The 223,943-nt window shown below is 61.2% G+C and carries 226 protein-coding genes and 5 tRNA genes (2 of these 231 only partly in view); 132 read left to right on the plus strand and 99 right to left on the minus strand.

Annotated features, from left to right (window positions below; genetic code table 11):
• A protein-coding gene (locus ACT6VE_RS05715; protein WP_444797647.1) for a nucleotidyltransferase domain-containing protein crosses the window boundary here: on the plus strand, positions 1-477 show its 3' portion. It extends 126 nt beyond the left edge of the window; the window shows 477 of its 603 coding nt (coding positions 127-603); its start codon lies beyond the left edge, outside the window; the stop codon is at positions 475-477.
• Between the two features lie 2 nt (positions 478-479).
• Here ACT6VE_RS05715 and ACT6VE_RS05720 read toward each other — a convergent pair whose 3' ends face one another.
• The 4 genes from ACT6VE_RS05720 to ACT6VE_RS05735 all read right to left on the minus strand — a co-directional run bounded on the left by ACT6VE_RS05720 (position 480) and on the right by ACT6VE_RS05735 (position 2,536).
• Positions 480-1,265 carry a hypothetical protein gene (locus ACT6VE_RS05720; protein WP_444797648.1) on the minus strand — a complete coding sequence of 262 codons (786 nt, stop codon included), beginning with the start codon at positions 1,263-1,265 and terminating at the stop codon, positions 480-482.
• Between the two features lie 52 nt (positions 1,266-1,317).
• Entirely contained in the window at positions 1,318-1,587 is a 270-nt protein-coding gene (locus ACT6VE_RS05725) for a hypothetical protein (protein ID WP_150129906.1), read from the minus strand.
• 92 nt (positions 1,588-1,679) lie between these two features.
• Positions 1,680-2,105: a TIGR02301 family protein gene (locus ACT6VE_RS05730; protein ID WP_444797649.1), complete on the minus strand. Its 426-nt coding sequence runs from the start codon at positions 2,103-2,105 to the stop codon at positions 1,680-1,682.
• Positions 2,102-2,536: an NUDIX domain-containing protein gene (locus ACT6VE_RS05735; RefSeq protein ID WP_069059300.1), complete on the minus strand. Its 435-nt coding sequence runs from the start codon at positions 2,534-2,536 to the stop codon at positions 2,102-2,104. The genes ACT6VE_RS05730 and ACT6VE_RS05735 overlap by 4 nt, the downstream gene beginning before the upstream one ends.
• A gap of 60 nt (positions 2,537-2,596) precedes the next feature.
• On the opposite strand from ACT6VE_RS05735, the gene ACT6VE_RS05740 reads away from it, so the two are divergent.
• On the plus strand, positions 2,597-3,361 hold the full coding sequence (locus ACT6VE_RS05740; protein ID WP_444797650.1) for an SOS response-associated peptidase: 765 nt from the start codon (positions 2,597-2,599) through the stop codon (positions 3,359-3,361).
• A 30-nt stretch (positions 3,362-3,391) separates the two neighbouring features.
• Here ACT6VE_RS05740 and ACT6VE_RS05745 read toward each other — a convergent pair whose 3' ends face one another.
• On the minus strand, positions 3,392-3,574 hold the full coding sequence (locus tag ACT6VE_RS05745) for a hypothetical protein (protein WP_069059298.1): 183 nt from the start codon (positions 3,572-3,574) through the stop codon (positions 3,392-3,394).
• Positions 3,575-3,757: 183 nt separating this feature from the next.
• Positions 3,758-3,916: a hypothetical protein gene (locus ACT6VE_RS05750; RefSeq protein WP_444797651.1), complete on the minus strand. Its 159-nt coding sequence runs from the start codon at positions 3,914-3,916 to the stop codon at positions 3,758-3,760.
• Positions 3,917-4,218: 302 nt separating this feature from the next.
• Here ACT6VE_RS05750 and cysS point away from each other — a divergent pair, with 302 nt between their 5' ends.
• The 7 genes from cysS (at position 4,219) to rarD (ending at position 10,726) form a co-directional block, all read left to right on the plus strand.
• Positions 4,219-5,652, plus strand: coding sequence for a cysteine--tRNA ligase (cysS, locus tag ACT6VE_RS05755; protein ID WP_444797652.1), 1,434 nt, complete (start codon positions 4,219-4,221; stop codon positions 5,650-5,652).
• Positions 5,649-6,131, plus strand: a complete 483-nt coding sequence (locus tag ACT6VE_RS05760; protein ID WP_444797653.1) for a GFA family protein — start codon at positions 5,649-5,651, stop codon at positions 6,129-6,131. Before cysS ends, ACT6VE_RS05760 begins: the two co-directional genes overlap by 4 nt.
• Positions 6,128-6,619, plus strand: coding sequence for a GFA family protein (locus ACT6VE_RS05765; RefSeq protein ID WP_444797654.1), 492 nt, complete (start codon positions 6,128-6,130; stop codon positions 6,617-6,619). The genes ACT6VE_RS05760 and ACT6VE_RS05765 overlap by 4 nt, the downstream gene beginning before the upstream one ends.
• A 2-nt stretch (positions 6,620-6,621) precedes the next feature.
• On the plus strand, positions 6,622-7,095 hold the full coding sequence (locus ACT6VE_RS05770) for a GFA family protein (RefSeq protein WP_444797655.1): 474 nt from the start codon (positions 6,622-6,624) through the stop codon (positions 7,093-7,095).
• Entirely contained in the window at positions 7,092-8,051 is a 960-nt protein-coding gene (gene pip / locus ACT6VE_RS05775; protein ID WP_444797656.1) for a prolyl aminopeptidase, read from the plus strand. The genes ACT6VE_RS05770 and pip overlap by 4 nt, the downstream gene beginning before the upstream one ends.
• 3 nt (positions 8,052-8,054) lie before the next feature.
• Positions 8,055-9,671: a citramalate synthase gene (gene cimA, locus ACT6VE_RS05780; RefSeq protein WP_444797657.1), complete on the plus strand. Its 1,617-nt coding sequence runs from the start codon at positions 8,055-8,057 to the stop codon at positions 9,669-9,671.
• Between the two features lie 110 nt (positions 9,672-9,781).
• On the plus strand, positions 9,782-10,726 hold the full coding sequence (gene rarD / locus ACT6VE_RS05785; protein WP_444797658.1) for an EamA family transporter RarD: 945 nt from the start codon (positions 9,782-9,784) through the stop codon (positions 10,724-10,726).
• A 62-nt stretch (positions 10,727-10,788) separates the two neighbouring features.
• Here rarD and ACT6VE_RS05790 read toward each other — a convergent pair whose 3' ends face one another.
• On the minus strand, positions 10,789-11,409 hold the full coding sequence (locus ACT6VE_RS05790) for an LOG family protein (RefSeq protein ID WP_444797659.1): 621 nt from the start codon (positions 11,407-11,409) through the stop codon (positions 10,789-10,791).
• 161 nt (positions 11,410-11,570) lie between these two features.
• Here ACT6VE_RS05790 and ACT6VE_RS05795 point away from each other — a divergent pair, with 161 nt between their 5' ends.
• A complete protein-coding gene (locus ACT6VE_RS05795) occupies positions 11,571-13,916 on the plus strand; it encodes a LysM peptidoglycan-binding domain-containing protein (RefSeq protein ID WP_444797660.1) in 2,346 nt (781 codons plus the stop codon).
• Between the two features lie 165 nt (positions 13,917-14,081).
• Positions 14,082-15,974 (plus strand): ABCB family ABC transporter ATP-binding protein/permease, encoded by a 1,893-nt coding sequence (locus ACT6VE_RS05800; RefSeq protein WP_444797661.1) that lies wholly within the window; start codon positions 14,082-14,084, stop codon positions 15,972-15,974.
• Here the strand turns inward: ACT6VE_RS05800 and ACT6VE_RS05805 are convergent, their stop codons facing one another.
• The gene (locus tag ACT6VE_RS05805; protein ID WP_444797662.1) at positions 15,975-16,622 is read right to left on the minus strand and encodes a VOC family protein; all 648 of its coding nucleotides are present in this window, start codon (positions 16,620-16,622) and stop codon (positions 15,975-15,977) included.
• A gap of 152 nt (positions 16,623-16,774) precedes the next feature.
• On the opposite strand from ACT6VE_RS05805, the gene ACT6VE_RS05810 reads away from it, so the two are divergent.
• From ACT6VE_RS05810 to ACT6VE_RS05835, 6 genes are all read left to right on the plus strand, one after another.
• Entirely contained in the window at positions 16,775-17,284 is a 510-nt protein-coding gene (locus ACT6VE_RS05810) for a hypothetical protein (protein WP_444797663.1), read from the plus strand.
• A gap of 106 nt (positions 17,285-17,390) precedes the next feature.
• On the plus strand, positions 17,391-18,089 hold the full coding sequence (locus ACT6VE_RS05815) for a phosphatidylserine decarboxylase (RefSeq protein ID WP_444797664.1): 699 nt from the start codon (positions 17,391-17,393) through the stop codon (positions 18,087-18,089).
• 118 nt (positions 18,090-18,207) lie between these two features.
• Positions 18,208-19,059, plus strand: a complete 852-nt coding sequence (gene pssA / locus ACT6VE_RS05820) for a CDP-diacylglycerol--serine O-phosphatidyltransferase (protein WP_444797665.1) — start codon at positions 18,208-18,210, stop codon at positions 19,057-19,059.
• A 135-nt stretch (positions 19,060-19,194) separates the two neighbouring features.
• Complete coding sequence (locus ACT6VE_RS05825) at positions 19,195-19,650, plus strand: MarR family winged helix-turn-helix transcriptional regulator (protein WP_444797666.1); 456 nt, start codon at positions 19,195-19,197, stop codon at positions 19,648-19,650.
• A gap of 110 nt (positions 19,651-19,760) precedes the next feature.
• The gene (locus ACT6VE_RS05830; RefSeq protein ID WP_444797894.1) at positions 19,761-21,335 is read left to right on the plus strand and encodes an MFS transporter; all 1,575 of its coding nucleotides are present in this window, start codon (positions 19,761-19,763) and stop codon (positions 21,333-21,335) included.
• A gap of 5 nt (positions 21,336-21,340) precedes the next feature.
• Positions 21,341-22,378: an HlyD family secretion protein gene (locus ACT6VE_RS05835; protein ID WP_444797667.1), complete on the plus strand. Its 1,038-nt coding sequence runs from the start codon at positions 21,341-21,343 to the stop codon at positions 22,376-22,378.
• A gap of 104 nt (positions 22,379-22,482) precedes the next feature.
• On the opposite strand, the gene ACT6VE_RS05840 is transcribed toward ACT6VE_RS05835, so the two are convergent.
• Positions 22,483-23,589, minus strand: a complete 1,107-nt coding sequence (locus ACT6VE_RS05840; RefSeq protein WP_444797668.1) for a branched-chain amino acid ABC transporter substrate-binding protein — start codon at positions 23,587-23,589, stop codon at positions 22,483-22,485.
• A 301-nt stretch (positions 23,590-23,890) separates the two neighbouring features.
• Between ACT6VE_RS05840 and ACT6VE_RS05845 the strand changes: the two genes are divergently transcribed.
• On the plus strand, positions 23,891-24,463 hold the full coding sequence (locus tag ACT6VE_RS05845) for a transglycosylase SLT domain-containing protein (RefSeq protein WP_444797669.1): 573 nt from the start codon (positions 23,891-23,893) through the stop codon (positions 24,461-24,463).
• A 130-nt stretch (positions 24,464-24,593) separates the two neighbouring features.
• On the opposite strand, the gene ACT6VE_RS05850 is transcribed toward ACT6VE_RS05845, so the two are convergent.
• From ACT6VE_RS05850 to alr, 5 genes are all read right to left on the minus strand, one after another.
• A complete protein-coding gene (locus ACT6VE_RS05850; protein WP_444797670.1) occupies positions 24,594-25,334 on the minus strand; it encodes an SDR family NAD(P)-dependent oxidoreductase in 741 nt (246 codons plus the stop codon).
• Positions 25,335-25,345: 11 nt separating this feature from the next.
• Entirely contained in the window at positions 25,346-26,839 is a 1,494-nt protein-coding gene (gene purF, locus ACT6VE_RS05855) for an amidophosphoribosyltransferase (RefSeq protein WP_444797671.1), read from the minus strand.
• A gap of 192 nt (positions 26,840-27,031) precedes the next feature.
• The gene (locus tag ACT6VE_RS05860; RefSeq protein WP_444797672.1) at positions 27,032-27,664 is read right to left on the minus strand and encodes a CvpA family protein; all 633 of its coding nucleotides are present in this window, start codon (positions 27,662-27,664) and stop codon (positions 27,032-27,034) included.
• Between the two features lie 131 nt (positions 27,665-27,795).
• Positions 27,796-29,199: a DNA repair protein RadA gene (gene radA, locus ACT6VE_RS05865; RefSeq protein ID WP_444797673.1), complete on the minus strand. Its 1,404-nt coding sequence runs from the start codon at positions 29,197-29,199 to the stop codon at positions 27,796-27,798.
• 68 nt (positions 29,200-29,267) lie between these two features.
• A complete protein-coding gene (gene alr / locus ACT6VE_RS05870) occupies positions 29,268-30,437 on the minus strand; it encodes an alanine racemase (RefSeq protein WP_444797674.1) in 1,170 nt (389 codons plus the stop codon).
• A 100-nt stretch (positions 30,438-30,537) separates the two neighbouring features.
• Here alr and ACT6VE_RS05875 point away from each other — a divergent pair, with 100 nt between their 5' ends.
• Positions 30,538-31,140, plus strand: a complete 603-nt coding sequence (locus tag ACT6VE_RS05875; protein WP_444797675.1) for a hypothetical protein — start codon at positions 30,538-30,540, stop codon at positions 31,138-31,140.
• Between the two features lie 94 nt (positions 31,141-31,234).
• Here the strand turns inward: ACT6VE_RS05875 and ACT6VE_RS05880 are convergent, their stop codons facing one another.
• The 6 genes from ACT6VE_RS05880 to rpsF form a co-directional block, all read right to left on the minus strand.
• Entirely contained in the window at positions 31,235-32,734 is a 1,500-nt protein-coding gene (locus tag ACT6VE_RS05880; RefSeq protein WP_444797676.1) for a replicative DNA helicase, read from the minus strand.
• Between the two features lie 186 nt (positions 32,735-32,920).
• Positions 32,921-34,207: a class I SAM-dependent methyltransferase gene (locus ACT6VE_RS05885; protein WP_444797677.1), complete on the minus strand. Its 1,287-nt coding sequence runs from the start codon at positions 34,205-34,207 to the stop codon at positions 32,921-32,923.
• A gap of 208 nt (positions 34,208-34,415) precedes the next feature.
• Positions 34,416-34,991, minus strand: a complete 576-nt coding sequence (rplI, locus tag ACT6VE_RS05890; RefSeq protein ID WP_444797678.1) for a 50S ribosomal protein L9 — start codon at positions 34,989-34,991, stop codon at positions 34,416-34,418.
• Positions 34,992-35,013: 22 nt separating this feature from the next.
• Positions 35,014-35,988: a DUF2232 domain-containing protein gene (locus ACT6VE_RS05895; protein WP_444797679.1), complete on the minus strand. Its 975-nt coding sequence runs from the start codon at positions 35,986-35,988 to the stop codon at positions 35,014-35,016.
• Positions 35,989-36,198: 210 nt separating this feature from the next.
• Positions 36,199-36,447, minus strand: coding sequence for a 30S ribosomal protein S18 (gene rpsR, locus ACT6VE_RS05900; RefSeq protein ID WP_069059269.1), 249 nt, complete (start codon positions 36,445-36,447; stop codon positions 36,199-36,201).
• Between the two features lie 24 nt (positions 36,448-36,471).
• Complete coding sequence (rpsF, locus tag ACT6VE_RS05905) at positions 36,472-36,933, minus strand: 30S ribosomal protein S6 (RefSeq protein ID WP_444797680.1); 462 nt, start codon at positions 36,931-36,933, stop codon at positions 36,472-36,474.
• A 345-nt stretch (positions 36,934-37,278) separates the two neighbouring features.
• On the opposite strand from rpsF, the gene ACT6VE_RS05910 reads away from it, so the two are divergent.
• Positions 37,279-37,644 carry a hypothetical protein gene (locus ACT6VE_RS05910; protein ID WP_444797681.1) on the plus strand — a complete coding sequence of 122 codons (366 nt, stop codon included), beginning with the start codon at positions 37,279-37,281 and terminating at the stop codon, positions 37,642-37,644.
• A gap of 61 nt (positions 37,645-37,705) precedes the next feature.
• On the opposite strand, the gene ACT6VE_RS05915 is transcribed toward ACT6VE_RS05910, so the two are convergent.
• Positions 37,706-38,749, minus strand: a complete 1,044-nt coding sequence (locus ACT6VE_RS05915; protein WP_444797682.1) for an aldo/keto reductase — start codon at positions 38,747-38,749, stop codon at positions 37,706-37,708.
• Between the two features lie 192 nt (positions 38,750-38,941).
• On the opposite strand from ACT6VE_RS05915, the gene fabD reads away from it, so the two are divergent.
• The 10 genes from fabD to gmk all read left to right on the plus strand — a co-directional run bounded on the left by fabD (position 38,942) and on the right by gmk (position 49,225).
• Positions 38,942-39,886: an ACP S-malonyltransferase gene (fabD, locus tag ACT6VE_RS05920; protein ID WP_444797683.1), complete on the plus strand. Its 945-nt coding sequence runs from the start codon at positions 38,942-38,944 to the stop codon at positions 39,884-39,886.
• A gap of 24 nt (positions 39,887-39,910) precedes the next feature.
• Entirely contained in the window at positions 39,911-40,648 is a 738-nt protein-coding gene (fabG, locus tag ACT6VE_RS05925) for a 3-oxoacyl-[acyl-carrier-protein] reductase (protein ID WP_069059262.1), read from the plus strand.
• Between the two features lie 283 nt (positions 40,649-40,931).
• Positions 40,932-41,168, plus strand: coding sequence for an acyl carrier protein (locus ACT6VE_RS05930; protein ID WP_018327362.1), 237 nt, complete (start codon positions 40,932-40,934; stop codon positions 41,166-41,168).
• A gap of 112 nt (positions 41,169-41,280) precedes the next feature.
• Positions 41,281-42,540 carry a beta-ketoacyl-ACP synthase II gene (gene fabF, locus ACT6VE_RS05935; protein WP_444797684.1) on the plus strand — a complete coding sequence of 420 codons (1,260 nt, stop codon included), beginning with the start codon at positions 41,281-41,283 and terminating at the stop codon, positions 42,538-42,540.
• Between the two features lie 223 nt (positions 42,541-42,763).
• On the plus strand, positions 42,764-43,945 hold the full coding sequence (gene mltG, locus ACT6VE_RS05940) for an endolytic transglycosylase MltG (RefSeq protein ID WP_444797685.1): 1,182 nt from the start codon (positions 42,764-42,766) through the stop codon (positions 43,943-43,945).
• A gap of 233 nt (positions 43,946-44,178) precedes the next feature.
• On the plus strand, positions 44,179-45,762 hold the full coding sequence (locus ACT6VE_RS05945; RefSeq protein ID WP_444797686.1) for an amino acid adenylation domain-containing protein: 1,584 nt from the start codon (positions 44,179-44,181) through the stop codon (positions 45,760-45,762).
• Positions 45,759-47,243: a hypothetical protein gene (locus ACT6VE_RS05950; protein WP_444797687.1), complete on the plus strand. Its 1,485-nt coding sequence runs from the start codon at positions 45,759-45,761 to the stop codon at positions 47,241-47,243. The genes ACT6VE_RS05945 and ACT6VE_RS05950 overlap by 4 nt, the downstream gene beginning before the upstream one ends.
• Before the next feature lies 1 nt (position 47,244).
• The gene (locus tag ACT6VE_RS05955) at positions 47,245-47,496 is read left to right on the plus strand and encodes a phosphopantetheine-binding protein (RefSeq protein WP_444797688.1); all 252 of its coding nucleotides are present in this window, start codon (positions 47,245-47,247) and stop codon (positions 47,494-47,496) included.
• 178 nt (positions 47,497-47,674) lie between these two features.
• Positions 47,675-48,562 carry a YicC/YloC family endoribonuclease gene (locus ACT6VE_RS05960; protein WP_444797689.1) on the plus strand — a complete coding sequence of 296 codons (888 nt, stop codon included), beginning with the start codon at positions 47,675-47,677 and terminating at the stop codon, positions 48,560-48,562.
• Positions 48,563-48,565: 3 nt separating this feature from the next.
• Positions 48,566-49,225 carry a guanylate kinase gene (gene gmk, locus ACT6VE_RS05965; RefSeq protein WP_444797690.1) on the plus strand — a complete coding sequence of 220 codons (660 nt, stop codon included), beginning with the start codon at positions 48,566-48,568 and terminating at the stop codon, positions 49,223-49,225.
• 23 nt (positions 49,226-49,248) lie between these two features.
• Here gmk and rsmA read toward each other — a convergent pair whose 3' ends face one another.
• The 6 genes from rsmA to lptF form a co-directional block, all read right to left on the minus strand.
• Positions 49,249-50,076, minus strand: coding sequence for a 16S rRNA (adenine(1518)-N(6)/adenine(1519)-N(6))-dimethyltransferase RsmA (gene rsmA / locus ACT6VE_RS05970; RefSeq protein ID WP_444797691.1), 828 nt, complete (start codon positions 50,074-50,076; stop codon positions 49,249-49,251).
• On the minus strand, positions 50,076-51,110 hold the full coding sequence (gene pdxA / locus ACT6VE_RS05975) for a 4-hydroxythreonine-4-phosphate dehydrogenase PdxA (RefSeq protein ID WP_444797692.1): 1,035 nt from the start codon (positions 51,108-51,110) through the stop codon (positions 50,076-50,078). Before pdxA ends, rsmA begins: the two co-directional genes overlap by 1 nt.
• A gap of 55 nt (positions 51,111-51,165) precedes the next feature.
• The gene (locus ACT6VE_RS05980; RefSeq protein WP_444797693.1) at positions 51,166-52,104 is read right to left on the minus strand and encodes a peptidylprolyl isomerase; all 939 of its coding nucleotides are present in this window, start codon (positions 52,102-52,104) and stop codon (positions 51,166-51,168) included.
• Positions 52,105-52,240: 136 nt separating this feature from the next.
• Positions 52,241-54,592, minus strand: coding sequence for an LPS-assembly protein LptD (locus ACT6VE_RS05985; protein ID WP_444797694.1), 2,352 nt, complete (start codon positions 54,590-54,592; stop codon positions 52,241-52,243).
• Positions 54,592-55,671 carry an LPS export ABC transporter permease LptG gene (gene lptG, locus ACT6VE_RS05990; RefSeq protein WP_444797695.1) on the minus strand — a complete coding sequence of 360 codons (1,080 nt, stop codon included), beginning with the start codon at positions 55,669-55,671 and terminating at the stop codon, positions 54,592-54,594. Before lptG ends, ACT6VE_RS05985 begins: the two co-directional genes overlap by 1 nt.
• Positions 55,668-56,849, minus strand: coding sequence for an LPS export ABC transporter permease LptF (gene lptF / locus ACT6VE_RS05995; protein WP_444797696.1), 1,182 nt, complete (start codon positions 56,847-56,849; stop codon positions 55,668-55,670). The genes lptG and lptF overlap by 4 nt, the downstream gene beginning before the upstream one ends.
• Before the next feature lie 267 nt (positions 56,850-57,116).
• Here lptF and ACT6VE_RS06000 point away from each other — a divergent pair, with 267 nt between their 5' ends.
• Both ACT6VE_RS06000 and ACT6VE_RS06005 read left to right on the plus strand, forming a co-directional pair.
• Positions 57,117-58,607, plus strand: a complete 1,491-nt coding sequence (locus tag ACT6VE_RS06000) for a leucyl aminopeptidase (RefSeq protein ID WP_444797697.1) — start codon at positions 57,117-57,119, stop codon at positions 58,605-58,607.
• 7 nt (positions 58,608-58,614) lie between these two features.
• Positions 58,615-59,064, plus strand: coding sequence for a DNA polymerase III subunit chi (locus ACT6VE_RS06005; protein ID WP_444797698.1), 450 nt, complete (start codon positions 58,615-58,617; stop codon positions 59,062-59,064).
• Positions 59,065-59,094: 30 nt separating this feature from the next.
• On the opposite strand, the gene ACT6VE_RS06010 is transcribed toward ACT6VE_RS06005, so the two are convergent.
• From ACT6VE_RS06010 to ACT6VE_RS06040, 7 genes are all read right to left on the minus strand, one after another.
• Positions 59,095-60,021, minus strand: coding sequence for a Gfo/Idh/MocA family protein (locus tag ACT6VE_RS06010; protein ID WP_444797699.1), 927 nt, complete (start codon positions 60,019-60,021; stop codon positions 59,095-59,097).
• 95 nt (positions 60,022-60,116) lie between these two features.
• A complete protein-coding gene (locus ACT6VE_RS06015; protein ID WP_444797700.1) occupies positions 60,117-61,565 on the minus strand; it encodes a TRAP transporter large permease in 1,449 nt (482 codons plus the stop codon).
• The gene (locus tag ACT6VE_RS06020) at positions 61,562-62,170 is read right to left on the minus strand and encodes a TRAP transporter small permease subunit (protein ID WP_444797701.1); all 609 of its coding nucleotides are present in this window, start codon (positions 62,168-62,170) and stop codon (positions 61,562-61,564) included. Before ACT6VE_RS06020 ends, ACT6VE_RS06015 begins: the two co-directional genes overlap by 4 nt.
• A gap of 157 nt (positions 62,171-62,327) precedes the next feature.
• The gene (locus ACT6VE_RS06025; protein WP_444797702.1) at positions 62,328-63,437 is read right to left on the minus strand and encodes a TRAP transporter substrate-binding protein; all 1,110 of its coding nucleotides are present in this window, start codon (positions 63,435-63,437) and stop codon (positions 62,328-62,330) included.
• A gap of 228 nt (positions 63,438-63,665) precedes the next feature.
• The gene (abc-f, locus tag ACT6VE_RS06030) at positions 63,666-65,552 is read right to left on the minus strand and encodes a ribosomal protection-like ABC-F family protein (RefSeq protein ID WP_444797703.1); all 1,887 of its coding nucleotides are present in this window, start codon (positions 65,550-65,552) and stop codon (positions 63,666-63,668) included.
• A 99-nt stretch (positions 65,553-65,651) separates the two neighbouring features.
• The gene (locus tag ACT6VE_RS06035; protein WP_444797704.1) at positions 65,652-66,731 is read right to left on the minus strand and encodes a GGDEF domain-containing protein; all 1,080 of its coding nucleotides are present in this window, start codon (positions 66,729-66,731) and stop codon (positions 65,652-65,654) included.
• A 187-nt stretch (positions 66,732-66,918) separates the two neighbouring features.
• Positions 66,919-67,203, minus strand: coding sequence for a hypothetical protein (locus ACT6VE_RS06040; RefSeq protein WP_444797705.1), 285 nt, complete (start codon positions 67,201-67,203; stop codon positions 66,919-66,921).
• Positions 67,204-67,599: 396 nt separating this feature from the next.
• On the opposite strand from ACT6VE_RS06040, the gene ACT6VE_RS06045 reads away from it, so the two are divergent.
• The gene (locus tag ACT6VE_RS06045) at positions 67,600-67,836 is read left to right on the plus strand and encodes a hypothetical protein (RefSeq protein ID WP_444797706.1); all 237 of its coding nucleotides are present in this window, start codon (positions 67,600-67,602) and stop codon (positions 67,834-67,836) included.
• A gap of 38 nt (positions 67,837-67,874) precedes the next feature.
• Here ACT6VE_RS06045 and ACT6VE_RS06050 read toward each other — a convergent pair whose 3' ends face one another.
• Complete coding sequence (locus ACT6VE_RS06050; protein WP_444797707.1) at positions 67,875-68,387, minus strand: DinB family protein; 513 nt, start codon at positions 68,385-68,387, stop codon at positions 67,875-67,877.
• 131 nt (positions 68,388-68,518) lie between these two features.
• Between ACT6VE_RS06050 and ACT6VE_RS06055 the strand changes: the two genes are divergently transcribed.
• Together ACT6VE_RS06055 and ndk are read left to right on the plus strand one after the other, a co-directional pair.
• The gene (locus tag ACT6VE_RS06055; protein WP_444797708.1) at positions 68,519-69,208 is read left to right on the plus strand and encodes a glutathione S-transferase family protein; all 690 of its coding nucleotides are present in this window, start codon (positions 68,519-68,521) and stop codon (positions 69,206-69,208) included.
• A gap of 106 nt (positions 69,209-69,314) precedes the next feature.
• Complete coding sequence (ndk, locus tag ACT6VE_RS06060; protein WP_347974492.1) at positions 69,315-69,737, plus strand: nucleoside-diphosphate kinase; 423 nt, start codon at positions 69,315-69,317, stop codon at positions 69,735-69,737.
• A gap of 71 nt (positions 69,738-69,808) precedes the next feature.
• On the opposite strand, the gene ACT6VE_RS06065 is transcribed toward ndk, so the two are convergent.
• The 3 genes from ACT6VE_RS06065 to ACT6VE_RS06075 form a co-directional block, all read right to left on the minus strand.
• Positions 69,809-71,224 carry a hypothetical protein gene (locus ACT6VE_RS06065; protein ID WP_444797709.1) on the minus strand — a complete coding sequence of 472 codons (1,416 nt, stop codon included), beginning with the start codon at positions 71,222-71,224 and terminating at the stop codon, positions 69,809-69,811.
• Between the two features lie 93 nt (positions 71,225-71,317).
• Entirely contained in the window at positions 71,318-71,821 is a 504-nt protein-coding gene (locus tag ACT6VE_RS06070) for a hypothetical protein (RefSeq protein WP_444797710.1), read from the minus strand.
• Positions 71,818-72,372: a CGNR zinc finger domain-containing protein gene (locus ACT6VE_RS06075; RefSeq protein ID WP_444797711.1), complete on the minus strand. Its 555-nt coding sequence runs from the start codon at positions 72,370-72,372 to the stop codon at positions 71,818-71,820. Before ACT6VE_RS06075 ends, ACT6VE_RS06070 begins: the two co-directional genes overlap by 4 nt.
• A 111-nt stretch (positions 72,373-72,483) precedes the next feature.
• On the opposite strand from ACT6VE_RS06075, the gene ACT6VE_RS06080 reads away from it, so the two are divergent.
• Positions 72,484-73,380, plus strand: coding sequence for a branched-chain amino acid ABC transporter permease (locus ACT6VE_RS06080; RefSeq protein ID WP_444797712.1), 897 nt, complete (start codon positions 72,484-72,486; stop codon positions 73,378-73,380).
• A gap of 4 nt (positions 73,381-73,384) precedes the next feature.
• Here ACT6VE_RS06080 and ACT6VE_RS06085 read toward each other — a convergent pair whose 3' ends face one another.
• Genes ACT6VE_RS06085 through pgsA form a run of 3 tightly spaced genes read right to left on the minus strand, consistent with a single transcriptional unit; the run spans position 73,385 to position 74,702 of the window.
• Positions 73,385-73,858, minus strand: a complete 474-nt coding sequence (locus ACT6VE_RS06085; protein ID WP_444797713.1) for a molybdenum cofactor biosynthesis protein MoaE — start codon at positions 73,856-73,858, stop codon at positions 73,385-73,387.
• A 3-nt stretch (positions 73,859-73,861) separates the two neighbouring features.
• On the minus strand, positions 73,862-74,116 hold the full coding sequence (gene moaD, locus ACT6VE_RS06090) for a molybdopterin converting factor subunit 1 (RefSeq protein ID WP_444797714.1): 255 nt from the start codon (positions 74,114-74,116) through the stop codon (positions 73,862-73,864).
• Position 74,117: 1 nt separating this feature from the next.
• Entirely contained in the window at positions 74,118-74,702 is a 585-nt protein-coding gene (gene pgsA / locus ACT6VE_RS06095) for a CDP-diacylglycerol--glycerol-3-phosphate 3-phosphatidyltransferase (protein ID WP_444797715.1), read from the minus strand.
• A gap of 578 nt (positions 74,703-75,280) precedes the next feature.
• Between pgsA and ACT6VE_RS06100 the strand changes: the two genes are divergently transcribed.
• The gene (locus ACT6VE_RS06100; RefSeq protein WP_444797716.1) at positions 75,281-77,722 is read left to right on the plus strand and encodes a calcium-binding protein; all 2,442 of its coding nucleotides are present in this window, start codon (positions 75,281-75,283) and stop codon (positions 77,720-77,722) included.
• An 87-nt stretch (positions 77,723-77,809) separates the two neighbouring features.
• Here ACT6VE_RS06100 and uvrC read toward each other — a convergent pair whose 3' ends face one another.
• Both uvrC and ACT6VE_RS06110 read right to left on the minus strand, forming a co-directional pair.
• Positions 77,810-79,861, minus strand: coding sequence for an excinuclease ABC subunit UvrC (gene uvrC / locus ACT6VE_RS06105; protein ID WP_444797717.1), 2,052 nt, complete (start codon positions 79,859-79,861; stop codon positions 77,810-77,812).
• On the minus strand, positions 79,858-80,622 hold the full coding sequence (locus ACT6VE_RS06110; protein ID WP_444797718.1) for an SDR family oxidoreductase: 765 nt from the start codon (positions 80,620-80,622) through the stop codon (positions 79,858-79,860). The genes uvrC and ACT6VE_RS06110 overlap by 4 nt, the downstream gene beginning before the upstream one ends.
• Before the next feature lie 359 nt (positions 80,623-80,981).
• On the opposite strand from ACT6VE_RS06110, the gene ACT6VE_RS06115 reads away from it, so the two are divergent.
• Complete coding sequence (locus tag ACT6VE_RS06115; protein WP_444797719.1) at positions 80,982-81,623, plus strand: outer membrane protein; 642 nt, start codon at positions 80,982-80,984, stop codon at positions 81,621-81,623.
• A 54-nt stretch (positions 81,624-81,677) separates the two neighbouring features.
• On the opposite strand, the gene ACT6VE_RS06120 is transcribed toward ACT6VE_RS06115, so the two are convergent.
• From ACT6VE_RS06120 to ACT6VE_RS06135, 4 genes are read right to left on the minus strand one after another with little or no spacing between them, the layout of a single operon-like run.
• Positions 81,678-82,268, minus strand: coding sequence for a glutathione S-transferase family protein (locus ACT6VE_RS06120; protein WP_444797720.1), 591 nt, complete (start codon positions 82,266-82,268; stop codon positions 81,678-81,680).
• Between the two features lie 39 nt (positions 82,269-82,307).
• Positions 82,308-82,982, minus strand: coding sequence for a ribonuclease T2 family protein (locus tag ACT6VE_RS06125; RefSeq protein WP_444797721.1), 675 nt, complete (start codon positions 82,980-82,982; stop codon positions 82,308-82,310).
• Positions 82,983-83,042: 60 nt separating this feature from the next.
• Entirely contained in the window at positions 83,043-83,447 is a 405-nt protein-coding gene (locus ACT6VE_RS06130) for a hypothetical protein (protein WP_444797722.1), read from the minus strand.
• A 48-nt stretch (positions 83,448-83,495) separates the two neighbouring features.
• Positions 83,496-84,356, minus strand: a complete 861-nt coding sequence (locus ACT6VE_RS06135) for a 23S rRNA (adenine(2030)-N(6))-methyltransferase RlmJ (RefSeq protein WP_444797723.1) — start codon at positions 84,354-84,356, stop codon at positions 83,496-83,498.
• Positions 84,357-84,459: 103 nt separating this feature from the next.
• Here ACT6VE_RS06135 and ACT6VE_RS06140 point away from each other — a divergent pair, with 103 nt between their 5' ends.
• Complete coding sequence (locus ACT6VE_RS06140) at positions 84,460-86,574, plus strand: molybdopterin-containing oxidoreductase family protein (RefSeq protein WP_444797724.1); 2,115 nt, start codon at positions 84,460-84,462, stop codon at positions 86,572-86,574.
• Positions 86,575-86,590: 16 nt separating this feature from the next.
• A complete protein-coding gene (locus ACT6VE_RS06145) occupies positions 86,591-87,190 on the plus strand; it encodes an NUDIX domain-containing protein (RefSeq protein WP_444797725.1) in 600 nt (199 codons plus the stop codon).
• Positions 87,191-87,268: 78 nt separating this feature from the next.
• On the opposite strand, the gene purN is transcribed toward ACT6VE_RS06145, so the two are convergent.
• Positions 87,269-87,937 (minus strand): phosphoribosylglycinamide formyltransferase, encoded by a 669-nt coding sequence (purN, locus tag ACT6VE_RS06150; RefSeq protein WP_444797726.1) that lies wholly within the window; start codon positions 87,935-87,937, stop codon positions 87,269-87,271.
• Positions 87,934-89,007 carry a phosphoribosylformylglycinamidine cyclo-ligase gene (purM, locus tag ACT6VE_RS06155; protein WP_444797727.1) on the minus strand — a complete coding sequence of 358 codons (1,074 nt, stop codon included), beginning with the start codon at positions 89,005-89,007 and terminating at the stop codon, positions 87,934-87,936. Before purM ends, purN begins: the two co-directional genes overlap by 4 nt.
• A gap of 340 nt (positions 89,008-89,347) precedes the next feature.
• On the opposite strand from purM, the gene ACT6VE_RS06160 reads away from it, so the two are divergent.
• The 8 genes from ACT6VE_RS06160 (at position 89,348) to ACT6VE_RS06195 (ending at position 98,817) form a co-directional block, all read left to right on the plus strand.
• The gene (locus tag ACT6VE_RS06160) at positions 89,348-90,034 is read left to right on the plus strand and encodes a hypothetical protein (RefSeq protein ID WP_444797728.1); all 687 of its coding nucleotides are present in this window, start codon (positions 89,348-89,350) and stop codon (positions 90,032-90,034) included.
• A gap of 125 nt (positions 90,035-90,159) precedes the next feature.
• Positions 90,160-91,281 carry an AI-2E family transporter gene (locus ACT6VE_RS06165; RefSeq protein WP_444797729.1) on the plus strand — a complete coding sequence of 374 codons (1,122 nt, stop codon included), beginning with the start codon at positions 90,160-90,162 and terminating at the stop codon, positions 91,279-91,281.
• A gap of 32 nt (positions 91,282-91,313) precedes the next feature.
• A complete protein-coding gene (hdaA, locus tag ACT6VE_RS06170) occupies positions 91,314-92,009 on the plus strand; it encodes a DnaA regulatory inactivator HdaA (RefSeq protein ID WP_444797730.1) in 696 nt (231 codons plus the stop codon).
• Between the two features lie 190 nt (positions 92,010-92,199).
• Complete coding sequence (locus tag ACT6VE_RS06175) at positions 92,200-94,362, plus strand: RNA degradosome polyphosphate kinase (protein ID WP_444797895.1); 2,163 nt, start codon at positions 92,200-92,202, stop codon at positions 94,360-94,362.
• A gap of 12 nt (positions 94,363-94,374) precedes the next feature.
• Positions 94,375-95,895: a Ppx/GppA family phosphatase gene (locus tag ACT6VE_RS06180; RefSeq protein ID WP_444797731.1), complete on the plus strand. Its 1,521-nt coding sequence runs from the start codon at positions 94,375-94,377 to the stop codon at positions 95,893-95,895.
• Between the two features lie 8 nt (positions 95,896-95,903).
• On the plus strand, positions 95,904-96,488 hold the full coding sequence (locus tag ACT6VE_RS06185; RefSeq protein WP_444797732.1) for a DUF922 domain-containing Zn-dependent protease: 585 nt from the start codon (positions 95,904-95,906) through the stop codon (positions 96,486-96,488).
• A 114-nt stretch (positions 96,489-96,602) separates the two neighbouring features.
• Positions 96,603-97,697, plus strand: coding sequence for a calcium-binding protein (locus ACT6VE_RS06190; RefSeq protein WP_444797733.1), 1,095 nt, complete (start codon positions 96,603-96,605; stop codon positions 97,695-97,697).
• A 292-nt stretch (positions 97,698-97,989) separates the two neighbouring features.
• Positions 97,990-98,817: a calcium-binding protein gene (locus ACT6VE_RS06195; RefSeq protein ID WP_444797734.1), complete on the plus strand. Its 828-nt coding sequence runs from the start codon at positions 97,990-97,992 to the stop codon at positions 98,815-98,817.
• Positions 98,818-98,879: 62 nt separating this feature from the next.
• On the opposite strand, the gene ACT6VE_RS06200 is transcribed toward ACT6VE_RS06195, so the two are convergent.
• Together ACT6VE_RS06200 and ACT6VE_RS06205 are read right to left on the minus strand one after the other, a co-directional pair.
• Complete coding sequence (locus ACT6VE_RS06200; protein ID WP_444797735.1) at positions 98,880-100,238, minus strand: esterase-like activity of phytase family protein; 1,359 nt, start codon at positions 100,236-100,238, stop codon at positions 98,880-98,882.
• Positions 100,239-100,333: 95 nt separating this feature from the next.
• Entirely contained in the window at positions 100,334-101,236 is a 903-nt protein-coding gene (locus tag ACT6VE_RS06205; RefSeq protein ID WP_444797736.1) for an AraC family transcriptional regulator, read from the minus strand.
• Between ACT6VE_RS06205 and ACT6VE_RS06210 the strand changes: the two genes are divergently transcribed.
• Entirely contained in the window at positions 101,235-101,642 is a 408-nt protein-coding gene (locus ACT6VE_RS06210; protein ID WP_444797737.1) for a DUF2000 family protein, read from the plus strand. The two genes, ACT6VE_RS06205 and ACT6VE_RS06210, sit on opposite strands and share 2 nt — an antisense overlap.
• A gap of 261 nt (positions 101,643-101,903) precedes the next feature.
• A complete protein-coding gene (locus ACT6VE_RS06215; RefSeq protein ID WP_444797738.1) occupies positions 101,904-103,055 on the plus strand; it encodes a hypothetical protein in 1,152 nt (383 codons plus the stop codon).
• 38 nt (positions 103,056-103,093) lie between these two features.
• Here the strand turns inward: ACT6VE_RS06215 and rnd are convergent, their stop codons facing one another.
• From rnd to gcvA, 4 genes are all read right to left on the minus strand, one after another.
• The gene (rnd, locus tag ACT6VE_RS06220; protein WP_444797896.1) at positions 103,094-104,239 is read right to left on the minus strand and encodes a ribonuclease D; all 1,146 of its coding nucleotides are present in this window, start codon (positions 104,237-104,239) and stop codon (positions 103,094-103,096) included.
• 98 nt (positions 104,240-104,337) lie between these two features.
• Positions 104,338-105,723, minus strand: coding sequence for a multicopper oxidase family protein (locus tag ACT6VE_RS06225; protein WP_444797739.1), 1,386 nt, complete (start codon positions 105,721-105,723; stop codon positions 104,338-104,340).
• 84 nt (positions 105,724-105,807) lie between these two features.
• Entirely contained in the window at positions 105,808-107,049 is a 1,242-nt protein-coding gene (locus ACT6VE_RS06230) for an MFS transporter (protein ID WP_444797740.1), read from the minus strand.
• Between the two features lie 161 nt (positions 107,050-107,210).
• Entirely contained in the window at positions 107,211-108,134 is a 924-nt protein-coding gene (gcvA, locus tag ACT6VE_RS06235) for a transcriptional regulator GcvA (protein ID WP_444797741.1), read from the minus strand.
• A gap of 81 nt (positions 108,135-108,215) precedes the next feature.
• Here gcvA and ACT6VE_RS06240 point away from each other — a divergent pair, with 81 nt between their 5' ends.
• From ACT6VE_RS06240 to creD, 4 genes are all read left to right on the plus strand, one after another.
• Complete coding sequence (locus ACT6VE_RS06240) at positions 108,216-109,460, plus strand: MFS transporter (protein WP_444797742.1); 1,245 nt, start codon at positions 108,216-108,218, stop codon at positions 109,458-109,460.
• A 247-nt stretch (positions 109,461-109,707) separates the two neighbouring features.
• Positions 109,708-111,498, plus strand: a complete 1,791-nt coding sequence (gene aspS / locus ACT6VE_RS06245; RefSeq protein ID WP_444797743.1) for an aspartate--tRNA ligase — start codon at positions 109,708-109,710, stop codon at positions 111,496-111,498.
• 95 nt (positions 111,499-111,593) lie between these two features.
• Positions 111,594-111,920, plus strand: a complete 327-nt coding sequence (locus ACT6VE_RS06250) for a DUF1236 domain-containing protein (protein WP_444797744.1) — start codon at positions 111,594-111,596, stop codon at positions 111,918-111,920.
• A gap of 187 nt (positions 111,921-112,107) precedes the next feature.
• Complete coding sequence (gene creD / locus ACT6VE_RS06255) at positions 112,108-113,541, plus strand: cell envelope integrity protein CreD (protein ID WP_444797745.1); 1,434 nt, start codon at positions 112,108-112,110, stop codon at positions 113,539-113,541.
• 74 nt (positions 113,542-113,615) lie between these two features.
• Here the strand turns inward: creD and ACT6VE_RS06260 are convergent, their stop codons facing one another.
• Positions 113,616-114,812, minus strand: coding sequence for a hypothetical protein (locus tag ACT6VE_RS06260; RefSeq protein ID WP_444797746.1), 1,197 nt, complete (start codon positions 114,810-114,812; stop codon positions 113,616-113,618).
• A 211-nt stretch (positions 114,813-115,023) separates the two neighbouring features.
• Here ACT6VE_RS06260 and parC point away from each other — a divergent pair, with 211 nt between their 5' ends.
• On the plus strand, positions 115,024-117,276 hold the full coding sequence (parC, locus tag ACT6VE_RS06265; protein ID WP_444797747.1) for a DNA topoisomerase IV subunit A: 2,253 nt from the start codon (positions 115,024-115,026) through the stop codon (positions 117,274-117,276).
• 225 nt (positions 117,277-117,501) lie between these two features.
• Here the strand turns inward: parC and ACT6VE_RS06270 are convergent, their stop codons facing one another.
• The 4 genes from ACT6VE_RS06270 to hemB all read right to left on the minus strand — a co-directional run bounded on the left by ACT6VE_RS06270 (position 117,502) and on the right by hemB (position 120,922).
• Complete coding sequence (locus tag ACT6VE_RS06270; protein ID WP_444797748.1) at positions 117,502-118,419, minus strand: DMT family transporter; 918 nt, start codon at positions 118,417-118,419, stop codon at positions 117,502-117,504.
• A 14-nt stretch (positions 118,420-118,433) separates the two neighbouring features.
• Entirely contained in the window at positions 118,434-119,204 is a 771-nt protein-coding gene (locus ACT6VE_RS06275) for an arginyltransferase (protein ID WP_444797749.1), read from the minus strand.
• Positions 119,205-119,308: 104 nt separating this feature from the next.
• Positions 119,309-119,773 (minus strand): RDD family protein, encoded by a 465-nt coding sequence (locus tag ACT6VE_RS06280; protein WP_444797750.1) that lies wholly within the window; start codon positions 119,771-119,773, stop codon positions 119,309-119,311.
• A gap of 135 nt (positions 119,774-119,908) precedes the next feature.
• Positions 119,909-120,922, minus strand: a complete 1,014-nt coding sequence (hemB, locus tag ACT6VE_RS06285) for a porphobilinogen synthase (protein ID WP_444797751.1) — start codon at positions 120,920-120,922, stop codon at positions 119,909-119,911.
• Positions 120,923-121,094: 172 nt separating this feature from the next.
• On the opposite strand from hemB, the gene ACT6VE_RS06290 reads away from it, so the two are divergent.
• From ACT6VE_RS06290 to ACT6VE_RS06325, 8 genes are all read left to right on the plus strand, one after another.
• Positions 121,095-121,565, plus strand: a complete 471-nt coding sequence (locus ACT6VE_RS06290; protein ID WP_444797752.1) for a DUF6163 family protein — start codon at positions 121,095-121,097, stop codon at positions 121,563-121,565.
• A gap of 130 nt (positions 121,566-121,695) precedes the next feature.
• On the plus strand, positions 121,696-122,208 hold the full coding sequence (gene ldtR, locus ACT6VE_RS06295) for a transcriptional regulator LdtR (RefSeq protein WP_444797753.1): 513 nt from the start codon (positions 121,696-121,698) through the stop codon (positions 122,206-122,208).
• A 289-nt stretch (positions 122,209-122,497) separates the two neighbouring features.
• Positions 122,498-123,820 carry a L,D-transpeptidase family protein gene (locus tag ACT6VE_RS06300; protein WP_444797754.1) on the plus strand — a complete coding sequence of 441 codons (1,323 nt, stop codon included), beginning with the start codon at positions 122,498-122,500 and terminating at the stop codon, positions 123,818-123,820.
• 192 nt (positions 123,821-124,012) lie between these two features.
• Positions 124,013-125,311, plus strand: a complete 1,299-nt coding sequence (gene glyA / locus ACT6VE_RS06305) for a serine hydroxymethyltransferase (protein ID WP_444797755.1) — start codon at positions 124,013-124,015, stop codon at positions 125,309-125,311.
• A 9-nt stretch (positions 125,312-125,320) separates the two neighbouring features.
• Positions 125,321-125,800, plus strand: a complete 480-nt coding sequence (nrdR, locus tag ACT6VE_RS06310) for a transcriptional regulator NrdR (RefSeq protein WP_069059189.1) — start codon at positions 125,321-125,323, stop codon at positions 125,798-125,800.
• The gene (gene ribD, locus ACT6VE_RS06315; protein ID WP_444797756.1) at positions 125,801-126,898 is read left to right on the plus strand and encodes a bifunctional diaminohydroxyphosphoribosylaminopyrimidine deaminase/5-amino-6-(5-phosphoribosylamino)uracil reductase RibD; all 1,098 of its coding nucleotides are present in this window, start codon (positions 125,801-125,803) and stop codon (positions 126,896-126,898) included. It begins immediately after the preceding gene.
• The gene (locus ACT6VE_RS06320; RefSeq protein ID WP_444797757.1) at positions 126,898-127,515 is read left to right on the plus strand and encodes a riboflavin synthase; all 618 of its coding nucleotides are present in this window, start codon (positions 126,898-126,900) and stop codon (positions 127,513-127,515) included. The genes ribD and ACT6VE_RS06320 overlap by 1 nt, the downstream gene beginning before the upstream one ends.
• Before the next feature lie 133 nt (positions 127,516-127,648).
• The gene (locus tag ACT6VE_RS06325) at positions 127,649-128,785 is read left to right on the plus strand and encodes a diguanylate cyclase (protein WP_444797758.1); all 1,137 of its coding nucleotides are present in this window, start codon (positions 127,649-127,651) and stop codon (positions 128,783-128,785) included.
• Between the two features lie 6 nt (positions 128,786-128,791).
• Here the strand turns inward: ACT6VE_RS06325 and ACT6VE_RS06330 are convergent, their stop codons facing one another.
• Positions 128,792-129,295, minus strand: coding sequence for a cupin domain-containing protein (locus tag ACT6VE_RS06330; protein ID WP_444797759.1), 504 nt, complete (start codon positions 129,293-129,295; stop codon positions 128,792-128,794).
• A gap of 199 nt (positions 129,296-129,494) precedes the next feature.
• On the opposite strand from ACT6VE_RS06330, the gene ribH reads away from it, so the two are divergent.
• From ribH to ACT6VE_RS06350, 4 genes are all read left to right on the plus strand, one after another.
• On the plus strand, positions 129,495-129,956 hold the full coding sequence (ribH, locus tag ACT6VE_RS06335; RefSeq protein ID WP_444797760.1) for a 6,7-dimethyl-8-ribityllumazine synthase: 462 nt from the start codon (positions 129,495-129,497) through the stop codon (positions 129,954-129,956).
• On the plus strand, positions 129,953-130,435 hold the full coding sequence (gene nusB, locus ACT6VE_RS06340; RefSeq protein WP_444797761.1) for a transcription antitermination factor NusB: 483 nt from the start codon (positions 129,953-129,955) through the stop codon (positions 130,433-130,435). Before ribH ends, nusB begins: the two co-directional genes overlap by 4 nt.
• Positions 130,436-130,449: 14 nt before the next feature.
• The gene (locus ACT6VE_RS06345) at positions 130,450-131,676 is read left to right on the plus strand and encodes an MFS transporter (protein ID WP_444797762.1); all 1,227 of its coding nucleotides are present in this window, start codon (positions 130,450-130,452) and stop codon (positions 131,674-131,676) included.
• A gap of 194 nt (positions 131,677-131,870) precedes the next feature.
• Positions 131,871-134,006: a sodium-translocating pyrophosphatase gene (locus ACT6VE_RS06350; protein ID WP_444797763.1), complete on the plus strand. Its 2,136-nt coding sequence runs from the start codon at positions 131,871-131,873 to the stop codon at positions 134,004-134,006.
• 72 nt (positions 134,007-134,078) lie between these two features.
• Here the strand turns inward: ACT6VE_RS06350 and ACT6VE_RS06355 are convergent, their stop codons facing one another.
• On the minus strand, positions 134,079-134,582 hold the full coding sequence (locus ACT6VE_RS06355) for an outer membrane protein assembly factor BamE (protein WP_444797897.1): 504 nt from the start codon (positions 134,580-134,582) through the stop codon (positions 134,079-134,081).
• A 126-nt stretch (positions 134,583-134,708) separates the two neighbouring features.
• Here ACT6VE_RS06355 and ACT6VE_RS06360 point away from each other — a divergent pair, with 126 nt between their 5' ends.
• The 6 genes from ACT6VE_RS06360 to ACT6VE_RS06385 all read left to right on the plus strand — a co-directional run bounded on the left by ACT6VE_RS06360 (position 134,709) and on the right by ACT6VE_RS06385 (position 139,215).
• Complete coding sequence (locus ACT6VE_RS06360; RefSeq protein ID WP_444797898.1) at positions 134,709-135,263, plus strand: ubiquinol-cytochrome C chaperone family protein; 555 nt, start codon at positions 134,709-134,711, stop codon at positions 135,261-135,263.
• Positions 135,264-135,282: 19 nt separating this feature from the next.
• Entirely contained in the window at positions 135,283-135,837 is a 555-nt protein-coding gene (locus ACT6VE_RS06365) for a YceD family protein (protein ID WP_444797764.1), read from the plus strand.
• Between the two features lie 118 nt (positions 135,838-135,955).
• Positions 135,956-137,014, plus strand: coding sequence for a phosphate acyltransferase PlsX (gene plsX, locus ACT6VE_RS06370; RefSeq protein WP_444797765.1), 1,059 nt, complete (start codon positions 135,956-135,958; stop codon positions 137,012-137,014).
• 1 nt (position 137,015) lies between these two features.
• Positions 137,016-137,987 carry a beta-ketoacyl-ACP synthase III gene (locus ACT6VE_RS06375; RefSeq protein ID WP_444797766.1) on the plus strand — a complete coding sequence of 324 codons (972 nt, stop codon included), beginning with the start codon at positions 137,016-137,018 and terminating at the stop codon, positions 137,985-137,987.
• A 229-nt stretch (positions 137,988-138,216) separates the two neighbouring features.
• A complete protein-coding gene (locus ACT6VE_RS06380; RefSeq protein WP_023513396.1) occupies positions 138,217-138,555 on the plus strand; it encodes an integration host factor subunit alpha in 339 nt (112 codons plus the stop codon).
• A 129-nt stretch (positions 138,556-138,684) separates the two neighbouring features.
• Positions 138,685-139,215, plus strand: coding sequence for a MerR family transcriptional regulator (locus ACT6VE_RS06385; protein WP_444797767.1), 531 nt, complete (start codon positions 138,685-138,687; stop codon positions 139,213-139,215).
• 148 nt (positions 139,216-139,363) lie between these two features.
• On the opposite strand, the gene ACT6VE_RS06390 is transcribed toward ACT6VE_RS06385, so the two are convergent.
• Positions 139,364-139,582: a dehydrogenase gene (locus tag ACT6VE_RS06390; protein WP_444797768.1), complete on the minus strand. Its 219-nt coding sequence runs from the start codon at positions 139,580-139,582 to the stop codon at positions 139,364-139,366.
• A 585-nt stretch (positions 139,583-140,167) separates the two neighbouring features.
• Between ACT6VE_RS06390 and ACT6VE_RS06395 the strand changes: the two genes are divergently transcribed.
• The 5 genes from ACT6VE_RS06395 (at position 140,168) to ACT6VE_RS06415 (ending at position 145,574) form a co-directional block, all read left to right on the plus strand.
• Positions 140,168-140,244 (plus strand) — tRNA-Pro (locus ACT6VE_RS06395).
• A 403-nt stretch (positions 140,245-140,647) separates the two neighbouring features.
• The gene (locus tag ACT6VE_RS06400; RefSeq protein ID WP_444797769.1) at positions 140,648-141,070 is read left to right on the plus strand and encodes a hypothetical protein; all 423 of its coding nucleotides are present in this window, start codon (positions 140,648-140,650) and stop codon (positions 141,068-141,070) included.
• Positions 141,071-141,247: 177 nt separating this feature from the next.
• Entirely contained in the window at positions 141,248-143,689 is a 2,442-nt protein-coding gene (locus ACT6VE_RS06405) for a bifunctional DNA primase/polymerase (RefSeq protein WP_444797770.1), read from the plus strand.
• 323 nt (positions 143,690-144,012) lie between these two features.
• Entirely contained in the window at positions 144,013-144,411 is a 399-nt protein-coding gene (locus tag ACT6VE_RS06410) for a hypothetical protein (protein WP_444797771.1), read from the plus strand.
• Complete coding sequence (locus ACT6VE_RS06415; RefSeq protein ID WP_444797772.1) at positions 144,411-145,574, plus strand: hypothetical protein; 1,164 nt, start codon at positions 144,411-144,413, stop codon at positions 145,572-145,574. The genes ACT6VE_RS06410 and ACT6VE_RS06415 overlap by 1 nt, the downstream gene beginning before the upstream one ends.
• A gap of 136 nt (positions 145,575-145,710) precedes the next feature.
• On the opposite strand, the gene ACT6VE_RS06420 is transcribed toward ACT6VE_RS06415, so the two are convergent.
• Entirely contained in the window at positions 145,711-146,253 is a 543-nt protein-coding gene (locus ACT6VE_RS06420) for a hypothetical protein (RefSeq protein WP_444797773.1), read from the minus strand.
• A 436-nt stretch (positions 146,254-146,689) separates the two neighbouring features.
• On the opposite strand from ACT6VE_RS06420, the gene ACT6VE_RS06425 reads away from it, so the two are divergent.
• The 31 genes from ACT6VE_RS06425 to ACT6VE_RS06575 all read left to right on the plus strand — a co-directional run bounded on the left by ACT6VE_RS06425 (position 146,690) and on the right by ACT6VE_RS06575 (position 170,313).
• A tRNA-Met gene (locus ACT6VE_RS06425) sits at positions 146,690-146,766 on the plus strand.
• Positions 146,767-146,772: 6 nt separating this feature from the next.
• Positions 146,773-146,847, plus strand: a tRNA-Trp gene (locus ACT6VE_RS06430).
• Positions 146,848-146,852: 5 nt separating this feature from the next.
• Positions 146,853-146,928, plus strand: a tRNA-Thr gene (locus ACT6VE_RS06435).
• A 4-nt stretch (positions 146,929-146,932) separates the two neighbouring features.
• A tRNA-Pro gene (locus ACT6VE_RS06440) sits at positions 146,933-147,009 on the plus strand.
• A 391-nt stretch (positions 147,010-147,400) separates the two neighbouring features.
• Positions 147,401-147,937, plus strand: coding sequence for an HNH endonuclease (locus ACT6VE_RS06445; protein WP_444797899.1), 537 nt, complete (start codon positions 147,401-147,403; stop codon positions 147,935-147,937).
• A complete protein-coding gene (locus tag ACT6VE_RS06450; RefSeq protein WP_444797774.1) occupies positions 147,934-148,299 on the plus strand; it encodes an HNH endonuclease in 366 nt (121 codons plus the stop codon). Before ACT6VE_RS06445 ends, ACT6VE_RS06450 begins: the two co-directional genes overlap by 4 nt.
• 144 nt (positions 148,300-148,443) lie before the next feature.
• Entirely contained in the window at positions 148,444-148,776 is a 333-nt protein-coding gene (locus ACT6VE_RS06455; protein ID WP_444797775.1) for a hypothetical protein, read from the plus strand.
• Positions 148,773-150,461, plus strand: a complete 1,689-nt coding sequence (locus ACT6VE_RS06460; RefSeq protein ID WP_444797776.1) for a terminase large subunit — start codon at positions 148,773-148,775, stop codon at positions 150,459-150,461. Before ACT6VE_RS06455 ends, ACT6VE_RS06460 begins: the two co-directional genes overlap by 4 nt.
• Positions 150,458-150,622: a hypothetical protein gene (locus ACT6VE_RS06465; protein WP_444797777.1), complete on the plus strand. Its 165-nt coding sequence runs from the start codon at positions 150,458-150,460 to the stop codon at positions 150,620-150,622. Before ACT6VE_RS06460 ends, ACT6VE_RS06465 begins: the two co-directional genes overlap by 4 nt.
• Entirely contained in the window at positions 150,622-151,863 is a 1,242-nt protein-coding gene (locus tag ACT6VE_RS06470; RefSeq protein WP_444797778.1) for a phage portal protein, read from the plus strand. The genes ACT6VE_RS06465 and ACT6VE_RS06470 overlap by 1 nt, the downstream gene beginning before the upstream one ends.
• 12 nt (positions 151,864-151,875) lie before the next feature.
• The gene (locus ACT6VE_RS06475; RefSeq protein ID WP_444797779.1) at positions 151,876-152,730 is read left to right on the plus strand and encodes a head maturation protease, ClpP-related; all 855 of its coding nucleotides are present in this window, start codon (positions 151,876-151,878) and stop codon (positions 152,728-152,730) included.
• 10 nt (positions 152,731-152,740) lie between these two features.
• Positions 152,741-154,099 (plus strand): phage major capsid protein, encoded by a 1,359-nt coding sequence (locus tag ACT6VE_RS06480; RefSeq protein ID WP_444797780.1) that lies wholly within the window; start codon positions 152,741-152,743, stop codon positions 154,097-154,099.
• A gap of 55 nt (positions 154,100-154,154) precedes the next feature.
• Positions 154,155-154,586, plus strand: a complete 432-nt coding sequence (locus ACT6VE_RS06485) for a hypothetical protein (RefSeq protein ID WP_444797781.1) — start codon at positions 154,155-154,157, stop codon at positions 154,584-154,586.
• A gap of 8 nt (positions 154,587-154,594) precedes the next feature.
• Positions 154,595-154,807 carry a hypothetical protein gene (locus ACT6VE_RS06490; RefSeq protein ID WP_444797782.1) on the plus strand — a complete coding sequence of 71 codons (213 nt, stop codon included), beginning with the start codon at positions 154,595-154,597 and terminating at the stop codon, positions 154,805-154,807.
• A 3-nt stretch (positions 154,808-154,810) separates the two neighbouring features.
• Positions 154,811-155,404, plus strand: coding sequence for a head-tail connector protein (locus ACT6VE_RS06495; protein WP_444797783.1), 594 nt, complete (start codon positions 154,811-154,813; stop codon positions 155,402-155,404).
• Positions 155,405-155,416: 12 nt separating this feature from the next.
• A complete protein-coding gene (locus ACT6VE_RS06500) occupies positions 155,417-155,821 on the plus strand; it encodes a hypothetical protein (protein WP_444797784.1) in 405 nt (134 codons plus the stop codon).
• Positions 155,822-155,971: 150 nt separating this feature from the next.
• Positions 155,972-156,328, plus strand: a complete 357-nt coding sequence (locus ACT6VE_RS06505; RefSeq protein WP_444797785.1) for a head-tail adaptor protein — start codon at positions 155,972-155,974, stop codon at positions 156,326-156,328.
• A gap of 22 nt (positions 156,329-156,350) precedes the next feature.
• A complete protein-coding gene (locus ACT6VE_RS06510; RefSeq protein ID WP_444797786.1) occupies positions 156,351-156,842 on the plus strand; it encodes an HK97 gp10 family phage protein in 492 nt (163 codons plus the stop codon).
• Positions 156,839-157,255, plus strand: a complete 417-nt coding sequence (locus ACT6VE_RS06515) for a DUF3168 domain-containing protein (RefSeq protein WP_444797787.1) — start codon at positions 156,839-156,841, stop codon at positions 157,253-157,255. Before ACT6VE_RS06510 ends, ACT6VE_RS06515 begins: the two co-directional genes overlap by 4 nt.
• Positions 157,256-157,316: 61 nt before the next feature.
• Positions 157,317-157,748 carry a phage tail tube protein gene (locus ACT6VE_RS06520; RefSeq protein ID WP_444797788.1) on the plus strand — a complete coding sequence of 144 codons (432 nt, stop codon included), beginning with the start codon at positions 157,317-157,319 and terminating at the stop codon, positions 157,746-157,748.
• Between the two features lie 3 nt (positions 157,749-157,751).
• The gene (locus tag ACT6VE_RS06525) at positions 157,752-158,141 is read left to right on the plus strand and encodes a hypothetical protein (RefSeq protein WP_444797789.1); all 390 of its coding nucleotides are present in this window, start codon (positions 157,752-157,754) and stop codon (positions 158,139-158,141) included.
• Positions 158,138-158,347, plus strand: coding sequence for a phage tail assembly chaperone (locus tag ACT6VE_RS06530; RefSeq protein ID WP_444797900.1), 210 nt, complete (start codon positions 158,138-158,140; stop codon positions 158,345-158,347). Before ACT6VE_RS06525 ends, ACT6VE_RS06530 begins: the two co-directional genes overlap by 4 nt.
• A 686-nt stretch (positions 158,348-159,033) precedes the next feature.
• Positions 159,034-162,102, plus strand: coding sequence for a phage tail length tape measure family protein (locus ACT6VE_RS06535; RefSeq protein ID WP_444797790.1), 3,069 nt, complete (start codon positions 159,034-159,036; stop codon positions 162,100-162,102).
• 3 nt (positions 162,103-162,105) lie between these two features.
• Entirely contained in the window at positions 162,106-162,828 is a 723-nt protein-coding gene (locus tag ACT6VE_RS06540) for a hypothetical protein (protein WP_444797791.1), read from the plus strand.
• Positions 162,829-163,044 (plus strand): hypothetical protein, encoded by a 216-nt coding sequence (locus ACT6VE_RS06545; protein ID WP_444797792.1) that lies wholly within the window; start codon positions 162,829-162,831, stop codon positions 163,042-163,044.
• A 64-nt stretch (positions 163,045-163,108) separates the two neighbouring features.
• A complete protein-coding gene (locus tag ACT6VE_RS06550; RefSeq protein ID WP_444797793.1) occupies positions 163,109-163,708 on the plus strand; it encodes a hypothetical protein in 600 nt (199 codons plus the stop codon).
• 14 nt (positions 163,709-163,722) lie between these two features.
• On the plus strand, positions 163,723-164,139 hold the full coding sequence (locus ACT6VE_RS06555; protein ID WP_444797794.1) for a DUF6950 family protein: 417 nt from the start codon (positions 163,723-163,725) through the stop codon (positions 164,137-164,139).
• The gene (locus ACT6VE_RS06560) at positions 164,136-166,376 is read left to right on the plus strand and encodes a hypothetical protein (RefSeq protein WP_444797795.1); all 2,241 of its coding nucleotides are present in this window, start codon (positions 164,136-164,138) and stop codon (positions 166,374-166,376) included. The genes ACT6VE_RS06555 and ACT6VE_RS06560 overlap by 4 nt, the downstream gene beginning before the upstream one ends.
• Positions 166,377-166,400: 24 nt before the next feature.
• Positions 166,401-167,660, plus strand: coding sequence for a hypothetical protein (locus ACT6VE_RS06565; RefSeq protein ID WP_444797796.1), 1,260 nt, complete (start codon positions 166,401-166,403; stop codon positions 167,658-167,660).
• Between the two features lie 16 nt (positions 167,661-167,676).
• Positions 167,677-168,024, plus strand: a complete 348-nt coding sequence (locus ACT6VE_RS06570; RefSeq protein ID WP_444797797.1) for a hypothetical protein — start codon at positions 167,677-167,679, stop codon at positions 168,022-168,024.
• A 3-nt stretch (positions 168,025-168,027) separates the two neighbouring features.
• On the plus strand, positions 168,028-170,313 hold the full coding sequence (locus tag ACT6VE_RS06575; protein ID WP_444797798.1) for a sialidase family protein: 2,286 nt from the start codon (positions 168,028-168,030) through the stop codon (positions 170,311-170,313).
• A 144-nt stretch (positions 170,314-170,457) separates the two neighbouring features.
• Here ACT6VE_RS06575 and ACT6VE_RS06580 read toward each other — a convergent pair whose 3' ends face one another.
• The gene (locus tag ACT6VE_RS06580) at positions 170,458-172,140 is read right to left on the minus strand and encodes a calcium-binding protein (protein ID WP_444797799.1); all 1,683 of its coding nucleotides are present in this window, start codon (positions 172,138-172,140) and stop codon (positions 170,458-170,460) included.
• Between the two features lie 332 nt (positions 172,141-172,472).
• Here ACT6VE_RS06580 and ACT6VE_RS06585 point away from each other — a divergent pair, with 332 nt between their 5' ends.
• The 3 genes from ACT6VE_RS06585 to ACT6VE_RS06595 all read left to right on the plus strand — a co-directional run bounded on the left by ACT6VE_RS06585 (position 172,473) and on the right by ACT6VE_RS06595 (position 173,985).
• Entirely contained in the window at positions 172,473-173,300 is an 828-nt protein-coding gene (locus ACT6VE_RS06585) for a glycoside hydrolase family 108 protein (protein ID WP_444797800.1), read from the plus strand.
• A 1-nt stretch (position 173,301) separates the two neighbouring features.
• Positions 173,302-173,553 carry a hypothetical protein gene (locus tag ACT6VE_RS06590; RefSeq protein ID WP_444797801.1) on the plus strand — a complete coding sequence of 84 codons (252 nt, stop codon included), beginning with the start codon at positions 173,302-173,304 and terminating at the stop codon, positions 173,551-173,553.
• A gap of 132 nt (positions 173,554-173,685) precedes the next feature.
• Positions 173,686-173,985 carry a hypothetical protein gene (locus tag ACT6VE_RS06595; protein WP_444797802.1) on the plus strand — a complete coding sequence of 100 codons (300 nt, stop codon included), beginning with the start codon at positions 173,686-173,688 and terminating at the stop codon, positions 173,983-173,985.
• Between the two features lie 141 nt (positions 173,986-174,126).
• On the opposite strand, the gene ACT6VE_RS06600 is transcribed toward ACT6VE_RS06595, so the two are convergent.
• Positions 174,127-174,714: a hypothetical protein gene (locus ACT6VE_RS06600; RefSeq protein WP_444797803.1), complete on the minus strand. Its 588-nt coding sequence runs from the start codon at positions 174,712-174,714 to the stop codon at positions 174,127-174,129.
• A gap of 286 nt (positions 174,715-175,000) precedes the next feature.
• Between ACT6VE_RS06600 and ACT6VE_RS06605 the strand changes: the two genes are divergently transcribed.
• On the plus strand, positions 175,001-175,246 hold the full coding sequence (locus ACT6VE_RS06605; protein WP_444797804.1) for a hypothetical protein: 246 nt from the start codon (positions 175,001-175,003) through the stop codon (positions 175,244-175,246).
• 201 nt (positions 175,247-175,447) lie between these two features.
• Here ACT6VE_RS06605 and ACT6VE_RS06610 read toward each other — a convergent pair whose 3' ends face one another.
• Positions 175,448-176,467: a hypothetical protein gene (locus ACT6VE_RS06610; RefSeq protein WP_444797805.1), complete on the minus strand. Its 1,020-nt coding sequence runs from the start codon at positions 176,465-176,467 to the stop codon at positions 175,448-175,450.
• A 35-nt stretch (positions 176,468-176,502) separates the two neighbouring features.
• Here ACT6VE_RS06610 and ACT6VE_RS06615 point away from each other — a divergent pair, with 35 nt between their 5' ends.
• Positions 176,503-177,015, plus strand: coding sequence for a RipA family octameric membrane protein (locus ACT6VE_RS06615; RefSeq protein ID WP_444797806.1), 513 nt, complete (start codon positions 176,503-176,505; stop codon positions 177,013-177,015).
• 159 nt (positions 177,016-177,174) lie between these two features.
• Here ACT6VE_RS06615 and ACT6VE_RS06620 read toward each other — a convergent pair whose 3' ends face one another.
• Entirely contained in the window at positions 177,175-178,494 is a 1,320-nt protein-coding gene (locus ACT6VE_RS06620; RefSeq protein ID WP_444797807.1) for a calcium-binding protein, read from the minus strand.
• A 604-nt stretch (positions 178,495-179,098) separates the two neighbouring features.
• Here ACT6VE_RS06620 and ACT6VE_RS06625 point away from each other — a divergent pair.
• The 3 genes from ACT6VE_RS06625 (at position 179,099) to ACT6VE_RS06635 (ending at position 179,997) form a co-directional block, all read left to right on the plus strand.
• On the plus strand, positions 179,099-179,341 hold the full coding sequence (locus ACT6VE_RS06625) for a hypothetical protein (protein ID WP_444797808.1): 243 nt from the start codon (positions 179,099-179,101) through the stop codon (positions 179,339-179,341).
• A 196-nt stretch (positions 179,342-179,537) separates the two neighbouring features.
• Entirely contained in the window at positions 179,538-179,723 is a 186-nt protein-coding gene (locus ACT6VE_RS06630) for a hypothetical protein (protein ID WP_444797809.1), read from the plus strand.
• A complete protein-coding gene (locus tag ACT6VE_RS06635) occupies positions 179,692-179,997 on the plus strand; it encodes a hypothetical protein (protein ID WP_444797810.1) in 306 nt (101 codons plus the stop codon). Before ACT6VE_RS06630 ends, ACT6VE_RS06635 begins: the two co-directional genes overlap by 32 nt.
• A 119-nt stretch (positions 179,998-180,116) precedes the next feature.
• Here ACT6VE_RS06635 and ACT6VE_RS06640 read toward each other — a convergent pair whose 3' ends face one another.
• Entirely contained in the window at positions 180,117-181,286 is a 1,170-nt protein-coding gene (locus ACT6VE_RS06640) for a calcium-binding protein (protein WP_444797811.1), read from the minus strand.
• 361 nt (positions 181,287-181,647) lie between these two features.
• Here ACT6VE_RS06640 and ACT6VE_RS06645 point away from each other — a divergent pair, with 361 nt between their 5' ends.
• A complete protein-coding gene (locus ACT6VE_RS06645; RefSeq protein WP_444797812.1) occupies positions 181,648-181,929 on the plus strand; it encodes a hypothetical protein in 282 nt (93 codons plus the stop codon).
• A 13-nt stretch (positions 181,930-181,942) separates the two neighbouring features.
• Here ACT6VE_RS06645 and ACT6VE_RS06650 read toward each other — a convergent pair whose 3' ends face one another.
• The 6 genes from ACT6VE_RS06650 to ACT6VE_RS06675 all read right to left on the minus strand — a co-directional run bounded on the left by ACT6VE_RS06650 (position 181,943) and on the right by ACT6VE_RS06675 (position 188,738).
• Entirely contained in the window at positions 181,943-182,083 is a 141-nt protein-coding gene (locus tag ACT6VE_RS06650) for a hypothetical protein (RefSeq protein WP_444797813.1), read from the minus strand.
• Positions 182,080-182,751 carry an SOS response-associated peptidase gene (locus ACT6VE_RS06655; protein WP_444797814.1) on the minus strand — a complete coding sequence of 224 codons (672 nt, stop codon included), beginning with the start codon at positions 182,749-182,751 and terminating at the stop codon, positions 182,080-182,082. Before ACT6VE_RS06655 ends, ACT6VE_RS06650 begins: the two co-directional genes overlap by 4 nt.
• An 899-nt stretch (positions 182,752-183,650) precedes the next feature.
• Positions 183,651-184,352, minus strand: a complete 702-nt coding sequence (locus ACT6VE_RS06660) for an ImuA family protein (RefSeq protein ID WP_444797901.1) — start codon at positions 184,350-184,352, stop codon at positions 183,651-183,653.
• Positions 184,353-184,438: 86 nt separating this feature from the next.
• The gene (locus ACT6VE_RS06665; protein ID WP_444797815.1) at positions 184,439-185,779 is read right to left on the minus strand and encodes a M10 family metallopeptidase C-terminal domain-containing protein; all 1,341 of its coding nucleotides are present in this window, start codon (positions 185,777-185,779) and stop codon (positions 184,439-184,441) included.
• Positions 185,780-186,427: 648 nt separating this feature from the next.
• The gene (locus tag ACT6VE_RS06670; RefSeq protein WP_444797816.1) at positions 186,428-186,670 is read right to left on the minus strand and encodes a hypothetical protein; all 243 of its coding nucleotides are present in this window, start codon (positions 186,668-186,670) and stop codon (positions 186,428-186,430) included.
• Between the two features lie 304 nt (positions 186,671-186,974).
• Positions 186,975-188,738, minus strand: coding sequence for a calcium-binding protein (locus tag ACT6VE_RS06675; RefSeq protein WP_444797817.1), 1,764 nt, complete (start codon positions 188,736-188,738; stop codon positions 186,975-186,977).
• 545 nt (positions 188,739-189,283) lie between these two features.
• On the opposite strand from ACT6VE_RS06675, the gene ACT6VE_RS06680 reads away from it, so the two are divergent.
• The gene (locus ACT6VE_RS06680) at positions 189,284-189,979 is read left to right on the plus strand and encodes an SDR family NAD(P)-dependent oxidoreductase (protein ID WP_444797818.1); all 696 of its coding nucleotides are present in this window, start codon (positions 189,284-189,286) and stop codon (positions 189,977-189,979) included.
• 186 nt (positions 189,980-190,165) lie between these two features.
• Here the strand turns inward: ACT6VE_RS06680 and ACT6VE_RS06685 are convergent, their stop codons facing one another.
• Positions 190,166-190,342 carry a hypothetical protein gene (locus ACT6VE_RS06685; RefSeq protein ID WP_444797819.1) on the minus strand — a complete coding sequence of 59 codons (177 nt, stop codon included), beginning with the start codon at positions 190,340-190,342 and terminating at the stop codon, positions 190,166-190,168.
• Positions 190,343-190,784: 442 nt separating this feature from the next.
• On the opposite strand from ACT6VE_RS06685, the gene ACT6VE_RS06690 reads away from it, so the two are divergent.
• The 5 genes from ACT6VE_RS06690 to ACT6VE_RS06710 are packed head-to-tail and all read left to right on the plus strand — an operon-like array spanning position 190,785 to position 195,998.
• Positions 190,785-192,434 (plus strand): ABC transporter substrate-binding protein, encoded by a 1,650-nt coding sequence (locus ACT6VE_RS06690; protein WP_444797820.1) that lies wholly within the window; start codon positions 190,785-190,787, stop codon positions 192,432-192,434.
• A 12-nt stretch (positions 192,435-192,446) separates the two neighbouring features.
• The gene (locus ACT6VE_RS06695; RefSeq protein WP_444797902.1) at positions 192,447-193,508 is read left to right on the plus strand and encodes an ABC transporter permease; all 1,062 of its coding nucleotides are present in this window, start codon (positions 192,447-192,449) and stop codon (positions 193,506-193,508) included.
• The gene (gene nikC, locus ACT6VE_RS06700) at positions 193,505-194,422 is read left to right on the plus strand and encodes a nickel transporter permease (RefSeq protein ID WP_444797821.1); all 918 of its coding nucleotides are present in this window, start codon (positions 193,505-193,507) and stop codon (positions 194,420-194,422) included. Before ACT6VE_RS06695 ends, nikC begins: the two co-directional genes overlap by 4 nt.
• Complete coding sequence (locus ACT6VE_RS06705; protein ID WP_444797822.1) at positions 194,419-195,252, plus strand: ABC transporter ATP-binding protein; 834 nt, start codon at positions 194,419-194,421, stop codon at positions 195,250-195,252. The genes nikC and ACT6VE_RS06705 overlap by 4 nt, the downstream gene beginning before the upstream one ends.
• Positions 195,249-195,998 (plus strand): ABC transporter ATP-binding protein, encoded by a 750-nt coding sequence (locus tag ACT6VE_RS06710; protein WP_444797823.1) that lies wholly within the window; start codon positions 195,249-195,251, stop codon positions 195,996-195,998. The genes ACT6VE_RS06705 and ACT6VE_RS06710 overlap by 4 nt, the downstream gene beginning before the upstream one ends.
• Positions 195,999-196,113: 115 nt before the next feature.
• Here ACT6VE_RS06710 and ACT6VE_RS06715 read toward each other — a convergent pair whose 3' ends face one another.
• On the minus strand, positions 196,114-196,740 hold the full coding sequence (locus tag ACT6VE_RS06715) for a DinB/UmuC family translesion DNA polymerase (RefSeq protein ID WP_444797903.1): 627 nt from the start codon (positions 196,738-196,740) through the stop codon (positions 196,114-196,116).
• On the opposite strand from ACT6VE_RS06715, the gene ACT6VE_RS06720 reads away from it, so the two are divergent.
• Together ACT6VE_RS06720 and ACT6VE_RS06725 are read left to right on the plus strand one after the other, a co-directional pair.
• Positions 196,636-197,460 carry an RHS repeat-associated core domain-containing protein gene (locus ACT6VE_RS06720; protein WP_444797824.1) on the plus strand — a complete coding sequence of 275 codons (825 nt, stop codon included), beginning with the start codon at positions 196,636-196,638 and terminating at the stop codon, positions 197,458-197,460. The two genes, ACT6VE_RS06715 and ACT6VE_RS06720, sit on opposite strands and share 105 nt — an antisense overlap.
• A gap of 36 nt (positions 197,461-197,496) precedes the next feature.
• Positions 197,497-197,997, plus strand: coding sequence for a hypothetical protein (locus tag ACT6VE_RS06725; protein WP_444797825.1), 501 nt, complete (start codon positions 197,497-197,499; stop codon positions 197,995-197,997).
• A gap of 550 nt (positions 197,998-198,547) precedes the next feature.
• On the opposite strand, the gene ACT6VE_RS06730 is transcribed toward ACT6VE_RS06725, so the two are convergent.
• The 4 genes from ACT6VE_RS06730 to ACT6VE_RS06745 form a co-directional block, all read right to left on the minus strand.
• Positions 198,548-198,724 (minus strand): hypothetical protein, encoded by a 177-nt coding sequence (locus tag ACT6VE_RS06730; protein WP_444797826.1) that lies wholly within the window; start codon positions 198,722-198,724, stop codon positions 198,548-198,550.
• A 9-nt stretch (positions 198,725-198,733) separates the two neighbouring features.
• The gene (locus ACT6VE_RS06735; RefSeq protein ID WP_444797827.1) at positions 198,734-199,792 is read right to left on the minus strand and encodes a tyrosine-type recombinase/integrase; all 1,059 of its coding nucleotides are present in this window, start codon (positions 199,790-199,792) and stop codon (positions 198,734-198,736) included.
• Positions 199,792-200,907, minus strand: coding sequence for a tyrosine-type recombinase/integrase (locus ACT6VE_RS06740; protein ID WP_444797904.1), 1,116 nt, complete (start codon positions 200,905-200,907; stop codon positions 199,792-199,794). The genes ACT6VE_RS06735 and ACT6VE_RS06740 overlap by 1 nt, the downstream gene beginning before the upstream one ends.
• Positions 200,908-201,163: 256 nt before the next feature.
• Entirely contained in the window at positions 201,164-201,658 is a 495-nt protein-coding gene (locus tag ACT6VE_RS06745) for a YciE/YciF ferroxidase family protein (RefSeq protein ID WP_444797828.1), read from the minus strand.
• A 580-nt stretch (positions 201,659-202,238) separates the two neighbouring features.
• Here ACT6VE_RS06745 and ACT6VE_RS06750 point away from each other — a divergent pair.
• Positions 202,239-202,520 (plus strand): HNH endonuclease, encoded by a 282-nt coding sequence (locus tag ACT6VE_RS06750; RefSeq protein ID WP_444797829.1) that lies wholly within the window; start codon positions 202,239-202,241, stop codon positions 202,518-202,520.
• A 178-nt stretch (positions 202,521-202,698) separates the two neighbouring features.
• Here the strand turns inward: ACT6VE_RS06750 and ACT6VE_RS06755 are convergent, their stop codons facing one another.
• From ACT6VE_RS06755 to ACT6VE_RS06770, 4 genes are all read right to left on the minus strand, one after another.
• Positions 202,699-203,874, minus strand: a complete 1,176-nt coding sequence (locus ACT6VE_RS06755; protein ID WP_444797830.1) for a hypothetical protein — start codon at positions 203,872-203,874, stop codon at positions 202,699-202,701.
• 234 nt (positions 203,875-204,108) lie between these two features.
• Complete coding sequence (locus ACT6VE_RS06760) at positions 204,109-204,324, minus strand: helix-turn-helix transcriptional regulator (protein WP_444797831.1); 216 nt, start codon at positions 204,322-204,324, stop codon at positions 204,109-204,111.
• A 67-nt stretch (positions 204,325-204,391) separates the two neighbouring features.
• Positions 204,392-204,892, minus strand: a complete 501-nt coding sequence (locus ACT6VE_RS06765) for a hypothetical protein (RefSeq protein WP_444797832.1) — start codon at positions 204,890-204,892, stop codon at positions 204,392-204,394.
• The gene (locus tag ACT6VE_RS06770; RefSeq protein ID WP_444797833.1) at positions 204,893-206,128 is read right to left on the minus strand and encodes a tyrosine-type recombinase/integrase; all 1,236 of its coding nucleotides are present in this window, start codon (positions 206,126-206,128) and stop codon (positions 204,893-204,895) included.
• A gap of 311 nt (positions 206,129-206,439) precedes the next feature.
• Here ACT6VE_RS06770 and ACT6VE_RS06775 point away from each other — a divergent pair, with 311 nt between their 5' ends.
• Positions 206,440-206,691 carry a GlsB/YeaQ/YmgE family stress response membrane protein gene (locus ACT6VE_RS06775; RefSeq protein WP_444797834.1) on the plus strand — a complete coding sequence of 84 codons (252 nt, stop codon included), beginning with the start codon at positions 206,440-206,442 and terminating at the stop codon, positions 206,689-206,691.
• Between the two features lie 54 nt (positions 206,692-206,745).
• Here ACT6VE_RS06775 and ACT6VE_RS06780 read toward each other — a convergent pair whose 3' ends face one another.
• From ACT6VE_RS06780 to ACT6VE_RS06800, 5 genes are all read right to left on the minus strand, one after another.
• Positions 206,746-207,867 carry a glycosyltransferase gene (locus ACT6VE_RS06780; protein ID WP_444797835.1) on the minus strand — a complete coding sequence of 374 codons (1,122 nt, stop codon included), beginning with the start codon at positions 207,865-207,867 and terminating at the stop codon, positions 206,746-206,748.
• A 29-nt stretch (positions 207,868-207,896) separates the two neighbouring features.
• Positions 207,897-209,144, minus strand: coding sequence for an O-antigen ligase family protein (locus tag ACT6VE_RS06785; protein WP_444797836.1), 1,248 nt, complete (start codon positions 209,142-209,144; stop codon positions 207,897-207,899).
• Positions 209,141-210,715 (minus strand): undecaprenyl-phosphate glucose phosphotransferase, encoded by a 1,575-nt coding sequence (locus tag ACT6VE_RS06790; protein ID WP_444797837.1) that lies wholly within the window; start codon positions 210,713-210,715, stop codon positions 209,141-209,143. Before ACT6VE_RS06790 ends, ACT6VE_RS06785 begins: the two co-directional genes overlap by 4 nt.
• Positions 210,716-210,794: 79 nt before the next feature.
• On the minus strand, positions 210,795-211,961 hold the full coding sequence (locus tag ACT6VE_RS06795) for a glycosyltransferase family 4 protein (protein ID WP_444797838.1): 1,167 nt from the start codon (positions 211,959-211,961) through the stop codon (positions 210,795-210,797).
• A 5-nt stretch (positions 211,962-211,966) separates the two neighbouring features.
• Positions 211,967-212,515 carry a polysaccharide biosynthesis/export family protein gene (locus ACT6VE_RS06800; RefSeq protein WP_444797905.1) on the minus strand — a complete coding sequence of 183 codons (549 nt, stop codon included), beginning with the start codon at positions 212,513-212,515 and terminating at the stop codon, positions 211,967-211,969.
• A gap of 241 nt (positions 212,516-212,756) precedes the next feature.
• Between ACT6VE_RS06800 and ACT6VE_RS06805 the strand changes: the two genes are divergently transcribed.
• Positions 212,757-215,000 (plus strand): Wzz/FepE/Etk N-terminal domain-containing protein, encoded by a 2,244-nt coding sequence (locus tag ACT6VE_RS06805; protein WP_444797839.1) that lies wholly within the window; start codon positions 212,757-212,759, stop codon positions 214,998-215,000.
• A 4-nt stretch (positions 215,001-215,004) separates the two neighbouring features.
• Here the strand turns inward: ACT6VE_RS06805 and ACT6VE_RS06810 are convergent, their stop codons facing one another.
• A complete protein-coding gene (locus ACT6VE_RS06810) occupies positions 215,005-216,270 on the minus strand; it encodes a GNAT family N-acetyltransferase (protein ID WP_444797840.1) in 1,266 nt (421 codons plus the stop codon).
• 179 nt (positions 216,271-216,449) lie between these two features.
• Here ACT6VE_RS06810 and ACT6VE_RS06815 point away from each other — a divergent pair, with 179 nt between their 5' ends.
• Entirely contained in the window at positions 216,450-216,905 is a 456-nt protein-coding gene (locus tag ACT6VE_RS06815; RefSeq protein ID WP_444797841.1) for an NUDIX hydrolase, read from the plus strand.
• A 3-nt stretch (positions 216,906-216,908) separates the two neighbouring features.
• Here ACT6VE_RS06815 and ACT6VE_RS06820 read toward each other — a convergent pair whose 3' ends face one another.
• Both ACT6VE_RS06820 and ACT6VE_RS06825 read right to left on the minus strand, forming a co-directional pair.
• Positions 216,909-217,649: a metallophosphoesterase family protein gene (locus tag ACT6VE_RS06820; protein WP_444797842.1), complete on the minus strand. Its 741-nt coding sequence runs from the start codon at positions 217,647-217,649 to the stop codon at positions 216,909-216,911.
• 5 nt (positions 217,650-217,654) lie between these two features.
• A complete protein-coding gene (locus ACT6VE_RS06825) occupies positions 217,655-217,873 on the minus strand; it encodes a DUF2842 domain-containing protein (RefSeq protein WP_069059164.1) in 219 nt (72 codons plus the stop codon).
• 260 nt (positions 217,874-218,133) lie between these two features.
• Between ACT6VE_RS06825 and ACT6VE_RS06830 the strand changes: the two genes are divergently transcribed.
• Positions 218,134-219,234 (plus strand): COX15/CtaA family protein, encoded by a 1,101-nt coding sequence (locus tag ACT6VE_RS06830; protein ID WP_444797843.1) that lies wholly within the window; start codon positions 218,134-218,136, stop codon positions 219,232-219,234.
• A 5-nt stretch (positions 219,235-219,239) separates the two neighbouring features.
• On the opposite strand, the gene ACT6VE_RS06835 is transcribed toward ACT6VE_RS06830, so the two are convergent.
• The 6 genes from ACT6VE_RS06835 to ACT6VE_RS06860 all read right to left on the minus strand — a co-directional run bounded on the left by ACT6VE_RS06835 (position 219,240) and on the right by ACT6VE_RS06860 (position 223,776).
• Positions 219,240-220,082 carry an aminoglycoside phosphotransferase family protein gene (locus tag ACT6VE_RS06835; protein WP_444797844.1) on the minus strand — a complete coding sequence of 281 codons (843 nt, stop codon included), beginning with the start codon at positions 220,080-220,082 and terminating at the stop codon, positions 219,240-219,242.
• Entirely contained in the window at positions 220,079-221,011 is a 933-nt protein-coding gene (gene argC / locus ACT6VE_RS06840; RefSeq protein WP_444797845.1) for an N-acetyl-gamma-glutamyl-phosphate reductase, read from the minus strand. Before argC ends, ACT6VE_RS06835 begins: the two co-directional genes overlap by 4 nt.
• 75 nt (positions 221,012-221,086) lie before the next feature.
• On the minus strand, positions 221,087-222,040 hold the full coding sequence (speB, locus tag ACT6VE_RS06845; RefSeq protein WP_444797846.1) for an agmatinase: 954 nt from the start codon (positions 222,038-222,040) through the stop codon (positions 221,087-221,089).
• Positions 222,041-222,171: 131 nt separating this feature from the next.
• Entirely contained in the window at positions 222,172-222,648 is a 477-nt protein-coding gene (rpsI, locus tag ACT6VE_RS06850) for a 30S ribosomal protein S9 (RefSeq protein WP_444797847.1), read from the minus strand.
• Positions 222,649-222,650: 2 nt separating this feature from the next.
• Complete coding sequence (gene rplM, locus ACT6VE_RS06855; RefSeq protein ID WP_444797848.1) at positions 222,651-223,115, minus strand: 50S ribosomal protein L13; 465 nt, start codon at positions 223,113-223,115, stop codon at positions 222,651-222,653.
• Between the two features lie 229 nt (positions 223,116-223,344).
• Complete coding sequence (locus ACT6VE_RS06860) at positions 223,345-223,776, minus strand: PaaI family thioesterase (RefSeq protein WP_444797849.1); 432 nt, start codon at positions 223,774-223,776, stop codon at positions 223,345-223,347.
• A 141-nt stretch (positions 223,777-223,917) separates the two neighbouring features.
• Between ACT6VE_RS06860 and ACT6VE_RS06865 the strand changes: the two genes are divergently transcribed.
• Positions 223,918-223,943, plus strand: partial view of an enoyl-CoA hydratase gene (locus ACT6VE_RS06865; RefSeq protein WP_444797850.1) — the start only. It continues 796 nt past the right edge of the window; 26 of the gene's 822 nt are visible here — the first part of the coding sequence; its start codon is at positions 223,918-223,920; its stop codon lies beyond the right edge, outside the window.

Raw genomic sequence — 223,943 nt, forward strand, 5'->3', positions numbered from 1 at the left:
GGCGTCGAGACGCGGCCGCATGAGGATCTGGAATTCACCATCCTGCGCGATGACTTTCCGCTATTTCGCACGGCCCTGTCGGGGCTGCGTTTCCATGCGGTGGGCGATGGCCATGTCGAGCGGCTTGCTGCAGAGGCGCTGCCGCCTGCCGAGATCGCACAGGTCTGGTGCGAGGATGTTGCAGCGCGCCGCTGGCGTGTCGATATGATGATGGATGACGGCACGCCGGATATCTGGGTCTACAAGCGCGATGCCTCGATCCGGCGTTTACGCAGCGAGATGGTGTGGACCAGCAGCGATGGCATTCCCTACCTCGCGCCGGAGGCGATCCTGCTTTTCAAGGCTAAATACCAGCGGGAGAAGGACGAGGCCGATTTCGCACTCGCGCTGCCGAAGCTCGACGGGGCGCAACGGCACTGGCTGAAAGCCGCAATCGCAAAGGCCCATCCGGATCATGCGTGGCTGGGCGTACTATAGGCTCACTCGCCGGTGACAAAGAATTTCCACTGGCCGTCCGGCGTGATGCCGACGCGATAGAAATTATAGCTGCCGAATTCCTGCATTTCGGCAAAATCGCCGGCCGTCACGATGCGCAGCAGCTCCACCTTTTCCGGCGGCGTCAGGCCGGCGAGGGGCTTTTCGGTGAAATAGGGCCAGACATACATTTCCTCCGGCGTGCCCGCGCCGACATGGGCAAAGCCGGTCGCCAGCACGTCGAGCAGGATTGCCAGCACCTCGATGCCTTCCGGATCGCCGGACTGACCCTTGAGCGTCTCGACCGGGCCCTCCTCGGTCTCGACTATCGAGACCTGCGTCTCGGTCATGCCCTTGCCGAGCAGGGGGCGCAGGCGCTCGATATCGCCGGAGGCGGCAGCCTCGACGATCAATTCGCGCATGCGGCGCACGGGTTCCGGCGCCTTGCTGATGTCGTATATCAACTCGGCCGGCACATCCGGCTCTTCGACGGTCTTGTCGTCGATGGCGGGGTCATTGTCCGCCGGCTCGGTCACCGCCTGGTTCCGGCGAATCAGCGGGTCGGGCATGGGGAGTTCGAGCGGGCCGGTCTCTTCTTTTTCCTCGGTCTCGACGGGGGGCGCTTTTTCCCCTTCGGCGGGCTTCTGCGGCACCTGCCCCTGTTCGTCCTTCAACTCGCTGAGGGCAAAAGCCGGGCGCGCGATCGCGGTCAGCGCCGTCGTTCCAGAAAGCACCGACAATACGATGAGGCCGCTGTAAAACAGCTTTTTGCCGTCAGCCGACATCTGCATGACCTGTCTTCCCAGCTTGGAGCATTTTAAACGCAATTCCGCTGGAATTGCTCTATTGCAGGATGCGCTCGGGGGAGAATTCTCCGGCCAGCATGCGATCGCGCAGCGAATCAAGCATGGCTTCCGCACCGCGTTCGCCCTGCGTGCGAATCGTCTCGCGCAAGGCGAGCGCGATGGCCGCGTCGGCGATGATTTCCGGTTCAATACCGTCCGCCATGCCGTCCGCCCAGGCTTCGTTCTGGTATTCCAGAGCGGCCTGCATCTTCTCGTGTACGATCATCTCGTCGATATCGTTGAGAGTAGGTTCCATTGATCGGTCCATGCGCGGCATTCAGTTCTTACTCGACTGTTAACGACCTTAGCAGCCTTTTCCCAAAACGGCACTGGCTGCTGAAGAAAGAGGTTAATTAACCGCTAATTTCCAAATCGCGCGGTAATTTCTGTGGCAAGTGTTGCACCTTCGTTACGGTATCTCTCTTCTGCGACAACCGCCGAGTCGGTGCAAGCGGTATAGATGGCGGCAAAGGAACGGTATCCACGATTAAAGGCGGCGGTCAGTTTTTCCTGCCGCTTCGGCTCGTTTGCCGCTTCCATGTCGATCAGCCGTTGCACGGATGCCCGCCAATTGTCCTCCGCCTTGTCCATGCACAGATTGCGCAAGTAGTGGACCGCGCCGATGATTTCGGAAAGCCGCTCCAGCCGCTCGTCATAGGGCGTGGGCTTTTCCTCGACGGGGGCAGCGCTCGGCGTTTCCTTGGCTTTGTCACCGGCCGTCTGCTGGGCGAAAGCCGGCGCTGCGAGGAGAAGACTGAGGAGGAGAACAAGGCGAATCACCGTCATGCACTCCGCTTCGCCCGCTCGGCTTCCAGCCGGCTGATGCATTCGCGCACGCTGTCGGGCGCGGGCAGGTTTTGGATCTCCTCTGCCGAATACCAGCCAACGCTTGCCGCATCGTCTGAGGCGACGGCGACCGCCGTCTCGTCGGCCTTCACCTTGAAGACGGAGAGAAAGAAGGACGGGCTGCCGGGGCCGTCTTCATGGCCGGGCAGGTCATAGGTCGCAAAAAGCATGGGTTTTTCGGCGCGAATGCCGGTTTCCTCATGGAGTTCGCGCAGCGCCGTTTCGGCCGGTGTCTCGCCGTCTTCGCCGCGTCCGCCGGGAAAAGCGTACATGGCGTCCGATGGCGGCTTGCTGCGCAGCACGAGCAGATAGCGCCCGTCGCGCTCGATGATGGCGGAGGAGGCGGGCTGGGGTTTCTTCGATTTCTTCATCGCGGTCCGGTTCGCTTGCGCTTCATTGACCCCTTATAGGCAAAGTGCGATGACGACGCCATGTGTGGACGATTTGCATTGCTGGCCAAGGCCGATCTCATGCGCGAGTTCCTCAATGTCGTGAACATGGAGGACCCGCCGCCGCGCTACAATATCGCGCCGACGCAACCGGTGCTGATCGTCGTCGCCAGCGACAAGCACGAGCCCGGCAGCAACCTGCCGGAGCGCAAGGCGATGTTGGTGCGCTGGGGCTTCATGCCGGGCTGGGTGAAGGATCCGCGCGATTTTCCTCTGCTCATCAATGCCCGCGCCGAAACGGCGATCGACAAGGCCTCGTTCCGCGCCGCCATGCGCCACCGTCGCATTCTTATGCCTGCCTCCGGCTTTTTCGAATGGCGCCGGCCGGCGGAGAAAGGGGCGAAGTCGCAGGCCTACTTTATCCGCCCGAAGAAGGGCGAGGTCGTTGCCTTTGCCGGCCTCATGGAAACCTGGTCCTCGGCCGACGGTTCGGAAGTCGATACCGGCGCGATCCTGACGACGGCCGCGAACAACGACGTCGCCCGCGTTCACGACCGCATGCCGGTCGTCATCCGTCCAGAAGACTTTTCACGCTGGCTCGATTGCAAGACCCAGGAGCCGCGGGACGTCGTGGATCTCATGAAGCCGATCGACGACGGCTTCTTCGAGGCGATCCCGGTGTCCGACAGCGTCAACAAGGTCGCCAATATGGGGCCGGATATCCTGCTTCCGGTCGAGGAAATGCCGCCGGAAACGAAAAAGGGCGCACAAGCGCCCCCACCGTCAGATCAGCTTTCGCTATTCTAGGATCAAAAAGTCCTGCTGCCTCGAAGCGGCTCAGTCGTAGAGCGGCTGAAGCACGGCCGGAATGTCATGCCCGCGGCGCTTGTCCTTGGGCTTCTGTTCAGGCTTGCACTGCGTGGCCGCCACGACGGCGCGCAGGCCGAGCGGCTTGTAGCGCTTCTGAAGGTTCTCTTTGGCTTCGGTATTCTGCACTGTTTCAGTGCGTGCGGTAGACATTGTCACTCTCCTGAAGTGTCTTTCATCGGGCGGCCCATTCGAACTTCCCCTGGTCGCTGCCCCAATGACCTATGCATTTACGGGACCTGTTCGGCCAAATTCTGCTCAAATCTTGATCGCTCTGCGGCGAATGGTCGAAAAGGGCGGGTTTTTGCGATCAACAATTGTGACTGCTGATAACATTCATTTGCGCGGCGTCTGGCGCACGCGCCCCTGAAGGAAGGCGGTGATGATGGCGCGCAGGCTGAACGGGTTTTCCTGCTTCTCGCCGGACGGCGGCCGCTCCTCGCAGCGTTCGGAATTTTCACATGTCTTGGCATCCTCGCATTTCGTATTCCTCATGGCGTTCCCCTGGTTTTCCGGCGCTTCCGGGCCGGTTCGATGGCTCCTTTCTCTCATGCGGACAGAGGGCGCCGTGTCACCGCGGTAACAGGCGGAAGCGCAAAGGATTTTCGTCGGGAAAGCCATTCGCCCGCTTGACCGGACGCGTGCATGGCGCGATAAAGCAGGCCATGAAAACGGTACTCTGCATCCGCCGGAGCATTATTCGCTAGCGCACGCGCTGGCCCGGCCGTTTTCGTCCCCCAAAATCCCTGGATGACAACGACCCGGCCAGCCGGGTTTACGCCTTTTGGGAGATTTCTATGGCCGAAAAACCGGTCCTGACGCTGTACAACACGCTCACGCGGTCGAAGGAGCCCTTTGCGCCCATCGATCCAGACAACGTGCGCATGTATGTCTGCGGCCCGACGGTCTATGACTTCGCCCATATCGGCAATGCCCGCCCGGTCATCGTCTTTGACGTGCTGTTCCGGCTGCTCCGCCATGTCTATGGCGAAAACCACGTCACCTATGCCCGCAACATCACGGACGTCGACGACAAGATCAACGCCCGGGCGTTGCGCGATTTCGGCGGTGAGATCGCGAGCGGCACACTGTCGCTCAACGCCGCGATCCGGCGTGTGACGGAGAAGACGGCGAACCAGTTCCATGCCGATATCGAAGCGCTCGGCGCCATGCTGCCGACGCACGAGCCGCGCGCCACCGAATTCGTGCAGCCGCGCGAAGACGGCAAGTCGGACATGGTCACCCTGATCGAACGGCTTATCGAGCGCGGTCATGCCTACCAGGCGGGCGGCGAGGTGCTGTTCGACACGCATTCCATGGCCGACTACGGCGACCTGTCGAAACGCAACCTTGATGAGCAGCAGGCCGGCGCCCGTGTCGCGGTCGACGCGCATAAGAAGAGCCCCGGCGATTTCGTGCTGTGGAAGCTCTCCTCGCCGGAAGAGCCCGGCTGGGACTCTCCGTGGGGCCGCGGCCGCCCGGGCTGGCATATCGAGTGCTCGGCCATGGCTGCCGCCTATCTCGGCGAGACCTTCGACATTCACGGCGGCGGGCTCGACCTGATCTTCCCGCATCACGAGAACGAGATCGCCCAGTCGCGTTGCGCGCATGGCACCAAGGTCATGTCGAATGTCTGGATGCACAACGGCTTCCTGCAGGTCGAAGGCCGCAAGATGTCCAAGTCCGAGGGCAACTTCTTCACGATCTCGGAACTGCTGGACGAAGAAAAGTTCGGCGGCCGCAAATGGCCGGGCGAGGTGCTGCGTCTTGCCATGCTGATGACGCACTACCGCGAGCCGATCGACTTCAGCGTGAAGCGTCTGGAGGAGGCCGAGCGCCTCCTCGCCAAGTGGCCGGCCGGCGGAAACCCGGCCGACGGCCGCGTGGATGAAAGCGTGCTGGCGCCACTGCGTGACGACCTCAACACCGTCGCTGCGGTGCAGGCGCTGCACGCGCTTGCCCAATGCGCCAACAGCGATCCGCTGATGCTCCCCGTCTTCGCCGCCAGCGCCGAGCTTCTCGGCATCGCGCCGAAGAAGGCCGAGGTGTCCAAGGCGCTGGAGGAAAGCATCGATTCGATCATCCAGCTTCGTCTCGAAATGCTGAAGGCGAAGAACTTCGCCGAGGCCGACAGGATCCGCGACGACCTCGCCGCGAAGGGCGTCCAACTCAAGGACGGCAAGGACCCCGAGACCGGCGAGCGCGTGACGACGTGGGAGGTGAAGAGGTGACCACACCCTTCTACACCGGCGGATGCCAGTGCGGCTCTGTGCGCTTCCATGTCGAAGGTGCGCTCGGGGAGGCGTCGGTCTGTCATTGCCGCATGTGCCAGAAGGCGAGCGGCAATTTTTACCTACCGCTGGTTTCCGTCCGGGCCGCGAAGCTCACCTGGACGCGCGGCGAGCCGAAGCGGTTCCAGTCGTCGAACCATGGTTATCGCGGCTTCTGCGCCGATTGCGGCACGCCGCTGACCTATGAGGCACCGGACGGCGTGGCGCTCACCATCGCGTCGTTCGACGATCCGGCCGAGATCGCCCCGCGCATCCAGTGGGGCATCGAGGCGAAGCTGCCCTATGTGGATACGGTCCATGACCTGCCGGGCGAGGACACGATGGCGGATCAGGATGCCGCGTCCTTCCTCGCCGACCTCGTCTCCTACCAGCACCCCGACCACGACACCGACGCCTGGCCGCCGGAGCGCAAGCCATGAGCATTTCGCGCATCTATACCGGCGGCTGCCAGTGCGGCGCGGTGCGCTACCGTGTCGAGGGCACGCTCGGCGATCCGCATCTGTGCCACTGCCGCATGTGCCAGAAGGCGGCGGGCAACTATTTCCTGCCGCTCGCCAATGCGTCGCGGGAGCGTTTTTCGATGACACGCGGCGAGCCCGGCTGGTTCCAGTCATCCGAGATCGTGCGCCGCGGCTTCTGCCGGGATTGTGGCACACCGCTGTTCTATGACGGCCTCGCCTCGGCCCATATCAACGTGACACTCGGTTCGCTCGACGACCCGGATGACGTGCGCCCGATCGCGCAATCCGGCGTCGAATCGCGCGTCGTGTGGTTTTCCCAGCTGCCGAAACTCGCCGAAAGCGAAAGCAACGAGGGCGAGGGTGGGGCGGAGCGCCACCTCACGATCCGCGACTCGAGCCGACAGCATCCCGACTACGACACCGATCACTGGCCGCCGGAGGAATAGACATGACCGAGACCGTTCGTACCGGAGGCTGCCAGTGCGGTGCCGTCCGTTTCCGCATCAAGGGAGAACTTGGCCGTCCGTCGATCTGCCATTGCCGCATGTGCCAAAAACAGTTCGGCGGCTTCTTCGGCCCGCTGGTCACCGCCAAGGGCGAGACGGAGTGGACGCGCGAGGAGCCGACCTATTTCCAGTCTTCCATCAACATAGCCCGCGGCTTCTGCAGGCATTGCGGCACGCCGCTGGCCTACAAACATCCCGGCGGGCTGGAAATCGCCATCGGCGCCTTTGACGATCGCAGCGATCTCGCGCCGCAGGTCCAGGTCAATTACGGCTCGCGCCTGCCCTGGGTCGAGACGATTTTCGCAACCCCCGTGCATGACGACCCGAACTATTACAGCCAGCAGGAGCAGATCATCTCCTTCCAGCACCCCGACCACGAAACCGAAAACTGGCCTGCCCACGGATTGAAATTATGAGTGAAGCCTTGCGTACCCTCTATCCCGAAATCGTACCCTATGCCTCCGGCCATCTTGATGTCGGTGACGGGCACGTCATCTACTGGGAGCGGGCCGGCACGCCGGGTGCAAAGCCCGCGGTCTTCCTGCATGGTGGCCCCGGCGGCACGATCTCGCCCAACCATCGCCGGCTGTTCGATCCGGCGCTCTACGACGTGACGCTGTTCGACCAGCGCGGCTGCGGCAAGTCCACGCCGCACGCGGAACTGGAGGCCAACACGACCTGGCACCTCGTCGCCGATATCGAGCGGCTGCGCGTGATGGCGGGTGCGGAAAAGTGGCTGGTCTTCGGCGGCTCCTGGGGTTCGACGCTGGCGCTCGCCTATGCGGAAAAATACCCGGAGCGCATCTCCGAACTCGTCGTGCGCGGCATCTATATGCTGACCAAGGGTGAACTCGACTGGTACTACCAGTTCGGCGTCTCGGAAATGTTTCCGGACAAGTGGGAGCGCTTTCTCGCCCCCATCCCGCCCGGGGAGCGCCATGAGATGATGCTCGCCTATCATCGCCGCTTGACGAGCGACGACAAGGCGACGCGCATCGCCGCCGCCAAGGCCTGGAGCCTGTGGGAAGGCGAGACGATCACGCTTCTGCCGGAGCCGGCGACCAGCGATCCCTTCGCCGATGAAGACTACGCCCACGCCTTCGCGCGCATCGAAAACCATTTTTTCGTCAACGCCGGCTGGCTGGAGGAGGGGCAGTTGCTGCGCGATGCGCACAAACTCAAGGGCATTCCCGGGCTCATCGTGCACGGCCGCTACGACATGCCGTGCCCGGCGAAATATGCCTGGCAATTGCACAAGGCCTGGCCGGAAGCCGAGTTCTCGATCATCGAAGGGGCAGGCCACGCCTATTCCGAACCGGGCATCCTCGACCGCCTGATCTACGCGACCGATAAATTCGCGGGGAAAGTCTGAAACATGCAAAAAGACCGTATCCATCTTTTCGACACCACGCTGCGCGACGGCCAGCAGACGCCCGGCATCGACTTTTCCGTCGAGGACAAGATCGCGATTGCCGGCATGCTGGACGAGTTCGGCCTGGACTATGTCGAGGGCGGTTATCCGGGCGCCAACCCGACGGATACGGCTTTCTTTGCGAAGAAACGCACCGGCCGCGCCAAGTTCGTCGCTTTCGGCATGACGAAGCGCGCCGGCATTTCCGCCTCCAACGATCCGGGTCTCGCAGCACTGCTCGATTCGAAGAGCGACGCAATCTGTCTTGTCGCCAAGAGCTGGGACTACCACGTGCGCGTCGCGCTCGGCTGTTCCAACGAGGAGAACCTCGAAAGCATTGCCGAATCGGTGAAGGCCGTCGTTGCCTCCGGGCGTGAGGCCATGGTCGATTGCGAGCACTTCTTCGATGGCTACAAGGCGAACCCGGACTATGCGCTCGCCTGCGCCACCACGGCCTTCGCCTCCGGCGCCCGCTGGGTGGTGCTCTGTGACACCAATGGCGGCACGCAGCCGTCGGAAGTTCAGGCGATGGTGAAAACCGTCATCGCCGCCGGCGTGCCGGGCGAAAACCTCGGCATTCACGCGCACAACGATACGGGGCAGGCCGTCGCCAATTCGCTGGCCGCCGTCGAGGCGGGCGACAGGCAGGTGCAGGGCACGCTGAACGGCATCGGCGAGCGCTGCGGCAATGCCAATCTCATAACGCTCATCCCGACGCTGGCGCTGAAGGAAGCCTACAACGCGCGCTTCGAGATCGGCATCGATACGGAAAAACTGACCGGCCTCACCAAGCTGGCGCACACCTTCGACGAGCTTTTGAACCGTTCGCCGGACCATCAGGCGCCCTATGTCGGCGCGTCCGCCTTCGCCACGAAAGCCGGCATCCACGCCTCGGCACTGCTCAAGGACCCGCGCACCTACGAACACATCACACCGGAAAGTGTCGGCAACCTGCGCAAGGTCATGGTGTCCGACCAGGGCGGCAAGGCGAATTTCATCAATGCCCTGAAGCTGCGCGGCATCACGGTCGGCAAGGACGACCCGAAGCTCGACCGCCTCATCCAGATCGTCAAGGAGCGTGAGGCGACCGGCTACGCCTATGAGGGTGCGGATGCGAGCTTTGCGCTGCTTGCCTCCCGCACGCTCGGCACGGTGCCGGATTTCTTCCATGTCGAGAGTTTTCGCGTGATGGTCGAGCGTCGCTACGATGCGAACGGTCAGCTGAAAACCGTCTCTGAGGCTGTTGTGCGGGTCATCGTCGATGGCGAGACGATGATGTCGGTCGCGGAGGGCCACGGCCCGGTCAACGCGCTCGACCTTGCGCTGCGGAAGGACCTCGGCAAATACCAGGCCGAGATCGCCGACCTGGAACTGGCGGACTACAAGGTGCGTATCCTCAACGGCGGCACCGAGGCGATCACCCGCGTGCTCATCGAATCTACCGATGCCACGGGCGCGCGCTGGTGGACGGTTGGCGTCTCTGACAACATCATCGACGCCTCCTTCCAGGCGCTGATGGACTCCGTCATCTACAAGCTCCTGAAGAACCGCGCTGACGCCGGGCGGGTGGCCGCGGAGTAGGGGGGCATGTTCAGCGCCGCTCATCCTCCCTTCACCGGAATGAATTGGTGTATTCATGGCTATCAGAGTATTTCCGTTGGAAAATCCATAAATCGACGGGAAATGACACCATGGCCGACGCAAATTCCTCCAGCGGCCCGCAAACCGGCGATTCGCCACGCGGTTTTGCCTTTGCCCTGACCGCCTATGTGCTGTGGGGCTTCCTGCCCTTCTTCATGAAGGCCGTCGCCCACATCCCGGCTTCGGAAGTGGTGGCGCATCGCATCGTCTGGTCGGTGCCGCTGGCCGGTCTCGTGCTGATCTGGCTCGGCCGCACGGGGGATATCAAGACGGCACTGCGCTCACCGCGCATGCTTGCCATGGCGACGCTGACGGCCACGCTGATCACCGTCAACTGGGGCATCTATGTCTGGGCGATCGGCGCGGGCCGCACCATCGAGACGGCGCTCGGCTACTATATCAATCCGCTCTTCTCGATCTTCCTCGGTGCGGTCCTGCTGAAGGAAAAGCCGAACCCGGCGCAGATGGTGGCGATCGGGCTTGCCGCTTGCGCCGTGGCGATCCTCGCTTTCGATGCGGGCGGCCTGCCATGGGTGTCGCTCGGCCTCTGCCTGTCCTGGGGTTTTTACGCCTTCTTCCGCAAGACGTTGCCGATCGGCCCGAACCAGGGCTTCTTCCTCGAAGTGCTGCTGCTTAGCGTGCCGGCGACCGGTTACATCATCTGGCTGGAATCGACGGGGCAGGGCCATTTCGGCGATACCGGCATGACGGACGTGCTCTGGCTGCTCGCCACCGGCGTCATCACGGCCATTCCGCTGATGATCTACGCCAATGGTGCCAAGCTGCTGCGCCTCTCCACCATCGGCATCATGCAGTACATCGCGCCGACGATGATCTTCATCATCGCCGTCTTCGTCTTCGGCGAGCCCTTCGGCACCACCAAGATGATCGCCTTCGTGCTGATCTGGGCTGCACTCTTCCTCTATTCCGGCGCGATGCTGCGCTCGGCACGCGCAAGGCGGGTCGCGGCGACGGAATTGAAACCGGCAGAGTGACGCGCAAATAAAAAGCCGAAGGTTGCGGACCTTCGGCTTTTGCAATGCTTCAGCAGAATTCTTCAGAGGCGGGCGATGATGTCCGCTTCGCCGTCGCGGTCAACCTGGCCAGCCCAGTGCTCGACGAGCGCCGAGACGATCTCTTCCGGGTCGTCGATGACGAGCGGCTGGACGAGATGGGCGGTATGGATGAAGCCTTCGTCCGCCATGTGGCGGATCAGCTTCAGCATCGGATCCCAGAAGCCGCCGATATTGGCAAAAACCATCGGCTTGCGGTGGCGGCCGAGCTGCGCCCAGGTCATCACCTCGACGATCTCTTCCAGCGTGCCGATGCCGCCGGGCAGCGCCACGAAGGCGTCGGCGCGGTCGAACATCTTGTGTTTGCGCTCGTGCATGTCGGGCGTGATGATCAATTCGCTGAGCTGGCCCAGCGAATGACGGGTGGCCTCCATATCCACGAGGAATTGCGGTATAATGCCGGTGACGCGGCCGCCATGCGAGAGCACGCCGCTGGCGACCGCCCCCATGATGCCCTTCGTGCCGCCGCCATAGACGAGGCGGAGATGGTTTTCGGCCATCGCCTGGCCCAGACGTCGCCCGGCGGCGATATAGGACGAATCACGGCCCGGCTGGGAGCCGCAGTAAACGCAGACGGATCGAATCGGCAGGGTTTGTTCACTCATAAGGTGATTCAGCCACCCTGCCGGCAGCCCGTCAAGGATAATGACGAAAAAGCACGGGGTCGAAGCCCCGGATCGCCCCCTGAACCTTGTGTAAAACACCGGGAATCGATAGCAATTTCAGGAGGGGACCCCGGGAAACCGGGGCAGAAAGAGAGTTGATGATGAAGAACAAGACCGGTCTGGTGGCCTTGATCGTGCTGGCGGCGGCAACGCTGCTCATGGTTTTCTTCGTGCTGCCCAATATGAACAAGGACAAACCGGCGGAAACGACCGTCGCAACCCTGCTCGACAAACCGGCCGAGGGTGGCGGTGAGACCACGACGGCCGACGGCAAGCAGTCCCGCCCGGCGACGACCGAAACCGCAACCAGCGACGAGGCGACGACAGAAGGCGAGAAGCCGGCTGCCGGCACAGTGACCGCAACCGCGACCCAGGAAACGGCCAAGGCCGAGACAACGCCGACGGACCCCACCACAGGCTGGGTCGTGCCCGCCTTCGATCTGCTGCGTGTCGAGCCGGACGGCTCCACGGTGATCGCCGGTCGCGGCCAGCCGAACACCAAGCTGGAAATCAAGAACGGCGAAACTGTCGTCGCGACGGCCGATATCGGCCCGTCCGGCGATTTTGCCGCCGTCTTCGATCAGCCGCTCGCAGCCGGGGATTACCAGCTGACCCTCAACACCAAGGACGACAAGGGCGTCGCCAAAACCTCAGAAGAGGTGGCGACCGTTTCCGTTCCGTCGAATAGCGGCGGCGAACTTCTCGCCATGGTCTCCAAGCCGGGCGAGGCAAGCCGCCTGATCACCGTGCCGGAAACGGCCGAGAAGGCCGTTGGCGAGGCTGCTCAGAAGTCTGTCGAACAGGTTGCCGGTGAAACGGCATCCGCCACCGGCGAGGCCGCGACGAACCCTGAAGAGAAGGCCGCAGCTGCGACCGCTACAGATGGGCAAGCCGCGGGCACGCAAACCGCCCTGGCAACGGGCGAAGGCACCCAGCCGTCCGGCGAGGTCGCGACGGCTGATACGGCCGCCACTGCGGCGGACTCCGCCGACGCCGCCACGAAGGCGCAGGCCCGCGTTTCGGCGGTCGAGCTGGAGGGTGAGCGCATGTTCATCGCCGGCACGGCCAAGCCCGGCGCACTCGTGCGCATCTATGCCGACGACACGCTCGTCGGCGAAGCGAAGGCCGACGAAGCCGGCCGCTACGTGGCCGATGGCGCGATCAACCTTTCGGTCGGCCGCCACACGGTCCGCGCCGACGTGATGAGCCCGGACGGCAGCAAGGTCGATTTCCGCGCCTCCGTTCCGTTCGATCGGCCGGAGGGCGAGCAGGTTGCCGTGGTGGCGCAGGACGATGCAACCGGCAATACCAGCCCGGCGCTCGGCCTCATCGGCGGCGGCATGTTCGACAAGCTGCGCGGGGAGGCCGACAAGGCGATCGCGCTGTTGAAGGGCCTTTACGCGAACGGCAAGATGCCGACCGTCGAAGAGCTGGCTGCCGCCCGCTCTGCCACGGAAATCGCGTTGAAATCGCTGTCCGAATTCAAGCCTGGCGCTGAAGAGGGTGAAGCGGCGCGTGAGATGGCCGCCAAGGCCTCCGCCGCGGCGACCACTGCGCTTACCCGCCTCCACGCCCTGCCGAGCGATGCCGCCTCCGTCGGCGCGGCCCTTGGGTCGATCGAGACGGCCGTTGCCGATGCGCTGGCACCCGCCATCGAGAAGGCTGAAACCGTGGTCAAGGCAGCGTCGTCCGCTGCCGATACCTCCATCGACGGCATGGCCGCGCAGGCGACCGTCCTGCAGCAGCAGTTCGTCACGCTGTTCTCCGAGGGGCGCAATGCGGCGCCGGCGGAGATCCAGACCGCCCGCACGGCGCTCGAAGCTGTGCTCAAGGGCATCGCCGGCTTTGCCCCGCCGGCCGGCGCGGCTTCGGACGTGGCTACCGCCATCGAGAAGCTGAAGGGCTGGGCCTCGACGGCGCTCGACCGCCTCGCTGCCGTACCGGCCGGCGCCGGCAAGGAAGCCTACCAGCAGGCGCTGGTCGCCCTCGAAGGCATGCCGTCGCTGACCGCAGCGGCGAATGCCGTGGCGACCGCAACCGAAGGGGTGGGCGGCGCACCGGTTGCCGAAACCACGACCCCGGCAGAGGAAACGACGACGGCCGGCGGCACTGCGACCGGGAGCGAAAGCGGCACGGCCGCCAGCGGCACCGGCACGGCGGCGGGCAGCGGCGAGGCGGTTGCGGAAGAACCCGAAACTGTCGAGCAGGCGCCGCTGCAAGCCAGCAAGACCTCGGTCATCATCCGTCGCGGCGATACGCTGTGGCAGATCTCCCGCCGCATCTACGGCAAGGGTGTGCGCTACACGACGATCTACCTCGCAAACGAGGCCCAGATCACCGATCCGGACCGCATCATTCCCGGCCAGGTTTTTGGCGTGCCGGACAAGACGATGGAGACCGACGCGGAAGCCGAGAAAATGCACCGCAAGCACGTGCGCGGCAATTGATCTACGGCAATGTCCTGCCGGCTGTTGCGAAGCGGCCGGCAAGGACCTATCTCATGGATGCGGCGCCCAGCGGGCGCCGCATTTTCATTCGAGCAGTCCTGGAGCGCCCGAAGCAATCGGGGCCGGGACTCTATGGGGCCGGGCAGCCGTCCCGCGGAGGCCAGCGTGGCGACGACGAAAAAGACGGTTTCGGCCGATAGCAGCAATCCCTTTCACACGCTGGTGAACCTCTGGCCCTACATGTGGCCCTCCGACCGGCCGGACCTGAAGATGCGCGTCGTCTGGGCCTCGGTATTCCTGCTCCTGTCGAAGATCGTGCTGCTGCTGGTGCCCTATTTCTTCAAATGGGCGACTGATGCGCTAAACGGCAAGGCGGACGCCGTCTCCCTGCTGCCGACCTTCATGCTCGGCGCCGTTATGCTGGTGCTTGCCTATAACGGTGCGCGCATCCTGCAGGCCGGTCTTAACCAGCTTCGCGACGCGCTGTTTGCCAGCGTCGGGCAATATGCGGTGCGCCAGCTTGCCTACCGCACCTTCGTGCACCTGCACCGCCTGTCTTTGCGCTTCCATCTGGAGCGGCGCACCGGCGGCCTGTCGCGCGTCATCGAGCGCGGCACCAAGGGCATCGAGACGATCGTGCGTTTCACGATCCTCAACAGCGTGCCGACCTTCATCGAATTCCTGATGACTGCCGCCATCTTCTGGTGGGGCTACGGGCTGCAATACCTGCTCGTCACCGCTGTCACCGTCTGGCTCTACATCTGGTTCACCGTCAGGGCGAGCGACTGGCGCATCGCCATCCGCCGTTCGATGAACGACAGCGACACCGAGGCGAACACCAAGGCGATCGACTCGCTGCTGAACTTCGAGACAGTCAAGTATTTCGGCAACGAGGAGATGGAAGCCCGCCGTTTCGATCAATCCATGGAACGCTACGAAAAGGCGGCGACCCAGGTCTGGACCTCGCTCGGCTGGTTGAACTTCGGCCAGGCGCTGATCTTCGGCGTCGGCATGGCGATCATGATGGGCATGTCGGCGCTTGCCGTTCAGCGCGGCGAGCAGTCGCTCGGCGATTTCGTCTTCATCAATGCCATGCTGATCCAGCTCGCCATCCCGCTCAACTTCATCGGCTTCGTCTACCGCGAAATTCGCCAGGGCCTGACGGATATCGAGCAGATGTTCGACCTGCTCGAGGTGGAGCAGGAGGTACAGGACAAGCCGGGCGCCACGGAACTCGCCGTCTCCGACGGGGCGATCTCCTTCAAGGACGTGCATTTCGCCTATGATGCGGCACGGCCGATCCTCAAGGGTATTTCCTTCGACGTGCCGGCGGGGAAGACCGTCGCCGTCGTCGGCCCCTCCGGCGCCGGCAAGTCGACACTCTCGCGGCTGCTCTACCGGTTCTACGACGTGCAGGAGGGCGCGGTCACCATCGACGGGCAGGATGTGCGCGACGTGACGCAGAAAAGCCTGCGCTCGGTGATCGGCATGGTGCCGCAGGACACCGTGCTGTTCAACGACACGATCGCCTACAACATCCGCTACGGCCGGCCAGGCGCCAGCGACGCGGACATCATGGCTGCCGCCGAGGCCGCCCAGATCGGCCCCTTCATCCGCCACCTGCCGGAGGGGTTCAAGGCGATGGTCGGCGAGCGCGGCCTAAAGCTCTCCGGTGGCGAGAAGCAGCGCGTCGCCATCGCCCGGACCATCCTGAAGAGCCCGCCGATCCTCATCCTCGACGAGGCGACCTCAGCGCTCGACACCCGCACTGAGCAGGAAATCCAGGCCGCACTCGACGTGGTCTCGAAGAACCGCACCACGCTTGTCATTGCGCATCGCCTCTCCACCGTCATCTCGGCCGACGAGATCATCGTGCTGAAGGACGGCGTGATCGCCGAGCGTGGCACGCATGGCGAATTGATGCAGCGCGACGACGGCCTCTATGCCTCCATGTGGAACCGCCAGCGCGAGGCGGTCCAGGCCGAAGAGCGGCTGAAGCAGGTGCGCGAGAGCGACGATCTCGGCATCATCGTGCGTGGTGTGCCGGCGGCCGAGTGATCAGTCGCCGGGACCGGCAAATAGGATCAGGTTGCCGTCTGGATCGAGCACGATGAAGGTGCGCGTGCCCCAGGGCTGTGTCTTCAAGGTCGCGTGGAAGGCGACGCCCGCCGCCTGATAGTCGATGAAGAGTTGCTTGATGGCCGCTGCGCTGTCGAGCGTGATCGATGCCGACAACAGTTCCTCGCGTGCGCGGATATCGCCGACGAAGACCGGTTCCGTGACCTGCCGCAGGCACAGCCGTGCGCGGTCGCGTTCGACAACGCCGTAGAAGGGTGGTTCGCCATAGGCGAAATCGACGGCGAAGCCGAGCTTCTCCGTGAAGAAGGCGAGGGCGGTGGTAAAATCGCGCGCATAGAGGACCGGTTCGGCGCCACTGAGCGCGGGGCGTTCCTGTGAGGTTGCGGTGGGGTTGCTCATGCTCTGGGCTCCTGCCTTGAGCGCCGGCCAATCCGCAAAACCATTCTGGAGGGCGACAAGCGCCTGTGCGTCGGCAAGCGAGAACGGCGCATCCAGCACATCCCGGTCGGTGAGATCTTGGAACTCGGGCAGGGTGGCGCGGATGACCGCGGCCACCGGATGGTGCCGTTCACGATGCCAGCGCACATATTGCTTGGCTTGTTTCCTGAGGTTTTCGAGGTTCGGCATGGGCGCAGCTACGGTTTCGGTCGTAGGTGGGCATTGCCCCTTCGGCCTCGCCGATGCGCCCTACAGCAACGGATAAATTGTGCCTCCGTTGATCAAATCTTGTCAACACCGCGTTAGAGGGATGTGGCACATGAGAGATGTGGAGGTCGATGATGGACAGAATCGGCGAGGATGGCCTGTTTCGGCACCGCGTGCCGGTGCCTCTTGCCCTGCGCATCTTTCTCGTCGCTGCCGGTCTCTTCGTCATCATCATCGCGACCTGGGAGCTTTATCGCGGCGTCTGGCCGTTTAATTTCGCGAGCCCTTTCTTTCTCTTCCTCATTCTCGGCGCCTGGTCGGTTGGCGGGCCGGTTGCCTGGGCAGGCCTGAATGGTGCTTCCGGGGTCTGGATCGTCGGGCCTGGCCGCATCACGATCGAGCGCAAACGCCCGTTCCTCAAGCTCCGGCAGGACGTTTTCGGTGAGTACGATAGCATGCGCCTCGACGTGGTCGAAATGGAGGCCATGGAAGGGGATTCGACCTGGTCCGTGGTTCTGGTCGCCGCGGATGGTCGGCATTTCGAGACGCGTGAACTGCGCACGCGCGCCGCTGCCGAACGGCTACGCAATCGCATCGAATCGGCGTTCACATCGAAGGAACCTTTGAAGCCAACGCAGGATTGAGGGGACAGAAACGGGCTCTCGCTGGGGGCTATTCGCCGCGCCGCATTGCTCCCGTCCGGTTTTCACGCTAGGTCCATGGCGTGAAATTGTCAGGAGATGTCGGAAGATGAGTTTGGTCGATACGATACGCAGCACCCTGGTGCCGATCCATCGGGAGGGCTGGAAGTTCGTGGCCGGCTTCTTCGTCGTCTCGCTGCTGCTCGGTGCGGCCTGGGAGCCGCTGATGTGGATCGGCTTCGTGCTCACCGCCTGGTGCGCCTACTTCTTCCGCGATCCCGAACGCATGACGCCGCAGGACGACGACCTCGTCATCAGCCCGGCCGACGGCCGCGTCTCGGCGGTTGCCCTGGTGACGCCGCCGGCCGAGCTCGAACTCGGCGACGAGCCGATGATGCGCATTTCCGTCTTCATGAACGTCTTCAACTGCCACGTGAACCGTGCGCCGATGCGCGGCCGCGTCGCGCGCGTCGCCTATCGCGCCGGCAAATTTCTGAATGCCGATCTCGACAAGGCAAGCCAGGAGAACGAGCGCAACGGCCTCGTCATCGAGAGCGCGCATGGCCCGATCGGCGTCGTGCAGATCGCGGGCCTCGTCGCGCGCCGCATCCTGTGCTGGACCTCGATGAACGACAGCCTGGAGGCTGGAGAGCGTTTTGGCCTCATCCGCTTCGGCTCGCGCCTCGACGTGTTCCTGCCAGCGGGCGTCCAGCCGCGCGTCAGCGTCGGCCAGATGGCCATTGCCGGCGAGACGGTGCTGGCGGAATTCGGTTCGGACAAGGGCCCGGTCATCAGCCGTCGGGGGTAGAAGCTTGGGCGCGGACTGCGAATAGAGCAGGTCTGAGGATGCGAACGCCTCTTCCCTCTTCCCTATTCGCCAGCCGCTACTGATTGTTCACTCACTAAAACGAGCGAAGCGAAAAGACATGGACACTCCGTTTCCGCCCTATGAGCCGAATGGCCCGAACGACGAGGCCCGGGGACCGCGCCTGCGCGAAATCCCGCTGCGCGTCATTATCCCGAACCTCATCACGGTTCTCGCCATCTGCGCCGGCCTGACGGGCATCCGGCTCGCCTTTGAGAACCGCTATGAGCTTGCCGTGGCCATGGTGCTGCTCGCGGCCTTCCTCGATGGTATCGACGGGCGTGTCGCGCGCCTTCTGAAGGCAACGTCGAAATTCGGCGGCCAGATGGATTCGCTTGCCGACATCGTCAATTTCGGCGTCGCTCCGGCGCTGGTGCTCTACGTCTTCATCCTCGACCAGGCGCGCTCCTTCGGCTGGATCGCAGCGCTGATCTACGCCATTGCGGCGGGCCTGCGTCTTGCCCGCTTCAATGTCATGGCCGAGCGTGAGACCAAGGCGAAGTGGCAGTCGGAATATTTCGTCGGTGTGCCGGCGCCGGCGGGCGCCATGCTCGTGCTGCTCCCAGTCTATCTCGGTTTTCTCGGCATCGCGCCGAGCCCGCTCTTCGGTTTCCTGGCGTCCGGCTACACGGTGCTGATCGGCTTCCTGCTGGTCAGCCGTCTGCCGGTCTGGTCGGGCAAGTCGGAGGGCAGCCGCGTGCGCCGCGATCTCGTGCTGCCTCTCATCCTGCTCGTCGTGCTCTATGTCGCCACCCTGATGAGCTTCACATGGGAAACCATGGTGATCACCGTCGTCGCCTATCTTGCCACCCTGCCGTTCGGCGCCCGCTCGTGGCAGCGCAAATATGGCGGCTGGAGCGCGCCGACCACCCATGGCGCGAGCGAATTCCCCGAGGAGCCGGACGGCTCCTAGTCACCCGGTAATCACATCCGCGTGAGCCTTACAAAAGCCCTGTCCACAGTCCGTGGGCAGGGCTTGATTTTTTATTGCATGTCGACTAATTAGTGAGGGAATAGATAGCAAGCTAATAATATTTGGACTAGCAAGATGAACACTACCGATCCGCGCGAACGCCTCCTCGATGATCTGTCCCGCGTTCAGCGCAAAATGCGCGCTTTGTTCGATGCGCGGGTGAAGGAGAGGGGGCTGACGCTTCCGCGCGCCCGTGCGCTTTTGATCCTGGGCCGTGGCGCCGAGCTGAACCAGCGGGAACTTGCCGAGGAACTCGATATCGAGACGCCGACGCTCGTGCGCCTGCTGGATGGCATGGAAAAGCAGGGTTTCATCGAGCGCCGATCCGTCGAGGGCGACCGCCGCGCCAAGCAGATCGCCATGACGCCGCGCGGCGCCAAGGTTGCCGAAGAGGTGCTGGATCTCGCCAGATCGCTGCGCGCCGACGTTTTGAAGAGCATCCCGACCGGCGACATGTCGACCACCGTCAAGGTGTTTTCCGTCATGTCTGAAAACATTGCCAAAAGCTGTCGGGAGAGTGTCGAGGTATGAGCACCGCTCCCGCCAACGAGCCGCGCGGGACGGAGGACGAGGCGTCAGAACCCATCGAGAAAGAGCCTGTCGAGGATAAGCCGGCAGCCCCGCCGCCGGCTCCACCCCCGATGGCGCCGTCCCGCGCGGCCGCCTACATGGCGGCGTCGACGCTACTCGCCATGACGCAGGGTTTCGGCCTGAATCTCGTCGCCGCCAACATTCCGCAGCTTCAAGGACCGTTCGGCGCGACGAGCGCCGAGGCTGTCTGGCTGATGGCCGCCTACATGGCGCCCAACGCCTCGCTGTCGATCATGCTCATCAAGATCCGCAACCAATATGGCCTGCGCCCCTTCGCCGAGCTTGGCATTGCCGTCTTCCTCGTCGTGTCGATACTGCACATTTTCATCACGGACCTCCAGTCCGCCATCGTGTTGCGCTTCTTCGCCGGCATCGCTGCAGCCCCGCTGTCCTCGCTCGGCTTCCTCTACATGCTGGAAGCCTTTTCGCCGGCGCGAAAACTGACGGTCGGCATTTCGCTGGCGCTGACCAATATCGGCCTTGCCGCCCCGCTGACACGCCTGATCTCTCCGACGCTCATCGAACTCGGCGGGGTGAGGGCGCTCCTCCATTTCGAGATCGCTCTGGCGATGCTCTCCTTCTCCGCGATCTACCTTCTGCCCTTGACGCCGCCGCCGCGGGTCAAGGTCATCGAGAAGCTCGATATTCTGAGCTACCTTCTCATCGCCGTGGGGTTCGGGGCAGGCGCCGTCATCCTCGTGACCGGCCGCACCTACTGGTGGCTGGAGGCACAGTGGATCGGCGAGCTGCTGGTGGTCATGGTGGGCACGCTCACCATAGCTGCCGTGATCGAGCTCAATCGCAAGACGCCACTCATCGACCTGCGCTGGCTGTTCAGCCGCGAAATGCTGCATTTCACCGCCGTCTTGATCCTGTTCCGGCTGATGCTCGCCGAACAGACCGCCGTCGCCGGCAATTTCTTCCAGATCACCGGGCTGCTGAACGACCAGCTGACCGGCCTCTACGGTTTCGTGGCGCTGGCGACGGCTGCGGGCGGCCTCGTCTGCGCGGCGATCATGAAGCCTGGCCGGGAGCCCGGCCTGCACATGGTCGCGCTGCTCCTGATCGGCTGCGGCGCCTTTCTCGACAGCCATGCGACGAACGCGACGCGGCCCGAACAGATGTATCTGAGCCAGGCGATGATCGCGGCCGGCGGCAGCCTGTTCCTGCCGCCGGCCATCGCCTCCGGCTTCACGCTGGCGCTGCGCAAGGGACCGCAATACATCCTGAGCTTCATCGTCGTCTTCCTGGTGACGCAGAGCCTCGGGGGCCTTGCCGGTTCGGCGATCTTCGGCTCCTTCATCACGCTGCGCGAAAAATTCCATTCGAATATTCTCGCCCAGACGTTGACGCTCGCCGATCCGCTGGTCGCTGCCCGCGTCTCGCAGCTTTCCGCCGCCTATGGTCACACGATCATTGATCCCGCCGTGCTCAAGGCGGAGGGCGTGGCGCTGCTCACCCAGCAGGTGACACGGGAGGCCAATGTGCTCGCCCACAATGACGCATTCTTCGTCATCGCGCTCCTGGCGGTGGGGGCCGCCACCGCCCTTGCCATCCACAGGATTATCGTTCGTATCAGTGAGGCCAGCACCCGCGTCGGCGGCGAAGCGGCCGTTGAAGGTTGACTGCCATGAAGACATATATCCGCAACACCGCCACCACGTTCGCCGTGCTCCTCGGCCTCGCCGGTATCGTTGCCGTGCTCTACGCCTGGCACCTGCCACCCTTTTCCAGCGAGGTCCAGACGACGGACAATGCCTATGTGCGCGGCTACGTAACGTTGATCAGCCCGCAGCTCAGCGGCTATGTCACGGATGTCCCGGTGAAGGATTACGAGGCCGTGAAGGCCGGCGCCGTGCTGGCGCGCCTCGACGACCGGATCTACCGTCAGAAGGTGGCGCAGGCGAACGCCACGCTCGCCAGCCAGAAGGCAGCACTTGCCAATTCCGAGCAGCAGGAAAACGCCGCAAACGCCCGCATCGGGGCGAGCGAAGCCGCCCTCGACAGCGCCAGATTTGCCAGGCGCCGGGCGGAGGAAAACTGGAACCGTATCGAGGAGCTTTCCAAAAAGGGCATCGCCACCCAAAGCGACCGCGAACAGAGCCGCACCACGTTCGACCAGGCGGAGGCCGCGGTGTCGCAGGCTGAGGCAAACCTTGAAGTCTCGAAGCAGGATCTTCAAACGATCATCGTCGGCCGCGATTCACTGCGGGCTGCGGTGGCCGGCGCGGAAGCCTCGGTGGAGCTTGCTAAAATCGACCTCTCCAACACGGTGATCACTGCGCCGCGCGACGGTGCCGTCGGCGAGGTGGGCGTCAAGCTCGGCCAATATGTCACCGCCGGCACGCAGCTCATGGCCGTCGTGCCGCATGACACCTGGGTCATCGCCAACTTCAAGGAAACCCAGCTCGCCTATATCCAGCCCGGCCAGAAGGTCGAGGTCAGCGTCGATGCGTTGAAACATGCGACGCTCACCGGTCATATCGAGCGCTTCTCGCCCGCCGCCGGCTCTGAGTTCAGCGTCATCAAGCCGGACAACGCTACCGGCAACTTCACGAAGGTCGCCCAGCGCGTGCCGGTGCGCATCGCCATAGACGAGGGCCAGGAGCTTGCGAAGCTTCTCGCACCCGGGCTCTCGGTCGTGGTGAGGACGGTGGTGGACGAGTAACGCAATTCCAGCAAAAGCGTGTAGCGGTTTTGCGTACGCAAAACGAAGCGCAAACAAAAACGCCGGGGCAAAGCCCCGGCGTTCGCATTCCAGTCGCCAAAACCTTATTCGGCGGCGACGATCTTGCCGTCTTCCCACTTGAACAGCGAGAAGCTCTGCGAGGTCAGGTCGCCGCTTACGCCGTAGGTAAGCTTGCCGATGGCTGTCGGAATGGCCTCTCCGGACTTCAGCGCCGTTGCGACGGCAGCGGAGTCTTCCGCGCTACCAGCCTTCTCGATGCCGGCCTTCAGCACTTCGACGGCGGCATAGGCGTTCAGCGTGAAGGCTTCTGCCGGGATGCCCTTTTCCTTGAGCACGGCGACGGCCTTCTGCGAGTCGGGGCTCTTCAGCGCGTCGGACGCGTTAGTGAAGAGCGTGCCGCCAGCAGCTTCGTTGCCGATGGCCCAGTATTCGCTGTTCGACAGGCCTTCGCCGCCGATGATCGTTGCGTTGACCGCGAGATCCTTCAGCTGGCGAGCGAGCAGGCCGCCTTCAGGATGATAGCCGCCGAAATAGATGACCTCGACGCCGTCTGCCTTGAGGCGGGTGATGATCGCGCTGAAGTCCTTGTCGCCCGGCGTAACGGATTCGTAGAGCGCTTCGGTCACGCCGCCCTTGTTGAGCGCGGCCTTGAAGGCGTCTGCCAGACCCTTGCCATAGGTGCCCTTGTCGTGGATCACGGCGACCTTCTTGCCCTTCAGGCTCGTGAGCACGTAGGCAGCGGCAACTTCGGCCTGCTGGTCGTCGCGGCCGCAGGTGCGCAGAACGTTCGCCAGGCCACGGGCCGTCAGGTCCGGGGCGGTCGCCGTCGGGGTAACCATCAGCACGCCGTTTTCAGCGAAGACGTCGGAGGCCGGGATGGCGACGCCGGACGTGACCGGGCCGACAACGAAACGGATGCCTTCGCCAACGATCTGGTTGGCGGCCGAAACGCCCTGCTTGGGCTCGCCACCATCATCCGCCAGCTTCAGAACGACCTGTTCGCCAAGAATGCCGCCATTCTTGTTGATCTCGGCAACGGCAGCTTCGGCGCCGTTCTTGACCTGGTCGCCATAGGCGGCAACCGGGCCGGTGAGGGGAGCGACGAGGCCGATGACGATGTCCGCATAAGCGAGCGGCGCAAAAGCGACGGAAGCCGCGAGCAGGGCTCCGGCGAAAATTGGCTTCTTCATGATCTTTCTCCTGAGCTTGGGCCTTGGGGAAGGCCCGGTCGCAAATGCTCACGCGCCCGGACGGCGCTGCCGAATTCCGATGCGGAGCGGGTTCTTTCACAGTCCGGAACAATCATGCGCGAAGGCCCGGCGTGCTGCAGATTGATTAGGCCGTAAGGCCAAAAAGCGCAACAAAATAATGCATTTGCATATTTGATGGGCGGATCACCGGCGTGAATGAGAGGCGCTATCCGGCATTTGAATCAAAACGGATTGTTAAGATTTACGATTTATAAATATTCGCGAATTCTGAGGAACTGCGATGCGTTGCGTATTGATCGTCGTCCTCCTGCTGCTTGCCGGATGTGCGTCCGTGCCCCGCCAGACGCGGGACGCCTGTGCCATCTTCGAGCAGCGTGACGGCCTATTCGATAATTGGCGGCGAGCCGCCAACCGCGCCGAGCGGGAATACGGCGTGCCCGTTGCCGTGCTCATGGCGACGATCTACACGGAGTCCGGCTTCCGGCATAATGCGCGCCCGCCGCGCACAAAACTCTTCGGCTTCATTCCGTGGAAGCGCCAGTCGACGGCGCTGGGCTACTCCCAGGCGCTGGACGGAACCTGGGCGCGCTACAAGCGCGAGACGGGCCGCTGGATGGCCAAACGTACCGATTTCGGCGATGCGATCCGCTTCATCGGCTGGTACCACAGCGAGAGCCACCGCAAGAACGGCATCGCGCTCAACGACACCTACCGGCTCTACATCGCCTATTACCACGGCCATGCCGGCTACAAGCGCGGCAACTGGAGCGGCACGGCGAAGACGGGCGGCAAGCGGGCGGCGAACATGGCCACCATGTATACGCGCCAACTCAAGAATTGCGGTTCCTGGTAAGGCCAGGCACCTGCATTGTCGCTCGGTGCCTGTGAAGACGGATCGGAAAATCCGTAGATACGAAGAGGCCTGGCTCGATTTTCCGAGCCAGGCCTCTTTGGTTTACGAATGGGGGATTGCGAGTTGCCGGTCACTCCGGCAGGCGGTAATCCAGCAGGCGGCCCTGTCGCACGTCAAAGAGCTTTCCGGTCTCTGCGAAATCCTGCGCCATGAGCGGCAGGATGGCTTTCGCCACGTCCGAGGGATGCTGAACCGTTGTCGGGTCTTCGCCGGGTACGGCCTGTGCGCGCATGGCGGTCCGGGTGGCGCCAGGATCGACCGAGGTGATGCGCAGTGCCGTGCGCTGCGTCTCGCCGGCCCAGGTGCGGGCTAGAGCCTCGACAGCGGCCTTGGAGGCGGAGTAGGGGCCCCAGAAGGGCTTGCACTTGTGCGCGGCGCTCGACGACAGGATGACGGCGCGGCCGGCATCGGATTTCATGAGCAGCGGTTCGACCGAGCGGATCAGGCGCCACGTCGCGGTGACGTTGATGGTCATGACCTTCTCGAAGACCTTCGCCTCGACATGGCCGATCGGCGAGATCGTGCCGAGCACGCCGGCATTGGCGACAAGGATGTCGAGCTTGCCCCAGCGCTCGAAGATCGAGCCGCCGAGCTTGTCGATCGCTGCCATGTCGGCGAGGTCGAAGGGCACCAGCGTCGCGGAGCCGCCGACGGCCTTGATCGCATCGTCCAGTTCTTCCAGACCCCCGACGGTGCGGGCGCAGGCGACGACATGGGCGCCGGCCTTCGCCAGTTCGAGGGCAGTGAAATAGCCGATCCCGCGCGACGCGCCGGTGACCAGCGCGATGCGGTCTGTGAGGTCGATGCTCATGCTGCTGTCAATTATCCGTTGCTTGCCATTACCGAAATCTTCCGTCCCACCGTCTCGCCTTCCTTGTCAAGGAGGCGCGTCGGATAGTCGCCGGTGAAGTAGTGGTCGGTAAACTGCGGACGGGCATTGTTGCGCTCCTCGCCGCCGACGGCGTGATAGAGCCCGCCGATCGACAGGAACTCCAGCGAATCCGCCCCGATGTGCTTCGCCATCGCCTTGACGTCGTTGTACTGGTTGGCGAGCAGCTTGTCGCGGTCCGGCGTGTTGATGCCATAGAAGTCCGGGTAGAAGATCATCGGGCTGGCAACGCGGATATGCACTTCCTTGGCGCCGGCCTCGCGGATCATCTGCACGATCTTCAGCGAGGTCGTGCCGCGTACGATCGAATCGTCGACGAGGATGACGCGCTTTCCGTCGATCATCGCGCGGTTGGCGGAGTGCTTGAGCTTCACGCCGAAGGCGCGGATCTGCTGCGTCGGCTCGATGAAGGTGCGGCCGACATAGTGGTTGCGGATGATGCCGTATTCGAACGGAATGCCGCTCTGCTGGGCATAGCCGAGCGCTGCCGGCGTGCCGCCATCCGGAACCGGCACGACGACGTCGCCCTCGACCGGATGCTCCTTGGCAAGGTTGATGCCCATGTTCTTGCGCGCGACATAGACGCTGCGGCCGCCGACGACCGAATCGGGGCGGGCGAAATAGACATATTCGAACAGGCACAGCCGTTCCGGCTGCGCATTGCCCGATTTCTTGGCCTCGATGGTGATCGAGCCGTCCGGCTGGATTTCGCAGACGATGATCTCGCCGTTCTCGACGTCACGGACGTATTTTGCGCCGATGATGTCGAGTGCACAGGTCTCGGAAGCGAAGATCGGCTTGCCGTCGAGTTCGCCCATGACCAGCGGGCGGATGCCCGTGGGGTCGCGGGCGGCGATCAGCTTGGTGCGGGTGATGCCGAGCATCGAATAGCCGCCTTCCATCTGGCGGATCGCGTCGATGAAGCGATCCGTCGTGGAGGTGTAGCGTGAGCGGGCGATGAGGTGGAGCACGACTTCCGTATCGGAGGTCGACTGACAGATCGCGCCGCCGGCAATGAGCTGGCGGCGTAGCGTCAGGCCGTTGGTGAAATTGCCGTTATGGGCGACGGCGATGCCGCCGACTTCCAGTTCTGCAAACAGCGGCTGCACATTGCGCAGCGCCACTTCGCCGGTGGTGGAGTAGCGCGTATGGCCGATCGCCATGTTGCCGGGCAGTTTGGCGAGCGTTGCCGGGTTGGTATAGTGGTCGCCGACAAGGCCCATATGCTTTTCGGTGTGGAACTGCTTGCCGTCGAAGCAGACGATGCCCGCCGCCTCCTGGCCGCGATGTTGCAGTGCGTGCAGGCCGAGTGCCGTCAGCGTCGCGGCTTCCGGATGGCCGAGAATGCCGAAGACGCCGCACTCTTCATAAAGCGTATCGCCGTCGAGATCGTCGTCGTGGCGGCCGGGAAACAGGAAATCGCTCATTGCTGCAAGCCTTTGCTCGGGACCATAGGAGGTTGCACGGGTCTTTGTCGGGTGCCGGCCATGCCCATATGGGTATGGCCTAAAGCATTTGCCACCGAGGCCCGGGAGCGTCAGTGGCGATTGTCTCATCCTACCAAAAAAACGGAGAGCCTGCCTGCGTCATTTTTTGGCCGCGGCGGCTCCCCTGATCACTTATCCGTTCGTTGCCGGGGTCTCTTCGGCGGGCGTCTGGCCCGTGCCACCGGTGGCTGCATCCGGATCTTCCGCGCCGCCCTCGGCCGGCGCATTCTCGGCCGGTCCACCTTCAACCGGCTTGCCACGCAGGCGATCGATGATCGTCGCGTCGGCATCTTCCGGCAGAAGCGCCACGAGGCGCGAGCCGAGATTGTCGAGCAGCGGCTTCGATTTTGCCGTGGTGACCCAGCCCGGCTGCTGCTGCGGTGCCACCAGCCAATTGAAGAACAGCATGGCGACGACGACGAGCAGGATGCCGCGGGCGGCGCCGAACAGGAAGCCGAGCGTGCGGTCGAGCGCGCCGATGCGGCTGTCGATGATGAAGTCGGCGATGCGCATGGTGATGAAGGAGATCACGATGAGCGCGACCAGGAAGACGGCGGCGGCAGAGCCGACCATCGCGACCGTGTCACTCGTCGTATAGTCCTTCGCGTAGGGCAGGAGGACCGGATAGAGGAAATAGGCGGCTGCCGCGGCACCCACCCAGCTTGCGACGGAAAGCACTTCGCGCGAGAAACCGCGCACCATCGCCAGCACCGCCGAAAACAGCGCGACGCCGATGACGATACCGTCGAGAATTGTGATGGGCATATTCGTCCTACTCCAAACCCGAAATGTCGCCGGGCCCCACATCTGTGCGGGGGCACCTTAGCGGAAGGCATCTTCGCCGTCTCAGTTCGGCACGCGTTTCCCACAGGGCTTTGACCGCGCGCCGGAGGGCGTCAAACGTCCTCGTCTTCCCGCTGAAGGGCGCGCTTCGATCCGGCAATGCGCGCCACCAGATCCGGCAGGCTTTCGATCTCGGTCCACTGGCCGCCAGCGCCTTTCGGCAGATCGGCGGAACCGGCGGGGAGCACGGCCTGCGAAAACCCCAGTTTTTCCGCCTCCTTGAGGCGCTGGGCGGTGTGCGCCACCGGGCGAATGGCACCCGACAGGCTGACTTCGCCGAAATAGACGCAATCTGCGGGAAGGGCAAGGCCGGCAAGCGACGAAACGAGCGCAGACGCAACGGCAAGGTCCGCCGCCGGCTCCGAAATGCGATAACCGCCCGCCACATTGAGGTAAACATCGTGTTGCCCGAGCCGCACACCGCAATGCGCCTCCAGCACCGCAAGAATCATCGACAGCCTCGCCGAATCCCAACCGACGATGGCGCGGCGCGGCGTGCCGAGCGAGGTGGGGGCGACAAGCGCCTGCACCTCGACGAGAACGGGACGCGTGCCCTCCATGCCGGCAAAGACGGCGGCACCCGGCGATTTCGCATTGCGTTCACCAAGGAAGAGTTCCGATGGATTGGAGACTTCGCGAAGCCCCTTGTCGGACATTTCGAAGACGCCGATCTCGTCCGTCGGTCCAAAACGGTTCTTGACGGTGCGCAGGATGCGGTAGTGATGGCCGCGGTCGCCCTCGAAATAGAGCACGGCATCGACCATGTGCTCGACGACGCGGGGGCCGGCGATCTGGCCGTCCTTGGTCACATGGCCAACGAGCACCATGGCGGCACCCGTCTGTTTGGCGAAGCGGATCATCGCCTGCACGCCGGTGCGCACCTGCGTCACCGTGCCAGGCGCGGCGTCCGCCGTGTCGCTCCACAGTGTCTGGATCGAATCGATGATGACGAGGTCTGGCCGCTTGCCTTCGCCGATGGTGGCGAGAATGTCCTCGACATTGGTCTCGGCAGCGAGCAGCACGTCGGTCTCGGCCGCTTGCAGGCGCTGCGCGCGCAGTCGCACCTGCGCGACGGCCTCTTCGCCCGAGACATAGATGACACGGTGGCCGCCACGCGAGAGGGCGGCCGCGGCCTGCATGAGCAGCGTCGACTTGCCGATGCCCGGATCGCCGCCGATCAGCACGGCCGAGCCGCGCACGAAGCCGCCGCCGGTTGCCCGGTCGAGTTCGGAAATGCGGGTGTGGATGCGTGGCGCTTCCTCGATTTCGCCCGACAGCGCCGTCAGCGCGACCGGCCGGCCCTTCTTCGGCACCTTGCCGGGGCCGGAGCCGATGCCGCCCATCGGGTCTTCCTCGACGACGGTGTTCCACTCGCCACAGCCTTCGCACTTTCCGACCCATCGGGAATGCGCGGTGCCACAGTTCTGGCAGACGAATTGCGTGCGGGCTTTCACCATCAGATCTTGCTTTCCGGAGGGTTCAACGACTCATTCCGGAAGCCGTTAGCACAAAACAGGAACGTGTCCTACTTTTTCGCCGTCTCATAGCGCCGTTCGTAACGCCCGCCCAGACTGGTCAAAAGCTCGTAGTCGATGGTGCCGCCAGCGCGGGCCACATCCTCGATCGGCATGTGGCGTCCGAAGAGTTCGATGAAGTCGCCCGCGCACACGATTCCGGCCGGCAGGTCCGTCACGTCGAAATGGGTGAGGTCCATGGTGACGCGGCCGATCAGGGGCACCGGTCGGCCATGCAGCACGCCGCTCGCGCCCGGGATGTTTGCCGTGCGCAGCGGCACGCCGGAACCGGAGAGGCTGCGCATATAACCGTCCGCATAGCCGATGGCCGCGACCGCGATGCGGGTGTCGCGGGTGAAGACGGTCGAGGCACCATAGCTGACGCTTTCCCCGGCCTTCGCGTCGCGCACCTGGAGAATGCGCGCCTCGGCGGTGACGACCGGTTTCATCGGGTTCGGCACGTCGTTGACGGCAGCACCGCCGTAGAGCGCGATGCCGGGGCGGGTGAGGGTGAAGTGATAGTCCTCGCCGAGGAAAATGCCGGCCGAGTTGGCGAGCGTCGCATCGATGCCATCGAAAGCATCGACGACGCTGCGGAAGCGCTGGAGCTGCTGGCGGTTCAGCGGGTGGCCCGGATCGTCGGCGCAGGCCAGATGGCTGAGCAGCATGATCGGCGAGAAACTGGCCGGCCGCGCGGTGTCGCTGGCAAGCGTCAGCGCATCCTCGACCCGCAGGCCGAGCCGGCTCATGCCGGTGTCGACATGCAGCACGCAAGGCAGGTCCCCACCGTCAGCAACGGCCGACATGAAGACGACAAGCTGCTCTTCCGAGACGATGACCGGCACCAGGTCGAACTCGAAGAACAGCCGTTCGGAGCCGGCCCACATGCCGGACAGCACGTAGATGCGGACATCCGGCAACACGCCGCGCAGCGCAGCCCCCTCGGCGGGCGTGGCGACGAAGAAATCGCGGGCACCGGCCTGATGGAATGTGCGAGCCGCCGGTTCCAGGCCGATGCCATAGGCATCCGCCTTCAGCACTGCGGCCGCGCGGGCTGCACCCGAGCGGCGGGCCATGGCGCGCCAGTTGTCGGCAAGCGCCGAAAGGTCGATCGTCAGGCGGGCGTGATCCTCGCCGGCAACGGGCAGGGTGGGGCGGGCGGGTGTTTGATGCGTGCTCATGGTTCTGAAATACAGCCTGTGGACTATGGCGGCAATACGCTCGTCCGTCGCATTGCCGCCAGAAGGGGGCGTCTCTATGGTGCGAAAAAAAGGAAAGATCATGCGGCGCGCAGCAACAGCGACCATTGGGGTGATGGCGATCATCCTGGCTGGCAAGGCCTCAGCTGCGGCCCAAGAACTGCCGACGGATGCCGACATGCGCGCGGCGCACGCTGTGCTGCTCGGCCTTGCCCAGGATGGTGCCGAGCCGGAGCACGACAAGCGGGGTGACGTCTACTACGCGATCGTCGATAACCCCAATGCGCCGCGGCTGGTGACACGGCTCGAAGTCTCCGGTGCGCCCTGCCGCGCCCGCACGACCTCGGCCCTGCAGTTCCCGGATCAGTGGGCGACGCTGACGCTCGGCCTCGTCGATTTGAGCCGGGTCGCCACCGTCGTCGCCTATGCGTCGGCCGACGACATGATTGCGGAGACCAACCCGGTCCCCTTCGATTCGCCAGAGGCGGAACAGATCGTCCTGACGGGCGAAGGCCTTTATTGTTCGAGCCACATGTCGCTGTCCGGCCAGAGCAACGCATCGGACGACATGTGCGCCGACAGGCTGGACCTGCCGATGATGGACGAGGGGCAGAGGTGGCGTGCAAAGCGTGCGCTCGAGATCGTCGCGCACTTTTGCAAGGCCCCGGCATTTGTGAAGAAGTAAGGCTGGCACAGGCTCGGTTGTCGAAAAACCGAAGCCTTGCGCATCCCTCTCATCCGGCTGCCTCACCTACAGCCTTTGGACAGGTAAACCGGCCTCAGTGCTCGTACTGGACAAAAGACGGGTCGGCGAGGTCGGTGAAGCGGGTGAATTCCGCCTGGAAGGCGAGTTTTACCGTGCCGGTCGGTCCGTGACGCTGCTTGGCGATGATGACGTCTGCCGTGCCCTTCACTGCCTCGAACTTCATCTTCCACTCTTCGTATTTCGGGTCGAACTCGTCGCGCGGCTCCATGTTCTTCACGTAATATTCCTCGCGGAACACGAAGAGCACGACGTCGGCGTCCTGCTCGATCGAGCCTGATTCGCGAAGGTCGGAGAGCTGCGGACGCTTGTCCTCGCGGCTTTCCACCTGGCGGGAGAGCTGGGAGAGCGCGATGATCGGCACGTTCAGTTCCTTGCCGAGCGCCTTCAGGCCGGTGGTGATCTGGGTGATTTCCTGCACGCGGTTGTCGCTGGATTTTCCCGAGCCGGTCATCAGCTGGATGTAGTCCACCACGAGGCAATCGAGGCCGCGCTGGCGCTTGAGGCGACGCGCGCGGGCGGACAGCTGGGCGATCGAGATACCACCTGTCTGGTCGATATAGAGCGGCACCTTCTGCATCATCTGGCTGCAGGCGACGAGCTTTTCGAAGTCAGCCTCGGAAATTTCGCCGCGGCGGATCTTTGACGAGGAGACTTCTGTCTGCTCGGAAATGATACGGGTGGCGAGCTGTTCGGAGGACATTTCGAGCGAATAGAAGCCGACCACGCCGCCGTTCTTCGCCTTGTAGGATCCGTCGGCCTGGATTTCCGACTCGTAGGAGGCGGCAATGTTATAGGCGATGTTGGTGGCGAGCGAGGTCTTGCCCATGCCGGGGCGTCCGGCGAGTACGATCAAGTCGGAGCGCTGCAGGCCGCCCATGCGGCCGTCGAGCGAATGGATGCCGGTGGAAATGCCCGAAAGGTTGCCATCCCGCTCAAAGGCCTGGCCGGCCATGTCGATCGCCAGCGCGACCGCATCGTTGAACGACTGGAACCCGCCGTCGTAGCGGCCGGTCTCGGCCAGCTCGAAGAGGCGACGCTCGGCGTCCTCGATCTGGGTCTGCGGCGGCATGTCGAGTGGTGCGTCATAGGCGATGTTGACCATGTCCTCGCCGATGTTGATCAGCGAGCGTCGCAGCGCCAGATCGTAGATCGCGCGACCATAGTCCTCCGCGTTGATGATGGTCACGGCTTCGGCGGCGAGACGTGCGAGATATTGCGGGATCGTCAGGTCGCCGACCTTGCTGTCGGAAGGCAGGTGCGTCTTCAGGGTGATCGTGGTGGCGATCTTACCCATGCGAATCGTGTCGCCGGCAAGCTCGTAGATCTTGCGGTGCAGCGGCTCGTTGAAGTGGATCGGCTTCAAGAAGTCCGAGACGCGGTAATAGGCGTCGTTGTTGACGAGAATGGCGCCAAGCAGGGCCTGCTCGGCCTCGACGTTGTTCGGTGCCTCGCGGTGGTGCAGCTCCGCATTCTCGCGACCGGCCTGGTTGAGCTTGCGCACGGCATCGTTCATCGTCCCGAATCTCCCGTCCCTGTTTTAGAAGGTCGCTGGTGTCGTTCCTTTGCCGCCGGGGGTCAAGCGCTTCCGACCTGTACCATGCTTTAGGCCCAGTCTTAGACTTTTCCACAGGCGGCCAGGACACAGCAAGCCCGGATTCCGACGGGCCTGCTGGCTTTCGATTGACTCACGTGCCGAATCTCAGCGCGCCGCCTCCTGCGGGAACTGCCGTGCGCCGCGCTGCTCTCCCTTCGGGTTGCCCTCATGCGCCTTGAGACAATCCTCGCCGCGCCCGATATATTCCCGCGTCAGCGGCACCGCCGCCTGATCATGCGCAAGCTGGAGCTGGAAGACGACGAGGTTCTGCCAGCGGAAGGCGCTCTCGGATACTGCGAGGTAGAACTCCCAGATCCGGCAGAATTTCTCGTCATAAAGCGCCTTTGCCTCCTCGCGCCTCGCCATGAAGCGCTCCCGCCAGTGGCGGAGCGTCTCGGCATAGTGCAGGCGCAGGATTTCCACATCCGTCACGGCAAGCCCGCTCTTTTCAACCGCCTGCATGACCTCCGAAAGGGCAGGGATATAGCCACCGGGAAAAATGTACTTCTCGATGAACGGGTTGTTGGCCGTCGGCTGGTCCGTGCGGCCGATCGTGTGCAGCAGCATCACGCCGTCGCGTTTCAAGAGCGACGCGCTCTTCTTGAAGAAGGTCAGGTAGTTCGGCCGGCCGACATGTTCGAACATGCCGACCGAGACGATACGGTCGAACGGGCCTTCCGTGTTGCGATAGTCCTGCAGCAGGAACTTCACCGCATCGGAGAGCCCGGCCTCGTTCGCCCGCTTCACGGAAAGGGCATGCTGTTCGTCGGAGAGCGTGACGCCGGTCACCTTGGCGCCGAGCTGGCGAGCCAGATAGAGCGCCATGCCGCCCCAGCCGCTGCCGATGTCGAGCACGCTCTGGCCCGGCCGGTTGATGTTGAGCTTGGCGGCGATGTGCCGCTTCTTGGCAAGCTGTGCCTCGTCCAGCGTCTGGTCCGGCTGCTCGAAATAGGCGCAGGAATATTGCCGGTCCTGATCGAGGAAGAGATCGTAGAGGGCGCCCGTGAGATCATAGTGGTGCTGCACGTTCCTGCGCGAACGCATGATGCTGTTCTTTTCCCGCGCCCAGCGGAAGAGATAGCGAACCCGTTCCAGAAGGTGGTTCCATCGGGAATTGTAGTATTTGAAATCCGGATTGCCGGTGAAGACGGTTTTCAAGAGGCCGTAAATATCGCCCTCGACGATATCGATGTCACCGGTGCCGTAGTGATGCCCGAGGTAATAGGCAGGGTCGAAGGCGATGCCCCACACGGCTTTACGGGTGTTGAGACGCATGTGGACGGGATTGCCGGTGCCATCGCCAAAAGCCTGGATGGATCCGTCCGGGTAAGTGATCTTCAGATTTCCGGTCTCGACGAGGCGGGAAACGAGAGCCTGTACAATGAACTTCATTCGCTAAACTCCGTCGCGCTTTAAAAAGCGGCGGAACGGGTCGTGGTCGGAAACCGGCCTGGGAAGCGGCCCGACCGCCAATCCAGTCTAACGACATATAAATATCGATGCGAAAAGCCGGATTTCAAGATGTGCTTTTTGGCCCTTGAAACGGCAACGGGCCGGCAGAGCCGGCCCGTCGTAAAAATTATACGCGTAGAAGCGGATATCAGGCGTCTTCGTCTTCGCCGTCAGCTTCCGGATCGAAGAAGTCTTCCGGCTTCAGGGCGTCTTCGTCAACGCCGTAGATGGCGTCGGCCGACGTCAGGCTTTCGCCCTTGGTCTGGCGCTCGGCTTCATCAGCGGAACGGGCAACGTTGATGACGATGGTGATCGTCACATCGGCGTGCAGGTGCAGCACAACCTTGTGCAGGCCAATGGCCTTGATCGGCGTGTTGAGCTCGACCTGGTTGCGGCCGACATTGAAGCCTTCCGAAGACAGCGCCTCGATGATGTCGCGGGCAGCGACCGAACCGTAGAGCTGGCCGGTTTCGCCGGCGGAGCGGACGATGACGAAGGTCTTGCCGTCGAGCGTTTCGGCAACCGACTGGGCTTCCGACTTGCGCTCGAGGTTGCGGGCTTCGAGCGTCGAACGCTCGGATTCGAAGCGCTTCTTGTTGGCTTCGTTGGCGCGCAGCGCCTTGCCGAGCGGCAGAAGGTAGTTACGGGCAAAGCCGTCGCGAACCTTGACGATTTCGCCCATCTGGCCGAGCTTGGCGATGCGTTCGAGGAGAATGACGTTCATTTTCGAGTTCCTTTCTTGAATGTCAGGTATTCTGGGTTTTCTTCTCAGCTGGGCCGGCGGGCGTCAGCGCGATTGTGCGCCGCGTGTCCATCATGCCCAGAATGAGAATGAAGAAGACCGGTATCGTGAGGAGCAATACCGAGAGATAAGCGAACCACAGGGCGAAAAGCCGCCACGGCTTGCCGCGCGTCCTGAAGTGCAGGCTTGCGAAGCCGGCAAGCACGAAACCGGCCCCGAAGGTGCCGCAGACGAGCGCGCCGATGATCGCCGGCCCGCCGCCCAGGAAGGACATGACGAGGCCAGCGAGGAAGAAGAAGACCGCATTGCGGTGCATGCGCAGCGTCGATGGCATGTCCTCGCGCGGGCGAAGACCCTTGCCCGACAGGCGCACGATGAAGCTTGCAATGTAATAGGCGCCAAACAGCAGGAACACCCAGAGCGCACCCTGCACCAGCGGCAGCGCCAGCGCAAAAATGGTCTTGAGCTGCGCGACCGCTGCCGCATCCGGATTGTAGAGCGGTTCCTGCGCCTTCAGCGTCTGGATGACGATATCGACAAGCTGGCTGGCCATCGCGCTGTCGTAGCCGACGATCGCGCCGACCGCGATCATGCCGAGCGTCACCATGAGGGCGAGATGGACGAGGATGTTGGACAGCGGGTACCAGGCGAGCGCGTCTTCCGGGCCACCGAGTTCGGAGGCGGGGCGCGCGAGATTGGCCAGATTGCTGAGCCAGCCGGCGGGGATGAGCGTGATGATGACGATCATCAACGCGAAATACGAAGAGACCAGAGCGGAAGCGACCGCGCCACCGGCAACCACGGCGATCAACGCGCTGGCATTGCCCCAACCGAGGCCTGCGATGAGAATGGGAAGCGCGGACGCAGCGTAAAGCACGATTGCAAGCGACGACTGTGCGTTCGCGCTCAGCGAAAGCAGAGCGGCGGTCACACCGGCAATCAGGCCGGTCGCAATCGATGTCGGCGTCAGGGTTTTCACGTTTCGCTGTCCTGTCTGTTCAGACAGTTAGAGGAGGTTCCTGACAGATTGATTCAGGACGCTCTCCCCAACATGGGGTTTTGGTCTCCAGGAGACCGGCGGCTCCGATCCGCGCCCAACGCGGAAGGGAAATGGGGAAGGCGGCAAAACCGTCTTCCCCGGAGTCAGGTGTCTCGGCCCGACGTCGAGTCAGGCCGCAGAGTCACGTGCTTACGCTACGACGTAGGGCAGCAGGCCGAGGAAGCGGGCGCGCTTGATCGCCTTGGCGAGTTCGCGCTGCTTCTTCTGGGAAACGGCCGTGATGCGGGACGGAACGATCTTGCCGCGCTCGGAGATGTAACGCGACAGAAGACGGACATCCTTGTAGTCGATCTTCGGAGCGTTTGCGCCCGAGAAGGGGCAGGTCTTGCGGCGGCGGTGGAACGGACGGCGTGCCGGAGCGGAGGAAGTATCAGCCATTGTCTTAGTCTCCTTCTGCTTCGATTACGCGCGGTCTTCGCGGGCCGGGCGGTCGCCGTCACGGCGCGGCGGACGATCGCCGAAGTCGCGGCGCGGGCCACGATCGCCGAAATCGCGGCGCGGGCCGCGGTCGTCGCCATCACGACGCGGACGGTCGTCACGGTCGCGCTTCTGCATCATTGCCGACGGGCCTTCTTCGTGGGCTTCGACAGCGATGGTCATGTAACGAAGAACGTCTTCGTTGATGCGCATCTGGCGCTCCATCTCGTGGATGGCAGCAGCCGGGGCATCGATGTCCATCAGGGCGTAATGCGCCTTGCGGTTCTTCTTGATGCGGTAGGTCAGGGACTTGAGGCCCCAGTTTTCGATACGGCCGACCTTGCCGCCGTTTGCTTCGATCACACCCTTGTACTGTTCGACGAGAGCGTCGACCTGCTGGGCGGACACGTCCTGGCGGGCCAGGAATACATGTTCGTAGAGAGCCATGTGGCTTTGCCTTTCTTGCGTTTACACCCGAAACCGGCGCCAAGCCTCAACGACAGTTCTTAGGGGCGCGAGGCCCGAAGCAAGAAAAGCGTTAATCCAGACGGTCGAGAGCGGAGACACGGGAGGCTGGAGCCCTTGGCTCCAAACGGCGTTCCTACAGGATCACCGGCCCTCCGTTCAGCCACCAGCCGATTGACCGGGTGTGTTGAACAGCGCGCTTATACGGATTTTTCGCCGGAACGCAAGGGCTGCGGGCAAATGTGCCTGCCTCATATTGCAACAGCGTTGGAACCAAACGGCAAAAGCCGCGTTCTTCCGTCGATCCAACCAGATGGAGTGACCGACATGCAAGACCCGAACCTTGTCAATCGTCCGCCGGAAGATCGTCTGACGCGTCCGGTGGATGACCGCGGCCCGACTGTCGTCAATCAGGTGACCGGCGGAAGCCGCACCGGCGGCTGGGCCGTCGCCGTGATTCTCGCCGTGCTCGTCGCCGTGGGCATCTTCTATTTCGTCGGCAGCGGAACGCCGGGTGACGGCGTCGATCCGAACGCCAATACATCGGCGATCGGCACGACCGATACGGCTCCGGCCGGTGGCGCCACCACCGACGGCCAGACGGGCGGCACGACCGGCGATACGAAGCCGCTGGAAGTCCAGCCGAATGGCGGCCAGACCGAAGGCGGTGGCGCGACCACGACCACCCCGTAATCATCGTCACCCAGCATGGGGTACCGGGAAACCCGCCTTTTGGCGGGTTTCCTGCGTCTGCCTACATCGGCGCCGGATAGAGCCGGTGAATGCGGCGAATGCCGTTCATCACGTCGGCCGAGAGCGTGAGACTCGCCGCGCCGACATCCGTCTTCAACTGCTCCATCGACGTCGCACCGATGATGACTGACGCCATGAAGGGGCGCGTCAGGCAGAAGGCGAGGGCCATTTGCGCGGGATCAATGCCGTGTTCCTTCGCCAGGTCGACATAGGCCCGCACCGCCGGCTCCTGCTGCGGCTGGTAACGGCCGCCGAGGTCGCCGTTCGTCATCAGGCGCGAGCCTTCCGGCTTGGCACCATCGAGATACTTTCCGGTCAGAAGCCCGGCAGCGAGCGGCGAATAGGCCAGCAGCCCGATATCCTCGTGGTGCGACAGCTCCGCTAGATCGAGGTCAAAGGTCCGGTAGAGCAGGTTGTACTCGTTCTGGATCGAGGCGACGCGCGGCAGGCCTTTTTCCTCGGCGAGCTTCAGCATCCGCATCGTGCCCCAGGCGGTGTCGTTGGAAAGGCCGAGCGCGCGCACCTTGCCGGCCTTCACGATATCGCCGATGGTTTCGAGGATTTCCTCGATCTCTGCGGCGACCTTTTCGCGGTCCTGCTTGGACGGGTCGTAGCTCCAGGCATTGCGGAAATGGTAGTGGCCACGGTTCGGCCAGTGCAACTGGTAGAGGTCGAGATAGTCGGTCTTGAGGCGCGACAGGCTGTTGTCGACCGCCTCCAGAATACCGGCGCGGTTCATCGGCTGGCCGCCGCGTATATAAGGACGGCCGGGGCCGGCGACCTTGGTGGCGAGCACGACCTTGTCGCGGTTACCGCGGGCCTTCATCCAGCTGCCGATGAAGCGTTCTGTGTCGCCATAGGTTTCGGCAGAGAGGGGGGTGGTCGGATAGAGTTCGGCGGTATCGATAAAGTTCACGCCCTGGGAGAAGGCGTAGTCGAGCTGGTCGTGCGCGTCCTGCTCGCTGTTTTGCGAGCCCCAGGTCATGGTGCCGAGGCAGATTTCCGACACGCTGATGCCGGTCCTGCCGAGCGGATTATATTTCATGGGAGGAGAAATCCTGTTGTGGGAACGGCGCGAATGTAGGCTGGCCGCCGTGAAGTGCAAGACGGAATAGGGCGATTCCCTGTGCGAAGGCCTTGGAAATGGCTGTTCCGGCGACGCTGGGTCTGGTTCAGTGCCTTGACTCGGCCGACCGGAATGTGAATGGAAAAGAAAACAGAAGATGGGAGACCCCCTATGAGCGTAGCATTCACCTTTCCCGGCCAGGGCAGCCAGGCCGTCGGCATGGGCAAGGATCTCGCGGAAGCCTTCCCGGAAGCGCGCGCCGTTTTCGCGGAAGTCGACGAGGCCCTCGGCCAGAAACTGTCCCACCTCATGTTCGAGGGACCGGAAGAGACACTGACGCTGACGGCAAATGCCCAGCCGGCGCTGATGGCCGTGTCGATCGCCGTGATGCGCGTGCTTGAAGCGCGCGGCCTCTCGCTGAAGGATCAGGTCTCCTACGTCGCCGGGCACTCGCTCGGTGAATATTCGGCGCTCTGCGCCGCAGGCACCTTTACGCTTTCCGACACCGCGCGCCTCCTGCGCATCCGCGGCAATGCCATGCAGTCGGCCGTGCCGGTAGGCGCAGGCGCCATGGCGGCGATCATCGGCCTGGAGCAGGCGGATGTCGAAGCCATCTGCCAGGAAGCCTCCAGCGGTGGCTCGTGCCAGATCGCCAATGACAATGGCGGCGGCCAGCTCGTCATTTCCGGCTCCAAGCCGGCCGTCGAAGTGGCCGCCCGGCTGGCGACGGAAAAGGGTGCCAAGCGCGCGCTGATGCTCTCCGTCTCCGCCCCCTTCCATTCCGCCCTGATGGGCCCGGCCGCCGACGCCATGCGCGAGGCGCTGGCCGGCGTTGCGGCGAAGGCTCCCGTCGTTCCGCTTATTGCCAATGTGCGTGCCGCGCCGGTCAGCGACCCGCAGGAAATCGTGCGCCTGCTCGTCGAGCAGGTCACCGGCCAGGTGCGCTGGCGCGAGACGGTGGAATGGTTCGCAAAGAACGATGTCACCACGCTTTATGAAGTGGGATCCGGCAAGGTACTGACCGGCCTTGCGCGCCGCATCGACAAGTCCGTCACCGGCATCGCCATCAACACGCCCGCCGATATCGACAGCGCGCTCGCTGCGCTCATCGGCTGATTTCTTCACCAAAGGAACGGAACCATGCTTGATCTTACCGGCCGCAAGGCCCTCGTTACCGGCGCTTCCGGCGGCATTGGCGAAGAGATCGCCCGCATCCTCCACGCCCAGGGCGCCATCGTCGGCCTGCACGGCACGCGCGTCGAAAAGCTGGAAACGCTTGCCAACGAACTTGGCGAACGCGTTCATATCTTTCCGGCGAACCTCTCCGACCGTGCCGAAGTGAAGGCACTCGGCGAGAAGGCGGAAGCCGAGCTTGGCGGCGTCGACATCCTCGTCAACAATGCCGGCATCACCAAGGACGGCCTGTTCGTGCGCATGAGCGATGACGACTGGGATGCCGTTCTCGAAGTGAACCTGACGGCCGTCTTCCGCCTGACGCGTGAACTGACGCATCCGATGATGCGCCGCCGCTACGGCCGCATCATCAACATCACCTCCATCGTCGGCGTTACCGGCAATCCGGGCCAGGCGAACTACTGCGCCTCCAAGGCCGGCATGATCGGCTTCACCAAATCGCTGGCGCAGGAAATCGCCACGCGCAACGTGACCGTCAACTGCGTGGCGCCAGGTTTCATCGAAAGCGCGATGACCGGCAAGCTGAACGACAAGCAGAAGGACGCCATCATGGGCGCCATTCCGATGAAGCGCATGGGCACCGGCGCGGAAGTTGCGTCGGCCGTCGCATACCTCGCTTCGTCGGAAGCTGCCTACATGACGGGCCAGACGCTGCACGTGAATGGCGGCATGGCGATGATCTGAGGATGGGCCAAGTGCCCGACGGAACGGCATGAATTGCATGTTGACCGCTGGAGCACCGGCCATTTTCGCACTTTGCGACAGACTTAAACCGTGTTAATCGGGCCATGACTGTCAGCAGTCGGCCGGCAAAGGCCTGAGCGATCAGGCGGTACGGAAACCGTATCGCCGTTGCCGCATTGCCGGTTGAAGGGTTTGCCGGGTGTGCTCTAGAGGCACATCGGGCGCGTTGAGTGTCCGGCGCCGTGACAGGCGCCGATCAAAAACAAAGGTCGAGGAATCCGACATGAGCGACGTAGCAGAACGCGTAAAGAAAATTGTCATTGATCATCTGGGCGTTGACGCCGAAAAAGTCAGCGAAGGCGCAAGCTTCATCGATGATCTTGGCGCGGACTCGCTCGACACTGTCGAACTGGTCATGGCATTCGAAGAAGAGTTCGGCGTCGAGATCCCGGACGATGCCGCTGACTCGATCCTGACGGTCGGCGACGCCGTCAAGTTCATCGAAAAGGCCCAGGCCTAATCATTGATGCTGGGACGGGCTGCTTTTCAGCGGCCCGTCCCAGCCTCCCGCCGGGAGGCCATATCTCCTCATGGAGAAACGACATAGAATTCTATAGGGTGGATTACGAACGATGAGGCGTGTCGTTATCACTGGTACCGGCATGGTATCTCCGCTTGGCTGTGGCACCGAAGTGACCTGGAGCCGGCTTCTTGAAGGCCGCAGTGGCGCCGCCAGGGTCACCACCTTTGAGGTCGAAGACCTCCCCGCAAAGATTGCCTGTTCCATTCCGCTCGGCGACGGTTCCGACGGCACCTACAATGCCGACCAGTGGATGGAACCCAAGGAACGGCGCAAGGTCGATCCGTTCATCGTCTATGCGGTGGCCGCCGCCGACATGGCGCTCGCCGACGCCGGCTGGCATCCGAAGACCAACGACGACCAGATCGCGACCGGCGTGCTTATCGGCTCCGGCATCGGCGGTCTCGATGGCATCGTCGAGGCCGGCTATACGCTGCGCGACAAGGGTCCGCGCCGCGTTTCGCCCTTTTTCATTCCCGGCCGCCTGATCAACCTTGCCTCCGGCCACGTCTCGATCAAGCACAAGCTGCGCGGACCCAACCATTCGGTTGTCACGGCCTGCTCGACCGGCGCGCACGCCATTGGCGATGCCAGCCGCCTGATTGCGCTGGGTGACGCCGACGTCATGGTGGCGGGTGGTGCCGAATCGCCGATCTGCCGCATTGCGCTTGCCGGTTTTGCCGCCTGCAAGGCGCTGTCGACCGACCGCAACGACGACCCGACCGCAGCCTCGCGCCCCTATGACAGGGACCGCGACGGTTTCGTCATGGGCGAGGGTGCTGGCATCGTCATTCTGGAAGAACTGGAACACGCCAAGGCACGCGGCGCGAAGATTTATGCCGAGGTCGTCGGCTATGGCCTCTCCGGCGATGCCTTCCACATCACCGCGCCGTCCGAAGATGGCGACGGGGCATATCGCTGCATGCAGATGGCGCTGAAGCGCGCCGGCATTCCGGCCAGCGAACTCGACTACATCAATGCGCACGGCACCTCCACCATGGCTGATACGATCGAGCTTGGTGCGGTGGAGCGGCTGGTTGGTGATGCGGCTTCGCGCGTTTCGATGTCGTCCACCAAGTCGGCGATCGGCCACCTGCTTGGTGCTGCCGGTGCCGTTGAGGCGATCTTTGCAGCCCTTGCGATCCGTGACAATATCGCGCCGCCGACGCTGAACCTCGACAATCCCGCCGTCGAGACGGCAATCGACCTGGTGCCGCACAAGGCCCGCAAGCGCGAAATCAACGTGGCGCTGTCCAATTCGTTCGGCTTCGGCGGAACGAACGCATCGCTGGTTCTCAAGCGCTACGCCTGACCCGGTCCGGGGCTTAGGCCCCGGCGCGCAGCCACACCCGAACGAGAAGAGCGGGTTCATCCTGCTTTTGCCGTATTACTCTGCTGAGAGACGACAACAGCGCCGCGTCATGCGTGACGCGCAAGGGACGCTGTAGCATTTTAAATTTCTGCCTAGCTCGTTAAACCGTTGTCGATTTAACGCGTTATGCAGGGGCAATGCCCGAACATGATGAGGACAGTCCGTGAGCGACACGAACGATTCCGGCGAGACGCAGTTTGGCCGCGGTGAGACATCCGGCCAGCCGCGCATCATCCCCAAGTCCGCCAACGAGGCCCTTCGGCCGGAACAGGTGCCGCAGCCGCCGAGCCGCCGCCGTTCGCGAAAGGCGCGCAGCCAACTCGTCATCTTCCTGAACTTCGTCATGACCGTGGTGGTCTTCGCGACGGTCATCGGCATCGGCATCTTCTACTATGGTGTGAAGAGCTATGAAGACCAGGGTCCGCTGACGGCCAATACGAACTTCATCGTGCGCGCCGGCGCGGGCACCAACGAGATCGCCGCCAATCTGGAGCGCAACAACATCATCACGGACAGCCGCGTCTTCCGTGTGCTGTCGCGCGTCTATCTCGACGGCCAGACGCTGAAGGCCGGTGAATACGAGATCAAGGCCGGTGCCACGATGCGCGACATCGTGGAACTGCTGAAGTCCGGAAAATCGATACTTTACAGTGTTTCCGTGCCGGAAGGCCTGACCGTCAAGCAGATCTTCAAGCGCCTCACGGACGATCCGGTTCTCGAAGGCGACCTGCCGGCCGAGTTGCCGGCCGAGGGCACGCTGATGACCGATACCTACAAGTTCTCGCGTGGCACCAAGCGCGCCGATATCCTGCATCAGATGCAGGATGCACAGAAGGCGCTGATCGACCAGATTTGGGAGCGCCGCGACGACGACCTGCCGATCGCGACCCGCGAAGAATTCGTCACACTTGCCTCGATCGTCGAGAAGGAGACGGGCAGGGCCGATGAGCGCTCGCGTGTCGCTTCGGTCTTCCTGAACCGCCTCGACAAGGGCATGCGCCTCCAGTCCGACCCGACGATCATCTACGGCATCTTCGGTGGCGACGGCAAACCGACGGACCGGCCGATCTACCAGTCGGACCTCGAAAAGCAGACGCCCTTCAACACCTACGTCATCAAGGGCCTGCCGCCCACGCCGATCGCCAATCCGGGCCGGGCGGCACTTGAAGCCGTCGCAAATCCCTCGCGCACGACGGACCTCTATTTCGTTGCGGATGGTACGGGCGGCCATGTCTTCGCCGAGACGCTCGACGAGCACAACCAGAACGTCCGCCGCTGGCGCAAGCTGGAAGCGGAGAAGGCCGCTGAGGCCGCGAAAGAGGCGGGAGCCACCGGTTCGCAGTAACCGGCTCCCGGCAGCGGGCCGATCTCATAAGCCTCACGCATCGTAAAACATGGCAGACGGCCCCGGCGAAAACCGCCGGGGCCGTTTCGTTTTCGGCGGCGTTAAAGAGTTGGAAAGCCTGATGCAAGGCAGCGCCGTGCAGGGCCGGATTTCGGGTGTTTTGGGAGGCGAATATAAAGAAATACGGCCTACAACCGGCAGATGCGATCAATCGACGGGACGCGAAACACCCGATGTCTGTTGCGATGAACATTGCCAGTCCCATCTTCCGGCACAGCAACGCGCGTCCGGATGCGCTGGCTCTTTCGGTAGCGGGGACGGATGTTTCCTATCGAGCGCTCGCTGTCCTGTCCCGCCGCATCGCCGGCTGCCTTGCACCCGCCCGGCGCACAGGCCGTATCGGTATCCTGGCCTCCCGCAGTCTCGCGGCCTGCGCCGGCATTCTGGGAACGGCCTGGTCCGGCGGCACCTATGTTCCGCTCAATCTGAAACTCCCGGAAGAACGGCTCGTCCAGCTTCTCGATACGCTCGACCTCGATGCGCTGGTGGTGGACGCGCGTGGTGCGGCCATGCTGACGCCGGCCGTCGAAGCGCACCTTCCGGCAACGATCCTGCTTGCGGCGGATGCCCGCCCGCCCGTTTCCCTGGACGGCCGTACCGTCTTCCGCCTCGACGCACTGCCGGACGGTGGTCCTGCCGAACCGGCGGACATCCCCGGCGACCATCTTGCCTATATCGAATTCACCTCCGGCACGACGGGCGTCCCGAAGGGCGTCATGGTGCCGTCGAGCGCCGTCCACCACTACCTCGAGGTCATGCAGGCCTGGTTCGGCTTCACGCCGGAGGATCGCGCGGCGGAAACCTGCGACATCACCTTCGACCTGTCGGTGCACAACATGTTCCTCGCCTGGCAGGCAGGCGCCTCGCTGCATGTGATGACGCCGCTCCAGATGGTGGCGCCCGCGCGCTTCATCCGCGATCGGGCCATCACCACCTGGCTTTCCGTGCCGTCGGTCATCGCCATGATGCGGCAGAACCGGACGCTCCAGCCGGCTTCGCTGACGAGCCTGCGCATTTCGATGTTCTGTGGTGAACCTCTGCCGGTCGGTGCTGCGCGTGCCTGGGCGGAGGCGGCGCCAAACAGCATCGTCGAGAACATCTACGGTCCGACCGAAGCCACCATCGCTTGCTTGCGCCAGCCCGTCGTTGAGCCTGTCGTCGTGACGCCCGCACGCGAGATCGTGGCGATCGGCCACGCCTATCCGGGCATGAGCGCGGCAATCCTGGACGCGGCGTTGAAGCCGGTCGCAAAGGGCGGCACCGGTGAAATCGCGCTCTCCGGCAAGCAGCTTGCGCACGGTTACTTCGGGCAGGACGAGCTGACAGCGGCGCGTTTCCCGCTCATCCACGGCGAACGCTGGTATCTGACCGGCGATCTCGGCGTGGAGGCAGAGGACGGCACGTTCCACCATCTCGGCCGCATCGACAACCAGGTGAAGGTCATGGGCAACCGTGTCGAGCTGGAGGAGGTGGAGATGCATCTGCGCACCGCCTCCGGGTCGGATCATGTGGCCGCTGTCGCCTGGCCCGCAAGCGCCGGTTCGGCCAGCGGCATCGTCGGCTTCGCCGTCGGGGCGGCGCTGGAAGCGCCTGCGATCCGCGAGGCCCTGCGCGCAAAACTCCCGGCCTACATGGTTCCCTCCGCCATCCATCTCATCGAGATCCTGCCGCTGAACAGCAACGGAAAGGTCGACCGCAAGGCGCTCTTCGCTGACCTCGACGCCGGCCGCTTCACGGCGCGGGAGGATGCCGCATGAGTGAGGCTGCCGTGCCGCCGGCTCGTGCTCGCCCTGGCCTGCTAGGGCAGGCCCTAGCGCTGCGCGCTGCCTGGCTCGGCATGGACAAGGCGCCGGCCGCAATCGCTTTCGCGGCGAGCATGAAGGGCATTGTGCTGCTGCATGTCGCGGTCTTTCTGGTCTTCTGCGCCACGCGACCGGGCCCGGGCAGCATGCTGATCGTCGCGCTCGGCCTTGCCGGCTGCGCTGCCATGCCCGCCCGGCGCACGCTGGTCATCGGCCTCACGACGCTGTTTTTCATCATGCTGCGGCCGACGCGCTCGGACGAACTCAGTGACTTCCTTCGTCTGGAAATGGATCTGGTCGGAACCATCGACCAGCGCATTCTCATTGCCGGCGCGGGCATTGCCTTCCTCGCCTTCGGCATAGCGGCGCTGCGTCTTCAATCGACCTTTCGCGCGACGGCGCCGGGCCGCCATCCCATCCTGACGATGATGCTCGTGTTCTTCGCCATCCTGACGGTGGCACTCTCCCATCTTCTGCCCCTGGAGTTCGAGGCGGAGGTCTGGCTGTTCCTTGCGACGCTTGCCTCCGGCTTCTGGTGCATCGCCTATGCGTTGGCCGACCAGAAGGTGAAGCAGACGACCAATCCTCTTCCGCGTGTCGCTTTCTTCCGGCCGTTCTGGGAGGGGCCGACGCTACCGATTGGCAAGGGCGCCGGTTTCCTGGCGAAGTTCGAGGCTAAGGACGAGACGGCACTCGCAGTCACCCGCCTCAAGGGGCTGAAGCTTATCGTCTGGGGCGGGCTTCTGGCAGGTGCCGATAGCGTCGCCCGCAGCGTCCTCAACATCGAAGCCGGCGTGCCGGTCCTGGCCGATGCCATGGCTGCCGCCGCCAAGGGCACGCCGCTTCCGGCCGCCCTGTCCTGGGCCTCGCTGGTCGTGCACTATCTTCTCGATATCCTGCACCTTGCCGCCTGGGGCCATATCGTCGTCGCGCTCATCCGCGTCGCCGGCTATGGCATTCCCCGCAATACGGTGCGCCCGCTCGCCGCGCGCAGCCTGGCGGAGTTCTGGAACCGCTACTATTTCTACTTCAAGGAACTGCTGGTCGATTTCTTCTTCTACCCGGCCTTCCTGCGCTGGTTCAAGAAACACCCGCGCCTGCGTGTCGGCTTCGCCACCTTCTGCGCGGCGTGCATCGGCAACTGGCTTTTCCATTTCATGGGCCGCATCGATATCCTTGCCGTGAACGGAACCTTGGCGGGCCTGCGGGCCTTCGAAAGCTACCTGCTTTACTGCGTCGTGCTGGCCGCTGGGTTGATCCTGTCTCAGTTGCGCAAACGCCGACCGAAACCGGAAGACGGTTTTTTGCGCTACGATGTCCTGCCGCGCCTTCAGGTCGGCCTGTTCTTCTGCCTGCTCACCATCTTCAACGAGCCCATCGACGCGTTCACCATCGGCGAACGCTTCACCTTCCTTTTCAGCCTGTTCGGAGCCTGACATGAGCCTTTCCACCGTGGAACGCCTTCGCACCGCCGTCACCGGCCTGCTTGCAGCGCGCGGCGACCGCGATCCCGTGCGCGATGACGAATCCCTGTTCGTCACCGGACGGCTGGATTCGCTGGCAGCGACCGAAATGATCATGCTGCTGGAGCAGGATTTCGAGTTGGATCTTGCGAGCGCCGATTTCGACGTTTCCGCCCTCGACACAATCACCGACATCACCGATCTCATTTCCCGCGCCCGCAATTGACGCCGCGGCGGCAGGCGTCGTCGCTTTGATGTGGATCGCTGTCGTTCCTTCGATTCTTGCCGTTTCCAAGCTCGCGAAAGTGTTTCACTTTGGGCTGATGAATTCGCGCAGCGCGCGTTCCGGCTGACCCATTCCCGATTTGATTCATACCGCGGTGGGGCGCCGACTGGAGGATGACATGACATTGCAATCGATGACCGGCTTCGCACGGGTCGAGGGGACGAGTGGACGTAGCCGCTGGGCGTGGGAACTGCGCTCGGTCAATGGCAAGGGCCTCGATCTCCGGCTTCGCCTTCCCCCCGGCCTCGAAGCACTGGAGGCCGATGTGCGCCGGCTTGCCGGTGAAGCCTTTTCGCGCGGCAACCTGCAGATCGGCCTTGCGACGAGCATCAGCGAAGCGCAGGTCGAGGCCGTGGTGAACCAGGGTGCGCTTGCCGCCGTGCTGGCATTGCGCGACCAGCTTGCCGGCATCGTGGATCCGGCGCCGCTGAAGCTCGACACGCTGCTCGCCGTTCGCGGCATCGTCGATTTCCGCGAGGCGGAGGAAAGCGAAACGGAGCGCGGCGCGCGCGACAAGGATATCAAGGCAGGCCTTGCCGAGGCGATCCGCTGTCTTGCCGACATGCGTGGCAAGGAAGGCGCCGCACTCGCCGAGGTTCTGCTGGGTCAGGTTGCGCGCATCGAGGCACTGACGCAGACCGTCGAGGCTGATCCTTCGCGCAGCGTGGCGGCGATCGCCGAGCGGCTTTCCGCGCAGGTTGCCGTGCTCATGCAGGGTACGACGGCGCTCGATCGTGACCGGCTGCACCAGGAGGCGGCGCTGCTCGCCACCAAGGCCGACCTGCGCGAAGAGGTCGACCGGCTGAAGGCGCATGTCGCGGCCGCGCGCGAACTCATCGCGGAAGGCGGGCCCATCGGGCGCAAGCTCGATTTTCTCGCACAGGAATTTAACCGGGAATCGAATACGATCTGTTCCAAGTCGAACGCTGCTGCTGTAACGGCTGCAGGTATCGAGCTGAAGGTCGTCATCGACCAGTTCAGGGAACAGGTCCAGAATCTGGAGTAGGCCATGGCCGAGCCGTCGAAACATATCCAAATCGAACGTCGCGGGCTCATGCTCGTCATCTCTTCGCCGTCCGGGGCCGGCAAGTCGACGATCGCCCGCAATCTGCTTGAGGCCGATCCGGGCCTCAGCCTCTCGGTGAGCGTGACGACGCGCCAGCGCCGCGCCAGCGAGATCGCCGGCCGCCACTACCATTTCATCAACCATCGCGAATTCGAGCGCCTGCGCGATTCCGAGGCGCTGCTGGAATGGGCGGAGGTGCACGGCAACTTCTACGGCACGCCGCGCGAGCCGGTCGAGGATGCCATGTCCACCGGCCGCGACATGCTCTTCGACATCGACTGGCAGGGCGCCCAGCAGCTCCAGGAAAAGATGCCGGCGGACGTCGTCTCCATCTTCATCCTGCCGCCGTCGATGACCGAACTGCAATCGCGCCTGCACCGCCGCGCCGAGGATACCGAAGAGGTCATCCAGACGCGGCTTGCCAATTCCTGCGCCGAAATCGAGCATTGGCGGGAATATGACTATGTCATCCTCAACGACGACCTGTCGGTCGCCTTCGACGCCGTGCAAAGCATCGTCAAGGCCGAACGCCTGCGCCGCGATCGTCGCCATGGACTGTTCGAGTTCGTGACCAAGCTGGTGACGGAAAAACCGGCTCTATAGGCGAGGAGAGGCGGGCGCCTGTTTCAGAGCGCGTTCGCCAGCCGCACGAACTCTTCCACGCTCAGCGTTTCGGCCCGCCGCTGCGGGTCGATCTCGGCGCGCGCAAGCAGCGCCTCGCCACCGAGTGATTTTACGCTCTGGCGCAGCATCTTGCGGCGCTGGCCGAAAGCGGCGTGGGTGACGCGCTCCAGCGCGCTGACATCGCAGGGCAGCGGGTTGGCGATGGGCTCCAGATGCACGACGGAGGAGGTCACCTTCGGCGGTGGCGTGAAGGCCTGCGGCGGTACGTCGAAGGCCATGCGGGCGTCCGTGCGCCAGCCGCAGAGAACGCCGAGGCGGCCGTAATGGTCGTCATTGTCTTCAGCGACGATGCGAAGGCCGACCTCGCGCTGGAACATCAGAGTGAGCGATTCCCAGAAAGGCGGCCAGGTCTTCGGCAGCAGCCAGTTGACCAGCAACTGCGTGCCGACATTGTAGGGCAGGTTGGCGATGATGCGCACCGGTTCGCCGGGCGCCAACGCCTCGAAATCCGTCTTCAGCGCATCGCCTTCGATGACCGTCAGGCGGCCTGGGTAATGGTCCGAGATTTCCGCGAGCGCCGGCAGGCAGCGCGCATCGCGCTCGATGGCGATAACCCGTTTCGCGCCGAGCGCCAGGATGGCGCGCGTCAGGCCGCCCGGGCCGGGGCCGACCTCGATGACGGTATGGTTTTCTATGGGGCCGGCCGTGCGGGCGATCTTCTGCGTGAGGTTGAGATCGAGCAGAAAGTTCTGCCCGAGCGCCTTCTTCGCGTCGAGCCCATGGCGCTGGATGACGTCGCGTAGCGGTGGAAGTCCGTCGAGTGCGGCCATTATGCACGCTCCCCTGTTGTCCGCTCGTGGAGGCCAAGCGTATGGGCGAGCCGAATGGCGGCAAGCAGGCTGTCCGGCTTCGCGATGCCCTTGCCGGCGATCGCGAAGGCGGTGCCGTGGTCCGGCGAGGTGCGGATGAAGGGCAGGCCCAGCGTCGCATTGACGGAATCGTCGAAGCCGAGCGCCTTGGCCGGGATCAGCGCCTGGTCGTGATACATGCAGAGCGCCACGTCATAGGTCGCGCGGGCAGCGTCATGGAACATCGTATCGGCGGGCAGGGGGCCGACCGCATCGATGCCGGCTGCCTTCAGCCGCTCGACGGCCGGGCGCACGATCGCCTCGTCTTCCAGTCCGATGGTTCCGGTTTCGCCGGCATGCGGATTGAGGCCGGCAATGGCGAGCCGCGGGCGGGCAATGCCGAAACGCTGGCGCAGGTCCCGCTCGGTGATCGTCGCGGTTTCGACGATCAGTTCCTGTGTCAGGGCCGTCGGGACGTCCTTCAGCGGGATGTGAATGGTGACGGGAACGCTGCGCAGTTTCGGCCCGGCCAGCAGCATGACGGGAAGCGCCGCCTTGCCGGTCGCCTTCGCCGCAAGATCGGCCAGGAATTCCGTATGGCCGGGAAAGCTGAAGCCGGCATCATAGAGCACGGCCTTGGCAATCGGGTTGGTCACGATTGCGGCTGTGCGGCCGGCAAGCGTCAGGTTGACCGCCGTTTCGATGGCGCCTGTAATTGCCGCTGCATTGCGCGAATCCGGTCTGCCCGGCGTGACGGGCTCGCGGCAATCGCAAGCCATGACTGGCAGCGCGTCCGGAAACAGCCGAGTGGCCTCTTCCGGCGTCGCGTTCGCAACGGCGATGTCGAGGCCAAGCAGTGCGGCGCGCTCACGCAGCACCCGCGCATCACCGATGTAGAGAAAGGGCGGCAGCGAGAGGGCATGACGGTTCGACCAGAGGGCGAGCGTTATATCCGGTCCGATCCCCGCCGGATCGCCCATAGTGAGCGCCAGCGGAGGCATGTTCGTCATCGTCATGGGACCTTGCCGTCAAGCGGTTGCGAGGGGCAGGTGACCGCCCGTCAAATCGGGATCAACGTTCGGTGATGGTCGCTTTCTTGCGCAGTTCGGCGAGGAATTTCTTGCTGTTTGCGTCTTCCTCGCCGCTCTTCTCCTTGCCGATGTCCTCGGCACGGAAGACCGTTTCGGCCGCCACGTCGTCATTGACCTCGCGCTTCTTGCAAATCGCGAGATATTCGACGCCGCGCTCCGTGACACGGGTGCCGGTCGTCATGCCGTCGGTCTTTTCGATGAGCGGCTTCCAGTCGGCGGGCATTTCAGGCGCCAGAACACGGCCGAGGTCGCGGATCGAAACATCCCGCATCGTCGCGGCAAAAACCTTGGCCTGATCGCAGCCGGGGAATTTCGAGCGCGAGGCTTCCGCCTCCTGCTTGCGCTTGCCGAGAATGGCGTTGCGCTTCTTCTCCGGCACGACGAAGATCACCTGCTTCAGGAAGTATTCGGTTGTAACCGGCTTCTTGCCGCCGTTTTCCTGCATGCGCTGCATCAGCGTCTTGCTATCGGCGCCGCGACCATAGCGGGCATTGACCAGGCGCGGCCAGCTCATCTGCACGGCGATGTACTGCTTGAAATGGTCGACGCCGACGCCAGCCTGGTTGAGGATCTTCGCCATCTGGTCGGGCGACATCCTGTTGGACGCCGCAAAACGCGCGAAGGCGGTGTCCACGTCGCTGGTGCTGACGGACGCCTTCGCACGCAGGATTTCGCCGCGCTTGAGCGTGTCCTCGATCATCTGCTCGCGGGCCAGCGCACGTACATTGCCCTTGGCGCGCTGCAACTTCAGAAAGTTGGCACGGCTTTCGACGTCGCCTGAGGTGATCGGCGTGTTGTTGACGACGGCGATGACCGAGCTTGCAGCCTGGGCACTGCCAGCTGGAAGCGTCAGCGTCACGGCAGCGGCCAAGGCCACGCCCATCATCATGGAACGTACCAGAGATTGTCTGCCCATCATGCCAGTCCCTTTCCCAAACCCGTTTCCACAGCCGTCGGTCTGCGTCCGCTCTGCACGCGCACGCTTTCCCGGCAGTGTTTCTCCCGGATGTGCATAATACATGCGGCCAAACGATGACAAGAGTGGAGCGATGCCCTCACTCGAAGCCGGTCAGCGTCGTATCGCCGACATGGATATCGCCCAGCGTGCGGAACATCAGGCGCGCGCCGATCGACCAGTCGTTCGCCGTGCTGCTGGATTTATCGCGTGTCTGCTCGTAGACGATCGAGAAGACGGTGTCGCGGTCGTCATAAGAAAAGCCGATGCCATTGCGCGACAGGCTCTTGCTCTTGAGGTCATAGGTGAGCGAGCCGAATACCGACCAGTAGTCCTTGAATTTGAAGGCTGCCGCACTCTGAAGTTCGCTGGCGTTCTTCGCCAGGCCGTAGTCAGGCTGTGCAGCGATGCGCGTATAGGTGAACTCGGTCTCGAAGCGAGCACCATCGAAGCGTAGCGACGTATCGGAACGGCGCACCGAGAGGTCGTCCTTGTCAAGCCGCGCGCTGGATGCAACCGAAAGGCCGTTCGGCAGGTCGATACCGGCCATGCTGACATAGTCGGACGTGTCGGTCTCGAGGCCGGAATTCGCACCGGCATTGACCAGGTCGTCGGTCGCAAACGAGTTCACGCCGCCGAGATGGAAGGACTGGCCGATGATGCTGCGCAGGCGCACGCCATTGTCGAATGTACCGGTGTAGCGCAGGCCGAGATTGGCGCGCGATCCACCCTCGATACGGTCGAAGCCGGAGAACTTGTCGCGCTCGAACAGATTGGTGGCGTCGAAGACGAAGCTCTGCGAGTCCTCGTTCGGCAATGCGCCGGCAAGATCTTCGTCCGGGCGGACATAGATCTGGGCGATCGGCTCGAAAAGATGCGTGCTGTAATCGGTTGTCGCCAGGATCGGGTAGCGTGCTTCGAGGCCGGCGGTCAGCATGGCGCGGGTCGCGCTGTTGTCGTCTTCGTAATCGCCGGCGTAACCCTTGGGCGCCGTCATATCGAGGCGCAGCATATCTCCACGCGCCGCCAGCATCGGGGTCAGCACGAGGCCACCAGGCACGATAAACTGACGCTTCCATTCCACTTCGCTGCTTAGCCGCGTCGTGCCGCCGGCGAGCCCGCGGAACCGATCGCTGCCAGGCTTGCTATCGGTTTTGCCCACGTTGTAGAAATCTTCGAGATCGCGCTGAACGTTGGTGATGTTGGTCGTAATGCTGAGTTCACCGCCAAGCACCGGCTGCGGCACGATATATTCGTGGTCCAGTGTCTGGGCAATCGCCTGCTTGCGCTCCAGCTTGTCCACTGGGTCGGCGTCCTGCACGTCGAAATAGAAGGCGCGCAGGTCGAAGCTGTTGCGGCGGCCGAGACCGGACAGGTAGAACTGGTTGGCGTGGATGCGATCGTCCAGGCCATCCAGGTCATAGGTGCGCGCGAAGTTGTTGTCGGTCTGCACCATCACATCCCAGCCGAACGCCCAGCGGGGATTGATCTTGAAGTCGCCCTTCGAGGCGACCATGCCGCGGAAGTCTTCGTACCGGTCGCTCGTACCACCCGTGAAAACGCTGGGGTTCCACTGATCGATGCCGGCGGCGCGCAAGGTCACCTGGCCGTTGTGAAAACGCTTGCGGAATTCCCCTTCGAGCAGAAAACCCTGGCGGGTCAGCACGGTAGGGGAGATCGTCGCATCCATGTCCGGCGCGATGGCGAAGTAATAGGGCGTCGTAACGCCGAAGCCGAGCTTCTGCTCATAGCCGAACTGCGGAAACAGGAAGCCGCTCTTCCGCTTGACCGTATGGTCCGGCACTTCCAGCACCGGAATATAGGCGATCGGCCTGCCGAACATCTCGAAGCGGGCACGCTCGAGCCGGATCGTCTTGGTGCGGCCGTTCTGCACGACGCGCTCGGCCTTGATCTGCCAGAGCGAGCGGTGCGTCGGGTTCGTGGCGCAGGGCGTGCAGGCGGTATAGACGGCGTGGTTGAGGATCATCTCCTCGCCGTTGACGCGCTCGCCGCTGGTCGCTGCCAGTTTGGTGAGGTCGGTCGTCTCGATGCGCAGCGCATTGACGAAGCCGTTGGCGAAATCGTCCGACAGGTCCATCTCATCGCCATAGATCCGGTTACCGGTCGGTTCGATGAGTTCGATATTGCCGTGCGCCGTCAACCGGCCGGTGTTCTGATTGTATTCGACCTGGCGGGCGACGAGCTTGTAGCCGCCATAGTTGATCTGCACCGCGCCGCGGGCGATCACCTTTTCCGTGTCGTTATTATAGACGAGTTCATTGGCAGCCAGGATGAGCTTTGCGTCATCCGGGATATTCGGTTCCATCGTCCGGATGTCCGGAGCCTGGGCCTGTGCGGGCAAGGCAGCGGCGGACACGATGGCGCCCATGGCCGCACCTGCAAGCAGGGCGGCTTTCGACCACCAATTCGTTTTGCGGGCGCCTGCCGCCACTAGCCGTCCTCCTGATGCAGAAGAATAGTCGCACCCAACGACATTGCGACGACCACTGGGAGCCAGGCCGCAACAAACGGAGGAACAACACCGCTGCTTCCAAATGCCTTCACAAGCACGGTGACGACATAAAGCATGAAGCCAGACAGGATTCCACCCAGAATCACCGCACGCGATTGATTAAACCGGCTAAATTTCAATGATACACAGGCCGCGATCAGCGTCATCGCAACCAGAAGCAGCGGCAGCGACAGCATGGAGTGGAACTGCGTTTCCATGGCGTTTGTGGGGAAACCGAACGACTTTGCCGCCTCGATCTTCCGTCCAAGGCTCAAAAATGGAATGGATTCAGGCTTTTCGAGACTCTCCTGAACGAATTCACGTTTCAGGTTGGTACGAAGCTGCGCCTCCTTGAGACGAACCGGCAATTCACCGACCCGCGTTTCGTTGACGTTGTTAAGCAGCCAGTAACCATCTTCCAAGGTTGCCGATTCGGCATCCTGGCGCAGCGTGATGCGACCGTCGGTATCGAAGTGGATGATGGTGACGTTCAGAAGCCGCGTGCCGTCGTCGAGCAGCGCCTTGGCGCCGATGATCGCCTGGTCGCCGCCGTAGATCTGGCGGATCCACGGTACGGCGTTTTCCGTGCGCGAGACGGTTGCGCCCCAGCTTGCTTCGACTTCCTGTGCCTTCTTGCTGCCCCAGGCGGCGATCGGGCTGATGATCAGCACCGCCAGGACCCCGAACAGAAAGGCGCCAACCACGAAGGGACGCAGGAACTGCCAGACGGAAATGCCGGCAGCACGCGTGACGACCAGTTCGTAGCGCCGGTTCAGCGAGATCAGCGCCGCCATGCCGGCAAAGAGCGCCACGAAGGGCACGGTCTGCATCAGGATCATCGGAATGCGCAGCGCCGTGACGAGCAGGCCGCTGGTCAGCGTATAGCCCGGCAGCGAGCCGATGCGGTTCGACAATTCGCTGAAATCGATGATGAAGATCAGCGAGAAGATGCCGAGCAGGAACCAGATGGTGGTGACGATGTAGCGGCGGAAGAAGTAGAGGCCGAGGGTCGGGATCATGGCTGGCCGCCTCCGGTGGGTGTCGAGCCCGCCCGCGTGAAGCGCGCCAGCACCCGGTCGCGCAGGTCCGTGAGCCGTTCGCCGAACGTCATCGGGATGTCGAGGCTCTTGTTGCGGCCAAGGAAGCGGATCGCCAACGCCGCTGTGACGATTGGAATGAGATACATGATGGGTATGAAATAGACGGACTCTTCGGCGTTGTTGGATGCGTAGAAGCTCAGCCAGCGCACGAAGAGTGCCGTCAACAGCGCCGTAAGCATGGGATGCACCCGCGCCTCGCGATGCGAGCGGGCATCGGCGCTTACGACGAGCGCGATCAGGCCGAAGACGGCGGGCAGCAGCCATTCCGTGAAGCGGCGGTGCAGCTCGGCGGTAAAGGCGCCCGGATTCTTCTCGAACTGCGGGTCCTTCGGATCCGGATTCAAGAGGTAGAACAGGTCGCGATCCTTGGCGCGGATGTTCGACTTGCCGAGGCTCTGCGTGAGGTCGGTGAGGTCGAAGGCGTAGGAATCGAACTTGATGATCGAGACATCGCCGTCCGGCAGCTTGCGGTGCACCTCGCCGTCCTTCATGACGAGCGCGGAGCTGTTTTCGTCCACCGCCCCTTCGCGGGCATAGTAGACGAGTTCGAAGCGCGGATCGCGCGTATCGGCAACGAAGAGGCCGCGCAGTACGCCGCCGTTGCGACGCTCCGCCACCTGCACATAGAGGCCGTCGGCGACCTTGCGGAAGGTGTTTTCCTGCACGACGGCGGAGAGCATGTCGGCATGCGCCGTGGCGATCATCTTGCGCACGGCGACACGCGAATAGGGTTCGGCGAAGTTGTCGACGGCGAAGGATACGAAGCTCATCGCGATCGCGAGGATCATGACGGGGCGGATGATGGTGACGCGCGAGGCGCCGGCCGAATTCAGCACCGTCAATTCCGAATCGGAATTCATCACGGTCAGCGTCTGCGACACGCCGATAACGAGCGCGAAGGGCAGGATGATCGGGATGACGGAGGGAATGATCAGCGTCGCGAGCTTCAGGAAGGCGAAGATCGACTGGCCGCTGTCCGTAACGAGATTGACGCTGGCCAGCGCCTGCGTGACCCAGACGATACCGAGCAAGGGCACGAGCGTGGCGACGAACATGAGCGACGCCCGCCGCAGGATATAGCGCTCGATCAATTTCATCGTTTCGTCCGCGTTTCCGACAAGCGGCTCCGGTGTCGTGCTAGGGCACCCGTCGGAACAGCCATGGGCATATAAGCTTTCTTCAGCCGGATGCTATAGCCAGGAGTCTCCACTCCGATGGAAAATTTATGGCGAACAAGCATGCTTAACCTTCTGTAAACAAGGTGACGCATCTTGCCAAGCGCCGCAAAAGCGACAAGGAATTGATGCGATTTGCGGGCTCCCAGGCGGGATGACAGGCCCGTCGGCTGACATTCGGAGTAAATCATGGCTTCCAGGTTCGACATCGGTTTCGCAAAGACGGCACGCGCTTCGGGCGGCCTCGCGATTCTTCTGCAAATTACCGGCGGTGAGGCGGCCGGTGTCGGGGAGGTCGATCCGGAAGGTGTTGTCGCGCGCGCCGCGGCGGTTGCGAAATTCACCGGCAAGGCGCTGAAAAGCCTCGACGTGCTGGCGCCGCACGGCGCACCGGTGGATCGTATTCGCATCCTCGGCCTCGGCGAGGCCGACAAGCTCGTTGCGCATGACTGGCTGAAGGCCGGCGGAGCCGCCGCTGCCAAGATCGCAGGCGTTGAAAAGGCGGTGATCTACATCGATGCGCCGGGAGTTACCGTGACGGCGAAAAATGCCGCCGATTTCGCGCTCGGCATGCAACTCGGCGCCTACAGCTTCGATATTTACAAGACGAAAAAGAGCGAGGACGACGAGGCGAAGGCCGGCAAAGCGACCAAGGTGACAATCGTCACTGCCGTTGCCACGGCCGCAAAGAAGGCGAACGACATTTCCGATGCCGTCGCGGAGGGCGTGATTCTCGCCCGCAATCTCGTCAACGAGCCCGCCAACGTGCTCGGTCCGGTCGAGTTCGCCGACAAGGCCAAGGCTCTGGAAAAGCTCGGCGTCGAGGTGGATATCCTCACCGAGCGCGAGATGAAGAAGCTCGGCATGGCGGCGCTGCTCGGCGTTGCGCAGGGTTCCGTGCGTCCGCCGCGCCTCGCGGTCATGCACTGGAAGGGCGGCAAGGAGAAGGACCGCCCGATCGCCTTCATCGGTAAGGGCGTCGTCTTCGATACCGGCGGCATTTCCATCAAGCCGGCGGCTGGCATGGAGGACATGAAGGGCGACATGGGCGGTGCCGCTGCCGTCATCGGTCTGATGCACACGCTCGCCGCCCGCAAGGCGAAGGCTAATGTCGTCGGCATCCTCGGCCTTGTGGAAAACATGCCCGATGGTAATGCGCAGCGCCCCGGCGACATCGTCAAATCGATGTCCGGCCAGACGATCGAGGTCATCAACACGGATGCCGAAGGCCGCCTCGTGCTCTGCGATGCGCTCTGGTATTGCAACGAGACCTTCAAGCCGCAGTTCATGGTCAACCTCGCCACCCTGACCGGTGCGATCACCGTTGCACTTGGCAGCCACCATGCCGGCCTGTTCTCCAACGACGACACGCTTTCCGCGCGCCTCACCGCCGCCGGCCTTGCCACGCACGAACGCCTGTGGCGCATGCCGCTCGGCCGCGAATATGACAAGATGATCGACAGCAAGTTCGCCGACATGAAGAACACCGGCGGCCGCCTGGCCGGCTCGATCACCGCCGCGCAATTCCTGCATCGCTTCGTCAAGGACACGCCCTGGGCCCATCTCGACATCGCCGGCACCGCCATGGGCTCGCCGACCGACGAGATCAACCAGTCCTGGGGCTCCGGCTTCGGCGTGCGCCTGCTCGACGAACTGGTGCGCGCGAACTACGAGGGGTGACCAGCAGGTGAGTGAAGTCCTCTTCTACCACCTGACCGAATCGAAGCTCGAGGATGCGCTGCCGCCGCTCCTCGACAAGAGTCTCGAGCGCGGCTGGCGCGTCGTCGTGCAGGCCGGCGATGCGGAGCGCCGCGATGCGCTCGACACGCATCTGTGGACCTTTCGCGAGGACAGTTTTCTGCCGCACGGCACGGACGAGCAGGCGTTTCCCGCCGAGCAGCCCGTGTTGCTGACGACCACGCCGGACAATGCCAATGCGGCCAATGTCCGCTTCCTGATCGCCGGTGCCGAACCGCCGCCACTCGAAGCCTATGAGCGTGTGATCTTCATGTTCGACGGCTACGACCAGGCTGAGGTAGAGAGGGCGCGCGAGCACTGGAAACGCCTGAAAGGCGAGGGGCATCAGCTGACCTATTGGCAGCAGAACAGCGATGGCCGCTGGGTGAAGAAGGCTTGACCCCCTCAGCGCTCGGCCATCGCTCGCGGTTTAGTCGTAAAATGCTTCGACAAATTTCCGCCGACCAAGCATGAAGGCATCGGCGACGTGGCGCAGCGGCGCGAGGTCGACGTCGGATTTACCGGCCTTCACGATTTCGGCGAAGCGCTTGTAGAGCATAGGATATTCCTGCTCAGGCTCGTCGTGGACAAGCTTGCCGTCGATGGAGAGTTTCGCCCCGCCTTCGGACAACACCATTTCGCCGGCTTCCGTCTGGGCGACGATGTCCCAGCTCTGCTTGCCGGTCTGGCGCCAGTCGAAATCCGCCTTGAGGTCGAGACCCTTGGCATCGCTAAAGGTGATGGCGGCGGCAATCGGCGCGTCGCGGTTTTCCGGGAATTCCAGCGTGGCGGCAGTGATGAAGGCCGGGCGTGGCAGGATGTGGGTGACGATCGACAGCGCGTTGATGCCGGGATCGAACACGCCGAGACCGCCGGCCTGCCAGATCCATTCCTGGTTCGGGTGCCAGTGGCGCACGTCTTCCTTCCAGATCACCTGCATGGCGCGGATCGTCGTACCGGCGAGGAAGGTTTTGGCGGCTTCCACAGCCGGCGCGTAGCGCGAATGCCAGCTTGCGAAGAGCGAGAGCCCCTTCGAATCAGCAAGCGCTTCGAGGTCGGCGACTTCGGAGAGGGTCGCGCCCGGCGGCTTTTCGAGGAAGACATGCTTTCCGGCGGACAGCGCCTTCTCGGCGGCTTCGTAGCGGTATTGCGGCGGCATGCAGAGCGACACGGCGTCGATATCAGGCACCGCAGCGAGCATCTCGTCGATCGACTTGAAATTGTCGATGCCATCCACCGTGCCATGGCGGCTTGCCGCGGCGATCAGCCTGTAGTCGCTGTTCTTTGCGACGGCCGGAAGATGCTGGTCGCGCACGATCTTGCCGACGCCGACGATTGCGAGATTGATCGGGGACATGGCTCCACCCTCATTTGTATGATGATTTCCCTCCTCTAGCACAAACGGCGCCGCTGGCAAGCGGCGCCGTTTGTTTGGAGCGGGGTGAGGGGCGTCTACTGCCCGAACTGCGGTGGCGAATCGAGGCCGAAGCTCGGGGCGCTGTCGAGCCCGCTGCCGCCTTCCGTGCCCGGCACCAGGATCTGGATGCTGTCGAGATCCTGCACCACGTCCTTGTCGAGGAAGTAGGTCACCATTTCCGGGAAGGCGATCAGCAGGCCGACGAGGATGAGCTGCAGGATCAGCCAGGGGATAGCCCCCATATAGATATCCCGGGTCTTCACCGTCTTCGGCGCGATGCCCCTCAGGTAGAAGAGCGCAAAGCCGAAGGGCGGGTGCATGAAGCTCGTCTGCATGTTGGCGCAGATCATCACGCCGAGCCAGATCAGGTCGATGCCGAGCGCCTGCGCGGCGGGCGCGATGAGCGGCACGATGATGAAGGCGATCTCGAAGAAATCGAGGAAGAAGGCGATGACGAAGATGAAGATGTTGACGAAGATCAGGAAGCCGACGACGCCGCCCGGCAGCGAGGTCAGCATTTCCTCGATCCAGTGGCTGCCGCCGACACCCTGGAAGACCAGGGAGAAGACACGCGCGCCGAGCAGGATGAAGACCACCATGGCGGTGAGCCGCATCGTCATGTCCATGCCCTGGTAGATGAGCTTCCAGGAGAGGCGGCCGTTCATCCAGGCGAGCAGGATGGCGCCCACCACGCCCATGGCGCCCGCTTCCGTCGGCGTGGCAAGGCCCATGAAGATGGTGCCGAGCACGATGAAGATCAGCGCCAGCGACGGCACCATGCCGCGAATGCACTTCCAGTACAGCGGCCAGCCGCGCAGCGTGCGAGCTTCCGGCGGAAGGGCCGGAACATAGTGCGGCCGGAAGATGCTGAGGATGAACACCCAGCCCATGAACAGCAGCACCTGCACGATGCTGGCGCCGGTCGCCCCGATATACATGTCGCCGGGTGATTTTTGGAGCTGGTCGGCCAGCACGATCAGCACCAGCGAAGGCGGGATGAGCTGGGTGATGGTGCCTGACGCCGCGATGACACCGGTGGCATGGCGGATGTTGTAGCCGTAGCGCGTCATGACGGGCAACGAAATGAGGCCCATGGCGATGACCGAGGCGGCGACGGTGCCGGTGATCGCGCCGAGCACGGCGCCGACGAGGATGACGGCATAGGAAAGACCGCCGCGCACGCCGCCGAAGAGCTGGCCGAAGCCGTCGAGCAGGTCTTCCGCCAGTCCGCACCGTTCCAGGATCACGCCCATGAAGGTGAAGAAGGGGATGGCCAGCAGCAGGTCGTTGGAAAGCACCGAGAACAGCTGGTAGGTGAGGTTGCCGAGGAAATCCGGTGCGATCACCCCGAGTTCGATCGCGACGAAGCCGAAGAACAGGCCGACCGCCGCGAGCGAGAAGGCCGCCGGATACCCGATGACCATGAAGAAGATCAGGCCCACGAACATCATGGGCGCCATGTAGTGGATGATGAACTGGATCATTGCAGCGGCTTCTCGTAGGCGAATTCGCGGACGTAGCCGTGGGTGAACACGAGAACGCATTTGATGATTTCAGCGAGGCCTTGCAGGCCGACGAGGCCGAAGCCGAGCGGGATCATCAGCTTGGCCGGCCAGCGCGGCAGGCCGCCGGCATTGTTGGACCCCTCGTTGGTGACCCACGAATCGACGAACCACGGCCAGGTGAAATAGATCATCAGCACGCATATCGGCAGCAGGAAGAAGATGCCGCCAAGCAGGTCGATCCAGGTGCGCGTGCGCTCGCTGACCGAGCCGTAGATCAGGTCGACACGCACATGCTCGTTGACTTTCAGCGTCCAGGCGCCGCCCAGCATGACCATACCGGCGAACATGTACCATTGCGCTTCGGAGAGCGTGTTGGAGTTGTTGCGGTAGAGGTTGAGCATGAACTCGAAAATGCCGACGCCGCCGACATTGCGCTCCATCCAGAGGATGCCGTCGGTGGAGTAGCGGAAGATCGCATTGAAGGCTGCGGTCAGCGACGAAAGCAACACGAGCCAGACCGCGATGATCGAAACCCGCCGGCTCAGTTCGTCGATGACGCCGGTGATACGTAAAGCGAGAGCCAAGTTCCCCTCCCTCCGTTTTCAATGAACGGATTGACCGGTGCCGGAGCCTACAGCGCTGCGCGTCTTTGATGCGCGGCAGTCACTGCAGAATGATGCATTATTGCTCCGGATGAAACGAAGACGGCGGGATCATGGATCCCGCCGTCTGAATGCCAGCTCAGCCGAGCTTGCCGGCGCGCTGTAGCTGCATCATGAAGGTGTCGTTGGTGTACTCCGCCACCTGCTGCCACAGGAAGGTTTCCTTGCGGAAGGCCTTGATGGAATCCCAGATCTTCTTGAAGTTGGCGTTGCTGTCTTCCATCTCCGCATAGGTCTTTTCGGACTGGTCGAAGCAGGCGGTCAGGATTTCCGGGCTGAACGGGCGCAGTTGCGCACCGGCGGCGACGAGTTTCTTGATCGCCGTCGGGTTCAGGTAGTCGTACTTCTGGAGCATATTGGCGTCGGTGGCCTGCGCCGCCGTGCGCATCAGCGACTGGTAGTGCTTCGGCAGTTCGTCGTACTTCGCCTTGTTGAACATCAGGTGCACGGTCGGGCCGCCTTCCCAGAAGCCCGGATAGTAGTAGTAGGGCGCGACCTTCTGGAAGCCGAGCTTCTCGTCGTCATAGGGGCCGACCCATTCGGCGGCGTCGATCGTGCCCTTTTCCAGCGCCTGGTAGATTTCGCCGCCGGCGATCTGCTGCGGGATGACGCCGAGCTTGGCGACGATTGCGCCGGCAAAGCCTCCGATGCGCATCTTGAGGCCCTTGAGGTCCTCGACGGTCTTGATTTCCTTGCGGAACCAGCCGCCCATCTGCACGCCGGTATTGCCGCCGGGCAGGGCATAGATGTTCTGCGTGGCGAAGAATTCGTTGCAGAGGTCGATGCCGCCGCCATGGTAGTGCCAGGCGTTCATGCCGCGCGCATTGAGCGCGAAGGGAACGGCGGCCGCGAGCGCCCAGGTGGGGTCCTTGCCCCAGTAATAGTAGGCGACGGTGTGGCAGGCCTCGACCGTGCCGGCGGAGACGGCGTCGGCGGCCTGAAGGCCGGGCACCAGTTCACCGGCCGCAAAGGGCTGGATCTCGAAATTGCCGTCGGTCGCTTCGGAAAGGTATTTCGCGAAGGTCACCGCGCCGCCATAGATCGTGTCGAGCCCCTTGGGGAACGACGAGGTCAGGCGCCAGGTGATCTTCGGATTGGTCTGCGCAATTGCAGGGGCTGCAAGCATGGTCGCGGCTGCACCGCCCACGCCGGCAACACCGGCCTTCTTGATGAATGAACGACGATCCATAGATTTCCTCCCAATGGCGAGCAGGGCTCCTCTTCCCTGCTCTCGTGTCATCACGCGGGAGCTAATCATGTCGGGTTGGGGGTTTCAAGCCAAGCAGGGGAAGAACGGGTAAAGGCGCTCCTACGACTTTCGTCTTAGGGCGCGCTTCCCGCTATCTGCCTGTTTTTTGTGCGTTTCTCGCGCCGCTACTGTGCTCTTGCCGGCAGCAGGGCCGGCCGGCCGGGTTTGTTACCCAGTCATCGCTTCTTCGTACTCGGCCGAAAGCTCCAACCACTGTTCCTCGGCGTCGTTCAGCTTGTCGACGGCCAGCGAACGCAGCTTGGCCTTTTCCGTAGCCTTCGCCGGGGTCTTCTCGTAGAGCACCGGGTCCGCAAGCTCCGCATCAAGAAGCTGAATCTGCTTGTGCAGTTTCGCCGTCAACGATTCGATTTCGTTGATCTTTTTCTTGAGCGGCGCGAACTGGGCGCGCCGGTCCGCATTGGCCTTGCGCTGGTCCGCCTTGTTGGTCGTATCGCTGCCGTTCGTCCCCTTTTCCTTGTCGTCCTTTTTGCCGGACTGGACGATGAGGCTGCGATACTCCTCCATGTCGCCGTCGAAGGTCTTCACCGTGCCGTTGTTGACCAGCCAGAGCCGGTCGACGGTCGCCTCGATGAGGTGGCGGTCATGCGAAATCAGGATGACGGCGCCTTCGTAGTCGTTCAACGCCTCGATCAGCGCGCGGCGGCTGTCGATGTCGAGATGGTTGGTCGGTTCGTCGAGGATCAGGAGGTTCGGCGCGTCGAAGGCGGCAAGGCCCATCAGCAGGCGGGCCTTCTCGCCGCCGGAAAGATCCTTGGCGGGCGTGGACATCTTTTCCGTGGCAAGGCCCATCTGCGCCACGCGGGCGCGCACCTTGGCTTCCGGCGCCTCCGGCATCAGCCGGCGGACATGTTCGACGGGCGACTGCTCGGGTATGAGGTCATCGAGCTGGTGCTGCGCGAAGAAGCCGATCTTCAGGCTTGGTGCACGCTTCACGGTGCCGGATTCCGCCTCCAGCCGCCCGGAGATGAATTTTGCGAAGGTAGACTTGCCGTTGCCGTTCGAACCGAGCAGCGCGATGCGGTCGTCATTGTCGATGCGCAGGTTGATCTGCTTGAGGATCGGTTGTCCCGGCGTATAGCCGACAGCACCGCCTTCGATGGCGATGATCGGCGAAGCGGGCTGCTTTTCCGGCTCCGGAAAGGTGATCGGCTGCACATGCGTCTCGATGACGGCGGCGACCGTGCCCATGCGCTCCAGCGCCTTGACGCGGCTCTGCGCCTGCTTGGCCTTGGTGGCCTTCGCCTTGAAGCGGTCGATGAAGCTTTGCAGGTGTTTGCGCGCGGCGTCGTTTTTCGCCTTCGCCTTCATTTGCAGCTCGTCGTTCTCGGCCTTCTGCCGCTCGAACTGGTCGTAGGAGCCGCGATAGAAGGTCAGCTTCTGCTGGTCGAGATGAACGATGGCGTTGACAGCGGTGTTGAGCAGATCGCGGTCATGGCTGATGATGATGACGGTGTGCGGATAGCGCCGCACATAGTCTTCCAGCCACAGCGTGCCTTCGAGGTCGAGATAGTTGGTCGGCTCGTCGAGCAGGAGCAGGTCCGGCTCGGAAAACAGCACGGCCGCCAGCGCCACGCGCATGCGCCAGCCGCCCGAAAAGCTCTTGGCCGCCCGCTGCTGCGCCTCATGGTCGAAACCGAGGCCGGCAAGGATGCTTGCGGCCCGCGATTCGGCTGAATGCGCACCGATATCGGTGAGCCGTGTCTGGATTTCGGCGATGCGATGCGGGTCGGTCGCGGTTTCCGCTTCTTTCAGCAGAGCGGCGCGCTCCTTGTCGGCGGCCAGCACGATCTCGATCAGCGAATCGTCCGTGCCCGGCGCTTCCTGCGCCACCTGGCCGATGCGCGCATTCTTCGGCAGCGAGATGCTGCCGGCCTCGGAGGCAAGCTGGCCGGTAATGATGCGAAACAGCGTGGACTTGCCGGTGCCGTTGCGCCCGACGAGACCCACTTTCACGCCGCTCGGCAGCGAAAGGGATGCGTTATCGATGAGGAGACGCCCGGCAATGCGGGCGGTGAGGCCGGAAATCGTGATCATGCCGGGTCTATAGAGCAATTTCTGCAAAAGTGCGAAGCGGTTTTGTGCCCGCAATCGCGTCAAAAAAGCAGGGGTCGCGCGGTGGCCGAAGACAAGCCTTCAGGCGGCGGAATTGCGATAGCCGCGACCAGCCCGGTCTGCCACCTCTGCGGAATAGATGCGCAGCGCAATGTCCGTCTCCGCGGCATAGGCGAGCGCCTGGTCGGCCTGATCGTAGAACATCATCGGTGAGTTGGCCGAATCGCTCATGGAAATGCCGGCCGTCAGCGTCAGGAAGCCAGCAGGCAACTCGCGGTTCATGAAGGGAAACGGCTTTTCCGCAACGCTGCCCGCGATGCGCCGTGCGATGGTGACCGCAATCTCGCGGCTGACATCGGAAAGCAAAAGACAGAACAGGTCCGGCCCGGTGCGGGCGACGAAATCGTCCTTCTTGACCGAACGGCGGAAAATGGCGGCAAGCCGCTTCAACGTCTTTTCGGCGGCACCCGCCGGGTGCGTCTCGGCGAATTCCCGCAATTGCTCGACGCGGAACAGGAGGAGAGCAGACGTGCCGTCGGCGGCTTCCGTCTGGAAAAACACCTTCAGCCGCCCGAGCAGCGCGGCGTGGTTGGCAAGGCCTGTCACCGGATCGTGCGTCAACGCCTCGCGGCTGACGGCAAGGCCGGAACGCAGGCCGTCGAGATGGGCATGCAGGTCTTCGATCCGCGTCGCGGCGGAGCGGTCGGCGCCCAGAATATCGCGCAGGATGGACAGGAGGCGGACCGTGTCGCTGGCGAAATCCGAAATGCCAAGCACGGGGTCCTTGCCCATGCGCGCGGCGATCTCTTCCAGTTCCTGCATGGCGGCCGCTCGCTGCCGGCGGCTCGACTCGGTGGTTTCCGCGACTTCGGAGAGCACCCGCACGGCCTCGCCCGCGGCCTGGCCGGCGGCGAGCACATTGTGGCTCGGCAGCGAATGGCGCAGCGCAATCGAATCGAGCGCAGCCTGCTCCGGCGCCTTGCCGAGTGCTGCGATCTCGCGGGCGACGCCGGCATTGCCGCTCAGCGCCTCGAACAGCAGTTCATAATTCCGCGGCAACCCGGCAATGCCGAGATTGGCCATCACATGCGCAATGCGCGCCGTGATCGGCGGAACGGTCGCCTGGGGATCTTTCGGGACGGAGGTGGGCTTGCTGCTCATGAAACGCCGTTACATGGGGCGCAGCGGTAGGCGCGTGCGCTCGGGTTGTGTCAATCGGCGTAACTATCGGATTGCGCGGTTAATTTTGCGTGTGCTGAAAGAAGATTGAGCCGGAGTGGACAATGCGCAAAGCCGCCTGTCGCTCCGGCGTGCGGGCGGCGCGCATCGCTGCCGCCGCCAGGGTTGGTCAGGCCGTCCGACGGGCGAGCGGGATGACCCGCATCATCTGCCCGATCACCGTTGCGCGTGCCGGCTCCTTGGCGCGCGGCGCGCGGTTCTGCTGAAGCTCGCGCATGGCCGCCGCATAACCCTCGGCGCGCGCCTCCGTCAGCGCCACCTCGAAGGTCTTTTCGATCACCGGATAGCATTCCTCCGGCAGGTAGGCATTCGGGGCATCGGTGCCGTAGACCCGCGCCATCTTGCTAAGCGTGCTACCGAGCAGGGCTGCCCACTCTTCGGTCGTTCTTGCCATTGTTTTTCCTCTCTCAGGATGAGGCAGCGCCGTCCGGCGTCAGCCCCAATGGCAGCGACTATCCCATCATCGATCGCCCGTGCCTGTCACTTGGGTAACAGGACGAAGCGGCCCCCAAGATCGATGCCGAGCGCTTCCATATCATGCGACTGTATCACTACTGTTGCAGGAACCGAAGATACCACTCGCCCTAAAATTTAGGGGTGTTTTGCTCCCGGTTGCGCACGAAAAATCGTGTTCGCGCGGTGCCGGAGCGGCCACGATCACGGCTTTTTCAACGTTTGGAAGTCGATGTTCTGGCTTTGTTTGCCGCTGGAGCGAGAGATTGCGGTATTTGGCCTATCTACAAGGCCCACATTGGAGTAGCACGACGGAAACATCATTGGAGAGCTACCCATGACCGCCGACGAGAAGAACCAGATCATCGTCAATGCTTTCCACAATCCGCGCTACGGAATTTCCCCGACAGCCACGCGCGGTGCCGTCGAAAGCCATTCCAAGAAGCACGGCCTTGCCGGCCAGGAATACAAGGACGCCTTGGCCGCCGCCATGGAAGCCGGGCTCATTGCCCAGATGGCCGACTCGGCCCTGTCCATCCGCAATGCCGGTCGCGCTCTACTGCCGAGACGCTAGTCGTCAGGCACGGCAGCACGCGACCCTTTCGGCTGCCCTTATTTCATGAACACCGTGCCCTCGGTGCGGACGAAATAAATCAAGTCTAATGTGATGCTTGGTCCGCCAACCGCCGTCAGCATGCCGTGGCACTGGCCACGGTGATGGGTCTGGTGGTTGAAGACATGCGCGAGCGCCGGGCCGAGCGGGTGGGTGACGATCGTCGGGTTGGTGAGCGGGCTATAGGTGAAATCGGCCGCGATCCTTTCCTCCGTCAGCGAATCGGCGAAGGCCGACAGCCGCGCATCCTGCGCCTGCCGCGCTGCCCGCAGGCCCGCGAAATCCTCGTGCAGGATGGTGTCGAGGCTGGTGGGCGCATCGCCTTCCCCGGTAAAACGCTTCATCCAGATACGGTCTGCGGTCAGCAGATGGTTCAGCGTGCAGTGCAGCGAGCCGAAGAACGCGCCGAGATTCTGGCGGTAGGCAATATCGTCGAGCTTGCCGACTTCCTCGTAGAGGATGCGGTTGGCCCAGGCATTGTAGGCGGCAAGCATGCGGTAATGGTCGCGCATTGGGGTCTCCCTGATCGCTGGACTATAGCGCAAGCCCGCATTGGCGGCGTGAATGCCACCCATGAAATTATCTGATTTGCACAGTCGGTCGCGCTGCCTTTCAATAGACGAAAGCAAATGACGAGGCTCCGATGACCCGACTGCTCTATGCGCTTTCCGGCGCCGACAGAACCCGCCAGTTTTCACCGCATGTCTGGAAGACGGTGATGGCGCTCGCGCACAAGGGCCTCGACTACGAGACCGTGCCGGTCTGCTTCACCGAGATCCCGGCCATCGAGGGCGGCGGCACGGCGACGGTGCCGCTGCTGCGCGACGGCGAGCGTCTGGTGCATGACAGTTTCGCCATCGCGCTCTATCTCGATGAGGCCTATCCCGACCGGCCGTCGCTGTTTGGCGGCGAGGGCGGCAAGGCAATGGCCCGTTTCATCGAAAACTGGTCGCAATCGACCCTGCACATGGCCATCACCCGCATCGCCATCCTCGACATCCACAACCTGCTCGATCCGACGGACCAGGCCTACTTCCGCCGCAGCCGGGAGGCGCGCCTCGGCGCCTCGCTGGAGGACATCGCCGCTGCCGGCAAGGTGGAGATCGCGGATTTTGCCAAAAAACTCCAGCCATTGCGCAACATGCTGAAGATCCAGCCCTTCATCGGCGGCGAAAGCCCGCTTTTCCCGGACTACATCGTCTTCGGCGCGCTGCAATGGTTGCGCACCACGGCCGGAACGAATATGCTGGAAGAGGATGACCCGGTGGCCGGCTGGTTTCGTCGCTGCCTCGATCTGTACGGCGGCGTGGGCTATCGTGTGACGGCTGCGTGAAACTTTACCCCTGACATTGCCAATCACCGCGCCCCCCTTGTTTTGCCGGGCGTTGGCGGCTATGGAACCGCCACTTTCACCGGAAAAAACCAAGGGAATTGTGAAAATGGCGATTGAACGCACCTTTTCGATGATCAAGCCGGACGCGACGAAGCGCAACCTGACCGGCGCGGTCACCAAGATGCTCGAAGATGCAGGCCTCCGCGTCGTTGCTTCCAAGCGCGTCTGGATGAGCACGCGCGAAGCCGAAGGTTTCTACGCCGTTCACAAGGAACGCCCGTTCTTCGGCGAACTGGTTGAAGGCATGACCTCCGGCCCGACGATCGTCCAGGTTCTCGAAGGCGAGAACGCGATCCTCAAGAACCGCGAAATCATGGGCGCCACCAACCCGGCCAACGCCGACGAAGGCACGATCCGCAAGACGCATGCGCTGTCGATCGGCGAGAACTCGGTTCACGGTTCCGACGCTCCGGAAACCGCTGCCCAGGAAATCAAGTACTGGTTCTCCGACACCGAAATCGTCGGCTGAATCGGATTGTCCGGCCACGGCCGGAACGCATTGAAATGATTCCGGAACCGGGGCCGCAAGGCTCCGGTTTTTCATTGTGCGGGATCGAACTTGAAGATCGGCTGGCCGGACAGCAACATCGCCTCTGCCTGATGATGCAGGACGCTCGCGCAGGTTCGATCGAGCCGCGTCGCAAGATCCGTCGCCAGCGCCAGCCTGATCTCCACCGGCTCCGTGGCGAGAACGAAATCGGCAAGTCGCGCAGGATCGCCGGCTGCAAACAGCAGTTCGGCGACGACGGGCGCCTTGCCGGCGTCTTTTGCAAAAGCTGTCAGCGGCGCCGTTTTCAAGGCCACGGCCAGTTCCAGCCAGAGCGGCCATTCCGTTCGGAATTTCGTGCTCAGCTCTGCCGGCATGTCCGGTGGGGTGTCGGCTTCTGCCTTTAAAAAGGGCGTGAAGGCCTCGATCGCAATCAGCCGGTCGATCATGTCGCGCACCGAAACATCACCGGCCGGACGCTGGGAACGCACGCCATAAAAGGGGATGCTCGCGAGCCCCTCATTAAGCGCATCGGTGTTTTCCGAGGCTGCCCGGAGTGCGCGGTATGCTGTCAGCCAGGCCGCATCGAGCGTGTCGTCCGGCTTGATGCGCCCGGTATCGATGTCCGCGATAAGAGCCTGTGCCGCTTTCACCGTGGCGGCGACATCGCCGGACTGGTTGAGATGGGTCATGAGGAAATCGCGTTCCGGTTCCCGGGCTGCGGCGATCGATACGATATGGATGTTTCGCCGCATGGCCTCGGATGCGGCATCCAGCACCGGAACGCGCGGCAAGGCCATGTTGCCTACCAGGGCAGGCGCCCAACTCCATACCTGCGTCAGATCCCGCAGTTTCGCTGGTTGCGCGAAGCCGGCCACGAAGGTGGACCAGGCGGTGCGGTCGCGCTGCATCGCAACGAGCCCGGCCTGGAGGAAGAACAGGCCATGGCGACCCGCCGCTGCGGCAAGGGCGGCCTTCTGTTCATCCGGCCAGTCCACGATCGCCGGCACGATCGGCTGGCTGATGCGGATTTGCCTCTCGGGCGGCAGGGCGGCGATCATGGCAAGCAGTTTCTCCCCGTCGCCATGCTGGAGGATTGTGCGCAGGGTGGAGATCTGCGCACCGAGTTGGGCGGGGTCGCCGGCATCCTTCGAAACCGCATCGAAACCGCCCCGCACGGCGTCGATTGCGCCGGCGAGATCGGCCGCCTCGCGCACACCGGCATCGCTGAGGCCATGGGCGAGTGTGGCTGCGGCGTCCATGGCAAGGCCGCCATAGCGGATCTTGAGGTAGGCTGCCTCGGCGCCCACGCCTCGTGCTTTCAGCCGCGAGAGTTTTTGCCGATCGGCGAGCACCGTGTCCGCAAGCGTCAGGATCGCGGCCCTTGCCGGGCAGGCGGGCGGTTCTTCGGCCCGGACACCCAGTGGCAGCAAAGCGAGACCGATCGCCAGAGCAGGCAGCAACCTCATGCGCGTATCCTCCCGGTCGGAACCGTTTCAGACGGGACGCGTGAGCTTTGCCGAATATTCGTCAGACGGGATATTCGTCAGGCCCAATATTCATTAGGTTGGGCAGGTCGCCATTTCAAAATGCTCCGGCGCCTTGCCGTTCTTGAAGACCTCCGGGTTTTTCTCGTAGCCGGGGCCGACGACGAGCGCCTTGGCCGGCAGGATGCTCTGGTCGGCGCTGGAGGTTACCTGCGTCTCCAGCGATTGCAGGCTGCGGCCGTCAGGGCCGATGACGGCAATAGTGACCTTGTAGGGCTGGTCCTTCTTCACGCAGGTTATGTCCGGGCTTTCCAGCACCACGCGCGTCAGGTTGGGGAAAATCTTGCGCTCCAGCGTCAGCGGCGCGCCGCCGGCCGGGTTCTCGAACTCGGCCTTCACGACGGAGCCTTCCGGCAGCGGCTCGGTCTGTTCCAGCGTGACGAGATAGGTCGCATAGGCGAGACGGTAGTTGAAGACGAACATCTTTCCGGTGAGTTTTAGCGGATCCGGCCCCGTCTCGCGCTGGCAGGCGGCGAGAAGAAGAACGAGCGGCAGCGCGATCAGCAAAGACTTCCTCATGATCGTGGCTCCTCGCGGTTGCGGTGATAATGGCGGCTGGCCTTCGCCCGGTTGCCGCAGACCGCCATGTCGCACCAGGCGCGCGAACGGTTGCGGCTGCGGTCGAGGAAGAGCCATTGGCAGTTCGGGCAGATTTTCAGCCGCTCCGGCTCCGGCCGCGCGATCAGCAGGAGGGCGGAGCGGGAGGTCGCGGTATCGAGCGCCTGCGGGCGCATGCCGGATAGCCGCAGCGACGCCGAAATGGCGTCCAGCAGGTCGGCAAGCAATGTGGGCATACCGGTCCCCAGGATTTCGGCGCGAAAATGCCGATCGATCGCTTCGCGCAGGTCGATCAGCCCCGTGCGAGCGTGCGCGCTGACCGGCTCAAGCGCGCCGAAGACATCACGCTCACCCCCATGCCGGTTTGCCCCGGCGGGAAAGGCGTCCATCACGGCGGGGTCGGCAAAACGATCGATCCGCCGCTCCGGTTCGGCGCGCAGCACGACGGAGTTCGCCACATCCAGCGCAAGCGCGCCGCCGGAAAAACGATGCGGGGTCCAGGAAAATGTCATGGGCATATTCTAACTGGTAAAAGACGTTTTGTCAGTTATATTTCATCGCACGAAAGAGACGCAAAGATCGCTCTCTGCGAAATTGCGTGAACGCGGAAGCATCCGGACCCGATGGCCTATTTCCTGCAGCAGATCGCGAATGCCCTGCCGGTCGCCGCGCTCTATGCGGCGCTTGCCTTCGGTTACTCGATCGCTTTTGCCGTAACGCGCCGGGCGGATATCGCTTATGGCGCGCTCTTCGCTTTTGCCGCGCAGATGTTTGTGCTGTTTGCCGGTTTCGGCTGGACGCAGCTGTGGCTGGTTTTGCCCGCTGCGCTGGCCTTTGGTGCAGCGGTCGCCTTGTTTTACGGTGTCGGCGCCGGCCTCGTCATCGGGCGCCACGTCATGCGGCCGCTCGCCTTTTCTTCGGACAACACGGTGGTGGTGGCGGCGCTTGGCGTCGTGCTGGTGCTGATGGAGACGGCGCGGCTCGCCTCAGACACACGCAGCCTCTGGTTGCCCCCGCTGCTTGGCACGCCGGTGGTGTTCTGGAACGATCCCGCTTTTCCGGTCGTCTTGACTGTGTTGCAACTGGCAAACACGCTGGCCATGGTGGCAATCGTCGTCATAGGCCACATGTTTCTCGCCCGCTCCGCCTGGGGTCGTCGCTGGCGGGCGGTTTCGGAAGACCGGCTGGCGGCAGAGCTGTGTGGGGTGGATGCCGAGGGCGTCTACCTCACCGCCTATGCGGGGGCGGCGCTGATTGCCAGCCTCACCGGCATTCTCGCCGTCTCCTACTACGGCAACATGGATTTCGGCGCCGGCCTGGTCTTTGGCGTGAAAGTGCTGTTCATCGCCGCGATCGGCGGGGCAGGGGCGCCGCTCTTGTCAGCGCTCGGCGGTGCGGCGATGGGGCTCGCGGAAACGCTGTGGGGCGCCTATGGCGATTTTCTCTGGCGGGACCTGGTGATCTTTTCCGCGCTCGTGCTGCTGCTGGTGATCTTTCGGCGCGAGAGGCCGGTGCCGTAAGATCCTAGTCTTGCGACCACTTCGCCCGCGCCCGGTCGTCGCTGTCCTTGGCGTCGACCCAGCCGCCGGTGCGGCCGTCGGCAAAATGCTCTTTCTTCCAGAACGGCGCGGAGGTCTTCAGGTAATCCATGACAAAGGCTGCGCCGTCGAAGGCGGCGTGGCGGTGGGGGGCGAGTGCGATGACCAGCACAATGTTTTCGCCCGGGGCGATCTTGCCGACCCGGTGGATGGCGGTGAGCGCGAGAAGCGAAAAGCGTGTGACGGCCTGGTCACAGATCTGGCCGATCTCGGCCTCGGCCATGCCCGGATAGTGCTCCAGTTCCAGTGCGGCAAGCCGGCCGGCTTCGTCGCGGCAAAGCCCGGTGAAGGTGACGATAGCGCCGGCATCCGCCCGACCGGCGGTGAGACGCGCGGTTTCAGCCGCCACATCGAAATCGTCGTGCTGGACGCGGACGATGACCGGTGCCGCGGTGGCCACGGGTCAGCCCCCCGTCATCGGCGGGAAGAGGGCGATCTCGCGCGCACCAACAATCGGCTCGTCGTGCTCGACATGCTCCTGGTTGATCGCAATGCGGATGACGTTTTCGTGCTCCAGCGCATGGGCATAGTCGTCGCCGAGCGTCTTCAGGTGCCTGAGAAGGTCGCTGCCGGTCTTCACGGAGGCGGGCAGGTCGATCTCTTCCTCACCCTTGCCGATCCGTTCCCGCACCCAGGCGAAATAGACGAGCTTCGTCATCTCACTCGTCCACGATGTGCTTCAGGCCGACGCGGAAATAGTCGTAGCCCGTATACATGGTGATCAGCGCCGCGATCCACAGCAGGCTGATGCCGATCTCGGTCGTGTAGGGCAGCACCTTGTCGCCGGCGGGGCCGGCAAGCAGGAAGGCGATCGCCAGCATCTGGATCGCCGTCTTCCACTTGGCGATGCGCGTGACCGGTACGCTGACCTTGAGGTCCGCGAGATATTCGCGCAGGCCCGAAACGAGCATTTCGCGGCACAGGATGATGATCGCGGCCCAAATCGTCCAGCCGGCAATCGTACCGTCTGCCGCCATCAGCAGCAGCACGGATGCGACCAGCAACTTGTCGGCGATCGGGTCGAGCATGCGGCCGATATTCGACGTCTGGTTCCAGATGCGGGCGAGGTAGCCATCGAGATAGTCGGTGATCGAGGCGACGACGAACAGACCGAAGGCCGTCCAGCGCGCGAAATCCGATGATTCCAGCCGCCCTTCCACGAAGAAGCACAGCACGATCAGCGGAACGGCCACGATGCGGGCGTAGGTGAGCAGGTTCGGGATATTGTATGCGCGGGAGGCCATGGATTCTTCAGTCTCAATCATTTCCGGCTAGATGAGGTCTTTGTGACAGCGCCGTCAACCTCTGTTATCCCAATTCTTGGCGAATTTACGAAGCGCTGCGCAATGACGCATGCGCCTCCCGTCCTTCGGGGGCGGGCTTTCATCGCGAGGCTCACGTCTACGGCTTGCCGCCCTTGGTGAGATCATGGAAGCCCGTTTCCGGTTGGAGACATCCTCTTTAAAACACCATCATTGGCCCTTCGTCTGCTCGGCCTACAGTCTGCCGCTGCACCGATCACGCCTGCCACCTGAGCTACGTCGTTGGCGGCTGAGGGGGCCGCGTACTTGGAAGGATATTGTGGGGATATAAGCCATAAGGTATCGGCAGTGGGAAGCCCTTTGCTTTCGATAGCAGTCGTGAGACCAGACAATGCAATTGCGCGCCGGTTTGGCTCCCTTGGCTGCTCGACCCGTAAATGGAGAGAATTGCGCTTCAAGCATCTAGAAACGTTGGATTATTGTGGTTGGCATTTTACATCGGATTTGCAATGTAGTATTGCGTTTTTTTTCGCTAATCGATAATAGGTTGTGGTTTTGATATGACTGTTTTTACCATTTCGCCAGACGAAACTTACGCTGACATTCCTGGTGGAAAATATGCCGCGATTACCGCCTTGGTTAAAGGTGGAGGGACTAAGGACCTTTGGTTGCGGGGCGATGTCGAAGTCTCTGAGCTCATCCTCAACGCTGCCACGCGAATTCACAGTCTATATCTGCAAGACTACCGGCTGTCTGGAACGTCCGGAAACGACATGTTTGACCTAACCGGAATTAAGAAAATTTGGAATTGGTCGCCGCACGTCATCAATCTGGGGGGAGGTGACGACACGCTGCGGGCAGGCGCTGTAGCATTATGGGCACATGGCGGCAGCGGCAATGACACGCTTTATGGCGGGACAGGAAGCGACAGGCTTTTTGGCGGAGACGGTGATGACATTATCCGTGGAGGTGGCGGCTTCGACGAAGTTCATGGAGGCGACGGCGCGGATCTTTTTGTTGCAGCTCAAACTACTCCCAAGGAGTTTGGCGGCGGCGAGGAGGTTACGATCAAGGATTTCGATCCGGGGATTGATAGAATTGATGTGTCTGGGTACGGCATATCGACGTTTAGCCAGCTTCAACTGATTATGGTCGAGTCTTTGGGCAGCGCTTATTTCAGTGCAACATTACGCAGTAAAATCTACAGTTTCCAACTTAACGGGGTATCCAAAGAAGCGTTGGGTGCCGGCGACTTTATATTCGACACCAGTAGTGACCGCGAAATCAGCGGAACCGGATTTGGAGATCGGCTATTTGCTTCTAGAGACGGTTCGATTGTGGATGGCCGGCATGGGGTCAACGAACTTGTCGGCGGTGATGGCGCGGACACCTTTGTGGCTTCAGGTCAAGATACGATAATAGGATTCAACACCAACGTTGATCGGATCGATCTTGAAAACTATGGCATTTCCAGTTTCAAGCAACTTCAAATGATCCTTGATGTAAATGTCTATGGAGACGCGTATTTCGAGAGACGATTTGGGGGCGACCTCTACAAAGTTACGCTGAAGGGTATAGCTATCAACGCTCTCACGGCCAAAGAGTTTATCTTTTACAGTGGAAGAGCGGCAAATATCGTCGGAACGAGTTCGTTTGATGCGCTTTTTGCGAGCGCCTACGGCTCGAAAATCCGCGGCGGACTCGGCAATGACACTCTTTTCGGCGGCGATGGCGAAGATAAACTCTATGGTGGTGCCGATTGGGATGTCCTGTATGGCGGAGATGGAAACGATCTGCTTTCCGGTGATTCAGGCATTGACAAAGCCTACGGCGGCAGAGGCGATGACACGTACGTCGTTACGCACAGAAGTGACAGTACGCTTGAGGAGGCGGGTGAGGGAACCGACCTTGTAGTGTCGTCTTATACAGGCACGACGAAGCTCTTCGACAATGTCGAAAACTTGACGTTGCTGGGGTCCAGTGACAGCAACGCTACCGGAAATGGGCTCTCCAACATCATCACCGGAAATTCCGGCAACAATGTTCTTAAGGGAGGTGAGGGCGACGACACACTCGATGGTCGTTCCGGCACTGACAGAATGGAGGGCGGCGTAGGCGACGACATTTATGTCGTTAGCGAAAAGGAAGATGCGGTGATTGAGAACAATGGCGCTGGTACCGACCTCGTCAAGTCCTCGATCAGCTACCGATTGACGGATAACGTTGAAAAGCTGGCCCTGACTGGATCTCTCAACACAAACGGCATCGGCAACGATCTCGCCAACACCATCATCGGAAATTCCGGCAACAACATCATCATGGGCAACCAGGGCAATGATATTCTGATCGGCGGCTCCGGCAACGATACGCTTGATGGTGGTTCCGGTGTTGACAGGATGGGCGGCGGTGGCGGAGACGACATTTATGTCGTTGACGACAGGAAAGACAGAGTGCTCGAGAGCACAGGCGCTGGCACGGACCTCGTGAAGGCATCGGTCAGCTACACGCTGGCGACCAATGTCGAGAACTTGAGCCTGATGGGCGTCAGCGACATAAACGGTGTTGGCAATGCGCTGGCGAACGTCATTACGGGCAGCGCCGGCAAGAATTTGCTGAAGGGCATGGCGGGCGACGACAGGCTTGTCGGCGGGCGTGGCGCGGATGATCTTTATGGCGGAACCGGCAAGGACACGTTCGTGTTCATGACACTCAGGGATTCAACGGTTTCCGAGTCCGGTCGCGATACGGTTTTCGATTTCTCGCAGAAAGAGGGTGACCGGATCGATCTTTCGGGCTTCGATGCGAAGGTGTCGAGCGCGAAAAACGACGCCTTCGTCTTCCTCGGTACGAAGGATTTCTCCAAGAAGGCCGGAGAACTGCGTTTCGAGAAGAAGGCGACCGACACCTACATCTACGGCGACGTGGACGGCAACGGGAAGGCGGATTTCGCTATCCACCTTGATGCTGCCGTGACCTTGGTCGAGGGCGACTTCATCCTCTAACTCGCAAACCAAACCATAGCGCGATAACCACACGAAACGAGGCGCCGGAGATACAATCCGGCGCCTCGTTTCGTTTAGGTTTGGCCTTCAGCCGGCCGCATCGTCATGGAAGTGGTTGTAGACGAGGCGGGCGACGGTTTCGGAAATGCCTTCGACGGCCATCATATCGGTCATCGCGGCGCGTGAAACGGCCTTGGCGGTGCCGAAATGCTGGAGCAGGGCGCGCTTGCGCGTCGGGCCGATCCCGGCGATCTCGTCGAGCGGGTTTTTCACCATTTCCTTCTTGCGCCGTGCGCGGTGCGAACCGATGGCGAAGCGGTGCGCCTCGTCGCGCAGGCGCTGCACGAAATAGAGCACGGGATCGCGTGGCGGCAGCGAGAAATCCGGGGTGCCGCGCATGAAGAAGCGTTCGCGCCCGGCCTCGCGGTCGGCGCCCTTGGCGACGCCGATGGCCACCACCTGGTCAGTGATGCCGAGTTCTTCGAGGATGGCGCGCACCGCCGTCATCTGGCCCTGGCCGCCGTCGATAAGGATGACGTCCGGCCAGGCGGGAAAGGGCAGGTCGGCGGCTTCCGCGCCGGTATCGGCAGCGCTGCGGTCCGGCAGGCCCTCTTCCTTGATCAGGCGGGCGAAGCGCCGGGTCATCACTTCCTTCATCATGCCGAAATCGTCGCCGGGCGTGATGTCGGTCGATTTGATGTTGAATTTTCGGTACTGGCCCTTCACGAAGCCTTCCGGCCCCGCCACCACCATGCCGCCGACGGCATTGGTGCCCATGATGTGCGAGTTGTCGTAGATCTCGACGCGGCGCGGCACGGTGGGCAGCTTGAAGGTCGCGGCAAAACCTTCCAGCAGGCGCGACTGCGAAGCAGTTTCCGCCAGCTTGCGGCCATGCGCCTCGCGGGCATTGGCCACCACGTGGTCGACGAGGTCCTTCTTCTCGCCGCGCTGCGGCACGGAGATCGTCACCTTGTAATTCGAGCGTTCGGACAGCGCCTGCGCCAGCAGGTCCATTTCCTCGATCGTCTCTGACAGGAGAATCTGCCGGGGACAGGGTTTGTCGTCGTAGAACTGCGCGAGGAAGGCGTTCAGCACCTCCGCGCCCGTCAGTTGCGGGTCAGCCTTCGGGAAATAGGCGCGGTTGCCCCAGTTCTGCCCGGTGCGGAAGAAGAACACCTGGATGCAGGACACGCCGCCCTCATGATGGATGGCGAAAATGTCCGCCTCCTCGACGCCCGCGGGATTGATGCCCTGGTGGCTCTGGACATGGCTGAGTGCGGCCAGCCGGTCGCGATAGACGGCGGCGCGCTCGAAATCGAGGTCCTCGGCGGCGGCGTTCATGGCCTCTGCCATATGCGCCTTGACCTTCTGGCTCTTGCCGGAGAGAAAATCCTTCGCCTCCTGCACCAGTTCGCCATAGTCCGCGTCGCGGATCTCGTGGGTGCAGGGGCCGGAACAGCGCTTGATCTGGTAGAGCAGGCAGGGGCGCGTGCGGCTTTCGAAAACGCTGTCGGTGCATGTGCGCAGCAGGAAGGCGCGCTGCAGTGAGTTGATGGTGCGGCCAACGGCACCGGCCGAGGCAAAGGGACCGAAATAGTCGCCCTTGCGGCTGCGCGCGCCGCGATGCTTGAAGATCGCCGGCGCCCGGCTGTCGCCCGTCAGCAGAATGTAAGGAAACGACTTGTCGTCGCGCAGAAGCACGTTGAAGCGCGGGCGCAGGCGCTTGATGAGGTTGGCTTCGAGCAGCAGCGCCTCGGTCTCGGTGCGCGTGGTGACGAACTCCATGTTCGCCGTCTGGCGCACCATCTGCGCGATGCGGTTGGAATGGACGCGGCCCTGCGCATAGTTCGTCACGCGCTTCTTCAGGCTGCGCGCCTTGCCGACATAGAGCACGTCGCCATCCGCATTGAACATGCGGTAGACACCGGGGCTGTTCGGCAGGCGCTTGACGAAGAACTCGATCAGCTCGGCGCCGAGGAGACCTTCCGGCACGTCGCCGCCTTCGTTCCAGTCGATGCCGGGGGTGGCGACAACGGGCGCGACGGCGCCTGTCGTCGGGCTTTCCTGAAGCTCGTCGTCCTCGTCCGTTTCGTTCTCGTCGTAGAGGACGCCGCCATCCTCTACCTTCCGGCCAGTCATTCCGCGATCTCCGCCACGTCGGGGGTTTCCCAGGCGAGATGCTGCCCGCCATCGAGCGCTATCATTTGCCCCGTTATGGATGGCGTGTCGAACAAAAAGCGAACTGTGCGGCCGAATTCGTCGAGTCCCGGACCTTTGCGCAGGATCAGGCCCTCCACCTGCGCCTGGAAATCGGCATCGTCCTGCCGTTCGTTGGGCAGCGACGGGCCGGGGCCGATGGCGTTGACGCGCACGCGTGGCGCAAAGCTCTGCGCCATGGTGCGGGTCGCCATCCACAGCGCTGATTTGGAGAGTGTATAGGAGTAGTAGCGCGGCGTTGGGTTCCAGACCCGCTGGTCGATGACATTGACGATCGAGCCGGCCATGCCGTCCGGAAGCTGGCGCACGAAGTCGCGCGCAAGGATCGACGGCGCCTTCACATGCACGGCGAAATGCCGGTCCCACAGTGCGTCGTCGAAGGCGGTGACCGTATCGGGCTTGAAGAGGGACGCATTGTTGACGAGAAGGTCGAGCGGGCCGATTGCCGCATTGGCTGCCGCAATCAGCCTGCCCGTTGCCGCGCCGTCCGAAAGGTCGCATTGCACGACGGCAGCCGTCACCCCTTGCTCTCTCAGGTTGCGGGCAAGCGCCTCGGCGTCCTCGAGGGATTCGTTTGCATGGATGGCGACGGCAAAGCCGTTCGCCGCCAGATCGTCCACGATGGCTTTGCCGATGCGTTTTGCGCCGCCCGTCACCAGGGCCGTCTTCAAGGGCTTTTTCAACAAAAATCCATCCTGCCGATTCATTTGATTAACCGGCCAAAGATATAGCCATCCTTGCGCAGGCTTAAACTCCCCCGGACAATTGATTGCGGAAAAATTAACCGCAAAGGCGACTTCAAAGTAATTTGAAGTACATTTTACCGGATTTCCGGGTTGTTGAAATCATGGTTAACGAATGCCCTGTTGTGCAAAAGGCACATCCAAATTGTGCCGCGCCCATGCCACAATGATTTCACATTTTGGCTCTTTCAATTCCTCAATCTTTATTCAATTTCACCTGAACCGGGCGGGACTGAATTAGAAATGACGATGCCCGAACGCCTCCCAACAGAGGGCGTCGTTTAGTATAGGAGAATATAATGCGTACACTCATCGCCACCCTTATCGCTTCGGCCGTTTCGATGGTCGCTTTCCAGGCCGCTCACGCTGCTGACGCCATCGACGATATTCCGCAGGCTCCGGCCGCTGAATATTCCGAGCCGGTTGCAACCGGCAACTGGGCCGGTGCCTATGCCGGTGGTACGGCCAGCTGGCAGCGCGGTGACTTCAACAACCAGGGCAAGGCCAAGGCCAACGGTTTTGGCGGCGGCGTCTATGGCGGCTACAACATGCAGCAGGGCCAGCTGGTTTACGGCGGCGAAGCCGACCTGAACTATTCGGGTGTTGATTCCAAGCACGGCGGCACGACTGCCAAGCAGGGCGCCAACGGCTCGATCCGCGCTCGCGTCGGTATCGACCTGAACCCGGTCCTGCTCTACGGCACCGCCGGTATTGCCGGTACGAATGCCGAGATGAAGAATGCCGCCGGCAAGGACGACCGCAACATGGTCGGCTGGACGGCTGGCGTCGGTGCCGAAGCCTTCGTGACCAACAACATCACGGCGCGCGTCGAATACCGCTACAGCGACTACCAGAAGAAGAACTTCAACCTCGGCGGCACCAAGGTGAAGTCCGGCTTCGAAGACCAGAGCGTCCGCGTCGGTCTCGGCGTGAAGTTCTAAGCCAGTCGGCTCTGAAATTGGAAAGGCCGGGCGAAAGCCCGGCCTTTTTCGTGTTCAGTCCTTGAATTTCGCGTAGTCGGGGAAGACCGCTTCGAAGCGCGCGAGATAGCGCTTCAGCTTCGGGCGGCCGCGCTGCCACTTTCCGGCAAAACGCAGCTCGATGTAGCGCAGCAGGGCGGCGAGGGCGAAGTGGCCGGCATTCGGCTTCTTGCCGAGCCGTGGCATGTTGGCTTCCAGGTGATCGAGTCCGCGCTCTGCCTTCTGCCACTGCCGGTCGATCCATGGCTGATGGACCTTCTCCTCCGGCCGCGAGCGGCGCTCGTAGACGATGGCGAGCAGGCAGTCGCAGATACCGTCCGCCGCCGCCTCCAGCACGTCCACCTCGGTGCGCTTGGCGGCATTGCGTGGATAGAGCGAACCGCGCGTCTGGCGGTCGATATAGTTCATGATCGCCCGGCTGTCATAGACGGCAAGCCCGTCATCCGTCACCAGCGCGGGGATCTTTCCGAGCGGGTTGGCGGCCAGAAGTTCGGCGGGGTCCGCGTTGGTATCGGCGGCCACCAGTTCCGTGGGCAGGCCGGCAAAGTGCGCCGCCATGCGCACCTTGGTGGAGTAGGGCGACGTGGTGGAATAGAAAAGCTTCATGGCATGGTCCTGTGCTCTTTGGATTTAAGGGGGGGCACGCTAGCGGATGGGCGGTTGTTCGATGGATTTGGCGCGACAGGATGCGCGGTCGACTTCGGGGCAGGCACGGAGTGACAGGTCCGGGTTCATGCAGATGCGGACCTCTTCGAGCCGCCCGTTCTCGCAGGTGACGGCAATGCCCTTGCGCTCGAGGCCCGGATTGGCCGCGATAAAGGCCTGTTCCACCGCATCGGGTGTGAGGCGGTTGTCTCCACGCGATTCCAGTTCGGCCGGAACCGCGATGCGCTGCCAGGCCGCACGAACGACAGCGAAATAGTCCTTCTGGCTGAGGCCGGAGCAGCTTCCGTGTTTACGCCATTGGTGGCCGATCAGGCCCATCGACGGGATGATGTCGAGCACGGTGCGGCCGAGCCCCTCGGGCACGCGGTCGGGCTCGCGGGTCGGGCAGAAGTCCGGGTAGCCCCGGTCGTTCTGCGGCCAGAGACCGTGCACGATGAAACCGTTGTTTTCGCCCCGGCGGCATTGCTGCGTGCGCCCGCCGGCATCGTTTCCGGCACACCAGGTCGGCGACCAGGAGAGGGAGAGCACGTAGAAATCAAAACCCTTGCCGAGCGGAATGTGCGCCGGCGTCTCCGGCACCTTGCTGCTGGCTTCCGTCCTGCTTTTTTCCGCTGGCTTGTCGTCGCTGCAGCCGGCGACAGCCAGCGCCGCCATCCCGGCGCAGAGTAGCGCTATCGTTCGAAGTCCCGAGGGCTTTGCGGAGGGCATCATCGCTCAGCGCAACGAGCGGCAATCGGCGCCATAGACATGCCACGGGTCAAGGCCGGAAATGCAGAAGTCGATCTTGTAGCCGCTGCCGGCAAAACCCAGGCCCCATTGCACGACATACCAGAGATCCCGCTGCTGGCCGTCGGTCAGCGAGACCTTGGCGTGGCAATATTCCCGCTCGACGGAGGAGATATCCGCGGTGCGCGGCTGGTAGCGGCTCATCCGCGTGCTGTGGATTCTGGCAATGTCCGTATCGGTTTGCAGGAAGGGCGCTGTCTTGTCCCGGAAGGTCTTGGTGATGTGATTCAAGGTCGAGGGGCGCCGGCAGGCATCATGCGGGCTTGCCGCGGCATGGCCGGCCAGCAGTGCCGAAAACGTCGCCCCGAGCGCGACTGCAAGAAAAGGCTTCATCATGGTCTCCCGATTCCCGGCGAGATTGTTGTCGCCGGCAGGCAAAGGTCAAGAGGTCTTCGCTTCGCCGGAAAGCCAGAAAGCGCGTGCCGAGGCGAACCGGTCCTGCGCCAGCCGCTCCTTCAGGAAGGGCAGCAGCACGTCGAGTTCCTGCTTCAGGGTGAAGGGCGGATTGACGACGATGAGACCGGAGCCGGTCAGGCCCGTCGTTTCCCGGTCGCTGCGGACCGTGAGTTCCGCACAGAGCATTTTCGGGATTCCCGTCTCCTTCAGCGCCTTGTGGAAGGCTGCGATGGGGGCGTTCTTCTTCAACGGATACCAAAGGCAATAGACCCCGCCGGCAAAACGCCGCACGGCCTTTTCCAACCCGTCCACCAGTCGTTCATATTCCCCTTCGATCTCGTAGGGCGGGTCAACCAGCACGATGCCGCGCTTTTCCTTCGGCGGCAGGTGCGCGCCGAGCGACAACCAGCCGTCGAGATGGGTGATGCGGCTCTGGAAGTCGCCGTCGAACAGGCGATGCAGCGTCTCGTAATCGTCCGGATGCAGCTCCATCGCGGACAAGCGGTCCTGCGGGCGAAACAGCATGCGCGCCAGTTTTGGCGAGCCGGGATAATAGGTTAGCCCGCCGTGCGGATTCAATTCGTGAACGGCCTTCAGGTAAGGCGCGAGGATTTCAGCGACCGCAGGCGGCATGTCGGTGTCGAGTAGCCGGCCGATGCCGTCCAGCCATTCGCCGGTCTTCTGCGCCTCTTCGCTGGAAAGATCGTAGAGCCCGATGCCTGCATGGGTGTCGAGCACGCGGAACGCCTTGTCCTTCGCCTGCATATAGGTGACGAGGCGAGCGAGCACGGCGTGCTTCAGCACGTCTGCGAAATTGCCGGCGTGGTAGATGTGGCGATAGTTCATGCGGGTCCCCGCGGCGATCAAACGCCCTGATGCGACGATGAATTGTTGCGATGATAGAATGATTTGCCTTTAGGCCATCCAAGCTCTGCAATATAGAAAAGCCATGAACGTTGCGACCCCCCATCTCGGAAAACCGCGCATCGGCCATTCGGCCTGTCCGCATGACTGTCCCTCCACCTGCGCGCTCGATGTCGAGATTGGCGCCGACGGCCGCATCGGCCGCGTCAAGGGGAGCGCCGACAACAGCTATACGGCCGGCGTCATCTGCGCCAAGGTCGCGCGTTATGCCGAACGCCTCTACCATCCCGACCGGCTGATGAAGCCTTTGGTGCGCAAGGGCGAAAAGGGCGGCGGGGAGTGGGGCGACATTTCCTGGGATGCCGCGCTTGACGCCATCGCGGAAAACTTCGTCAAGGCCGAGCAGGCGCATGGCGTCGAAGCCGTCTGGCCCTATTATTACGCCGGCACGATGGGCCTCGTGCAGCGCGATTCTATCGAGCGTCTGCGCCACGCGAAACGCTATTCCGGCTTCTTCGATTCCATCTGCACCAATCCCGCCTGGACCGGCTTCACCATGGGCGCCGGCACCTTGCGCGGTCCCGATCCACGCGAAATGGCGAAATCCGATTGCGTGGTCATCTGGGGCACCAATGCGGTCTCCACGCAGGTCAACGTGATGACCCACGCGGTCAAGGCCCGCAAGGAGCGCGGCGCCAAGATCGTCGTCATCGACATCTACGACAACCCGACGATGAAGCAGGCGGACCTCGCGCTGAAGCTGAGGCCCGGCACCGACGCGGCCCTGGCCTGCGCCGTCATGCATGTCGCCTTTCGCGATGGTCATGCCGACCGCGCCTATATGGCGAAATTCGCCGACGACCCGGCTGGCCTCGAAGCCCATCTGGCGACCCGCACTCCGCACTGGGCGGCTGATATCACCGGCCTCACCGTCGAGGAGATAGAGACCTTCGCTGCCCTCGTCGGGCGCACGAAGAAGAGTTACTTCCGCCTAGGCTACGGCTTTACCCGCAGCCGCAACGGCGCGGTGTCCATGCATGCAGCACTTTCCATCGCCACGGTGCTCGGCTCCTGGCAATATGAAGGCGGCGGCGCGTTCCACAGCAATTCCGGCATCTTCCACCTGCGCAAGAGCGAGTTGATGGGCATGAAGCTCATCGATCCGGATATCCGCATGCTCGACCAGTCGCAGATCGGCCGGATTCTCACCGGCGATGCCGTGGCATTGCGCGATCGCGGCCCCGTCACGGCCATGCTCATCCAGAACACCAACCCGGTCAATGTCGCGCCCGAACAGCGCCTCGTGAAACAGGGTTTTCTCCGCGATGATCTCTTCGTCGCCGTGCACGAGCAGTTCATGACCGACACGGCGAAGCTCGCCGATATCGTGCTGCCGGCCACCATGTTCGTCGAGCATGACGACGTCTATCGCGGCGGCGGACACCAGCACATCCTGCTTGGCCCGAAACTCGTCGAGCCGCCGGCTACGGTGCGAACCAACCTCTTCGTCATCGAGGAGCTGGCAAAGCGTCTCGGCGTCGCCGATCTGCCGGGCTTCGGCCTGTCGGAACAGGAGCACATCACCCGCATGCTGCCCTATTACGACACGGACTTCGACGGCTTGAAGGAAGACAAGTGGATCGATTGCCAGCCTGATTTCGACACCGCGCACTTCTCGAAGGGTTTTGGTTTCCCGGATGGAAAATTCCGCTTCAGCCCGAACTGGACGAACACGCCGGCGCCCAACAAGCCGCCGAAAGTGCTCGGCGCCTTCGGCCCGCACGAGGCGCTGCCGGCCTTCCCGGATCATGTCGACATCATCGAGGCGGCGGATGAGGAGCACCCCTTCCGGCTCGCCACGTCACCGGCTCGCATGTTCCTCAATTCGACCTTCACCGAGACGAAAGGTTCGCGCGATCGCGAGGGCCGGCCGGAAGTGATGATCCATCCGCAGGATGCGGCGGCGAACGGGCTTGAGGAAGGCGATATCGTTCGCCTCGGCAATGTCCGCGGCGATATCCGCCTGCATGCAAAGATCACCGACAGCGTGAAGCCCGGCGTGCTGATCGCCGAAGGCATCTGGCCGAATTCTGCCCATCTCGACGGCGAGGGCATCAATGTCCTGACGGGGGCCGACCCCGTCGCCCCCTATGGCGGCGCCGCCTTCCACGACAATCACGTCTGGCTGCGCAAGGCCTGACGCCGAAGGATTTTTCATGCTTGCAGAAGCCCCGTCGCCCATCCGCATCCTCGACCAGACGACGGTGTGGAAGCGTTTCATCCACCTGCGCACGCTCGTCATCGAGCAGACCCGCGCAGACGGCCGCGTCGAGCGGCTCGACCGCGAGGTGCACGACCACGGTGCCGCCGCGACCGTGCTGCTCGTCGATCCCGCCCGGCAGTCCGTCATTCTCGTGCGCCAGTTCCGCCCCGGCGCCTTCCTCGGTGGTCACCCGGACGGCTTTCTGCTAGAAGTTCCGGCCGGTCTGCTCGACGACGACAGCCCGGAAGAAGCCGTCAGCCGCGAGGCAATGGAGGAAACCGGCTACACGGTTCGCGACGTCCGCCACCTCTTCGACATGTATTCCAGCCCCGGCACCCTGACCGAACGCGTCAGCTGCTTCGCCGCCCATATCGATGCCTCCAAACGCGATGGCAATGGCGGCGGCGTGGAAGGCGAGGGGGAGGATATCGAGATCGTCGAAATGCCGATCGACGAAGCATACAGCCTGATCGCCACCGGCGGCATCGTCGATGGCAAGACGATCATGCTGCTGCAATGGCTGATGCTGAACAGGGCCGCGTTCGGCGGCTGATCGTCGCTCCGTGGGTCACGACGACGTATGTGCCACGGATGCCGGCGCAAGGCCGGCATAGCGGGCGAAAAGGCTGCTTTAGATCGCGGCAGGCGAAATCAGATGCGCGCCGTCCAACTGCGGCAGGTCGCCGGCGGAGATGGCCTTGCCACCTTCCATCCGCACCTTGCCTTCAGCGACAAGCCGCAGCGCCAGCGGATAGCTCCGGTGCTCCACGGTCAGCAACCGGGCCGCCAGTGTGTCGCTGGTATCGCCCGGCACGACGGGCACCGCGGCCTGCACCACAACCGGACCCTCATCCATGCCTTCGGTCACGAAATGCACCGTGCAGCCGGCGATGCGCATGCCGGCGTCGATGGCGCGTTGATGCGTGTGCAGGCCGGGGAAGAGCGGCAGCAGGGAAGGGTGGATATTGAGGATGCGGCCTTCATAGCGGTTGATGAAGGTGCCGGAGAGCAGGCGCATGTAGCCGGCAAGGCAGAGAAGGTCGGGGGCAAGCGCATCGAGCGCGTCGAGGATTGCGGCCTCGTGCGCGTCCTTGCTGGCAAAATCCTTGCGCAGGAAGCTGCGGGTCGGAATGCCAAGCGCTTCGGCCTTGGCAAGCCCGCCGGCATCCGCCTTGTCGGAGAAGACCGCGACGATTTCTGCCGGAAAATCCGGTGCTTCGCAGGCCTTCGCCAAAGCCAGCATGTTGGAGCCGCCGCCGGAGATGAAGGCGACGACGCGTTTGCGGACGGCTGCGCTCATAGGGCGAGCGTACCCTTGTAGATCGTGCCGGCGGCGCCTTCGTCGCGGGCAACCATACGGCCGAGGCGGAAGGCGGTCTCGCCTTCGCGCGACAGAACCGCAATAACCGCGTCGGCCTTGTCGGCCGGCACGACGGCGATCATGCCGACGCCGCAATTGAAGGTGCGCAGCATTTCCTTGGCTTCCACGCCGCCGGTGCGGGCGAGCCAGGAGAACACGGCCGGCGCCTTGACGGCATCGAGGTCGATTTCGGCGGCGAGATGTTTTGGCAGCACGCGCGGAATGTTTTCCGGAAAACCGCCGCCGGTGATGTGCGCGAGTGCCCTGATCGAGCCCGTCTCGCGGATCGCCTTGAGCAACGGCTTCACGTAAATTTTCGTCGGCGTCAGCAGCGCTTCGCCGAGGCTTTTTGCAGCATCGAACGGTGCTTCGGCGTCCCAGGCGAGGCCGGAGAGCGAGACGATCTTGCGCACCAGCGAATAGCCGTTGGAATGCACGCCGGAGGAGGCGAGGCCGAGAATGACGTCGCCTTCCGCAAGGTCGCCGGCCGGCAGCAGTTTTCCACGCTCGGCGGCACCGACGGCAAAGCCCGCGAGGTCATAATCGCCATGCGAATACATGCCGGGCATTTCGGCGGTCTCGCCGCCGATCAGCGCGCAACCGGCCTGGCGGCAGCCTTCGGCAATGCCTTCGACGATCGCGGCACCCTGGTCCGGGTCGAGCTTGCCGGTGGCGAAATAGTCGAGGAAGAAGAGCGGTTCTGCCCCCTGCACCACGAGATCGTTGACGCACATGGCGACGAGGTCAATGCCGACCGTGTCGTGGCGGTTGGCGTCGATGGCAATCTTGAGCTTGGTGCCGACGCCGTCATTGGCCGCGACCAGCACCGGATCGGTGAAGCCGGCGGCCTTGAGGTCGAAGAGGCCGCCGAAGCCGCCGATCTCGCCATCCGCACCCGGACGGCGCGTCGAGCGCACGGCCGGCTTGATCTTCTCGACCATCAGATTGCCCGCGTCGATGTCGACGCCCGCATCGCTGTAGGTCAGGCCGTTCTTTTCCGACTGGCTCATGCTCTCGTCTCCGGCGTTGGAGCATTTTGCAGGCAGGCGGGATCACCGGCCGTCGCACAAATGCGGCAAAACAAATAGACAGAGCAGATGAGCGAACGAATGTGAGCCCATATGCTCCACGCTGATCGCGCCCGATTGGCACGCCGGGGCGGCAAGTGCAAGAAGAATGCCGGGAAAGCCGGGGTTTTTTCACCGATTTGGCCGAGTTGCGAGGGGCTTCTGTGAAAGAGGCCCGATACGCAGCCCGCGGCCCGGCTGGCCATGATCAATTGACCAGCCCGAGCGCCGGTGTCAATCTGCCGAGCAGAAGTGCTACTTCAACCGTTCAGCGAAATTACAAATGATTTGCAATATTTGTGACGGTACGCAGTTCCAGACATTCGCAGGCCGCGAAAACGCGCAATGCGCAAACTGCACCGCCCTGGAGCGAACGCGCGCCCTTCACCATCTCATTCAGACCGGCGATATGATTTCTGCTGGATCCCGGGTTTTGCATTTTGCGCCGGAACTTGGGCTGGCAAAGAAGATCAGGGACGTGGTCGGTCCGGAAAACCATGATTGTTTTGACCTGTTTCCGCAACGGTTCAACGCGAGCATTGGCGTAAGGAAGTTCGACCTGATGACGGACGTCTACGGTCTTCCCAGCGAAGAGTACGACCTGGTGCTGCACTCTCATATCATGGAGCATGTTCCATGCTGGGTCGCCGGCATTTTGTGGCACCTCCATCGGTCGCTCAAGAGGACAGGCGTGCATCTCTTTTGCATCCCGGTGATGCCGGGGCATTCGTCGGAGGACATCGGCCCCTTGAGCGATGAAGAGCGGACGCGCCGCTTCAATCAGAAAGATCACGTCCGTCGGTTTGGCGATCAGGACATCGAGAGAACGATCGGCACGATCTTTGACCTCAATGAGAAGACATACAATCTGTCCATTGATGAGAACGTGGCACGTCTTCACAACATAAAGCCGGCGGAGGTCAGGAGAACCATCTTCAAGATGCGCAAGGGCGATCTGCGCCTTGTGTGAGGCCGCCGGTGGTGCCTTTGCCCGAACGAAGAGCGGGCCTTTGTCGCCGTGACCACAGCCAAGCCTTGACCTCTCTCCACTGTGCATCCTATTCCCTCACCAGTCGAAACACGGGAAAGAACACGATGGCAGCCCATATCAGTGGTGCGGGATTGAAGCGGCAATTGGTCTTCTGGCTCATTGCGCTCGTCTTCTTCGTGCTCTTCCTCATGGTGTTCAGCGATATCCTGCTGCCCTTCATCGCCGGCATGGCGCTCGCCTATTTCCTAGATCCGGTTGCCGACCGGCTGGAGCGCTGGGGCTTGAGCCGCATGATGGCGACGGTGGTGATCCTGATCGCCTTCGTCATCCTCTTCGCACTCTCCCTGATGATCGTCATTCCGCTGCTTGCCACCCAGGCTGCGGAGTTTCTGGAAAAGCTGCCGGGCTACGTCACCCAGCTCCAGGAACTGGTGGCGAATTTCAACCCGGACCTGCTGCCGACCTGGATCAGCAGCCAGATGGGTACGATCAAGCAGAGCTTCTCGACCATCCTTGCCGAGGGGGCGGGTTTCCTCGGCACGGTGTTCAAGCAGGTCTGGAACTCCGGCATGGCGCTGGTCAGCATCGTCTCGCTGTTCGTCATCACGCCGGTGGTCGCCTTCTACCTGCTGCTCGACTGGGACCGCATGATCGCCAAGGTGGACAGCTGGGTGCCGCGCGACCACGTTGCCAATGTCCGCCAGATCGCCGCCGAAATGGATGCGGCAATTGCCGGCTTCGTGCGCGGGCAGGGCTCCATCTGCATCATCCTCGGTCTGTTCTACGGTATCGGACTTTCGGTTGCCGGCCTGAATTTCGGCCTGCTGATCGGCCTCTTCGCCGGCCTCATCAGCTTTATTCCCTATGTCGGCTCGCTGGTCGGCCTTGTGCTCGCCGTTGGCGTGGCCATCGTGCAGTTCTGGCCGGAATACTGGATGGTCGTGCTCATCGCCGCCATCTTCTTTGCCGGCCAGTTCGTCGAGGGCAACATCTTGCAGCCAAAGCTTGTCGGCTCGCGCGTCGGTCTGCATCCGGTCTGGCTGATGTTCGCGCTGGTCGCCTTCGGCGCGCTGTTCGGCTTCGTCGGCCTGATGATCGCGGTGCCGGCGGCGGCGGCGGTCGGCGTCCTTGCCCGCTTCGGCATCAAGCGGTACCTTGACAGCGACCTTTATTACGGGACGAGCAAGTCAGTCCTGCTCGAAGAGAGCATGCCGAACGACGAGTAAGACGGCTGTATTCAAAGTATTCGAGTAAAAACATGACATCGCGCAAGACCGCCGAACAGTTGCCGCTGGCCTTCGGGCACGACCCCGCGACGGGACGCGACGACCTTTTGCTCGCCGAGCCGGTCAATGCCGCGGTCGCGATGATCGACGCCTGGCCGCATTGGCCGTCGCCCGTGGTCATCATCGCCGGGCCGGTCGGTTCGGGAAAGTCGCACCTCGCGGCCATCTGGCGTGAGAAAGCCGCAGCCGAGATCATCGAGGCGAAGGCAGGGCAGGGCGCGGAAGAGGCCGCCGAACACGGTCCCGTGCTCATCGAGGACGCGGACCGCAACGGTTTCGATGACCGCACGCTCTTCCACATCATTAACAATGTCCGCCAGCACGGCCATACGTTGCTCATCACCAGCCGGCTCTGGCCGATGTCGTGGCCGGTCGACCTGCCGGATTTGCGCTCGCGCCTCAAGGCGGCAACCGTTGTCGAGATTGGCGAGCCGGACGACGAACTGCTGTCACAGGTCATCGTTAAGCTCTTCGCCGATCGCCAGCTTTTCGTCGATGATCGGCTGGTCGCCTACATCGTGGCGCGCATGGAGCGTTCGCTGGAAGCGGCGCAGACGCTTGTCGAGCGTCTCGACCGTCTGGCGCTCGCCCGCGGCAGCCGCATCACGCGGGCGCTGGCGCAGGAAGTGCTTGGCGAAATGGTCGGCGGGGACGATTCCGCCAGCTAGTTTTGCCGCAAGGATTGACTGTCACAGTTCTGTCGTCAAACTAGGCTAAGCGCTTCGAGGAAAAGTGAAAATCGGTTTTCCGTTCGGGCCAGCGTCAGGCATGCGGCCGATCCGGCGACAAAGTGGGGCGGACTATCCAATGGATACAGCAACTTCTGACCTTTCTCAGGAAAAACCCGTCGAGACCGCGCTGCCCGAAGGGGCGACGATAAACGTCGAAGCCTTGATGGCGAGCCCCGAACGTTTCATCAACCGCGAATTATCCTGGCTCCAGTTCAACCGCCGCGTGCTCGAAGAGACGCTGAACACCGCCCACCCTCTGCTTGAGCGTGTGCGCTTCCTGTCGATTTCGGCGGCCAACCTCGACGAGTTCTTCATGGTGCGCGTCGCCGGCCTCGAGGGCCAGGTGCGCCAGGGCGTCGGCATCCGCAGCCCGGATGGCAAGACGTCCGCCGAACAGCTCAACGAGATCCTCAAGGAGATCGACAATCTCCAGATGGAGCAGCAGGCCTCGCTTGCCGTGCTCCAGCAATATCTCGCCAAGGAAGACATCGTCATCATTCGCCCCTCGGCCCTGTCGAGCAATGACAAGGTCTGGCTGCAGCAGGAATTCACCCAGTCGATCTTCCCGGTGCTGACGCCGCTTTCCATCGACCCGGCGCATCCGTTCCCGTTCATCCCGAATCTCGGCTTCTCGATCGGCCTCCAGCTCGACAGCACGCTGGGCAAGGAGCCGATGACGGCGCTGCTGCGCCTTCCGGTGGCGCTCGATCGCTTCATCCGCCTGCCGGATGCCAATGGGACGATCCGCTATATTACGCTGGAAGATGCCGTCGGCCTGTTCATCGGCAAGCTTTTCCCGGGCTACATCGTGCGCGGCTCGGGCACCTTCCGCATCATCCGAGACAGCGATATCGAAGTGGAGGAAGAGGCCGAAGATCTGGTTCGCTTCTTCGAGACCGCGCTGAAGCGCCGCCGTCGTGGTTCGGTGATCCGCATCGAGACCGATTCCGAAATGCCGGAATCGCTGCGCCGCTTCGTCGTTGGCGAACTCGGCGTACCGGACAACCGCGTCGCCATCCTGCCGGGCCTGCTCGCGCTCAACATGCTCTCCGAGATTACAAAGGCGCCCCGCGACGACCTGCGGTTCGAGCCGTACAATGCGCGATTTCCCGAACGCGTCCGCGAGCACGCCGGCGACTGCTTCGCCGCCATCCGCGAAAAGGACATGGTCGTCCACCATCCGTACGAAAGCTTCGACGTGGTGGTCCAGTTCCTTCTCCAGGCTGCGCGCGATCCTGACGTTCTGGCGATAAAGCAGACGCTCTACCGCACCTCGAACGACAGCCCGATCGTGCGTGCGCTGATCGACGCCGCCGAAGCCGGCAAGTCGGTGACGGCGCTGGTCGAACTCAAGGCCCGCTTCGACGAAGAGGCAAACATCCGCTGGGCGCGCGATCTGGAGCGCGCCGGCGTGCAGGTCGTCTTCGGCTTCATCGAACTCAAGACCCACGCCAAGATGTCGATGGTGGTGCGCCGCGAGGAGGGCAGGCTTCGCACCTATTGCCACCTCGGCACCGGCAACTATCACCCGATCACCGCGAAGATCTACACCGACCTGTCCTTCTTCACCTGCAACCCGACGATCGCCAGCGACATGGCGAACATCTTCAACTTCATCACCGGCTACGGCGAACCGGAAGCCGGCATGAAGCTCGCCTTCTCGCCCTACACGATGCGCCCGCGAATCATCCGCCACATCGAGGAGGAGATCGCGCATGCCAAGAACGGTGCGCCGGGGGCGATCTGGATGAAGATGAACTCGCTCGTCGACCCGGACATCATCGACGCGCTCTACCGCGCCAGCCAGGCCGGCGTGGAGGTCGATCTTGTTGTGCGCGGCATCTGCTGCCTGCGCCCCCAGGTGCCGGGCCTGTCCGACAATATCCACGTCAAGTCGATCGTCGGGCGCTTCCTCGAGCACTCCCGCATCTTCTGTTTCGGCAATGGCCACGGGCTTCCATCCGACAAGGCGCTGGTCTATATAGGCTCCGCGGATTTGATGCCGCGAAACCTGGACCGGCGGGTCGAGACACTTGTGCCTCTGATCAACCGGACTGTGCATGAGCAGGTTCTCTCGCAGATCATGTTGGGCAATCTCATCGATAACCAGCAGAGCTACGAGATTCTTGCGGACGGAACGTCCCGGCGCATGGAAGTGCAGCCCGGCGCCGAACCGTTCAACGCTCAGCATTACTTCATGACCAACCCCAGCCTGTCCGGCCGGGGTGAAGCCCTGAAGTCCTCGGCACCGAAGGCGATCGCCGGCTGGCAAGGCCGCCGGAAGAAGTAAAACTGGATATGCATGGTTGAATCTGAAGCCCAGGGGCGTTTGCCTGGAATTGCCCCGGTGTCAGTCGTGGATATCGGTTCGAACTCGATTCGCCTCGTCATCTACGAGGGAATGAGCCGTTCGCCGGCCATGCTGTTCAACGAGAAGGTCATGTGCGGTCTCGGCAAGGGTCTCGCCAGGACCGGTCGCATGGATCAGGCAAGCGTCGATCGCGCGCTCGCATCGCTGCACCGCTTCAAGGCCCTTTCCAAACAGGCCCGCGCCTCCACCATGTTCGCGCTCGCGACGGCGGCTGCGCGCGAGGCGGAAAACGGGCCCGACTTCATCCACAAGGCGGAAATGATCCTCGGCCAGAAGGTCCGGGTACTGACCGGCGAGGAGGAAGCCTATTTCTCCGCGCTCGGCATCATCAGCGGCTTCCATGATCCCGACGGCATCGTCGGCGACCTCGGCGGCGGCTCGCTGGAACTGATCGACGTGGCCGGCGGCATGATCGGCAAGGGCATTACGCTGCCGCTCGGCGGCATCCGCCTGTCGGAAGCTTCTGGTGGTTCCGCCGCACAGGCCCGCATCGTTGCGCGCAAGTACCTGCGCACTGCCAACCTCCTGAAGAACGGCACCGGCCGCGCCTTCTATGCCGTCGGCGGCACCTGGCGCTCCATCGGCAAGCTGCACATGGAAGTGCAGAACTATCCGCTGCACATGATGCAGGGCTACGAACTCGGCTTCGCCGACGCGATGGATTTTTTGACCGACATCGTCACGGCCAAGGACCCGAAGGACCCCGCCTATGCGGCGATCTCCAAGGGCCGGCGTAACCTGTTGCCCTTCGGCGCCGTCGCCATGCAGGAGACGATCGCCATCATGAAGCCCTCGCGGGTCTTCTTCTCCGCGCAGGGCGTGCGCGAAGGCTACCTCTATTCCCTGCTGCCCGATCGGGAAAAGGCACGTGACCCGCTGCTCGCTGCTGCCAGCGAACTCGCCATCCTGCGCGCCCGCTCGCCGGAGCACGCCCGCGAGCTTGCCGAATGGACCGGCCGCATGATGCCGCTGTTCGGCATCACGGAAAACGACGAGGAGCGCCGCTACCGCGAGGCCGCCTGCCTGCTCGCCGATATCAGCTGGCGCGCGCATCCGGATTACCGTGGTCTTCAGGCGCTGAACCTCATCGCGCACGGCACCTTCATCGGTATCACCCATCCCGGCCGTGCCTTCATCGCGCTCACCAACTACTACCGGTTCGAGGGCCTCAACGACGACGCCGTCAGCAGTTCCCTGGCGGGGATTGCGACACCGCGCCTGCGGGAACTCGCAAAGCTCGTCGGCGGCCTGCTGCGCATCCTCTATCTGTTCTCCGCCTCGATGCCCGGCGTCGTGCCGCATCTCGTCTTCCGCAAGGCGGGCGCATCGGAGACGGATCTCGAACTGGTCGTGCCCTCGGACTACTCCGAACTTGCCGGTGAACGCCTCGACGGGCGCCTCCAGCAGCTTGCCAAGTTGACCGGCAAGAAACTTGCCTACCGCTTCCAGTGAGGCCCGGCATGCGGATCGTCCCCTTCCTCGCCATCCTCCTCCTTGCGACAGGTGCCGCCGCGCAGGATTGGCAGGCCGTCGAGCGGGTGGTGCCCTATTCTGTGCAGGGCACGACGGGTCTGGAACTCTACCAGTCGATCGGCGCGCGTGGCCCACAACTCGGCGTCGCCCGCGTCATCGCCCATACCGGTTTCAAGCTCACCTGGACGCGCAAATACGAGCGCCAGGGCGATGCCTGCACCATCACGGTCAACAAGCCGAAGCTCGTCATCACCTACACGCTGCCCAAGTTGAAATCGAAGCTTTCCGGGCCGCTGAAAAGCCGCTGGGACACCTTCATCTCCGGTGTGACCGCGCATGAAAAGGTGCATGGCGACTTCATCAAGGACATGGTGAAGCAGATCGAGGCGATGAGCGTCGGCATGACGGTCGAGAACGACCCGAACTGCCAGAAAATCCGTCCCCAGCTCCAGGCCCGCCTCGGCGAACTCTCGCAGGCCCAGCGCGCCCGCAGCCGCGATTTCGATCAGGTCGAACTGAACGACGGCGGCAATGTGCACCAGCTCATCCTGCAGTTGGTCGACCCTAGATAATTCAGGTTCTTCCGTCATTGAGCGGGAGAATTTACTTGTTATTTACTGCCATTTCTTGTTCTATTCTTGCCAGCGAGGCCAGGTGTTGACGGCCTTTACAGAGGGAGAGATCACATGGCTATTTTGAAGATTCAGCCTTTGGGGGACCAGGGCCTTGACATAAACGACATCGATGTCACTCGGCTTGGCGAGTATGATTTCGCCAATACGTCCACGACGAGCGCCAAGTTCTTCGCCGACGATGACAACTATGCGCTCTTCCAGGGCAAGGGCTTCACATATAAAAAGATCGGTTCGACGGTGACCGACATCACCGGCGGCACGGTTGAAAAGTTCTACCTGTCCATCGGCGGGGTGAAGGTATTCGCACTCACCGGGCTTTCGCTCTCGGCCGCCAAGATTTTCGACTTCTACGTTGCCGGAGATCCTGTCGGGGCTTTCAACTATATCTTCGCTGGCAATGACACGATCTACGCAACGAAGTTTGCCGATATTCTCGCCGGTGCCGGCGGTGACGACACGATCTATGGGGGCGCCGGCAATGATCTGTTGCAGGGCGAGGCCGGCAACGACACGCTCTCCGGTGGCTCGGGCAATGACAAGGTCTTTGGCGGTGACGGGGCCGACTCGCTTTCGGGCGAAAGCGGCAACGACACGCTCGAAGGCGGCGCGGGCAATGACAAGCTTTTCGGCGGAGCAGGTGCCGACAAGCTCTATGGCGGCGACGGTATCGACATACTGAAGGGCGAAGACGGCAATGACCAGCTCTTCGGTCGACTTGGCAATGACAGGCTCGAAGGTGGGGCTGGTAACGACACGCTGAACGGCGATAGCGGCAATGACATCGTGAACGGCGGCGTTGGCAGCGACAAGCTCTCTGGCGGTGCTGGTGCAGATACCTTCGTCTTCAAGTCCGCTGCGGACTCCACGGTCGCTGCTACCGGTCGTGACATGATCCTCGATTTCAAGCAGTCGGATGGCGACCGTATCGACCTCACGGCGATCGATGCCAACGCGGCGCTCGCCGGCAACCAGGCGTTCGACTTCATCGGTACGGCGGTGTTCCACAAGACGGCCGGCGAACTGCGCTTCATCAACTCGAATGGCGACACGCTCATTCAGGGCGATATCAATGGTGACGGCAAGTCCGATTTCATGATCGCCATCGACGCAAACCTCACGCTGAAGGTGGGCGATTTCATCCTTTGAGCAGCATTGCCGCATGGTGAAAAAGAGGGGGCGGGATACGTCCCCTTTTTTTGTGCGAATGACCGGCTTGCGTGGCGCGTACATTCCAGGCCGGGTCAATCCGGGACGTGTGCCGTATCCGCACGGGCGCGGGCCGCCCGCCCGTGGCGAATGTGTGCCGTTCTGACCTCCGTTAACCATGCTTTTGGGTTAAGGAAGGCTAAAGCACCCATCGCTTGCCTTCCCTCTTGCCTGACGGTCCAATCGCGCGACTACGGCGGATTGACACGTCGGTGAACAGGAGAGATCAGGCATGGCAACCGTTAAAACGCAGCCCGTGGGAAATCAGGGTGTAAACCTTTCGCTGCTCGATATTCGCGTGCTTGCCGGATACGACCAATGGCAGTTGACGCCGTCAAGCATCAAGCTGCATGACGCAAGCGGTGCAAACTATGCGCTCTTCGGCGGTTCGAATTTTTCCTTCCAGACGAACGGCAACACGATCGAGGATGTCCTGAGCGGCACGGTCACGACGCTCGATATCGGCCTTGGCGGCGTGAACCAGATTGCTTTCAGCAGCCTCAATCTTTCGGCCAAGACGTTCTTCGACTACTTCATGGCTGCCGACACGAAGGGCGCCTGGGACTACCTGTTTTCCGGCAATGATACGATCACCGGCACGCAATACGCCGACTATCTCTTTGGCGGTGCCGGCAATGACGCCGTTTCGGGCGGTATCGGCAATGACGTCATCGAAGGCAATGCCGGCAATGACCGACTTTATGGCGGCAAGGGAGCTGACACGCTTGCCGGTGGCACCGGCGCCGATACCTTCATTTTCAAAACGGCGTCGGATTCGAGACTCGGTGCTCCCGGCACCGATACGATCTCCGACTTCAGCCGCGCGCAAAACGACCAGATCAGCCTGTCCGCAATCGACGCGAACACCAAGGTCGCAGGTAACCAGGCCTTCAACTTCATCGGGACGGAAAAATTCCACAGCATTGCCGGCGAACTGCGCTACGAGAATGTTAGCGGCGACACGCTCATCCACGGCGACGTGAACGGCGACGGCAAGGCCGATTTCTCCCTTCTCGTCGATGCCGTCGTCGACTTCAGGGTCGGCGATTTCATTCTCTGAAACCGGCGTGCCGGATGGAACAAGGGGGCGGCACTGGCCGCCCCCTTTTCATTTCAGCCGGATCACTCGGCCTTCAGGAATTCACTCACGTCCAGCAGCACGAACTCGTTGTCGTCGGCCTTGTCGAGCGCGCGGCCGGCGGAGAAGGGCAGGTTGTTGTCGTTGCCGACGATGATGTGCGCCTCGTCCACGCGGTCGACGTTCTCGATCGTCACGAACGGCATGTCGTAGAAGCCTTCCCCGCCGCCCTGGCGCTTCTTGTTGTCCGGGTCGGCGATCTTCAGGAGGTCGATATAGCCGATCTTGCGGACGGCCTTGCCGACGTTTTCGTCGGTCATGGCGATCTTGTAGATGCGCTTGACCTTGGATGCGGTGGCGAAGCAATCCGGCTTGGGATCCTTCGGATCGGCGCAGGCCTTGTCGGTCGTGCCGGCGCCGTTGTCGCGCTCGATCACCAGGGCGGTGGTGGCGTCCAGCATGTTGAAGTCGCCGATCGCCTCGCCACCTTCGGCAAGCGGGTAGAGCCAGCTGCGGCCCGTCCAGGCCTTGGACGCGACGTCGAGTTCGATGATGCGCAGCGCCGGCCGGCCGTCCGCCTGTTCGACCGATTCGCTGTCGACCCAGAGCGGGCCTTCCAGCAGGCCATAGAGCTTCGCGCCGTCCTTCGACATGGCAAGGCCCTCATAACCGCCGGAGCGTTTCACGTTGAAGGCCGGCATCTTCTTGGAGGGATCGGCCTGTACGGCGAGCGTCGGGTTGTCCGGCGAGGTGACCGGCTTGCCGTCGACCTGCGTCGCGATCACGTCCGTCAGCTTGCCGTCCAGATCGAACTTCAGGATGTAGGGGCCGAATTCCTCGCCGATCCAGAAACCATCGGCTGTTGGCTGGATGGATTCGACGTCGAAGTCGCCGCCCGTGAGATAGCGTTTTTCCGCGCCTTCCATGACGATCGGGAAGGGTGCCTTCTTGTCCGGGTCGGAGAGGAACACGGTCTTCACCGGTTCAAGCGTGGCCTTGTCCCAGTCGAAGCGCACATTGTGGATCATCAGCATGGCGTCGGTAGAGTTCAACTTGTTGCCGAAGCCGTTGTCGGAGAGCGTCCAGAACGTGCCGTCTTCCATGGTCTTGATACCCGAAAAACCCTGCATCGGCTGGCCGTCGAAGGGCAGCGCAAGGCCGGTCTCGCGCACGCCATCCTTGCCCATGACGGTACCCAGCGCATCGACGCGCTTGCGGTCTGCGGTCGAAAACTTGCCGGAAGTCTTCAGGTAGTCGGCAGCGTCCGCCGGGGCGGCGATGATCGTGTTGGCCGGAAGGATCGCGTGGGCCTTCAGCGTGGCGGGAAATTCCTTGTCGGCGGCGAGCGCTGCGGTCGTCATCAGAAGCGAAAGGGCTGCGGTGGCGAAAAGATGTTTGGTCATAATTCTTCCTATGGTTAGGTAAAACGACGCGTGTTGATAGGCGCCGCGCATGACCACTGCTTGACAGTTCCTTATCGCTTTCGTGACGGTGAGGGTTAGCCTTCGCGACCGCCGGCAAGCGCCGCAAAACGCCCCGGCGTCATGCCGAGCGCCTTCTTGAAATGGCGGTTGAGATGCGCCTGGTCGGCGAAGCCACTGGCAAAGGCGGCCTCGGCAAGGCTTTCGCCCGCGGCAATCAGGCCCTTCGCCCGCTCCAGGCGACGCATGACGAGGTAGCGGTGCGGGCTGGTGCCGAGCAGCTGGCGGAACTGCCGGGCGAGGGTGAACCGGTCCAGTCCCGTCACTGCCTCCAGTTCCGTGGAGCTCACCTGCTGCGAAAGGTTCTCCCGCAGGAAATCGCAGGCCCGCAGCACCTCCGCGCGGGCGAGGCGTCCCGTGCGGGCTTGCGATATACCGGCATGGTCGAGCAACGCGGCGGCGATCTCTTCGACGATCTCGTCCAGTTTCAACGGCTCGATCGCCGCGTCCATGCTGCCGATGGCCTCGAGCAACAGCCGGGCCAATCGCGGATCCGCGACGACCGGCGCGGCGACAAAGGGTAATGTGCGGCCGCGCTCCGCCGTCAGCGGCAAGAAACGCTCGGGCGGGATGTACATCATGCGATAGGTCAGCCCGTCATCGGTACCGGCGCCGCCATCATGCATCTCGTCCGGATGCAGGACGATCACATTGCCGGGGAGGCTGAAGCGCGCTTCGCCGCGATAGCGAAAGGTCTGGATGCCGGCCATGGTGACGCCGAGCGCATAGGTATCATGCCGGTGCGGCTCGAAGCCCTTGCCACGGAACCGCGCCTCGATGCGCTCGATGCCGGCAAGCTCCGGCGCGATGACGATGCGGTCCTTCTCCGCGCACGAACGTTCAAGCGGCGCATCGACGGCGCCTGCTACCGCATTGGCCGCGGAGTGGTCCGCAGCCTTTTTTCGGGAGTATACCTGCATGTTCGATACCAAGTTCGCCGTCATCCTGCGCGAGGATCTGGAAGTCTGGCAGAAGTTGAATGTCACCGCTTTCCTGTCGAGCGGCATCATCGGTCAGAAGCCGGAGCTGATCGGCGAAGCCTACCGCGATGCCGCCGGCAATGTCTACAACGCCTTGAGCGTCCAGCCGATCATCGTGCTCGCGTCAGACGGCGCGACGCTGTCGAAGATCCACGCACGGGCGCTGGAGCGCGAGGTCCCTGCCGCCGTCTACATCGAAGAGATGTTTTCCACCGGCCACGACGCGGCCAACCGCGCCGTCTTCGCCACGTTCGGCCCGAGTGACGCCAAGATCGTCGGTATCGCGCTGCATGCCGACAGGAAGATGGTGGATCGCATCACAAAGGGGGTGAAACTGCACGCGTGAGTTCTACGATGGAAGGAGCTTGCTTTTTTAGAAAAAGCTTGTTCAATCCATGATCGAATGCGCAAGGCGTTGCCGGGCAAAGCCCGGCACGACTGGTTGTTCGTCACAGCGAGTGGACAGGCGTCGGGACCGGGCCGCATGTTTCGCTCGTGCGTACCGTCGCGAATTGATCCGGCACTTTAAATCAGAGTTTCAGAACCAGCCCAAGGCAAAGGGCCTCCGGCGCGGTCTTGAACCATCGGGACAAAAGGGGAAACGGACGTGAGCACGATCACTTCGAATATCAGCAGGACACTCAATGGCTCGACGGCGTTTGTCGTCGGCGGCGACACCTATACATGGTCCAACCGCTGGCTGGACATGCTGTCGATATGGGCACCCGACGACGCGCCGCTGCGCACGGTAAACCTGACGCTCAGCAGCAAGTCATGGGGTGCGGACGTGCTGCGCTTCGCCGGAAACGCCAGCGTGACCATCAACGATGCAACGACCGGCGTTGGCGATAACGACCGCGTGTACATAAGCTACATTTCTCTTGGCACCAGCGGAACGAGCACCGTCACCCTGAAGAATGCCGAAGTGGAAACCCTGGTTGGCAGCAAGGCCTCCCAGAACGTGACCATCGGCTACTGGGCGAACTACATCGGCCTGAACCGGGGCGACGACACGGTTACCGTGGTTGGCGTCGGCGAAGTTGGCAGCATGGACCTCGGCCGGGGTAATGACAAGCTGACGACGACCGGCGATGCCTGGGTCGGAACGGCCTATATGGGGCGTGGCAACGACACCGTCTCGCTCGGGGCGGGCGGCGCTCACTTCATCCATATGGGGCAGGATGCAGATATCATCAAGTTCAGTGCCAATTCGCAGAGTGTGATCGTCCATGGCGGCGAAGGCATATCCGACGATCTGGCGGGGGCCAAGGATTCCGACACTGTCGACTTCTCGGCATTCACCGAAGGGCTGACCATCGACCTGAACGGCCGATCCTTCGTCGAGGGGACAAGCGGCGAGTATCTCATCTCCAATTTCGAGAATGCAACAGGCGGCAAGGGCAAGGACACGATCATCGCGAATGATGAGGTCAACGCGCTCAGGGGGCGTGCTGGCGCCGACACCTTCGTCTTCGAAAGCAAGACGGCCGCCCATGGCGACAAGATTCTCGACTTCAGCCAGACGGAGAAGGACAAGATCGATGTCTCGGACATCGATGCCAACTCGACCGTGAGCGGCAACCAGGCTTTCACATTCATCGGCACGGCAGCCTTCGGCGACAAGGCAGGCCAGTTGCGCTACGAGCTGAAATCGGGCGACACCATCATCCAGGGCGACATCAATGGCGATGGCGTCAGGGATTTCTCCATCATCCTCGACGCCAGCGTCAACCTCAAGCTGGGCGATTTCATTCTCTGAGGAGAGACTTGAAGAGAGGGCCGAAAGCCTCGGCCCTCTTAAAGCTCCACCGCCTCGATCTTCTTGTCGACGAAGCGGAGCGCCACCTTGCCACCGATCAGGTTGAGGGCGGTGTCGCCGAAAAGCTCACGGCGCCAGCCATGCAGCGCCGCGACGTCGGCCGCTTCGCCCTCGGCGGCAATCTTTTCGAGATCGTCGGTGTTGGCGATGATCTTTGCGGCGACGCCCTCGCGCTCGGAGACGATCTTCAGCAGCACCTTCAGCATTTCGCTGGCGGCGGCGGCACCCTCCGGCACGTGGTTCTGGCGGGGCAGGCGCGGCAGGTCGGTCTTGGGGATGGCCAGCGCCTCGCCGATCGCTTCCAGAAGGGCGCCGCCGGACTGCGAGCGTTCCCAACCCTTCGGGATGGTGCGCAGACGCGCCAGCGCCTCGGCATCGACGGGCTGCTGCTGGGCGATTTCGTAGATCGTGTCGTCCTTCAGGATGCGCGAGCGCGGCACGTTGCGGGCGCGTGCCTCGCGTTCGCGCCAGGCGGCGACCTTCTGCAGCACGGCGAGTTCGATCGGCTTCTTGACGCGCATCTTGAGCCGCTTCCAGGCATCGTCCGGATGCAGGTCGTAGGTCTCGCGCGATTCGAGAACCGCCATTTCCTCGGTCAGCCACAGCGAGCGGCCGGCCTCTTCCAGCTTTTCCTTGAGGGTCAGGTAGACATCGCGCAGATGCGTCACGTCGGCCAGCGCATATTCGAGCTGCTTGTCGGTCAGTGGCCGGCGGCTCCAGTCGGTGAAGCGTGAGGACTTGTCGATATGCACGCCCTTGATCTTCTGGACGAGCTGGTCATAGGAGACGCTGTCGCCGAAGCCGCAGACCATGGCGGCGACCTGGGTGTCGAAAATCGGGTGCGGAATGAGATTGCCGCGGTTGAAGATGATTTCGATATCTTGCCGCGCGGCATGAAAGACCTTCAGCACCGCCGTGTTGGCCATCAGCGCGAAGAAGGGTGTTAGGTCGAGATCCTTGGCCAGCGGATCGACGATGACCTCCAGCTCGGGTCCGGCAAGCTGAACCAAGCAGAGTTCCGGCCAGAAGGTCGTCTCCCGCAGGAATTCCGTGTCGATGGTCAGATACTCGGAGCGGGCGAGTATCTCACAGGCTTCGGTTAGGGCTGCGGTGGTCTCGATGATCTGCATGGGCTCGGGCGGACTTTTCTCGAATTTTTTGATCGGGCAGCTTTAGACGTTCCACGGTTTTGCCACAATCGAAAACTTGACCCGGCGAAACCTCAGGTTACGCGTACATAACTCGTCATGCCGGTCTTCTGGTGTTCGATGATGTGGCAATGGAACACCCAGTCGCCCGGATTGTCGGCGACGAGCGCGAGCTGCACCTTTTCGTCCGGCAGGATGAGGTAGGTATCGGAAAAATGTGGGCGGATCGGCTGCTTGTTCGACGTGACCGGCCGGAAGGCCAGGCCATGCAGGTGGAGCGGATGCACCTGCGGCGTCGGGTTCTCGACATTGAAGATATAGGTCCGGCCGGCCTTCATCTCGGCGAGCGGCGCGGTCGGGTCGCCCGTGTCGTCCGCCCACGGCACCTTGTTGATGGCCCAGAAATTGTAGCCGAGCGAACCGCAGATACCGTCCTTCGGCCGCTCCTCCGCCGAGGCGCTGAGGATGAAGGGGATTTCGGTTGCCGCCGACAGGTCCGGCTCGGGCAGGGGATTGGCGGCAAGGGCCGGCAGGTCGCCGATGCTGCGCTTCAGCGAGGCGCCAACCGCGCGGAACGTCGCGAGTGTGGTGGGCTTGGTGCCGCGCAGGTCTTTCAGCTCAGCGATGGCGCCTTCCGTGTCAGGCATGCGCAGGGCGAGGTCCAGCCGCTGGCCGGGGCCGATCATCAGGTGGTCGAGCGCAAAACGTTCCGCCACCGGATTGCCGTCGAACGCGACCACCTGCGCTTCGGCGCCCTCGACCGAAAGCGCAAGGATGCGCGTGACGTCCGTCGCCGCAAGCCGCAGGCGCACAAGCCCGCCGGCCGGCGCGTCATATTGTGGCGACTGTCGCCAGTTGGCGGTGCGCACGGTGCCGAATGTGCCGGCACGCGCGGCATCGCGCGGCTTGAACTGGGCGATGAACTGCCCGTCGCCGCCGAGCCGCCAGTCGCGCAGGTTGAGCACGATTTCCGCGTCGAAGACCGGATCCGCCGGGTCTTCCACGACGATCACGCCGGTCAGCCCGCGGCCGATCTGCTCCAGCGTGTTGCAATGGGGGTGATACCAGAAGGTGCCGGCATCCGGCGGGGTGAAGGCATAGTCAAAACTGTCGCCGCCATAGACATAGGGCTGCGTCAGAAAGGGCACGCCGTCCATCCTGTTGTCGATGCGCAGGCCGTGCCAGTGCACGGTCGTCGGCTCGTCCAGCCGGTTGTCGAGCCGGAGCGAAAAGGCCGCGCCGCGCTGCATGCGCAGCACCGGCGGAACCTCGCCGTCGCCATAGGTCATCACGCCCTTCGTCGGCCCCTTGTCGGTGATCATCGCTTCGCCCATGCGTGCGACAAGCGATGTCGCCGCCTGTGCGCTTGCCAGCCCGGCAAAGCGCCCCGCAAGACCGATGCCGCCCGCATAGGCCCCGGCGACGAGTGCGCCCTTCATCAGCGTGCGGCGTGTCAGCATGGCAGTCCCTCCGGTGCGTCTTTGGCTTCTAAACCTGAGGGCAGCTCTCAGCAATAAGCCCGCTACGACCAGATTGCCGCAGTGTCATCGCTCGCCGTTGCGGTCCTTCTCGGAGGCGGCGAGCTTGTTGAAGAAGAAGGACGTGCGCAGCAGGTTGCGGAAGCGGCTGTGCCGCGCGCCGGCGGGCACCGCCGGCCGGGCGCTCATGCGCAGCGCCGTGTAGCCCATGAATGAGATAAGGATGACGGCGGTATAGAGGAAGAGCGCCTGCGGCCCGAAGAACTGCAGCAGCACCGAGGCGAAAAGCGGGCCGATGATCGCTCCACAGGACCAGAAGAACAGCATGCCGGCCGAAACCAGCGCATGTTCGCCTTCGCCGGCATGGTCGTTGGCATGCGCCGAGCAGAGCGAATAGAGCGGCATGGCAAAGGCGCCGAACACGAAGATGCCGACGAGGTTCTTCAGTTCGTTGCCGCCTGCGAAGAAGGCAAGGTAGAGCGCCGCGAAAGCCGAGCCGAGGGTCGCGAGGAGGATGATCAGCCGCCGGTCGAGCCGGTCGGAATAGATCCCGAGCGGATATTGCAGCACCACGCCGCCGACGATGCCGGCGCTCATGAAGTTCGCGATGGCCGTCACGGAGAGGCCGATATCATGCGCGTAGATCGGCCCGAGGTTGCGGAAGGCCGCATTGGTGAGGCCGACGACGATGCAGCCGACGGTCGCGAGCGGCGAGATGTTCCAGAGTTTTCTGACATCGAAGCGGATCGCCTCCGGCACGGTCGGGCTGGAGCGGTCGGCAAGCGAAATCGGCACGAGCGACAGCGACAGCGCCATGGCGACGATGGCAAACAACTCGAACCCGCCGATCCCGATGCCCGGAATGAGATATTGCGCCGCCGTCACCGAGCCGAGGTCCACGACGCGGTAGACGGAAAGCGTGCGCGCCCGGTTGGCATTGGTCACGGAGGCGTTCAGCCAGCTCTCGACGGTGGCAAACAGGCTCGCAAAACAGATGCCGGCGACAAGCCGCATCACGAACCAGAAGATCGGATCGATCACCAGCACCATGGCAATGGCCGACGCCGACGCGATCGCCGCCATGGCCGAAAACGTCCTGATATGCCCGATCGCCCGCAAGACGCGCGTCACATAAATACAGCCGATCGCAAACCCGATGCTGTAGCCCGCCCCGACGAAACCGATGACGGATGTCGAAAACCCCTCCTGCGAGGCGCGCAGCGCAATGAACGTACCCTGAAGGCCATTGCCCCCGATGAGAATGCCTGCGGTGATGAGAAGGGGAATCAGGGGACGAATCGTGGACATGCGGGCACTATGGCGGAGGATTTGGGGAATGGCAGGGGGAAGTTGGAAAGATACCGGGAGATTACTATACTATATCGACGGTCATTTGAATTCTGCGAAGGCGCCGTTTCGACTCCCGCGAAAGGGGGGCAAACCATCGCTCCCAGGAGGGTGCTTGCGGGCTACGGCAAGCGCATGGTTGCCGCTTCGGACAACAGCCACGCCCTGAAGCCACGGATCAAGGGATCAGCCATCGTCTCAAGCGGCGACACGATAAAGTAGGCGAAGTTCGGCGGGCCGCCAATCGATAGGTCGAATGGGCGCACGAGGCGACCGGCCGCAAGGTCATCGGCCACGAGGGCTTCATCGCCAAGGGCAATACCTTCGCCTTCGATCGCGGCTTGGACAGCGAGATGGGTGTCCGTGTAGTGAAGCCCCGGCTCGAAGTGGAAATCAAAGATCCCGGCCGCCTGCAGCCATTGCCGCCAATCCGGCCAGACAACGCCTCGTCCGCTCCAAGATTGATGAATCAGCTTGCGGCCTCGAAGATCACGGGGATCGACCATAGGTCGCTCACCTTTTAGCAGACGGGGGCTGCATACCGGGAAAATGACGTGATCGAACAAACGATCCGTGTGGAGCCCGACGTCCTGGGGACCGAACCTGATCGCAAGGTCTATATCGTTCTGCCGAAAATCCTGTATCTGGCAGGTCACGTTCAGCCGGACTTCGACGTTTGGCTCGATTTGCTGGAACCGATCGAGCCGAGGGACCAGCCATTTCGCTGCGATCGACGTCGAAACAGAAACATTGAGACGCGTGCGTTCCTGGCCGGAAAGCCGGCGGGCTTGCGCGACGGCATTGTCGAGGTTTGCCAACGCCTCCTGGGTTGACCGGTGGAGAACTTCACCGGCTGTTGTGAGGCGCAGAGATCGGTTCGCCCGAATGAACAACGCAAACCCGAGCTGCGCCTCCCATTCCTTGATCTGGTGGCTGACCGCCGCCGGCGTGAGATTGAGCTCCACGCCGGCCCGGGTGAAATTGAGATGTCTTCCGGCCGCCTCCAGCACCCTCAGAGATCTAGCGCCTGGAGTTCGCGGTCGCATCGGACACCTTCAAATTTTTCTATCAGGTCGCCAACAAGGCTATTTGCTTCCTAACCGGTGTACAATCGCGATGATGTTGGCGTGATCAAATATTCTTTGAAGTCCTGCTTCATGCCATCTCCGTCAAATCAGCACTTTCCGCTTGCCTTTACCGCCGCCTGCGTCGCGATGACCAGCGTCACCTATGGAATGGGGCGGTATGCCTACGGGCTGTTCCTGCCGTCGATCGGAGCGCAGTTTGATCTCACGACGTTCGATCTGGCGCTCATCGCAAGCCTGAACGCGATCCTCTATCTGGTCGCAACCATTGTCGCGTCGGCTACGGCCATCCATTTTCGGCCGCGAACCTTCATCCTTCTTTCAGGGGTAACAACCACGGCCGGATTGCTGCTTGCAGGGATGGCGACGAGCGTTGCCGTGGCGACTGTGGGCATCGTACTTGCCGGAATAGGCGCGGGCATTCTCTCGCCGGCGATGTTCGAGGCAATCGAAGCCTGGTTGCCGGCTCCGTGGAAACCCCGGGCAATCGGAGCGGTCAATGCCGGCGCGGCACCGGGAATCGTTCTGACGGGTTTGGCGGCCTATTGGCTGCAATCATCCTGGCAGCAGGCATGGATCGTCATGGCCGGGATCGGGCTGGTCGTTACCCTCTGGCATTTCTGGCTTATACCGACGGCCCGGTTGCCGCGTCCTGCTTCGGGTGTGGCCCTGCCTCTCGGTTTCAGCCTGTTCACAAGACGCGCTTGCATGCCTCTTTATGTTTCCGTCTTCGTGTATGGCCTGATTCTCAGCACCTATCTGACGTTCGCCGTCGATTTGGTTCTGTCCACTGGCGGCATGGCGTTTCCAATGGACCGGCTGTTCTGGGTTCTGCTTGGCCTTGCGGGCCTGCCTGCGATGCTGACAGGTGCAGCAGTCCTGCGGCTGGGCGTGAGGGGCCTGCTGGCGATCAGCATGCCGGCATGCGGGCTATCCTATGCCTTGCTCGCCCTCGCGCCAGGCAATCAGCTTGTCGTCCTCACATCGGCCATCCTGTTCGGCGCGGCGTCCATCGCGCCAGGAAACGGCTTTCTCGTCTGGGGTATCTCGCTCTTCAGGGAACGGCCTTCGATAGGCTCGGGAACCGTGTTCGTCGTGCTCTCGATCGCCATTATCATAGGCCCGATCCTGTTCGGCATCATAGCCACGCAGATATGCTCACAAGGGTTCTTTCTGGTCATGGCGGTGCTTTCGATTGTCATTATCCCGCTGTTTCCTCGCGCAATCTTCACCACGGGACGTGCAGGCGATCAGGCTTTGTTGGACAATCCGACTGCTGATTTTTAAGGATGCGCACAAATCGCTGCTTCGAGCCCTCTTTCCGCGCGAGGAAGGGGGTACGTGACGTCCGTTTTCCGCTACCATCGGAAAAGATGCGCCGAGCGCTCAGAAGCGGGTGAGGGGCGCCCTGTCGGTGCTTGCCACCCTGCAAGCCTTGACAAATCGGCCCCGCCATGCGCTTTTCCGCCCGATTTTTCTTGGTCGCTGCGCCGGGTTCTTCCCGCGCGGCCTTTCAGCATTTCAGGATACCACGATGCACCCTTACCGCAGCCACACCTGCGCCGCTCTCCGCAAGTCCGATGTCGGCGGCACCGTTCGTCTTTCCGGCTGGGTTCACCGCGTTCGAGATCATGGCGGCGTGCTCTTCATCGACCTGCGCGACCACTATGGCATCACCCAGGTTGTCGCCGATCCTGATTCACCGGCCTTCAAGATGGCCGAGACGGTGCGCGGTGAATGGGTGATCCGCATCGACGGCCGCGTCAAGGCGCGCACCGACGATACGGTCAACAAGACCATGCCGACCGGCGAGATCGAGCTTTACGCGCAGGAGATCGAGGTTCTCTCGGCTGCCAAGGAACTGCCGCTTCCGGTCTTCGGCGAGCCGGACTATCCGGAAGACGTGCGCCTGAAGTACCGCTTCCTCGACCTGCGCCGCGAGACGCTGCACAAGAACATCGTCAAGCGCACGCAGATCATCTCCTCCATGCGCAAGGGCATGGGCGAGGCGGGTTTTGCCGAATACACGACGCCGATCTTGACGGCCTCCTCGCCGGAGGGTGCCCGCGACTTCCTCGTGCCGTCGCGTATGCATGAAGGCAAATTCTTCGCGTTGCCGCAGGCGCCGCAGCAGTACAAGCAGCTTCTGATGGTTGCCGGTTTCGACCGCTACTTCCAGATCGCGCCGTGCTTCCGCGATGAAGACCCGCGCGCCGACCGCCTGCCGGGCGAATTCTACCAGCTCGACGTCGAGATGAGCTTCGTCACCCAGGAAGACGTCTGGGACACGATGGAGCCGATGATGACGGCGGTCTTCGAGGAGTTTGCCGAAGGCAAGCCGGTCACCAAGAACTGGCCGCGCATTCCCTATGACGAGGCGATCCGCAAGTATGGCTCCGACAAGCCGGACCTGCGCAATCCGATCGTCATGCAGGCTGTGACCGATCACTTCGCCGGCTCCGGTTTCAAGGTTTTCGCGAACATGATCGCGTCGAACCCGAAGGTTCAGGTCTGGGCGATCCCGGCCAAGACCGGTGGCAGCCGCGCCTTCTGCGACCGCATGAACGCCTGGGCGCAGAGCCAGGGCCAGCCCGGCCTCGGCTATATCTTCTGGCGCAAGGAAGCCGACAAGATCGAGGGCGCCGGCCCGCTGGCGAAAAACATCGGCGAGGAGCGCACGGAAGCCATCCGCACGCAGCTCGGCCTCGATGACGGCGATGCCTGCTTCTTCGTCGCCGGCGATCCGGCAAAGTTCTACAAGTTCGCCGGCGAAGCCCGCACCCGCGCCGGCGAGGAGCTGAACCTCGTCGATCGCGAGCGTTTCGACTTCTGCTGGATCGTCGACTTCCCGTTCTACGAATATAACGAGGAAGAAAAGAAGGTCGACTTCGCGCACAACCCCTTCTCCATGCCGCAGGGTGGCATCGACGCGCTCGACAACAGGGACCCGCTGGAGCTCAAGGCTTACCAGTACGACGCGGTCTGCAACGGTTTCGAAATCGCCTCGGGCTCGATCCGTAACCAGTCGCCGGAGCTGATGGTCAAGGCGTTCGAGAAGGTGGGCCTCAGCCAGGCCGACGTGGAAGAGCGTTTCGGCGGCCTCTACCGTGCCTTCCAGTACGGTGCACCGCCGCACGGCGGCTGCGCTTTCGGCATCGACCGCGTCGTCATGCTGCTCGTCGGCGCAAAGAACCTGCGCGAGATTTCGATCTTCCCGATGAACCAGCAGGCGCAGGATCTCCTGATGAACGCGCCGAGCCCGGCAACGCCCGCCCAGCTTCGCGAACTCGCGCTGCGCGTCGTGCCGACGCAGAAGAAAGACTGATCGTCTGACAGGGCGAAAGCCGCTTGCGGCTTTCGCCCGTCGGAACACTTGCCCGCCCTGGCCGTTCTCTTCCTGTCAAGCAGAGGAGAATGAACATGCGAAACAAGATCATCCTTGCCACGGCAGCCTTCATGACGCTGTCCACCGCCGCCTATGCCCAGAGCACGGTCATCGTCCAGGAAACCGATCCGGTCATGACCGAATCGACTGTCGTCGTGCCGGGCGAAGTCCGCACCTATGTGCTGGAACAGCAGGTTCCATCCGTTGCCTATGAGGGTGATGTGCTCATCGGCAAGGTCATTCCGGACGCCGTGGAAGTTCACCCGGTCGATGGCTATGGCGACTATGCCTATACCGTCGTCAATGAACGCCGGGTCATCGTGAACCCGCAGACCCGGACGGTTATCCAGGTTCTGGAGTAGCCCTAACATCCTGCTGAACCCGGCGCGTCGCGTCGGGTTCAGCCGCGAGCGTTGGCTTTCGCGAAAAGACGCCACAATGCCGTGAATTCGCCGCCAGTCGATCCCAATTCCGCGCGCAATCAGTCGAAATGCACCCCTAGCGTGAAGCTGCCTTATAATGGCGTTTCAAAGACTGGAGGGACTTTCAATGACTGAGACGGAAACGGGCGATCCCATCGCCTCCACGTCATCCCGGCATGTCCACTATCCCGACACCCGCGGCAATATCGCTACCTTCCTGCGTTCGCCCGGCGTCAAGTTCATCATGATCGGCATCATCTCCGTGGCGCTGCTCGTGCCGCTGCTGCTCGTCTGGGGCCTGACGGAGGAGCGGGCGCAAAGGGCGACCGATGTGTCGCGCCGCATCGCCAACGGCTGGGGTGGCGACCAGGCGATCAACGGCCCTTATCTGGCCGTGCCGTTCGAGGTGCAGCGCAGCCGCGAAGTGGATGGCCGCACGATCGTCGAGCAGACGACCGAATGGGCGCTCGTCATGCCGGAAACGTTGGATGTCACGGCGGATCTGAAGGCGGAGGAGCGCAGGCTCTCGATCTATACGCTGCCGGTCTACAATGGCGCCCTGACATTGAAGGGGCGCTTTGCCAGCAACATCCTTCAGGATCTCGCGCAGTTCTCCGGTACGCCGCAGCTCGACCGCGCCATCCTCGTGCTCAACATCAACGATATTACCGGCATCCGCTCCGATGCCAGCGTGAAGATCGATAACGGCGCCGTGCGGCCATTCGATCCGGGCATGCGGCAGATTTCCGCCATGACCGTTGTCGGTGCCGATGGGTATGCCACGCCGCAATCCAGCGCCGGCGTGCACCGTCCAATCGAACGGCCGCGCGTCGAGAGCGGCTTTGCCTTCGAGATCGCCCTGTCGCTCAACGGTTCGCGCAGCTTCGCCGTCGCCCCCGCCGGCCAGACGACGAGTTTTGCGGCGAAGGCCAATTGGCCCCATCCGGGCTTCGAAGGTCTCTTCCTGCCGGAGCAGAAGACGATCACCGCATCGGATTTCTCGGCCAAGTGGACGATCCCCTATCTCGCCCGCGGCATCGACCGGGTCGCGGCCGGTTCGACGCTGCCGCTGTCGGGCAGCATGATGTCGATCAACCTCGTGGAACCCGTCCAGTTCTACCAGGTTATCTCCCGCACGCTGAAATACTCGATCGGCTTCATCTCGCTCGTCTTCCTCGCCGTCTTTGTCGTCGAGCTGAAGGGTGGGCGCATGGTGCACTGGATCCAGTATGTGCTGACGGGCCTGGCGCTGATCGTCTTCTACGTGCTGCTCTTAGCGCTCGCGGAGCATACCGGCTTCACCATTGCCTATGTGGTGGCGGCTGTCGCGACGGCACTGCTGATCGCCGCCTATCTCGGTAGTGCGACGGGGAGCCGCAAGAACGGCCTGTCGCTCGGCGCCGTGCTGCTGTCCGCCTATGGCGTGATGTATCTCGTGCTGCGGGAGGACGAGTATGCGCTGCTCGCCGGCGCATTGATCTCCTTCGTCACCATCGCGGCCACCATGTACGCGACGCGCCGCGTCGAGTGGTCGGCGCCGGTGCCGCAGGCAGCCCGGTGACGTTCGTCATTCTCAAAAGCAGAAAGCCCGGAGCGATGCTCCGGGCTTTCTTTTTAAACAAGCTGCCGAACGGCTTACATCTCGTCGTTTGCCGTGACGGTGACGCCCAGGACCTGCGGGATGGTCTGCGGCGCGCCCATGGCGGCACCCATGATCATCGGGAACGGAACGGGTTCCTTCGGCTCGGCGCTGATCGTCAGGCTCTTCGGGTCGTCGAGAAAGGTGTTGACGGCGGCCGAGATCTGGTTCTGCAGGTCAGGCATGTTGAGCTGGGCGATCATGATCGGAACCAGGCCCTTCAGCGACTGGGCCATCTGGTCGCCCGTGACGCCCTGTTCGCTGCCGGCGAAGTCGAGCAGCTTCTTGGTGATCGAGGCGTCTTCGAAGGAGATCGAGGCGCTGTTGAAGGTCAGCTGCTGGACGAGGCCCATCATGGACATGCCCATGGCGGCGTTGGCTTCTTCCTTGTTCGGGTTGGCTTCAGCGGCCTTCATCGCCTCCTGGATGCCCTTTACGAAATCGAGCGTGTAGCCGGAGATTTCCAGACCGATGTTGAGCCGGCCGACATCCTTGAAATCGAAGGCGTATTCATCGACGGCCATCTTGCCGCTTGCCAGCTCCCAGCTGCCGGACATGGAGACCTTGCCTTCCAGCGTCTGCATGTTGAGCTTGGCCAGCGCGTCCTTGGCCTTCGGATCTTCGACCGCGGTCAGGTCGGCCTTGAGGTCGGAAAACGTGGCGTCGAATTCGAGACCGGCATCGGCGTCCATGCGCGTGATGTTCGCCTCCATGCCGGACATGGAGAAGACTTCCTTGCCCTTCGCGGTGACGCTGATCGGGCCGGCGGTGGCCGATTCGTACATCATCAGCGATTCGAGCGTACCGGAAACGACCGTGCCCGGAACGGACACACCGTTGAGCGCGATGTCCTTTGCGGAAACCGACGTTTCGCCTTCCGTTGTGTTGATGTCCTGGAAGGCGATGGTTTCGATCGTGTAGCCGCCTTCGCCGTCTTCCTCGACACCTTCCATGGTGACGTTGCCGAGCTTGATCGGCGCTTCAGCGCCGGTCGCCTTCAATTCGGTGCCTTCGAGGGTGACGGTCGAGCCGTCGACGACAACGTTCGAAGAGCCGACCGTCACGCCGCTCGTGGCATAGGTGGCATTCAGCTTGGCCAGCAGATCCGCGCCATCAAGCGCGAATGCGGGGCTTGCCAGGGTGGCGAGCGCTGCGCCGGCGAGGAGGGTGCGGAAATGGGAGGTGCGCATCATGGATTGGCTCTCTTTCTGGATTTTTGGACGGCTGCCTTGCCGTTTACCGCTCATAGACGTGCGGCGCGGCGACTATATTCGGGCCGGCGCAACTTTCCATGGAATTCTACACGGGCGGCCGTATTTTCGCGGCAGGCTTTACAAACTGCTATCCACAGCTGGATCGCCCGGATTCCTTGCCGCGAATCGGTAGGACCGCTAGTCAAGTGCCATGGGACAAAACACTTTGCCGCCGGATGGCGGAGACGACAATATCGTGCCGGTCGACCTCAAGGCGGCGCTGGAAGAGCGCTACCTTGCCTATGCGCTGTCGACCATCACGCAGCGCGCGCTGCCGGATGTTCGCGATGGCCTGAAGCCGGTGCATCGCCGCATCATCCACGCGATGAGCGAAATGGGCATTCGTGCCAATTCCTCGTTCAAGAAATGCGCGCGTATCGTCGGCGACGTCATCGGTAAGTTCCACCCGCATGGCGACCAGTCGGTCTACGATGCGCTGGTGCGCCTCGCGCAGGATTTCTCGCAGCGCTATCCGATCGTCGATGGCCAGGGCAATTTTGGCAATATCGACGGCGATAATGCGGCCGCCTACCGATACACCGAAGCGCGCATGACGGATGTCGCGACGCTGCTGCTCGAAGGCATCGGTGAGGACGCCGTCGATTTCCGCCCGACCTATAACGAGGAAGACGAGGAGCCGGTCGTCCTGCCGGGCGCCTTCCCGAACCTGCTTGCGAACGGTTCGTCCGGCATCGCCGTCGGCATGGCGACGTCCATTCCCTCGCACAATGTGCACGAACTCTGCGACGCGGCACTGCACCTGATCCGTCAACCTGACGCACCGGTGGAAAAGCTCGTCGAATTCGTGCAGGGCCCGGACCTGCCGACCGGCGGCATCATCATCGATAGCCGCGAGAGCATCCTGGAGGCCTACAGGATAGGGCGCGGCGGCTTCCGCGTGCGCTCCAAGTGGCAGATCGAGGATCTCGGTCGCGGCGGTTATCAGATCGTCGTCACCGAAATTCCTTACCAGGTACAGAAGTCGCGGCTGATCGAGAAGATTGCCGAGCTGCTGATTGCCCGCAAGCTGCCGCTGCTCGAGGACATCCGCGACGAATCGGCGGAAGACGTGCGCATCGTGCTGGTGCCGAAGAGCCGCACCGTCGATCCGACGATCCTGATGGAATCGCTGTTCAAGCTTTCGGAACTCGAAAACCGCATTCCGCTCAACATGAACGTGCTGTCCATGGGGCGCGTGCCGCGCGTCATGGGTCTGCGGGACGTGCTCGTCGAATGGCTCGCCCACCGGCGTGACGTGCTCCAGCGCCGCTCGCGCCACCGCCTGGCTGCCATCGACCGCCGGCTCGAAATCCTCGGCGGCTATCTCATCGCCTATCTCAACCTCGACGAGGTGATCCGCATCATCCGCGAGGAGGATGAGCCGAAGGTCTCCTTGATGGCGACATTCTCGCTGACGGACGTGCAGGCCGAAGCGATCCTCAACATGCGCCTGCGCTCCTTGCGCAAGCTGGAAGAGTTCGAGATCCGCACCGAATTCGACGCCCTGTCGAAGGAGAAGGCGGAGATCGAGGCGCTGCTCGCCTCCGATGAAAAGCAGTGGCAGACCGTCGCCTGGGAAATCGGCGAGGTCCGCAAGAAATTTGCCAAGGCGACCGAACTCGGCCGCCGCCGCACCCAGTTCGCAAGCGCCCCGGACGCCGACGTCGAGGCGATCCAGCAGGCCATGATCGAGAAGGAACCGGTGACGGTCGTCATCTCGGAAAAGGGCTGGATTCGCGCGTTGAAGGGCCATATGGCCGACACATCCGGCCTCCAGTTCAAGGAAGGCGATGCGCTCAAGGTGGCGTTCCCGGCGCAGACGACGGACAAAGTTCTGATCGTGACGACGGGTGGCAAGGTCTTCACGCTCGGCGCCGACAAGCTGCCGGGCGGCCGTGGTCACGGCGAGCCGCTGCGCATCATGGTCGACATGGAAAACGACCAGGCCGTGCTGACCGCCTTCGTGCACGATGCGTCGCGCAAGGTCATCATCGCCTCGCAGGCCGGCAACGGGTTCATCGTTTCGGAAACCGAGATGGTCGCCAATACCCGCAAGGGCAAGCAGGTGATGAATGTCGGCATGCCGGACGAGGCGAAGCTCGTCGTGCCGGTGCGCGGCGATCACGTCGCCGTCGTCGGCGAGAACCGCAAGATGCTGGTCTTCCCGCTGTCGCAGATGCCGGAAATGTCGCGCGGCAAGGGCGTGCGCCTACAGCGCTACAAGGATGGCGGCATTTCCGACCTGCGCTGCTTCGCGCTCGCCGACGGCCTGACCTGGGACGACAGCGCCGGCCGCAACTTCGTGCGCAGCAAGGACGAACTCGCCGAATGGCTCGCCGACCGCGCAACGGCAGGCCGCACCGTGCCGAAGGGGTTTCCGCGGAGCGGCAAGTTCAGCGGGTGATCAGCCGGAATAGGGGACGCTGACGTCGCGCAGGAAGCGTGTCGTCAGCGTTTGCCAGTTCCCGAAGCGCCTCTTTGTACTTCTCCGCACCCAAACGGGCCGCTTCCAACTGCCTCGCCTTGTCTTCATCGTAAGGCGGCGGCGGGGCTTCTCGCTTTTCGTCTTTTTGCGTCAGAACGGTTCAAGGCTCCGTGCCCGCTCTCCTGCTTGGGAGACTCTATCATTTCACCCCGTAAACGGAAATTCCGCCGCCGCGTCGCCGGCCCTGGTGGCGCGGGCTTTTGAGCGCATTTGCCAGAAGGAATGGGCAAGCAGCGCGAGGATGAGGATGGAGCCGCCGATCAGGGTTTGCGTGGTGGGGGTTTCGGCGAAGACGATCCAGACCCAGATGGGGGCGAGCACGGTTTCGAGCAGGTAGAACATGCCGACTTCCGGCGCCGAGAGATAGCGAGGGCCGGTGGCGAGACACCAGAAGGCGAGGGGCAGCAGCACGAGGCCGTTGAAGAGGATGTAGACCGGTTCGGCGACCGTCAGTCCGGCGGACGGAAGACAGAACAGCGCGACGACGCCCGAGAGCACGGCGGCAACGAGCGGCACGAAGCCCATGTCGGCACCGCTTTTGCGGCTGAGCGTCAAGGCGATCGCCAGCAGAAAAGCCGAACAGGCGGCCATCGCGTCGCCGAAGACGTTTCCGCTCGAAAGCCCGTCATGCACGATCAGCAGGACGCCGGCAACCATGGCGGCCATGGTCAGGAGTGTCGCGTTGCTCGGCCGCTCGCCCAGAAAGATCCAGGAGAGGATGGCGGCGAACATCGAGGTGAAGGCGAGGATGAAGACGACATTGGCCGTCGTCGTGTTGAACACCGCCAGCATGAAGGTCAGCCCGTTGATGCCGTAGACCAGGCCGATCAGCAGGCCGATGCGGCCGGGAATGAGCACCGTCTTGCGGCGGAAAGCGAAATTCAGGACGGCCCACAGAGCGAGCGCCATCACGAAGACCGAGATATTGCGCAGGACGACCATCGACCAGACGTCACCGTCGGCGGAGCGGATCAGCGGGATATCGAAGGAGAGGGCAAGACCGCCGATGGCGGTGATGAGAAGCCCCTTGCGATGAAGGGCCGGGTCATTCTTCTGGGACAAGTCGGGAACCGATTCTACGGCTGGGTTTCGGTATTTTCCCCATCATAGCGTTCCCAACCCCGCGGCATCAGGTGTTCCTGCGGCAAAAACTTTGTTTTGTAGTCCATTTTGCGCGATCCCTTGACCCAATAGCCGAGATAGACATGCGGCAGGCCGAGCGCCTTGGCGCGACGGATATGGTCGAGGATCATGAAGGTGCCGAACGAGCGGTCGGCGCGCTCCGGATTGTAGAAGGAATAGACCATCGACAGGCCATCGCCCATGCGGTCGGTGAGCGCCACGGCCAGAAGCTCGCCCTGCGGCCGCTCCTTAAGGCCAGCACCTTCCTCGCGCAGGCGGTATTCGATGATCTTCGTGTTGACGTGGGTGTCTTCCACCATCATCGCATAGTCGAGCACCGACATGTCCGACATGCCGCCCTTCTGGTGGCGGGCATCGAGATAGTGGCGGAACAGCGAGTACTGCTCGCTCGATGGCTCGGCCGGATATTCGTATGCGATGAGATCGGCATTCGTTGCGAGCACCCGGCGCATGGAGCGGCGCGGCTTGAACTCGTTGACGAGGATGCGCACGGAAATGCAGGCGCGGCAGGTTTCGCAGGCCGGGCGATAGGCGATGTTCTGCGAGCGGCGGAAGCCGCCCTGGGTCAGGAGATCGTTCAGCTCCGGCGCGCGTTCACCCACCAGGTGGGTAAACACCTTCCTCTCCATCTCCTGCGGCAGATAGGGGCAAGCCGCCGGCGCGGTGAGATAGAATTGCGGGGAGGATGTTGCCTGCGTATTCATCGGCCGTGAGGCGACTCCGTCGTGTGACACTTCTATGCCAATACCATGGCCTAGTTCAAAAAAAGGTCAACCGGAGGATTTCGCCTGCCCGTTTTGGCTGGTTGTCAATAACGGTCGCGGCGAACCACCACGGTGCCGAGCAAAAGGTCGTGCAACAGGCGGCCACGATCGGTGAAGAGGCCGACGAGCACGACGAACGGTGTCAGCAGCGCATTGCCGATCCAGAAAAGCACGAGGTGCACGATCGCCGTGAGGAAATCGACGGGGCGACCATCGACGCGGGCAAGCGCAAGCCCCATGGCGTTCATGCCGGCGCTCGCCTGGCTGGGGCCGCCCATGGTCAGGCCGAAATAGAGCATGGCGACGATGGCGAAAAGCGCGGGATAAAGGAAGAAACCGAGGCCGAGCGTCAGGATGCCGAGGAAGAAGACCACGACAGCGGCCGGAATCCAGAGCAGCGCGACGATCGCGTAGTCAATCAGAAACGCAAAAATCCGCCGCGACAGCACGCCGCGATAGGCCTGCCAGTCCGTCGTCGGAACCCGCGTTTCATTGAAATCCGCACTCATCTCGTTGTCTCCCGAATGGAACATGCCACTGATATGGGGATGCTCTGATGGAAAACAACGGGTGAGTCAAAGGCAGAAATTTCCTCCGTCACGCCGGCTCAGGGCCGGCATGCGGGGAGGAGGGCGCTTTGGAGTTCAGCCTTTGCGGGCGAGATGCCGTGCGACGTCCATCGCGAAGTAGGTAAGAACACCATCACAGCCCGCGCGCTTGAAGGCGAGCAGGGTTTCGAGCATGACGCGCTCGCCGTCGATCCAGCCGTTCATCGCGGCGGCCTTGATCTGGCTGTACTCGCCCGAGACCTGATAGGCGAAGACCGGCAGGCTGAAGGCCTCTTTCATGCGCCAACAGATGTCGAGATAGGGCAGGCCGGGCTTGACCATCAGCATGTCGGCGCCTTCCTCGACGTCGAGTGCTGCATCACGGATCGCCTCGGTGCCGTTGGCCGGATCGATGTAGTAGGTCTTCTTGTCGCCCTTCAGCAGGCCGCCCGTACCGATCGCATCGCGATAGGGACCGTAGAAGGCAGAGGCGAACTTCGTCGCATAGGACATGATGCCGACATTCTGGTGGCCGGCGTCATCGAGGGCGCGGCGGATCGCGCCGACGCGGCCATCCATCATTTCCGAAGGGGAGATGATGTCGGAGCCGGCATCAGCCTGAATGACGGCGGCCTTCGCCACGAGTTCGACCGTCTCGTCATTGACGATGACATCTCCGCGCAGCACGCCATCGTGGCCATGGCTGGTGAAGGGATCGAGCGCGACATCGGTGATGACGCCGATGTTCGGCACGGCCTTCTTGATGGCGCGTGTGGCTTCATTGATGAGGTTGTCGGCGGCGAGACAGTGCGAGCCGGTCTCATCGCGCAGCGACATCTCGATATTCGGGAAGGTTGCGAGCGCGGGAATGCCGAGGTCGGCAGCCTCTTTCGCCGCTTCGACGAGCTTGTCGATGCTCATGCGGTTGACGCCCGGCATGGCGGCGACGGGATCGACCACGTTCGTGCCCGGCACCACGAAGACCGGCCAGATGAGATCGTCGACCGTCAGGCGGTTTTCCTGCACGAGGCGACGCGTCCAGTCGGCCTTCCGGTTGCGCCGCATACGGCGGCTGCCGGTGATGTCGTCGACAATGGTTCTGCCGGTCATGTTGCCTTTTCCTCTGCACGATCCGCTTGACGCCTCCTTATCACGCCGGGTCCGGCAATCAAATCACCAGCACAGGGGAGGCCTGCGGCATATGGCCGTGCAAGTGCTCTGCCGTATTATGTGTGCAAGGCCATATGCTTCCGTCTTGCTGCTAAATGCTCTGGCGGGCTTTATGCCGGTCGGCCTTGCCCTTACTGTCCGCACCATGGTTGCTGATTCTGCCAAAGGTCCCAGACCGAGCCTGACCGAAACGCTGTTTATGCTGTTCCTGCGCCTGGTGGCGGTGGGCTCCTTGTGGTTCGCGCTGCAATATTGGGCGATGCTGACCGGCTTCTCCTTCAACGGGCAGGGGCGGTTCGATCTGCTGCCGCCGGCATGGAAGGCGGCCTATACGGCGCTTGCCGTGCTTTTCCCCGTGGCCGCCGTCGGCCTCTGGCTTCTCGTCTCCTGGGGGCCGGTGATCTGGCTCTTGGCGGCAGCGACCGAGGTCGCCATGCATGAGGTCTATCCGTCCATTTTCGGCATCGACCGGCTGCTTGTTTTCGCGCATGGCGCGGTGGCCATCGTCTTCGTTCTTTTCCAGGCGGCGCTCTTCATTCAGCGGCGCCGGCAAACCCGCACGGTAAGACCTGATTCACCCTGAGACAGAGTCGCCCTCCGGTAAGGCGCTGTTAAGCCTGCAGTTTAAGTAGAATTTTAGATGCATTCGTTAGGTTCTCACTCAAGGCGGGAAAACAAACCACACCGCCAAACAAAACAGTGAGGCAGTAACCATGAACACCAAGATGAAGCCGCAGCAGGCCCCCGTCGTCGACCCGCAGGAAGACGCGATCCGCAACCTCTATCTGGAATCCCTCCACCTCGTCGAGCGTCTGCACCGTCGCCTGCTCGACGTCATCAAGGACGAGTTCGACCGCGCCGGTCGCTCCGACGTCAACGCCGTCCAGGCGCTGCTCCTTTTCAACATCGGCAATTCCGAACTCACCGCCGGCGAACTTCGCTCCCGCGGCTACTATCTCGGCTCGAACGTCTCCTACAACGTGAAGAAGCTGGTCGATCTCGGTTTCATCAACCACCAGCGCTCGCGCATCGACCGTCGCTCCGTCCGCATCAGCCTGACGGAAAGCGGCCAGGAAATCGCGGAAACCGTCGCCAAGCTCTATGAACGCCACACGGGCTCGATCCAGAAGGTCGGCGGCATCGGCGAAGGCGAGTTCAGCCAGATGAACAAGCTGCTCCAGCGTCTCGATCGCTTCTGGAACGACTCGATCCTCTATCGCCTGTAATTTCTGCCGAGATTTCCGACCTCCTCCCTAAAAGCCGGCCGCGTTCCCTGCGCGTCCGGCTTTTCAATTCTTCGCCTGCCTCTCCGCATGGCCGGTGCGTAAGGCCCCGAGACACGAATTGGCCATATTGCTGTGACACCCGGATGAGGGGCTTAAGGTATGCGCGAGCGGCAGGGCCGGTTTGCGTTTGTTAACCCTGTTCGTGATAGCTGCATCGGGTATGGACCTTTGGTCGATGTGCCGCGTGCACCTCGCCGCCCGTTGCGGCGCTCAGGAGATGGTAGGATAAATGTCTCGCAAAACCGGATTTGATGTGTTCTCGCGCCGCGCCTTCCTGCGCTCTGCCGCAACCTTCGGTGCCGCCGCCGTGGCCGGCCCCGTGCTCGCCCAGACAGCGCTCGATGACATCCTCAATACTCCGCGCCGCGGCAACTGGGACGACCAGTTCGACGCCGAGGCCTCGCGCACCGCCACCGCCGTCGTCTCCAACAACCCGATTTTCGGTTCCGGTACGTCCGGCTATCTCCAGCAGGCGATCGCCGATTACCAGAACATCGTCTCCAGCGGTGGCTGGCCGATGGTCAATACGCAGCAGAAGATGGAAATGGGTGTCTCCGACCCGGCCGTCCAGCAGCTGCGCCAGCGCCTGATCATTTCCGGCGACCTGCCGCGCTCCGCCGGTACGAACGGCGCCTTCGATTCCTACGTGGACGGCGCCGTCAAGCGCTTCCAGGCGCGTCATGGCCTGCCACCCGACGGTGCCGTCGGCGAATACACGCAGAAGGCCCTCAATGTGACCGCCGTCGTTCGTCTTGGCCAGCTCCAGACGAATCTCGTGCGCCTCCAGGCCATGTCCGGCGACCTCGGCCGCCGCTATGTCGTGGTCAATATTCCGGCCGCCTATATCGAAGCTGTCGAGAATGGTCGCGTCGCCTCGCGCCACACCGCCATCGTCGGCAAGATCGACCGCCAGTCGCCGGTATTGAACTCCAAGATCTACGAAGTGATCCTCAACCCCTACTGGACCGCGCCGCGCTCGATCATCCAGAAGGATATCATGCCGCTGATGCGCAAGGATCCGACCTACCTTTCGCGCAACGCGATCCGCCTGTTCGACGGTTCGGGTGGCGAAGTCTCACCGGAAACGGTCGACTGGAATGCCGAAAAGGCACCGAACCTGATGTTCCGTCAGGACCCGGGCAAGATCAACGCGATGTCGTCGACGAAGATCAACTTCCACAACGAGCACCAGGTCTACATGCACGATACGCCGCAGCAGGGCCTGTTCAATAAGCTGATGCGTTTCGAATCGTCGGGCTGCGTGCGCGTTCAGAACGTGCGCGACCTCTCGCTCTGGCTGCTCAAGGATACACCCGGCTGGTCGCGCTCGCAGATGGAAGCGACGATCAAGAGCGGCGTCAACACGCCGGTCAAGCTGACGGAGGAAGTGCCGGTCTTCTTTACCTACATCACCGCCTGGTCTGCCAAGGACCGCGTCGTCCAGTTCCGCGACGACATCTACCAGAAGGACGGCGCAACCGAGCTTGCCCTCCAGACCGGTTACAACCAGGAAGGCGGCCAGGCCGTCGACAGCGACCTTCTGCCGCAATAAGGCAAATTGTCTGATTTTTTCAAAGGCCCCGCATTCCACGGGAATGCGGGGCCTTTGTCGTTTCGGCTTTTATCGCCTTGTCGTTTTTATCGCATAAGGCGCGTGGAAATGGCGCAAACCGTGGAGCGGATATTGCCCTTGCCATGCGAGGACGATAAACACCGTGCCACCTACCCTAAAGGAGCCTCGAGGATGAGCCAGTCTTCCGCCACCGAAGTTTTCTTCACGCGTTCCCTTGCCGATACCGATCCGGATATTTTCGGTTCCATCGAGAAGGAACTCGGTCGCCAGCGCCATGAGATCGAGCTGATCGCCTCCGAGAATATCGTTTCGCGCGCCGTGCTCGAAGCCCAGGGCTCGATCATGACGAACAAGTATGCCGAGGGCTATCCGGGCAAGCGCTATTACGGCGGCTGCCAGTTCGTCGACATTGCCGAAGAGCTCGCCATCGAGCGCGTCAAGAAGCTGTTCGGCGTCGACTTCGCCAACGTCCAGCCGAACTCCGGTTCGCAGATGAACCAGGCCGTCTTCCTCGCGCTGCTGCAGCCGGGCGACACGTTCATGGGCCTCGATCTCAACTCGGGCGGTCACCTGACGCACGGTTCGCCGGTCAACATGTCCGGCAAATGGTTCAACGTCGTGTCCTACGGCGTGCGTGAAGGCGACCACCTTCTCGACATGGACGACGTTGCCGAAAAGGCGCGCAAGAACAAGCCGAAGCTCATCATCGCCGGCGGCACCGCCTATTCCCGCATCTGGGACTGGAAGCGTTTCCGCGAGATCGCCGATGAAGTCGGCGCCTACCTGATGGTCGACATGGCCCACATTGCCGGCCTCGTCGCCGGTGGCCAGCATCCGTCGCCGTTCCCGCATTGCCATGTTGCGACGACCACGACGCACAAGTCGCTGCGCGGCCCGCGCGGTGGTGTCGTTCTGACGAACGACGCGGATATCGCAAAGAAGATCAATTCGGCCGTCTTCCCGGGTCTCCAGGGTGGCCCGCTGATGCACATCATCGCCGCCAAGGCCGTTGCCTTCGGCGAAGCGCTGCAGCCGGAATTCCAGGATTACGCCGCGCAGGTCGTCAAGAACGCCAAGGCACTGGCCGAGACGCTGAAGGCCGGCGGCCTCGACATCGTTTCGGGCGGCACCGACAACCACCTGATGCTGGTCGACCTTCGCAAGAAGAACGCCACCGGCAAGCGGGCGGAAGCAGCGCTTGGTCGCGCCTTCGTCACCTGCAACAAGAACGGCATCCCGTTCGACCCTGAAAAGCCGTTCGTCACCTCCGGTGTCCGTCTCGGCACCCCGGCCGGCACGACCCGCGGCTTCAAGGAAGCGGAATTCACGGAAATCGGCAACCTGATCGTCGAGGTTCTCGACGGCCTGAAGGTCGCCAATTCCGACGAGGGCAATGCAGCGGTCGAAGCGGCCGTGCGGGAGAAGGTCGTCGCGCTGACGGGCCGTTTCCCGATGTACCCCTACATGTAAGGAACGAGAATGCGCTGCCCCTATTGTGGTTCGGAAGATTCGCAGGTGAAGGATTCCCGTCCGGCAGAGGACGGGGCCGCCATTCGCCGCAGGCGCATCTGCCCGGATTGCGGCGGACGGTTCACGACCTTCGAACGGGTGCAGCTGCGCGAGCTGATGGTTGCCAAGAAGACGGGTCGCAAGGCCCCCTTCGACCGCAACAAGCTCGTGAAATCCTTCGAGATCGCGCTTCGCAAGCGGCCCGTCGACCGGGACCGTATCGAACGCGCGGTCTCGGGCATCGTCCGGCGCCTCGAAAGCTCCGGCGAGACGGAAATCTCGTCTGAAGAAATCGGCCTCCAGGTGCTCGAAGCCCTGAAGGCGCTCGATGACGTGGGCTTCGTGCGCTACGCCTCGGTCTACCGCGACTTTTCCCATGTCGACGATTTCGAGAAGATCCTCTCCGAAGTCGCCGCCAAGATCGCCCGGGATCCGGGCGCGGACGGCTAGATGTCCGGCCTGGCCGAAGACGAACGCTTCATGGCAGCGGCGATCCGCCTCTGCCGCCGCAATCTCGGGCTTACGTCTACCAATCCCTCCGTCGCCTGCCTGATCGTCAAGGACGGCGTGATCCTCGGCTCGGCCGTGACAGCGCCGGGGGGGCGCCCGCATGCGGAAACGCAGGCGCTCACCGAAGCGGGCGAGGCCGCCCGGGGTGCTACTGCCTATGTCACGCTTGAACCCTGCTCGCATCACGGCAAGACGCCGCCCTGCGCCGATGCGCTGATTGCGTCCGGCGTGGCACGGGTCGTCGTCGCAGTGACGGACCCGGATGAGCGGGTGGCGGGCAGGGGGCTTTCGATGCTGCGGAATGCCGGCATCGCGGTCGAGACGGGCGTGCTGGAGGCGGAAGGCCGTGCGGCACTCGCTGCCTACTTGAATCGCCAGACGAAGAAGCAGCCCTATGTGACTCTGAAACTTGCCGTTTCGGCCGATGGCATGCTTGGCCGTTTGGGCGCAGGGCAGGTGGCCATCACCGGTCCCGTTTCGCGCGGACAGGTGCATGTGCTGCGCGCCGAGACGGATGCTATCTTGATCGGCATCGGCACCGCGCTCGCCGACGACCCGGAACTGACCTGCCGTCTGCCGGGGCTGGAAGCCCGCTCACCCGTTCGCATCGTGCTCGACCCGCGCCTGGAACTGCCGCCGACGTCGAGGCTCGCCGAAACGGCGCGCGTCGTCCCGGTCATCACGGTAACGGCGAAGGAGAGTATGGATGACCCGGCCCTTGCGATTCGCCGCGAGGCGCTGGAGGCGCTCGGCGTCGAGGTGCTGATCTGTGATCCGCGCCGGCTCGATGCGCTGCTGACGGCGCTCGCTACACGCGGCATTTCCTCGCTGCTGGTCGAAGGCGGCGCGCGGGCGGCGCGGTCTTTCCTCGACGCCGGCCTTGTCGACCGCATCCTGCTGTTCAATGGCGCGGGGACCATTGGCAAAGACGGCGTCGCATCCCCATGTGTGTCTGAGCGGATGCCGGACGGCTTTTCGCTCCTCCATACGGCCCGCTATGGTGCGGATGTTCTGCAAGATTACGAAAGAGACGAGTGATGTTTACCGGCATTGTCACGGATATCGGAACGGTCGAGAAAGTCGAACCCATGAACGAAGGCGTTCGCCTTCGCGTTCGCACCAATTATGATCCGGCCACCATCGACATGGGCGCGTCGATTGCCCATTCCGGCACCTGCCTCACTGTAACGGCGTTGCCGGAAGAGGGCGCGAATGCCCGCTGGTTCGAGGTGGAGGCTTGGGAAGAGGCGCTACGGCTGACGACGATCGCCGGCTGGAAGGCCGGCACCAAGATCAATCTGGAACGCTCGCTCAAGATCGGCGACGAACTCGGCGGCCACATCGTCTCCGGCCATGTCGACGGCAAGGCGGAAATCTTGTCCGTCGAGGCCGAGGGCGATGCCACGCGCTATCGCATCCGTGCGCCGGAAGGCCTCGAGCGCTTCGTTGCGCCAAAGGGCTCCATCGCGCTGGACGGCACCTCGCTCACCGTCAACGCGGTCGATGGCGCGGTCTTCGACGTGCTGCTGATCCGCCACACGCTGGAAGTGACCACCTGGGGTGAACGCAAGGCAGGTGACTTCGTCAACTTTGAGGTCGACACGATGGCGCGCTACGCGGCGCGGCTTGCGGAGTTTCCCACCCCCAAGGCGTGACGGCAGCGTGACATAACGGGCACCTGTGTCATTTCGAAGCGCTGGGTGGCGGGGCTTTCCACCCCGAGGGTAACGATATCGATACTTCTCGGCTTCTAGTGTCTCCGCATCGCACCGCTGGAGACGCTCAAGCATGACGCCTGACTACCACACCCTGCTTCTGGCGATCGGGCTGTCCGGCTTTTGCCTGTCCGCCACGCTGTTTGCGTCGTGGATGTCCGCGCGTGTCGAGCGCTTCCTGCTGTCCTGGTCCATCGGCATCGGCTTCATCGTGCCGGCAGTGGCCGTCTACGGCCTCTATGTCGACCAGCCGACCGTTTTTCTGGGCGTGTTTGCATTCCTCATGCATTTCGTCGGCTTCGCCTTCATTTACGGTGCGTCCTATCGTTTTCGCTCGGGGCGCAGCGGGCGTTGGCGCATCGCAGCGGTGTTCACGGCATGCTCGCTGGTTGCCCTGCCGCCAATCATCGCCGGGTATGATGGCATCGGTTTTATCGCGCTCAACCTGCTGGTTGCCGGCTGCCTCGTCGCCACGGCGTGGGAATATTGGCAGGGTCGCCGGGAGGCGCCACTGCCATTGACGGGCATCGTCATTCTCTACCTGCTGACGGCCATCTCCTTCGCGCTCTGCGCTGGCGTGCTTCTTCATGATGGCCGTTGGGTGATGGGCAGCGCGCCGGTAAACTGGGCGGAAAATCTCAATCTCGTCATGGCGATCATCGGCATTACGGGCATCGGCGCGATGTCGCTTGCCCTCAACCAGTGGCGTGTCGCCGACAACCACCAGCGCGCGGCCATGACCGATGCCCTGACCGGCCTGCTCAACCGCCGTGCTCTCTTTGATCGCTATGGCGATGTGCAGGTCAATGAGCATACAGCCGCGATCGCCTTCGACCTCGACAGCTTCAAGTCCGTGAATGACCGGCACGGTCATGCGGCCGGCGACACGGTGCTCAAGGTTTTCGCCGACGTCCTTCGGGACGTGTCCGGCACATCCGCCTGCATCGCCCGCCTCGGCGGGGAGGAGTTCGTTGTCGTGCTCGACCGGACATTGCCAGATCGCGCGCATCGCATCGCCGAACGCATTCGCGAGGATTTTGCCGCGAAGCTCATCCCCATCGGCGGGCGCTCCATCACGTGTACTGTCAGCGCGGGCATAGCCTTCGGCAATGCCGGATGCCTGAGCTTCGATTCCTTGCTCAGCAATGCCGATAATGCGCTCTACATGTCGAAGCGCGACGGCCGCAACCGCGTGTCGCTTGCCGCCTGAGCGCCATCACGCGCCGGGCTCGCCCTCCCAGTAGTCCACCGCTTCGCCGGCGCGGCCGATGGTGCGAAACTCCGTCCTGCCGCCCGTCGAAAGCCGGGTTTTCGCAAGGAACTTTCCGGAATCCGGATATTCGCAGATCTCGGTTGCCGCCATGGACGAGATGGAAAGATATTTCAGCGGAACCGTCCCGGTATTGATGATCTGGTGTGCGGTTTCCGGCCCGCCGGCTGGTGCACCGAGCACATCGCCCGGCCCCACCGGATGCCGTTCGCTGCCGTAGCGATAGGTCCCATGCCCCTGCAGGATGACGAAAAGTTCGTCCTCGACGTGATGATTGTGAAAGGGACAGCCGGATTTGCCCGGCGGTACCTCGCCATAACCGATGCCGAGGTCCTTGAGGCCGAGAAGGGCGCCAAAGGCGGTGTCGCGGGATTCGTAGAGCGTGCCTTGGCTCCAGTGCTCGAGTTCCAGTCTGGCAAGATTGACGATTGGGGCTTGCTGTTCGCTCATTGCGGTTTCCTCGCGCCGGGGATTGATATATCGTTCTCATTTTGTTCCGATATGTCAATCCCGTTTCATGCGGTGGGCCTTTGCCGGAGGGCGAAATCGCAATACGGGGCGGAAAATGCTTGCCAAGCACGGTCGGGCGTGGTTTGACCGCCGCCTCTGTCCGCCGATGCGCGGCTTGCTTCCAATTTTCAGGTGATTTATGGCCAACACCGATAATCCCCATCTCCTCGTCGTCGAAGCTCGCTTCTACGATGACATGGCCGATGCGATGCTCGACGGCGCCAAGCATGCGCTCGATGCCGCCGGCGCTACCTACGATATCGTGTCCGTCATGGGCGCGCTCGAAATCCCCGCAGCCGTTGCCATGGCGCTCGACGGTGCGGAAAACGGCGGAACCTGGTATGACGGTTTCGTCGCGCTCGGCATGGTCATCCGTGGCGAGACCTATCATTTCGACATCGTCGCCAACGAATCCAGCCGCGCGCTGATGGACCTCGCGGTCAGCGAGAGCCTGCCGATCGGTAATGGCATCCTGACTGTCGAGAACGACGCACAGGCCTGGGCGCGTGCGCGCCGTTCGGAAGGCGACAAGGGCGGTTTTGCTGCTCGCGCAGCACTCACCATGATCGAGCTGAAGAAAAAACTGGGCGGCGAACAGTGACAACGGATAAGGACCAGCAGCCGGTAAAGCCGGCCAACCAGCGCGGCGCGGCGCGGCTTGCCGCCGTGCAGGCGCTCTACCAGATGGATGTCGGCGGCGCAGGCGTGCTTGAGGTCGTGGCGGAATACGAGGCGTACCGCCTCGGCCAGGAGCTCGATGGCGACACCTATCTCAAGGCCGACGCCTCGTGGTTCCGCTCGATCGTTTCGGGGGTCGTGCGCGATCAGCGCCTGCTTGACCCGATGATCGGCGCAGCCCTTCAGGACGACTGGGCGCTTTCCCGGGTTGATTCCACTGTACGCGCCATCCTGCGTGCCGGCACGTTCGAGCTGAAGGAACGCAAGGACATACCGATCGCTGTGATCGTCACGGAATATGTCGAGATCGCCAAGGCATTTTTCGAAGACGAGGAACCCAAGCTGGTGAACGCGGTACTCGACCGTATCGCCAAGCAGGTCCGGCCGGATATCCGCAAGTAGATTGGTAGAATGGCATGAGCACGGGCACGGTCGAAGGTCTTGAACGGGAACTTTCGGCCGCGCGCCGCAACGTGCTCCTGCTGACATTGGCGCAGGCGTTGCTCGCCTCGGCCGGTCCCATCGCCTTTTCGATCGGTGGCCTTGCCGGCTACAATCTGCTCGGTGAGGACAAATCCCTTGCCACCGCCCCGCTGACCGGCTTCAACATCGGTGTCGCGCTTGGCGCGGTTCTGGTCGCCATCGCGGCGCGCCTGCTCGGCCGAACCCATGGTTTCATTGTCGGTGCGCTGCTGGGGGCCTCGGGTGGGCTTATCGCGGCCATCGCGCTTTTCCGTGGCGATTTCTGGCTATTTGCCTTCGGCTTCGTGTTCATCGGCATATCGGGTGGTTTTGCGCAAAAAATCCGTTTTGCGGCGGCCGATGCGTCGCCCTCTTTCTACAAGCCGCGCGCCATTTCCTGGATTCTTGCCGGCGGTGTGATTTCGGCCGTGCTCGGCCCGCAGGTGGTCATTTTCAGCAAGGACTTGTTCGAGCCGGTGCTGTTTGCCGGCGCCTTCGTGGCGCTCTTGCCGCTCTGCCTTGCCGCAATTCCGCTCTTCCTCTCCCTGCGTCTGCCCGATCACAAGGCCGCAGGCACCGCGAGCGGCCAGGCCGCAAGGCCGCTGAAGGAAATCGTGCTGACCCAGCGTTTTCTGACTGGCATGTTTTGCGGCATTTCCTCCTACGCGCTAATGACTTTCATGATGACAGGCGCGCCGCTCGCCATGGTCATCGGCTGCGGCTTCTCGCCGGAGCTTGCGACGCTCGGCATCCAGTGGCACGTGCTTGCCATGTTTGCGCCGAGCTTCTTCACCGGCATCCTGATTCAGCGTTTCGGCACGGAGAAGGTGGTGGCCGCTGGCCTCGTCATACTCATGGCCTGCGCGGTCGTTGCCCATTCCGGCATCGAACTCTGGAATTTCTGGGGCGCGCTGATCCTGCTCGGCCTTGGGTGGAATTTTGGTTTCATCGGTGCCACCGCCATCGTCGCGTCCAGCTATCGGCCGCACGAGGCCGACAAGGTGCAGGGTTTTCACGATATCGTGCTCTTTGGTGCGGTGGCGCTCGCCTCGTTCTCCTCCGGCAAGGTGTTCAACGCCTATGGCTGGCAGGCGATCAGCCTGATGTTCTGGCCAATCACCGGTGTAAGCCTTATCCTCGTTCTCCTTCTTATTTTACGTGCCCGCCGCACCGCGGCCTGAGCTCCTCCATAGGTCGACGCCGAAAAATCCAGCGCTGAGCACGGCTTGCCGCAGTGCGGCGGCTTGACGCAGCCGATTCGCAAACGCACTCTGACCGCGCGCCGGCCCCCGCCTTGTGAGGAGGCAAACGGGAGCGGGCGCGTATTCGGCCGCGGGGAGAGGACCCCGTGGTTTTCAAGGAGGACAGAGCGAAAATGACCATATTGCTGGGCGTTATCGCATGCGGGTTGCTCTCGGTGGTTTATGCCATCTGGGCGACGAGGTCGGTGCTTGCCGCCGATCAGGGGAATGCCCGCATGCAGGAAATTGCAGGTTATATCCGGGAAGGGGCACAGGCCTATCTCACCCGGCAATACAAAACCATTGCCATCGTCGGGGTCGTCGTCTTCATCGGCACCTGGCTTCTGCTTTCCGCAACGGCTGCGATCGGTTTCCTGATCGGCGCCGTACTTTCGGGCGCCGCCGGCTTCATCGGCATGCATGTCTCTGTCCGCGCCAATGTGCGCACGGCGCAGGCTGCGTCCGTCAGCCTGTCCTCCGGCCTCGACATCGCCTTCAAGTCGGGCGCAATCACTGGCATGCTGGTCGCCGGTCTCGCTCTGCTGGGCGTTTCGATCTATTACGGCTATCTCACCGGCGTTCTCGGCCTGGAACCGGCTTCGCGCGACGTCATTGACTCGCTCGTCGCGCTCGGCTTCGGCGCTTCGCTGATTTCCATCTTCGCCCGTCTCGGCGGCGGCATCTTCACCAAGGGTGCGGATGTCGGCGGCGATCTCGTTGGCAAGGTCGAAGCCGGCATCCCGGAAGACGACCCGCGCAACCCGGCAACCATTGCCGACAACGTGGGCGACAATGTCGGCGATTGCGCCGGCATGGCCGCCGACCTGTTCGAGACCTATGCGGTAACCGTCGTCGCCACCATGGTTCTTGCGGCGATCTTCTTTGCCGGCACGCCGGTTCTTGCGAGCACCATGGTCTATCCGCTGGCGATCTGCGGCGCCTGCATCATCACCTCGATCATCGGCACCTTCTTCGTGAAGCTCGGCTCGAACGGCTCGATCATGGGCGCCCTCTACAGGGGCCTGATCGTCACGGGCGCGCTATCGGTCCTCGGCCTCGGCGCGGCGACGTCGCTCACCATCGGCTGGGGGCCAATCGGCACCGTAGCAGGTAGGGAGATCACCGGTACGAACCTCTTCATCTGCGGCGTGCTCGGCCTCGTGGTCACGGCGCTCATCGTGGTGATCACCGAGTACTACACGGGCACCAACAAGCGCCCGGTGAACTCGATCGCCCAGGCCTCCGTCACCGGCCACGGCACCAACGTCATCCAGGGCCTTGCCGTTTCGCTGGAATCGACGGCGCTACCGGCGATCGTCATCGTCGGCGGCATCATCGCGACCTACCAGCTTGCCGGCCTGTTCGGCACCGGCATTGCCGTCACCGGCATGCTCGGCATTGCCGGCATGATCGTTGCGCTCGACGCCTTCGGCCCGGTCACCGACAATGCCGGCGGCATTGCCGAAATGTCGAACCTGCCGCCGGAGGTGCGCAAGTCGACCGATGCGCTCGACGCCGTCGGCAACACGACCAAGGCCGTTACCAAGGGCTATGCGATCGGCTCTGCGGGCCTCGGCGCGCTGGTGCTGTTCGCCGCCTATTCGAACGACCTTGCCTACTTCGCGGCAAACGGTGACAAATACCCCTATTTCGCGGATATGGGACCGGTCTCCTTCGACCTCTCCAACCCCTATGTCGTTGCCGGCCTCATTTTCGGTGGCATGATTCCGTATCTCTTCGGCGGCATCGCAATGACGGCCGTCGGCCGTGCGGCTGGGGCCATCGTGGAAGAAGTGCGCAGGCAGTTCCGCGAAAAGCCCGGCATCATGGCGGGCACGGAGCGGCCGGATTACGGGCGTGCCGTCGACCTGCTCACCAAGGCGGCGATCCGCGAAATGATCGTGCCGTCGCTGCTGCCGGTTCTGGCGCCGCTCGTCGTCTATTTCGGCGTGCTGCTGATTTCCGGCTCCAAGGCCTCGGCCTTCGCGGCGCTTGGCGCATCGCTGCTCGGCGTCATCGTCAACGGCCTCTTCGTGGCGATTTCCATGACCTCCGGCGGTGGCGCGTGGGACAATGCCAAGAAGAGCTTTGAAGACGGTTTTGTCGACAAGGACGGCCAGCGTCACATGAAGGGGTCGGACGCCCACAAGGCATCCGTCACCGGCGATACTGTCGGCGATCCCTACAAGGACACGGCAGGCCCGGCGGTGAACCCGGCGATCAAGATCACCAACATCGTGGCGCTCTTGTTGCTTGCCGTTCTCGCCTGATTGGAAGGCCGGCAAAAAAGAAACCGCGGGGAGCGATCCCCGCGGTTTTTTATATAGGAATATTGGTGCGGCCTACCTCGGAGTGTTGCCGAAAACATTCTGTAGCGCCGATCCGGGATTGGCGCCGCCGCCGCGCAGCAGTTGCCCGAGGAAGGTGAGTTCCTTGCCGCCGGTCGGCGTGACGCGGTTGATCATGTCGAAGACCCTGCCGTCCTTCAGCGTGTAGTGCGCGAGACGTTCGACCACGCCGTCCTTGTCGAAATAAACGGCGAGCACGCTCTGCTCAATGAGCTTCGGCTTCATGAACGCTGCGGAGCGCTTGCGCGTCTGCGAAACGTAATAGAAGACCTCGTTGTCGAAGGTCGCGGTTGCGGACGGCGAGCCGAGGGAAAGCAGAACCTGTTCGCGCGACGAGCCGACGGGGGCGAGGGCCAACGTTTCCTGATCGACGACATAACCCTGGTGCAGAACCTCGCTCGGGCCCTGGCAGGCGGCGAGAACGGACGCGGAGAGGGTGACGGCAACGGCGGCGTTACGCAACAGTTTCATGTTCAGAGCATCTCTCTTCAACGACATCCACAGGACTGTGATGGCCGCGCAGCCATTGCAATTCATGCCTGCTTCGGTAAACCAGCTTCGACCGTCATGCAACATGACTTGCGACGGCACCATGGTTTGAATCGGGCAAAACTAGGCTTTATGATGATTTTCGGCCTGTTCGGCAAAAAAAACGGCAACCGGCGTATCGTCGAAAAGCAATATGCGACGCTGACAAAAGCGGCGCGGCATCCCTATCTCTATGAAGTGCTTGATGTTCCTGACACGGTGATGGGCCGTTTCGAGATGCTCTCGGCAATCTTGATCCTCTACTTCCGGCGCACGCGCAAAAGCGGCACATCGGGCCAGGAGATCGCCCAGGAGATCGTCGACGCCTTCTTCGAGGATGTCGATCATTCGATTCGCGAGCTTGGCGTGGGCGATGTCGGCGTGCCGAAGCGCATGAAGAAGTTCGCCGGCATGTTCTATGGCCGGCTCGAATCCTATGCCGCGGCGCTCGATTCCGGCGATCGGGAAGCCTTGGCGGCGGCACTTCGGCGCAATATCTATCCGGAGGGGGGCGAGACCGCTCCAGCCATGAATGGGCTTGCTGGCTATCTCTTCGCGGCCGAGGCGGCGCTGGTCGCCAGCGACGAAGACAATATCAGGATCGGCGCGCTTCCCATAGCGCAACCCGATCGCGAAGGACGCACTGCCTGAGGGCAGGGAAGGCAAGACGATGAAAAACGATGACGACATTCCGTTCTCCTATGCGGTCAAGGTGGCGCGCATCTCGGCCAATCCAGTCGAGGTGACGATCAGCGCCGACGCCGACGAACGGTTGGGGCTGGCAAAACTCTGGTCCGTGCTGGAGGTGAAGGCGCTTTCCGCGACGTTCACGGTGCAGCGCTGGAAACGTGACGGCGTGCGCATTCGGGGGCGGGTCACCGCGGATATCGTGCAGGCCTGCGTCGTCACGCTCGATCCGGTCGAGGCCCATATCGACGAACCCGTAGAGGCCGTCTTCGTGCCGGAGGGCTCCAAACTCGCCAAGCCTCTGGTCGCCACGGAGAGCGGCGAAATGCTGCTTGATCCAGAAGGTCCCGATGCGCCGGAAATCTTCACCGGTGACACGATCGATGCTGGCGTGGTCGCGGCCGAACATGTGGCGCTCGCCATCGATCCTTACCCGCGCAGGGTCGATGTCGCCTTTTCGGGCCATATCGAGAGCACGGACGAGGACGACAAAAAACCGTCGCCTTTTGCCGTTCTTAAGGACTGGAAAAAAGACTGAGCCGGCTCGCAACCGTCGGATAATTCAGTTGTGCCCCCCGCGAAAAGCGGTATTTTGGCCGAATTCGGCCACGGTGGCTTCTCCGCCGCTGGAAAACAAGAATTAAGGCAAGACACGCGTGGTCAGAATTTCCATCGATGTCATGGGAGGCGATTTCGGTCCGAAAGTCGCCATCCCTGGCGCAGCCAAGGCTCTCGAGCGCCATCCCGACATCCGCTTCGTGCTTTTCGGCAATGCAGCCGATTGCGAACCGATTCTGGCGCAATACCCGAAACTGAAGGCTGCAAGCAGCTTCCATCATTGCGACGTCGCCATCGCCATGGACGAAAAGCCGAGCCAGGCGCTGCGCCGCGGCCGGGGCAAATCTTCCATGTGGCAGGCGATCGATGCGGTGGCGAAGAACAACGCCGACGTGGCCGTTTCCGCTGGCAATACCGGCGCACTGATGGCGATGTCGAAGTTCTGCCTGCGCATGATGGCCAATATCGAGCGCCCGGCGATCGCCGGCATCTGGCCGACCCTGAAAGGGGAGAGCATCGTGCTCGATATCGGTGCGACGATCGGCGCCGACGCCAACCAGCTCTTCGATTTTGCGCTGATGGGCGGTGCAATGGCGCGCGCGCTGTTCGAGATCGACAAGCCGACGCTCGGCCTGCTGAATGTCGGCGTCGAGGAAATCAAGGGCCAGGAAGAGGTCAAGGCCGCCGGCCAGCTCATTCGAGAGGCCAATTTCGACACGATTGACTATTACGGTTTCGTCGAAGGCGACGATATCGGTCGCGGCACGGTGGACGTCGTGGTCACGGAAGGTTTTGCCGGCAACATTGCGCTCAAGACGGCCGAGGGCACGGCGCGGCAGATTGCAGAATATCTGCGTGCAGCCATGACGCGTACCTGGCTTGCCAAGCTGGGCTATATTCTGGCCAAGAGCGCGTTCGACCGCGTGCGCGAGAAGATGGATCCGCGCAAGGTGAACGGGGGCGTGTTCCTCGGCCTCAACGGCATCGTCATCAAGAGCCATGGCGGCACGGATGCCGAAGGGTTCGCGGCCGCTGTGGACGTCGGTTACGACATGGTCCGCAATGGACTCAAGGAAAAGATCGAAAGCGATTTACAGAAGTATCATGCCGGCCGCCCCGTCGAGGGCGCCGCTCAAGGCATGACTGACGAGGTATAGAATGATCCGATCAGTGGTCCGCGGTTTCGGAACGGCGCTTCCGAAGCGGGTACTCACCAATGCCGAACTGGAAAGCATGGTCGACACGTCCGATGAATGGATCGTGCAACGGACCGGCATCCGCCAGCGATACATCGCCGGCGAGGGCGAAACGACCGCCTCGCTGGGTGAGGCAGCGGCACGTGCCGCGCTCGACAATGCCGGCCTCACGGCCGCCGACATCGACCTGATCATCGTTGCGACCTCGACACCGGACAACACGTTCCCGGCGACCGCCGTCAACATCCAGAACCGTCTCGGCATGCATCACGGCTTTGCCTTCGACGTGCAGGCCGTCTGTTCCGGCTTCGTCTATGCGGTGACGACGGCGGATGCCTATATCCGCGGTGGCCTTGCCAAACGTGTCCTCGTCATCGGTGCGGAAACCTTCTCGCGCATCCTCGACTGGACGGACCGCACGACCTGCGTGCTGTTCGGCGACGGCGCCGGTGCCATCGTGCTGGAGGCTCAGGAGGGGGCTGGCACGGTTGAGGACCGCGGCGTGCTGACGACACAACTTCGCTCCGACGGCGCGCACCGCGAAAAACTCTACGTCGATGGTGGCCCGTCCACGACGGGTACGGTCGGCCATCTGCGCATGGAGGGCCGCGAGGTCTTCAAGCATGCGGTGGGCATGATCACCGACGTGGTCGTCTCAGCCTTCGATGCGACCGGTTTCACCGCCGAAGACATCGATTGGCTGGTGCCACACCAGGCGAACAAGCGCATCATCGATGGTTCGGCCAAGAAACTCGGCATTCCGCTCGAGAAGGTCGTCGTCACCGTCGATCTGCACGGCAACACCTCTGCCGCCTCCATCCCGCTCGCGCTGGCGACTGCCGCGCGTGACGGGCGAATCAAGCAAGGCGATATCGTTCTGCTGGAAGCCATGGGTGGCGGCTTCACCTGGGGCGCGGTCCTTCTGCGCTGGTAGGAGCGGCCCCCGTCCAAACGCTCCTTCCGAGGATGGCTCGCTCTCGGCACGCTTTGGAATACGCGGACTGCGGGCGGGCTCCCGTCTAGCGTCCTCGTGGGACAATTCCCGGCCGCGTGAGAGGGGAACGGTCAGGGTTGGCTCTCAGGGCCGCTTGACCGCGCGGGGGAAGGGCAATAGTCTCCCACCACTTAACCATGCGCTTTCAATAAGAAATTGGTGAGGGACGATGAGCGGGAAGACGGTGACACGCGCAGATTTGGCTGAATCGGTTTTCCGGAAGGTCGGCCTTTCGAGGACCGAATCCGCAGAGCTTGTCGAAACCGTCATTGACGAGATTTGCAATGCCATCGTCCGGGGCGAGAGCGTCAAGCTTTCCTCCTTCGCCACCTTCCAGGTGCGCGACAAGAACGAACGCATCGGCCGCAATCCGAAGACCGGCGAGGAAGTGCCGATCTCGCCGCGCCGCGTGATGACCTTCAAGGCATCGAACGTGCTGAAGCAGCGAGTGCTGAAGTCGCATCTCTCGCGCAAGGCGAAACAGAAGCCGGCTTCGCCCGCTTCCTGAGCGATTTTCACATCATTGTCGCTCCATCAGCAATTTGAAACTTGAATATCGTCCGACAACTCGCTGAAATGAATACGAATCGGCGGCGTTTATCATATGCTGCCGTCTTGAGCTTTCATCGAGGATAGAATGGACAAGAGTCCGGACGCGTTCCGTACCATCAGCGAAGTCGCCGACGACCTCGACCTGCCGCAGCATGTGCTGCGCTTCTGGGAGACGCGCTTCGTCCAGATCAAGCCGATGAAACGTGGCGGCGGGCGCCGCTATTATCGCCCGGAAGACGTGGATCTCCTGAAGGGCATCCGCCATCTGCTCTACGACCATGGCTATACGATCAAGGGCGTGCAGAAGCTGTTGAAGGTCAACGGCAACAAGTTCGTCGCGGCGATCGCGAGCGGCGACCTTGCCACGGTGGAGGCGCTAGCCGCCGCAAACCATGAGGACCCGACGCCGCCCAAGGCAGGCAGCGATGACGACCAGATCGTCGGTCGCGCCAAGGCCCCGGCCAGCCGCCGCTTCTTCTCCTTCGTCGGTGGCATTGACGATCCGCCGGAAATCTCGATCGGCAAGACCAGCGTCGGCAAGGAAGATCGCGCCCTGCTTCAGGAAGCGCTCTACGATCTTCTGGAGTGCAAGCGCCTGCTCGACCAGGTGCGCTGAGCCAGTCGATGGGGTGGCTGTGGAGAGCGGGGCGTGCCCTGTGTGCTCGTCGCTAGCCCACTTCCGGTGTCGCCTGTAAATGCATGAAGCGTATCGGCCTCTGCTCTCCTGCGGAATGGAAGGCCTTTCTTCGCGCATACTCCTCCCATCAGTCGCGTTGCGGTATGGGCTCCCAGCCCCGCACGAAGCCGTGTCCCATCGCCGCCCGGGTCAGATCAAGCTGGCGCCGGAGGTGGGCGCAGTCGGCAAGCAGCGTTGCGATGGTCGCCTGCGCATCTCCATCATGCCAGGCAAGGGCGGCGCGTACGGCATCCCCCTGATCGTCTACCGGTCCAGCCGGCGCTTCATACTCGGGAAGCGGTCGCACGTCAGCATTCTCCTGTGGGGACACAGTCGTCTTCTAGATTGAGGAACAAGGAAATCCGTCGAGATTTGTTCTCATTATGTTCTCTTCTTGTGAAGAGTCAACGCGCGATAAGCGTCGCAGAGAAAGAAAAAGCCCCGCACGGAGGCGGGGCAAACAGGCGTCACGCTTGGCTCTCCGTGACGCGGGGGAGTGCTCGCAAATGACAAGCGAGCGAGGCAACTCTACGACTTTCGTCTAATGCCGGGGAAGGTCTGATTCGGTGATTCCGGTACGGTTGTGAAAAGAAAATGACGCGCAGCAGACATGCAGGCCATGGAAGGGAGGAGGGACTGCCCTGCTACGGGTTGAGGCCCCTTGATCGCTGCAAAGCGCCCTCGCCATTTCGCGAACAGTGAGGGCGACACACTCTCGGTGCCTGCCATAATCACAGGATTAGAGCGAAACGCATCCGGAACATCCGTGGCGTTTTCCGTGTGAATTTCGGTCCCCGAAAGTCCCACCGAGAGACTTTTTTCCACTTTTGTTCCTTTCGCAGTTTTTTGGGCTTGCATCCAAATCACTGGGAATATAGAGGTTTGCGCGGTCCGGAATGTAGCGCAGCCCGGTAGCGCACTTGACTGGGGGTCAAGGGGTCGTGGGTTCGAATCCCGCCATTCCGACCAATTAAATCACACACTTAGCCCCACACAGTTTGAGTGGCTATAAAATTTGTAGCCACTATGTAGCCAGGGGCTGGCTTAAGCAAATCTCTTTCCTCTCCTTCATTTTCTTTGCCTTAGCGCGCCAAGTTTTTTAACCTCACGCGCAATGCGTCTGTCTGTCCCAACAACGGTCTTATTTTCTTGGGACGCCGCTTCGCCCATATTTCCTAAGCGTAGTGGCGACGTGCATGTGCGCGGCGACGCGATACGCTGCCATCAGGAAACCCAACCCGGCAGTTGCCGGCGGACGCCCTTTAAATCTTCAGCGACAGTAGGGCTTTGGCCGCGCTCGCCCTTATATAAGTATTGACCACTTCATCATCACGACCAAGGGAACCGGCTCGTCGCCGGCGAAGGAGGAATTTTGCTCAAATCCCAGAATGCCAATGGCCCGTCCCTCGTGGACGTACTCGCTTTCTGCTGCTTGGAGTCGTTTGACGACGTCTGCCGCGTCGAGCGTATAGCATCGAGCCGAATGGCCCACTTAAGAGGTTGGGTGGGCTGGCGGGTCAGCAACGTCGCCATTGCTGAAGACGCCGACAACCTCCTCCGGTTCACGGTCAATGCCGAACCCGTTGGCCCTGGCTATAGAGAGCCTATCACATTGGAGTTTCTGACTGGCGCGACCGATCGCCTGTCGATGCGGTTCGGGGCACTCCTTCGTGCTTGTGGCATCGTCGACCGCATCGAAGATGACCGTGAACTGGTCGGTCGCTACTTCTCGACCCGCAATAGCGGTGAGACAGCGCGGGACTTTGGGCCGCTTACACGCGCATTGGTGGCTTAATGCGCGAACCCGTCATCCAGTCACTGACGGCGGTCGAAAGGCCGCCGTCAGTGAGCGGAGCTAGAACGCTCGCACAGTTCACCGTCGACCTAGACGGGGTCCGCCTATTCGGTCTTTTCCTGCGCGAACTTCCCGACGGGAGCAGGCGAACAGTCGCACCTAACCTTGGCGGCCAGCATGTCGCCACCTTCCGACGCGACATGGCCGAGAAGATCACCGCAGCAGCATCCGCAGCACATGATGGGGGCCGATTTGCCGCAGAACAGCACCGCCGTAGCGCCTGAACCTTCGCCCACGGACATCCGCCTTCGGCTTCTCGGCAATGGCTACCTGCCCATTCCGGTCAACGGTAAACGCCCTCGAATTTCCGGCTGGTCGACCCTCCAGGCGACCCCCGCGGCCATCGACGCGTGGGCGCGGGGTCACGCTGACCATCAAAATACCGGCCTCTTGACCGGCCGTGTCGTGGCGATCGACATTGACGTGCTGGATCCCGCCACCTGCGATAAACTTGTCGACCGGCTTCTGGATCTCCCTGATGCAGGCCTCGCACCCTGCCGCACCGGCATGGCGCCAAAGTGCTTGTTTATTTTTCGTTGCGATGCGCCAAGGCGAAAGCAGGCGACCGGGGAATACCTCGTCAACGGGCAAAAATGCCAGGTCGAAGTGCTTGGCGAGGGCCAGCAATTTGTTGCATTCGGGATCCATCCCGATATCGATCAGCCATACGTCTGGTCCGGCGGCGATGTGCTTTCTATCCCATTTTCCGACCTTCCGGAAATAGGTGCCGCTGATCTGGACGCCTTCCTATTGGACGCAGAAGAAATCCTCGCAGCGGCTGGGACACCGACCCGTGCTTCGGCACCGAAGCGCGCCGCTGCAATAGCCGGCGAAACGTTCTGGCGTCGCGTCAATTCCGCCGCGTTGGCTTCCCCTGAGCAGTGGGTCCGAGACCTTTTCCCGAGTGCCAAGCAGGAAACGGGAACCGCTGCGTGGCGCGTATCCTCGTCGGACCTTGGCCGCAGCCTAGAGGAGGATATATCGATCCACGCGGATGGCATTCGCGATTTCGGAACGGAGGAAGCGGAAACCCCGATCAGCATCATCCAGAAGTGGGGAAGGGCTGCGAGTCCGAAGCAAGCTTCGTTCTGGCTATGTGAACGACTTGGGCGTGAGCCATCCGAATTCGGATGGGAGCGGCAGGATCTCGGCGTTCGGATGACCCTGGGCGCCCTGCGAGGAGCGCCGGTTGCCGCCAACGATGATGAAGACTTGGACCTTGCGACCACACCCGCGCCCTCCACTGGTGGCCTGCCAGAAGCTCTTTGCTACCCACCTGGCGCCGTCGGGGATTTCGCTCGCTTTGTCGCGGGGTGCTCGCGGTTCCCCTCGGCCCACCTTTCGCTGGTCGCCTCTCTCGCATTCACTGCCGGGCTGATCGGCAGGCGCTATAAAGGCCCGACTGGTTTGCGCTCTAACCTGTATGTTGTCGGCCTGGCGGAATCCGGCTTCGGGAAGGACGTTACGATCCGAGCCACAGCCGCACTCGCCGACAGCACGTCGTGGGGCGCCAAGGTTAGCGAGATGCTGTTCGCAGACCAGATCAGGAGCCTACCGGGCCTCGCTGGCAAGCTACGGAAGTCGCCGTCAGCGGTCGTCATCCAGGACGAGTTCGGCCGCTGGTTGGCGGAGCATACTGGCCGAAACGTTGCCTCCCACCGTGCGGAGATTACAGCAGCGCTCATGGAACTGACCGGCGCGCCTGCGGGTTTTTGGGGAGGAATGGAAAAGGCAGGCGGGAATATTCCGCGCATCGCTTCACCATGTCTCACGATCCACGGGGTCTCGACGCCCTCGACGTTCTGGAATGCGCTATCGTCGGGAAATATTAGTGAGGGGCTATTGGGGCGCCTCGTGCTTGTCGACGTCGGCGATATGGAACCCGTAAAGGTGCGGCGCCCGCCGAACTCGCTAGAAGATATCCCGCCCGCTCTGTCTGAGCAGGTGGCGGCGCTTCTCGGACTATCGGCGGGGAAATACACGGGCTCCTTTTGCGCATTGACGGCGAAGTCAGACGAGAAGCCGTATCCTGTCATGACGGTCGAGTGGGCTCCCGGCGTCGACGATCTCTTCGAGGAGTTCGACGACCGGATCCGTGCGATGAAGTGCAGCGTCAATCCAGAGTATCGACCAATCCTGAATCGCGTCGGCGAGAACGCTGCTCGGCTTGCCATGATAGTGGCCGTGGGGGTTGACCCAAAGGAACCTGTGATAACCGCGGGAATTCAAGCGTGGGCAAACACCGTCGCTGAGCATTCGCTGCATGTCATCCTTCGCGGCGCCGATCAGCACATTGCGGATAACGAGAAGGCTGCAGAGTATTTGCGCGTCCGCCAGGTCATCGCTCGCAAGCACGGGGAGGGGATCACACTCAAGGGCATCCTAAAGGCTCTTCGCGGTTCACTGGATGGACGCCGCCTCGACGATATCCTCACAATGCTGCGGCAGTCTGGAAACGTCCACTTCGCAAAACTGCTCTCCGCTAGCGGTCAGACAAAAATGCGTTTTTGGGATGTGGAAAGTCTGCCCGTAGGCGCCGAGGTCATGCCGCTCGAATGAGGGGGGACAAGGTGGGGCAAAAGACAGGGGCAAAGGCGGGGTGCAGATTTCGGATTCTCTTAGAGGATGTGAATTCTTGCACCCCCTCTTGGACCGGCCTTTACCCCCCTCTTTCACCCCCTCTTTGGCCCCCTCTTATACGTAAGAAAATATAGTTATTACATATAGATAGAGAAAGGATGGGTGCAGAATACAGCGGGGTATACCCCCGAGATGGATTTCAGCGTGTTTTTTAGGGGTATCTATTCGCGTGCGCGAGATTTCACCCCGTCTTTGACAGGATCAAGGAGGATCAGCATGACCGATACTCGAGTTCAAGCCATATGAGCCTGCGCATCAAAAACTTTGACAGGTCAGTCCGCCGCGAGGCAGCACGAGCGCAGGAGGCGCTCCGCACGATCGAAGCGGACAGTACGGCACCACGCGACACCCGCGCCCGCGTCGAACACTATCGCCGACACTTGGCGGATGCCAATCGAGTGATCGATACGCTGCAGGTGCGCATCGCGGAGATGGAGGCGAAGGCGGCCAAGACAAAGGAGGACACGGATTATTTGCTCAGCTTATGCGTGACGCGGACAACAGCGCAGCGCGACCGCCTGGCGGCTTTTAACCTCGCGCGCAATAAGGCAACCGCCATGGCCGAACCAGATGACGTTCCGTCGATGCTGTCCGAGGCAATCTACGCCATTAAACCACCGCAGAAATGGAGCCGCAACTAATGACAGCACCAAACCGCGATTTTTCAAACCTTGCCGCTCTGCTCACGACACGCACCCATCCCGCCGAGAAAAAACAACAAGGTCCTGCCAGGTCGAGATCCATTGACCCTGCAAACGACAATAAGGTCGCAGACGTTTTGGCCTGGCCGACTCTCGCCCGCCTGGCTCACCGAGGCGACGCGGCACGTGTCCATGCGCTACGCCATTGGAAGAACCTCAATTATCCAGGGTCAGGCTACGTCCCGCCAGAGCCAGACGACGACACCCATGAGCCCGAAATCGAAATGCGCCCTTCAGAAGCAGAACTGCTCCGCGCCGTCGGCTGGACCGTTACCGGTCGCGAACGTTGGCCAGACACTGGCGGGATGGTCAATGTCTACCAGTCCGCTGAAGTCATGCCCGTCAACAGCCGTAACCGGAACGGCGGAACTGACACCCGATTGGGCGACCTGCTCTTTCGTGATGGCGAGCTGGTCGAATGGGGAAAAACGAAGAAGGGCAGGTCGCTGCGGCCGGTTGAGCGAGCTCGCGGAATGAAGGGGGCTCCGCCCGCTGAACGATCGGTATCCGCCATCTGGTCATACTTACGCATCAAGCCTGAACCCGCATCACCCTTCGCTGCCGTGTCGCTTCGGCGGCCTTTCTCCGGTGAGCGAGCCATTCCGGACATGTATGAACCGCTGCCCCGCGAAGAGCCAAACGCCAAAGACAAACACGGCCGGTTTGGCGTCGAAGAGGCTCGCGCACTTCTCCGGGAGCGCGGCGTCGACGGCTCGGTTGCTTTCGAAGATCTGCCTGTGCCCGCCACACGTTGCCCTGACGGCCTCATTCATGGGGCCCAGTGGGTAGCAGGCCTCAAAAAACCGAAACCGCTCGGAGAGATTTCCGCGGCAGCTGGTCGAGAGCCTGGGGTTGTTCGCCTGACAGAGACCACTGATCGTCTGGGGTATCTTCGCCGTGTGCTTGGAGACCACGCAAAGATACTCGACTTGGCTATCACCGACGCAACGGCGAAGGAAATCGCCATAGCGATGGGGAAAGCGCCTGCCTACGCAGAAAAGGCCGGCCCACACCTGATCGATGCAGCGATGGATGCCCTTGTGGCGATCGACGAGACGGCGAGGACGGAAATTACGCAGGAGGAGAAGAAAATCGCGGCATAACATCCGGTGGAGCCGGTCACCGCCCCGTATCTAATTGAAGGGTTTAGTCCCGGAGGCCGCCATCGTGCGGCCTCTTCCTTTTGAGGCGCCGGCTCGCAGCGGACGAATAAAACTCGCTAGCGGAGCCGGGTCAGCCTCAAACCTGCTCTTCGTCTGGAATAGAGATCTCGGGATTTATGTTATCGCCCTTCCAATTCCAGAGAGGGTCGTATTTTCGGATCAACGCTTCTTCCTCAACTCTCGTCATCGGAACGTCCACATCGAAGACAGGCTGTCGGTCAGACAGCCGTACCCACACCGTTATCGTGTAGCCAGATACGATTGCCGCCATAACTTTCTTTCGAACGGCATAGCCGCGGCCTTTACCTTCTGGTTCCGGAAGGTTCAAATCCATGGCGGCAATTCGGGCTCTATGCCCAGCGTTTAAAGCCGCCTGCCACGTCGATCTCCGATGATGGGCGTTTTGGCCCGTCTGCCCAACGTAGCAGACTTGCAGATTCATGTTCCTAGGCTTTTCCGCTACCCAGATGTAAACCCAGTTGTTTTCTTGATAATCATCCCTTTTATCAAGATGATACACAATCTTTTTGGTGATTGAGCTGAGCGTAATGCTGCCAAGTTGGTCGAAGCCAAGCCTCTTCAAATCAGTAGCGCAAGTTATCGATTTTGGTGTCGTCATGTCGGCCTCCGTTGAGACCTGCATATCGCCGATTTGATAACCTTCGATTGAGTGCCTTGGTTAATCCAAGGTTGCAGTCCCTGAGGTGGGCGTAACTATTGGCGGGATGGTCGACTGGGAAGATAGCCTTTGGCTTGACCTGTCATCACCAGGGCCAATCACTACCCACCGACAGTCATGAGCTGATGCCGTGATATTCGGGGCGAAAGCCCGATGGTTTTCGCGAAATACGAAGATGGTCGCTGGACCATTAGTTACCCAGGCATCTTCGTTTCTTATTGGCAGTTCTAGGGCTTGGCCCGCAACATCGCCTCGTTGGCCAGTCTTGGCCCTGCGGTTGCTGCCAATACCCCATTGCCCTTGCGCGCCTCCTCTCGCAGCATGGGCGATCGTGCGGCGGCCTCCCTGCGGGTTGAGGTCGCCGCTTTTGTTATTCTGCGCGGTAGAGAAGCCAGGTATCTCGCCAGCCTCATAAGCTGGAGATCGTCCGTTCGAATCGGACCTGCGCAACCAGTTCATGCACGTCTAGCCTAGTGGTAAGGCAGCGGTCTCCAAAACCGCCCATGTTGGTTCGATTCCAGCGGCGTTGCGCCATTCATGCCGACATAGCTCATCAGGTAGAGCGCCTGCCTTGTAAGCAGGATGTGGCTGGTTCAAGTCCGGCTGTCGGCTCCATCACCAGTGTGTAGCGCAGCCTGGTAGCGCACGTGACTTGGGCTCACGGGGTCGCAGGTTCGAGCCCTGCCACACTGACCATATCAAAGCATCGGCGCGATTCTCGACCTCTCGTGCTGATCTCTGCGGGTGGGCCGAAGCCCACCCGCTTTCATGAGGTCGTCAAGGAGTCGAGACCTTGCTAGAAGAACTTTTCGGTGGCCCTGTTGCTGCCAATGATAACAAGCGTAAGTGCGAGCGTTGCACTGTTCAGTTCATTGTGACTAAGCCGAATAGGCGGTTCTGTTCAGAGAAGTGCAGAGCTGAAGCCGCGCACGATCGATACGAAATCAAGCGATCATATGAATGCGAACAGTGTTGTTCAGAGTTCGTACCGAAGCGATCAGACCGGATTAGGTTTTGCTGTCGCCGATGTGCATTCGATAACTTCAGTGATCGTGCTGCCATAGTTGTGCGGGCATCCTTCACTGTTATGAGGAAGTTGTGCGAGTGTTGCGGAAGAAGGTTTGACGCCAAGTCACCCTCTTCTTGTCTGTGTTCTGAGGCTTGCATCAAGGTTGATGCAAGAGCTAAGGCACGAGCTGCATCCGTAGCCAATGACAACGTAGATCGCACACCAAGGCCTTGCGCTGAGTGCGCCACAGTGTTCTCTACGACCTATGGTGACAAGCGTAGTGTCTACTGCTCCACCGCTTGCTCAAGACGGAACGCTCGGCGAATAGGGCGCAAGAAGGAGCGCGCAAGATTGCGCACTCAGGCCGTCGAGAACGTCAACCCCATAACGGTATTCGAGCGCGACAAGTGGAAGTGCCAGTCATGCGGCGTCAAGACGCCTCGTAAATTACGCGGTACGTTCGACGTTAGGGCTCCTGAGCTTGACCACATCATGCCACTATCCCTTGGTGGAGCGCATAGCTACATGAATACTCAGTGCTTATGTCGCGGGTGTAATGCTGCCAAGAGCGATACGGCTCCGGCTCAGCCTAGCCTGTTTGCTTATGCAGCATGACGAAGCTATCAACGCTAAAGCCTCCCATCGCAAGGTTGCCAACATCGGTAGCTAGCGTATCTCCACAAGAGCAGACGAGAGACATACGCAGGTATGCCGCCGCTCCATGGCGCAAGTGGTACGGGCTGAAGCGGTGGAAGGACCTGCGGTGGCAGGTTCTGCTAGATGCGCTATTCGAATGTCAGCGATGTGGCGCCATAGAGCACGACACGTCGAAGCTGGTTGCTGACCACAAGGTTCCGCATCGCGGCCGAGAACGCTTGTTCTGGGACCGAGAAAACCTGACCTGCCTGTGCAAAGCATGTCACGACACTGTGAAGCAGCGAGAAGAGCAGGCTGAGATCGTCGGAAACTGGGATTGACGCAACATTGTTGCGTTGTGGCGCATCTTTGTGGCGCAGGGGGGGCTATCCAATCCTTGGAGGCGCCTCTGCCGACTTACCCGCGTCCCCCACATGTGCGCACAATTTTGGATTCTTTGATTTTTTACAGTGAGGTTTATCGACATGGCAAGTGGTGGTTTTCGCCCAGGGGCCGGGCGCCCCAAGGGAGCGAAAGCACCCAAGGCAAAGCCCATCAAGGTCGCCGCCGACATCAAGAAGGCGGCGCGCCAATCCGGGCTGTCGCCGCTGGACTATATGTTGATTGTCATGAACCGAGACGACGTCGAGGACGACCGTCGCGACAGGATGGCTATCGCTGCAGCCCCATATGTCCACGCCCGCGCGAGCGACTTGGCTGGCGGCAAGAAAGAGCAACAGCAGGAGGCGGCAGATCGTGTTTCGGCAGACGGTAAGTTTGCCACACCTCCTCCGCCGCCGATTGTTAAGGGTGAATGATGGAGTGGACCACGGCCTGTCCAGATTGGGAGGACCGTATCCTCGCCAAGCAATCACTCATACCCTGCAGCCCGCTATTCCCCGACGAGGCGGCGGCTGCGTTGAATGTCTTCAAGTCCCTCCGAATTGTTGACGCGCCGGGGTCTCCGACCTTCGGAGAGTCCTGCGGCCAGTGGGTGTTTGACTTTGTGGCCGCCATCTTCGGAGCATATGACTCCGATACCGGCCGACGTCTAATCAGAGAGTTCTTCCTGCTAATCAGCAAAAAGAACTCTAAATCAACGATCGCCGCCGGTATCATGGTCACGGCCCTAGTTCGCAACTGGCGGCCCTCCGCGGAACTGCTTATTCTGGCGCCGACAAAGGAAGTCGCCGACAACGCATTCAAGCCTGCGGCTGACATGGTCCGCGCAGATCCGGAACTGAAGGACCTGCTACACGTCCAGGACCACCGGAAGACGATCACCCACAAGAAGAACAAGGCGTTTCTCAAGGTAGTGGCGGCCGACACGGATTCCGTTGGCGGCAAGAAGGCTTCTTTCGTTCTCGTTGATGAGCTTTGGCTTTTTGGCAAGAAAGAGACCGCCGACGCCATGCTTAGAGAGGCGACTGGTGGCCTGGTTTCCCGTCCAGAAGGTTTCACTATCTTTCTGTCGACGCAGTCAGACGCCCCGCCGGCCGGGGTCTTCAAGGCAAAACTAGACTACTATCGCAATGTTCGGGACGGGATTGTTGAGGACAAGAAGAGCCTTGGCGTTCTCTATGAGTTCCCCAAGAAAATGCTCGACGCTGAGGCGTATCTTAATCCGGCCAACGCCTACGTCACCAACCCCAACCTTGGAAGATCCGTCAGTCAGGAATGGCTGGAGGATGAACTTCGCAAGGAAATGGCAGGTGATGGTGATACTCGCCGGACGTTTCTTTCCAAGCATCTGAACGTTGAAATTGGTCTCAACCTTCGCGGGGATATGTGGCCCGGCGCCGCACATTGGGAGGCGGCCGGAGACCCAAGCCTAACGCTAGAAGAGATTTTACGGAGGTCTGAGGTTGTTACCGTCGGAATAGACGGCGGCGGCCTCGATGACTTGTTTGGCCTCTCCGTCATAGGACGCTGCAGGGAAACTCGCGACTGGTTATCTTGGAATAGGGCGTGGGCCCACGGCGACGTGCTGGAACGACGCAAGGATATTGTCACGGTATTGCGAGATTTTGAGCGCGATAAGGACTTGGTCATCTGCGAGGATGCCACGCAAGATATTCACGAAGTCTCGGACATCGTTAAAAAGATATTCGACACCGGACTCCTGCCTGATGAAAACGCGATTGGCCTTGATCCAATGGGGGTGGCGGCGCTGGTCGATGAGCTGGCAAACCGTGGGATTGAAGGAAAGATTTTGACGGGCGTTCGACAGGGGGCTGCACTGTCGCCAGCCACATGGGGCCTTGAGCGTAAGCTGAAGGACAAGACGTTCCGGCACGGCGCGCGTCCCATGATGGCCTGGTGCGTCGGAAACGCGAAGACGGAAGTCAGGGGCGGCGCCGTGCTTATTACAAAGCAGACGGCCGGGCGCGCAAAAATCGACCCTCTGGTGGCTACCTTCAATGCGGCCATGCTCATGAGCCGGAATCCGGACGCAGGCAATGGCCCGTCCGTCTACCAAACACGAGGATTCATAGAGCTTTGACCAGCAAAACACTCGCGGTGCTCGCTCGCGATGCCGCGGGCGTACTGTCAGTCGCCTCCGTTGCATACGGGGCGTGGCTCATCTATCCGCCCGCCGGCTTCATCGTCGGCGGGCTCCTTATTTTGGCCGGCGTTCTCGCTGTGGCACGCGGTGGTGACTGATGGCTGGACTTTTTGGCGCTATTGCGCGACCGAAGGCGTCGGTCAATGAGATCGCCAGCTTGACGATGGAAGAGTGGGCGCGGCTTCAGGGCGGCGGCGCCGAGTCGAAGACGGGCGTTATGGTCTCGTCGGAATCGGCGCTAAGGTACACAACGGTTCTTATCTGCGTCCGCGTGCTCGCAGAGAGCGTCGCCAGTCTGCCGTGCATTCTATACAAGCGCCGCGCGGATGGCGGCAAGGATCGGGCGACGGATCATCCACTTTACAAGGTGTTGCACGACCAGGCCAACTCCTGGAACACTGCTTTCGAATATTCCGAAGGGACGATGGTCAACCTTGCCATGCGAGGCAACGGCTACTCCTACGTGGAGCGGAATAAGCGCGGCCAGACCATCGGCATTGTGCCGCTGAATCCGGATGGCGTGACCATCACGCAGGCCTTCGACTGGTCGCCGAAGTACGAAGCGACCATGCCCGACAACTCGAAAGCGAAGTTGTCGGCGAAGGAGATGCATCATATTCGCGGCCCGCTACCCAAGGGGTATGTTGGCCGATCGATGATCTCGCTGGCGAGGGAGGCGGTTGGCCTTGGTCTTGCGGCGGAGCACTTCTCCGCGCACCTGTATGCAAACGGCGTGAAGCCGACTGGCGTACTAGAACACCCAGGCAAGATCGGATTTGAGGCGACCGAGAATCTTCGCACTCAGTTCGCCAACAAATATGCCGGGGTATCGAACGGTGGCAAGCCTCTCCTCCTTGAGGAGGGTATGAAGTGGACTTCAATGTCCATCACTCCGAAGGATGCCGAGTTCATCAGCAGCCGGAAGTTCCAGCGTTCCGAGATAGCCGGTATCTTTAGGATACCACTACATCTGGTGGGTGACCTGGAGCGCAGCACAAACAACAACATCGAGCATCAGTCGCTTGAGTTCATCATCCACAGCATTCGACCATGGCTGATCAGGTGGGAGCAGGCCATCAATCGGGATCTGCTCACTCAGGAAGACCGCGATAACGGCTATTTCTGCGAGTTTCTGATGGATGCCATGCTCCGCGGCGACACAAAGTCCCGCTATGAGGCTTATGCCTCGGCAATCCAGAACAAGTGGATGAACGCGAACGAGGCGCGCATCAAAGAAAACATGAACCCCCGCGAGGGCGGCGACGTGTTCGAAAATCCTGCGATTCAGGTTGATGCGCCAGCGGCGAACGATAACGCTCCGGCAACGGCGGCCGCCTAGGGAACCCGACACATGGATAAAATTGACGTTGGCGCCCCGCTAAGCGGTGAGCGCCGCGACCGCTTCTTCGCGCGTGCCGTTGGAACGAAGTTCGATGCGAAAGTCGAGGACGGCGGCACGGTGATCGATCTCTACGACGAGATTGGCTACTGGGGCACCGATGCGCGGTCATTTCGATCGCGGCTGAAGGATGCCAAGGGCGACATCACACTGCGCATCAACTCGCCAGGCGGCGATGTGTTTGATGGCATCGCGATTTATAACGACCTGCTTGCATATGACGGCAAGGTGAGGGTCGAGGTTGTCGGTCTTGCTGCGTCGATCGCTTCTATCATCGCGATGGCCGGCGACGAAATCGTCATAGCCGACAATGCTATGTTCATGGTGCACAATGCGTGGACTATTGCCGTCGGCAACCGCCATGACTTCGGCGATACAGCGGCCACTCTGGCGAAGATCGACGATGCTCTGGCACGGACCTACGCTGCGCGGACCACGTCAGGCATCAGGGCCATCAAGCAGATGATGGACGATGAGACGTGGATGACGGCCAAAGAAGCTGTCGAAGCGGGCTTCGCAACGCAGATCGGCACCAAGGCAGAAGCCAAGGCGCGCTTCGATCTATCAGTTTTCGGCTCCGTTCCTGACTCACTCAAGTGGCAGGAACGGGACGCCGACGAAACGCCTACAAAACGAGATTTGGAACGGGCGCTCACGCAGGACGCTGGGTGGTCGAGGTCCAAGGCGCGTGCAGCATTGCGCGCCGCAGAAGTTACAAATGACGAGCCACTGCAGGACGCTGGCGAAGTCGACCTCACTTCACTGGCCGACGCCGTAAGGGCTGTCTCGGCGAAAATCAAATTCTAGGAGGGTCTTCATGACCATTACTGCACAGGTTGCCGAGCAGATCACTGCCGACATCAAGAAGTTCGGCGACGACGTAAAGACGCTGAACGACAACACTCAGCGTGAACTCAAGGCAATGCGCGACGAGATCGACGCATCCGGCAAGAAGTTCGACCCGCTGGTCACTGAAAAACTGGACAAGTATGCTGCGTCCATCGAGACCAAGCATCTCGCCCTGGAAAAGGGCCTGCAGGCTGTCAACGACAACGTCGAGAAGGTTGAAGCTGTCCTGAAGCGCCCCGGCGTTGCTGGCGGTTGGGCTGGTGAAGAAGCTGTTGCCGACGCTAAGGCGGCATTCGAGTTTGCCAAGGCGAAGCTGATCGCTCGCGGCGACCTGAAGCCGAACACCGTAGTTGAGGGTGACGTAGAGTCGTATTCGGCTTACGCCAAGGCATTCGCACCTTACATGCGCGCCCGATCCGACGCTGCAATGCCCGCAGAATTCCAGGCTGCGATGCAGACCGGTTCCGATCCGGACGGCGGCTACCTCGTCCCGAAGACGGTTTCCAGCCGTATCATCAAGAAGATCTACGAGACTTCCAACCTTCGCGCTCTCGCCACTGTCGAGACGATCGGCGGCAAGGAGCTCGAGATTCCGCGCGACGAAGGCGAATTCGGCTATGGTGGCTGGGTCGGTGAGACCACTGCTCCTTCCGAAACCACAACTTCGCAGCTCGGCGTGTCGAAGATCTTCGCTCACGAGATGTTCGCGGAGCCTCGCGTTACCCAGAATATGCTGGAAGACGCTGGCCTGGATATCGAGGCTTGGGTCGCAAACAAGGTCGGCGAGAAGATGGGTCGCATCGAAGCGACCGCCTTCTTCACCGGCACGGGTGTCAATCAGCCGCGCGGTCTTCTGACCTACGGCAACGGCACGGCCAATGGCACGATCGAGCAGGTCATCTCCGGCGGTGCCACCAGCATCACGTCGGACGCACTGTACAACCTCGTGTTTCAGCTCAAGGACTACTACACCCAGAACGCCAACTTCCTGATGAAGCGCACGACTGTCCGCGAAGTCATGAAGCTCAAGGACGGCCAGAACAACTATCTCTGGCAGATGGGCGACATCAAGGGTGGCCAGCCGGCCACTATCCTGGGCTTCCCGGTCAATCGCTGCGAAGACATGCCGACTATTGCTGCTTCCAGCCTGTCGGTTGCCTTCGGCGACTTCAAGGCCGCCTACACGATCGTTGATCGCCTCGGCCTCACGCTGCTCCGCGACAACCTGACGGCGAAGCCGTATGTCAAGTTCTACAATCGCCGCCGCGTTGGTGGTGACGTTGTGAACTTCGAAGCTGTCAAGCTCATGGTCACTTCGGCCTCGTAAGCCACTCGGGGCGCCTTGCGCGCCCCTTTTCATCATTCGAAAAGGAGTTCGGCTTATGGCCAAATTTGACCTGCACAATCATATTGCGCCGAAGCGCGGCATTTCGCCCGCAGCGGCTGTTACTGACAACACTGCGATCGTTTCGCAGATCGTTGATACTCGCGGCTTCGGCGCTGTGGAGTTTCTTCTCCTCACCGGTTCGCTTGCGGACGCCGACGCGACCTTCACGGTTCTTGTCGAAGACGGTGACGCATCCAACCTTTCCGATGCGGCTGCTGTCGTAGATGCGGAACTGCTTGGCACCGAGGCGCTTGCTGCACCGCTCTTCTCTGACGACAACAAGGTCTTCAAGATCGGCTACATCGGCAACAAGCGCTATGCCCGCGTAACGGTTACGCCTGCAGCCAACACAGGCGACGTGTACGTCTCCGGTGTTTGGGTTCTCGGCCATCCGATTCTCGGCCCGACGGCCAATCCCCCGGCCTAATGGCTACTGTGCTTCAGCCGTTCGCTTTCGCGGCGAACGGCTTCACGGTTGAATACCTGAATGTGGGTGACAACCGTGACTTTGGCTCAGCGGCAGAAGGCCTGGCTGCGGCCGGCATGATTTCGGTCGATGCTGTTGCGGCAGCCATCGAAGAGGATGCCCCGACAATTGTCGTGACGCCACCGATGAGTTCCAAAAAGCCCCTCCAGAAGCGCAGGTGATGAATGCTCAAGCTAGTGACGCCTGCCGCAGCGCCCGTTGTGTCACTGGCTGATGCAAAACGTCATCTCCGCGTGCTGCATGATGACGACGATGGATACATCGAGGCGCTTGTCGAAACGGCCATTGGTTTAATCGATGGCGCTGACGGGTGGCTTGGGCGAGCGCTTGGTGAGCAGACATGGGAGTATTCCCTTGATCGGTTCCCGTGCTCCGACGTCTATGGTCGAACCGGACGCATCAACATCCCTTTGGCACCGCTGATTTCGGTTGATACGGTCGAATACACCGGGTCGGATGGTGTTGATGCAGTCATCACGGGGTTCAGGCCGTTCGGGATAGGGTCCACTCAGCCTGGGTACATCCTCCCGGCTATCGGTAATTCCTGGCCATCGACGATCTGTGAGCCAGAAGTGGTGCGTATCGCCTTCAAGGCGGGTTACGAAGACCTACCAGTTGGCATAAAGCACGCGATTCTGCTGATGATCGGCCACTGGTATGAGAACCGCGAAGACATCTCCGACGGCAAACTAGTCGAGCTACCCTTGGCCTCCAAGGCACTCCTGATGCCGCATAGAAATTGGCGCCACGCGCTCTAGAAGGATTTTACCATGGCAGACCTGACGATCACCGCCGCATCCGTTGTGGCCGGCACGAACTCCACGCGCGACCACGGCACGGCAGGCGAGACGATCGCAGCCGGCAAGGCTGTGTTTTTGGACGCGACCACCAACAAGTGGATGCTTTCGGACAACAACGGCACGGGCACGCGCACGGTGCAGGCGATTGCGCTGAATGGCGCCAGCCTTAACCAGCCGGTTGCGCTCCACAAGAGCGGCGACATTACGATCGGCGCGACGATCACTGCCGGCATTGCCTACTACCTGTCCGGAACAGCCGGTGGCATTTGTCCGGTCGCCGACCTGGCGAGCGGCATGGATCCGATTCTAATCGGTATCGCGAAGTCGGCAACGGTTCTGGCGGTCGACATCCAGGATCCTGGCGTAACGCTCTAATGCCCTGGATCCGGTTCACCAAGGATCATAACTGGGTGCAACCGGCTTTCACCATCGCCTACAAGGCGGGCATGCACCTGAATGTCACGCGCGCATGCGCTGACGAAGCTGTGACGGCCGGCAAGGCTGTTCGAGCGAAGAGGCCGGTTGATGGCAAAGAAGCCGAGTAGTGGCGCCTTGCGCGTCAAGCTGCACTTTCAGAATCGCCCGCTTGTCGATGACGGCATGGGCAATGAGCAATCTGGCCCATGGGAAACGGTCTTCAGCGACTACGCCGAGCTTATCCCAATGCGCGGCGGAGAAACCGTCATTGCAGCCCGCCTGACGGGCGTACAGCCGTATATCGTGCGCGTGCGCAGTCACACTGCCAGCCGTGAGATATCGCCGTCCTGGAGGGCCGTGGACGCCCGCAATCCGAAGCGCGTGCTGAACATCAGAACGGTTTCCGACCCGGATGAAAAGAACGCCTGGCTCGACATGATGACCGACGATGGCGTCGCGACCTGACGGGGCGACATAGGGGACAGAGATGGCGCTGAAGGCCACAATAACCGGCAAGGACGCGCTATTCCGTCGGCTTACGCAGGTCGCGCCTAACGTCGCGAAATACGCCACGGAAGCGAAGCGCAAGGCCGGCGACGAACTGGCTGATGCGATCCGGCTGAAGGCGCCCACGGGCGCCACGCTGGAGTACATGGAAAGCATCGAGGCCGACGAGCTCGCCAACCGTCCGCATCAGGAGCGCGTGAGCAAGGCTGCGGCCAAGGATCCGACTGCGGTCGGGCTGTTCGCTGAATACATTTACAGATTCTTGGAATTTGGCACGGCTCCGCACAATACTGCCAAGGGCGGCGGAACAGTCCTTGGCCAGATGGCACATAGAGAAGGCGGCGGGACTCAGCATCCGGGAACTGCCGCACAACCACACATCTTTCCGACTTACCGGGCCATGCGCCCAAAAATCGTGAAGCGCATCCGCGCCGCGGTGAATAGAGGCGTTCGGGAGGCTATGAAGAAATGAGTCCCGAACTGGAATTGCAGGACGCCATAGTGCCTTGGCTGAAGGCCGACACGGCGCTTATGAACCTCGTTAACGGCGTCTATGACCAGCCGCCCACGAATGCGTGGGCTACGCCAAAGCTTGGCTATGTCACGCTGGGTGAGGCGCAATTCATCCGAGACGACGCAACATGCATCGAAGGCGGTGACGTCTACCTGACGATGCATGCGTGGTCGCGGAAAGTCGGGTTTCCTGCCGTGAAGGCGATCGCATTTGCGGTCTCTGAGTCGCTGCATATGGCGCCCCTGGCGCTGGCATCGTGGCGACTCGTATCGATCATGCACCGAGGGACGCGCGTTTTCCGCGACCCCGACGGACTGACCAGCCACGCCGTCATTGAGCTGCGTGCGAAAGTACACAAGCCGCTGTCCTAGGACCGGGCATTCCTCAAAATCGAACTGAAGAACGTCCGGCTCGTCCGGCGAAGGAGAGACTATGGCAGACGGCGAACAGCTCGGCAGGCTTTTGCTCATCAAACTCGGCGACGGAGCGACGCCGGAAGTATTCACCAATCTTTGCGGCCTGAAGGATCGTAGCTTCGACCTTTCGGCCAATACGGTCGACACCACGAAGCCGAGTTGCACCAATCCCGGCGGCCCTGTGCAGAAGACCGGACGGCCCGGTATCACGAGCCGCACCTTCTCCGGATCCGGCACGTTCGTGTCGAGCTCGATCATGAAAGCGTTCATGGGCAAGGTCATCAATACGACCGTGTTCAACGCTCAGGTGGTCGTTCCTGGTCTCGGCACGTTCGAAGGCCCGTATTTCGCAACGAACTTCACGTTCGATGGCGGCATGGAAGACGACCTGCAGTTCAATGGCACCTTCGAAGCTGCCGGCGAGCTCTCCTTCACGGCAGAGGCATAATCCATGGCTAAAGAGGAGAAAAAGACCGTAGCCGTAGCTACCCCGACGAAACCCTTCCCGCTGCCCGTCAATGGGGCGCGCGGGGAGGTATCTCTGTGGATCGGCGACGTTCCGCTGGTTGTTGCTGCCACGATGGGCGGACTTTCCGCGGTCTCGACGCGGCTGGAGTGTAAGAGCTTCCAGGATCTGTTCGTCCGACTGTCTGGCGTCGAGGCCGCCGCGACGCTCGCCGGCATCGAACTGCTGACTGTGAACGGCGATCGGCTGGCCGCCATCGATCGTTTAAGGTTGAAGCATTTCCCGTCGTGTGCTGCGGCGTTTTCAACGGCGCTGGCCCATCATTTCGATGATGGTGACGAGGGAAACGTGGAAGCCGTCGAAAAGGCGGCATAAAGCGCAAAGAAGACCCGTTCCCCTGGCGTGATTGGATGCGTCTAGGCCTTGGCGGGCTGCAGTGGCGTCACCAGGATTTCTGGGATGCCACGCTCACCGAGTTCTTTCAGGCCATCCATGGTCGAAACGAGGCGAATGGCGCGGAAGAAAAGCCGAAGGCGCCCACCAAGGGCGAGATGGCGGCGTTGTTGGGGAAGTATGGATAAAATGAACCCGCAAGATATCGACGACTTGGCCTATCTCACTCAAAAGTACGGCGGCAGCTTCCGAAAGGTGCCGGCTCCCTCAGAATTGGGCGTAGTTCGGCCAGATGGCAGCATAACCGTACGGTTCGTCCCGATATCTGATGCCCTAATCGTCAGCGAGAATGACAAAACTGACCGGGCGGTTTCGTAATGGAAACTCTCGATGCATCAGTAAAGGATTTCCGAGAACTCGCCATTGAACATGGTCATGCCGCTGCGGAAGTGATCGTTTTGGGGTCGGTTTGGGACGAGAATCTCCAAAGATGGCAAAAGCGCACCAGACCAGGGCAAGCCTTCGTTCAAGACAGAAGCGGCAGGGTGGTTGCCACTAGACCATAGCCGAAAGGGGGTCATTGACTTGAACCAGCAACGGCTCATCAAGACCGCCGCCGAAAAAGGCGACATTGACGGTTTTGCCATTCTCGAGTGTCAGCGTTGTGCCGTGGTTGTTGTTGATGAACCAGTTGTGGTCAGCTGATTTCGTAGGATCTATCGTCCCCGACGAACTGAAGCTCATACCTCACGGCGGCACTTTTTACGCCGTTTGAGAATGTGCCTGCACCTGCGAACTCGACCTTTTCGACCATCCCCACATCTCCTCCAAAGCCCGCCTCGCGCGGGCTTCTCTATTTTAGGATGATCCCGCCTTGGCTGACAACTCCAACGACGACATGATTATCGCCATTGGCGTTGACGTGGCGACCATCCGGCGCGGGCTGAAGAAGCTCGAGCAGGAAGTCAGCGCGTCCACCGGCAAGGTCCAGAAGCAGTTTGAGTCCGTCGGCCGCGGCATCGACAATGCCATGACGACCGCGATGCAGAACCGCATCAACGCGATGGTTGGTGTCGGTACGAAGGGCGCCAAGGAGTGGACAGGAGCGCTTGCCGACCAGGGCAAGGAGCTTGAGCGCCTGCGGGCTCGCTATAGCCCGCTGTTCTCGACGATCAACAGTTACAAGGCGTCTCAGGCTGATATCCGGCGCGCTCATTCTCTCGGCGCGATCTCTGCTGACGAGATGACTAGCGCGCTGTCACGCGAACGACAGGAAGCGCTGAAGTCCATCGCCGTTATCAAGGCGCGCAATTCTGCACTCTCTGATACACCGATCGCCCGCGGTGGGCAGGGTTTCCAAACCGCGAACATCGCGGCACAGTTTCAGGACATTGCTGTAACCTCGGCGATGGGCATGAGCCCGCTGCAGATTGCCCTACAGCAGGGCACCCAGCTTTCGTCCGTTCTTGGCACCATGGGTAACGGCAGGCAGGTGATCTCCGGCCTAGCCGCCGCGTTCACCTCGCTCATCAGCCCGGTCTCACTGGTCACCATCGGTCTTGTGGCTGGTGGTGCTGCCCTAATTCAGTACGCTTCTAGCGCAAGCAGCGTAAAGACCGCTGACGACGCCATCAAGAGCCATGCCGACACCATCGCATCGATCAAAGATGCCTATGGCACGGCTGCGGATGGTCTCGGCGACTACGTTAAAGTGAGCCAGGTCGAAGCTGCGGCTGCAGCTCGTGAAAACCTGAAAATTCAGCAGGACGTGGCCAAGGCTGCAACCGCTGAATTCAGCAAGATGATGGGCGTCCTGCAGGCCCGCACAGGTGGCGCCTCAGACGTTGCCACCCGTTTTCGACCGTTTACCGATGCAATCAGGGAATTCCGTAAAAGCGTCGCGGACGGAACACCGGACTTTGTGAGACTGCGAACCCAGATCGAGGCGATTGTTGCGACTGACCCGCAGGGACTTCGCGCTTTAGGCGATGAGCTCCTTACAAGCTCAAAGGCGGCCGCTGATGCCGATCGCCGTGTCCGTTCGGCGAAGGACGTCATAGCCGGACTCGGAAAAATCGCGCTCAATCAAACATCTGGTGTCTCTGCTCTAATTGACGCTCTAAAGGAGCTAGCTGACATAGCTGTTCCAGCGATGTCAGACGCTGAGCGCGCGCTCGCCGCGTATCGCAAAGCTATGGGTTCGGCTGAAGGTCCGGAACAACGGCGGGCTGCCGCTTCGGCCTATGACGATGCCCGTCGCCGGATCGATGACGCCAATCCGACAGTCAATAATGCCGATGGCAAGCGGGTAGGGGTTCCCACACCCGGTGACAAGCCTTCCGCACTTGACGGAGACGGCAAGGAACTCAAGAAGCAGGAAAGCGCCGCTCAGAAAGCGGCCAACGCCTACCGCGATCTTATCAAATCGGCGAACGACCGTATCGGCCAACTGCAGCTCGAGATGGAGCTAACCGGCCAGTATGGCGTTGCGACGGACGCAGCGCGCTTCCGGTTAGAGTTGCTTCAGCAGGCAGAAGACAAGGGCCGGTCTCTCGGCGCCACCCAAAAGGCCGAGATTGAGCAGAAGGTTGCGCTGTACGAGAAATACTCCCAGGCGCTGTCCGAAACCAAGCTACAGCAAGACCTGCTGAACGCCGCCCGCTTCAATTCTCTGTCGCAGGCCGACCAGAAGGTTGTCTCGACGCTTCGGCAGTATGGCCTTCCGGAAGACCTCGGCAGCAAAAACGCTCAATCGATCCGGCAGTCGTTGCAAAGCGAAGATATCAAGGACAGTGTTTCCAGCTTCCTTGGTGATTTCAAGAGTGCGCTACTGGAAAATGGTGGCGATATCGGCGAGGCCTTTGGTAAGGCCCTGCTGAACAGCCTCATGAAATCCATGGATAAGCAGTGGGAAGCGATCTTCAATCTGATCGGTTCCGGCATTGCGTCCAGCCTTACCGGCAAGGGCGGTGTCGCAAGTACAGCGGCAGCCTCCGTCGCCAGCACCTTCGCCGCTCCAGTGGGGGCCGTGTCTCGTTCGGCGTTGCCGGCCGTGGGCGCGGGTGGCAACATGGCTGCCTATCGTGCTGCCATCTCACAGATTGAAAGCGGCGGAAACTATGGTGCCCTTGGTCCCGTAACCAGGAATGGGGATCGGGCATACGGCAAGTACCAGATGATGGGCAACAACATCGGCCCATGGTCGAAAGATGCGCTTGGGCGCTCCATTTCGTCTGACGAGTTCCTGAAAAACCCAGCCCTTCAGGACCAGATTTTCGACAACCAGTTTGGTGGCTACGTCAATAAGTACGGCCCTTCTGGCGCCGCCCAGGCATGGTTCGGTGGTCCCGGTTCTGTTGGGAAGGGCGGAATGGGGCAAGACGTCCTCGGGACGTCGGGTAACTCCTACGTCAAGATGTTCGAGACGAACGTCTCAAAAATGGGGAGCGTTGCTGGCGAGGCCACGAAAGGCCTAGGTGGTCTAAACGGTGGTCTTGCGGCTATTGCCCAGAACTTCGGCGGCGCGGCCGGCGGAATAGACCTTGGCGGTCTATTCTCATCGTCCTTCAAGCCGAACACGACGCTTACGAACTTCCTCGCGGGTGTACCGGGATTTGCGGCGGGTACAAACTCCGCGCCAAAGGGCGTTGCTCTTGTTGGCGAGAAGGGTCCAGAGCTAGTCCGCTTCCGTGGCGGCGAGCAGGTCATCCCGAACAACCAGATCAACGCCCCCCGCGCGCCACGCCTCAACGCTTCTGGCGGCCCTCGTATGGTTCGCAACGAAACAGCGCTGACCGTCCAGATAACGGGCGCCAGCGGCGACGACCATGTCCGCATGCTTGTGAACCAGGGCGTTCAGACGGCGCTACGAGACCAGAATGAACACATGCGTCGGCAGGGGTTCGGAAACGTTCAGGCAGCGTATACCACAGACAGGGGGTAGCCTATGGCACTCACAGGCTTGCCCACGGTGAACATCGACTTTCTGGCGCCGGAGAGGGCGCCAGTTGACGTGAAGGGCGGCGCTATAGAAGGTGGCCGTCCTCTCGTTGGGGAGCCGGCTGCTTCGGAGTTATCCGGCGGCGGGTTCCTGTCGATCGCCTATGAAGGCTGCAAAATCACCACAGAAGAGCAGCACGAGTACATCAACTTCCTCGGTGCTCGGCTGAATGGCAGTTTCAGGAACGTGAACGTTCCTATTCCTACCGACTGGTGGGGGCCGTTCCCGAGGATTGGGGGCATTCGAACGCCCCTAGTTGCGGGCATACCGCATTCTGACGGATCGCTGTTTGATGTTGGTGACGACTATGTCGAGGAAACCGTCTGGGGCGAAGTGACGGCGAATGCCGCGCTACGCGCCGGAACTTTGTCGCTCACGACGACCGGCCTTAGCCGGAAGTTGCGGCATAGTGATTGGTTTTCGATCTACCATGCGACTAAGGGCTGGAGAGCCTACCGCTACTGGCAGGTGATTAGCCAGCCTGGTGGGATCAACGGTGCATATCAACTGGCCATCACGCCTCCATTGCGAGAGGCAGTGACGAGCGGCACGCGCGTTGAATTCGCTCGCCCTCGTTTTGTTGGCCGGTTTCCTGCTGATTTCACGCTGCCATCGGTAACGGAGGCGTTTTTTGTGACGAAGCAGGACATTCGGTTCGTGGAGGCATAAATGACAAGTTTTGTAACACGTGAAGAATATGACCGATTAACCGCGCGGCTGGCTGCTCTTGAGGCAAAGGATGTCGTGGTAAATGTCACGGTTTCTGACGCCGGCCTCGATGAGAAGATTGCGGAACTGGTACGCCAAAGCCTCGCGCAAGGCTGGCGTGAATTCGAACGTGGCCGGAGTTCTCGTCTAGCGGGAGATTTCTTCAACCGAGGCTAACCGACCACCACCCACAACCATCTCAAGGTCCAATCGTTGGGCCTTTCTCATTTCTGGAGGCCTGATGGATTGGGTTCCCTCCAATGTCATCGACGCGCTTGCGTCTAGTCACCAACTCGGCATTTTCACCCACATCGCCACGGTTCCTCCTCTTCGCGTCTGGTTTGGTGTCGAAGACATCCCGATCACGATCGAGAGTGTCGATGATGGGGGCGCCATCTACCAGGGCGGCGGCAGGCTTATAGGTCTCCCGACGCTCGAGGTGCTGGTCAACGGCACGGCTGACGCGGTCGAGTTCACCATGTCTGGCATCGACCCAGCCACTGGCGCCGCGGTAATCGACAGCATTCCGGCCGTACGCGGCTGCGATGTTTATGTCGGCATCACCACGCTAGACGACTACTACCAGCCGATGAGCCAGATCATCCCGCTGTGGCGCGGTACGGCTTCTCATACCACAGAGGCTAGTCCGACTGTTACGGGGCAACAGAACCGAACGACAACACTCGGCCTTGCGATAGCAGCCGGCGGCGAAACGAGAAGCCGGTCAGCGCGTTCTTTATGGTCTTCCGCACATCAAAAGGCGCTCTCGGCCACGGACAAGTTTTGCGACAACACCTCGCGCATGGCGCGCGGCGTGCATCCGGTTTGGCCGAATTACTAGCCCACGAGGCAGCCATGAAAATCAAGGGCTTTCTTTGCCTGCCGCATCGTTTTCGATGGGGCGGGGTAGGCGGCGACGACTGCATGACGTTCTGCGCTACGTGGATCCGCGAATGCACTGGCATCGACCCGGCGTCCGGCCTCCGCGGGACATACAACACGAAGGCAGAAGCCCACGCCATTCTCGCGCGCCACGGCGGTTCCCTGAATTTCATGAATGCCAAGTTGGTGCCGCACGGCTGCCGGCGGGTCGACGCGCCTCAAGACGGCGATATCGGCCTCGTCCGCATGCTCGCAGGCGAGACCTATGGCGACGTCCAGATGACGGAGGTCGGCGCTGTCCGCTTCGGCCCGCTATGGGCGTCGATCTCACCGCGTGGCGTCGTGGTGCAGCGCGCCGAAGAGATAGCCGTCTGGAGGCTCCCGATTTGAATTACTTCAACCGCGACATGCACAGCGGCGGCTACGAGCGTATGTCGTCGGAGGATATCCAGCGTCAGGTCGCGGAAATGGATGGCTACCGCACCTTCATGCGGTCGACCACCAGTCACTACGACCCGATCTTCACGCCAATCTTTGTGGGCATCGGATTTACCGGCTCCATTACCATTGGCGCCGCCACGATTACGACTGCCGCTATCGCCTCCGCCATTGCCACCACAGCGCTGTCGATCGGCCTGCAATACCTTCTGGCTCCAAAGCCTCCGAAGCCGGACGACGGCAAGCAGCCGATGATGCAGGCGATCCCGTATCGCCATTGGGTTGTGGGACGTCGCCGGCTCGCTGGAGCTTACATGCTGTGGGAGGCGAAGGGCGCCAAACTCTATGCTGTGCAGGCTATTGCTGGGCACAAGATTAGTGCCATCAACAAATATTGGCTGCATGACGACGAGGTGACGCTAGGCGTTGACGGGACCGTCAATGCGCTAGCTGACAGCCGATACAATTTGCAAGTCAAAGTCTGGAGCCGTCTGGGTCTGGCAACGGAGACCGCATACGCCGATATCGTCACGGACCTTACCGCTGAAGATGTTTGGACAACCGCCCATCGTGGCGATGGCCAGGCATCCGTTGCCATGGTTGCGACGACACCTAGGGCCAAATACTACACGACGATCTTCCCCTACGGCGCACCCCGACTTTCAGTTGAGGTGGATGGCGCTTACGTCTGGGATTTCCGGATCGATGAGGACCCGTCTAATCCGGCGGCATGGGTGTTTTCCCGCAATGCCGCGCTTATCATGGCCTGGCACCAGTGCTTTAGCGAGTTCGGCCACAGGCGAGACTACACCAAGGCCATACTCCCCGTTATCGACATGTGGAAGGACGAGGCGGACGTTTGCGACGAGGATGTACCGCTGCAGGGCGGAGGCACCGAAAAGCGCTATCTATGCGATGGTTTCGCCACCGCTGAGCATGACCCGAAGGTTGGCACGAATTCGATCCTGGCGGCCTGCGATGGGTGGCTTTGCGAGCGTGGTGACGGTGCGCTGCTCTTCGTCGTCGGCAAGTTCCGCGAGGAATATTGCACCACTCTGCGGGACCGCGATATCACCGGCTATCAGGTGCAGCACGACGTCCTATTCAAAGACGAATGCAACCGCCTCATTCCGAAGTTCACGTTTCCATCTACTGACTACACCACCTCAGATACAGACTTTTTCGAGGACACAGCGGCGCAACTGGTTGCGGGCAGGGTACTCGCTCAAGAGGCTGACTACGGGTGGTGCACCCAATGGCGTCAGGCCCGCCGACTTGGCATTCGGGATTGGCGCCGCTTTCAGCAGAAAAAGAAGGGAACGCTCGACGTGCGGCTTTGCGGCATCAATGCTGTCTATAGCCGGTGGGTCAGGATGGAAACTCCTTTGGGGCTGCCGTCCCTACATGACACCATTATCGAGAATCGCCGTTCTGTCCTGGCCCTTACGAAGGGCGGCTATACGATGGATTTCGTGCAGCATCCCGACAATATCGACGATTGGACACCCGGGACAGACGAAGGTCAGCGCCCTCCCATCCCTCCGAAACCTGCGTTTGCCGACATTCCTACGCCGGAAATCGCGACAATCCAGGTCGTTCCAAAGAGTGGCACGGTCTTTCTGCGCATTACCCTTACCGTCCCGTCAGGCGATGATGTTGACGATAAGTCGCTCGCCGTTCGCTACCGCCTTAAAGACGCTGGTGGCGCCGTTCCGGGTGAATGGGTCGAACAGATATTTACTGATTCCAGTGTGTCGAGCGGAACCATAGTCGTCAGCACGGCACCTGTGCCGGCTGATGATTTGTTGGAGTTAGAGGCTGCATACGTCTCCACGAAGGGGAAGTACGGGCTTTGGTCTATCACGGAAGAAATCTTTACGACCGCTGATCCTGTAGCACCTGGAGTCGTCACTGGCGCTAGCGCTGTTGGCGGCGTGGGACAGGCCACCATCAACTGGACGGCCCCAAACAGCTCGAACTACTCCGGTAGCCTGGTCTACTGGAATACGACCAACACCTTCGGCACGGCGACTCTCGTTTCTCCGCCAGAGTATGGCGCTCCTGGTGCCTCTGACAGCCGCACCATAACTGGCATATCCGCCGGCACTCGCTACGGCTGGGTGGTCGCAATCAATCGCTCTGGCGTGCCTGCAGCGGCTGTAGCCACCGGCTCCTTCGTCGTCTCCTAATATTCTCCGAACCTCGAGGGCATCATGGCAATCGATCATATTTCGACGGGTGATACCGGGTCGATCTCTAAAATCAACGCGGCCATAGACAGGGTCAATGCGTTCGAAGACGGCAAAATCGATAATGCCATCGGGTCCGGGCGCGTGTTGGGGCGGTCGTCTCCAGATGTCGGACCGGTTGGCTCCCTTGTTGTCACTGGCGGTCTGGAAGCGGCGTCTGGGGATCTGCGTATCGCAAACGAAGGCGTTACTGCGGCAAAACTTGGCCCTGGTTCCGTCCTCAATAACAAAATGGTGGATGTGCCAACAAACACATTCAAGGGGCGCGTCGCGGCCGGTGCGGGGTCTCCTACAGACCTCACCGTATCACAGATGAAGACTGCGCTCGGCATCGCAACGCTCGAGACTGGGCTTAGCGACGAGGTCACTGCTCGATCCGACGCTGACGCCGCAGAAACCGACGCTCGCATCGCCGCTGTTAACGCAGAAGCCAGCACGAGGGCCAGCGCTGACACGGCGGAATCTCAGGCGCGGGCCATTGCTGTTGCGGGGCTACAAGGCCAGATTAATCTTCGGGCTACGAAGGTCGAGTTGGCCGAAGAGATCACAGCTCGGCAATCTGCCCTAACGGCGGAAGCCGACGCTCGTATCGCCGCCGATGCGGAACGCCCAACCTACGGCCGCGTTTCCGGTGCGACCCGACCGGGGGAGGCGATTTCGTACTTCACCGACGAAGTCGACGGTGACCCCGCTGTACTGGCACCTTTGCCAGGGGCGGCGGCTGTGGCCTCTGCCTACGGCAATGTCGTAAAAATCGCGGGTGCTGGCATCGTGGCCCCTGTAGCGGCGTGGCGCATCGAACCCGGTCATCTCTACCGTGTCCGCTTCGTAGTTAGACGCGCTGTCGATACCGAAGACCCGGCAAATGATGCCGTCCGCCTCGGGGTGCGTTGGCTGAAGTCCGACAAGACCGGAGCCGCCACGACGGAACTCGCCAATCTGCTGGATATCACGGTTGCCGACGGCCGCGTCGAATACGTCTTCACACTTGCGACCGTTGGCGCAGATGACGTTGACGCTGCGCCGCCTGCAGATGGTGTCTACTTCCGTCCCTTCATACGAACCTTTGGCGGCGGCGAAACGCACGTCGAGGTCATTCAGGTTGTAGATGCGACCGACGCCGTCGTGTGGTCGCCGGACGTCGAACTCCTCATGCGCGAGATCGCGGCCCTAACCGCGCAGGTTCAGTCGCTCACTGACCGAGTGACTACCCTCGAATCCTAATCCCAAGGAAATCATCATGGCAGCCTTCACGGTTGCCGCCGGCACTGACTGGATCGACACCATGGTGTTCGGGACGGTCAATGATCGCTGGCGGCTGGACGACTACGACATCTGGCTACACGTCAAGAAGGAAGGCGACGACACCGTTCTCCTCGATCTCACCACGGCAAACGGGCGGCTGGTGATTGCCGACGCTCCGGGCCGCCGACTTGAGATCAACGTCGGTTGGGAACTCATCGAAGCAGTTGAGCCCGGCCCGTTCCTCTTCGACCTCCTCTTTGAAAACAAGACCACGGAAGTCCGCTCGCGAAGCGGGCCGCACACGCTTGCGATTTCCCCTGGCATTACCTTTCCGGAGCCTTGATCTATGACGCGACAGCTTTCAAATCCCGTCTATCTGGCGTCTCCTGAAAAAGGTGTCGATGGGCGTGGCATCCTTACGGGCGCCCGCGCTCCCGTCATGACTGACGGACGCATTGGCGACTTCTGGCTCGATAGCCGGACGGACGAGCAGAAGCTCTACGGCCCGAAGAATGCCGGCGCATGGCCGGACCTCGGCTTCATCAAGGGCAACCGCGGCTGGACGCCCGTGTTCTCAGCTGTGACCGACGGCGTGCGCCGCGTGCAGCGCATTGTCGACTGGCAGGGCGGCGAGGGCACCAAGCCGGCGACGGGCAAGTATGTTGGGCCTACCGGCCTCGTGGATGCAGCAGGAGACGCGGTCGACATTCGCGGGCCTGAAGGTCCGGAGATGGTTATTTCTGGCCTTGATGACGGCGGGGATACGGCTTCCTATAGCACCCTCGTGCCGGCCGCTGACGTCGGTGACGACAATGTGCAGCGCCCGCTGATCGAGATGTTTTCTCCTGGTGGCTCTGTTGTCTTCAAGACCGTCTCCGATGCGCAAGCCGCAGCGGTCCCCGCGCGCATAGACCGAGTGTTTATCAATGAAATCGACGGATTCCGCGTCCGTGTCGACAGCGAGCCCTCTGCTGGCGGCAAGCATCGGAGCGCTGATCGTTTCCTTTCCGATGAGCAAGGTACAGATTCGGCGAATGGCGGCTGGTGGGGCGATCTGGCTGATGTTGGGCCGACACGGATCAGCACGGCTGCGAAAGCCGCTCTCGATATCGCCTCGGCACGAGTTGCCGCAGCCGTTGATTATCCGGTGATCACCGGAGCGAATTTCAGTTCGTCGTCGGAAGTACAGGTGCTGCTTTCGACCTCGGATCCAAACTCCTATTGGCACTTCGGAAGCATGGTCTTCGAAGCCGCCAAGAATCGCCTTCATTGGATGTTCAGGAGCGCGGCGGTTCACACGGCCATCGAGTCGCAGATCCTTTACATGTTCTCGGACGATGGCGGCGCCACTCTCTGGTCTTACGACGCAGACGGCGATCTCGTTTCCGGGCCTTCCGCTATCCTAGCCTCGCCATCCGGGCGTGATTACCGCGACGTATGCCTTGGCATCACCCCGGCAGGCGACATTCTCGCCATCTACACCGATCTACCAATCGTCGGCGGCGCCGCACCCGTTCGGCGTATGCGATCGGGGGACAGCGGCAAGACGTGGGAATCACAATCGGTGATCTTCACCCACTCGTCGACCGGAGCCCGAGCCTATGGTCGGATCAAGGTTATTCCCGGTGAGGGCAAGTCTCGGATGGCTTTCACCATGTACCGCACTGACACGAACGACGTGCGCTTGTGGGTGTCCGAGGACATGGGAGCCACCTGGACAATGGGCTCGGCGATCTTTTCGGGCAGCGCCGAAAATGAAACGGAGGTTGCCTTTTGGGGCAATTGCGGTGTTGCCGTCGGCCGGAAGAACTCCGCCGGCATGTCGGTCGCGGTAACGGAGGATTACGGAGTAACGTGGACAAAGTTGACCGATGTGCTCGGTAGCGTGACCGCCGACGTCGCTCCAACCGTGGACATTGTCCGGGATCCTTACGGCACTGTATGGGTCGTCCTGGGGGTCTGCAGTCGTGCAAATGATACGATGCGCTGGTTCTCCGGTACCCTCAAGGACGTGCTCGCCAATGGCGGCGATGGGTTCGATTCATATTTCGACAGCGCGACAGACATGCAAGCGACGTCCGGCTATCACGTACCCCAGCGCCTCCCCAGTGGCGAATTCGCGGTGTTTGAAGTGAAAGAAGACAACTCGGGCGGCCGAGTACTTCGCCTCCGTCGGATGCAGATTGAGAAGTCGGTCATGATGGCACGAAAATGGACGCCGCGACTTGTGAGTGGAAGCACGATGAGCGCCCTCGGAAATGAGGCGACCTATAGCTCGCAGTTTGGACGCTATGACCGACTGGGGGATCTCATCCGGTTCGAGGGATACCTCCAGATCGCCACGAAGGGCACGCTCGCCGACGCCAACAATCCCCGGCTGACCATGCCTGGTCCAGGCGTTCCGTCTGGGTCGCAACTTGTACTGCGTCCGGCTGTGTTCGTGCCGCACTTCAGCAATGGGAACCTTCCCGCGGGCAATTACCTCAGCGGTGCTCAAGCACTCAACGGGCAGGGAACCGCTGCCCTTTATCGCAGCGGCCTGACGGGTTCGACGGCGATGGTGGCCACAGAAATAAATCCCACCTTCGCTGTGCGATTCTCGGGGAGCTACTACGCGGCGGTGACGAACTAACGCGGATGGCGCGGGCCGGTTTCGGTCGGCTCGCCCAGTGGAGGGAACATGATCGCAATAAGCAACATGCACCCGGCGAGCGGCCGGGTGGTGGCCACCTTCACCGCGACCGTTGGCAGCCTCGCAAGGTGCATGACAAGAGGCTTACAATATGAAGTCAGTCCCCTTAATATTAATTGCAGCATCCAGGCGGATGGAGAAGTCGATGACCCCATCGCCATTCAGGTCGCCGTGGATGAATGTGTCGCCATTCTTCGTGAGGTAGCGCAGCTCACCGGCCGTTCCGCTGAACTGGCTCGTTCCAACGAAGGTGAAGGCTTGGTTGCCCGAGATGGTGGTGCGCGCATCTATGGCAGATACGTCTATCTTATCGCCCGCCGCACGGGAAAAGTCGTAGATCGTGTCTCGTGCAGCCATGTCGCTTTCGCTGGCAGACCGGAACACAAACCTGTCCGCGCCAGCACCGCCGTACAGTTTGTCGGCGCCGAGCCCGCCAATCATCGTATCCGCGCCGCCGCCGCCATTCACTATGTCGTTTCCGCCTTCCCCGGACAGGGTGTTTGCACCGGCATTGCCCGAAATGGTCTGGCCGAATTCGTTCCCCGTGAGATTGATCGAGCCTGTGCCACTAGAATCGATCACCATAATCGTTTCCACCTCTGAGCCTGCTGAGAGAACAAAACTGGCGTAGGTTCCGACCATATCGTTTTCGCCGCCTCCCACAGTTTCGACCACCCGATCAAGCGTGTTGTCGACGTTGTAAGTATCCGAACCATTGCCGCCATAGAGGCGGTCGCCGCCCGTACCTCCGATCAACAGATCGTCGCCGTCGCCGCCCAGAAGAATGTCATCGCCGTCGCGGCCATCGAGATAGTCCTCGCCTGCATCACCATCCAGCACGTTCCTGCTGTCGTTCCCCGTGATTGCATTGTCTAGAGCGTTGCCAAAGCCGTCGACCAATCCAGAGCCGGTCAGCGTCAGATTTTCGACGTTTGCGCCTAATTCGAATGTCAGCGAAGTCTTGACCAGGTCAAACCCTTCGTTCGCCTTTTCGGTAATCTTGTCCGCGGCATTGTCGACAATATATGTGTCATCGCCCTTGCCGCCGGACATGGCGTCAGAACCCGCTTTGCCATCAAGAATGTTGCTGCCAGTGTTTCCATCCAGGACATTGCTGAGAGAATTGCCAGCACCGTTGAGGTTGCCCCCGCCGATCAATACCAGCCGTTCAACATTGTTCACCAGAGTATGACTGACTTTGCTTCTGACGGTGTCGGTCCCCTGATTGGCAGCTTCAATGACTTTGTCATATGCATTGTCGACGACGTAGGTGTCATTTCCTGTGCCGCCGTAAAGGGTGTCCTTTCCGGTCCCGCCATCGAGCGTATCGTTTCCGCCGTCGCCTTCCATAAAGTCGTCGCCGCCCGCGCCGGCAAGACTGTCCCCGTCGACCGATCCGAAGATAATATCTACTTTCTGAGATCCGATGAACGAAGCGCTCGTGGCGAAAAGAGTGACATCGAACTCAAACTGAAACTGCGTGCCATCAACGAAATCCCACAAGTCGTAAGAGCCCGCGTATGTCACTCCGGTTGTGATCGGCGCTAAGAACTGAGTCCAGAGAGGCCGGTCTCCTCCAAGCGACGTGTACATCGAATCGCCGTAGCTCCCGACATATACATTGGCCTCTCCTTCGAAGACGATGAATCCTGCCTCTTCGTCTTCGTATCCTGCGAGGCCATAGTAAAAGGATACGTCGACAGCGTTTCCGTTACGCGTGACTATGAATTCAGGAGACACGCCTGTAACTTCGTCAAAAATCTTCATGGCTTCGTATCCTGTCTCAGTGCTGCGCGGTATGCGGTAAATAATAGTTAACGGCGTATAAATACGCAACACGCCATAGCAGCTGAAGATAGTTTATTTCGAAGCGTTCTCCGGATTATTACTTTCGTCGACAGTGGCGAGCCAAATAGACAATTCCTGCCACTGGAAGCGCTTTGGATTAACGTTTCCATGTTCTCGCGCAGCATCCTCGCGTACGTCCGGCTCGTCCGGACCTTGCGCGCCTGAGTTGGTAAACGCTCTTCTGAGCCCTCGATCGTCCGCCATTGTGGCGATGTGCTGCCGCCTAATCCCCAAAATCCAAGGAGACCTTTATGGCTCGGGAAACCCTTCCCGCCGCCCTCGACCTCATGTTTGGTCACGAGGGCGGCTATGTGAACGTGAAGACTGACCGCGGCGGCCCGACCAAGTACGGCGTGACGCATAAGACGCTAGCAGCCCACCTTGCCGTGGCGTCTGTGACCGCGGAGCGCGTCAAAGCAATGACGTTGGCGGAAGCAACTGCCATCTATCAGCGGTCCTATTGGTCCCAATCGGGCGGCGACGTGCTGCCGGCGGGCCTAGACTACGCTGCGTTTGACTTCGGCGTGAACTCTGGCCCCAACCGCGCCGTGAAATCACTACAGGCGGTTCTTGCGGCCAAGGGCGGCTATTCCGGCAAGATCGACGGACACATCGGCGAGCAAACGATCGCGGCTGTGAGAGCGTATCCTGGCGGCGTGCGGATGCTCATCGGGGACTACTGCGAAGAGCGGATGCGTTTCCTCCGGTCGCTGGGCGGCAAGACTGGGTTTTCGGCAAACGGCCGTGGCTGGACTATCCGTGTCACGGGCAAAGACCCCAAAGGCCAGTACAAGACGCAGCTCGGTGTTGTCGGGAATGCGCTCCGGTTGGCCGCGGCAAAAAAGCCGGTTGCTGAGGTGCAGACTTCGGGCAGCGCAAAAGCCGACGGCCAGGATACCGGCATCGGCGAGGTTCTGAAGAAGCCGGAGGCTTGGGGTCCGCTCGGCGGCCTGCTGTCTGCCGTTGGCGCCATTGCCATGGGCAGCGGGCCGGTCCAGTGGGCCTTGGCCGTGGCCATGCTGGCAGGCGTCGGCGTGGGTATTGGGTATCTGATCCAGCGCACGCGTCGGGAGGCATAGGATGGCGATACTCCTAGGCCTCTGGCTGAAACTCAAAGGCTACCTGGCCGCTGCCGGCATGGCGCTCGCGATACTCGCGGGCGTTTTCCTCTATGGCCGATCCGACGGCAAGGCCGACGCAGAAGCCGAGCAGGCCCGCAACAATTCAAAAGCAATCAAGAAGGCGAGGGGCGTCGAAGATGCAGTTCAAGGTATGGGCAGCGCTGATGTTGACGCTGGTCTCGCTAAGTGGATGCGTGACGGCAAGCGGTAATTTCTGCGACGTCGCGCGGGCCGTGCGCCCCAGTGTGGAAGACAAGATGACGGAAGAGACAAAGCGGCAAATTCTTCGCGAGAACGAAAAGCTGGCGAAGCTTTGCGGGGTGGTGCCGTGAGTACTGAGTTGATGACAGCTTTGCTCGGTCTCGTGACGCTGGTCGGCGCCGCCTTCGGGTACTGGCGCTACTTTGAATCCCGCGTTGCCAGCGCCAAGGAGCGAGCGGACAAGGTGGCTGAAGACCTCGCCGCTCACCGGCTGCATACAGCCGAAACCTACGTCACCAAGTCCGGCATGCGAGAAATCAAAGACGAAATCCTCGGTGCCGTATCCGGCATTCGGGATGACGTCCGCCACCTGGCCACCCGCATCGACGGGATGCATGAGGCAGCCAATAAGGCTAAGCCTGTTACCAGGCGCCCGAGCTAACCCAGCCCCTCTGCCTCGCGGTGGAGGGGCTGTTTTAGTTTGCACCTTCTTTAAAGGCGCACGCATGCCAATCCCGACCTTGCCTTGGTCGAAGTGAGCTCGATTCTGATGGTCTACTATCGATCATCCCGCCGCGAAAAATCAGAGACCAGAGCTTGATGCGACCGCTAAAGAAGCGGCGTCAATATCGCATACCCATGCAACGATCGTTCCATCGGCGTTGGACGAGGCGCCACCGTTCGGAAGCGCTAGAAGATGGCTTCTGGCTGCCGAAGAATAAGCAACTGCCATAAGCCACCGATGGTTTGTAAAGGGTGCGCTTGATGAAAGTACGCCCCCTTCCATAAAGGGAACTACAAAGTTGTCAGGTAACTTTTTAAGCTTAGACCAGTCATTATTCGACGAATTCAGATTGGTAATCGCCGCGAGTGATTTTCCTGCGAACTGCCCTGAGTTTTGGGCGCTTTCAACCTTTAGCTCAAGCCAGATCAATTGCGTTTTATCGTCTGGATCGGTGATAACTAAATCACAAGCATCGTTACTTTCGACATCTTGGCAAAAATTCTTGTAGTGAAGCTCTCTTACGGGTAGCATTTGATATGTGGAAAACATGTTATTCGATATCGTAGTTTGAGCTGATATCTCCCATTGCGCTCCAGTCTGTATATGTTGCTTGAATTCACTGAAGCATTTTGAAATAATTTTATCTAAAAATTGAGCCGGTGTCATGATATTTCTTCTCTCTCTACCTACACTTGTTATGGGGTTTATGAGCAAAGATGTGTGCTAAGCATCATCGCTCCATAGAATATCGTCAAGATACCGGGTTTCTTTTTCAACACAAGTACAGCTTGCGCCCTATGCGGGCAATCACTGCATGTGATGCCCTTATGCGGGCAGGAATTATTTCCTAGCGCTGTTCCTGTTACAACCGTGGTAGAAGCAGCTTAGCGTACGGGAGAATGAGCATGGCGTCGTATTTCGTGGTTCAGTGCCTCAGCCAACTAAGCACGGAATGAAGCCAGAGATAGCCAGCCAGGCCAGTAGCGTCGTGCACGCACGGCGGGTGGCCGAACGCCTGGCTTTGAGCAATCCCATGGTCTTTGCATCTGTGATGGAAGGAGATCCAGAGAGTGGCGACTTTGGAGAACCGAAGCTGATCTATTTTCACGGCAACGAAATGCCAGAGGAAGTCCGCAATATGCAACCGATTAATGGGCCCGCGCGCCTGTGGAGCACGTCAATTTGTACGGCAGAATAAACCACGCTGCCTCTTCCGCCGCCTCGATAGACGCCTTCCGCGCCGCGGCCGCTTTCGGCCCATTGCGGACATTAAGGGGCAGATATGCTCATGATCGAGGTGGTGTGGAAAGCTGCCATTCTTAAAGCAAGTATCTGACATCTGCTCGGAGCCGCAGCTGACACCGGCGTTCTGCAGTGCGGCCAACGCTATTCTCGAAGATCACCGTCCGCACGAGGTGGGCAAGTTTTGCAAGATGCTTTCTAACAGGCGACTATCAAAAACTGCGCTGAATGGCATTTGTTCAAAGGCGCCGTCCTTTGTCACAATAAAGCTACCGCCTGATTCATATGCAGGCATCTGTACTCCGTGCTTAGCATATTCCTTCACGCAAAGTGCATGGTAGGTTGGGGCCTTTTCGTCATAACGCGCTGGCAGCGACACAACTACTACAACCTTGCTGCGGCATCGCTCGGCTAGATAGGACATCTCCCATACCGTGCTCGGGCCATCAAACGGAAGCAGGAAAGCCCCGTCAGAACCCGCCATCAGCGTTTCGACAAGATCCTGCCAACGCGAAGGTGAATCTGACCAAGATATTTGGTATGCAACTTGGGGCATGCCAAGGAGATCGTGTGGTCCGGCGAGCGTCCGTGTCGTTACTCGGTATGCAACCGCCCTGTGGAGTGTGCCTTCCAATGAGTTTGCGGCTGGCTCGTGGCCAATGCTGAAGAATTCCTCACGACCTCCTCGATAATCATTCACGATCTGATAGCGGCGGACGGACTCGAACGAACGAAAATAGCAAAACCAGAGGTCTTGTCGCTGTCCTGGGAAGGGCAGATCTAAGTCTGGTTTTCCAGTTGCAAGCCACTGTATCTGTCTGGAAATGTGCACGATGGGGGTATGGTGACGGGTGATCAAGGGAATGTCCTGATCTCCCTTCTGAAAGAGCCGCCGAGATGCGACCTTCTGCAAGATTGTCTCGGCAAGGTCGCAGCATTCCAGTCCGAGTGCGAGAGCCACTTTCGTAGGGAAGGCTGCTGGGTCCTCCGCGGCAAGTAAACAGGCCTGCGCGGCGCCGCCCAAGTAATCTACAAACCCAAGCAATTGTTCTGTGGAATACAGCGGCAGGTTGCCAAGCACCAGGCGGGCTTCCGCAGTGGCGGACGCCACATGCACTAGGACATCCGGCTTTAGGACTAAGTCGTCAGAGGTAGGCTTGTTACTGCTCTCGGTCATCAATAAACTTTCCCGTGAATGGAGACACTTCCGTCATGACAGACGAAAACCCACTTGCCGGAACCATCATGGCAAAACCAATGGCCCAGGATACGAAGCACGAGAGTGCGTCAACGGTACAAATCTACGATACTTTCGTGCAAACGATAACGGCTACAGAGCAGCGGCGGCAACAGACCTCAACCGCATACATGTCATTGCTCGCCGGTGTGGCAGCCGCACTCGGATTCTTCGCACAGATTGACCCAGCGTATCCAGTAGCAGTGCTATTTTTTCTCTCTATCCTCTGGTCTGAGAAGATCATCTATTACCGCGACATTGCCATGGCAAAGTGGCAGGTATGTCTCGATCTAGAATCCCGATTGCCGGTAGCTCCATTCACTCTTGAACGAGAAGCTCTAAAAAAGTTTCGGGGCAATAGAAGGGTATTTCGCGGTCTGTCGAATATCGAACGATACTTCCCGATGTGCGTCGCCGTGACCTCAGCGTTGTATCTTATATATCGGCTGGTAGGCTTACTATTTTCGATCCCGCTCACCGGCCCGTAGGTTGCTGTGCGAGGTGGAGATCGATGGCTCCTATTGGCGCGAAGCTGCCGTTACCTCATGCTGTGTTCTACTCCATCACTGGAATTTCGCCTGGATGAAACAGGATCGTCGACGGCCCATAATCTCCAAGTACTGGGTCTGCATCGCCGGCCCAAGGCTTCACAAAATAAAGTCTGTGGTCAGCATGTTAATCGCTGCATCTAAGCGGATGGAGAAATCGATACCACCATCGCCGTTCACATCACCGTAGATGTAGGTGTCACCGCTGATCTTCGAGTACCGCAGTTCCCCAGCGGATTTGCTGAAAAGGTCGGAACCGATGAAGGTGAAGGCCTGATTGCCACTCGTTGCCGTGCGGGCGTCGATTAATGAGAGATCAATTTTGTCGCCGCCGACGCGTGAGAAGTCATAGATCATGTCGCGCGCACTCAAGCTGCTGTCCGAAGGAGCTTGGAAGACAAATGTATCTGCTCCCGCGCCACCGTAGAGCTTGTCGGCTCCCGCCCCGCCGATGAGTTTGTCATTGCCGGAGGCGCCTGACAAAGTGTCATTGCCAGCTTTGCCGTCGAGCCTGTTGTTACCAGGGTTTCCGGTGAGGACGTTAGTCGCGCTGTTTCCGGCAGCACTTGCAGAGAGTTCGCCGATCAGCGTCAAGTTTTCGACGTTTGCGGCCAGCGTGTGAGAGATTGACGACTTGACTAGGTCCGAACCGTCATTCGCGTCCTCAACAACCTTATCGCCGGCATTGTCCACGATGAAGGTGTCGTTGCCCGCATCGCCGTACATCGTGTCTGCTCCGACTTTACCGTCGAGCGTGTTGTTCGCGGAATTGCCAGCCAATATGTTGCTTAGGGAATTCCCCGAGCCGTTCAGATTGCGGGTGCCTAGCAGTTGGAGGTGTTCGATGTTCGCCGCCAAAGTGTGGCTGACGGTAGTTTCCACGACATCAATGCCACCGCCGGCAGCTTCAATGACTTTGTCATATGCATTGTCGACGACGTATTGATCGTCGCCGCCGTAGCCCTCCATGCGATCGGCGCCTGCACCACCATCGATCGTGTCGTCGTCGCTTCCGCCATAGATAAAGTCGTCGGCATCAAATGTAAAAATCTGGTTTCCTTGGTTTCCTCCGAATACAAAATCGGTGTTTTCGGTCATTTCAATAGTCAAATATCTAGTATATGTTCTTCCATTATAGAATCCCATCGAGGGGAAAGACCAGTCGCTGTCAAGAGTGGATACATTAAGCTGTAGCTCATGCTTCCCTATTTCGGTGAACACCAAGTCCGTTATGAAGAAGTCGCTATTGTCACTATATTTTTTATAGAATTGTCCGTCGAGAGAAAACTCATAATCTGCTGCCCATGTGTCTTCTCCCGTCTCAGGATCCGTGTAGGTCGGTATATCTACTCGGATGTGAAAGCCTGTCTCACCAGGGGCGTTTCGCGCAAAGAATGAAAAACTGCTCGTGGGGGCCATGTATCCTCCGAAAGTGCTATTGAGGGTCTTGGCCCTTTGCATAAGTTAGAAAATATCAGTTCCAGTACGTTTCGCAACTTAAGGATCATCGCTGCTGGAGCGAGTGGCATCGGATTTTCTTCGAAGGATTGCTTATTTTCCCACCAGGACAACGGCGGCAAACAGCGACCACATCGACGGGCGGGGCGGCCGGTAGGATCCGTTGACGCATCCCTGGGCACAGCACGGATCGACCGGATGATGATTAAGCAGGGCGGCGGCTAAGGACGCTCCACGTCGTGTTTGACCTCATGAAGGAAATCGCGAGGCTTGGGGGTAGAGATCGTCGCAGGGCCCGGTGAGATTCTTTGGCGAGAACCGCAAAGCGCGGCTTCCAGGACGCGCTCCACGGCTCTCGGCTTGCGGCCATTTGATTGGGGGAACCAAAATGCTCAGTGGGTACCGGGCGACCGCGCCTCAGTAACCGTGATGGGAGCCGCTTGTTCCCTTGGCCAGATTTTATTCCACCGCCGACAGCACAGGCTGAAACAGGCTTACATTCAGGAGGGAACCAAGCCCTCCTCTTGGTCGTTTGTAAGCATCTACGAAAACAAGGGAGGGTGAGATGTTGCAGACATCTCTTGGTGGCGGCTTCGGCGCGCAACGATATGGCCTGCGCGCCTCCATAAACGCCGCGGTGGCATATGACGAACTGTGCGCTCAATATAAGATTGATATCCGATACGAGCCGCAGGCAATCATTGTTCAGGGGCGGCTTCCGCCGGCAGTGGTTCTGCGTGTGCGCATGATCATCTTTGACGTCGCTGGGTCAATTCCAGTCTGGGACCGGACGTTCTGGTTGGGTTGAAATGCTACTTTTCTGCCGGCCCCTTCTGCCACCGCCAGAAAAGCCTTCGCCCGCGTCGTAGGAGCTTGAGCTTGCAGCGAGCACAGTCTTAGTAACCTAGGTGACACACGCGATTCGAGTGGCACCGCTACAAAGTTGTCCTGAACAAACCGAGAGTTTTGGCGTTCACGCCACACTCAATCTAGAGGACGACGCCATGCCGCTCGCACCGCAGATTATTTTCGACGTTGTAACGAAGTCCGTGTCAATAATCTTTGGTGACGAACTCGTCACCTTGAAGGGGCCATTCGCCAGTCGCACCGAGGCGATGGCGGCTGCGATGGAGGAATGTGCAAGGCGGGGATGGCTAGGTGGCGATGGCGTGGACCGCAAAGACGAATGAACACGGCGCCCCTAATCTTCGCGATATCGCCGCCGATCAGAGAGTGATCTACTGGTGGGAGGGGATTCACCAAATGCACCAGCGACGCTTCAACAACAGCCTGACGGCAATCGCCTATCTCTCAGAGATGGAAAAGCTTGGATTGGCAGGAGACTACCGGTTTCGCCCCCGCGGCGACGCCGATCAACTGCCCTTTGTCGTGTCGTTTAAAATCGACCGGTTTGATGGCATTCAGCCAGCCGACGGCGCCGCTCGTGACCAGGACGAAGCTTAAAGACTCATCGAGAGGCTTATTCCACCCCCGGCATTTCGCCCGACTGAAACAGGATCGTCGGAGGCCCGTAATCCCCCAGCACGGGGCCGCATCGCGGCCCCAGACCTGTACCGCTCGTGTCACAGAATGAAATCGGACCCTAGGAGGTTGACCGCCGTCGCCAACCTAACAGAAAAGTCGATTGTGCTGTCACCATTGAGGTCTGCGTGAATGAACGTCTCGCCATTCTTCGTGAAGGCGCGTAGCTCGCCAGCGTTATTGCCGAAAGCGCTGGCGCCTATGAATGTAAAGGCTTGGTTGCCCCCAAGGGTAGTGTTCGCATCGATCTTGGATAGATCGATCTTGTCTCCCTCGATCTGGGAGAAGTCATGGATCGTATCGCGCCCAAGCATGTTGCTTTCCGAGAGGGCTTTGAACAAGAAAGAGTCTGCGCCACCGTCTCCGTGTAGATTGTCAACGCCTGCACCGCCGATCAGCGTGTCATTGCCGTCGCCGCCCCGCAGCGTGTCATTGCCCTCGCGGCCCCACAGCGTGTCATTGCCGCCGCGGCCGCTCAAGAGATTGGACCCTGCATTTCCTATGATCTCGTTGACGAGCTCGTTCCCAACGCCATTGATGCTATTGGTGGCGGCAGAACCTCCCAAAGTCAGAAATTCGACGTTCGAGGGGAGCGTGTAAGTGATTGAACTCTGGACCCGGTCGTAGCCTTTGTTGACAAGTTCAACGACGACGTCGCCGACATCCTGGACATAGTAGAAGTCGTCGCCATCCCCTCCACGCATTTCATCCGCCCCTGCGCCCCCATCAAGAACATCCCAGCCTGGGCCCGCCTTCAAGACGTCGTTTCCGCCAAACCCCAGAAGAGTGCCACGTCCGGATATCTGGTCGTCTCCGCTGAAGATGATCCGAAAAACGTTGATGGGGCTTTCAGTCAAAAACGTGTTGACGTCGAGGTCAAAGCCGCTGATTTCATAGGATTTTGGGTAAGTAATATGCCCATCGCGGTCATCCCAATATTCTAGGAGTTCGTCGAAGGAGTAGTTCGTCACATTCCCCGTCAGGTTTGTGACCTCTCCGCTGAGCTCATCGTTGGTATAATGGAAATCACCCGTGAAGGTCACCTCGCGGTGGTAGCGGCTCTCCTCATTTTCATAATCCTTGTTGAAAGTGAGATGCTCGGTTTCTTTAGGGCCGGGATCAGTGCTCGAATATTGCTGCAGGTCGATCCAGAACGGGAGGTTACGCATATTAACGGTACCGTCGGGATCAGTCGATTTGAAAACAGCCATATCCGCCTCCTGCATTTCGCTGATTGCAATCTAGGGCGGCTGCACTCGCGGTCAAGTAGTGGTATCTAGTGAGCGCTCTTCAGTGTCGACCCGGCGTCGTTCGATCGGACAATAGCCTTCCCCGCCTAGGAAAAAAATGCCCCGCTGGGGAAGTTGGGGCAAAGAGGCTTGATCAGCGCAGTTGGATAATCGCATCTGGTCAGGTTTGTTCCGCACAGCCGTTGCGGTCTCCCCTGGAACCCAAAAGACCAGATTCGACATCCGGCCAAAAGCGCGTACAGTGATGCGATGGACGGCATGTGTTACGGGCGCCGTCATTGAGAGCTGTTCCGCTTCCGCCCCAATAAGAGAGGGGTCGGCTATGAATAGTCACTCCACCAAATGCGCCTATCAACCCGATGAACTCGGTTCATTACAGGCAATTTTCAACGAAATAACCGGTCAGGATTGGTTCCCGCGCTCTCCCGAGATTCGCGAAAGCTTTGCCAGATACCTCTTCAGTTCGTTTCCCAATGGTGATTTTGATCCGACCGTGCACCGCTCTGTAGCGGAGGAAATTGCGCGCAGTATTTGCCAGGGGAGCAAGGATGAAACCTCGATGAGGATCGCCCCAGAGCATCCGCGCGAAGATGCGTTCGACTGAGGTCGGCGTTCAGTTACCGACCGAGATAAATCTCCAGCGCCAGCCAAGCCGCCGCGCCATTTAAGACCGCCGCCGCGAGCAGCGACCAAATCGTCGGCCGCATGCTCGCGAGGAGGGCAGAAAGCACCGCCAGGGCCGAGACAACGTAGATCATAACGAATTTACGATCGGCGCCGGCCGCTCGGTGAACCTCGAGCTGTTAATGTCCCGGCTAACGCGGTGCATCTGAGTTTGCCCGTCGAGGTGATGGCCGAGGATGCCCTTGAGGTTTTCCTTTGGCGTAGCCGGATTGAGCCAGCCGTCAAACACCTCCGGGTCGAGGATGATCGGCATGCGGTCGTGGATCTGACTGATAGGCGCGATCGATGGCGCGGTTATGATTGTGCAGCTCGTGACGTCGAGCTTCGTGTTTTGCGCCCATAGGCCGGCAAAGGCATAAGGGGCGCCGCCTGGCATCTGGATCAGCCAGGGGTCCTTGCCGCCGTCCTCTTCGTTCTTCGTCCATTCATAAAAGCCGTCGGCGGGGATCAGGCACCGCCGTGCTTTGAATGCGTCACGGAAAGCAGGAGAGCTGTCCACCGTTTCAATTCGGGCGTTGAACATGGCGGCCTTCGGCGTCTCCTTTGCCCAGTGCGGGACCAGCCACCACCGGCCATCATCGACCACCTGGTTGCCTTCTTCATCCAGTCGAACGAAAGGCACCGTCTGCGTTGGCGCAACGTTGTAGCGCGCCTCGGTGTTTCGAATGAGATGCTTGTCGGTCAGGCGGTACAGCCCGACCAGTTCGCGCCACGACAACATCTGTGTGAAACGTCCGCACATGGAACCACCTCAAATCGAGAAGAAGAAATATCGCGCCAACGGCGGGCCTAGGACAAGGACGACGAACGCCAGGAGCAAAAGCACCACCAGATAGGGGTGCAGTCGGAACGACATCAACTCCTCCCACGCAGAACCAGCCCATGCGGGTCTGCGCTTGAGATGCGGCGCCGGACGTCATCGTTTGAAAGCCGAGACAGGATGTGATGGTCCGCCAAGGAAGCAATGGCCGCGCAGGCCTCGCCCTCATCCCATCCCGCCTTCATCGCCTTCCACAAGAGGGTTTGAAACGCAGCTTCCAAGGCCTCTTCACATTGCATGAAGCGGTCCTCTGCATGCTCTGTTGGAAGCGGCCCGGCTATATGCATGTTGTGCGCCCTCCACCTTGTGAAGGATAAGACGGGACCGTCAGGGCGGCAAGGAACCATTTGAGGCGGACTTTCCGGGCTGCTTATAAGGGTAGTGTTCCCAGCACCACCACCGAACCGGTACGGCTTTTGATGACGCGTAGCCAAAGCCGCCCCACTGCTTGCACGCAGGCACCTCACAATAGTGCTCGAAAACGCCGGACGGAAATTTGTCGCTGTCAGTGTCAGCCAAAGTATTCTCCTATCCGGAACCGCCAGGGGTGGCGGGCACGTTAGATCGCCGTCGCGTCTTCTGTGCTGCCGGCTCATCGACGAGGATGTTAGCGGCCAGAAGACAGGGGAACCTTGCCTCGCATCGATTGGTTCCAGCGCGGTCGCAACCGATTGAAAGTCGCCGCCTGATCTCCACGAATTCGATGCCAGCGCCAAATTTCTTCACAAGCGCTTTCCGATCATAGACGCCGTGACGATCACACCGGCGGCAGTCCATGTCGATCGTCTCTCCTCGGAAATCTCTAAGCCGGGGAAGGGCCATTACGCCGTCCTCCATTGAAAATCGCTCCGTTGCAGGACAGCTTCGAGCCGCCCCTTGGTGTCGCAACCGGCAACGGCAATATCGAAGCTCTCGCCGGCGCGCGCCCGCATGAGTTCGAGGCACCAGCGCGGCCGGCCGACGCCTTGCACAGGCAATGGTTCTGAGGGAAGGGTGGAAACGCGCCACCTCGTTGCCGACGACGAAGGCTGGCCATAATCAGTGGCCTCCGTCTGTCGGCGCCAGCGGCGAATGATCAGGCCCATGGTGCCGGTCTTTTCCGCAGCGAGCTGTAAGCGTCTCGACGCCACCATCGGCAATCGAACCAGTTCGGCCACCATGACCGCGGTCCCGCCGTGGTTGAGTATCTCCTCAGCGCTCTCCATCACCCCGTCCTCGTCTGCGCTTTGAACGAAAGTCACTCTGTTGACGTCGAGGCCCGCTTGAGTAAGGGCGGGCGCGAAAAGATCGTCTTTCACCAGGCACCCAAAAACTGGCCCCTTCGTTCGTGCTGCGATGCCTGCGGTAAATGAGGCGGCGGTCGCGCCGTTCACCGTATCGCTTCCACCACCTGCCACTTCGTGGGTAGAGCCAAACGCCAACCCACCGTGGATACGGCTATCGACTTCCGGAACGCCGAAAGGAAGGCGAGGGCGCGTTGCGCGATTGGCGCCAGGAGGCGGCTCTCGTCTAGAGGCCGGCAGGAGCGAAGGTCGCCCTTGGCGTACTCCTACTTCATCTCCGTCATCTCTCCGGCCTGAAACAGAAACGACGGCGCAGGTCCAAGGCTTCACAAAATAAAGTCTGTGGCCTGCATGTTGATCGCGGCATCTAAGCGGATCGAGAAATCGATACCACCATCGCCGTTCACGTCACCGTAGATGTAGGTGTCACCGCTGATCTTCGAGTACCGCAGTTCCCCAGCGGATTTGCTGAAAAGGTCGGAACCGATGAAGGTGAAGGCCTGATTGCCACTCGTTGTCGTGCGGGCGTCGATTGATGAAAGATCAATTTTGTCACCGCCAACTCGGGAGAAGTCGTAAATGATGTCGCGGGTGGACACGCTACTCTCCGCGGCCGTGAGGAATACGAACATGTCCGCCCCCGTGCCACCATAGAGCTTATCAGCGCCTGCCCCGCCGATGAGTTTGTCGCTTCCGTCGCCGCCGAATAGACTGTCATTGCCCGCCTTGCCGTCAAGTCGGTTGTTTCCAGAATTTCCCGCAAGTGAATTCGCACCCGCGTTTCCCGCGCCGTTTGCCGAGAGCAGGCCTATCAGCGTTAGGTTTTCGACGTTTGCGGATAGCGTGAAAGAAATAGCAGATCTAACAAGGTCAGTTCCACCGTTTGCCGCTTCGGTGACAGTATCTCCCGCAATGTCGATGTCATAAGTGTCGTCGCCAGCGCCGCCGGTCATGCTGTCTAAGCCTACGCCCCCGATAAGGCGGTCATTACCAGTGCCACCGATTAGCGTATCGGCGCCTCCGCCGCCATACAACGTATCGTTTCCAGCACCGCCGTCGAGGTAATCGTTTGACGCGTCATCCGCTGCTAGATAGCCGGGTCGACCAACATGGACTTCGGGATCAATCAACGCGTCGGTGTTGCCGTTATAGTTGATGATAATCGAAAGAAACGCGCGGGACACACTTGTGGGGCTCCCCCCATATATCACATCGTCGCCCGTATTGCCGTAGAGTTGATCGGCACCGTAACCACCAAGAACATAATCGTTACCTGCCCCCGCTAATACTTCGTCATCTCCTCGTTGAGCGTTGACATAGTCGTCGCCGCCCCCGGCAAAGATAATATCAATGCCTCCCGTCGCCACAATGTGGTCACTTCCCGATCCCACGGATGCTACTTCGAGATCCAGCGATCCGTCGCCGTAAATGGTTGTGCCAGCTTGCATATTAGGTTCTACGTCGAGAACACCGTTCCGATAAAGATTTAGATCAAATATGTCAGTGCCGGCGCCCATCCGATAGGTATGTAAGATGCTACCTCCGGCAATCAGAGAAGGATTGTAAACCAAATCATTTCCATCAAGCGCATCTACGGAATAACCGAAGGTAAACTTTTCATTTCTGCCTGGAATGCCGAGGAAGTGCCGGTCGACAATTTCTCCCATCGCTAGCTCCTTTATTCAGGGAAAATTCTGAGGTCTGATCGGTATCACGCGGAAAGCTGTTAAACTGGGATTTTTTGAAGTCGCGACGGAACAAATAGGTAAGGTATTGTAGCGGGATGAGTTCATGTCGACCGCAGGACTCGTCACAGTAAAGCTTTGCGAGCGGCCGCGGCGGTTTCCACTCCCTCCAAAGTTGCGAGCGCATTTTGCAAGCCTTGCGGGGCGCCCTCCCTCTGATAGGCTAGACACTCATTCGTATGTGAGCCGCCGCTGCGCTGGTGACTGTTCGGTCTTGCCCAAGCTTAGTGGTTTCGAACGTGATCGGCTCTTGCCCTCTTCTTTGCTCCATGGATGCCTCACTGCTCGCCGGTTGCGGCCGCAGCGTCGACGTTGATTTCCGTCGGCGCGCTACTCCCACCGCCAAGGAGAGGCATAATCAAGATTGAGCCGAATATGACGATGAACATCGACAACAGGCATAGGCCGATAATGTTGATGCGGTGGTGCATTTTCTACCTGAAAACAAAGGCCCCGCGCTGAGGCGGGGCAGGAGGCTGAACTAAAAGTGGCGTTGGCGGAACGCGGTTTTCGCCGCTTTGTTCCGAGCTTCCTTGGGAAATCTCTAGAGCGAACCATCCTGCCGCCGCGTTAAGCCGTGCCGGCCTCGTCTTGCATCTCCACCAGTTCTGCGAGGTCGATGAGCAGCCTCTGAACGTCCGGCCCGATGCGAGCGTTATTGGCATCGATGGTCATCCGGATATTGGCAGCATAATGGGTCGGATCGAGCACGCCAGCCTCTTGAAGGGTTTTGACCAGAACGACCAACGCGTTCGTATGGGCGGCATGGATGGCCGCAATGGCTTGTACAATCTCGTCGGACTTCTTTGCCATCCAATTCTCCTCCAAGGTGCATGCCCAACACTTCTTCTTCGCAAGCTCGCCGCAGAGCGGTCAGCCAGCTATCGCGGATGATTAATGCCGCTCGCTCGCAAAATAAAAAGGTCGCTTCGGAGGGGGATCGAAGCGACCTTCTATTGCGGCGGGCTTGGAACCAACGTGAGCGTGGACACACATCAATTGCCGCACCCATCAAACGACATCGTCCGTCCCTTGTTCCACTCGACCTATTCTAATTCCATCTCCGGAAGCCCACCCGTCTGAAACAGGATGGTCGGCGGGCCGAATTCTGTTACTTCTAGATGATCGCGTCGGGCGTGAATGATATCAGGTTCAGTACGCTGTAGGTAACGGACGGGTCCGCTTCATCAACATAGATGAGAAAAAGCGCGCCCTGTTTGGCAAGCGATCCTTGATAGTAGTACCGCCCAGCAGATTCTTCATCAGTATAATCATATTCATCAAAGGGTCTGGCGTGGAACGCGGAAATATCGAATCTGTCCGCAGATGAAAGATCTTCAATTAAAACCGTCGTCGTTCCAAGTTCCGGTGTGCTGTCAACCTTGAACAGCACGCGGTCTTTGCCAGTGCCCGTGTGCATCTGAACCGTGACGTTCTTGTCGGTTAGAGTGAACTGGTACGTATCGTTTCCTCTACTGCCATTGAAAAACACCAATTTCAGATCGGGACCATATATCGACGGCAAGAGGGAGGTGTCTAGTTTCAGTTTATGCGTAAGCCCAGGTGCGTTGTTGGTATATGTGTCGATGTTTTTTACGAGCTTGTTCAGCCCAATTTTGGTTGAGATCTCGCCGCCATCCGGGTCAATGACTCTGTCGAGGACATCGTCAACGAAATAGGTGTCTCGACCAGCGCCGCCGTGCATCACATCCGCGCCCGCGCCACCGTCAATTGTGTCGTCGCCCGCCCCGCCGAAGATTGTGTCGTCGCCTTCGCCGGCGTCAATCTTGTCCTTGTGTTTTCCCCCGTAGATCCAATCATTTCCCCCGCCAGCGTCAACAGTGTTGGTGCCGTCTCCCGTAATGATTAAGTCGTTCGTCTTCGCTTCGGTTAATTTTGCATGCTTTGCCACACCGGGTGTGAAGGTGTCATTCGCCTTCGTGCCCCACTGCACGAAATCAAGGCGGTCACCCTCTGAAAATTCCTTTGAAAGAATGTCCAAATACGGCTTCAGTTTTGCCTTGAAAGCCTCCTTTGTCGCGCTTTCGGGGTCAAATTTGATTATTTCTTTATCTCGTTGGACAATTTTCTCGTAAACGCTTGACTGTTCGCCTTTCCGGCTAAACAAAAATCCTAGCCCCTCCGCGACTTTGTCGGGGTCCTTTTTGTATTTTGGCCCGAGAATATCGATCAAATTGGATTCGTCTTCTCGCCTATTCTGAAGGCCTTTCATATTATAGTTGGCATGATTGTAGCGTACTTCGTACCACAGCCTAGCGTGATTATCGGTTATTATCGCGTTGGCAATTCCAGACCCGATTAACGATGGAGAGTTATAGTAAAGCGAAAGCAGCACCAAACGTTCTTCGGAGTGCGCCGGAAGCGTCGCCCCGAGGGACTTCAATTTTGCGGATAACTCGTTCTCGACGGATTTGAAAAGCCCTTCTCTACCATCGAGCTTTTCTTTTAGCAGTCGGGATGCCTCGCTATCGGTGAGGCGAAGAGATGCGAGCGCCCGCTGCTCAGCTTCCGTACCTGCTTTACCAGCGGCGATGTCTAGAAGCTTCTTTGTCTTGGCGCCGGTCGGATCCTCCTTCCACGCCTTGATCATATTAAGTCCGCTCTGCTGAGTGGTAGATAGCTCGGCCGAGACACTTCCTTTTAAGGCTAGCTTGAACGCCTTTGTTATCAGATCGAAGGAATGGCTTTTGAGGTTGAGGCCATATCCCACGGTCGGGATGCCGACACCATCGTCGTGGACCCCCCCATACTTGGTGCGCGACGTTTCTCCGACGAGCTGTGGATTCTCGGACTTTTTGAGGTGCTTGACTACCTCAGCGTGGAAATCTCCAGAACTTATCTTCTTTACGTCGCGCAACATGAAACCAGCCCCTGCTTCTCGTTAACGCTATGAAAGGGATGGGCGACGGAACAGCAAGTGTACCGGCTGAACATTTTTTGGTGGGTATTGTATTTTAGCGAATTTGTTTCCTTATGGTAAAAGCCGGTTCGGACTTTCCGAGTGTTTCATCTCCTTACGACAGGAATATAGAGCCCGTTGAGACTTCTCCTGTCACAGGTCGGTTTGGGTCGTAGAATTCTTTGAACGTGCGTATTTGATGTTGCTTCCTTCTTGCACCGCATCTGCGTCGCGGCTCCACACCAATACGCCGGCATAGCTTCCCGCCAATAGCTTGGCCTCGCGCACCGCGCGCTCGTCCGTGTAGACCGGGCGCGGCTAGAAGGCCGGCACCAAATGCCTATCATCTGCCTTCATCCTACCGCCCCAGGTAGATCCCCAGCGCGAGCCACGCCGCCGCGGCATTGCGACATCTCGATTGTGGGCGTTGCCGTCTGTTCTCATTGCTTTGATACCGATACTGTTTTCTCGTATCTGTATCAGATTGCAATCCAAAGGTGATTTGAATGAAAAAGAACATCCTGATTGTCGGCGGCAGTTCCGGAGTCGGGCTTGAACTCGCTCGGCATTATGTCAACGAAGGTCATCGGGTGTGCATCACTGGGCGCAAAGATCGTGGCTTGGCGAATGTGCAATTCGTCAAACTGAATATCACGGCCTCTGTGGATGATCTTTCCAAGGGGATCAGCAACCTCACCGCGAGCTTTCAAGACGTGCATACGCTCGTCTACGCCGCTGGATTTCTGCAGCGCGGATCTATCGAAACACTGGATGATGAAGCGCTTACGACAATGACCAATGTGGGTCTGTTGGCTCCGATGATGCTGGTGGCGCGTCTGAAGCCTATTGCCCCGACGCCATTGAAGCTGCTGCTGATCACATCAAGCTCTCAATATACGCCGAGGCCGAAAGAGCCTGCCTATTCGGCAACGAAGGCCGGTATGGCCATGCTCGGCGCTTCGCTTGTACGTGATCCAGGGTTTGGGAAGGTGCTCGTCGCCGCTCCCTCTGGTATCCGTACGCCGTTCTGGGAGAAAACAGACGAGGACACCAGCACTATGCTGGATCCGGTCTGGACAGCCGAACAAATCGTGGCCCTTTCCGGAGGATCCTTCAAATACAGGTATGCAAAGCTTCTGAGGAATCCAGCGCGTGTCGAAGTTGTCGAAACACTCGATAACGATTTCGCCTTCATCGATTGAAACCACGATGTCCACCATTTGCGCGAAGCTACCGTCCACGTCATGGCTGCGTTCTATTCCATCTCCAGCAGTTCGCCTGCCTAAAATAGTATCGTCGGCGGGCAGATAGTGCCTTAGCTGTCGATCGGAGCCAACGCCGCCATTGCCTGGCGACGCATGGCGGCGGTCCTATGGGTAAGGCACCAATCAGATTGCAAAGAAGTCAGCGGCTGTCAGCGTTGGCGTTCCCGACAACGTTGCGAATTTCACCGCTTTGTACGTGCTTCCAGAACCATCACCGTCGAAGAACAAGCTCCCTGTGTCGGAGTTGTAGAGGATGCGGTCACTGGCGTCGTTCGGCCCCAACGTGATATCCTTGAACAAGCTCGACCCCAATTGGCCGACCGCAAGGGCTGAGACAGCGTAGACCATAGAAGGCTCTGTTGAGCCAGTTCAGCCTCCTCGACTGGCAACAGTACCAACCCATCGTCGGGCAGGGGGCGCTGCAGGGCCTTTGCCTCGTCCCATCCTGCCTTTAGTGCTTTCTAAACCAGCGCCTGGAATTCAGCTTCCAGATCCTCCTCACAGTGGAGCAACCTGTCTTCCGAACACTCTGTAGAGTGTGGTCCGCGAATAGCCATCGAGGTGAACTAGGGCGGCGCGGTCACGGCGGCAAGGACCCGCCGCCCACAGAAAGGCAGCCTTTTGCCTGACAATCAATCGCGATCTAGGGGATTGTCATTCCGGACAATAGTATGATTTACTTATTAAAATGACGTCCGGCCATCGGATGCCGAAGAACAACCATGTGACATGGGGTACGGGAATGAACAGGGAAAAGCTTACGAACCACATTCGCCCGCTGCTTGCCGGTGCAGCTTTCTCGCTGCTGTTCGTTTCGGGCAGTATGGCTCCGGCCTTTGCGGAAACGCCGGCCGATACTCTAGTGCAGGCCTGGGCAATCGACGATACGATCACGCTCGACCCAGCCGAATCCTTCGAGCTGTCGCCGGCCGAGTTCATCGGCAATGCCTATGACATGCTGGTTCGCCTCGACATCGCCGACACGACTAAAGTCAAGGGCGGCGTCGCCGACAGCTGGACCGTGTCTGACGACGGCCTCACCTATACGTTCAAGCTGAAACCGGGCATCAAGTTCGCTTCCGGCAATCCGGTAACCGCCGAGGATGTCGCCTGGTCCTTCGAGCGCGTCGTCAAGCTCGACAAGAGCCCCGCCTTCATCCTCACCCAGTTCGGCCTGACTGGCGACAATGTCGCTGAAAAGGCCAAGGCCGTTGACGAAAGCACTTTCGTCTTCACCGTCGACAAGGCCTATGCGCCGAGCTTCGTGCTGAACTGCCTCACCGCCACCGTCGGCGCCGTGCTCGACAAGAAGCTGGTGATGGAGCACGCCGAAGCCAAGACGCCGAGCGACGAGTACAAATACGACACCGATTTCGGCTATGGCTGGCTGAAGACCAACTATGCCGGCTCCGGCCCGTTCAAGATCCGCGACTGGCGTGCCAACGAAATCCTCGTTCTGGAACGCAACGACAACTACTATGGCGAAAAGCCCGCGCTGACCCGCGTCATCTACCGCCACGTCAAGGAAAGCGCGACGCAGCGCCTGATGCTGGAAGCCGGCGACGTCGACGTCGCCCGCAACCTGGAGCCGGGCGATCTCGACGCCGTTTCGAAGAATGCGGATTTGACGACGACAAGCGCGCCGAAGGGCACAGTCTATTACATCAGCCTCAACCAGAAGAACGAGAATCTTTCTAAGCCCGAGGTGCGCGAGGCCTTCAAATATCTCGTCGACTACGACGCGATAGGTGCGACCCTGATCAAGGGCATCGGTGAAATTCGCCAGACCTATCAGGCCAAGGGCGTGCTCGGCGCGCTGGAGGCAAGCCCCTACAAGTTCGACGTGGCGAAGGCCAAGGAATTGCTTGAGAAAGCAGGTCTGAAGGACGGTTTCTCCGTGACCTTCGATGTGCGCAACACGCAGCCGGTAACGGGCATCGCCGAATCGTTCCAGCAAACTGCCGGCCAGGCCGGAGTGAAGATCGAGATCATTCCCGGCGACGGCAAGCAGACGCTGACCAAGTACCGCGCCCGCAACCACGATCTCTATATTGGCCAGTGGGGCATGGACTACTGGGATCCGAACTCGAACGGCGAGGCCTTCACCTCCAATCCCGACAATGGCGACGATGCCTCCGTCAAGACGCTCGCCTGGCGCAATGCCTGGGATATTCCGGAACTGACTGCCGAGTCCAAGGCCGCCCTTCTGGAGCGTGACAACGCCAAGCGTGCGGCGATGTATGAAAAGCTGCAGCAGCAGGCACTGGAAACGAGCCCCTTCGTCATGATCTTCCAGCAGATCGAGGTCGCGGGCGTTCGTGGCAACGTCAAGGGCTACACGCTCGGCCCGAGCTTCGATTCCAACCCGCTCGCACCCGTGTCCAAGGAATAGTCTTCCTTGAGCATGATGGAAACGCGCAAGCAGGCAGGGCGCGCCAGACGGCGCGCCTATGGGCGGTTGAAATCGGCGGTGGGCTTCCTCGTCGTCGTCACCACCACCTATCTCGGCCTGCTCGCCGTCACCTTCTTCATCGGCCGCGTCGTGCCGATCGATCCGGTTTTGGCGATCGTCGGCGACCGGGCGCCTGCCCATGTGGTGGAGCGCGTGCGGCAGGAAATGGGGTTGAACCTGCCCTATTACCACCAGTTCTGGCTCTATATGAAAGGCGTGCTCAGCGGTGATTTCGGCACATCGGTGCTGACGACAAACCCTGTAATGACCGACATTCGCCGCGTCTTCCCCGCGACCATGGAGCTGGCCACCGTCGGGACGATCATCGGCGCGCTCCTCGGTATTCCGCTCGGCGTGCTCGCGGCCGTCAGGCGCGGCAGCGTTAGCGACCAGGTGGTGCGCATCGTCGGCCTCGTCGGCTATTCGGTGCCGATCTTCTGGCTCGGCCTGCTCGCCCTGCTCGTCTTTTATGCACGCCTCGGGTGGGTCTCTGGCCCTGGCCGCATCGATGTCGTATTCGAGTACACGTTCACGCCGGTTACTGGCTTCTTCCTGTTGGATGCAATCATCAATCGCGACTGGGCAGCATTCCGCGACATCGTCTCGCACATCATCCTGCCGGCCTCGCTGCTCGGCTATTTCTCCATGGCCTACATCAGCCGCATGACACGCTCCTTCATGCTGAACGAGCTTGGCCAGGAGTACATCGTCGCAGCGCGCGCCAAAGGCCTGTCAGAGGCCCGCATCATTTGGGGTCATGCATTGCGCAATGCCGCCGTGCCGCTCATCACGGTGATCGCGCTCTCTTATGCCGGTTTGCTCGAAGGCTCGGTGCTGACGGAGACCGTTTTCGCGTGGCCGGGGCTCGGCCTCTACATCACCAATTCCCTGCAAAACGCCGACATGAACGCGGTGCTCGGCGGCACCATCATCATCGGTTCCGTCTTCATCGCCATCAATCTTCTCTCCGACATGCTTTATCGCATGCTCGATCCCCGAACGAGGACACGATGAGCGAGGCCACCATGACCCGCCGCGAATGGCTCCTGACCGACCGGCCGCAATCGCGCCTTCAGGCCCGGCTCGGCCGTGCCTATGTCGCCTGGCGGCGGTTTACCGCCAACCGCCTCGCCGTCATCGGCCTTGTCATCATCCTCGGCCTCGTCTTCCTCGCAGCCTTCGCGCCGTTGCTGGCACCCCATTCGCCCTATATCGGCGATCTTGCCAAAGCGCGGCTGATGACGCCAGGGCCGGGGCATTGGCTTGGCACGGATGATCAGGGCCGCGATATCCTGTCACGCCTCATCTACGGTTCGCGCCTAACCTTGCAGGTCGTGCTGTTGGTTGCGGTCATTGCAGCACCCATTGGCCTTCTCGTCGGCACGGTCGCCGGTTATGCGGGTGGCTGGGTGGATGCGGTGCTGATGCGCGTCACCGACATCTTTCTCGCCTTTCCGAAACTCGTACTGGCGCTCGCCTTTGTCGCCGCACTCGGACCGGGCATCGGCAATGCCATCATCGCCATCGCCATCACCTCCTGGCCGCCCTATGCGCGCATCGCGCGCGCCGAGACGCTGACGGTACGCAATTCCGACTATATTCTGGCGGTGCAACTGATGGGCGCTTCTCCCTGGCGCATCGTGCTGCGACATATCATGCCACTTTGCATCTCCTCGCTCATCGTACGCGTGACGCTCGACATGGCGGGCATCATCCTGACCGCCGCCGGCCTCGGCTTCCTCGGCCTCGGCGCGCAACCGCCGTTGCCCGAATGGGGCGCGATGATCGCGTCGGGCCGCCGCTTCATCCTCGATCAATGGTGGGTCGCCGCAGCACCGGGCTTCGCCATTCTCATCGTCAGTCTCGGCTTCAACCTGCTCGGCGACGGACTTCGCGATGCACTCGATCCGCGTGGGAGCGGCCAATGAGCGCGCTGCTCGATGTCGAGGACCTTCGCGTCTCTTTCCCGACACGCACCGGCGTCATCGAAGCCGTACGTGGCGTCTCCTTCACACTGGGCCGCGAGCGGCTTGGCATTGTCGGCGAGAGCGGCTCCGGCAAGTCCCAGACCGGCCGCGCCATCATGGGGCTGACCGCCGAACACGGCGTGATCGCGGCCAGCAAGCTTGATTTCAACGGCACTGATCTCCTCAAGGCCTCGAAGGCAGAGCGACGCGCGCTGCGGGGCAAACGCATCGCGATGATCCTGCAGGATCCGAAATATTCGCTGAACCCGGTTATGACCATCGGCCGGCAGATTGTCGAGACGCTGCGCACGCACGAGCCGGTTGGCAGAGCAGAGGCGAAGAGGCGCGCGCTCGACATGCTGGCTGCCGTGCAGATCCGCGATCCCGAACGCGTCTTCGGCCTCTATCCTCACGAGGTTTCCGGCGGTATGGGCCAGCGCGCGATGATCGCCATGATGTTGATTGCCGGCCCGGAACTTTTGATCGCCGACGAACCGACTTCGGCGCTCGACGTTACCGTGCAGCTCGACGTTCTCGGCATCCTCAATCGTCTTGTCGCCGAGCGCGGCATGGGGCTGATCTTCATCTCGCACGACCTGCGCCTCGTCTCCTCATTCTGCGACCGGGTCATCGTCATGTATGCCGGTCGCATCATGGAGGAACTGCCGGCGGCGCGGCTTGCTGACGCGCAGCACCCCTACACCCGTGGCCTGCTCAACTGCATGCCCGAGATCGGCGCTGAGCGGCACCCGCTACCGGTACTCGACCGAAAGCCGGAGTGGATGACATGACACCGGCTCTCGCCATAGAAGGCCTCGGCGTCGCCTTCGACGATTTCGTGGCGCTCGAGGATGTCAGCCTTTCGGTGGCGCCTGGTGAGTCCTTCGGTCTTGTCGGCGAATCCGGCTCCGGTAAGTCGACGCTTTTGCGTGCCGTGGCGGGCGTTGCTCCGGTTTCTGCAGGCGCGATTGCGGTCGACGGCACGATACTCGGCGAACGGCGCAACAAAGCCTTCTACCGCAAGGTCCAAATGGTTTTCCAAGACCCCTATGGGTCACTCCATCCGCGCCAGACGGTCGATCGACTGCTTCTTGAGCCCCTCGCCATCCATGGCTTGGACGATACCGAGGGCCGCATCGTGCACGCGCTCGACGAGGTCGGGCTCGGGCCAAGCTTCCGCTTCCGCTATTCGCACCAGCTGTCCGGTGGCCAACGCCAGCGCGTGGCGATTGCCCGCGCGCTGATCCTCGAGCCGTCCATCCTGTTGCTCGACGAGCCCACATCGGCGCTCGATGCATCCGTTCAGGCCGAGGTGCTGAACCTGCTCGAGCAGCTGCGTGCCGTGCGGCAACTCACCTTCGTGATGGTCAGTCATGATCTCGCCGTCGTAACTCATTTGTGCGACCGGCTGATGGTCATGCAGAACGGTCGCGCTGTGGAACAGCTGGCGTCCGCCGACCTCGCCGCCGGCAAGGTGACGCGGGATTATACACGCGGCTTGCTCGTCGCCAGCGAGGGTTTCCGCCGTAACCGGTGACAGTGCACATGGCTCCTCCGAATGGCGTGCGTTGTCACACGGTCCTCCCGCCGATGCAGTGGCAATGTAAGGCGGCGGGAGCGGATTTCGACCCACCGTCGTGTCCCGTGGCGATCTAGATTTGCAGTTCGAGCTGGTTTGCCTCGCTCACCTCGGCGTCGACAAAGGACGAAAGCGTGAGGCCCAGCAGACGAATGCCTTTCGCTGTTGGAAAGAGCGATTCGAGAAGGGATTGGCCCAAGGCTTTGAGATCATCGGCCGTGGCGATCGGACCGGTCATCGTCCGGCTGCGCGTGATGATCTGAAAGTCGGCGTATTTGACCTTCAGCGTCGCTGTCCGGCCATGGAGCCCCTTGCTTTCGCAACGGCGCCAGACCTCCGCGGCCAGTGGGGTCAGTTCGGCGCGGGCGGCCTCCAGGTCGACAATATCGACTGAAAACGTATCCTCAACGCCTACCGACTTGAGCGGCCGGTCCGGCTGCACGGAGCGGTGATCGATACCGCGGGAGATGTCATAGTACCAGGCACCCGCCTTGCCGAAATGCTCCTGCAGGAAGACGATCGATTTCGCCTTGAGGTCCGCCCCGGTCAGAATGCCAAGCCGCTCCATTTTTTCGGCGGTCGCTGGCCCGACGCCGTGGAATTTCTTGACGGCGAGCGCCTCGACGTCGAGACCGGCCTGCTCTACCTCAATGCCCGCTACATGGATCCGATCCTCGGCCGCTTCATCTCGCCCGATGATTGGGACCCGACAATAGAGGGCGTCGGGACAAACAGATATGCTTATGCCGATAACGATCCAATTAACAAATCCGATCCGAATGGGCACATTTTCGAGAATCTTGCTGATTTTTTCTCCTCTCAGGAGGATAGAGACGCGCGAAATGAGGCAGCAGCCAAGGACGCTCAAGACGCGCTTGACCACAACGCTGAAAGCTATCGGGACGGCAAGATCGGAGCCGCCCAGTTTGAGGTTAACAAGGCGGATTTCGAGAAAATGCAGGAGCGTTATAAATCTCGAGTTGGGCGGTCCGATGCAGAGATTTTGACGGAACTCGGGCTTGAAGGACTTGGCGTCCTTGGGGCAAAAGGGGGCGTTTCCGTCCCCAAGTCTGTCGATCGGGTTATGCCAGAGCTTGGGTCAAAACTTGATTTCCTTTTAGGAAAGGTGACTAAAGGCAAGCCCCACAATGTTGAAAGATCATACGAGTTAGGACAGAAAATGCAGCGTATTGGCCTCTCCGACTCCCCCACTACAAGGGCGACGGTTGCCAAGCATCTGGAATCTGTGCTGAACGATCCTTCAAGCATATCCGGGATTCAAGAGGGCGGACGTACTGTACGAGATTCTTTACTCTCTGGCCGGTATGGCAACGTTAAATTGCAAACTATTTGGGATGGACCAAGTCTAATTACGATCAAGATGTTCGGAGGTGGGACGCGGTACAGACATCAACAATAATTTCCATAGATGCTTTGTAAGGGGCTAGTGACAGCAATGAGATCGGATCTGATAATCCAAGGAAGGTATGATGCCCAATCGCAGCTCATATCAGAACTTAAGAAATTTGACAAATACGCAGTATTAGGAGAGGGTAGTGAGGCTCCTGGTGAGTATATTTTAATGGCCGGGTCCAACAGTAGATTTTCGGTTGGTATAATAGCTTCTGGAACTGGAATCACCCCTTCATCTGTCTATTTTGAGCGGGAAGATTTATATTTTGTAGGATTTGACGCGACCGTAATCATGGTCGATCCGAATACCGGAAACCAAAGAACAATATGTAAGTTTCTGGGAGTGTTCTATGCATTTTTTGATTTGAGCGAAAATGGCGTTATAGTCATAAACGAATTGGGAGCATCCAAGTTAACATCGAAGGGGGAAGTGGCGTGGCGCTTCGAGGCAGATGACATCGTCTCGAGTTGGGAGCTTGGGGAGGAACAAAAATTACGACTTACTCTTATTGATGGCAGAGAGACGGAAGTGTACGTGCCATGATTCTTGCGACGCTCCGCCCGAATTGAGGCATAGTTGCTTCACATGAACATGCCGCGCTGCAGGCTCGTTCTGTCCCGCGACACCCGACCGATGCTCAGGCCATCATTGAGGGCCGACCAGTCCTCTTCATCAAAATCCGGTACAGTCAGAACCCGGGGGTAAGTGCGTTGCCAAACCCTTTCAACAACCCGCACTATACTCTCTCGGCGCTCGGTCGCCACCCTCGCGTAAAGCCGGAGCTAATCGCGCGATCGGCCAGCTGAAGCTGCCATCGCAGATAAGCGCAGTCAGCCAGGAGTGTCGCGACTGCGGCTCGGGCGTTTCCGCCGTGCCAGGCGAGAGCTTCGTCTACCTCGTTGCGAGGCTCAGGTGATTCTGCGCGCACGTCTTCGTTCTCCTGTGTTGATGCCACAGCAGGCACTCGTTTGGTTTTGAGATGTTCTTAGTATGTTCTGGTTGGGAAAGGAGTCAAGGAGGCGGGGAAGATATTCCTATGGCTTGGCCACCCATGCTTTCTAGCATAGCGTCACTCTGCTCGGCGAGGATGGACTTACGGCAGGAAGTCCTCGTCGAAGTCTTCATGTGCGAAGTAATCGAGCGCAGGCTGTCCCTGGGGTGAATACAAGTCCTCCGACTTGCCGTCAGGGCCGCCCAGGAGTTGGCCGATCACGTGGTAGGCTTGTTGGATTTTCGCCTCGAGCTCGGCGATGCGTTCTGCGTCGGTCATGTTCTTTGCCTATGTCGGGCTCAAATACGCCCCGTCCCACCTCGCCATTGCCTGGCGCGCGAGCTCACGTTGTCCGCCGAGGTAATGCGTATGCAAAATAGCATCGATATCCTTCGGCGAATGGCCTGTTACCGCGGCAATCTCAGCAATAGAGCAGCCAGCCAGGGCCATGCGGGTTACGGCCGTCCCTCTGAGGTCGTGGAAGGTCAGTTCGTTGATGCCGGCAGCAAGGCGTGTCTTCCGCCAACTGGTAGAAAATCCGCCGGTCGTCCACGGCTTCCCACGAGTGTTACAAAGGATCGTTTGTGATCGCCGCGTAACCGCACCTAGCGCGCTTTGCACCTGGCTGGATGCCGGTATCACCACCCGCCGACCTGTCTTGCTCTGTCGAAGCCGAAAGGTTGCGCCGTCATAGGATTTCCATGGAAGCGCGAGAAGGTCACCCTGACGTTGCCCGGTCCAGAAAGCCAGCAGTAGCGCTAACTGAAGTTCCTGACAGGCAACAGCATTAAAGGCGGCAATGTCTGCATTCGTCCACGTCTTCTCGCGACGATCGACGCTGTAGAGGCGTCCACCGCGCTCGGCGATGTTAAATGACAGCAGTCCGCGGTCCTTGCCAAAGGACAGAACGCGGGCGAGGGTGGTCCAGGCATAATCAGCAGCACGTGGGTTGTCCGCTCTGCGGTCACGCCAGGCTTTGAAGTCGCCGCGGGTGGCCTTGGCTTCCAGATCACTGAAAGTGAGATTGCCGAAATCCTCCTTCAGCATGTCCAGATAGCGGTTGTACTCTCGCTTGGTTGAGGCGGATATCGTCTTGAAGTCAGAGGATCCACGGAACGCCGTAATAAGGCCCTGGAGCGTCTCGGGGTTCGGATTGCGTCGTCGGTCGTGCGCAGCGTCGAAAGCTCGCTGCAGGCGTGCGTCGTCCGGCTGGAGCGGCTTGCCGTTATCCGTCTTTAGAAGCGGGCCACCACGCCAAGCGTAGCAATAATAGATGGTCCTGCCGTCCGCGAGAGCCTTCTTGACCTTTAAGAGGCCTTTGAGTGGATGTCGTCGGCGTTCAATCATCAACACCTCCCCCATTTGACGTGTCGTCGAGACCACGAGAGCGGATCTCCCCACCAAGGCATGCGGCGCCACTCCTGGGGAACGGGCAGAGTATTGATCGCCTCGATCAGATGAGCCTGGGGCACGGCGGTATAGTGGCGTGACATGTCCGTGACAGCATGGCCGAGGATCTGATCTTTGATGTGTGGATGGATGCCGTTGATGACGAGCTGTGTGCTTACTGAGTGGCGTGCGGTGTAGGGAGATACGTCGTTGATATCGACGCCCTTGGCCGCCAGCCGCTTTCTTGCTCCAACAATCCCATTGCTGAGCTGTCCACCCGATTCCGCCATGATGGTGTACGCCTCGCCTCTGAAGGTTCGAAAGACGTGCGGGTTTCCGTCTTTGCGCTGGAGAAGGGCGGTGAACAGCGGCGCAATAAACTCATGCATCGGAATGCCGCGTGGTTCACCGGTCTTGCTGCTTTGAATGACGAGCCAACGGGCTTTCAGGTCAACGTCGCTTCGCTCGAGCGTAAACAACTCGATCGGCCGCATGCCTGTGTAGAAAAGGGCTGTCATCACCATTGCAGGCGCAGGGGACATCTCCGCGATGAAACGCGCGGCACGCTCGTAGTCGATCGGGTGACTCCCACTGCGTTTAATCAGTCGGCGCCTTGTCGTCCCCTTCGCCTTCCTTGGCCGTCGCCATTGCCGCAGATCTGCCCAGTCATTGCCGACGGCATGATTCCAGACCGCTATGAAGGGCGTATAGCATTGCCGGTTGCGGGTTTCGGGCGCCGCATCTGGAAATAGTTTAATGGCTGCTGCATCAAGGTCGTTTTGCCGAATGCTGCGAAGCGGGGTTGGGCCGAAACGCTGGCGAAGCGGCTTCAAAAACCGATGTGATCCGCCACTCAGCAGGTAGGACTCCGCCGCGCTGTCGAACGTGACGCTCAGCTTCTTACCGAAGATACTCTCGTCGAGAACTTCCTTCGCCCTGATAGTGAGGATGATCTCGGCGGCGTCTCGCTCGGCGGTCCCCGTGGTCTCGTAGACGGAAATGCCGCGTACAGTTCCGCGGATCCACCAGTTGGGAGAGTCTTTTCGTTGAACGAGCTTTAGCAAGGCGCTCACCAAGGCGCTGGAGGACAAATATCGCTATCGGCACGGATGCCGATCGCAGTGTTGGTCTCCTCTAACGTGGTGACCGGCTAGGGCCGGGTGCGGGTGGTGGCCGCGAGAGCAGGCTAAAGCGAATGGTTAGTGCGTGCAATACGCAAAATCTAGCTAAGTCTTTGACAGATTTGTAAAAATACACTATGAAATCGGGCCGTCCGGCGGCAGAAGACCGGCCAGATTGGCCGGCCTTCTATCAAACAATCTGACTGGGTCAGGCAGCTTTTTTCGCGGGCGACGTCTTGTTCACAGAGGTAACCGCCAAGTTCGTGAGTTTGTTGTTGGTGGCCTTTTCCTCGTCGAGAATTTCGCTGAGCAACTTGTGGGCTTCGTCGTGCCCCAAGTCCTTTGCCCACTCGCGTAGCGACCCGTAGCGCGAAATCTCATAGTGCTCTACCGCCTGGCAGGCAGCGAGCAGACCGGCGTCGAGCGCGGTTCCTGAAGCTTCCTTCATGAGGCCGTCGGCTTCCTTGAGCAGCCCTTCGATCGCGTCGCACTTCTCACCGGAAGCCTTCTTGCCGATCGACTTGAAGACCTGCTCGAGCTTCTTGATCTGGCCCTTTGTTTCCTCGAGGTGGTCTTCGGCAGCCTGCTTTAGCTTTGCGTCGGTGGCTGCTTTCGCGACCTTCGGGAGCGCCTTGGTGATGGCGTTCTCGGCAAAGTAAATGTCCTGGAGCGTGTGCTCGAAAATGTCAGCTAGCGTTTTCATTGGACTCTCCTCATTGCCTGACTGGCGGGAAAAGCAATGAAACGAGGCGGATTTTGTTCCGTCAGGCTTGCCGATCTCGAAGCCTGACGCCGGGGCCGTTGCCGTTCTGGTCGATGAACAGGATGCCGGCGGATTCGAGGGCGGCGCGGATGTCGTCCACTGTGCGCTCCTTAAGCGCTTCCCCGCCTTCAAGGCGAGATACTGTTGCGGGTGCGACTTTTGCCAACGCCGCCAACTCCCGCACCCCAAGGTTCAAGGCGACGCGCGCCATCTTGCACTGTATCGGCAACATTTTGGTACACCGTTATAAAAACATGTTGACGCCCTCATTTCTGCGGCGTATTGGTACGGTGTACTCAATTTAGAGCAAGCCTGCAACACGAGGAGACCCCCATGACCGCCACGTCACCCAGATTAAGACCTTTCCGCTTCGCCGAAGATCAGTCAGTCCTGCTTGGAGGTGATCTGCCCGCGGTTATCCGCGGAAGATTAAGAACCTTCGCAGGGCAAGCGCTTTATCAAATCGAACTGACCGGCGAGACCGCCGGTCGCCCCTTCCGCACTGTGATGGAGGATGGGCTTGTCGAAGTCACTCAGCGGCCGGCGCAAGCGCGCAATCATCGCGTTGCTCTTTCACCTTCAAGAAGGCCGATGCTGCTACTGCCGCAAGTTCCTGCGGCTGAGATACGCGCCGCATTATAGAAGTCGGCACGACTCGGCGACGCTCGAGCACCTGCGCCGCCGCGCTGACGGCGGCCGACACTACCTCGATAATCTGGCTCTGGCTTGTAAATCCTGCAACGACGGGCGCGGCGTGGTCGACTGGCTCACTTATGCCAGTTGGATCCGCAACGAATTTTGAGTTTGCCCGTGTGCGCCAGGCGGCGACGGGGCCCTTTACACCACAGGCCAGCGCTGGCCGCGTTTGTCTCGTAGACGAGGCCGTGTTCTTGAGAGTTGAGGTTTTGATTTTTGCGCCATCGAAATGAGCTTGGATGTACAGACAATTTGCTGCCAGAACTCCTAGGCACCCACTCCCTCTATTTCTTCGCGGGATCGACCCCAACAGATTTCAGATAGTTGAACACCGTTTCAATCCATTCGCCGCCAGGCACCTTGGCAACTATCGGCACCACTGATGCCCCGGTTGCCAGAAGTACAATCAAGATTCCTTTAGCAGCCGTCTTTCGCGCCTCTGATACAGTTTCTCGTCCGATTCCAACCGTTGACTTTAAGACCGCTGACCATAGATTCTCGATGGTTCTGGTTAGGGAAAAAATATCACGCTTGTCCGGAACTTCTGGTTCTTCAACCCAACCTGCTACCGTCGCGAGCGCGTCCGCCACCGCTGAGTCCGCTGTCTCGGAGAGCCTTATTTGCGCGATAATCGCCGCGGCGCCGCGAGTGAGATCATCAATGGACTGGCGATCGAGGGGCACCCTTGACGCATTTTCGCAATACTCTCGCCAGTCTCGGAATTGAGCCAGAGCGGAGAATACGGATTCGACATGCCCGACTAGGAGGCCGAACAAGTTCGGGGACAGTTCTTCAGCTTCCGCCTGTACCAGGCGACTACACATTTGCGCCCTAGCGCCCACTTGTACAATGTTCTTGTAGGACGCCATAGTGGATTGCAGGCGATCGAATGCTTCTTTAAGCCTCGGCGACGCATTGGTGACGCCCAGATCGTTCCTTACAATTTCTCCTTGCTCCACCGCGGCTTCGAAAGCGGCAAGTGCAATAGCTTGTTCGTTTTCTTCTAGCCGCAACGGCTGGTCGATGACCGTAAGCTCATTTTCAATAAATTCAAATTTGAATGCTGCCGTTTTCTGCCCAGGAACTCGCTCGATCAATTCGTCGGGCTCAAGTTGGATCAGACCAATTCTCAAACCCCCGGTGAATTGCTGCAGCGTTGTATCGTCATATATTGTCCGAAGCGCTTTCCATATCGGGGCCGCAGGCCTTGTGGTCCTCATGCCTTCGATGAGATCTTCGCGCAAAATGCCTACAACGCGCTCGAGCGATTCAACATCATGCAGCTGCAGGACGTCTATTTTGCTCTGATATCGACGTAAGCGCATGCGAAGGTCTACCAAGCGGGAGACCACCGAGTCTTTTAAACCCACTTCGTCGTTGACGGGGGAAAGCGACTTTTCGAGGTGGCTTACACGCGTCTCTGCTTCGACCAGCAACTTGAGCAACTTCTGTGGCTTCATTGTCCTCGCCCGCGACTTTGCTCTGTCAGTCTAGCATTTCTCGCCAGCCTCGTGAGGAAACTCCGCATTTCTCGTGTTTATCCACAGGCCGCAATTTCGGGTGGTGTATAGCTGTCAGGACTAAAATCGCTTGTCGCGCATCTCGACCATCACCATCTCAAAAGGCACTACAGCGGTCCGGACGCCATCGACGACGAGTATGGCCATCAAGCCTGGCAACCTGGAAAGGCCGCTCTAATTGACGGGCGCTCTTTCAATGACGGCGGTGCCGTTGTCATTGACCGCCACGCATTTCGACGCAATCCACGCATCGAGATCGTCGCTACGATAGATGACCGTAGCGCCTAGTTTGACGTACATCGGCCCGCCGCCGTAGCACCGCGCTTTGTCCAGGAACGACTTGGAAAGTCCGACGTATTCTGCTGCCTGCTTTACTCGAAGATTTGCCATCAATATCCCTCCATGCTCATTGTTGCATGGGGTAAGATAAGAGAAGATACGTCCCGAGAATATCAGGTCATTCTTGGGACAGCTTATCGGCCGCAGCCCTTATCGCTCGCGCGGCTTTCCACTCGTATGTCCATCGCCGTATCGAATCCGGAGCTTGCGACTTGCGCGATAGGGCATTGTTTGCGGTCTTGAAGCTGATCTTCCCTTTCGACGCCTTCGCAATCGTCCGGGCCGCCTCTGCTTGCGACTTCCCCTTCCGCATCTCGGCCTTCATGTTAGATCGGAGGGTGAAATTCTGCCAGCCGACGGGACGCCCGCCCAGGCTTTCACGATCAACGGGCGTTTCGATCTTGAACAACGGCTCGTATCTCAGCGCCAATTCGAGTGCTAACTCCCGCCAACCCGCAGCGGTCGGCCCGAGACCGTTAAGCGATCGAAGGAGGGCGTCTAGGCGCACCGCCATTTCCTCAGCCAACTCGTCTTCGTTTGTATGTTCCGTCACTGGAATGGGGCCGCGGCCCAGTGCCTCTGCCCATGCGGGCAGGTGATCGTCATCCTCCTCCGACATCTACTTTCCCTCCAAGGCGGTGGCAATCTGGCCTGCGATGGCGTTTGCAGCCGCTCGTGTTGGGTCAACATGAAGGTGCGCATACCGTTGCGTCGTGGCCGCGTCCGAATGACCTAGCAACTTTCCAATCGTCAGCAGAGACATGCCGTCTCCCGCGCCTACGCTCGCGAATGTATGACGAAGATCGTGCAGGTGCACGTCGTCAAGCCCAGCGCGCCCGGCTATTGCTGCCCACGGTTTTTTCAAGTCGGTACGTGGCTGTTCATCAGGTAGTCCAGCGCTGCGGCCAGCAATCACAAATTGGCCTAAACGCGGCAGGCCATCCAGCTCGGCTTGCGCTGCCTCGGAGAGTACGACCGTCTTTCTACCCGTCTTCGAGTCTGGCAACATCAGTAGGCCTCGCTTTTCATCATATTCCGACCAACGCAGGTTCAAGATTTCGCGAAGACGACAGCCGGTCAGCATCAGCAACCGGATTGCTCCGGTGACGTGCCGCCCGTAAATGGTGCGGTTTTTTTCCTTGGGGGCATGCTTGCTGTCAGACGCCTTGTGCGGAATGCCGATCGTTTCGGCCTCTCGCAGAGCATCACCGAGCCGCACCATCTCTTCCCCGGTCAGGTATCTTTCCCTCGGCTCTTCCTTGTTCTTGTCGATCGCTGCAGCCGGGTTCAATCCCTCGGGCACGTACCCACGCTTCGCTCCCCAAACGTAAGCGGCAGATAGGAGGGCCATGGCGCGGTTGGCGGAGTATCGTGCCGTTTTGGTCATCTTCATGTGCGCCCGCTGAACGTCAACGCGTGTAGCAGCAACAGCCTTCATTGCCCCCAGATGCGGCTGAATGTGGGTCTTCATCGTAACGGTATAAAAGTCCCTAGTGGACTGTTTCATATCCTTGCCGGCGATATAGTCTTCGACCAGCTCCTTAATCGTCCCACTGGCACGCTCGTCGGAGCGGTCCTTTGCCAGATCCTTCCCGAGGCCGGCGTGGGCGATCGTTTTGCGGGCCGCCTCTCTGGCCTCACTCGCCTTCAAGGTGCCGACACGGCCCAGTTTCAGCCGCTTCTTGGAACCACCGGCGACCGGCCTATATTCGACGAACCAAGTCCCGGTTCCGGCGGTGGTCCGATAAAAGCCGAAGCCAGCGAGGTCGGTATCGAAATAGAAGGTTGTTTTGTTTGGAAGCGCTGACGCCAGGACATCGGAAACGGTCGGTGCGCTTATCTTAATTGTAGCCATCTCGTCCCAATTTATAGCCAGAATGTAGCCAGTATTGTAGGTAAGAACTTGAATCAGTCAAGCGGGCATGGGTTGGATAGCGTTGGAATTCCGGGGATTGTGCGACTTGCGTGCAACGCTAGGAATGGCTACAAAAGCGGTATATTAAGACTGGGGGTCAAGGGGTCGTGGGTTCGAATCCCGCCATTCCGACCAATTTTTCCTCACTGTTGTAAATCGTATTCGCAAGTCCCCATGGAACTTTGCGCGCGTTTCCACGTTTACCTGCCGCCGGTCTTTTGCCGGTGTGTCAGGAGCTTGAGGAGACGCGCATGGAAGACGCAGGTATCGGCTGGATCGCAGCCATCATTGTCGGCGGGATTGCCGGCTGGCTCGCCGAGATGTTCATGAAAAGCAATATGGGCGTGCTGATGAACATCGTTCTCGGCATTGTCGGCGCGGCCGTGGCCAATCTTCTGCTCGGGCTGATCGGTGTTTCGCTCGGGGGCTGGATCGGTTATCTGGTCGCGGGCTTTATCGGTGCCTGCGTACTGATCGCCCTGGCGCGCGCGATCAGGCGCTAAGACAGTTATAATGCTTGAGGGCCGTCTCTCCGGGAGGAGGGGCGGCCTTTGGCGTCAGGCGACGAGGGCGCGATAGATCGCTTCCGTCTCGCCGATCATGCGTTCCAGGCTGTAGTCACCACTGCGGGCGCGGGCGGCGGCCGTGTGACGGGCGAGGCGGTCGGGGTCGCTCAAGCGGATCATGGCGTCGGCCAGGCGTTTTGGATCGTCGTCGTTTTCGACGAGTACGCCATTGACGCCATCCTTCAGCACCATGGAGGCGCCACCGACATCGGTCAGCACCATCGGCTTTCCAGCCGCCGCAGCCTCCAGCATGACATAGGACATGGCCTCGTAGCGGCTCGGCATGACGAGCACGTCGATCGCCGCCATGGCCTGCGGGCCGGTGAAGTGTGTCGTGAGGTGGATGCGGTCTGCGTGGCCGCTCGCTTCGATCTGGCGGTTGACTGCGTCCTGCATTTCGCCGGTACCGATCATCACGAGATGGGCGTTCGGGAGGCGTTCTGCCACGCGCTGGAAAGCCGTGAGCAGCCGCTCCGGCGCCTTCTGGTGGCAGAGCCGGCCGACAAAGCCATAGAGCAGGGCATCGGCGGGGATGGCGAGTGCTGCACGCACTGTCGCGCGCGAATCCGACGGCGGTGTTTCGACGCCATTGACGACGATCGCCAGCTTGTTGCGCGGTATGCCGAGCGCCCGGGCATGGGCGTATTCATCGGCGGAGACGCAGATCAGGCGTTCGGTAAACCCGCGGGCGAGCAGCTTTTCGATTGCGCCATAGACCTTGTGGCCGAGCGCGCCGAGACCGGGGTCCATCGTGCGGAAGGCGTGTGGAGTGTACACACGGGGCACATGGTGGCCGGGAAGGCGCAGGCGCGAAAGGGCGCCGGCCTTGGAACTATGCCCGTGAATGACATCGAAGGGACCTGCCTTGCGGATGACCGCGCGCAGCGCGCGCCAGGCGGGCAGGTCCGACGGGCCGGGCGAGCGCGCCATGGCGACGATGTGCACGCCTGCCAGATCCAGCGACGTCAGTTCCTCGACGAAACGGCTTTCTGCGCGCACCGGCGAATAGACGGCGTGCACTTCGTGGCCCCGCGCCTTCATGCCCTGGCAAAGATCGATGAAATGCCGGCCCGAGCCGCCGCCGCTCGGTTCCAGCACCTGGAGAAGACGCATTCGTCGTGGGTTCTTTTCCGGGGAGGGGGTCATGATGGGGTGCGGCCCGATGCGATCTGCCGGTTGTGGCGCCGTTCGAGCGCGATGCAGCCCCAGACGACGCCCAGCAAGAGATAAAAGTGACGCCAGTGATCCGTGTCGATGACGAAGCCGATCGCGGTATGGCCGACAAGCGTGATGAAGGAGATCATCAGGTAGGGCTGCCAGGTTCGATTGCGAAGCAGCGCCTTGGAACCGGCCAGGAGCGTCCAGACGATGAGGGCGAAGTAGCAGGCAAAGCCGAGCCAGCCATAGCTGGTCAGCGATTTCAGCCAGATATTGTGCTCGTCTTCCGGGAAGATCGTGCTGAACACCATGGGGCCGATGCCGAACGGTTTTTCCATGGCCATCAGGAAGCCGATGCGGTGGCGCTCGAAGCGGCCGAGATGCCCGCCGTCATACTCCTGCACCAGCTGGGTTCGGCTGGAGAACAGGTCGGCCACCTTGTCGAATTGCAGCGCGATGATCAGCGCGACGATCAGCAGGGCGGCGGCCGACAGGCTGAGCACGAGGATTTTCAGCCGGAACGCGCCCGTGCGCTCCTTGAGCAGCATGACGAAGACGAGTGCCACCACTGAAAACAGGTAAAGCGCCCAGGCGGCGCGGGAGAAGGACAGGAACAGGCCGAGCGCCAGGATGAGCACGCCGATGACCTTCAGCGGTGCGCCGAGAATGCGGCCGGCGAGCAATCCGTGCATCAGGTAGAGCGAGGGGGCGACGAGGAAGGGGCCGAAGACGTTCGGGTCCTGGAAGGCGCCCTTGGCGCGGTCATAGAGCGTGAAGGCCTCGGCGCCCGGAAAGGCGTGGAAGTAGCCGAGGATGCCGAGGATGGAGGTGATGAGGGCGCTCGCCACCCAGGCGCGGAAGATGAGTTCGAGCCGAGCGGGTTTCGCCTCGATGATGGCGGCGAAGAACACGCTGGAAAGCGCCAGGAACAGCGAGACGGCGATGTACATCGGGCCGACGGAGAAGTCGTCGAGCACGGTGAGCGACAGCATGCCGCCGACATTGAAGAGCACGAGCAGGATCAGCAGCGGGGCGATGCCCCGCGAGATGCGCAGGCCGATGATTGCCCAGAGGCCGATGAGACCGGCCATGAAGACTTCGTAAGGCGCTGGCTCGCTGATGACGAAGCCCGACAGGAAGACGCCGACGGCCACCAGCATGGAACCGATAATGCCAACGGCCGCGAGACGCGGCCGGAATGGCGGAGCATAGGGGAGAGCCGCGTCGCTCAATACGCGTTTTCCGTATTGAGCAGGCGGAAGGGCGTCAGGAACAGGATTTTCAGATCCAGCCAGAGCGACCAGTTCTCGATGTAGTAGAGATCGAATTCGGTGCGGAAGCGGATCTTGTCGTCATGGTCGATCTCGCCGCGCCAGCCGTTGATCTGCGCCCAGCCGGTGACGCCGGGCTTGACACGATGGCGGGCGAAGTAGCCCTCGACGACGTCGACATATTTGCGGTCGTGCGACTGGGCCTGGATGGCGTGCGGGCGGGGGCCGACGAGGGAAAGCTCGCCCTTCAGCACGTTGAAGAGCTGCGGCAGTTCGTCGATCGAGGACTTGCGCAGGAAGCGGCCGACGGGGGTTACACGCGGGTCGCCCTTCGTCACCGCGGCCTTGGCCGTCGGGTCCGACATGTTGGTGAACATCGAGCGGAACTTGTAGACCTCGATGACCTCGTTGTTGAAGCCGTGGCGCTTCTGCTTGAAGATGATCGGGCCGGTCGAGGTGAACTTCACCGCGATGGCGGCGCCGATCAGCACCGGCCAGAGCAGCACGAGCGCGAGGACGCTGAAGAAGATGTCGAAGATGCGCTTGGCGACATTGTCCCAGTCGGCGATCGGCTTGTCGAAGATATCGAGCATCGGCAGGCTGCCGATCTGCGAGTAGCTGCGCGGCCGGAAGCGCAGGCCCTTGGCGTGCGCGGCAAGGCGAATATCGACCGGCAGTACCCAGAGCTTCTTGAGGAGCGACAGGATGCGCGCCTCCGCCGACAGCGGCAGGGAGATGATGAGCATGTCGATGCGGGCAAGCCGGGCGAATTCGACGAGTTCGGCGACCGTGCCGAGCTTCGGATAGCCGGCGACGATCGAGGGCGAGCGGCGTTCGTCGCGATCATCGAAGATGCCGCAGATGCGGATATCGTTTTCCGGCTGCTGCTCGAGCGTGCGGATGAGTTCCTTTGCCGGCTCGCCGCCGCCGACGATGACGGCGCGCCGCTCCATCGTGCCGTTGCGGGCCCAGCGGCGGATCGAGTAGGCGATCACCTGCCGCTCGATGACGAGATAGACCGCGCCCGTTGCAAACCACGACGCGAACCAGACGCGGGAATATTCCTCGCCGGATTTGAAGAAGAATACGACGAGCGCCATCGCGCCGAAGGCGATCGCCCAGGCCGCGAGGATTCTTGGCGTCATACGCCAGGGCGAGCGCAGGGCCGGCACCTGATAGGCGTCGGCAAGCTGAAGCAGCAGGACGCCCATCGCCGCGCCGCCGACAAGAACCGACAGGTAGAACACGGTTATGCCCAGGCCGGCGGTGCTGACATAGAGGAGGTGAATGCCGTAGCCGATCGCCAGCAGCGCCACGAATTCGAAAAGGCGCAACAACCCGATGATCATGCTCGGGGAATAAGTATCGGCGCGGAACTGCTGCGCGATCTTCTGGGCAAGCGGGTTGAGATCGACCGTCTTGCCGCCGTCGTATTCTTCCGACGGCGAACCGGCTGTGATCGTACGGATCTCGGAAGCTTTTCGTCTCAGAGCTTCAGGATCGAAGGAGTCGGGCTTGTCGACATGGTTCATGGCACGCACCTGCAGAGGCTTTGCACCGGAGATAGCACGAAGCCCCTAAGAAACGTTTACGTGGTGGGTGATCGTCGGATCAGGAAGCGTGCCGATTTCCGCCATTCTGCTTGGCGAGAATATCGCGGTAGAGGCGCAGCAGGGACGAGGACATGACCGAGGCGGAAAAGGTCTGCTTGAAGGTGGCGGAGTCCGGCATCACCTTGGCGAACCAAGCGGGATCGCTGACAGCGTCGACCATGACCCTGGCAAGCGCGTCCGCATCGCCGGGGTTGGCGAGCGCGATGCTGTCTCGGCCAAGCACTTCGGGAATGCCGCCAACGCGGCTGGCGATGACCGGCTTGCGGGCGGCAAGCGCTTCCAGAACGATGTAGGGCATCGCCTCGGCGCGCGACGGCACGACGACGTTGCGGGTCATTGCGAAAGCGTCGTACGCCTTCATGGCGGGCAGCAGGCCGATACGGCGGCCAAGCCCCCAGCGCAGCATCATCTTCTGGTATTTTTCCTTGTCCGGCCCGTCGCCGATCATCAGGGCGGAGAGCGGTCGGCCGACGAGGCGTTCGGTGCGGGCGAAGGCGTCGACGAAGACATCCGGTCCCTTCAGGTCGCGCAGCATGCCGATATAGAGGAAGTCGACCGCGTCTTCCCGGGAATAGACGGTCTCGAAGTCTCGATCGTGGATGCCGTTATAGATGCGCTCGGCGCGCACGCGCGGCTTGCCGACGCGGGCGAGATAGGCATCGCGCTCGAAATCGCAGACGAAGACAAGCGCATCGCCCAACTTTTCGAGTAGCCGCTCCGCGGTGAGGATCGAGAAGCCGGCCACGGTCTTTCGATCGTAGTGCAGGCTGCCGCCGTGCGGCGAGTAGAGGCGGGCTACGCAATACCTGTTCACCCGCAGGGCTGAGCCGATGAGACGGGCAATGGCGCCACCCTTGGCGCCGTGCCCGTGCAGGACATCCGGCTGCAAACTTTTTATTTCCCGATAGCATTTCCAGAAGGCGCCGATATCCCGCGGGCTGACGGCGCGGCTGATCGGCACGCGAACGAGGCCGAGCGAAAGATAGGGACGGATTTCATCGAACAGCGAATCCTCGAACGAGCCCCCGGTGAGGCTGTCGCAGACGATGCCGACGTCATGGCCGGCCTTCGCATGGAACTCGGCCAGGTCACGCACATGGCGGAAGATTCCGCCAATGGGCGACCGGAAACAATGAATGATGCGCAGAGGACGATCGTCCGTCATGTTTTTCAGAACAGCCGTTCGCGAACATAAATCGTGTCGCCGGCCAGGACCGGATCAGAAATCGATACACGGCCCGTGATGATCTTTCCGTTAATCTTGCGCGTCACATCGACATCGCCCTGGTTAGCGCGCGGCGAGAAGCCGCCGGCAACGGCAATGGCGTTCTGGATGGTCATGCCGGCGACATAGCTGTACTGCCCGGCCTGGCCGACTTCGCCCATCAGATAGATGGAGCGGTAGCGATCGATCTCGATGGAGATGTCGGGATCGCGCAGATAGCCCTGGCGCAGTTTTGCCGCGATGATGCTTTCCAGCTCCTGGAGCGTCTGGCCGCGCGCCGGTACCGCGCCGATGAGCGGGAAGGCGACATAGCCGGCCTGGTCGATTGTATAGGTATTGCTGAGCCCCGGCTGTTCGAACACGGTGACGCGCAAGCGGTCGCCGCTGTCGAGGCGATAGGGCTGGATGGTCGCCTCGTGGAAGGCCTTGGGGGCAGGGCGGTAGCCGCTGCAGCTCGAAACGGCCGGCACGATGAGTGCCAGCGCGAGCAGCATGCCCTTGTTGATCGTTGCGAACGCCATTCGCTTTCCCAATCCCGGAAATCAGAAGTCTGACCTTCGTTATCGATCCGTTAGGGTTAATGGCTGGTAAAGGATGGGAGTGGATAAGGGTGGGAATTGCAGATTTTTTCACGCCGGGCGCGTGAATCAATGCTCGTTCTACTCGTGGTGGTTAACGCTTAGGTTACCATGTTTGTTTACGGTGCGGGCAATTCGTCGCGTTCGGAGTAGGGATATGTCAGGCGTTCAGGGAAGCCAGCAGGATGTCGATATCGACCTTGGCGGTCTTTTCGGCGCAATCTGGCGCAACCGTATGCGTGTGCTCATGGCGACCGTGGCCTGTGCGGGGCTCGCCTTCGCCGGTGCGAGCCTGATCACGCCCAAATACAAGAGTGAAGCACGGCTCCTCATCGAAACGCGCGAACCCGCCTTCACAACCGGTACCGACCGCACGCAGAGCCGGGAACAGCCACCCTTCGACGAGCTTGGCATTGCCAGCCAGGTGCAGCTCCTGAAATCCGCCGATCTCATGAAACAGGTCGCGCGGAACTTGAACCTGTCCGAACTGGAGGAATTCGACCCGACCGCGCAGCCGTCTGCGGTCTCCGACCTGCTCGTGCTCTTCGGCCTGAGGAAGAACCCGCTCGATCTCGCGCCGGAAGACCGCGTGCTGAGGGAGTTTTCCGAACGGCTTGTCGTTTATCAGGTGGAACGCTCGCGCGTGGTTGCCATCGAGTTCAGCTCGAGGGATCCGCGCCTTGCGGCAGCGATTCCGAACGAGATGGCAAAGGTCTTCCTGTCGCTGCAGAGCGGCGCCAAGCTGGACACCAATTCCGAGGCGACACGCTGGCTAGAGCCGGAAATCGCCAACTTGCGCGAAAAGGTGCGTGAAGCCGAACAGAAGGTTGCCGAATACCGCTCGCAATCCGATCTCCTGCCGACAGGGGAGAACAGCACGTTCGCGGTGCGGCAGCTGACGGACATGTCCACCGAACTCGCCCGTGTGCGCGGCGAGCGCGCCAATGCGGAAGCGCGGGCGGAAAACGTGCGCGCGGTGCTGAAGAACGGCGACGCGCCGGACACGCTGGCGGATGTCGTCGGCTCGCAAATGATCCAGCGGCTCAAGGAAAGCGAATCGCAGATCCAGGGCCAGATTTCTGATCTTTCGACGTCGCTTCTCGACGGGCATCCGCGCCTCAAGGGCCTGCGCTCGCAGCTCACGGGCATTCGCGCGCAGATAAAGGCGGAAACCCAGAAAATTCTGGCCAGTCTTGAAAACGAGGCCAACACGGCGCGACTGCGCGAAGCCCAGCTTGCCCAGCAGATCAACACGCTGAAGGCTGACAGCGCACGTGCCGGCGAGGACGAAGTCGGCCTCAAGGCGCTGGAGCGCGAGGCAACGGCCCAGCGCCAGCTCCTCGAAACCTATCTCGCCCGCTATCGCGAGGCGACATCGCGCACCGACAGCGGCTCGTCGCCGGCCGATGCCCGCATCATTTCTGCCGCCGCGATACCCACGGAAGCCGCCTTCCCGAAGGTCGTGCCGATAACCATCGTCGGCGGAGTCGTCGGTTTCACCCTCAGTTCCATCGCCATCCTGCTCTCCGAGCTTTTCAGCGGCCGCGCGCTGAAGCCGGTCGGTGCAGCGGCGGTGCCGCATCGGCGCGAGGAGGAGATCGATGAGGATGTGGTGGAGGCCGTTGCGGTCGAGCCCGTCGCCAAGCGGGTACCATTGGTACGCGAGGATCTCGCAACCGTGAAAGACATCGATGCCCCGGCAAAATCCCTGCTGTCGGGCGTTGGTCCCGAAGAAGACGACGACGAGGAAGAAGAGGAGCAGAGCATGCGTCCTTCCCTGATTGATATGCCCGCCTTCGAAGACGAAGGCGATTTTTCGGTCGCAGCCGTTGCCCGGCACATGATCGAGAACAATGTTTCCGTTGCGATTTCCGTCTCGCCTTCCGGCGACCGCGGTTCGACGGCGACGGTCATGCTGGCCCGCCGGATTGCTGAAGACCATCGCACGACGCTTCTGATCGACCTGACCGGTTCAGCCTGCCCGACACGCCTGATGGCGCAATCGGCCCATGTGCCGGGCATCACCGACCTTCTCGTCGGCGATGCCGCCTTCGGCGACATCATCCACGGCGACCGTCTCTCCAGCGCGCATATCATTCCGCGCGGCAATGCCAACATCAAGCGCGCGATGCGCGGCATCGATCGGCTGGCCATGGTGATCGATTCGCTCGCCGACGCCTATGATACGGTGATCGTGGAATGCGGCCCGGCCGAGGTGGAGGGCGTGCGCCGCCTGACGCGGGGCGAGGAGACGGATATCATCCTCTCAATTCCGGGTGCCGAAGAGGACGAGATCGTTGACCTGATCAGCGCTTTCGGTGAGGCCGGCTACAGCGAGATCGTGCTGATGACGGGCGAGGGGGCAGAGCCGCCCCGGCGTCCCCGTCGCCGCGCCGCCTGACGGTTCAGTCTGCGCCTTCACCGGCGCGGACGAATTCCGTCTTGCCGGAGCGCATGCGCTGCAGGAAGGCGTAGAACTGCGGGTTCTGCTTGATGAGGCGCTTTGCGCCCGCCTTTGCCCGATGCACGGCGGCAACCATGCTGCCGGCCACCGTCGTCGGCCAGAGCAGGTCGTGCTGCGGCGTCTCGATGGCACACCAGGAGCGCTTGTACGCCTGGTCGCCAATGCCGAAATCGAAAAGGCGCACGCCTTCGCCACACAGCTTGTGGATCGCCAGATAGAACAGGAATTCACCGGGGCTGGCATCCGCCGCAATGCTCTCGTCGATCGAGCCGAACTGGCAGATCACATGGTCGCCCTTGCGCGAAAGACCGGCGATCGCCACGATATGCCCTTCGTGCTCGCCCTTGAGGCGCACGGCATGAAGCTGGAGCGGATAGGTTTCGGCATCGCTTTCGACTGCGACCAGCTTGCGGAAGAAGTTTCGCGTTTCCTCGTCGCGAAAGACATCGGGCAGGCGCATCGTGTCGAAACGAGCGGCTTTCTGGTGGAAGAAGGTTTCCAGCAGGAGGCGGCCCTCTTCGGGTGTGTTGGCGACGACGTGTTCGTAGCCGCCAAGCGCCTCGACGCGACGTTCGGAATTGCGGAATTTTTTGCGGCGACGCTTGGCATTGACCTGCGCCAGCGTGCGTTCGAAACTCTCGAACAGTTCGAGCTGGAAGGCGGCGTTCTGGTTCAGCACCGACGGCAGGTCGGCAAAGGAATTCGTCTGGCCGCGCCAGTCGAGCGGTACCTTTTCCAAAAGGAAGAGGTCGAAGTAACGGGCGAACTGCGCGCGCGCCTGCTCGAAAGCCTGGCGCAGCCGCGGCGGTGCCGCAAGAAAACGGAATTCTTCGGTATGGAGGCCCGTATTGATGTTGCTGAACGGGGTGGCGAGGAAACGCGCGGTGCGCACGGGGCCGTGGCGCACGATTTCCAGCGGCAGGATGAGGTGCGTCTTTCCACCGGAAAAACCTTCGACGATCAATAGCTTGCAGGCATGGGTTTCCGCCCAGGCACGGCACCAGTCGTAGCTCTGGTGAAGCGAAAGGTTGTTATCGGCTTCAAGGGCCCGCCAGCGGGTTTCCAGCGGTTCCATGCGGTCATGCAGGCGGATGGACAGCGGCACGACCGAGGGCGTGCGCCCCTCATCGGCAATCAACCCCATGTATCGGGCCGCGAGGTCGCGCTCGGACGGCATGATCTGGAAATTGAGTTGCATCGCTCCCATGGGCTCGACCCTTATGCACCTGGCCAGCGGCCGCATCGCCGCGAAAACACCATAGGCACTAGGCTTGGGAAAAGAGTTTAAATCCACTGACCTCGCCGAACCCACCCGGGGAAATTGGCAGGCGCGGTTAGCAATTTCATAACGAAGTCCGACAAAAGCCGATGGGATAGGAGACAGACATGCAGACATGGCGGCCGCCGCAGAAAATCCATGTGAAGGTGCTGGGTCTAGCCTGGCACGACGACCGCCTGCTGGCGGCGGAAGTGACGCGCGATGACGGCACCGTGAAGGGTGTTCGCCCGCCCGGCGGGGCAATCGAATTCGGCGAGACGCGGGAAGAAGCGCTGGCACGGGAGTTCCAGCAGGAATTCGGTTGCGGCATCGCAATCGAAGGACCCTGGACGACCTTCGAGAACCTGTTCTGGCATGAGGGCGCGCAGGGTCACGAATTCATCTTCGCAGCCAACATCCGTCTACTCGACGAAAGCCTCTACCAACGCACCGAAATCGCGCTTGTCGAACACGACCGCTCGGTCTGGACGGCGCGCTGGTTCATGCCGCATGCGCTTCCGGATGGCGTGGAGCTCTATCCTAGCGGACTTTCTGCGTATCTGGTGCGAGCCGCTCGGCGATAGGTTTTAACGAAGCCAGCCGGTGGAAAGAGCACTCGCCCATTCACGCTGGCTGCGGCTCTCTGCAAGCCGGGCCATCGCCATGTGATCGTAGCTTACAAGATGGAAGGCTGCGTCCCACGTGCCGTTACGCTTTTCGATGATGGCGTAGCGTGCATGCGGCGAGCCGGTCTCCACCTTGTGCGGCACCGGCTCGTCATCGTCGTAGGCTGGCGAGCCCACGCTGCCAGGATTGACGACCAGCCGGCCATCACGCAGGCGGACCATGCGGGCGACATGGGTGTGGCCGCAGAGCAGGACAGGATAGTCATTGCCTTCTGCCAGGGACTCGATGCGCTCGATCGATGAAAGTCGCATTCCGCCCTCGAATGCTTCGTCCAGCCAGTAGACCGTGTCTGCTTGCGGTGTCCCGTGGCAGAGGAAGATTTCGTCGTGAAGGACCGCCGTTGCCGGCAGCTGCGCCAGCCAGTTCAGGTGATGCGCCTCCAGTTGCACATGCGCTATACGGTCCCAGCTTCCCATCGCCGCCCGTTCTTTCTCGATGAGCCAGCGGTCATGATTACCGCGAATGCAGACGATGTTCGGCCGTGAAAGCAGGATATCGGCCGTGCGGCTCGCATTCAGCGCGCCGCTCAGATGATCGCCGAGATTGACGATTTCGGTGATGCCCCGGCGTTCGATGTCCGCAAGGACAGCGTCCAGTGCGAGATCGTTGCCATGAACATCGGCGATGACGGCGATCCGCATGACGTCTACTCGTCGCGCGGCTTGCCGGGCTTTTCCATCCATTTGATGATGAACATGGCCGGCAGGATCCACAGCACGCCGGTGACCGTGAAGTAGAGCAGGTGGATGTACCAGGGCGATTGCCCCAGCGTGGCAACCGCGACGGTGGTTGCGACCAGCGCATAGACGAGGACGAGGATGATGATCAGTACCGTGCCGATCAGTTTTCTGAGGCGAGGGGGCATTGTCGGTCTTTCAATCTCAAAGCATGTCGCGCAAAAGTGTGGAGCGGTTTTGCGATAACGACATGCGCAAAACAAGAGGTCAGTCGGCAAGGGCGCGACGGCATGCCGCAAAGCGTCGGGCCTTGTTTTGCACGGGCTGGTCAGGCAAATCAACGCCAGAGCAGGTCCAGCAAACGCGTGCGAGCGGTTTTGCGTTCGGGACTGCGCAAATTTAGCCAAAGCGACAGCCAAACCGACGCTTTGGAAAAGGAGCCGATGGAATGAGCGCCATGACCGCGACCGCATATCGCAGCCAGAACGACACGGACAGGACCGACCGCAACCGCCGGCAGGTGCGCCGCTGGCTGGGCTTCGTGCTGTTCACGCTGTTCGTGCTGGTGCTCGTCGGCGGTGCAACGCGGCTTACCGAATCCGGCCTCTCCATCACCGAATGGAAGCCGATCCATGGTGTCATCCCGCCGATCACGGCCACGGAATGGCAGGAGGAATTCGACCTCTACAAGCGCATTCCGCAATACGAGCAGATCAACAAGGACATGACCGTCGAGGAGTTCAAGACGATCTTCTGGTGGGAGTGGGCACACCGGCTGATCGCGCGCTCCATCGGTTTCGTCTTCGCGGTGCCGCTCGCCTTCTTCTGGCTGACCGGCCGCATCGAAAAGAAGCTGCGCTGGCCCCTGGTCGGCCTTTTGGCGCTCGGCGGTTTTCAAGGCTTCATCGGCTGGTGGATGGTCTCCTCCGGCTTGGCGGATCGCGTCTCGGTCAGCCAGTACCGACTGGCAACCCACCTCACCATCGCCTGTCTCATCTTCGCCTGGACGATGTGGCTGATGCGCGCGCTCTCGCCGCACAGTGACGATCCGGCCCCGACCGCGGCCTCGCGACGCATGGCCGGCATCATCGCCTGCATGGCGATCTTCCAGATTTATCTCGGCGCGCTCGTCGCCGGTCTCGACGCCGGCCTCACCTACAACACCTGGCCGCTGATGGACGGCGCCGTGGTGCCGGGCGGCCTCTTCGTGCAGCAGCCCTGGTGGATCAACCTCTTTGAAAACCCGAAGACGGTGCAGTTCGTCCACCGCATCGGCGCCTATGTGCTCTTTGCGCTCGTGGTCATCCACATGATCTCATCGCTGCGCGCAGCCCCCGAAACGACGCATGCCCGTCGCGCCCTCGTGCTCTTCGGTCTCGTCTGTCTCCAGGCGATGATCGGCATCCTGACGCTGATCTGGCAGGTGCCGCTCGGCTGGGCGCTCGCCCACCAGGGTGGGGCGCTGGTTGTGCTGGGATTTGCGATCGCGCATTGGCGGGGTTTCGTCGGTGAATATCCGCTGGAGACGACGGTCGCCGGCCGGCGCTGATCCGATCAGGCCTGCATGAGGACGTTGCGGACTGCGGCGACAACGGCAAGTTCATCGTCGCAATCCCCGGCATTGCCGTCCTCGTCATGCCACGCAGCCGACAGGCAGCCATAGGCGAAGGCGTAGCGCAGGATGGTGCGGACATCGCGCCGAAGTGTTTCGGCGAAGATGCCCGCCATCGACGCGACCCTCTCTTCGTTCCGGGTGAGGTCGAAACGGTCGAGGGGGTTGGAAAACATGTTGGCGGCATCGAGCGCGGCATCGCCGATCAGCCCTGCGGGATCGATCGCGAGCCAGCCCCGCGGGCCGGACACGATATTTTCATGATGCAGGTCGCCATGCAGCGGCCTGATGTCGCGCTGGTCGGCCATTAGTGCCTCGGCCAGCGCTGCCGCTTCCGCAAACGGGCTGGCCACGCCCTCCCGGCGGTCCCGCTCGGCCTTGTCGAACAGGCTTGCGAAGTATCGCGACAGCGGTTGCAGGCCTTCTGGCGGCGGGGTGTCCGAAGGGCGGTGATATTCGGCGAGGACTTCTGCGGCGATACGGGTCGCATCGTCATCGCCATGGGCAACGAGGTGGTCCCGCAACGTCGTCGTGCCGGCATGTTCCATCAGCAGAATGGTGTCGTCGCGAGCAAGCAGCCTCACGCAGCCGATGCCATTCCGCCAGGCGAGGAAATCCGCACCGCGTAGGCCGTCTTCCAATACCTTCGGTTTCAATTGTTTGATGATCGCAGGTTCGCCGCCGGCGAGCTTCACGTCATAGACGCTCCCGGCGGTCGTGTCTGCGATCAGATCGGCGCTTTCGACCCGCCATTCGGCGGGGAGGGTAGGATGTCCGATCCTCATCCCTTCAGCATCAGATCCATGTTCTGCACCGCCGCGCCCGAGGCGCCCTTGCCGAGATTGTCGAGCAGGGCGACGAGATTGACGTGTGGGCTGCCTGCGGTGCCGAAGACATAGAGCTTCATGCGGTCGGTATCGGCGAGTTCCACCGCGTTGACACGGGCGAGGTTGGCGCTTTCCTTGAGATCGACGACCTCGACGATGTCCTGGCCGGCATAGTGCTCGGCCAGCGCCTCATGGAGGGAGCCGAGCGAGGCGTGCTCGTTGAGGTCTGCCAGATAGAGCGGGACCTGCACGATCATGCCCTGCGCGAACTTGCCGACGGAAGGCGAGAAGAGCGGTGCGCGCGACAACATGCCGTGCACCTGCATTTCCGGCACATGTTTGTGCTTCAGCGACAGGCCGTAGAGGAAGTGCGGCGAATCGATGTGCTCGGGATGCCCGGCCTCTTCTATCTGCGCGATCATCTGCTTGCCGCCGCCGGTATAGCCGGAGACTGCGTTGACCGTGACGGGATAGTCCTCCGGCAGGATGCCGGCAAGTCGCAGCGGGCGCAGGAGGCCGATCGCGCCGGTCGGGTAGCAGCCCGGATTGGCGACACAACGCGCGTCCGCGATCTTCTTCGGCTGCGCGCGGTCCATCTCGGCGAAGCCATAGGCCCAGTCCGGATCGACGCGGTGCGCCGTCGAGGTGTCGATGATGCGGACGGAATTGTTGCCGGAAACCATGGCGACGGCTTCCTTTGCGGCATCGTCCGGCAGGCAGAGGATCGCGACGTCGGCGCTGTTGAGCAGGTCTTCGCGCAGCGTCGCGTTGCGGCGTTCGGCTTCCGGGATGGAAAGCAGCTCGACATCGCTGCGGCCGGCCATGCGCGTGCGGATCTGCAGACCCGTCGTGCCGTGTTCGCCATCGATGAAGATCTTCGGTTTCATCTGCAATCCAATCTATTCAATGCCGCGTTCGCGGCTGGATATAGCCCCTTGAACTGTCGCATTCAATGCCGTGCGTCAGCGTCGCTCCGCGAGTGTCTCGGCGTGAAGTCCCAGCATGTACATGGCGATGTTGGAGGCGGCGATGGCGGTTATATCGGCGTGGTCATAGGCGGGAGCCACCTCGACGACATCCGAGCCGACGATGTTCAGCGCGCCGAGCTTGCGCAGGACCGAAAGGATGCGGGCGCTTGAGGGGCCGCCGGAGACCGGCGTGCCGGTGCCCGGGGCAAAGGCGGGGTCGAGGCAATCGATATCGAAGGTCAGATAGGTCGGCCTGTCGCCGACATGGTGGATGATCGCATCGGCGATCTCGGCGGCGCTCATTTCTTCCACGTTGTAGCCATAGAGGATGCGGATGCCGCAATCTTCCGGCGCATGGGTGCGGATGCCGATCTGGATCGACGTTTCGGCATCGATCAGGCCCTCGCGCACGGCTGTGCCGACGAACGAGCCGTGGTCGATGCGGCCTTTTTCATCCGCCCATGTATCCTGGTGGGCATCGAACTGAACGAGCGAGACGGGGCCGTATTTTTCGGCATGCGCGCGCAGCAGCGGCAGCGTGATGAAATGATCGCCGCCGAGCGTCAGCATGTAGGCGCCGGATTTCAGGATCTTCTTCGCTTCACGTTCGATCGCGCCCGGCGTCTTCTGGTGATTGCCGTAGTCGAGCAGGCAGTCGCCGTAGTCGATAACGGCCATGTCCTCGAAAAGGTCGCGCTCGAAGGGATATTGCGGATCGTTGTCCATGATCGCCGAGGCACGGCGGATCGCCTGCGGCCCGAATCGCGTGCCGGGGCGGTTGGAGGTCGCGGCATCGAAGGGAATGCCCCAGACGACCGCGTCGACATCCTTCAACACCTTGGTGTAGCGCCGGCGCATGAAGGAGAGAATGCCCGCATGGGTCGGGTCCGAGGCGGCGCTCTTCAGTGTCTTGGCGGTGATGGCGTGGTCGATTGTCTTGTTGGCCATGAAAATCCCTCCGAATTCTGGCGGGACGTTCGCCAATCGCGGGCTTTAAGGCAAGAGGGATTCTGCCCGGAAAAAACGAAAAGGCCGGGGCGAACCCCGGCCTTTCCTGAAGAACAAGTCTTCCGAGCGAATTAACGCTTGGAGAACTGGAACGAACGACGTGCCTTTGCACGGCCGTACTTCTTGCGTTCGACGACGCGCGAGTCACGGGTCAGGAAGCCGCCCTTCTTGAGGACCGGACGCAGGCCTGGCTCGAAGTAGGTCAGCGCCTTGGAGACGCCGTGACGAACGGCACCGGCCTGGCCGGAAAGACCGCCGCCGGCGACGGTGGCGACGATGTCGAACTGGCCGTCACGGGCAGCCGCGATGATCGGCTGCTGCAGGATCATCTGCAGAACCGGGCGGGCGAAGTAGGTCTCGAAAGACTTGCCGTTGACGGTGATCTTGCCGGAGCCCGGCTTGACCCATACGCGTGCGACAGCGTTCTTACGCTTGCCGGTGGCGTAGGAGCGACCCAGGGCGTCAACCTTCTTGACGTGAACCGGGGCGGAGGCAGCGGGAGCTGCGGCAGCGACGCCGAGGTCCTTGAGCGAGGAGAGGTCGGCCATTATCAGGCGCTCCTTGTGTTCTTGCTGTTCAGCTTGGCGACGTCGAGGGTGACGGGCTGCTGGGCTTCGTGCGGGTGGTTGGCGCCGGCGTAGACACGCAGGTTCTTCATCTGGCGACGACCGAGCGGGCCGCGCGGAACCATGCGCTCAACAGCCTTCTCGAGAACGCGCTCCGGGAAGCGGCCTTCGATGATCTGGCGAGCCGTACGCTCCTTGATGCCGCCCGGGTAACCGGTGTGCCAGTAGTACGTCTTGTCGGAGTACTTCTTGCCGGTGAAAGCGACCTTGTCAGCGTTGATAACGATGATGTTGTCACCGTCGTCGACGTGGGGCGTGAAGGTTGCCTTGTGCTTACCGCGCAGGCGGTTTGCAATGAGGGTAGCGAGGCGACCGACAACGAGGCCTTCGGCGTCGATGAGGATCCACTTCTTCTCTACCTCGGCGGGCTTCTGTACGAAGGTTCCCATGGGAGTAGCTCTTTCTTTAGGGTCCCGGAGCCTTGCGGCCCTGGGCGCTTCTTGTTGCTTGGTTTGGCCCCTTGCGGATGCCAAAAATCGAACGCGGCCCCTGAGGACCGCGATCTGGAGCGGCTTATAAGCGAGAGCCGATAGGGCGTCAAGGGAGGCGATTTGGGCGGCGCCAAAGATAATTCAGTAAAAACAATGCGTTACGAAAGTGGTATTTTGATACCACACATTATCGCGGTGGAATCGAATAGGTCGCGGTGGCATGGGCCACCAGATCGTCGCCGTCCTCGTCGAAAATGGAAGCCTCCACCACCGCCAGCCGCTTGCCGAGTTTGAGAATCCGGCAGGTGCAGAAGAGGGGGCCGGGCTTGGGTTTGCGCAGGAAATTGATGTTGAGATTGGTGGTGACGGCGAGCGCCACCGGGCCGATATGGGCGAGCACCACGCAATAGGCGGCCACGTCGGCAAGCGCGAACAGAGTGGGACCGGAGATCGTTCCGCCGGGGCGCAGGTGCCGTTCGTTCGGAACGAGCCGCATGACGACCATGCCGGGGCCGACCATCGTTACGTCGAAGACCTTGCCGTCGGTATGAATTTGCGGAAAATCGGTTTCAAGGAAGCGGTTTAGCGCTTCCGGATCCATGACCGGCGTCAGTTTCATTGGCTCTCGTCTCCTGTCGTCCGCGTTTACAGACCGATTTGGCGCCCGCGGCAAGCCCCCTCAAAGTCTATGGTGGCATGCTTGAAACCATCTGCGGCCAGGCGTAGGACCGATGGACGAGAGCAACGAAGGAGGCCGGTCATGGCGGATGTGGTATCGTTCAGGAA

Origin of the sequence: Shinella sp., assembly GCF_052438155.1 — a bacterium.
GTDB lineage: Bacteria > Pseudomonadota > Alphaproteobacteria > Rhizobiales > Rhizobiaceae > Shinella.

Bases quoted from the DNA above. Each gene is read 5' to 3' on its own strand.
- ACT6VE_RS06760 (WP_444797831.1), bottom strand. From the start codon at position 204,324: ATGGCAAATCTTCGAGTAAAGCAGGCAGCAGAATACGTCGGACTTTCC.
- ACT6VE_RS06080 (WP_444797712.1), top strand. From the start codon at position 72,484: ATGGCCTATTTCCTGCAGCAGATCGCGAATGCCCTGCCGGTCGCCGCG.
- gcvA (WP_444797741.1), bottom strand. From the start codon at position 108,134: ATGCGACCGCGAACTCCAGGCGCTAGATCTCTGAGGGTGCTGGAGGCG.
- ACT6VE_RS06545 (WP_444797792.1), top strand. From the start codon at position 162,829: ATGACAAGTTTTGTAACACGTGAAGAATATGACCGATTAACCGCGCGG.
- ACT6VE_RS06775 (WP_444797834.1), top strand. From the start codon at position 206,440: ATGGAAGACGCAGGTATCGGCTGGATCGCAGCCATCATTGTCGGCGGG.
- ACT6VE_RS06460 (WP_444797776.1), top strand. From the start codon at position 148,773: ATGATGGAGTGGACCACGGCCTGTCCAGATTGGGAGGACCGTATCCTC.
- ACT6VE_RS06410 (WP_444797771.1), top strand. From the start codon at position 144,013: ATGAGCCTGCGCATCAAAAACTTTGACAGGTCAGTCCGCCGCGAGGCA.
- ACT6VE_RS06290 (WP_444797752.1), top strand. From the start codon at position 121,095: ATGCCGGTCGGCCTTGCCCTTACTGTCCGCACCATGGTTGCTGATTCT.
- ACT6VE_RS06190 (WP_444797733.1), top strand. From the start codon at position 96,603: ATGGCTATTTTGAAGATTCAGCCTTTGGGGGACCAGGGCCTTGACATA.
- rpsF (WP_444797680.1), bottom strand. From the start codon at position 36,933: ATGGCTCTCTACGAACATGTATTCCTGGCCCGCCAGGACGTGTCCGCC.
- ACT6VE_RS06515 (WP_444797787.1), top strand. From the start codon at position 156,839: ATGAGTCCCGAACTGGAATTGCAGGACGCCATAGTGCCTTGGCTGAAG.
- ACT6VE_RS06230 (WP_444797740.1), bottom strand. From the start codon at position 107,049: ATGTCCACGATTCGTCCCCTGATTCCCCTTCTCATCACCGCAGGCATT.
- nrdR (WP_069059189.1), top strand. From the start codon at position 125,321: ATGCGCTGCCCCTATTGTGGTTCGGAAGATTCGCAGGTGAAGGATTCC.
- ACT6VE_RS06000 (WP_444797697.1), top strand. From the start codon at position 57,117: ATGGCTTCCAGGTTCGACATCGGTTTCGCAAAGACGGCACGCGCTTCG.
- ACT6VE_RS05915 (WP_444797682.1), bottom strand. From the start codon at position 38,749: ATGAAATATAATCCGCTCGGCAGGACCGGCATCAGCGTGTCGGAAATC.
- rplM (WP_444797848.1), bottom strand. From the start codon at position 223,115: ATGGGAACCTTCGTACAGAAGCCCGCCGAGGTAGAGAAGAAGTGGATC.
- ACT6VE_RS06605 (WP_444797804.1), top strand. From the start codon at position 175,001: ATGAAGCCAGAGATAGCCAGCCAGGCCAGTAGCGTCGTGCACGCACGG.
- ACT6VE_RS05790 (WP_444797659.1), bottom strand. From the start codon at position 11,409: ATGAGTGAACAAACCCTGCCGATTCGATCCGTCTGCGTTTACTGCGGC.
- ACT6VE_RS06820 (WP_444797842.1), bottom strand. From the start codon at position 217,649: ATGCGGATCGCCGTCATCGCCGATGTTCATGGCAACGATCTCGCACTG.
- ACT6VE_RS06210 (WP_444797737.1), top strand. From the start codon at position 101,235: ATGTTCGATACCAAGTTCGCCGTCATCCTGCGCGAGGATCTGGAAGTC.
- ACT6VE_RS06200 (WP_444797735.1), bottom strand. From the start codon at position 100,238: ATGACCAAACATCTTTTCGCCACCGCAGCCCTTTCGCTTCTGATGACG.
- ACT6VE_RS06645 (WP_444797812.1), top strand. From the start codon at position 181,648: ATGAATAGTCACTCCACCAAATGCGCCTATCAACCCGATGAACTCGGT.
- lptG (WP_444797695.1), bottom strand. From the start codon at position 55,671: ATGATCCCGACCCTCGGCCTCTACTTCTTCCGCCGCTACATCGTCACC.
- ACT6VE_RS06070 (WP_444797710.1), bottom strand. From the start codon at position 71,821: ATGAGGAAGTCTTTGCTGATCGCGCTGCCGCTCGTTCTTCTTCTCGCC.
- cysS (WP_444797652.1), top strand. From the start codon at position 4,219: ATGGCCGAAAAACCGGTCCTGACGCTGTACAACACGCTCACGCGGTCG.
- ACT6VE_RS06500 (WP_444797784.1), top strand. From the start codon at position 155,417: ATGGCAGACCTGACGATCACCGCCGCATCCGTTGTGGCCGGCACGAAC.
- ACT6VE_RS06455 (WP_444797775.1), top strand. From the start codon at position 148,444: ATGGCAAGTGGTGGTTTTCGCCCAGGGGCCGGGCGCCCCAAGGGAGCG.
- ACT6VE_RS06445 (WP_444797899.1), top strand. From the start codon at position 147,401: ATGAGGAAGTTGTGCGAGTGTTGCGGAAGAAGGTTTGACGCCAAGTCA.
- rplI (WP_444797678.1), bottom strand. From the start codon at position 34,991: ATGAACGTCATTCTCCTCGAACGCATCGCCAAGCTCGGCCAGATGGGC.
- ACT6VE_RS06365 (WP_444797764.1), top strand. From the start codon at position 135,283: ATGAAAAACGATGACGACATTCCGTTCTCCTATGCGGTCAAGGTGGCG.
- hemB (WP_444797751.1), bottom strand. From the start codon at position 120,922: ATGACCGGCAGAACCATTGTCGACGACATCACCGGCAGCCGCCGTATG.
- aspS (WP_444797743.1), top strand. From the start codon at position 109,708: ATGCACCCTTACCGCAGCCACACCTGCGCCGCTCTCCGCAAGTCCGAT.
- pip (WP_444797656.1), top strand. From the start codon at position 7,092: ATGAGTGAAGCCTTGCGTACCCTCTATCCCGAAATCGTACCCTATGCC.
- cimA (WP_444797657.1), top strand. From the start codon at position 8,055: ATGCAAAAAGACCGTATCCATCTTTTCGACACCACGCTGCGCGACGGC.
- moaD (WP_444797714.1), bottom strand. From the start codon at position 74,116: ATGACGAAGCTCGTCTATTTCGCCTGGGTGCGGGAACGGATCGGCAAG.
- ACT6VE_RS05730 (WP_444797649.1), bottom strand. From the start codon at position 2,105: ATGACGGTGATTCGCCTTGTTCTCCTCCTCAGTCTTCTCCTCGCAGCG.
- fabD (WP_444797683.1), top strand. From the start codon at position 38,942: ATGAGCGTAGCATTCACCTTTCCCGGCCAGGGCAGCCAGGCCGTCGGC.
- ACT6VE_RS06705 (WP_444797822.1), top strand. From the start codon at position 194,419: ATGAGCGCGCTGCTCGATGTCGAGGACCTTCGCGTCTCTTTCCCGACA.
- ACT6VE_RS06450 (WP_444797774.1), top strand. From the start codon at position 147,934: ATGACGAAGCTATCAACGCTAAAGCCTCCCATCGCAAGGTTGCCAACA.
- ACT6VE_RS05960 (WP_444797689.1), top strand. From the start codon at position 47,675: ATGACATTGCAATCGATGACCGGCTTCGCACGGGTCGAGGGGACGAGT.
- hdaA (WP_444797730.1), top strand. From the start codon at position 91,314: ATGACATCGCGCAAGACCGCCGAACAGTTGCCGCTGGCCTTCGGGCAC.
- ACT6VE_RS06575 (WP_444797798.1), top strand. From the start codon at position 168,028: ATGACGCGACAGCTTTCAAATCCCGTCTATCTGGCGTCTCCTGAAAAA.
- ACT6VE_RS06770 (WP_444797833.1), bottom strand. From the start codon at position 206,128: ATGGCTACAATTAAGATAAGCGCACCGACCGTTTCCGATGTCCTGGCG.
- ndk (WP_347974492.1), top strand. From the start codon at position 69,315: ATGGCGATTGAACGCACCTTTTCGATGATCAAGCCGGACGCGACGAAG.
- ACT6VE_RS06075 (WP_444797711.1), bottom strand. From the start codon at position 72,372: ATGACATTTTCCTGGACCCCGCATCGTTTTTCCGGCGGCGCGCTTGCG.
- ACT6VE_RS06470 (WP_444797778.1), top strand. From the start codon at position 150,622: ATGGCTGGACTTTTTGGCGCTATTGCGCGACCGAAGGCGTCGGTCAAT.
- ACT6VE_RS06765 (WP_444797832.1), bottom strand. From the start codon at position 204,892: ATGTCGGAGGAGGATGACGATCACCTGCCCGCATGGGCAGAGGCACTG.
- ACT6VE_RS06345 (WP_444797762.1), top strand. From the start codon at position 130,450: ATGAGCACGGGCACGGTCGAAGGTCTTGAACGGGAACTTTCGGCCGCG.
- gmk (WP_444797690.1), top strand. From the start codon at position 48,566: ATGGCCGAGCCGTCGAAACATATCCAAATCGAACGTCGCGGGCTCATG.
- ACT6VE_RS06800 (WP_444797905.1), bottom strand. From the start codon at position 212,515: ATGCTGCTCGCGCTGGCACTCATCGTGCCGGCCGTTTCGAGCTGCAGC.
- ACT6VE_RS05860 (WP_444797672.1), bottom strand. From the start codon at position 27,664: ATGCCCATCACAATTCTCGACGGTATCGTCATCGGCGTCGCGCTGTTT.
- ACT6VE_RS06675 (WP_444797817.1), bottom strand. From the start codon at position 188,738: ATGTTGCGCGACGTAAAGAAGATAAGTTCTGGAGATTTCCACGCTGAG.
- ACT6VE_RS05815 (WP_444797664.1), top strand. From the start codon at position 17,391: ATGAGTTTGGTCGATACGATACGCAGCACCCTGGTGCCGATCCATCGG.
- creD (WP_444797745.1), top strand. From the start codon at position 112,108: ATGACTGAGACGGAAACGGGCGATCCCATCGCCTCCACGTCATCCCGG.
- ACT6VE_RS06710 (WP_444797823.1), top strand. From the start codon at position 195,249: ATGACACCGGCTCTCGCCATAGAAGGCCTCGGCGTCGCCTTCGACGAT.
- fabF (WP_444797684.1), top strand. From the start codon at position 41,281: ATGAGGCGTGTCGTTATCACTGGTACCGGCATGGTATCTCCGCTTGGC.
- ACT6VE_RS06125 (WP_444797721.1), bottom strand. From the start codon at position 82,982: ATGGCGGCGCTGGCTGTCGCCGGCTGCAGCGACGACAAGCCAGCGGAA.
- ACT6VE_RS06735 (WP_444797827.1), bottom strand. From the start codon at position 199,792: ATGATTGAACGCCGACGACATCCACTCAAAGGCCTCTTAAAGGTCAAG.
- ACT6VE_RS06495 (WP_444797783.1), top strand. From the start codon at position 154,811: ATGCTCAAGCTAGTGACGCCTGCCGCAGCGCCCGTTGTGTCACTGGCT.
- ACT6VE_RS06225 (WP_444797739.1), bottom strand. From the start codon at position 105,723: ATGCTGACACGCCGCACGCTGATGAAGGGCGCACTCGTCGCCGGGGCC.
- ACT6VE_RS05750 (WP_444797651.1), bottom strand. From the start codon at position 3,916: ATGAGGAATACGAAATGCGAGGATGCCAAGACATGTGAAAATTCCGAA.
- ACT6VE_RS06480 (WP_444797780.1), top strand. From the start codon at position 152,741: ATGACCATTACTGCACAGGTTGCCGAGCAGATCACTGCCGACATCAAG.
- ACT6VE_RS06565 (WP_444797796.1), top strand. From the start codon at position 166,401: ATGGCAATCGATCATATTTCGACGGGTGATACCGGGTCGATCTCTAAA.
- ACT6VE_RS06165 (WP_444797729.1), top strand. From the start codon at position 90,160: ATGGCAGCCCATATCAGTGGTGCGGGATTGAAGCGGCAATTGGTCTTC.
- ACT6VE_RS05850 (WP_444797670.1), bottom strand. From the start codon at position 25,334: ATGAGCATCGACCTCACAGACCGCATCGCGCTGGTCACCGGCGCGTCG.
- ACT6VE_RS06145 (WP_444797725.1), top strand. From the start codon at position 86,591: ATGCTTGCAGAAGCCCCGTCGCCCATCCGCATCCTCGACCAGACGACG.
- nikC (WP_444797821.1), top strand. From the start codon at position 193,505: ATGAGCGAGGCCACCATGACCCGCCGCGAATGGCTCCTGACCGACCGG.
- ACT6VE_RS06680 (WP_444797818.1), top strand. From the start codon at position 189,284: ATGAAAAAGAACATCCTGATTGTCGGCGGCAGTTCCGGAGTCGGGCTT.
- ACT6VE_RS06825 (WP_069059164.1), bottom strand. From the start codon at position 217,873: ATGCCCCCTCGCCTCAGAAAACTGATCGGCACGGTACTGATCATCATC.
- ACT6VE_RS06625 (WP_444797808.1), top strand. From the start codon at position 179,099: ATGTTGCAGACATCTCTTGGTGGCGGCTTCGGCGCGCAACGATATGGC.
- ACT6VE_RS06755 (WP_444797830.1), bottom strand. From the start codon at position 203,874: ATGAAGCCACAGAAGTTGCTCAAGTTGCTGGTCGAAGCAGAGACGCGT.
- ACT6VE_RS06050 (WP_444797707.1), bottom strand. From the start codon at position 68,387: ATGCGCGACCATTACCGCATGCTTGCCGCCTACAATGCCTGGGCCAAC.
- ACT6VE_RS05725 (WP_150129906.1), bottom strand. From the start codon at position 1,587: ATGGACCGATCAATGGAACCTACTCTCAACGATATCGACGAGATGATC.
- ACT6VE_RS06375 (WP_444797766.1), top strand. From the start codon at position 137,016: ATGATCCGATCAGTGGTCCGCGGTTTCGGAACGGCGCTTCCGAAGCGG.
- ACT6VE_RS06640 (WP_444797811.1), bottom strand. From the start codon at position 181,286: ATGGCTGTTTTCAAATCGACTGATCCCGACGGTACCGTTAATATGCGT.
- ACT6VE_RS05735 (WP_069059300.1), bottom strand. From the start codon at position 2,536: ATGAAGAAATCGAAGAAACCCCAGCCCGCCTCCTCCGCCATCATCGAG.
- ldtR (WP_444797753.1), top strand. From the start codon at position 121,696: ATGAACACCAAGATGAAGCCGCAGCAGGCCCCCGTCGTCGACCCGCAG.
- ACT6VE_RS06350 (WP_444797763.1), top strand. From the start codon at position 131,871: ATGACCATATTGCTGGGCGTTATCGCATGCGGGTTGCTCTCGGTGGTT.
- ACT6VE_RS05745 (WP_069059298.1), bottom strand. From the start codon at position 3,574: ATGTCTACCGCACGCACTGAAACAGTGCAGAATACCGAAGCCAAAGAG.
- ACT6VE_RS06260 (WP_444797746.1), bottom strand. From the start codon at position 114,812: ATGATGCGCACCTCCCATTTCCGCACCCTCCTCGCCGGCGCAGCGCTC.
- ACT6VE_RS06130 (WP_444797722.1), bottom strand. From the start codon at position 83,447: ATGAAGCCTTTTCTTGCAGTCGCGCTCGGGGCGACGTTTTCGGCACTG.
- ACT6VE_RS06550 (WP_444797793.1), top strand. From the start codon at position 163,109: ATGGATTGGGTTCCCTCCAATGTCATCGACGCGCTTGCGTCTAGTCAC.
- ACT6VE_RS06195 (WP_444797734.1), top strand. From the start codon at position 97,990: ATGGCAACCGTTAAAACGCAGCCCGTGGGAAATCAGGGTGTAAACCTT.
- ACT6VE_RS06205 (WP_444797736.1), bottom strand. From the start codon at position 101,236: ATGCAGGTATACTCCCGAAAAAAGGCTGCGGACCACTCCGCGGCCAAT.
- ACT6VE_RS06665 (WP_444797815.1), bottom strand. From the start codon at position 185,779: ATGGGAGAAATTGTCGACCGGCACTTCCTCGGCATTCCAGGCAGAAAT.
- parC (WP_444797747.1), top strand. From the start codon at position 115,024: ATGGGACAAAACACTTTGCCGCCGGATGGCGGAGACGACAATATCGTG.
- ACT6VE_RS06570 (WP_444797797.1), top strand. From the start codon at position 167,677: ATGGCAGCCTTCACGGTTGCCGCCGGCACTGACTGGATCGACACCATG.
- ACT6VE_RS06360 (WP_444797898.1), top strand. From the start codon at position 134,709: ATGATTTTCGGCCTGTTCGGCAAAAAAAACGGCAACCGGCGTATCGTC.
- ACT6VE_RS06860 (WP_444797849.1), bottom strand. From the start codon at position 223,776: ATGAAACTGACGCCGGTCATGGATCCGGAAGCGCTAAACCGCTTCCTT.
- ACT6VE_RS06555 (WP_444797794.1), top strand. From the start codon at position 163,723: ATGAAAATCAAGGGCTTTCTTTGCCTGCCGCATCGTTTTCGATGGGGC.
- ACT6VE_RS06580 (WP_444797799.1), bottom strand. From the start codon at position 172,140: ATGAAGATTTTTGACGAAGTTACAGGCGTGTCTCCTGAATTCATAGTC.
- purF (WP_444797671.1), bottom strand. From the start codon at position 26,839: ATGAGCGATTTCCTGTTTCCCGGCCGCCACGACGACGATCTCGACGGC.
- ACT6VE_RS05930 (WP_018327362.1), top strand. From the start codon at position 40,932: ATGAGCGACGTAGCAGAACGCGTAAAGAAAATTGTCATTGATCATCTG.
- uvrC (WP_444797717.1), bottom strand. From the start codon at position 79,861: ATGACTGGCCGGAAGGTAGAGGATGGCGGCGTCCTCTACGACGAGAAC.
- ACT6VE_RS05885 (WP_444797677.1), bottom strand. From the start codon at position 34,207: ATGAAGTTCATTGTACAGGCTCTCGTTTCCCGCCTCGTCGAGACCGGA.
- purN (WP_444797726.1), bottom strand. From the start codon at position 87,937: ATGAGCGCAGCCGTCCGCAAACGCGTCGTCGCCTTCATCTCCGGCGGC.
- ACT6VE_RS05880 (WP_444797676.1), bottom strand. From the start codon at position 32,734: ATGAACGATGCCGTGCGCAAGCTCAACCAGGCCGGTCGCGAGAATGCG.
- ACT6VE_RS05875 (WP_444797675.1), top strand. From the start codon at position 30,538: ATGCGGCGCGCAGCAACAGCGACCATTGGGGTGATGGCGATCATCCTG.
- ACT6VE_RS05795 (WP_444797660.1), top strand. From the start codon at position 11,571: ATGAAGAACAAGACCGGTCTGGTGGCCTTGATCGTGCTGGCGGCGGCA.
- ACT6VE_RS06595 (WP_444797802.1), top strand. From the start codon at position 173,686: ATGACAGCTTTGCTCGGTCTCGTGACGCTGGTCGGCGCCGCCTTCGGG.
- ACT6VE_RS05830 (WP_444797894.1), top strand. From the start codon at position 19,761: ATGGCGCCGTCCCGCGCGGCCGCCTACATGGCGGCGTCGACGCTACTC.
- ACT6VE_RS06485 (WP_444797781.1), top strand. From the start codon at position 154,155: ATGGCCAAATTTGACCTGCACAATCATATTGCGCCGAAGCGCGGCATT.
- ACT6VE_RS05720 (WP_444797648.1), bottom strand. From the start codon at position 1,265: ATGCAGATGTCGGCTGACGGCAAAAAGCTGTTTTACAGCGGCCTCATC.
- ACT6VE_RS06355 (WP_444797897.1), bottom strand. From the start codon at position 134,582: ATGTCGTTGAAGAGAGATGCTCTGAACATGAAACTGTTGCGTAACGCC.
- ACT6VE_RS06780 (WP_444797835.1), bottom strand. From the start codon at position 207,867: ATGCGTCTTCTCCAGGTGCTGGAACCGAGCGGCGGCGGCTCGGGCCGG.
- ACT6VE_RS06040 (WP_444797705.1), bottom strand. From the start codon at position 67,203: ATGGCAAGAACGACCGAAGAGTGGGCAGCCCTGCTCGGTAGCACGCTT.
- ACT6VE_RS06035 (WP_444797704.1), bottom strand. From the start codon at position 66,731: ATGAGCAGCAAGCCCACCTCCGTCCCGAAAGATCCCCAGGCGACCGTT.
- ACT6VE_RS06590 (WP_444797801.1), top strand. From the start codon at position 173,302: ATGGCGATACTCCTAGGCCTCTGGCTGAAACTCAAAGGCTACCTGGCC.
- ACT6VE_RS06415 (WP_444797772.1), top strand. From the start codon at position 144,411: ATGACAGCACCAAACCGCGATTTTTCAAACCTTGCCGCTCTGCTCACG.
- argC (WP_444797845.1), bottom strand. From the start codon at position 221,011: ATGAAACCGAAGATCTTCATCGATGGCGAACACGGCACGACGGGTCTG.
- rpsI (WP_444797847.1), bottom strand. From the start codon at position 222,648: ATGGCCGACCTCTCCTCGCTCAAGGACCTCGGCGTCGCTGCCGCAGCT.
- ACT6VE_RS06115 (WP_444797719.1), top strand. From the start codon at position 80,982: ATGCGTACACTCATCGCCACCCTTATCGCTTCGGCCGTTTCGATGGTC.
- ACT6VE_RS05840 (WP_444797668.1), bottom strand. From the start codon at position 23,589: ATGAAGAAGCCAATTTTCGCCGGAGCCCTGCTCGCGGCTTCCGTCGCT.
- speB (WP_444797846.1), bottom strand. From the start codon at position 222,040: ATGGCCAACAAGACAATCGACCACGCCATCACCGCCAAGACACTGAAG.
- ACT6VE_RS06810 (WP_444797840.1), bottom strand. From the start codon at position 216,270: ATGGGAGCGATGCAACTCAATTTCCAGATCATGCCGTCCGAGCGCGAC.
- ACT6VE_RS06180 (WP_444797731.1), top strand. From the start codon at position 94,375: ATGGTTGAATCTGAAGCCCAGGGGCGTTTGCCTGGAATTGCCCCGGTG.
- ACT6VE_RS06540 (WP_444797791.1), top strand. From the start codon at position 162,106: ATGGCACTCACAGGCTTGCCCACGGTGAACATCGACTTTCTGGCGCCG.
- ACT6VE_RS06015 (WP_444797700.1), bottom strand. From the start codon at position 61,565: ATGATCCAGTTCATCATCCACTACATGGCGCCCATGATGTTCGTGGGC.
- ACT6VE_RS05945 (WP_444797686.1), top strand. From the start codon at position 44,179: ATGTCTGTTGCGATGAACATTGCCAGTCCCATCTTCCGGCACAGCAAC.
- ACT6VE_RS06275 (WP_444797749.1), bottom strand. From the start codon at position 119,204: ATGAATACGCAGGCAACATCCTCCCCGCAATTCTATCTCACCGCGCCG.
- ACT6VE_RS05910 (WP_444797681.1), top strand. From the start codon at position 37,279: ATGCAAGACCCGAACCTTGTCAATCGTCCGCCGGAAGATCGTCTGACG.
- ACT6VE_RS06420 (WP_444797773.1), bottom strand. From the start codon at position 146,253: ATGACGACACCAAAATCGATAACTTGCGCTACTGATTTGAAGAGGCTT.
- ACT6VE_RS06730 (WP_444797826.1), bottom strand. From the start codon at position 198,724: ATGACCGACGCAGAACGCATCGCCGAGCTCGAGGCGAAAATCCAACAA.
- ACT6VE_RS06630 (WP_444797809.1), top strand. From the start codon at position 179,538: ATGCCGCTCGCACCGCAGATTATTTTCGACGTTGTAACGAAGTCCGTG.
- ACT6VE_RS06695 (WP_444797902.1), top strand. From the start codon at position 192,447: ATGATGGAAACGCGCAAGCAGGCAGGGCGCGCCAGACGGCGCGCCTAT.
- ACT6VE_RS05950 (WP_444797687.1), top strand. From the start codon at position 45,759: ATGAGTGAGGCTGCCGTGCCGCCGGCTCGTGCTCGCCCTGGCCTGCTA.
- ACT6VE_RS05805 (WP_444797662.1), bottom strand. From the start codon at position 16,622: ATGCCGAACCTCGAAAACCTCAGGAAACAAGCCAAGCAATATGTGCGC.
- ACT6VE_RS06385 (WP_444797767.1), top strand. From the start codon at position 138,685: ATGGACAAGAGTCCGGACGCGTTCCGTACCATCAGCGAAGTCGCCGAC.
- ACT6VE_RS06025 (WP_444797702.1), bottom strand. From the start codon at position 63,437: ATGGATCGTCGTTCATTCATCAAGAAGGCCGGTGTTGCCGGCGTGGGC.
- ACT6VE_RS06620 (WP_444797807.1), bottom strand. From the start codon at position 178,494: ATGGCCCCCACGAGCAGTTTTTCATTCTTTGCGCGAAACGCCCCTGGT.
- ACT6VE_RS06320 (WP_444797757.1), top strand. From the start codon at position 126,898: ATGTTTACCGGCATTGTCACGGATATCGGAACGGTCGAGAAAGTCGAA.
- ACT6VE_RS06055 (WP_444797708.1), top strand. From the start codon at position 68,519: ATGACCCGACTGCTCTATGCGCTTTCCGGCGCCGACAGAACCCGCCAG.
- ACT6VE_RS05845 (WP_444797669.1), top strand. From the start codon at position 23,891: ATGCGTTGCGTATTGATCGTCGTCCTCCTGCTGCTTGCCGGATGTGCG.
- ACT6VE_RS06505 (WP_444797785.1), top strand. From the start codon at position 155,972: ATGGCAAAGAAGCCGAGTAGTGGCGCCTTGCGCGTCAAGCTGCACTTT.
- ACT6VE_RS06510 (WP_444797786.1), top strand. From the start codon at position 156,351: ATGGCGCTGAAGGCCACAATAACCGGCAAGGACGCGCTATTCCGTCGG.
- ACT6VE_RS06325 (WP_444797758.1), top strand. From the start codon at position 127,649: ATGACGCCTGACTACCACACCCTGCTTCTGGCGATCGGGCTGTCCGGC.
- ACT6VE_RS06475 (WP_444797779.1), top strand. From the start codon at position 151,876: ATGGATAAAATTGACGTTGGCGCCCCGCTAAGCGGTGAGCGCCGCGAC.
- ACT6VE_RS06330 (WP_444797759.1), bottom strand. From the start codon at position 129,295: ATGAGCGAACAGCAAGCCCCAATCGTCAATCTTGCCAGACTGGAACTC.
- fabG (WP_069059262.1), top strand. From the start codon at position 39,911: ATGCTTGATCTTACCGGCCGCAAGGCCCTCGTTACCGGCGCTTCCGGC.
- rsmA (WP_444797691.1), bottom strand. From the start codon at position 50,076: ATGGCCGCACTCGACGGACTTCCACCGCTACGCGACGTCATCCAGCGC.
- radA (WP_444797673.1), bottom strand. From the start codon at position 29,199: ATGGTGAAAGCCCGCACGCAATTCGTCTGCCAGAACTGTGGCACCGCG.
- glyA (WP_444797755.1), top strand. From the start codon at position 124,013: ATGAGCCAGTCTTCCGCCACCGAAGTTTTCTTCACGCGTTCCCTTGCC.
- rpsR (WP_069059269.1), bottom strand. From the start codon at position 36,447: ATGGCTGATACTTCCTCCGCTCCGGCACGCCGTCCGTTCCACCGCCGC.
- abc-f (WP_444797703.1), bottom strand. From the start codon at position 65,552: ATGATCACGATTTCCGGCCTCACCGCCCGCATTGCCGGGCGTCTCCTC.
- ACT6VE_RS06815 (WP_444797841.1), top strand. From the start codon at position 216,450: ATGCAGACATGGCGGCCGCCGCAGAAAATCCATGTGAAGGTGCTGGGT.
- ACT6VE_RS06835 (WP_444797844.1), bottom strand. From the start codon at position 220,082: ATGAGGATCGGACATCCTACCCTCCCCGCCGAATGGCGGGTCGAAAGC.
- ACT6VE_RS06045 (WP_444797706.1), top strand. From the start codon at position 67,600: ATGACCGCCGACGAGAAGAACCAGATCATCGTCAATGCTTTCCACAAT.
- ACT6VE_RS06745 (WP_444797828.1), bottom strand. From the start codon at position 201,658: ATGAAAACGCTAGCTGACATTTTCGAGCACACGCTCCAGGACATTTAC.
- ACT6VE_RS06135 (WP_444797723.1), bottom strand. From the start codon at position 84,356: ATGAACTATCGCCACATCTACCACGCCGGCAATTTCGCAGACGTGCTG.
- ACT6VE_RS06610 (WP_444797805.1), bottom strand. From the start codon at position 176,467: ATGACCGAGAGCAGTAACAAGCCTACCTCTGACGACTTAGTCCTAAAG.
- ACT6VE_RS06585 (WP_444797800.1), top strand. From the start codon at position 172,473: ATGGCTCGGGAAACCCTTCCCGCCGCCCTCGACCTCATGTTTGGTCAC.
- ACT6VE_RS05810 (WP_444797663.1), top strand. From the start codon at position 16,775: ATGGACAGAATCGGCGAGGATGGCCTGTTTCGGCACCGCGTGCCGGTG.
- ACT6VE_RS06725 (WP_444797825.1), top strand. From the start codon at position 197,497: ATGAGATCGGATCTGATAATCCAAGGAAGGTATGATGCCCAATCGCAG.
- ACT6VE_RS06185 (WP_444797732.1), top strand. From the start codon at position 95,904: ATGCGGATCGTCCCCTTCCTCGCCATCCTCCTCCTTGCGACAGGTGCC.
- ACT6VE_RS06650 (WP_444797813.1), bottom strand. From the start codon at position 182,083: ATGATCTACGTTGTCTCGGCCCTGGCGGTGCTTTCTGCCCTCCTCGCG.
- ACT6VE_RS06120 (WP_444797720.1), bottom strand. From the start codon at position 82,268: ATGAAGCTTTTCTATTCCACCACGTCGCCCTACTCCACCAAGGTGCGC.
- ACT6VE_RS05835 (WP_444797667.1), top strand. From the start codon at position 21,341: ATGAAGACATATATCCGCAACACCGCCACCACGTTCGCCGTGCTCCTC.
- alr (WP_444797674.1), bottom strand. From the start codon at position 30,437: ATGAGCACGCATCAAACACCCGCCCGCCCCACCCTGCCCGTTGCCGGC.
- ACT6VE_RS06670 (WP_444797816.1), bottom strand. From the start codon at position 186,670: ATGGCAAAGAAGTCCGACGAGATTGTACAAGCCATTGCGGCCATCCAT.
- ACT6VE_RS06655 (WP_444797814.1), bottom strand. From the start codon at position 182,751: ATGTGCGGACGTTTCACACAGATGTTGTCGTGGCGCGAACTGGTCGGG.
- ACT6VE_RS06790 (WP_444797837.1), bottom strand. From the start codon at position 210,715: ATGAACCATGTCGACAAGCCCGACTCCTTCGATCCTGAAGCTCTGAGA.
- ACT6VE_RS06805 (WP_444797839.1), top strand. From the start codon at position 212,757: ATGTCAGGCGTTCAGGGAAGCCAGCAGGATGTCGATATCGACCTTGGC.
- ACT6VE_RS06065 (WP_444797709.1), bottom strand. From the start codon at position 71,224: ATGAGGTTGCTGCCTGCTCTGGCGATCGGTCTCGCTTTGCTGCCACTG.
- ACT6VE_RS06380 (WP_023513396.1), top strand. From the start codon at position 138,217: ATGAGCGGGAAGACGGTGACACGCGCAGATTTGGCTGAATCGGTTTTC.
- purM (WP_444797727.1), bottom strand. From the start codon at position 89,007: ATGAGCCAGTCGGAAAAGAACGGCCTGACCTACAGCGATGCGGGCGTC.
- ACT6VE_RS05770 (WP_444797655.1), top strand. From the start codon at position 6,622: ATGACCGAGACCGTTCGTACCGGAGGCTGCCAGTGCGGTGCCGTCCGT.
- ACT6VE_RS06520 (WP_444797788.1), top strand. From the start codon at position 157,317: ATGGCAGACGGCGAACAGCTCGGCAGGCTTTTGCTCATCAAACTCGGC.
- ACT6VE_RS06250 (WP_444797744.1), top strand. From the start codon at position 111,594: ATGCGAAACAAGATCATCCTTGCCACGGCAGCCTTCATGACGCTGTCC.
- ribD (WP_444797756.1), top strand. From the start codon at position 125,801: ATGTCCGGCCTGGCCGAAGACGAACGCTTCATGGCAGCGGCGATCCGC.
- ribH (WP_444797760.1), top strand. From the start codon at position 129,495: ATGGCCAACACCGATAATCCCCATCTCCTCGTCGTCGAAGCTCGCTTC.
- ACT6VE_RS06690 (WP_444797820.1), top strand. From the start codon at position 190,785: ATGAACAGGGAAAAGCTTACGAACCACATTCGCCCGCTGCTTGCCGGT.
- ACT6VE_RS06160 (WP_444797728.1), top strand. From the start codon at position 89,348: ATGATTTGCAATATTTGTGACGGTACGCAGTTCCAGACATTCGCAGGC.
- ACT6VE_RS06600 (WP_444797803.1), bottom strand. From the start codon at position 174,714: ATGACACCGGCTCAATTTTTAGATAAAATTATTTCAAAATGCTTCAGT.
- ACT6VE_RS05740 (WP_444797650.1), top strand. From the start codon at position 2,597: ATGTGTGGACGATTTGCATTGCTGGCCAAGGCCGATCTCATGCGCGAG.
- ACT6VE_RS05980 (WP_444797693.1), bottom strand. From the start codon at position 52,104: ATGATGGGCAGACAATCTCTGGTACGTTCCATGATGATGGGCGTGGCC.
- lptF (WP_444797696.1), bottom strand. From the start codon at position 56,849: ATGAAATTGATCGAGCGCTATATCCTGCGGCGGGCGTCGCTCATGTTC.
- ACT6VE_RS06525 (WP_444797789.1), top strand. From the start codon at position 157,752: ATGGCTAAAGAGGAGAAAAAGACCGTAGCCGTAGCTACCCCGACGAAA.
- ACT6VE_RS05765 (WP_444797654.1), top strand. From the start codon at position 6,128: ATGAGCATTTCGCGCATCTATACCGGCGGCTGCCAGTGCGGCGCGGTG.
- ACT6VE_RS06795 (WP_444797838.1), bottom strand. From the start codon at position 211,961: ATGACGGACGATCGTCCTCTGCGCATCATTCATTGTTTCCGGTCGCCC.
- pdxA (WP_444797692.1), bottom strand. From the start codon at position 51,110: ATGACGATGACGAACATGCCTCCGCTGGCGCTCACTATGGGCGATCCG.
- ACT6VE_RS05825 (WP_444797666.1), top strand. From the start codon at position 19,195: ATGAACACTACCGATCCGCGCGAACGCCTCCTCGATGATCTGTCCCGC.
- ACT6VE_RS06300 (WP_444797754.1), top strand. From the start codon at position 122,498: ATGTCTCGCAAAACCGGATTTGATGTGTTCTCGCGCCGCGCCTTCCTG.
- ACT6VE_RS05955 (WP_444797688.1), top strand. From the start codon at position 47,245: ATGAGCCTTTCCACCGTGGAACGCCTTCGCACCGCCGTCACCGGCCTG.
- ACT6VE_RS06100 (WP_444797716.1), top strand. From the start codon at position 75,281: ATGACTGTTTTTACCATTTCGCCAGACGAAACTTACGCTGACATTCCT.
- ACT6VE_RS06280 (WP_444797750.1), bottom strand. From the start codon at position 119,773: ATGAGTGCGGATTTCAATGAAACGCGGGTTCCGACGACGGACTGGCAG.
- ACT6VE_RS06405 (WP_444797770.1), top strand. From the start codon at position 141,248: ATGTCGCCACCTTCCGACGCGACATGGCCGAGAAGATCACCGCAGCAG.
- rarD (WP_444797658.1), top strand. From the start codon at position 9,782: ATGGCCGACGCAAATTCCTCCAGCGGCCCGCAAACCGGCGATTCGCCA.
- ACT6VE_RS06010 (WP_444797699.1), bottom strand. From the start codon at position 60,021: ATGTCCCCGATCAATCTCGCAATCGTCGGCGTCGGCAAGATCGTGCGC.
- ACT6VE_RS06140 (WP_444797724.1), top strand. From the start codon at position 84,460: ATGAACGTTGCGACCCCCCATCTCGGAAAACCGCGCATCGGCCATTCG.
- ACT6VE_RS06830 (WP_444797843.1), top strand. From the start codon at position 218,134: ATGAGCGCCATGACCGCGACCGCATATCGCAGCCAGAACGACACGGAC.
- pgsA (WP_444797715.1), bottom strand. From the start codon at position 74,702: ATGGCCTCCCGCGCATACAATATCCCGAACCTGCTCACCTACGCCCGC.
- pssA (WP_444797665.1), top strand. From the start codon at position 18,208: ATGGACACTCCGTTTCCGCCCTATGAGCCGAATGGCCCGAACGACGAG.
- ACT6VE_RS06615 (WP_444797806.1), top strand. From the start codon at position 176,503: ATGACAGACGAAAACCCACTTGCCGGAACCATCATGGCAAAACCAATG.